Here is a 230,686-nt window from a genome sequence, read left to right as displayed (position 1 = left end):
ATCGCAATGAAAAGATTCGCACTTACAATTATCCGCAAAATCGAATCACGGATCATCGCATTAATTTAACACTTTATAATTTGAGCGAATTCATGGAGGGTAGCATTGAAGAGATGCTAGAAGCCTTAAGAAAAAATCATTTGGAAGCGCGATTGGCGGAGTTGCAATGAAGCTTTTGGAGCTCATTCAAATTACTTCCGATTATTTTCAGAAACAGGGAGTTGATTCGCCGCGATTGAATGCGGAACAGTTGATCGCTTTTGGGTTGGGAGTCAAACGGCTTGATCTTTACTTGCAGTTTGATCGAGAAATTGACGAGGGCGATTTAGCGCGATTGAGGAACTTGGTAAAACGACGTGCAAGCCGTGAGCCTTTGCAACATATTATTGGAACTGCTGAGTTTTATGGTTACACTTTTAAATCGGATGCGCGAGCTTTAGTGCCACGTCCTGAAACGGAAAAATTGGTGGAGCTTGCTTTGAGTAAAGCGACTCAAAAAGAAGGAGTTTTGTGGGATGTGGGGACGGGGAGCGGAGTTATTGCCATTACGTTTCTATTGCAAAAACCGGGATGGAAGGCAATTGCAAGTGATATAAGCTCTGAAGCGCTCGCTTTGACCCAAGAGAATGCTGAAAAATTAAAAGTGGTGGATCGATTGCAATTGATTCAATGTAATCTTTTGGAAGAAACAATGCCTTTAGTGGACATTATCGTCTCAAATCCTCCTTATCTACCTACTTCCATTTTAAAAAATTTATCTCCAGAAGTTCAAGCGGATCCTGAGCCAGCTTTGGATGGTGGAGAAAATGGTTTGGCTATCATCCGAAATCTTATCGAAAAGGCTGATAATTATTTAAAATCGGGTGGATGGCTTTTGTTGGAAATGGGAGAAGATCAAAAAAATGAGGTCATGCACATGGGAGAGCAGAGCGGTTTAATTGAAATAGAGGTTCTGAAAGATTTATCTTTGAAAGATCGTTATTTTGTTGCTCAAAAAGCACAAAATTGATAGAATAAGAAAAAACAAAGGGATTTTATATGGGTGAAATTTATGATAAAATTAAAAAATTTTTTGATAAACCTGAAGTTAGAACTCAAGTTTTAGCGGTTGGGCCTCTGGATGCTAATGAAGCTAGTAATATAGGAGAAGAAGCTTTTCAAGTTTCCGATAAAACTGGGCTTCCTGGTAGACATAACGGGCAAAGAGATGCTTTTCGTCATGCATATTTATCATGTCGAATGGCACAAGAGTTAGGTACTGACCAGGCAGAAAAGATTGGGAATATTCATGAGCAATATGGCGAGAATCCACCTGAAGAAATAGTAATGGACGTGAATAATAATGAAGTGGGTCGTAAACTAGCTGTGAAGGGGGGAGAAAGTGTAGATTGTAAACAATCAGTTTGGGATGCGCTTAACAAGGGCGAATTGCAAACCGCTCCCACGCCGGGGGCAGTTGCACCAAAGTTAAATTATTAAACTAAAGTTAGTCGATTGATATTTTTTATAAATCGGATATTCTTAATCTAGTGAAGAAAAAAACTACTCGTAACACTCAGAAAACAGTTAAAAAGAATTTTTCTAATAAAGATGTCGAGTTTTGTTTGAAATTGCCTCAAAATTTGCTTCGTGAATTTCAGCGAGCTTCTCAAAAAATTCAAAAAGAATACGATTACGATATTTCACCCGAATTATTGATGGTCTGGATTTTAAGTGAAATTCGAGAAGATTATTTGATTAAAGAATTTGAAGAGGCTCTGGCCTTGCGATCAGCTGCGAAACAGAGTGGAAGAAAATAGTTGAGCGAATTTGTTTCTTTAAAGAATATTTTCAATGTGAAAAAATCAGAAAAAGCTCTTTTAGAAACTCAACATGATGTTGTGCTAAAAATTCCCGATCTAATTATGCGAGAATTTTTTCAAGCCTCAGAGCTAATTAAAAAACGTTTTGGGCGTGCTGTTTCTTATGAACAGTTAATGATTTGGATTTTGAGTGGAATTACGAGTGATCAACTTGTTAGTGAATTTCAAATTGCATTAAACAAAAATCTTAGAAAATAAAAAATATGGAAAACGAAATTATTATGAGTGGTGTGGGAAAAGCACCTCAAGCACCTTTAAAAGAAGGTTTTTTTGCAGGTTTGAATTTTTATATGCAGCCCAAAAATTTTTTAGCGATTGGACGAGGGCGACGTGATATTTTGACTACAAAAGAATTGGTTGCTCCAATTTGTGATCCTAGCAACTGGATGCTTATGGCAGGCTGTGAAGATGCGAGTGGTATTAAAGAAATTAGCGGTTCTGAGAATTCTGAGCGAATTATTGAGTATCATGATTCCACTAAATTGAGAGCTAATGATGACGAAACACCTTGGTGTAGTTCATTTGTAAATTGGACTATGGAACAAGCGGGTTATCCAGGTACCAATAGTGCGGCAGCTTTGTCTTGGAAAAATTGGGGACAGGAAGCTGAAGAACCTGTTTATGGTGCCATTGCAGTGATTGATTATGGAAAAGGCAAGGGGCATGTCGGTTTTGTTGCTGGAGTTTCAAAAGATGGAAAAACGGTTTATTTATTAGGTGGTAACCAAAGCGATCAAGTAAAAATTTCCGCTTTTTCTGTTGATAAAATTGCAAGCTATCGTATGCCGGATGCAATTAATCCTGATACTTACTCTCCACCACCAATTGTGGAAAATCAGAGAGTTCAAAATCATACGACTTTGAATCAAACACGTTAATTGGTTAAGTTTTTTTGATTTGTTCAATATCTTTTTTAATCTGTTGTTTTAAATCTTCTACACCGGAAAATTTTTTTTCGTCACGAATTTTTTTGAGAAGAAAAATTTCTATATCTTTTCCGTATAAATCGCCTGTAAAATTTAATAAATGAGCTTCTACAGTTGGTGTATTGGAGTTAAAAGTTGGACGAATTCCAATGTTGACCGCGGCTTGATAGGTTTGGTTTTGAACCTGACATCGAGCGGCATAAACACCAAAGGGAGGCAATTTTTCTCCTTCTAAATCGAGGTTGGCTGTAGGAAATTGGAGTTGTTCTCCCAAGCCCTGGCCTTTAACTACTTTACCAAAAAGTGAAAAAGGGCGGCCTAGCAAAAGGGCTGCTTGATGCAGATTGCCATCACGAACGGCTTGACGAATGCGGGTGCTACTAATGGTTTCATTATCTTCAATGACGGGGGATAATTCTAAAACATCGAAATGATAGCGTTGTCCCAATTTTTCTAACAGTTTGGCGTTGCCCATTCTTTGATAACCAAACTCCCAACGATGACCGATGCCGATCAGTTTTAAAGATGGAGAAGCATCCACCAGTTGTTGAATGAAATCCTCAGGTAAGGTTTGAGAAAATGCTAAATTAAAAGGAATCACGAGTGTTGCAGAAACTTTGAAAGATTCTAAAATATAAAGCTTATGTCGAGTTGAAGTAAGAAGTTGAGGTGGGGCTTCGGGGCGAAGAATTTTTAGGGGATGAGGCTCGAAAGTGACAATAACGTCGAGAGCCTGTCGGGTTAAAGCCTCTTTTTTTACAGCAGCAATAAGGGCTTGATGACCGCGATGCACGCCATCAAATACACCAATAGCGAGACATAACGGTTTTGGTAAGGAGACAAGTTCAGAAATGGCATGAAGCGTTTTCACGCAAATTTAAAACCTTCGAATGCGACTAACTTCAGGAAGGCTAATGATGTGAGGCCGCAATGTCTCGATGCTTTCCATGGCTTTGAGTTGATCGTGAGTGAGCGCCTGTTGCACATTGAAATTGCCGGAACGCGTTCGTCGCAATTTTTTCAAATGCCCTCCACAACCCAAAAGGTGCCCAATATCGTGACAATAAGTGCGCACATAAAATCCTTTGCTGCATTCCACGAGAAAATCTACTTCGGGCAGATCAATACGCTGAATTTCGTGACGATAAACATGAACCAGGCGTGGTTCTCGTTCAATCGTTTTTCCTTGTCGGGCTAGTTTGTAAAGGGGAACACCATCTTTTTTAATGGCAGAAACCATAGGCGGAAGCTGATAAAAATCGCCGGAAAATTTTTTAAAAGCTTGAGGAATTTGATTTTGGATTTCGGGCGCTACGGGGTGTTCTTCAATCATTTTACCTTGAGCATCTTGGGTATCAGTGACTTTTCCTAATTCCAAAGTTCCCTCATAAACTTTATCTTCGCTCATGAGAAGATCCTGGATTTTAGTGCCACGTTCCAGAGTCAAAATAATGAGGCCAGTTGCTAAAGGATCCAACGTTCCGCAATGGCCTACCTTTTTAAAACGGAATTTTTTTCTCACAAAATCCACCATATCGTGAGAAGTGCAGTTGGTCGGTTTGTCGACTAATAAAATGCCATCAAGTGAAGGGAGCTTAGCTGTATTCATAGTTTTATGTCATGTATTAGATAAGTCGTGTTATCGAAATAAACAATAAAAAGATTGACAATATAAAGCAAAAGCGAAGCATTTAAGAATTGATGATTAGGTTAAACTCCTTAAGAAAATGTTTTTTTCAACTTTTTCAGCGATTGAAAACACCTTTTTTGTCAACAATTGTCATCTTTTTCCTGACTACCTCGTTACTCCAAGCCGTCTATTTTGATGTGAACAGGGTGTGAACAGGTCAACTCTCCATTCGCCACGCGGAAAGCGAAAATAGTACAGAGCAAAGCGTTGAGCGGAGCTTGTTAAGAAAAAAGATTCATTAAGACGACTCAGTTGCTAAAGAAAAATCTACGCGTTTTTTGTAAAAATCTACATTCAGAACTTGGACTTTTACTTTGTCGCCGATAGCGATCAAGTGACGAGTTCGCTTGCCGCGTAGTTGAAAGCGAGAGGCATCAAATAAATAAAAATCTTTTTTCATGGAGGAAACGGGGACTAAACCGCTCAGACAAAGATCGTGAACATCTGCAAAGAATCCAAAATTTTGCACATCGGTAATCAGCGCTTCGTAAGGGACGCGTTTGTTGGAGGTGATTTGTTGTTGCAAGAACTGTAGCATTTTAGTGGTTTTGCTGTCTTGTTCGGCTTCTGCAGAATTGCGTTCGGTTAAGGAAATATGTTCAGAAACTTCTTTCAAGGCGCCTTGGCCAAGGAATTTTTTGGCGTTATCAAATAAGCTGCGATGCACGATTAAGTCCGCATAGCGTCGGATAGGTGAGGTGAAGTGGGTGTAATGGATTTTGGCTAGACCATAGTGGCCGAGGGGTTGAGGGGAGTAGCAGGCGCGTTTTAAAGAGCGTAATAAACCAATTTTTAGTGCCTGGCCTAATGAATCTTTTTTGAGGTGTTGTAATAGTTTTTGTATTTCGCGTCGTGAAGTTAAATCTCCACATGGAATGTGATAGGCGCAAACCATTTCACGAAATTCTTGGAGTTTTTCCGGATCGGGCGTTTCGTGAATGCGATAAAGCGAGGGGCGCTTTTTGGTTTTGAGATATTTTGCTACAGCTTCATTAGCTAAGAGCATGCATTCTTCGATGAGTTGATGAGAAATGTCATTTTCGACGCGCTCTACTCCGACCACTTCACCTTGGGTGTTGAGACGAATTTTGGATTCAGGAAAATCAAGATCGAGTGAACCGCTTGAAAATCGTTGGCGACGAAACTTTTGAGCTAAATGATGAATTTGGTGCAGCATGCGTTCTGTCGAGTTTTTGGGTTGTCGTTGTAAAACTTTGAACGCTTCTTGATAAGTGTAGCGATGTTTGGAGTGGATAATGGCTCGATAAAATTGAGTTTTGATAACTTTGCCTTTAGACGAAATAAGAAATTCGACACAGGCGGTTAGACGGTCAACATGCGGTTTGAGTGAGCAAAGATCGTTACTTAAAATAGGTGGCAACATCGGGATGACGCGATCGACGAGGTAGGTGGAATTGCCGCGTTTGCGCGCTTCGCGGTCTAAATGAGAGCCGGGTGAGACGTAGTGAGAGACGTCGGCGATATGTACCCAAAGTTTCCATTGACCTTCTGAGGCAGGAGCTAAACTAATGGCATCGTCGAAATCTTTAGCATCGTCGGGGTCGATGGTGATGACGAGATGGGAACGGCAATCGCGGCGATTTTTTACATCTAAGTTTTTTGATAAATTGCGGCATTCTTCCAAAACTTCATCAGGGAAATCGCTCGATAAATTGTAGTGTTTGAGAATCGAAAGCATGTCTACGCCCGGCTCCTCCGGTTTACCCAGGATTTCGATGATGGTTCCTTCAGGATTGCGTTGTCGATCTGTCCATTCGAGTAATTTTACCAGCACTTTGCTGCCGGTTGAAATAATGGATTGTGGCGCAGTGGGAAGGGAGGGTTTCACATAAACGTCGTGCGGAAATCGGGCGTCATCTGGAACGACATAATAAAACTGCTGACTTTTTTTCAAAGTGCCGACTAATTCAGTTCGGCTGCGCTCCAAAATTTTTATGACGATACCGGTTTTATGATAGACTCCTCTCCGATGAATAGGACGAGATTCCAGACGAGCGACTACGAGGTCGTTGTGTAATGCAGTAGCTGTATTTTCAAAAGGAATATGGATAGGGAAGGAAAGGGGTTCTAAAGGAATCAGTGTTGCTGCGCCATTTTTATTGAAACGAAGTCGGCCAGTCACGAGATCGGCTTCTTTTGCTAGTGCAAATGCGTTATTTCTGATTTTAACAATCACTCCTTGTTTTTCAAGCCGTTCGAGGAGATGGCTAAACTCGTGAGTTTGATGGGCTTTGAGGTTTAATTTTTTTCGTAAGGTATGAAAGTCTGCCGGCGAATAATCCTCGCGTTTTAACATTTTAAGAAGGCTTGTTTCCAATGACATAAACAGAGCTAAGCTGAAACTCTATTGGGAAGCCAGTGTTTAATCTTAATGCTTTGATGCTAATTATGTCTTATGAATATGGATACCCGGGTCAAGCCCGAGGATGACAAAAGGTGTGGTTGGAGTTGCAAGATAACACTTAGAGTTTTTGGGCACACTTCGGACAGGTGTAAAGCAAGCCCGAGGATGATAGGTGAAAGAGAGTTAAGGCAGCACTTGGATATTGGGATTTTGCTTGCGAGTTTTGGGTTCGAGTAGTTGATCGAATTTTTGAAACTCGTTACTAGCCTGATTTTTATCGGAGACTTGAGCCAGCTTTTGTGCGGCTACGGATGCTTCAGGATTTATTTTGGATAGGTAAGTGGAGAGAGTTTTTGCATTGCGTTTGACGATTTTTAAATTGCCTCTTGAAACGGCGTTTTCGAGTTGATGATAAAGTTTGACCGAGCGAATGGCGGCCTCATCCATGAGAGCAGGGCAGTTATTGAGTTCTTCTTCTGCGATGCCAATATCGACCAGCTCCCGTTGTTGTTGATAATAATGCCAACCATATCCTAGAGCGATGGCAAGGATTGCGACAAGGATAAGGGCTGAAACAATACGTTGCATGTTAGTTATTATAGTTTGATAGGAATCGGTTGAGAAACAAGGGTAAATTTATTTTAAAATTGCTTAGTAATTTCAGTCGACATTTCCTAGGAAAATGCTAGAGAATAAAAATCTGTGGCAAGTTTAGTTTTAAGACAGACTCCGTTTTTTGTAGCGATTCGTCAATCGACGAAGGTGCTTGCTTCTCATTTTTCTGTTGTGGCAGTTTTACGTTAATCATGACTGAGTTGGAGCGTTTACGTCATTCTTGTGCGCATGTTTTAGCCACGGCGATTTGTGAAATTTGGCCAGATGCGCAATTTGCTGCCGGGCCACCTGTGGAAAATGGTTTTTATTATGATGTGGAGTTAAAACATCGTATTTCGCCGGAAGATTTTCCGAAAATCGAAGCGGAGATGAAAAAAGTAGTTCAGGCTAAGCAATCTTTTGCGAAGGAAGTGGTGTCTCGGGAGAAGGCGCTTGAGTTGGCAAAATCGGGAAGGTTGGCGGCTGTGTCCGATCGTGCAGAGCCTAGTAAATTTAAGTTAGATATTTTGACAAATATTCCAGAGGATGAACCGATTTCTCTTTATCAGAATGGCGAGTTTATTGATCTTTGTGCAGGTCCGCATGTGGCGAGTACCGATGCGATAGGTGCGTTTCGTTTAACGCATGTAGCGAGCGCTTATTATAAAGGCGATGAGCGTAATCCGCAGTTGCAACGGATTTATGGCACGGCTTTTGCCACGCAATCGGAATTGGATAATTATTTTAATGCATTGGAAGAAGCGAAAAAGCGGGATCATCGCAAGTTGGGCAAGGAATTAAAATTGTTTCATATTGATGATTCCGTGGGGCAGGGTTTAGTGTTGTGGACGCCTCATGGAGCGATCGTTCGTCAGGAGTTGCAGAATTTTATTTCTGAAGAGCTGAGAAAGCAGGGGTATTCCACGGTGTTTACGCCGCACATCGGTAAATTAGAACTTTATCGTACTTCTGGTCATTTTCCTTATTATCAAGAGGCGCAGTATCCTCCTTTAATTGAGCGCGATTTTTTAGATAAGCTCGCTTCAGAAGGTTGCAGTTGTGCGGATTTATCGAATCGATTGAATCAAGGCGAGGTGGATGGTTATTTATTGAAGCCGATGAATTGTCCGCATCACATTAAAATTTTTGATTCGGAACCTCGTTCTTATCGAGATTTGCCGGTGCGTTTGGCGGAATTTGGCACGGTTTATCGCTGGGAACAATCTGGCGAGTTGAATGGCATGACGCGGGTGCGTGGGTTTACTCAGGATGATGCGCATCTTTTTTGCACAGAAGAACAAGTGGCCGATGAGTTGAAGGGATGTTTGGCTTTGGTGAGTCTAGTTTTGCAAACGTTAGGCATGAACGATTATCGGGTGCGCGTAGGCTTGCGCGATGTGAATTCGGATAAATATATTGGTGAGTCAGCTAATTGGGACAAAGCAGAGTCGGCTTGTCGTGAGGCGGCTCAGACTTTGGGAGTGCCATTTTCTGAAGAGGCAGGAGAAGCGGCTTTTTACGGGCCGAAAATTGATTTTGTAGTGAAGGATGTGATTGGTCGTGAGTGGCAGTTAGGCACAGTGCAAGTGGATTATAATTTGCCGATTCGTTTTGATCTTTCTTATGTTGGTTCAGATGGTCAATCGCATCGACCTGTGATGATTCATCGCGCACCGTTTGGTTCGATGGAGCGATTTTGCGGGCTTTTGATTGAGCATTTTGCCGGCGCTTTTCCATTATGGTTGTCACCGGAGCAGGTTCGTATTATTCCTATTACAGATCAGCAGATTGAAGTGGCAAAAAATTATGAAGCGCAGTTGCGCGAGTTGGGAGTTCGGGTTAGTTTAGACACAAGCCATGAGAAGTTGGGTGCAAAAATTCGACTTGCTCAGGTGGAAAAAGTTTTCTACATGCTCGTGGTGGGCGCTAAAGAAGCGGCCTCGGGTAATGTTTCTGTGCGGAGTCGCAAGCATGGAGATGAGGGGGTTCAACCGTTTGAAACATGGTTAACTCGTTTTCATCAAGAAGTGGTGACAAAACAAAACTAAACAAGGAGACGATCTATTCAACTAAAACCTAGAGTAAACAACAGGATTCGCGCTCGCGAGATTCTGGTCATTGATCCCGAAGGAAAAAATCTTGGAGTGCTTCGTTTGGAAGAGGCCTTGATGAAAGCCAGAGAATATGGACTGGATTTGATTGAAATTTCCAGTCGTTCCAATCCGGTGGTTTGTAAAATCGTGGATTATGGAAAATATTGTTATCAACTTGCCAAACAACAGCGAGATTCCAAAAAGCATGCTTCGGCGACTAAGCTGAAAGAAATTAAATTTCGACCTAACATTGCGTCGCATGATTACATGACAAAAATTCGCAATGGCGAAGTCTTTCTTGACAAAGGGATGAAGGTAAAATTAACTTTGATGTTTCGGGGTCGCGAAATGCAAAATGCCCAAAACGGTAACGTGTTGATGCAAAAAGTTCGTGATGACCTAAGTCATATTGGCACGGTTGAAATGCAACCTAAATTAATCGGTCGTGCGATTACAATGATGATAGCGCCCTTGCCTGAAAATAAACGAGTTAGAAAATACAGTCAGCCTCACGAAGAGGAGATTGAAGAACATGATGAACATGATGATGAAGAAAGTTGAGTAAAAATATGCCGAGACCTATTGCGAGACGAAAAACTAAAAAGGCAGCTGCAAAACGTTTTAAAGTAACAGCTACCGGAAAGATATTGCGATCCAAGGCGGGTCGTCGTCATTTAGCTGCTAGCAAAAATCGTAAACGAAAACGTTTATTAGGCAAAAAATCAGTGGTGCATAAAACGATGGAAGCTCCTTTGTTGGAAACTTTGCCTTTTAGCCGGTTTTAATTTAGCAATCAGCCGTGAACTATCAGTGTTCAATGATTTAGTTAGCTTTTTTAAATTTACTTTACAGTAAAGATGCCTGTGCTACTTCATTAAGCTTTAATTTTTAATTATAATTTGTAAATCTTATGCCACGTGCCACTAATGCTCCAGCTTCTCGTGAGAGAAGGAAACGCGTCCTTAAAGCTTCAAAAGGCTATCGTTTAAGACGCAGTAAACTTTTTCGTTATGCCAAAGATGCCCAGATGAAGGGCAAATATTGGGCTTATCGCGATCGTAAAACGCGTAAACGCAATTTTCGCGCGTTATGGATTACTCGCCTGAATGCTTTGTGCCGAGAACTCGGAGCGACTTACAGTCGGTTTGCTGAAGCTTTGAAAAAATCGGGAATTGAACTCGATCGCAAAGTTTTAGCTGAAATCGCTGTGCGCGAACCCAAAGTATTTAGCGAAATTTTTAAAGCGGTTAAAGCTGGGAAATAATTTTAACCGAATAGCCACAGAAGACACAGAGCATGTGGCCAGTTAAGAAAAAGTTTCAAAACCGGTTTGGTTATTAAGCGCTGCTTTTCTCAGCACCCTTTGCGGTTAAGAAATTATTGTTATCGTTGTGAACCAACAGGCACTTTTGCTGGATCGAAATCAAAGAGTTCGCTGTTAGCAAAAAAACGTTTGAGTTCGAGTTGGGCATTTTCTAAAGAATCCGAGGCGTGAACGATGTTAACCATGACGTCGACGCCATAATCGCCGCGAACAGTGCCTTTAGCGGCTTTTTTCGAGTCGGTAGGGCCGATGAGATCGCGAATGCGGGCAATGACATTTTCGCCGGACAGCGCTAGGGCTACGACTGGCGCGGATTGCATGAAGGATTCGATTTCCGGGTAAAAAGGTTTATCGATGAGATGCGCGTAATGTTCTTTTAAGATGGCGTTGTTGAGACGCATCATTTTTAAGCCACGAATTTGGAATCCAGCTGTTTCAAAGCGGCGAATGATTTCTCCGGTTAATTTTTTGGTGACACAATCGGGTTTTAATAAGATGAGACTCGTTTCCATAATTTTTTTCTTTCTTTGTTATTGCTAATGGTTCGGCATTGTTGCGATTTTTTGCAATGTGAAAAGAAGTTTTTTTCGTTTTTCGGGAATTTGATGAAAATTTTGACCGAAGACATTAGCAAAATACTGAAGGGCACCTTTTTCTGGAGTGGGAGCCAGGCCCAAGTGAGTGAGTAACGCTATTTCAAAACGTTGCATAAGGGTTAAAGAGGCGGGATGATGATCGAGATAATCGTAGGCTTTTTGCATGAGTTCATATAAATCTGAGGCTTGGTGGGCGTGCGGCAGGCAGATGAAATAAAGTTGAGCAAAGTAACTGGCTAATTGCAGTTTAAGATAGTCACGATGCAAAGCGGAGTAAGATTGAATGAGGCGCGCTTCTTTGAGATAAGTTTTTGTGCTGGTTCGATAAGGGGTTAGGACGACTTCAATTTCATGAAAAAGATCAAGGATTCCGGCAAGGGGGTTGGGCGGTTTAGCTGCGCCTTTTGCCAGGGTTTGTCTTAGTCCATAATCTTTGGTTAAAAGTGTTATTAACAAGGAGGTTTCTCCTGTTTTTTGGCGCTTTAAAATCAATGCGCGCGTTTTTATGGGAGTCATGATGAAGAATAAAGTTGGTCGAGCAACTTTTGCTGCTGTTGTTCCATGCGTTTGGCTTGGGCGACGGTTTTATCATTAAACCCACGTAGATGAAGCCAACCATGAATAGCGTAAAGCAACAGTTCTTTAGCAAAGGGTAGGTTGCGTTGTTGACTCTGTCGTTTAGCAATGGCCGGACAGATAAAAATTTCGCCGTGTTGAAAGGTGATAACGTCGGTAGCGCCGCGATGGTTGAGGTAGCGTTGATTCAAGGTTGCCATCGCTTGAGGATTAAGAAAAATGAAAGAGATTTCTTTATGAGGCAGGGGTTCTTTTTTCGCTAGGTGTTGTAGTTGTCGTTGAAGAGCTTTGAGTGGTAGACGAAATTGTTTTTGTTGGTTGAACAGAAGAATTTTGTTTTTCATCTTTTGGGGCTTTTTCTTTTTCCTCTTCTTTTGTTTCTCTCTTTCCTTCTCCCTTTCTTTCTTCCTTGGGATAAGCGATGCGAGAGTGGAGCATAGTTTTGAGAGTGAAGGTGAGGGTTTGTTCGATGGTTTCGAGGTCTTTGAAGGAGAGATGGCATTCGTCAAATTGCCCGTCTTGTGCTTTTTCTTGTATGATAGAATGAACGAGTTCTTCGATTTGTTTGGGGGTAGGACGGTATAGAGCGCGTGATGAAGCTTCTACCGAATCAGCAATCATGAGAATGGCGGTTTCGCGCGATTGCGGTTTAGGCCCGGGATAGCGAAATGTTTCTTCCGCAACGTCGGGCAGGTCTTCTTCGCGTAGGTTCATGATTTGCACACCGACTAAAGCGTCTTGGTGTTGGCGTAAGGCGCGCGCATGAAAATAGCTGACTAAAGTGGTGCCATGATGTTCACGGATGGCTTCGATGATGGGTTCAGGAAGTTTGTATTTGAAAGCGAGGTCAATGCCTTCTTTGACGTGAGCCATAACGATTAAAGTGCTCATAGTAGGGCTCAGATCGTCATGGGGATTGTGATCGAAGGGTTGATTTTCAGTAAAATATTCTGGTTTCACTACTTTTCCGACATCATGAAAATAGGAGGAGACGCGACATTGCAAGGCGTTAGCGCCGACTGCTTGAGCCGCGGCTTCTGCGAGATTAGCCACAAGTAAACTATGATGATAGGTGCCAGGAGCTTCCAAGGTTAGGCGTCGAAGGAGAGGATGGTTGAGGTCGGCCATTTCGAGCCAGGAAAGATTGGTGGTGATGCTAAAAAGCGCTTCTAAAATGGGTAAAAGCATATTGACGAGCACGCCAGTCATGACACCTGTCGCAGCGGCCCACATGGCTTGATTGAGGAGGATGGGATATTTTTGGCCAAGTAATAAGCCAAAGCATAAGGAACAAATAAAACCGGTTAATCCCACGTAAAGACCCGCGCGAATGAGATGACCGCGTTTGCGAATGTTTCGCGTTAAAAGCACGGCGATCAATCCGGTTAGGAGGCTGACGACGAGCAGAAAGGTAAAGTTTTTGGAAAGGAGGATGGCTTCAAAAAGGCTGGTAAATAGCACAGTTACTACGCCTAATCTGACTCCTAAAAGTGTGGAAATGAGCATGGGCGCAAAAGCTGAAGGAATCATGTAGATAAAAGGAAAACGTTTGAAGGAGACGTCGACATCTTCAGCAAAGGAGCCGATGATTTTTGCTAGCAATAAATTAGTTAAAACTGCTCCATAGAGCAGGAGAAAACGGGAGTGGCGCCGTAGTGTTTTGGGATGGAGCAGATAAAGGAGAACAATCGAAATGGCGTAGATGGCTTCAATCAAAATCATTGTGAAAAATTTATTTTGAGCGGTTTCGTTGCCCCATAAATTTAAAGCGGCAAGAGCTGCGCCGATTAATAAAATTAGAAAAATTTTGCTGCCCCAGGAAGTTTCTAAAGTTTCGCGCCATGTGGCGACTTCAGCATTACGCCGTTGTTTTTCGCAGGCTAATCCTTCTTTGACCAGATTACGACGTTTCCACAATCGCCACATAACATTTAAAAGTTGAGAGGTGTATTCTTTTCCCCACGATGAGAGCGATAGGCGTTTATTATTTTTTGCACGATAGGATGACGGATAACATCAGTTTCGTTAAAAGCGTGTAGTCCAATTCCTGGAGTGTTGGAGAGGGCTTCAACGGCTTCGATTAGACCGGATTTGCGTGCGCGCGGAAGGTCGATTTGGGTAGGGTCGCCTGTGACGACGCATTTCGAATCAGGGCCAAGTCGTGTGAGGAACATAAACATCTGTTCGGTGGTTGCGTTTTGGCCTTCATCGAGGATGATGAAAGCGTTAGCTAGAGTGCGACCTCGCATGTAAGCCAATGGAGCGATTTCGATGGTGTTGCGTTCAATGTAGCGTTCCACTTCTTCGGGCTCTAACATGTCGTTGAGCGCGTCGTATAAGGGGCGCAGGTAGGGGAGTAATTTTTCTTTAAGATCGCCGGGTAAAAAGCCCAGTGATTCGCCCGCTTCCACGGCGGGGCGAGTAAGAATAATGCGATGCACTTGGTTTGCTTTTAAAGCGGCGACGGCCATGGCGACGGCGAGGTAGGTTTTGCCGGTGCCTGCGGGGCCGATGCCGAGCGTGACATCGCATTGGCGAATGAGATCGAGGTAGCGGCTTTGGCCAAGTGTTTTGGGCACGATAGGTGGGTTTTTAGGGGAAAGGGCAATGGGTTGATGATATAATTTTTCCAGTTGCTCGCCTTTGCCTTGATTGATTAGGTTGAGAGCATATTGAAATTCATGTTGACGAATGGGAATGCCATGCTCTCGGGCGGCGTGTAGACTTTCAAAGAGGTGTTTGGCTTTTTCGATTTGGGGAGTTTTACCCTTAAGCTTAATCCATCCCTCACGAGTCGTAAGTTTCAGATCCAATTTTTCTTCGAGTTGTTGTAAATTGGCTGGATTGTTGGCGTAGAGCAGTTGTAAAGCTCTAGGGTTTTCAAAGTGAAGTGTGGTTTCTGGCATGAAACTAGGTTTGAGCAAATAGTTAGGTTCTGATAGAATAAATATAAGGGTTGAGAAGAGATGTGTAAAGCGAAGGTGATAAGAGGATTTTTAATGAAAAGCTCAATTTATATTGTAAGTAATTTATTTTGAGTTATTTGACTAAATTTCTATAAGTGGATTAGTTTTGCTAATATATGTCTGTGGCATTGGAGGAAAAATTAAAAAACGATATTTTGGCGCATGGCGCTTTGACGTTTCGAAATTTCATGGAGCGTTGTTTGTATGATGAGGATCAGGGATTTTATCGTAAAATACGTCAACCCTTGGGCAAGGAAGGCCATTTTTTTACCAATGTTCAGGTAAGCCATTTGTATGGACAGTTATTAGCGCAACAATTGAGAGAGGTATGGGTGACGATGGGAAAGCCGGGTGGGTTTACCATTATGGAACAGGGGGCGCATGATGGCCAGTTGGCAGTGGATATTTTGCGATGGTGCCGAGATTTCTCTTCTGATTTTTTTGAGGCTTTAACTTACGGGATAATCGAGCCTTGGGAGAAGGGGCAACAATGGCAAAGAGAAAAATTATGTGAAGCAAAGTTGGAAAAAAAAGTTTGTCACTCGGAATCGTTGAAAAAAATAGATGAGGGATCGATTTGTGGCATTTTTTTTAGTCATGAGTTGGTTGATGCTTTTCCGGTGCATCGAATTGTTCGGGGTCAAGAGGAGTGGCGAGAAATTTATGTGGGTTGGGAAAAGGATCGCGGTTTTTTTGAGTTTGCTAGCGTTTTGTCTTCGGAAGTTTTGACAAAAGAAATTGAGCAGTTGCCTTTGCCAAGGATTGAGGGTTATCGAACAGAAATTAATTTGGAGGTGAAAGATTGGATAAAAGAGGTGGCGCGAATCATAAAAAAGGGGTTTGTGTTAACGATTGATTACGGTTACAGCCAGGAAGAATATTATGCTGAGCATCGCAGTGAAGGCGCGTTAAGCGCTTATTATCGGCATCAAAGACAGAAAAGTTTTTGCGAACGGGTTGGGGATCAGGATTTGACGGCACATGTTAATTTTTCTTTGTTAAAGAGGGAGGGAGAGAAGGTGGGATTAGATTTTTATGGTTTTACCGATCAACATCATTTTTTAATCGGATTAGCAAAAGAAGAGTTATTAAAAATGGAGGGAAAATTAGCAGATTCGTCTTCTAAAAGTTGGATTAGAGCTTTTCAAACTTTAATGCATCCAGGCTTGATGGGCGCGAATTTTAAGTTATTATGTCAGACAAAGAATGTCTTGGAACCATTTTCTGTTTTGAGCGGATTTCAAGACGGTAATAATCGATTATGAAGATTGAGATCAATATCGTTTGGGCGCTAAGGATAAGCGCTTGGCTGATTTTTATTTTATCTCTTTTTTCTCTTTCTTTAAGTTCGCTTCAAGCGCGTTCCTTGGATGAGCCAGCATTGGATGCGATGGGTGAACCAGAAATAGTTCGAACAACTAATGTGGTAACGGCTCGTTTATCATCTTTCAATGAATCTTTGCAAAAAGCGGTTTTAGAACAAAAAATGAAACAACAAGCTGTCGCGCCTTCTTTTTGGCGAGGACTGCAACAGAAATTTATTGATGAAATTAAACGGATCGCGGCAGCGGGGGTAGGTTATCGAGGTTTATGGCGACCTCCGGGATTGCCGCAAAATTGGGTGATGGATTGTTCCAATACGACGCGTTATCTTTACCAAAAAGTGGTGAGTTTAGATTTGGGACGCACAGCCTCGGATCAATATCATTTTTTACGTTTGCGCAATCGCACTTGGGCTGCCCCTCGTAAAGGTGGACATGTGGATGAAGAGTCTTTGTTTCGCTATTTGCAAGTGGGTGATCTTTTGTTTTGGGAGAATACTTACCGTCCTGAGCGTTATCCTCCCATTACGCATGTGATGGTGTATTTGGGTCGAGATCGTGAAGGTAAAGCGATCGTAGGCGGATCTCAATCCAGTGCGCGCGGTTTTTTGACTGCGAAGCGCGGGGGGCCTGATCTTTATGAGTTTGATCCGAATCAACCTTTCGGTGGTTATGGTTCGAAATGGAATCGGGTGCAAGGACGGTTTGTGGCATTTGGCAGGCCGTTTCGAAACAATTAAATTCTCACGCTCGACTTTCGTATTAATTTCGTTACACCGATTGCATGCCAATAAGTGTTGTTACAGGAGCTGCGGGTTTTTTAGGATCACATTTATCCGATCGATTGTTAGCCGAAGGTCATACGGTGATTGGTTTGGATAATTTGCTTACTGGGAATGTGGCTAATATCGAACATCTTGCAGGAAACGAACGCTTTAAATTTATTAAGCAGGATGTCACGGAATATCTTTATATTCCAGGCGAGGTAAATTTTGTTTTTCATTTTGCTTCACCAGCGAGTCCGATTGATTATCTGGAATTACCGATCCAAACTTTGAAAGTGGGGGCGATGGGCACGCATAAAGCATTAGGTTTGGCTGCAGCCAAGAAGGCGAGTTTTATTTTGGCGTCGACTTCGGAATGTTACGGAGATCCTTTGGTGCATCCGCAATCGGAAGATTATTGGGGTAATGTGAACCCAATCGGCCCGCGCGGCGTTTATGATGAAGCGAAGCGTTTTGCTGAGGCAATGACGATGGCTTATCATCGCTATCATAAGGTGAACACGCATATTGTTCGTATTTTTAACACTTACGGCCCTCGCATGCGTTTGCGCGATGGTCGTGTGGTGCCGGCTTTTGTAAGTCAAGCGTTACGCAATGAATCGTTAACAGTATTTGGTGATGGGAGTCAAACTCGGAGTTTTTGTTATGTTTCCGATTTGATTGATGGCATTTATCGTTTGTCGCAATCTGATTTTCATGAGCCGGTAAATATTGGTAATCCGATTGAGTTAACGGTGAAGGAGTTTGCGGAAAGAATCATTAAAATCACTGGAGCCAAAAGTCAGATTATTTATAAACCTTTGCCAGTAGATGATCCTAAACAACGGCGTCCCGATATTTCTCGAGCAAAAAAGATTTTAAGTTGGGAACCTAAAGTGAAGTTGGAAGAGGGTCTTCAAAAAACGATCGAATGGTTTAAAGCGCGTCTGTGACCCATTGCTCTAACTCTTCGACTGAGACGACTGTCAGGTTATCTACGACGCGATCGGCTTGAGTTAATGTTTCTGCAGGATGCGTGGTGGCTACACCTAAAGCAAACATGTGCGCAGCTTGTGCTGCTTGTAATCCGACTTGTGTGTCTTCGATGACTAAACATTGTTGCGGGATAAGGTTTAAGCGTTGGGCGGCTTTTAAAAAAACTTCAGGATGCGGTTTGCCTTGTGCGACCTGTTCGGCTGAAACAATATTATCAAAAAAATGGGCAATCTCCGTGCATTCTAATACAACTTGGATATTGGCTAGGCAAGTGGACGAACCAATGGTGCGAGGAATTTCGTGGCGAGCTAGAGATTCCAACAAAGAACGAACTCCTGGCAATAACTCAATTTTTTCGTCACGCACGAGTTCACGATAAAGTGCTTCTTTACGATCTGCTAATTGTTGAATGGATTCCTTCTCCGAAGCCCATTTTAAGATGTTGGGAATGATATAATCATTTTTCATGCCAAAACCCTTTTTGAAGTGGCCTTCAGGTAAAATCAGGTTGAGTTGTTTGGCTAAAATTTCCCAGCTTTTCTCATGTAGGCGCGAAGAGTCTACGATGACTCCGTCCCAATCAAAGATAACTCCCCAATTTTTCATATTTTTCATTTTTAAAATAAGAGCGAAGGGTGTGAGAAAGTGTTTCTTTTGTCCAGTGTTTCTCCTGCTTTTGTCATCAATCAAAAATATGATGCCAATGGGAGTGTGGCTTTTTCGTTGACGATTACTCTGGGGCTGCTTAGGCTCGCCAACTTTGAAAGAAACGAAATAAAAGGTAAGAAAATGTTAGTAGATAAGGAAAATTGCATGCAAGTTGCCAAACGAATTCAAGAAGTGACTCCATCACAGACTTTAGCGATCGATGCGAAAGCTAAGCAATTAAAGGCTGCCGGAGAAGATGTGTTAAGTTTTGCCGCAGGCGAACCGGATTTTGATACGCCTGAACATATCAAAGCGGCTGCTATGGGCGCTTTGGAAGCGGGTTTTACTAAATATACACCTTCTTCTGGAATTCCAGAGTTGCGTCAGGCAATTGCCGATAAGTTAAAAGAGGATAATGGTTTGGATTACAAACCTTCGCAAATCATTGTTAATTGTGGGGCAAAACATTCCTGTTTCAATGCCATGATGGCAGTGTTGAATGAAGGTGACGAAGTTTTAATTCCAGCGCCTTATTGGTTGAGTTATCCGGAAATGGTGAGAATTGCTGGGGGTGAACCTTATATTGTGCCTACTACAGCGGAAAATGGTTATAAATTAACGCCAGAATTGTTTCGTGAAAATATTTCTCCTGGCACTAAGATGGTGATCCTTAACTCGCCAGGTAATCCTACCGGTTCGGTTTACACCGAGGCGGAGTTAGTGGAGTTGGCAGAAATTGCTTTGGAAGAAGAAATTTATATTTTAAGTGACGAAATTTACGAAAAATTAATTTATGGCGATGCTAAAGCGGTGAGTATTGCGAGTTTCAGTAAGGGTATTTATGATATGACGCTTACGGTCAATGGCTTTAGCAAAGCTTATGCGATGACAGGGTGGCGTTTGGGTTATGTTGCGGCTCCGGAACACATTGCCGCTGCGATTGATAGTTTACAAAGTCATAGCACTTCGCATCCGACTTCGTTTGCTCAAAAAGGGGCTTTAGCCGCTTTGCGTGGTCCTCAAGATTGTGTGGCGCATATGCGAGATGAATTTGATACACGGCGCCAACGTATGGTGGAGTTGTTGCGCGGGATTTCAGGTGTTAAAGTAACAGAACCGCAAGGCGCTTTTTATGTCTTGCCAGACATTTCTCAATTTCGTTTAGGTTCTCAAGAGTTTGCTGAAAAACTTTTGGAAAAACATAAAGTTGCCGTTGTGCCTGGTATTGCTTTTGGGGATGATAACACGGTGCGCTTAAGTTATGCGGCCAGCCTGGAACAAATTGAATCGGGCTTGGAACGATTCTCGCGCTTTTGCCAATCTTTGAAGTAAATTAAAATTATGAATTATGAAAATTAACTTTTTAATTCATAATTCATAATTCTAACTTGAGCCATGTCTCTTATCCGTTTCCAACCGATTTATTTGGAAAGGGTGTGGGGCGGTAGAAAAATTGAGACTTTATATGGTCGACCCTTACCGCCTGCTCTTGTTATTGGGGAATCTTGGGAGTTAGTGGACCGTAAAGAAGCGCAAAGTGTGGTCACAAGTGCTCCTTATCAAGGGAAAACATTGCATGAACTTTGGATCCATGAACGAGAAAAAATTTTTGGAACTCAAGCTCCTGATGTTGATCGATTTCCTCTTTTAATTAAAATTTTAGATGCCCAAGATAAACTTTCTTTGCAAGTGCATCCTCCGGCGCAAATCGCGAAAGAATTGAATAGTGAATCGAAAACGGAAGCTTGGTATTTTGTGGAAGCACAGCCCAATGCTGAAATTTTTTTAGGAGTCAAAGAGGGTGTGACTGAGTCTTCACTTACTCAAGCAATTAGGAATCATACTGTGATTGATCAATTGAATCGGTATCATCCACAACCTGGCGAAGTGGCATTTATCCCAGCCGGTTGTTTGCATGCGATTGGAGGAGGAAATTTGATTGTTGAAGTGCAACAAAATGCCGATACGACTTATCGGTTGCATGATTGGGATCGGGTTGATGCTCAGAGAAAATTGCGATCGTTACACTCTAATGAAGCGCTAAAATCCATTATTTGGCGAGGAAAAGAAATGTCGCCACATGCTTTGCTTGAAAAAAATCCATTGATCACACCCTTTTTTTCTTTGAAACAACAAAAATTCGCTACGCCATTTTTATGGAAAAATGATCCGAGCACTTTTCAATTGATTTTTGTGGTTGAAGGAAGAGCGCGATGGGGGAATGAAATTTTGCAAAAAGGCGAATTTGTTTTGGTGCCTGCAATGGACGCTTCGGACGAAATTTTTCCGGAAGAGCCTACCACTTTTCTTATCACTCAATGGGGCTTTTAGGCTGGTGGCAGTCCTAAAACTTCAATGACTTTAATGGTGGCGGCAGAACGATTTTCCACTCCTAATTTTGATAAAATGCGTTCGACATGTTTTTTAATCGTGGCGGGATTCGCGTTGAGGATCATCGCAACTTCTGGATTGGTTTTGCCTTGAGCAAGCCAATAAAGCACTTCTGCCTCGCGAGGGCTAAGGCCGAGGCTTTGAAGTTGTTGATGAGGCACAGCGAAACTTTTTTCTTTTAACAAAAGCACGAAATCTTTTTCCACGAGATTTTTGGCAAATTGAATTTCTAATCGTTTTTCGTTTTGATCGATTTCGTAAGAAGTTAAAGTCGCTAAAGAATGGGAGTCGGCCCATTTTTCTTTTTGAGCGGAAAACCAATGTTTAATAGGTTCAGGCAATTTTTGAGGAGAATTGGAATATTCTGGGAAATAGTAGGTCAACGAAGTTTGAGCTTGTTGTGTTGCATAATGAATGGTGCCATCTGGAGCAACTAATAAAGCGCCTTGGTCCAAGGATTCTAACAAGCGAAGAGGTTGTTTGCTGATTTCTAATCGGTTTTCAATTTTTTCTGCATTGAGGCAAGCTTGAACGATATGAGGAGCTAATAATTGAAGAAGGGCACGATCTTTTTCAGTAAAGCTTCGGTTTTCGCGACTCAAAACCAAAGTAGAAACGACGGTTGGCGGAGCGGGTAGAGTGACCACCATGGCATCTTCCAAACCCAAAGGCTTATAATATTCGTGATAAAGACCCGTTTCATGAAATTCGCGTTGAGAAAGATAATCGGAAATTTTCATGACTTGGCCAGGTGCTTTGCCATAAGATCTTCGAATGATAGGAGCTTCCTTCATATGTTCTTCGAAGGCTGGTTGCAATTTTTCAATTTTAGCGCCTTTGCTTTGGTCAACTAACTCGTAAGTGCTTTGAGTTTTGGGTTCGGTAGCAGCGTAATAAGTTAAGCTCGAAGAAATTAATTTGGGTAAGGTCGTGATCAAATGACTACGCAATGATTCCCACTCCGTGTGCGAGTAAATATCGCGCGCGCATTCCAACACCTTTTGATAGACTTGCTGAGGGGGCGAAGTCATAATACTATATGATAAGCCGAAGGCAGACTAGAATCAATGAGTTAAAGCTAAAGGGTTATTTCTTATTTTTTTTGTGCAAAGATAAATTGATTAGACGAAGCGAAGCCTAATTTAATCAAAAATAAGTCTATTAAATAAAAGAAACCGGAAATTGGAAGATTTTTGAGATAGAAAAATTCCCAAAAGGATTTTCCACGTTTGATGCTGTTTAAACCAAGCCAATTTCTAAAACTGATAATCCAAAAGGCTAGAGAAGGTGTGAATCCTTTAAGATAAACGCTATAACCGGTTTCTTCCAAAAGTTTAACTAAAGAGGGTTGAGTGAATAAGTGAAAATGACGCGGAATATGATAGCCTCCCCAGTATTTTTTTTTGAATAAATGATAATCTAATCCACCGCGATTGGGAGTATCAATAATTAACAGACCGTTAGGCGAAAGTTTTCGATATAAACCTAATAATGCCGATCGAGGATCGCGAAGATGTTCAATAAGCTGGCGCATGACAATCAGGTCATGGCCTTCATCACGCAATGCACTTAGATCACTTTCCACATTTCCCACTACCATTTTAACTTGAGAGCTTTTTGCAGTTTTTAATGCAGCTTCATCAAATTGTAAATCCAGACAAATCGTTTCAATGTCTGATCCAAAAACTTCTTTTACTTTTACCAGTCGCATTAAATTACCACCTCCAATATCGACAACGGAACGAACAAGAATGGTCTGGGTTAATTTTTTTAAATGTTTTGCATCTTGGAGCAATTTTTGTTCGACGACCTTTCCATCTAAATAAATGGGCGATTTCGAATTTACGGTGTAATAAGTGGATGGATAAAGTGAAGCAATTTCATGAAGTTCAGGGAGGGGGTGAAGATAAACATGTCCACAGTGAGCACATTGCACCAAATCCCATGTTCGAAGTTGACAATAATATTCTAAATCTTCGCTGCGAACGGTTAATCTCCAATGTAGATCGCCACAAATTAAACAATTGCCATTGGAACCCGTTAAAAGAGGCTCGTTCATTTATAGGCCCACAACATTTTGAACAAGATAGTAAGATAAGAGCCTCGAACGCGACGATGATAATTAGGTTGATACTCTTCCAACAATTGAGTGAGTTCTTTTAAACGGTAAAACGGGACGGTAAGTTGAGAGTGATGACCTTGATGATAACTAAAACCATAGGGAGCAAACAAATAGCGTTCAATAGCATTAGTATCGATATCAATGGTGTCTTGTTGTGCCTCTGCCAAATTTTCAATCGGAGGACCAGGAAAAAAGTAATTATATCCATGTTCCAAAAAAGTGCGCGCTCGATCCATTTGTAAGGCTACGACAAAAATAGGAGTTAACCACCAAATCAAATAGCTCCATCCATTTAAATACCAAATAAAGAAAGCCAAAGTTGTGCCTTGGATAATAACAATGGGAAAGAGTTGTAAAAAAATTTGTTTGCTTGAAGGAAGTTCTTTACCAACTTCGGCATGAGTCCCCTCTAAATTACCATCACCCAAAAATTTTCGACGTAACTTAGTTAAGATGTCAACATAATTGCCTGTGATTAGTAAGCAAAGTCTGTTCCAGCCTGGTTTTGCTTTCAACAAAGGACGGTAAATATAGCCATCGATATCGTCTTGAATGGATTGAGGCGCTTTATGATGTTCCAAATGTGCTTTACGATAATTGAAAAGAGAAATGCCCACAAAGGAGGCACAAATCAATCCAACCAGTTCATTAAGCCAAACCGGATAAAATAAGTTTTTATGCACTGCTTCATGTGAAGCGAGAACTAATCGATATTGCATAAAGCCTATTGTAAAAAATACAGCAACACCCGTCCACCAACTCCAATAGGTTTTTAAAACCCATAAAGCTAATCCGATAAAGAAAAAGGTAGAGAGAACACCGCAGATAGAAGGTAGATTTGTTTTGCTTTTTCGTAGTTGTGTGACTTTATTACGAAGTTCGATCTGATTTTTCATTGATTGATTCCTAAGAAATTACTTACTCTTACCAACCAAAATAAAATTGTTATCAAGGCTTGTCAAATGTTAGCACTTAGACGTTTAAAATTAATCGAAATTATGACAGTAAGTTACGAGATAGTTTCGAATTTCTCGTGCAGTTCGCCAGGCATCTTCGCTAATGCCGTGAACAACGTTCCAGGTGCCTGCTACAACTAAACCCAACGTAATCCAGTCAGGAGGGCCAGCACCCAGAACAGCGCCGGGTTCGGCATTGCTACCACCAGTGGTTTTAAAAATAAGAAATGGAATAGTAGTGGATTGGGAAAGATCATAAACTTGTACGCAAGTTTCCATTTTGGTTGCGCCTAAACCGCATCCAATAATGCCCCGCAACGCTCGACTGCCTTGATTTACTCTAATAAATTGACCACGAATTAACCATCCGGTTTGCGGCAATTGACCAGAAACGGCTCGAGCAGGAGCAAGCTCAGTAAGGCGTTTAATAAGTTTATCTTGAAGCATGCAAGCTGTATCTTTTTTAAATGTAGCCAGCTCTGCGCCTTCCCGGTCGACATTGAACTGAGCATCTTTTGTGGAAAAAGGTTCCACATAAATTTGATCCGGTTTTTGCGTGGGAAGGGTAATGATGTTTTTTGGTTGTTTAGGCTCTTTGACACTGACCGAAGCACAACCGGTTAATAAAAGCAGGGCAGTCCAAGGGAGAATTGATTTTGGGAGCATATAATTAATTATATAAAACAAATTACTTAAAAAGCTAGTGGAATTATAGTATGACCTGCTTGGCAGTTTGACAATTTTACTTAAGCAGTAGCAAGATAGGGCAATTTTTCTGCCACGGTATCGACTTGTTCTGAGGCTTCTAATAATTCACCAATAGCATCCCAGCGACCATTGATTAAAGCATCACGAGCGCTTTCGCGAAGAGAGCAGGGAAAGGTTTTGCTTTCGATGTGAAGTTTTTGATTTACTAAATCGATAGTTAATTCAGCACTAGGATTTTTTTCAACAATGTCGCGAATAGCTTGAATGTCTTGACGATTTGCTGACACGCAAGGCATGCCCAGAGTGGTGGAGTTGCCAAAGAAGATTTCGGCAAAACCCTCAGCAAGCACGGCGCGGATACCGTAGCGATAAAGCGCTTGAGGCGCATGCTCGCGAGAGCTGCCGCAGCCAAAATTATTACCACTAAGTAAAATAGTTGCTTGTTTAAATTTTGGATCATTTAAAGGATGAGGTTTAGGTTTTTGATTTTCATCAAAACGCACATCGTAAAAAAGAAATTCACCTAATCCATCAAATGTCACACATTTCATGAAGCGCGCGGGAATAATACGATCCGTGTCGATATCGTCTCCGGGAACTGAAATACAAGTGCCAACAACTGAAGTGATTTTTTTGAGTGCCATAACCTTTAATGCTTTCCATTTTTAAAAATTTCTCGGGCATCAGAAACTTGTCCTGTTACAGCGGCAGCGGCGACCATGACGGGACTCATCAAAATCGTGCGTCCTGTAGGGCTGCCTTGACGACCTTTAAAGTTACGATTGCTGGAGCTAGCGCAGAGTTGGTCGCCGATTAATTTATCAGGATTCATGGCCAAACACATCGAGCACCCTGCTTCGCGCCATTCAAAACCTGCTTCAGAAAAAATTTTATCAATGCCCTTTTGTTTGCATTGTTCCGCGACAATTTGAGAGCCTGGAACGGCGATGGCTTTGATACCAGAAGCTACATGGCGGCCTTTAAGATACTTGGAAACCTCCACAAAATCTCCCAGTCGCGCATTGGTGCAACTTCCGATAAAGGCGACATCAATTTTTTTGCCTTTAATCGGTTCACCGCCTTGAAATTTCATATGTTCTAATGCTTCGGCTATAGAAGCTTTTTCAGTTTCATCGCTTTTTTCAACTGAGGGAATGGTTTCATTGATAAAAATGGCTTGCCCAGGATTGATGCCCCACGTAACAGTCGGTTCAATTTCTTCGGCTTTAAAATTAACCACGTCATCGTATTTGGCATCGGAATCCGAAGCAAAGGATTTCCAACGTTCTACCGCCACGTCCCAAGCTTTGCCTTTCGGACTGTGAGGGCGATCCTTTAAATAATCAAAAGTGGTTTGATCAGGATTCACATAACCGACCCGTGCACCGCCTTCGATTGACATGTTGCAGACGGTCATACGTTCTTCCATGGTAAAGTTGTCAAAAATAGAGCCACCATATTCATAGGCATAACCTGTACCGCCATTGACGCCCAGTTTGCGAATGATGTGGAGGATGACATCCTTTGCATAAACGCCGGGCGCTAATTTGCCGTTTACATTAATACGGCGAACTTTTAACGGTCCGATTGCCATGGTTTGCGTAGCGAGCACGTCACGCACTTGGCTTGTGCCAATGCCGAACGCGATCGCACCAAATGCGCCGTGAGTGGAAGTGTGCGAATCACCGCAAGCAATGGTAGTGCCGGGTTGTGTGATGCCCTGTTCCGGACCGACGATGTGGACAATGCCTTGTTTGCCCGTACTGCGATCAAAAAAAGTGACACCAAATTCTTTACAATTTTTGCGAAGTTCTTTGATCATAGCATCGGCTAAAGAATCGCTAAAAGGCTCAGCGACTTGATCTGTTGGCACGATATGGTCAACCGTGGCAAAGGTGCGATGGGAATAACGGACTTTTAGCCCCATTTCACGAATCATCGCAAAAGCTTGTGGGCTAGTGACTTCGTGAATTAAATGGGTACCAATAAAGAGCTGCGTTTGCCCATTTTGTAGTTTCCGAACCGCATGGGCATCCCAAACTTTTTGGAATAATGTCTTACTCATAAATCTATTTCTCTACTTGCAAAATAGAGGAAAACCTAACTTTGTGCAAAGGTTTTTGTGGTTTGTAAGGACCTAAAGATAATCAAAATTAAATGCCTTTGTAAGATTAATCCATGAAATTTTCTATTTTTCCATTTGTCAAATGATTTAATTTTAAAAATTTTAGACAAATTTACCTTTTGAGTTTGATCTGGATTATATTGACAGGTGACACTAAAGAAACTCCCGATCTTAGGTGTTTTGCTAACAGGATTCCCTGTCTTAGGTTTAAGTCTTAGATTCGCGAATTTTCAACCTGCGAGTTTGGTGATTGGTCAATCTAACTTTGTCGAAGTGGATTTGGAGCGCAGTCAGACTGTGATGGATTCGGCTTCGGTGGTTGCGGTGAGTGCTTTGGGGCAACTAGCAATAGGCTCTCTCGAAGGGGGTAGAGTTTGTTTGTGGAATCAGGTGCCGACAAATAATGGAGTACCTGCAGATATTGTTTTGGGGAAAGAGGGATTTACTTCGGCGGAAAGTGGAACCAGTGCTTCACTTTTCGGTGAAGAGATTAAGGGTGTGGCATTTACGCCGAATGGTCAAAAGTTGTTGGTTTCGGATTCTTCAAATAATCGTGTTTTGATTTGGAATTCGATTCCTACTAATCATTTTCAGCCGGCTGATGTGGTGATTGGGCAGATGAATTTTTTCTCTTTTGAAGGGGGTGTTTCAGCAACGAAGCTAAGAATGCCTGCGGGATTGTTGATCACCCCCAATGGGAAATTGTTAATCGCCGATAGTTTGAATCATCGGGTTTTAATTTTTAATTCCGTTCCTGAATCCAACGGAGCCGCGGCGGACGGGGTAATGGGCCAGGTCGATCTTATGTCCGCCGTGGCTGGTAGTGGGGCAAATCAAATGGATCAACCTTTGGGGTTGGCGATGTCGCCAGAAGGCAAGTTGGTGGTGAGTGAGGAGCAGGGCAATCGGGCGCTTGTTTTTAATGAAGTGCCTACGTTTAATGGGATGAATGCGGATGTGGTGATTGGACAAAGTGGTTTTGGAGTGAAGCATTCCGATATTACACAAAATCGGTTTGGGATGATGCAAGGTGTGGCGATTTCTTCAGAAGGTGAGTTGGCGATTGGAGATGCCGAAGGTCGAGTTTTGATTTATGAATCGGTGCCGGTGATTAATAGTGCACGAGCCAAGGTTGTGTTAGGACAAACTAATTTTACGAGTTCAGGATTGGGCGATATTAATGCTTCGGCTTTGAGCGTGCCATGGGGATTGGCGTATGATGCTGCAGGCAGACTTTTTGTGGCAGATCCGGATTTATCGCGAGTGACTGTTTTTGAGAAATTACCGGAAGAGACGGTATTTGAAAGAGATCGCTCTGATTTTAATGGAGATGGATTGCGAGATATTTTAATACAAACAAAAACGGGAACCGGGTCTGAGATTCATATTATTTTGATGAGTAATGACACGGAAGTTTTGGAAGATAAATTAATTGCTACATTAACGGATCCTAGAACGCAAGTAGTAGGAGCCGGTTTTTATAATGATGACGCGTTTTTGGATGTGTTATTGCAAAGTGGAAGGACGGTAGGTTATTTGCCGATGAGCAATATGGTGGCGAAGTCCTTTATTTTACTAGGAGTGCTGCCGAAAAATAGTGGAAAAATCCGAGCGAGTGGCGATTTTGATTTCGATGGGTTTTCTGATGTTTTTTTACAAAAAGGTTCTAAAGTTCAATTATTTCATGGGAAAAATTTCACGCCTTTAACTGATTTAGTGCGGATGCGTCCCGGTTTTAAAGTTGTTGGAGTAGGAGATGTGGATGCCGATGGGTTGATTGATTTTTTGGTTCAAAAGAAGAAAAATTTAGGTCTGGCTTTTTTTGAAGAAAATTTAGGAAACGACGATGAAGAAGATGACTTCGCAGATGATCTAGATGATGAAGAGGATAATGGAGTCGATGATGTGGGCATTGATGAATTTAGTGTGAAAGCAGCTGCTAAAAAAATTGATAAGGAGTTGAAAGTTTCAATTGTTCCATTTCGTAAGTTGAATCAAGGATTGGGAAAAGTGGTAGCGGTGGATGATGCGGTAGCTGGGGGAGTCAATTTTATTTTTCAGAAAAAAGGCGAGGTGTTTTTATTGAAAGCAGATGAAGAACCTATGCCTTTATCTCTTCCTGGAGTCGGTGTGACTCAAAAAATTGTAGGGCCGCATTAAATGATTAAGGACATGTTATTCGTGGAATTGAAGAGATGACTTGCGAAGGTTGAGGGGCTAATAAAGAAGAATGAGACATGTTGGTTTGATCTCGATAATGAGTAAATGCCGCTTCAAAATCTGGTACTTTGTGGTTCATAAGATTATTAGTATCCCGTGCATGAATAGGATCAAAAAATCGATGTCTTTTGACGCTTTGGTTATCGAGATATAAATGACCGATTTCGTGTGCGAGGATGGGTCTTTGATGAGAGCTGAGATCAGCCAATAGAATAGCATTTCGTGCTTCCCAAATATTGAAATTATGGCTTTCTGTGGGAGTTAGGGCGGTTCCACTAGCGTTTTTGCCGTATAAATAGTTTTCGCTGCCCCAAAATACAACTCTAATTTCCTGATCATTAGTATAGGAAGATTGCTTGTTAATTTCTTCATTTACCCAAACGGCAGTTAGATCGACCTGTTCACGATTAGCAAATTTTTTTCCGGGCGGAGTGGAAACGGGAGGTTGCTTATCTAAAATGACAGTGGGTGCAATAATTAACTTAATGCCTTGAGAGGCATAAATGGCTTGGGTGATCTCCATTTGTCGATCGATTTCTGCCTGAGTTGCGGTAGGTTCTCCGTTTTCTTTTCTAAAAACAACGGGTTGAATTCTCGATTGATTTTTTATTGGAACAGAGGCGTTAGCAGTAGTTATTTTACCTGTTTTTTCATTTTGATAAGAAACAGAAATTTGGCTGCCTAGTTCTCCTAAATATGACTGATCATTGGGCGAATTATCAAGATGATTTTTGGTCAAGCGCTGGTCGTGATTGGGAGTGGAAAATAACACTTTATAATTAGAAACAAAAACACCGGGTTTCACTTCATATAAAGTTACTTTGTTTGTCTCGCTGTTTTTGCTGTTAGAATTGGTAGGATTATAAGTTTGGAGATCGACTTGGATTTCGCCCTTGCCAACAAGGTCAGGGTTTTTGTATTGAATATAAAAACCGGAGTGAGCATTGAAAGTATTAATATCAAGGTTCGGATTATTGAGTTCTTTTTGGGAAATACGACCATCACGATTTTTATCGAAAATGGGAAATGGATTGGTGATGTTAATTTGATCGATGGGGTCATGATTAACATCAAGAAATTGAAGTGTTGATCCCGACTGATCTGAACAAAAGGCTCCGGCGAGCAGTGCATCTAGTTTTGCTTTCGATTCTGCTTCTGAAACTTGAGAGCTTTCGCCGTATTTTGCCATAGCCATAACCTTTTTAAGGAATAAACGTTAAGAATTGCATTTCGTCAAATGGGAGATTGTAAATAATTTGTAATAAATTTTCTCACTGGCGCTTTATAGAAAAGACGCTAGTCAATAAATGCTTATGGCTATCAAAATGAAATTAGCGGTTTTGGCTGGTGATGGCATTGGTCCGGAGGTTATGACGGAAGCGGTTCGGGTTTTGCGCGCGATTGAGAAAAAGTTTAAATTTTCGTTCGAACTTAATGAAGCGGATGTGGGTGGTATAGCAATTGATCGGCATGGCACGGCTTTGCCGGAGGAAACCGTTAAGCTTTGTCGTGAATCGGATGCGATTCTTTTTGGCTCTGTAGGTGGTCCGAAATGGGAATCGTTGCCGCCTGCTCAACAGCCCGAACGCGCGGCTCTATTGCCCTTGCGAAAACTTTTTGGGCTTTATGCTAATTTGCGACCTGCGATTTGTTACCCCGCTTTAGTGCATGCCTCGCCCGTAAAAACGGAGTTGATTCCGAATGGATTTGATATTTTGGTCGTGCGGGAGTTAACGGGTGGACTTTATTTTGGAAAACCTAAGGAAACCACAAAAACAGAAAAGGGCGAACGTGCTATTGACACGATGATTTATGAAACGCACGAAATTGAGCGTGTGACCCATATCGCTTTCCAAGCCGCGCAAAAACGCCGTAAAAAAGTTACTTTGGTTGATAAAGCCAACGTTTTGGAATGCAGCCAACTTTGGCGACGTGTGGTGAAAGAGATTGCACCTCAATATCCCGATATAGCACTGGATTTTGTTTATGTCGATAATGCGGCAATGCAGGTGGTGAAAAATCCTGAGCAATATGATGTCATGCTTTGCGAAAATATGTTTGGAGATATCATTAGCGATGAAGTGGCAGCAGTAACTGGTTCTTTAGGAATGTTGCCGAGTGCTTCTTTGGCAGAAGGCACATTTGGTTTGTATGAACCCAGTGGAGGAACGGCGCCGGACATTGCGGGGAAAGGGATTGCAAATCCCATCGCACAAATTTTATCAGCGGCTTTGTTGCTCCGTTTTTCCGGACGACAAGAAGAAGCTGCGCGAGCGATTGAAACCGCAGTAAAACAAGTGATTGAAAAAGGTTTGCGAACAGCCGATATTTATAGCTCTGGCGCGCAAAAAGTTTCGACCCGAGAAATGGGTGAGGCAATAGTAAAATCAATAGAATCATTGTGAGAATTTTATCTGGAATTCAGCCTTCGGGGCGTTTGCATTTGGGTAATTATTTTGGCATGATGCGGCCTGCTATTGAACTGCAGAATCAAGGGGAAGCGTTTTATTTTATTGCGAATTATCACGCGTTAACCACGGTGTTTGAGGCCAAAGCGCTGAAGAACCAGACATTTGAAGTTGCACTGGATTTTTTGGCTGCGGGATTGGATCCGGAAAAAGCAGTGTTATTTCGTCAAAGCGATGTGCCGGAGGTCACTGAGTTGGCTTGGATTTTATCCACACTCACACCGATGGGGTTATTGGAGCGCTGCCATTCTTATAAAGATAAATTGGCGCGTGGCATTCAACCGAGCCATGGTCTTTTTGCTTATCCAGTTTTGATGGCGGCGGATATTTTAATTTATGATTCGGATGTGGTTCCCGTAGGCAAAGATCAAAAACAACATGTCGAGGTTGCTCGCGATATTGCGATTAAATTTAATGAGCGGTTTGGTGTCACGTTTAAATTGCCAGAGCCCAGAATCCAATCTGAAGTGGCCACGGTGTTGGGAGTGGATGGCCAAAAAATGTCAAAATCTTATAACAACGGTATTTTTCTTTCTGATGAAGAAAAAATTTTCCGAAAAAAGGTGATGGGTATTAAAACTGATTCCACGCCCATGGAGCAACCTAAACCCATTGAAGATTCTATTATTTTACAACTTTATGCTTTAGTTGCTTCTCAAACTGAGATTGATACCATGAAAGAATCGTTTCAAAAAGGTGGGGTGGGCTATGGCGAATATAAAAAGCAATTATTCGAAGCATTATGGAATTCGCTAGCGTCTTATCGAGAAAAACGAACAGATCTATTAACCGATCCTCAAAAAGTGGAAAAAATTTTGCAAGAGGGTGCTGAAAAAGCGCGTCACGTCGCTCAACCTATGCTAAGAAAAATTCGAAAAGCTGTTGGATTATGTTGAGTTTAGAACAAAAAGAGTTATGGCAAGTGAAATTGCCAGTTTTTGAAGGGCCGTTGGATCTGCTTTTGTATCTCATTAAACGCGATGAGCTCGATATTTACGATATTCCGATTGAAAAAATTACGCGTGAATATTTGGAGTATCTTCGTGCTATGGAAGGCATGAATCTGGAGATCGCTGGCGAATATTTGGTGATGGCCGCTACACTGCTTTATATTAAAAGTCGTATGCTTTTGCCAGTAGACCAACAGTTACCGGAGGAGGAGGTAGAAGAGGAGGATCCGCGTTGGGAGTTGGTGCGTCAGTTGGTTGAATACAAGAAATTTAAAGAAGCGGCCGAACAATTAGGCGATTTGGGTGCAGTTCGAGAAATGATGTTTGCACGCGGTGATTCGGAATCTTTCACGGATTCTGATGTTTCACCCATGCGCTTAGGCGAGGTGACCGCTTTTGATTTATTAACCGCTTTGCAGCGGGTGCTGGATCGTATTGCGCAACGAGAAAGAACCGAGTTTATTGAGGCGGATCGTTTTACGGTTGCAGAAAAAATTGAGCTTATTACTCAGCAGCTTCGGATGCGAGAAAACATTTTATTTAGCGAATTATTTCAAGAAACTATGTCACGCCCTGAAGTGGTGGTAACTTTCTTGGCAATTTTGGAATTGGCAAAAATCAAACAATTGCAATTGCAGCAAAGCGAAGTGTTTGGTGAAATTATCTTAAGTCGTGTGTTATGATATTATCCTCTTTAATTGAAGCCTTGTTATTTGCCGCAACCGAACCTCTATCGGTTCGAGATATCGTTAAACTTTTGAAAGAAACCGCTCAATTGGAAGGAGCTGAAACGGCTAAAGCGTTTAGCGGGATTAAAGAAAATGAAATAATCGAGATTTTACAAAAATTGCAGCAAGACTTGCAGCAATCAGAGCGGGGATTTCTGTTGGAAGAGGTGGCGGAGGGTTACCGTTTTATTTCTAAGCCGGAATATGGGCTTTGGTTGCGCCAATTGCGCGCGCCGAATGTTGGAACGCGTTTGAGTTTGGCCGCTTTGGAAACTTTGGCAATTATTGCTTATCGCCAACCGATTTCTCGCGCTGAAGTAGAAGGGGTTCGTGGTGTAGCATGCGATGCGATGTTAGCCAAATTGATGGAGCGCGGCTTGATTGCAATTGCTGGCAAAGCTGAAACGCCAGGGCGACCTTTAATTTACCAGACAACACCTTTCTTCTTAGAATTTTTTGGCTTTCGCGATATCGCAGAATTGCCTAATGCCGCGGAATTAGGACGAGTGTTAATGGAAAAAGTGAAGCAAGAAATTCCTGAAGAAAATGCGGAAGAATCGAAAGAAGAAAATATAGAAACAAAATCTCAAGATGAATCTGAAACAGTTGAGGCAACAGATCGACAAGATCGATCAAAACCTCTTGAAGTTACTCAATAAACGGCTTCAATTGGCGCGCGCCATCGGTCAGGCGAAACGGAAAATGGGACAATCCATTTTTGATCCTCACCGAGAAAAAATTTTATTGCAGCAATTGCTGAAAAAAAAATCTGCTCATTTTCCGGAAAAGTCGTTGCTGGCTATTTATCGCGAAATTTTGTCCTCTTGCCGTTCGATTCAAAAACCGTTGGCAATAGGTTTATTGGCGCAGGAAGAGAAAAATGCTTATCCCGTAGCGCGCGAATTTTTTGGGGGCTCTTGTCGCTATGAAATTTTTACTTCATCCCAAGCTATAGAAAACGCCTTGAATCGGGGGAAGTGCGATTTTTGGGTTAGCCAAAAAGATAAAAAACGTGGTCTACAAATGGTTTTAAAGCTAAAAAGCCGTGAAAACAAAAAAAAGGAGCTTTTTGTTCTGGAGCGGGCGTGCTAAGGAGCTGATGGTTTTATGAATGACAAAATATCTCAACGCGGGGCAGGACGCACTTTTATTATTGGTTTGTTGTTATTGATTCTGGTCGGAATCAGTATTGCTTTTTGGTTCTTGAAACCAAAAGGAGAAATGACTTTAGTTTGCGATTTAGCCACGCCAAGCTTTGCAATAGATGGCACGGTGTATTTAGTGCGTCCTTTGGTTTCTGAGATTCAATTGATTCAAGAGCGTTATGAAAAAGAGAAAAATGGTGTGAAAGACAACGCTAAAAAATCGGATGAATTATTGGAAAAAGAGGCAGATTTAATCCAGGGACGATTGCAAGCTTTGGAAAAAAAAGTAAGCCAGTTGAAAGAGCAACGCGACACATTGCGAGAGCAGATCCAGGAAATTTTAAATAAACGCAGGAAAAAAGTGAACCAAATCTGGGATGAAGCTAATGATAGCCAGGAAAATGATTACGATTCAAAGTTAAAAAACTTTAAATCGTCCATTGCAAAAAGAGCCAAGGAATTAAAAATAGATTGGCCAGAGAAATTTGATGTGGAAGCGCCCGATGTTTATGTTAGCGCGTTTCGTCTAGGTCTTTATCGTGCGAGTCGTGGCAGTGTGGATAAAACCCGAGAATTGGCTTGGGCAGAAAGCAAATTAAAAGAGTGGCGCGATTTTGTTAGTGAACTGGATTCTAAAAATTTAGAGGTGAAAGGAAAAGCGTTTGATGCGCAATTTGAAGCGGAAACTGCTGTGGCTGATTTGCAGCAACGTTTGGGCAAATTGAATGAAGAAATTGCGAAAGAAGAGGCTTCTTTAGCTGATACGGAAAAACCGATAAAGGAAGAGGAAAAATCGATAACTCCCGAAGCGAATGTGGCCTCCTTAGAAGTAAAATATAGAAAAGAGCTCAAAGCACTACCGGAAAAGTTTCGTGTTGCCACAGGAAATCGCAATCAAGACAAAGTTTATTTTGATCATTTAGAAAAAGAGGCTAGACCCGGTGATTATCAAATTTGGGCTCGAGCCAAAAAAGAGGATAAACTGTATTGGGCATTGGTTCCAGTCACTTTGAAATCTGCACAACGAAGCGAAGTTAAATTGGAGGATAAGCACTTTCGCGAGCTAGACTCCATTTTGAATGATACGCCTTAATATTTTTTGAGAAACTTACAACAAGGTTATCTTTGGCGGAAACGCAGTCAATTTGCAGAAAGTTGGATTCCTTTTTTAGAAAAAATTTTTGGAGATCGAGTGGTTTTGACTCAAGAACCGCATAGAAAAACTGGAGCACTAGAAATTTATTTGAAAAATGAAACAGAGGGCAAAATTTTACAGAAAAATTTGGGTGGACGCGTTTTATTCTTCGATTCCAAACAATGGGCAAAATGGCAACGAGCCGCTCATTATCCGATAAAAATAGAAAATCAATTACTAGTTGTTGCCAGTGAAAAGCAACGCGATTTCTTTCAACGCCGTTATCCGAAGCGAAAAATCTTGTGGATTCCAGCCGAAGCCGCCTTTGGCACAGGTGCTCATGCGACCACTTTTTTGTGTTTGCGTGAAATGATAAAATGTTATCCCTTTGCTTCACTTGTTGATGCAGGAACAGGTAGCGGTATTTTAGCGATTGCCGCAGCTCAACTTGGTTGTAAAAAAGTTCAAGCCTTTGATAGTGATCCCGTCGCCATTCGCGTTGCCAAACAAAATGCGCAACGCAATCGGGTTAATATCTCGTGGAATGTGAAAAAAATCGAACATTTTCAACCTAAGCAGAAAGTTGACGGTGTCGTGGCTAATCTTTTTAGCGAAATATTAATTCATCGATCGAAAAAAATCGCAAACTGGATTAAAAAAGATGGCTTCCTTATTTTATCCGGCATTCGCAGTTATCAAAGGGCGGAAGTTCAAAAAGCCTTTTCTTTTTTAACAGCAAAAGAAATTTTTCAAAAAGAAGGTTGGTGTGGTATGGTTTTTCAGAAGTAAACTTTATGATGGCTTTATCAAAAATTACGAACTATTTGAACAACTATTTGCAACATGCTCATATTGCTGATTATTCGGGTGCGAAAAATGGGTTGCAATTGGCTAATAACGGGCGGGTTAGTCAAGTGATGGCGGCGGTAGATGCGAACGGGTTAACGGTAGCGAAAGCGATTGAGGCGCGGGCTGATCTTTTGTTGGTGCATCATGGGTTATTTTGGAATGAAGAGGTGTTGATGGTGGGCGCTCGCTATGGGCTTTTTAAAGCGGCGATGGATGCGAATCTTGCGATTTATAGTTCGCATTTGCCGTTAGATGCGCATCCCAAGTTAGGTAATAATGTTTTGTTGTCGAAGGCGCTAAAATTAGCTTCGGGTAAACCGGCTTTTGAAGAAAAAGGCACTTCGATTGGACGATTGATTACCACGTGTTGCGATCGGAAGGAGTTGTGTCGGCGGTTGGGTAGAGTGTTGGGAGGTGAGCCGAAATTAATTGCGGCAGGTCCGCGTGTGGTTCGTCGTTTGGGAGTTATTACAGGTGGAGCTGGGAATCGGATTTATGATGTTGCAAAAAGTGGTATTGATACGTTTGTCACGGGCGAGGGTAGTCATTGGACGTTTGGGGCTGCGCATGAACTTAAGATTAATTTAATTTATGGTGGGCATTACGCTACGGAAACTTTCGGGGTGAAAGCGCTAGCGAATCATGTAGGTCAACGTTTTCGCTTGCGTTGGAGTTTTATTGATGTTCCTTCGGGGCTTTAAGATGAAATTTTTGGCAAGCGGAGTACTTGCCCTGCAAAAATTACTAATTAAGAATACAAGCAGGGAGACTTATCCTACGGGCTAAATTTGATCGCTAAATGATTTGAAGTAGTTTATTTCTCATGACGTCGAATTGATATTAAAGGCAAATATTATGAAAAATTTATATTCTACAGTCGCTTCATTAACTTTAGCGGGTTTATTGGTCGGATGCGCTTCTGAACCGCAACCAGGCACGGGAACGGTAGTTGGGGGCACTGTGATTGGCGCGGGAACGGGTGCAGCTATTGGAGGTTTAGCCGGCGGTGATGCCACGGCAGCGGGGATCGGCGCTTTAGCAGGCGCGGCAGCAGGAGCATTGGCGGGTGTGGCAATCAACGAAAGCACGTCGCGTAGCACGGCTTATCCGGTTGCGGAACGTAGTTCGAAAAATGCTGATTATGTCATTAGTCCATTTGATGGGTCGTTGTTATTTGTGGGTGATGTGGCAGCGGGCACGCGCATGCGCGATCCGCAAGGTCGTTATTTTATTGTGGGCGGTCAGCAGGAGCGAGTAGTAAAACGTTTGGCTGGTGATCCGAATTATGTGATTAATCCGTATAACGGGAAACGGTATTATGTGGGTAATGTTGAGCCGGGTGCTCGTGTGCGCGATGAGTCGGGACGAGTTTTTATTGTGGAATAGTATATTATTAGCTCAGTGATAGTGCTAAATTTTTCACGTCGCGCTTGTGGTTTTGTGAAAGGCTGATATTTCTGCGGCATGGAATCTTTCTTTAGCCGCGAGATGTTTCGAGTGCAGGGAGGCGTGCCGCTCTCGGGAGTGATTCGTCCGCAAGGTAATAAAAATGAGGCGTTGCCTTTGTTAGCGGCATGTTGTTTGACGCAAGAATCGGTAACTTTAGAAAATGTGCCAGAAATTGCAGATGTTGAGGTGATGCAAGAAATTTTGCGTTATCTGGGGGTGAATATTACTCAAATTTCGGCGGATAATCCGAGCACGCTCCAGGTTCAAGCAGCTCAACTGTCGCAAGAAGATATTCCTAAGCATCTTTCTGAAAAATTGCGTGCCTCTATTACTTTAGCAGGACCCTTGGTGGCGCGTCGAAAGCGGGTGATTTTGCCTAAACCAGGGGGTGATCGGATTGGGCGTCGTCGTTTAGACACGCATTTGTTGGCCTTGGTAGCTTTGGGTGTAAAAGTGAAGCCGTGTTCGGAAGGATTTGAGTTAATAGCGGATCAATTAACGGGCGCTGACATTTTGTTGGATGAAGCTTCGGTGACTGCGACGGAAAATGCCATTTGCGCGGCAGTTCTGGCGAAAGGTGAAACCATTCTTCGCAATGCGGCAAGTGAACCGCATGTTCAAGGGCTGTGTCATTTGCTGGTAAAAATGGGAGCTCAGATTGAAGGTGTCGGTTCGAATATTTTAAAAATTCGCGGTGTGGAAGGGTTGCATGGGACGTCGCATTGTATTGGACCGGATTATTTGGAGGTGGGAAGTTTTATTTCATTGGCCGCTTTAACTGGTGGAGAAATTTTAATTGAAGATGCGGATATTCCTAATTTACGCATGATTCGTTTGGTCTTTGCGCGTTTGGGAATTGAAACGGTAGCCGAAGGAACTGCTTTGCGCGTGCCAGCTAAGCAGGCTTTGAAAATCGTGAGTGATTTGGGAGGAGCCATTCCTACTATTGATGATGCGCCTTGGCCGGGATTTCCCGCCGATATGACTTCTGTGGCTTTGGTAACGGCCACGCAATGTCGTGGGACGATTATGATTCATGAAAAAATGTTTGAATCGCGTTTATTTTTTACTGATCGTTTGATTGGAATGGGCGCGCGCATTGTTTTATGCGATCCGCATCGCGCGGTTGTGATTGGGCCGGAACGTTTGAAAGGGGATAAAATGAGCAGCCCGGATATTCGCGCAGGCATGGCGCTTTTGATTGCTTCATTATGCGCGGAAGGGGAATCGGAAATTCAAAATATTGCTCAAATTGATCGTGGATTTACGCGCATTGATGAGCGCTTAAAAAAATTGGGAGCTCGGATTGAGCGAATCGGATAATTTAACATTTTGACGTTTTAGCGTTTTAATGTTATTTTTTGAATATGAAAACGTTGACGAAGCGTGCCACTGTTTATTTTGAACCCCACCTTCATCGAGCCTTGCGTTTGAAAGCTATCGAAAGGGAAACAACTTTTTCTAATTTAGTAAATGAAGCAATTCAGCACGAATTAAAAGAGGATGCTATTGACTTAGCGGCTTTTCACCAACGTAAAAATGAATCTAATATTTCTTTTGAAAAGGTGTTGAAGAAATTAAAGGCGAATGGAAAGTTATAAAATAACTTTTAAACGATCAGCTGAAAAAGAATTGGCATCGTTGCCTAAAAAAGATTGTCAAAAAATTGTAGAAAAAATTAAAAAATTATCTCAAAATTTTTTATTAGTGGAATCGAAAAAACTATCCGGGTCAGAAAATTGGTATCGTATCCGCCATGGAAATTACCGTATTTTGTATGAGATTAATTATGATTTGAGAGAAATTTTTATCTTTAAGATTGGACATAGGCGAGAAGTTTACCGTTGAATGAATCATGAAAACTTTTTTTAAGGAGTTAACCTTTAGCACTCGAGGTAAGGGGACTTATGAAATTACCGATGCGATTGAGAAAGTGGTGGTAGAAAGTTCTATTCAACAGGGAATCGTTACGGTTTTTCTTCAGCACACGAGCGCTAGTTTGATTATTTTTGAAAATGCGGATCATACCGCTCGTTTGGATTTAGAAAATTTTTTTGATCGATTAGTGCCTGAAAAAATGTCTGATTATGTGCATACGATGGAAGGAGCTGATGATATGCCCAGTCATTTGCGCATGGTGCTGACGCGAACTTCGGAAACAATCCCAGTTCATGAAGGTAGATTAACGTTGGGAACATGGCAGGGGATTTTTCTTTTTGAACATCGACGCCAATCGCATCATCGAAAAATTTCGGTGAGTGTAATGGGAGCGTAATAAAGGTTGGAAATTAACCCACGTGCTTGCGGAGTAAATGGCATTAAGGGTTTTCTTGATTTAATTTTTGGACCAAAGCTTGGGTTAAATCTTCGCCTGTGTTGATATAGGGAACGAGAGAGGTGGCGTGGGTGGTGAGGTCAGATTTGTTGATGACGAGGTCATAGCCTTTTTCTTTGGCGAGTTGGGCTGTGACTTGTCGGATTTGTTTCAAAATTTTTTCAGTTTGCGTAGAGTAGGTTGTGCGAAACTTATTTTCTTGGTCTGCTTTGTAAGTGCGCAGGACTTTTTTTTCGCTTTCAATTTTCTTTTCTAACTCCCTCATTTTTTTGAACTGTTCAGCTGTGGGTATTTTGGTGTGATTCATGGTTCGTTGTAGAGTTACTGCTTCACTCACAAGTTGTTCAAAGGCTTCCCATTTAGTTTGCAGGTCTTTTTTAAGAGTGGTTTCGGCTGTTTTTAATTCATCTGCTGTAGTTTTAAATAATCGATATTGTTCTGTGACTTGTTTGAAATCAATGAAGGCAATACGGGTTTCAGCAGTTAATGAAATTAGGCAGATATTCAGGAATAATATCGAAAAAAATAACTTAAACATGGGGTGGAGTTTGTAAGAAAATGAGAGAAATGAAAAGGGTAAAGGCGTTTGGAAGCGACAAATTCTTTTGCGCTTTGGCATTTTTTTTATAACCTTATTTTATGGAGAGGCGTAATCCGAAAATTGAGCGTTTGTTGGATAAACAAAATGAAGCCGACGATCGTAAGTTGCGAATTGATAAAGTGGGTGTTAAAGGTTTAAAACATCCTATTCGCGTTCGGGATCGTGCGCATCAGGTGCAAGACACAGTGGCGATATTTAATCTTTCGGCAGATTTGCCGCATCATTTTAAAGGCACGCATATGAGTCGTTTTGTGGAAGTGCTCAATGCGCATGGGCGCGAGATTCATGTGGAAAATATTACGGAGATGCTACAGGAGCTTCAACGCAAGTTAGAAGCTGAGACGGCGCATATTGAGATGGAGTTTCCTTATTTTTTGGAAAAGTTAGCGCCAGTAAGCCAAGCAATGGGGTTGATGGATTATCAAATTAAGTTTTTCGCGACGATTCATGGAGATGAAATTGATTTTATCTGCACAGTAATTGTTCCTGTGACAACGTTGTGTCCGTGTAGCAAGGCGATTAGCGCGCGTGGAGCGCATAATCAACGAGGTTATGTTACGCTATCGGTGCGTTTTCATGAAAAACCGGTATGGATTGAAGATTTGATTGCTTTGGTAGAGGAAAGCGCGAGTGCGGAGCTTTATTCTTTGCTTAAGCGTCCTGACGAAAAATATGTGACGGAAAAAGCTTACGACAATCCTGTTTTTGTTGAAGATTTGGTGAGAAATATAGCAGTGAAATTAAATGCTCATTCGCAAATTGCTTGGTATCGCGTAGAAGCGGAAAACATGGAGAGTATTCATAATCATTCGGCTTATGCGATGATTGAAAAAGGTTAAGTTGTTATAGCCTAGTCTAGTGCGTGGTGTTAGCCAAAAAATTTTGTCGCGAAGGCGTGACGACCACAGGTGTGCCGACTTGTGTGACTTCAAAGAGGTGATGTGCCATATCGCGATGAACGCGAATGCATCCGTGTGAAGCCGGATAACCTGGTAAGAAACCTTCGTGCAATCCAACACCGCCCCAGGTTAAACGTTGAAAATAAGGCATGGGGGCGGGTTCATAATGGGCGCCAGCAGGCGCTCTTTGACCGATTTCAGCGTTGTTATCGACAACCTTTCCAGTCACGTTATCAACAAAAGAGCCATATTGGTTCGAATAATATTCACGTTTTTTTTGTAAAATGGTGTAGTTGCCAACTGGCGTATTATAACCTTCGCGACCCGTGCTAATTTGTGTGTAGCCAATTTGTTTCCCGCCACGATAAATATAAACGCGTTGTTCATTGAGAACGATTTCCAGCATGACTGTGCCTGTGAGGGAAATTTCAGGATGCCATTCGTAAGGCAAAGCAATAAGATCGGCAGAGGGGGGATTTTCTTGATCGGGAATCGAAAAGCGAGTGCCATCAGGACGAATTAAAACAATTTCATCGCGAGACGATTGCTTTTTGCGTCCGCTTTTCCCTGAGGTGCTGGCGCAGCCAATCATGAAAAAACAGAGGGTGAGATAGGTAAGGTTACGAAGGATACGACTCATATGTTTGCTTTCTAGCTTAAATCAAGATACACTAAAAAAAATTTAATGGGTAGTCGGTGAGGAAGGATTTTCGATTTCTAAAGTAGCTTTTTTACCGCGTTTGTTGGCAGTAATATTGAGTAGAGTGCGAATGGCACCAATGGTGCGACCTTGTCGTCCAATCACTCTTCCTACATCGTCAGGGTGTAGGGTTAGGAAAAAATCTATGTTTCTATCACTTTCTTGGCAACGAAGTTGAAACGTTTCCGGATATTTCGCGAGCTTTTTTACAATGTATTCAATCAGCTCGTTCATAAATTATGCCGCCGCTTTTTTCGTTTTTTTTATTAAACTTTGGACCGTGTCTGTAGGTTTGGCGCCTTTCGCTATCCAAAATTCAATGCGCTCTAAATTTAATTTAGCGTTGTCTTGTTTTTGAATGGGATTGTAAGTGCCTAAAAGTTCAAGAAATTTGCCATCGCGTGGGCTGCGTTTATCTGCTGCCACGACACGATAATAGGGTCTATTTTTTGTCCCTTCTCGACGTAATCGAATTACTGTAGCCATAATATTTTTATCAACTAACTCCTAGTTTAGAAAGTAAATGTCGCATACGACCTTTATTTTTCAACAATTTTTTCATGGATTGGAATTGTAACAGCAGTTCATTAACTTCGGTTACGGTTGTTCCGCTCCCCCGGGCAATACGTTGACGCCTCTTAGCGTTGATCAAATCTGGCTTAGCGCGTTCTTGAGCTGTCATGCTTAGCAGGATCGCTTCGGTGCGCTTGAGTCGTTTCTCGGCCTGACCGGTTTCAGGAACCTTAGGGATACCAGGCAACATGCCAAGCAAATTCTCTAGAGGGCCTAATTTTTTCATTTGTTGAAGTTGGGAAAGAAAATCATGCAAATCAAAGGTTTGTTTGCGCAATTTTTCTTCTAATTTCGCGGCATTTTCTAAATCGAAAGTTTCTTGCGCTTTTTCAACCAAACCTACGATGTCGCCCATTCCCAAAATACGAGAGGTTAAGCGATTGGCATCTAATCTTTCCAATTGATCCATTTTTTCGCCTGTGCCAAGAAATTGTAAAGGTAACCCTGTTACATGGCGTATTGAAATGGCGGCGCCACCGCGGGCATCGCTATCGAGTCGGGTTAGAATAATCCCGCTAAGCGGCACGCGCGTTTTGAAGCGATTAACAATTTCTACCGATTTTTGTCCCAATGCCGCGTCTGCCACAAAAAAAGTTTCTTGCGGTTTGATATGGTGATGTAATTGCTGTAATTCTTCCAGTAGGGGTTCATCCAGATCGAGACGGCCTGCAGTATCAATAATAACAACATTGCGCAATTGCGTTGCGGCTGATGCTAGGGCTTCTTGCACGACAGCTAAGGTGTGCGTGGCACCGTGCTGACTAAATACGGGAAGGTCGAGCTGTTTACCAAGGCTTTCTAGTTGGGTGATAGCAGCCGGTCGTTGCAAATCGGCAGCGACAAGTAAAGGTTGTTTTCCCTGTTTTTTAAACCAGAGGGCTAATTTCCCCGCAGTGGTAGTTTTTCCGCTTCCTTGTAAACCGCAGAGCATGATTTTTAGAGGAGAACCGTTTGCTAGAGGTTGGGTTTCGCCTAAAAATTGGACGAGCTCATCATGAAAAATTTTAATCATTTGCTGGCCAGGGGTCACACTTGCCAAAACTTCCGCGCCTAGAGCGCGTTGTTTGATTTTTTCAATCAGTTCTTTAGCGACCTGAAAATTGACGTCTGCTTCCAACAAGGCCATGCGCAATTCGCGACAGGCATCGGTGACGTTAGCCTCGCTAAGTTTGCCGTGGCCTCTTAATTTTTTGAAAAGAGACTGGAGTTGATTCGAAAGTTGATCGAGCATAAAAGATTGCTATCAGAGTAAATAAGTTCTGGCAAAATTTTCTTTATGCAAGAAAAAGTTAAAACAGCTTTTGTATTGGGCGCTGGGTTAGGCACTCGTTTGCGACCTTTAACCGAGCAGTGTCCGAAGCCGCTTTTGCCGATGGGTGGCAGACCTATCGTGACTTATGCATTTGATCATTTAAAACAATTAGGCATCGAACGAATTATTGTGAATACCCACCATTGCGCAGAGAAGTATCAAGAAATTTTTCCCGATAACCAATGGAACGGCATTCCACTTGTTTTCGTCCATGAACCGATACTTTTGGAGACTGGGGGTGGCATTAAAAATATTGTCCCTTATCTCCAGAATGAGACGTTATTGGTTTATAATGGGGATATTTTGGCCGATTTTGATTTGAGATCTTTATTGGATTATCATTTTTCTCATCAAGAAGAAGTGACCTTAGCGCTGCGTTCGAAAGATTATCCGCAACATATTGGGCTCGATGCATTGGGACGTGTGGCTGCAATTCGAGCGGCTAAAGGTAAACCTATTGTTCAATGGTGTTTGTTCACGGGGATTTATTTGATTGCGCCTCGTTTTTTGGATCGTTTGAAAACGGGTGAAAAAAAATCGGTGATTCCAGCTTTTGAAATGATGATCGAGGAAGGGAAAGGGCCGGCTGGTGTGATATGCGATCAAGGACGATGGTGTGATGTGGGAAGTTTGCAAACTTATCACGCTATGAAAGAGAGGGGTTGGTGAAAAAGGTTCGTGTTATTTTTTTTGATGCTGCCAGCACTTTGATTCAATTAGCAGAATCGGTGGGATGTAGTTATGCTCGTATTGCGGAACGTTTAAGTAAAAAAGGGGATAGAATTTCTGAAGAAACGTTTGAAGAAAATTTTTTGAATGCATGGCGAGCGATGCCGGAACGTGTTCCGATCGCAGAAGCGCGCGAAGATGATGATAAGGGGTGGTGGCGCGATTTGGTATTTCGGATGTTGGAAACGATGTCGATAAACTGGGATCGAGAAATTTTTTTTGAAGAGGCTTATCGTTATTTTGCGCGACCTCTTAGCTGGAAACCTTTTCTGGAAGTGGAAACGGTATTGGAAACCTTGCAACGGCAAGGATTGCGTTTGGGTGTGATTTCTAATTTTGATTCCCGACTTTTTCATATTTTAGATGGTTGGAATTTGTCTCATCGTATGGAGCGTATTATTGTTTCAAGTCGTGTGGGGGCTGATAAACCTCACCCTCAGATTTTTCATTACGCTTTGCGTGCATTTGGCGTGGAAGCGCAGGAGGCTCTACATGTGGGAGATCATGCGCAGGAAGATCAAGCCGGAGCCGAAGCTGTGGGTTTGCAAAGTTTTTTGATCAAACGGCCAGAAATTGATTTGCGAGAAATTTTTAATCGATTATGAGTCAGAAAAAAAATATGGAAGCTTTGACTCAATTAATTCGCGAGCAGTTTGATTTGTCTTCTCAAGTTGCGTTAGATTTTGTGCCTATTTTAAAAGGAGGATCGGGTCGCACATTTTATCGGGTGAGTTTACCAGAAGGGAAAGGAAATTGGATTGTGATGCATTATACCGATGAGCGAATCGAAAACAGCTATTATGTAGCAATTGGTCAATTTTTAGAGAAATGGGGATTGCCTGTTCCACATATTCGATTTCACGATAAGGAACAACAGGTAATCGGGATGGAAGATCTGGGGGCGGTTGATCTTTGTTCTTTAACAGGTTTGCCATGGGAGCAACGAAGCCGATTTTACCAAAAAGTTTTGCGAGCGATTAAAAAATTGCACGATATAGGATGGAATCAAGTTCAAGACGCCCAGTTAACACTCATGCCAGGATTTGATGCTTCGTTATATGAATGGGAACGCAACTATTTTTTTGAAAATTTTTTAAGCAATTTTTGTGGTCTTACTTTGAATGAAAAAAATAAAGAGGAGTTGAAAAAGGAATTGGAAAATTTAGCCCAAGGTTTGTTGGAGGAAAAGATTGCTTTAGTGCATCGCGATTTTCAGTCGCAAAATGTGATTGTGCAAAACAACGAAATTTTTTTAATTGATTTTCAAGGCATGCGTTCTGGCACTTTTTTTTATGATCTGGGTTCGTTGCTTTACGATCCTTACGTCTCATTTACCGAGGGGCAGCGATTGGAGTTATTGCGCTATTATTTTAATTTAGATTCGCAAATTTCATGGGAGATCTTTCAAAAACGTTTTTATGAAGCTTCTGTGCAACGTTTATTGCAAGCTCTGGGCGCTTACGGGTTTTTAGGCAAGGTAAAAGGAAAAACGGAATTTTTAACTTATATTCCCGCAGCGCTTCAAAATTTAAAAGATGCTGCTTCGCGTTGTAAAACGGTGGGTGCTCTGGAAACGGTAGTTGGTTCTTTACGCTTTTAATTTTTGTATTTTCCCGAGGCAGATTTGACGCCGCAAGGAAAGTTCATAGCTTAAAATTAGAATACAATATGAAAATGAAACTTAACTACGCGAAAGGAATCTTATGAAGCTTGAAAATCTCCATGATCTATTCGTCAATGAGTTAAAAGATGTTTATCATGCAGAAAAACAATTGGTCAAAGCGTTGCCTAAAATTGCTAAGAAAGCTCACTCTCAACGCTTGCGTTCTGCAGTTGAAAAACACTTGGATCAGACCAAAACTCATGTGGAACGAGTCGAATCAGTTTTTGAAATGATAGGAAAATCGCCTTCGGGCAAAACGTGTCAAGCCATGGAAGGTATCTTGGAAGAGGGAGAAGAGTTGCTTTCTGAAAAAGCGTCACCGGCTACCCTGGATGCAGGAATTATTTGTGGAGCACAAAAGGTGGAACATTATGAAATCGCCACTTACGGTTGCTTGCGAACTTTTGCTAATCATTTGGGTTTGGACAAAGCAGCGGAATTATTAGGACAAACTTTAAAAGAGGAAGAAGAAACAGATCGCCTTTTGACAGAATTAGCAGAAAGCGAAATTAATGTGGAGGCAACTGCTGAAGTATAACTAGTTTTTGCAATGAAACCCCATAATCCATAAACGTGTCCAACTCTGAAAATGAGTTGGATACGGGAGTGGATTTTTTGATAAATGTTGAAACAGTTTTTGGGTTTTAATTTAAGAAAATAACGAAGGATACGATGAAAAAGAATTGAACCTTCGCCTCTAGACATGCACCAAATCGGAGTTACTATAAGTGTTCCTAGCATTGGCAATGAGATCAGCTTCTTTATCCCGACGTTTATGTAATCCAGCCAAAGTCGATTTATCCCAAAGCCGTTTCATTGAGCGTAATTGAAGCGCAATCCCTTTGAGATCCTGTTTTTTGATTAAAGTTTGAATCGTTTTCATTTCCTCCCGATGACTTCCTGTCATGCTGGTTCCTCGATTAAAAACCAGAGAAAGCAACATGGCTTGAGCGTCCGCGGGCAACGTTTCAACGCCGGGATAAGCTTTACGCGTGAGTGCGGCATATTTGGGAAGAGTTGATTGATAAAACACTTCTTTAGCCGATTTGAGCTGAATCCGAATCGATTGCACCGACGCGAGGCGATCGGCTGCGGCTTTTCCTTTTAACCCACAAACTTGAAGAAGTTGATTCATCGCTTCCTTCGTGAGATGAGCACCCCAGTCTTTTTCAATTTCAGCTTTAGTATGATAGCCCACATCATAACCAATCCCAATCGTAATGCCGCTTTGCCCCTTAGGCCAAGTGGGTTTGGACAGGTGTTGCTGATAATAACTATCCGAAGATATCTCAAATTGCGCAATTTGTTCCAATCCTGTCCGAGAAACAGTCAAGAGAGCTGCAGACGTAGGAGCCTTTTTTTCAGGCTCGGTCTGAGGCAATACCTTATCCAGCGCCGCCTCAATTTTTGCTAAAGTCATCGGGCCGATAATGCCATCTGCAGGTAATCCCAGTCGTTTTTGAATGGCTTTAATCTTTTGGGTTAGGTTTGGGTTAGACATTTTTTTTAAAATGGTAACAATATGAGTCTTAAGAAGAGTTTGGATTTAGTTGATGACCAGTTTGTTCTCAAGTTTCTTAGCTAGCGCCTTTCCCTTTTTTGTGAGAGCTATGCTCTTTTGATTTTGGGAATCCAAATGAAGATATTCAGCGGCGGCCAACACTTCGAGCGAATCAATCGCTTCGTTGGCTTTTATCCCTTTTTCTTCCATCAGCCTTAAAAAGTCAGATTCTTCCACTCCATCGTGTTGAGCCAGGATCATGACAGCTTCCTTTTGGGAGAAAGAAAATCCGGGAAGATCCTCAGCCATTTCGAATTCCATGCGAGAAGTTTCCAGGGAAGCGATGATTTTTTCGGGGTCTTTTTCTTTTTGTAGTAGCTCACTCAATTTAGCGCTAAGCGTTTTTTCTCTTACTTCTTCCGAGGCGGAATGCAAAGCGGTGAACTGACGGCTTTCCCTCACTGTAGAAAGCCCATCGCCTTTGGCAATTGCCGTCACCTCGAGCAAAAATTCCTCGTCCGCCATGAAGGTTCCCATCACGATGAGAAGAAAAATCGCCCCAAAACTCTTTTGACCGGTGAACACCAAAAGCAGAGAAGCGCTCACTCCAAAAAGCATCCACATCGGCTCCAGATTTCGATTCATGATGATCAAAGTCAAATGAGAAAGCGTGATTACCAAAAACAAAATCAATAAAAACAGGGTAATCAACTCACTTTTCTTTTCTAAGAGAAACACCAAGAGTCTCTTGGAGTAGTCTATGATTCTTTCCATTTTAACCCTTTCCTTTGATCAGGAGTCATCTACTTAACCATTAAAGGGGAGGGGACATCAAAACGAAAGACTTTTCTTTGGCTTGTTTGCATGGACCTAAGGAAACCCGCATCTTTCTATCCTGATGGCTTGTGCCATCTTCTCTTTTTAATCACTTACAATATCTTCGTGTCAATGTTGAGAGTGGAGAGTTAACGCCGTTTAAAAACATTTGAGTTTGAATTTTCGTCAAGAATCAAGAGTTGACCCCGTTCACCCCGTTCAGTTGACGTTCAGTTGACCCCGTTTACAAGATTGGAACTTTTTTACAATTTTTTCATTCAAGGCGTGAGAAAAATTTTCATATTTGTTTTTATTTTTTATATGGTTTTCGAAGGCCTTTGCTAAAGTTGATACACCTTTAATGTTAAGTCCTGCTTGAAAATCTCTCAATGCTTGAGCATTTCCACTTGACCCTGTGCCTGGCCAAAGAGCATCGTTACCAAATACTTCAGTAAAGGTAGCTTTCTTCTTCTCATCATGCTTTATATAGCTAAGTCCAAGATAACCAAGCACAGGGCCACTAACTGAGCGGAAAAATTCAGAAGTTGCGAGTAAAGTGCCCAATTGATATACTGCCTTTAACTCTGATTTTTCCGTAATTTCTTTTGGTAAATCAACCTTCCCTTTTAGAACTTTTCGAACGGCTTTGGCTAATGTCTGTTTGCCGACCTTAGAATCATCCAAAGTTTTTGCTAGTTGAGTATATTTTCCCGCACCTTGAAATGAGATATTCGTCTTTCCTTCTTTAGGATTAGATTCTTGAACTTTTGTGAATGTGAATTTGTTGCCGCCTACATCAACGTAAAAAGTTAAGTTTTCATGACTTTCCATGGAGGTTACAACATTGGTCAAGAGGCTCCAATCGCTACCACTCTTGATTGATATGGTTTCACCACTTAACTTATCAAGTTTTTTATAGTTTTTCTCAAGAATAGTTTTTCCAGTCGCCCGAATATCCTTTTGGAGCGGGTCAATTTTTTGTTTAGATATCCGTTCTTCTAAGCCTATTTTTTGTTCCTCTTGCAATTTTTTCCTCTTTTTTTCATTCTCTTCGAGTTCCTCTATTGTATATTCATTATTCTTCTTCAGATATTCATTGAGAATTTCGTCCCCCTTTTTCTCATTATAATTTACTCTTTTTACACCTCTTTTTGGTCTTTCCTCCTTTTTATCTCCACACAACCCTCCAATATCCGTGTAGGTCACGGGATTACCTGAGACAAAGGCGTAGAGGTTTAGGCCATCGATGGTGCCGGCGGGATCAGGGCTAAGCCAGCGAGCTAACCAAGTGCAGTAATAGCGAGCGCCGTAGTAGTAGAGGCCGGTGGCAGCGTCTTTTTCTTTACCGGAATAGCGATATTGTTTGTGTTTGATTTCGATTTGGCTAGTGCCGGCTAAGAGAGCGGTTCCGCCGTAGGGGTAGTATTCTTCGTAGGTGATGAGTTGGGCTTCGTAGTCGAGTTCTAGGACGCTGGAGCCTAGATGGTTTTCGAGTTGATAACGGATTTGGAATTTTTTAGCGCCGTCGTGAAGTTCACCGGTGACCCAGTAACGCCAGGTGGCGACATGACTTTGATCGTCCATGAGTCGAAGGTGGTGCCATTCGGAAGTGGTTTGGGGTTCTGCGCCATTGCTGCTTGTTTTTTGACGATGGATTTCGAAACCGCCTAAATAAATGGTTTCACTGAGATGAAGCGTTTGGCCGTTGTTGGCATAGCGTTCCGTCACTTTGCGGAGGCGTTGGCCGCTGCTGTTGTAGACATAGTATTCTTGGTCGGAGTTTTTGTCTCGTTTGATGAGGGTGACGTTTTGGAGGTTATCGCGGTAGTTCCAAGCGATAGCGGCAAGGCCTTCCAGATTTTTTTGGTTGCCGTTGGGGTCGTAGGTGTAGGGGGTGTTTTGGTTACCCACGGAGCTTTTTTGGAGTCGATTGGAGTCTGGATCAAGGGTGAGGGTGCGTGTCCAGGAAGCGGAGCTTTTGGTCGCTTGGTGGCGCATGCGGGTGAGATTGCCGCCGGTGTCGTAGGTGAAGGTTTGGGTGTAGTTTTGTAGTTTGAGTTGGTCGTTAAGCGAGCTTTTTTCCAAGGTGTCGAAACTGTAGGCGTCTTGATCGTCTTGTTGACGTTGATCTTTTTTCCACATGCCGGGATGTTCGCGACCGGTGGCTTGGATGAGCCGATAAAGCGAGTCGTAGGTGTAGTCGCATTCGGGATCGACTTGTTGACCGTTACAAAAAACGGTGGGTTTGGTTTTGTCGGTGATATGGGTGATATTGCCGACGGGATCGTAGAAGTAACCAATGTCTTGAAGCATTTCTTCTTTAGAAGAGGAAGAGGTTGGATTTTTTTGACGCGTGGTTTTGAGTTGGGTCAGGCGAAAGGTTTCGGGTTCGTAGCGGTAGGTGGTCTGAGTGCCGTTGCCGTAATGGATGGCGGTGCGTTGGCCTTTGGCGTCGTAAGTGATTTTGGAGACGCTGGGGGTTTCAGAAGAGCGTTTGCTTATGATTTCCACTTTTTCGAGCCAGCCGGTGGAGTAATAGCTGGGTTTGGTGATATTCCCTCCCGGATCGGTGGCGGTTTTGACTCGACCCAAAGCATCGTAGCTGGCTTGGTTGATAAAGAGTTCGGGTTCCAAAAGTTTTTTTAAAGCGTCGGGAAGGTTGAGTTTGTCAAGTTGTGAAGGCTCGGAGATTTTTTCAATAGCTTGAGCCAACGCTTTAAGAGCAGCTTCTTCGATTGAGTTCCAGTTGGCTTCCTGTTTGTAATCTTTTTTCAGAACGGTGGCCGAAGCTAAGGGTTGATCGTGGATCGTGTAATGCGCGCTGACAGAAAGTCCGGCTTGATCCAGGTGGGCGATCGCTTTGCCGCGCGCGTTCCATTTTTCAGGAGTTTGGAGCGCGGTGTCGCCATAGAGAATGTGCTCGACGATTTGATCGAGTTTTGGTTCTCCGCCTTTGATGTGAAGGGTGGTCGGCCGATGCAAAGCGTCGTAGTTATGACGGGTTTCAAAGGCTCGTGAATCACGGCTGAAGAGGGGGTTGCCCACTGCATTTTGCAGACGCCAATGGGTGCCGGCATCGGCTGAAACGGTTTTAATGGCTTGACCGCTGAGGGTGTAGGTGGTTTGAAAGTTTTTTTTCTTTTGATCGTGAAGCCGATGGTCAGCACTGGAGAGTTCTTGGCCAGTGATGTCTAGTTCGACGTAGTGACTGATCGTCGAAGGTTTCTTCGGATCAGAAACGATAAGAATTTGATCGACTTGAATAGTGCGACCCAAATTATCCTGAATTTGTTTGGTAAAGGTGTTGTGAAACAGAGCGGCTTTTTCGAGACTTTCTTTTTCGTGTTTCGGCACTTTGCGAGTGCCGCTCATGACCTCTTTATAGTAAGTAGAATCTTTGATGGTTTGGTTTTCGTCGTAATGCAGTTGGGTCCAAGCCGAAGAAATAAAGTTTTCCTCTTTCCATTCGCCGAATAAGGTTTTAATCAGAAAGGTTTTGGGTGTTTGGGTTAAGATGTGTCGGTCTAACGGATCGTAATAGAAAGTGGAAGAGAGACCGACTTTTTGTAACAGTTCGTTGGGATTGTAGTGCGGAGTGTCGGAAAAGAAGGGTTCGTATTGTTTAATCAGGTTGCCTTTGTTGTTGTAGCGCACGGCGCCGGAAGTGAGCCAACGCTCACTGTTCTCTGACGAAGGGGTGGGAGAGGCGATCTCGGTTTTTTGTTCGCGAACTTTAACTTTGCTTTGGAGGCCTCGTCCGAATCCATCACTATATGCTAGGCTGATCTGAATCCGCTCCGAGGCTTGGGGTTCGTCGGGATAGTGTTCTGCGCCGAGCGTTAGGGCGTGAACGGGAATTTGGTTTTTCATCCAGGAGAAAGGATTATAATAGAAGAAGCTTGCAGCGCCTTGGAGGTATTTCTCGGGGTTTTTCAGGATAGATTCTAGGGTAGTGTCGGAAGGGAAGTTGTAGTCATCTAAAGCTTTAAAGCCAACTCGCTTTCCGCCTTCTTTTCCGTAATGGGAGGTCACAATGACTTGGCCAAGCGGATCGAAACGAACTTCCGCGCAGTTGCCGTTGGGGTCTTTGATTTGTTGTGGAGCTAGAAGTTGATAATTGATTTGGGTAATTTCGGACTGATTCCCCACCGGATCAGTCACTTTTTTAACCAACAGATGGTAAGCATCGTAGTCGTATTGGGTTTCATGGTCGAACGGATCGCGAAAAGTTTTAGGCAAATAAAATTGAGCTGCTTTATGATAAATTTGAGAACTCCCTGGGTTCCAATAATACTTTTTCGCAACCGGATCGGTAGGATAACGAACATAGCCGCCGCAATCGGATTTTTTGCTGGTGAGAAGTTTTTCGAGTTCTTCTGCTGAGAATATTTTTTCAAAAATGGTTTCAGTTTCCTTAATATCGGCTTCCACGGCTTCGCTTCGAGCGAGCAAAGCTTCAGGTGTGATTTTGCCGAGTTCGAGTTCTTCACCGGTTCGAGGATCGTAATAATAATGCCGCGCCCAACCGAGCAGTTCAGCTTTGGACAATTGTTGTTCCACCTGCGTTTTGAGTCCTGCGAAACTGAAATAGTTGCCTTGGTCCGGGATTAATCCTTTGAGTTCGTAACTTTTATTTTGTTTAGGCGCACCAAGCAGATGACATTGCGCATCGGTTTGGTTAATATAATCAGCGGTTTCACAGAACGCTTTTAAAGTGGTTTGTTCTGAGATTCCTGCTTTGCGTCGTCCGTAAACCAGATGACAAGCGCGCGTGACGTGACCGTAAGAATCGGTTTCGAGAACAAAGTCTTGGGCAATGCGAGGGTCTTGAGGATTGCGTTCGTAGTCGTAGGCAATGGTTTCCTGGGGCTGTGTTAAGAAGACGGCATATTTGTTGGCGGCCCGTTTTTGTAGGAGTTTGACATGGTGCTGGGTTTCGGCGACGGAATAAGGGTTGTCTCGTAAAGAGGAATTATCCAATCCGTAAAGTTCAGTGCGCAGAACAGCGCCCTCTAAAGCGCGATGGGCTTCGCGTTGGGTGGCGAGATCGGGTGTTTCCTGGCCATAATCGATGGTGGTTGTTGGAAAGGGTTTGGCTTGAAGATCGCCTTGAAAGAATTCGTGTTGATAATGCTCGCGCAATGTTTTATCGGGAAACCAAGCGCCAGTGTGATACCAAGTTTTGGTGAAGGAAGGAGCAGTGAAAGTGTTTAGTGCGAAAGATTGCGTGCTGTCTTCGAGTTGAGCGGTTTGTTTTGATGCCTCATCATAAGTTTCAGCGTCTTGTCGATCGACACGACCAAAGCCGCGAAACTCGCGCTCTTCGCCATCATAATAGCCGTGGTGATAAGAGTAGGAGCTGGTCAATCGAGTTTTAGAGATGAAATCGAGGTATTCGACTTTTTCAATGACTTGAACAGGAAAGGGCAGGTTTGTAACCCAGGGGCGACCCGCTTGTTTGTCCTGGAGATAAAATTGGGTGGAACTGGCATAATGCAATCTAGTTTGAGAGCCCAGATTGTTGTTGATGAGGTTGAGCAGGTAAGGTTTTTGACGCTGGCAAAAGTCGTAATACCATTGGCGTTGGGAGGGATTGGGTTTACTGAAGACCAAACAGGTGGTGCCATTGCCGTGAACGTCGGCAAATTGAATTTGGCTGGTGTGATCCCATTTTTCTGGGAGCGGGATTTGGATGGGGTCTGAGAAGCGGTTGCCGCTTTGGTTAAAAAAGATTTCTACCGAATCGGCGTGAAGATAGATCAAATCAGTTGTCCCGCTGCCATCGATGTCAGCCAGGAAAAGTCGCGTGGTGTCAAAGTCAGCCTCAAATCGAGGCGCGTGTTCCATGGTAATCGGTTTGCCGAATTTTCCATAGCCCAGACTGGGCCAGTAGGTGACACTGCCTTGGTTGATGCGCACCAGTTGGGCATGACCCGTGCCGGCCATGTCGGCAAAGCGAAGGGTTTCTTTTGGACTATCCGGTCGCGAGAGGGGCAGGGTTTCTTCGCGCGCTTCGAATTGAGCGGCACCGAATCCTTTTCTGCGTTGGGCGGGGTAAAAGCGCACTCGATTGTGTTCGATGCGAATGAGGTCGACTAATCCATCGCCGGTTAGATCGACTGAACGATGCTGATGATAATCCGTGGGGAAAGATTCTAACGGTTGAAAAGAGCTCCAAGTTTTATCCGAATGCAGAGTGTAATAACCGGCTCGCGTGGGCGTGGTGACTAACAGGTCGAGTTGACCGTCACCGGTAAAGTCAGTGAGGGTGTGAACAGGACTTTCGGTTTGGCGTTCGATTGGAAAGGAAGGCAAAGGTTTGGGTAAAGTGTATCGGGCTGCTTTTTCAGGCTCGGGCGGCTGAAGGGCTTCCCAATAATATAGGCTGGCGCCGTTGCCATAAAGAATGCCGGGAATGCCTTCGCCGTAGAGGTCGATTAATTGATAAGGTTGCGGTTGGGTGACACCGGGCAGAGCTTGATGGTTTTCTTGGAAAAAAATTTCGTAACGATGGCCTCGAGGTTGAAAGGGAGTGTAACCCACTTCCAAAGGCGGGAGGTTTTGGGTTTGGTAGGGTTTGTTGCGATGGAATTGGTAGCCGGTTTGGGTGACTTGCTGGAGTTGGGTGAAAGCGGGCGATTGTTGGTAAGTGAAGGAGAGGGCCTGGGTCAAAATCGGCTTATCGCCAAATTCTTTTTCAAATCGGTGGAACATGAGAAGGTTATGGCAGAGTCGATGGGTGCGGATTTCAAAACCGGCATCATAAGTAGAGAAAGAATCTTGTCGTGAAGACCAGGTTTGAACCGGGGTGTAAGGATTTTGGTTTTCGGGTTTAATATTGTATTGGCCATAGTCGAACACGACTTCGAAATGCCATCGGTTGGGATCGAGTTGAGGTTGTTGACTCAGTAGGATAGAGCCGGGGATCGGTTCGGTGGGACCGTATTGAATGTTAGCAATATATTTTTGAGCGGTTTGAGTTCGGTTCTGTTCAGAAACCGAATTGGGAATGTTTTGACCGTCTTCGCTTTTGTAATGGTAAATCACGTGGTCGCCATGAGCGTTGTAAGTTTCTTCGATGAGCCATTTGAAAATGCGCTTCGGGTTTTCCGGGTCGCTAATGCGAGCATTTTGAGTTTTGCCAAAAATATGGGTGACATTATCGGCCGCCACCACTTTCCAAAAAGAATCTTCTTTCGCTTGCCAATGCTCCATTTTAGCAAAACTGCCTTCCGTGCGGGGTCGGTAGGTTTTAACTGTGTAGGGAACTTTATTCAGGGTTTTGGTTCGATCCGGTTGAGTAAGGTGCGGCACCAGATAATCAGCTCCAGAAAAAAGAAAAGTGTCAGAATCGTTATATTTGGGAATGCCTTTGGCTGTCTGTCGACTGATTTCAGGCAGAGCCAGGCTAAAGCCCAAGCCAAAAGGGCTGTTACCGGAACCCGAACTGTAATTTACACTCAGCGAAGGAGCCAAACCGCGACCGGGACTCACAGCAAAAGGGATGGACAAAGCGCCAGTGCCGGAAAATTCATTCGGCTGAAACGTTTCGCCCATGCCCTTGATTGCACCGCCGCCCTTGGGCATGGTAGGGCGGATGACTTCCAGTTTAGTGGCTTGAGGTTGGTTTAGCGCAACAGCCCCGGTTTGAACGGGAGAAGGGAAAGAAGTTTGTTCTGTCCCGCTGGAGTGAGTCGCTGGCAATGAGCGGTTGGTAACCGGTAAAGAGGAACCGTTATTCGATTGGGCTTGCTCAGCTTCTGCCTTTTCGGTGGCTAATGAAGCAGATTGACTAGGAGATCGTTTCATGGCTTTAGCCTAGCGTTTCTTTTTAGCTGTCGTTTTAGTTGTTAACCTCTTTTTTATTCTCTGGCTCTTTTTCGCTGGCGCCAATTTTTGGGCTGCTAACTTCTTTGGGACTCTTCGAAGCACTCGTTTCACTGGGCTTACTTCATCCCGAGTTTTCAGGTTAGAAAGTGCATCGGTTTTCTTTCCATAAATCGCAAGTAAAGCCATGTTTGTGACGTTTTTGTCAGTGAAGAACGAATGATTGTCGGTAAACAGCCACGAGACGTCTTGAAATGGGTTTAGATTTATCTCACTTTTATTTGTGGCAACACCTTCGGCGTTGAAGTTATTGAGAACAATATCCTTATCTCCTACTTTCAAGGTGATGGGTTTGTCTTTCACCGCTTTCTTTCCTTCTTCGGTCAATTCTAACTGGAGATAAATAGCGGTGAGGTTGGAATTGGGATCGGTTAAGGCTGGAAACATCATCTTTTTCATGGGCAGTGAAAGAGTTTTGTTAGGTGTGGTGTTTGCCAGGAATTGTCGCCAAGCATCGCCAAATTCTTGGGCGATGAGAAAAAGACGACTGTGCATCTTGGTTTCGGGCAAGTCTTTGATCGCGTCTTTCACGTCTTTTTTGAAGGTTTCGTCTCCGGTTAAAGCAGTGTATTCGATTTTGATGATGACGTCGGTAAGGTTGTTGAGATTGATTGAATTTTGGTTCAGTTCCAAGCGCCAAGAGGAGACGGCGCCAGTGCCTTCGAAAGGAAGGTAGCGTTCGTCTTGGAAATTGAGTTGGAATAGACCGCTATCGTCTAACCCGCGTGAGAGAGCCACTTGCTGGTTTTGTCGCCAATCTTGTCGGATGGTGTTGGGCCGGTCTTTGTCAGTGCCAAGCAAGGATTTAACGCCTTTGATGTCGGCTTCGATCAGGGTGCGATGAACGCGTTGACTCAAAGTAGCGTAAATGTTTTGGTAAGGCCCTACCACGGTAGGGAAGGAGACGCTGATATTTTTGATCTGACGGCTGTAATGACCTGGGAAGTCGCGGCTGAAGATCAGTTCAGTGAGATCGAAGTCGCAGACGCCCGTTCGTTTGAGATCGAGCAGCGCTTTGGGATTGAGTTCAAATAGGGAAACGGTTTTTTCAATTTCAAATCGGCGCACGTTGCGTTCAAGATAAGCTTTTTCCATGCGGTTAAGGTCAACTTGCAGGATTTCGCCGGCGAGCAATCCTTTTTTGAGGCCATCCCAATAAGCGGAGTCGATGAAGGTGGCGTTATTGGTGAGTTCAAATTGGAAGGCTCTTTGCGCGGAAAGCGCCAGGTCATGGGCCATTTGAAAGGATTGAAAATAGATTCCGGTCAGTTTGCCAGCCATCCATTGGTAGAGTTCGCGGTTGGTAAATTTGTCGGCAAGAAAACTGTCGATTTCTGCGTTTTGTTCGATGTTTTTATCGAGAACTTCTAAGTCGCGCTCGGCGATTTTTTGTTGCCATTTAGCGCTTTCGATCTGGCGTTCGATCTGTGTGATATCATGGGTGGCCAGAGTTTTTTGCAGTTCCCATTCTTGAGCGCGTCGCTCAAAGCCGCCAATCAGTGAGCTCATGTTGGCAGCGAAATTGAATTGATCCGCTATGGTGGCCAAGCCGCTGGAATGCGCGCTTAAGGCGCCTCCGATTTCGCGTCCTCCATAAGAGGTGATGACGTTGGGGGTGAATCCAGCCATAATATCAATTTGCGGAATCGCATGACCTATCGCTGCGGCTGTTCTGGTGATGCCAGATAGTATGTTGAAAACCTGGGCAATAGACATGGTGACAATTTGAGTGATTTCAGCGGGAGATAGGCCTTGTTCAAGGAGTTGAGTGTAATAGTGTTGACGAGCGGAGGCTTGAGCCAAGCCGGCGGTGAGAGATTGGACGGTTTCTTTGGAAGCTTCGATTTGGCTCTCTTTCATCGAGCGGGTCATTTTTAGAAGGGCGCTTTCCTGGGTGTTTCTTAATAGCGCAAGCGCTTCGGCGTCTTTCTTTTCCAAAGCGCTAAGGAGCGCGCCGCCGAATTGAGTGACTTGCGCGGCCAGGCTTTGCGCTTTGGCCAGGACGGTGATGAAGCGGTAGGGCAGAATAGCACTGACTAAAGATGATAGCGGTGAGTCATCGGTAAGCCCGTTGGCCGATCGTTTCAGGAGCGTAGCAGGATCGATGGACGGTTGAAATAGAGGCAGGCTTTGTCGAACGCCGTCGATATTGAGACTATGCCGGATTTTGTAGAGGCGGTCTTGCACACGATCCCAATAGCCCAGAAAATGGGTGTTTTCAGGTAGGAAAAAGTGAGGGTCGTCTAGGGCTTGATTGAGTAAGTTTAAATCCCCATTTGTTCCATTTTCGAAGGAGAGAATTTCTTGTTCGAGAGAAGCTGGGCTTGAGCCGTTGGAGGCTTTTGTCTGAGATAACAAGGAAGTTTGTCTGACGGGTTGTGGACCGAGCAGGTCGAAGGCCATGATATAGTAGAGAGTGGCTTCGACAATAGTTTCGTAGGTGTAACGTCGGAAAAGAGAGTCCCCATGGTCGATGAGGGTGTCGATGTAACGCATGCCAATGGCTTTTTTAAAAGCGATCGGCCTGATTTGGGCGATGGATTGTGGGTCGAACGGATTTTCGGTAAAAGCCACTAGGGCAGCCTCATCATTAACTACATTTTTTTTCGGATCAGCGCCTGTGGCATAGTTGGGCACGGTGTTGCCGTTGACTCTTTCCAAAGGCCAATACCGGATAAGTCCGGCTTCGCTACCGATACAGGGTTTATTCGAGTTCTGCTTGATTTCCTCGGCGCCAAGAGCGTAATTCCAAATGCGAACTTCGGCGATATAGCCGAAGAAGTGAAAATCGCCCCAGGCGCCTTTTCCTATGAATAAATTGCCGCTACATTGGTAGTCAAGCTCAGGATTATTTTTTTCGACTTTTTTACCATCCCAATAAATGCGCTGTTCTTTTTTGTCTTTATCATGAACCACTGCCCAATGGTGCCAGTTTTGATCTACATATTCTACTTTAGACCAAGTGGAGTTTTCAGAGAAACCAAAGAGAAAATAGTGAGAATTTATGTTTCTATAATTAAAGCAAACATGTAATGCCTCCTTATGTGTTTCTTTTTTTCCTTGACCGATGATCCAATATGTTTTATTGGCTTCATTTTCTCGCTTTGCCCAGAATTCGATGGTGAAGGGTTTATTTTTTAAATCGATATCCTCTCCGCAATCGATATAGGCATCTTTTCCATTAAAATAAAGCATTTCATGTTCGCCTGGTTCGAAAGGATGTTTGATCTTTTTCCATTGAGCATTATGCAGAATCCCTTTTCCTCCTGGCTGAGCTTTTATTCGGCGCAAGGGAAGGAATTGCCAAGGACTTGCTTTGATGGTTGGGTTAAAAATATAATTATGCCAACTTTGCGCTTGGTTGAAATGTTGAGCGGTGTTCAGTCGCTCAGCCAGGAGGAATGGACTGTGAAAAAAGATTTCCCAGTAATAAATTCCGTCGGCGTCATCGAACCCAAGATGCTCACTGGAAGGAACGGTGCGCACCAAATTTGCATTGTAACCGATTTGGTTTTCACCTGGAGACGTCGTTGTAAACTCCGGAAGTTCCAGGGTTCTTTGGGTTGGTAATTCAAGCAGCGAACTCATCCCGCCGGTTAGCAATTTATGGCTTAAGGTGGAGACGGCGTTGGAGGTTAAACGAACGATGTCATAGCGGGTAGAGTCGTTGGGTTGATAATTTACTTCCGAAGAAATCGCAATAATATTAAAACGGACCCACGTCACATTACCATGGCATTCTCCTGCGACACCACGTTCATTGAAAGAGTTAATTTTTTTATCTGTTCCCTCATTTATACGCCAATAACCAATCAATCCTGTTTCGTTGCCTAATAACTCTTTTTTCATTGCCCCCTCAATTTGAGCTTGGGAGCGTGTTACATTCCATATACGCACTTCACTCATAAGTATTGATGAATTACCTACCTTATTAAAACCTAGCCACAAAGGTGGATAATCGTTAATTAGCTCTTTACTAGTTCTCTTAGGTTCCATTACACCATTTATATATCCTATCATTTGGCTTTCGTTATTGCGCGTAACCGCTAAGTGAACCCATTGATTTGGTTTAATTGGATGCATAAAATGAAAACCATCTTTAATTCTACAAGAACAGTTTACTTGTGCTCTACTAACAGAAGCACTTAAATAATATTGAGATTCATCTGATGTTATTGCGTTTGGTGAAGAAACTATAAGGTTAGCTTCCGTCTCTGAATTAAACATGAACCACCCCTCGAATGTAAGACTCAAATCTTTAAATTCCTTGGGAGAACTAGCTATCTTTATATAGGATTTTGCGCCAGAAATTTTGACAGCCGATATTCTTCTAGGAATAGGGTGTTTAACATAGTCTATTTTGATAGCATCTCCGATGGGTTTTTTATTATCATTAGGTTTTAATAAAAAGGTGCCGCCTTTGGCTTGAAAGATAAACCAATCGGGTTGATTGGTGATGGGGTAATAATTCTCCGGATTTTGCGTGAGCACTTTCGGTAAAGTATTGCGAATCCATGACGTGGGAATAGAGCCTTCTGGAAAAGTTTCCAAATCTAGGTTAGGCGAAATTTTTAGGACGTTTTTGTAGGTGATCAGCTTATCATCGGCTGAAACTTCTTGGTAAAAGAGGTAAAGTTCCTGGTTGGTTTTAGCGTTGTAGATAGGATAAAGGCGTCGTGCCCATTCGGGTTCCTTTGGGGGTTCCGTCGTTTCGTTCTCCTGCAATTGAATAGTTTTACCTAGTTGTTGGGGATGAGACCAGTCTTGGTTGAAATGGTGAAAGGAATAAAAGAGCTTGGCGTGGTGAGCGTATTTGGGTTTGTTTGGATCTCCTGGATTTTTTTCAAGTTTCAGTTCTATCCAAAAGATAAAAATTTTGCCAAAGGCGTAAACGGGATAGACTTGTTCCGCGGGGATGGAGAGTTTGATTTCTTCCCAAGGTTCCCATTGGATTGCAGAAGAATTGTTTAAGCATCGCGCCGTGCGGTAGTAGATTTTGCGCGGTTCGGTATGGCTGCGTCCTAAGAGGATGAGCATTTTGTCGTTAGGATAAGCGGGATCGATGTAGACGTGGCTCCCGAAGATTTTAAGCTGAGCAACTTCGGCAAAGCCATCGAGGTATTTTTTGAAAGCGGTTTCGACGTTGGCATCGGTAATGTCGGTTTGTTGCAGGTCGTCTTCGAGAGTTTTGAAGAGCGGGGTTTTGTCCTGTCTGAGTTCGGGTTTAATATAATTTTCCGGATAAAGCAGGATGCGTTGCTTGGCTTCCCAAAGACGGTAGCTTTTCATGATGGGCCACCCTTGTTCCAGGCCAGCTCCAACGACGATGCCCTCTTCCAAGTGAAGCCGGCAGCGGTGGAGGTAAAGTTGCAGGCAGGAGATGGCTTCCAGAAGGCGCGAGGTGCTAGCGGCTTCGCCCATTTCAACGTCAATGAGCAGGTAGTCATAGAGGTCGCGCGGTGTTTTGATGTGAGGCCGTGCGTTTTGGTCCCGAGTTTGAAGTTGTTGGATGACGTAGCCGGTTAAGGCTTCTCTTTTTTCACGGTTGATGAGTTGATTCAACGCCTCTCTGAGAGCGGGTCTTTCTTTTTCGCCGGTTTGGGCTTTAAGCAAGCCAAGCAGGACTTTGGCCATGTCTTCTTTTTGGCGCGCTCCGGCGTCCGGCCAGGCTTTTTCCCACACTTTTTTTAGGAGGGTGGAGGGTTCGGCGCCGAGTTGGTGAGAAAGATCGAAACAGGTTTTGAGTTTGAGCAGAGCGCGAATTCGGAGGTATTCTGGTTCTGGAGAGTCGCCAAAAAATCGTTTGAGCAGGAGTTCTATTTCGTTCTTTTTCCATTCCGTAATTTTGGCCAGGGTTTCGGTGGCTTCTTCCGGTTTGCTTTCAAAATAACCGATCAGAGGATGGTTTAGATGATCAAAGGTTACCGCCAGTTGTCTTAAGTCGGTGACGGTCTTTAGGTGTGAGACGGCTAATTTTTTGATGTCTTCAATGTGAAAGCGTTCAGGTTTATTAAAGAGGATTTGAGCTTCGCGCTCGCCTAGTTTTAACTGTTGAAAGAGAGAGACGTAGTGTTGAAATGTGTCGAAGAAGGGATCAGTTGGGGCTTTGCCTTCCAATATCGGGGTCATGACGAGAGCGACAATTTCTTGATCAGAAGTTTTGTTGGACGCGATGCGGCTAATGGTTTGGATAAGATTCAGTGAAGTGACGTGGTGGCTGGTGCTTAATCCTTTAAAAAGGGTTTGGGCTTGGCGTTTAGCCAGGGTCTGAAGTTTTATATAAATACCGGATAAAGGTTGATAATGCAGCAAGTCTTTTTCATTTCCGACCAGACTGCGATTTTTATATGCTTCGATCGCATTATCGGAACGGACGCCATTCCAAATCCGAACTTCGGCGATACTACCTAGGAGCGAAGTATGATCAGGCCACCAAGATGAGCGGCCAATCACGAGTTTTCCATTTATAGGGTCAGGCTTGGCGGATTTACCACTACTGATTTTCTTTCCGTCGAGATAAAGGGACAGCTCGACCTTTGCACCATCGAGATGGTAAACGCATGCCCAGTGATGCCAGTTACCGTCTATGAGCTCTTCCGCGAAAACTTCGTCCACAAAATAGAATCGGAAGTAGTGACCATTATTGGTTGTTATAAAGCCAAGGAAGAGACTTCTAGATCCGACGCCCAGAACACCATCCCCGCGATTCCTAGCCTCCTTGCCTCGCTTCACCCAGCATTCGATGGTAAAACTTTTATTGGTTAAATCGATCTCCCCACAATCGATGTAAGCGTCTTTTCCATTGAAATAAAGGGATTCTGCGCCGTGAGTCGAGATGGGAGGGCGATCGTTGATCCATTTCGTGTTATGAAAGATCGCCGGATAGGGAGGTTCGGTTTTTAAGACAAGTCCATTTTTATCAATATATTTTTCCGCCAAAAGTTTATCAAAAATTTGTTTGGCTTGGGCTGGGGTTACGTTCTCGGATTCAAAAGAGTGAGGGGTAACCAGGATGTTTTGGAATTCGTGATGCAATTGTTGGAAGAGGTGGGTGCGTTGTTGTTGGTCGAGCAAGGGTTTGACGCTTCGATGAAGTTGGCCGGTTTTCAGGTAGCTGAGTTGAGGGACGGTGAGGTTTTCGGTTTTTAACCATTGGACGATGCCGATCAGGAGTTCGATGAGCCAAATAGTTTGAGAGAGGGTTGCGGCGGCGCCTTTTAACAGGGCGTGCACGTCTATTTTGTCGGTGGGTTTTCGATCCATGAAGAGAGGGAAAGGGTTGTAGGCCAGGAGAGTTTTGTCTTCACGGATGAGGTCGAGAAGCAGGAGGAAGTCTTCGACGGAGAGGTTTAGGGCTTGAGAGATTTTGGCGTAGCGGAAAAGGAGGGAGAGATTTTGCAAATTGGGGGTTGGGATAGGAGCGTCTGGTTTTAGATTTAGATATTCTTCGATGCGATCGACGTCAGTTCGATCAATTCCTAACGCTGCGGCCAGGCGAGGTTTCCAGTGATGGTCGATTGTGTATGGTTTGGCGCCTGCTGTTTCATAGAGCTTTTTAAGCCACTCTTTGTCGTTTTGAGGCAGGTAGCTTTTGTGTTCTTGAGCGACTCGGCTGTTAAAGGTTCGGTCGAATAGGTCTTCGAATTGGAACGCGGGTTTGTCACCGAGTCCGATGCTTTTGAGGTCGGACCAGAAGCTGCATAAAAGGTCGAGTGGTTGTTGAGTGATTTCTTGAAGGTGTTTGATGGCGGCGATGCGGGTGAGGGCTTCTTCAAAGGCCTTTTTATCATCTAATTTATCTCCACAACTGGAGGTGATGACCCAATTTAGATCTGCGAAAGACCAGCCGATTTTTCGAGCGAGCCGGATGAAACGGTTTAGACGGTCTAAATGTTCTGGGGTAATGGGTTTAAGTTCTTGGGAGCCTAATGTTTTTAATTTTAGTTTTTCCAGGCCTTCTTCTTTAGCGATAATGATATAAGGTTTTGGATCTTTTCCTACAGCATTGATAAAGAATTGTTGGGCAATACCCGCTTCGATTTCTGCTGGGTGAAGGTTTTGAAAGAGCAAAGTTTGTAATTCACCCCGGGTGAGACCGGTTTTTTCCAGAAAAATGTTTACATTGGAGAGGATTTGGACCGGATCGTCAGTCGATTTAAGTCCGTAGAAGGAATTTAACTCTTTTGGGGTTGAGACAGAGGTAGCGAGGTATTCGTATTCTTTCGTGGAGAGTTTTAAATAGTCGCGAGCGGTGATTTCGGGTTTTATGTCTTTGACGAAGCTTTGGTAAAGAGTTGGGAGATCAGTTTTGAGATAGTCGAGGTAGTGGTGAGCCTGGGTTAAAGGAAGGTTAAAAGGTAGGTTGAAGGGGTAAGGCGCTTCAGCTAGTTCTTTATATGGTTCTTTTGGGAACTGTTTTTCCAGCGCTTCATTCACGACGTTCAAATAAGGAACTTCTTCCTCAACGTGAGATATTTGGGGGCCTAGCGTTTCGACATCGGGACGTCGTTCTTGAAATGGATATTTTGGGGTGCCGGTGAGGTTATCGTTTTTAAATGTCTTTAGCTCCAGAAAGTAGGCCATGGGAGAGAGAGCTGAGTAGCGAGCTTCAGATTTTGTCACGTCTTTATGAGAGGCAGGTTGCAGATCTTCGAATTGAATTTCGTTGGCTGGAGTTCCATCTCTAAACCAGGAGGCTTGGTAGTGGGGTTCGGTTTGTTGTATGTGTTCTATACGATGAAGTGTGGCTTGAGCGCGTCGTGCTCTGGCGGTTCGGTGAGCTTGTCGGGCGGCTTGTTCTTTGTTTCCTGAAAAAGTTTTAGCGTAACGATCTACGAAGTTTTTTTCCGTTAGAGCGGCGATGTCAGCAGCAGAGCCAAGCCCTTTTTTTAGTAATTTTTTAGCAATTTTAGGATCATTGACGGTGCGATATAGGCGTTGAAATGCTAGTAAATGAGGCAATGCTTTAGCTTTACTTTTTTTGCTGCCTTTCAGTTTGGAAAGGGTGGCGGGGTTCTGAAAATCCATTTGCCCAATGTCCAGATGCGAATTTTTTTCGATCAAATCGTCGAGTTCTTTAATGGCTGAGGTAGTCATGGTTTGTCGCTTTCATTTTTATTTGTGTTAAACAGGCCCTAAAATAATTGAGCGATCTCTTAAATTCGATATTTTGAAGGCGATGGTAATCACATTTAAGAAGATGGTTTAAGGCTTCGAAAATTTGTTGAACTTTTCATTTTCAGCTAGGGTGCGGCGAGAGGGAATCGAACCCTCGCTACCAGCTTGGAAGGCTGGAGTCCTACCATTAAACGACCGCCGCTTTTTGCGAATTAGGGTTTATCTTTAGCACTATTGTGTAAACTGCAAAGCGTAAAATTTGACACCGCTAGAGAATTTGCTAGGGGATGGGAATGGCGTCGACCCATTTGAAACGCACCGCACTTTACGAATCGCATCTCCAAGCAGGAGCTAAGATAGTTCCTTTTGCCGGATGGGAAATGCCAGTGTCTTATACTAGCATTATGGAAGAGCACAAAGCGGTTAGGAACGAAGCCGGAGTGTTTGATATTTCGCATATGGGCGAATTTTTTGTTTCAGGCGCTGCGGCAAAAGAAGCCCTGAATGTATGTTTAACAAATGACGTGGCTTTGCTTCAGCCAGGTCAGGGTCAATATACTTTGTTGCTCAATGAACAAGGTGGAGTGATTGATGATCTGATTGTTTATTGTTTGGAAGAAACTCATTATTTGTTGGTTGTCAATGCCTCTAAAATTGAAGAGGATTTTGCTTGGTTAAAAAGGCATTTGCCCAATGGCGTTTTGTTAGAAGATCGTAGTGAAAATTATTCTGCCTTAGCTTTGCAAGGACCTCAAGCGGTTGAGGTGTTAAAGAAAATTTTTTCTTTAAAGGAAGAGGCTATTCCTGCGCGTTTTCATTTGACCTCAATTCCTTGGAAAGAGAAAACTGTTTTTGTGGCGCGAACGGGTTACACGGGTGAGGATGGGGTGGAACTTTTTCTATCGCGAAACGATGGGGTTGAAATTTGGGATTTATTGCTAAAAGAAGGGGTAAAACCGGTGGGGTTGGGAGCACGTGATTCCTTGCGTTTAGAAGCGTGCTATCCGTTAAATGGTAATGATCTCAATGAAACTACAACACCTTTGGAAGCGGGGTTGGGTTTTGCGGTAGTTTTAAATAAAGCTGATTTTGTTGGGAAAAAAGTTTTAGCAGAACAAAAAGAAAAAGGGGTGCCTCGTAAAGCAGTCGCTTTTTCCGTGAAGGGAAAAGGGGCGCCGCCGCGCAGTCATTACATTCTTAGAAAAAATCATGAAAAAGTGGGTGAGGTGACAAGTGGCGGTTTTTCGCCTTCTTTGGGCAAAGGCATCGGGATGGGTTATGTATCACCGGAATATGCTAAAATCGGCACGGAACTTGTGATGGAAGTGCGAGGGCAAGAAGTTCCTGTTGTGATTGAGAAAAAACCTCTTTATAAGAAACAATAAGAAAAATTTATGAATGTTCCTAATCAACTTAAATATGCTGCTTCTCACGAATGGTTATCTGTTCAAAATGATATTGGCACGATAGGTATTACTGATCATGCTCAGCAAGAATTGTCGGATGTGGTTTATGTCCAACTTCCCGAAGTGGGACGAAAAGTGGCAACCAAAGAGGCCACAGCAGTGGTAGAATCTGTTAAGGCTGCCTCCGATATTTATTCACCTGTGAGTGGAGAGGTTGTCGAAGTCAATACTGCGCTAGAAAATGATCCGGCATTGGTGAATAGCGAGCCTTACGAGAAAGGGTGGATTTTTAAAGTGAAACTTTCTCAACCCGATGAGACCAATGCGCTGATGGATGCAGCAAATTATTCCAAACAAATTGGCGCTTAGTTTAAGTTTTTATGCCTTTGTCATTAACGGAATTATTGGAGTCGTCTCATACTTTTTTGGATCGGCATTTGGGTCCTAATTCTTCTGAACAAGAAGAAATGTTGAAAAGTTTGGGTTATTCTTCAATGGACGCATTTATTGAAGCGTTAGTGCCTCGTGCCATTGTTACGCACTCACCATTACAACTACCGGAACCCGCTAGTGAACAGGAAGCATTGGAGGAGCTGCGCACGATCGCGGAAAAAAATCGCGTGGCAAAATCTTATTTGGGAATGGGTTATTATCCCTGTTTCACGCCGCCAGTGATTCAGCGCAATGTTTTGGAAAATCCAGCCTGGTATACTTCTTACACGCCTTATCAAGCTGAGGTGGCTCAGGGACGTTTGGAAGCATTATTAAATTTTCAAACGATGGTAACCGATTTGACTGCTATGGACATTGCTAATGCTTCGCTTTTAGACGAGGCCACAGCGGCAGCAGAAGCGATGACATTTTGTTATGGTATCAAAGGCAAACTCGAAAAAAATGTTTTTTTTGTTTCGGATCAATGTCATCCACAAACTTTAGAAATTATCCGAACGCGTGCTGAACCGCTTCATTTGCAGGTTTTAGTAGGTGATGCGGCAACGTTTAAGCCGAACGATCAAATTTTTGCCGTTTTATTACAATATCCGGGTTCCGATGGTGGGGTATTGGATTACGAAAAATTGATTCAAGCGGTTCATGGCGTTAATGCATTGGCCATTGTTGCTGCGGATTTGTTAAGTTTAACTTTATTGCGGCCGCCGGGCGAATTCGGAGCGGACGTGGTGGTGGGAAGTGCTCAACGTTTTGGTGTGCCAATGGGCTACGGAGGGCCCCATGCGGCTTTTTTTGCAACGCGCGATACTTTGAAACGGCAAATGCCAGGTCGTCTCATAGGCGTTTCAAAAGATGTCCAAGGCAATCCTGCTTTGCGACTTTCTTTGCAAACGCGCGAGCAACATATTCGTCGTGATAAAGCGACGAGCAATATTTGCACGGCACAAGTTTTGCTCGCCGTCATGGCTTCCATGTATGCCGTTTATCATGGGCCTGATGGTTTGAAACAAATTGCGCAACGAGTTCATGGTTTAACTAAACTATTAGCAGAAGGGCTCAAGCGACTTGGTTTTTCCCTAAAATATTCACTTTTTTTCGACACCCTTTGTATTTCTGTTGAGGAAACCGATGTCATTCGAGGTCGGGCTATGGCACAGAATGTTAATTTGCGCTACTGGGATCACCACACCATTAGCGTGGCTCTGGACGAAACAACGACATTGAAAGATGTCGAAATTTTGTTGGAAATTTTTAGTGGTGAAAAACTTTCTTTTTCTTTGCAAGACATTGCTAAGAAAATTTCAACTACTTTTTCAACGCCTCACGCTCGAACTTCCCATTTTTTAGCGCATCCGATTTTTCATCGTCATCACACGGAAACGGAAATGTTGCGTTATTTGCGACAATTGAATTTGAAAGATATTTCCCTAGCGACTTCGATGATTCCTTTGGGTTCGTGCACAATGAAGTTAAACGCCACAGCGGAAATGATGCCTATTACGTGGTCGGCATTTTCGCAGTTGCATCCTTTTGCGCCTTTGGAACAAGCGCAAGGTTATCAGGTTTTGTTTCATCAATTAGAAAAATGGTTGATGGAAATGACGGGGTTTGCTGCAGTTTCCTTGCAACCTAATGCAGGTTCGCAAGGCGAGTTTGCTGGGTTGCTAGCGATTCGTCATTATCATCAAAATCGTGGTCAATCGCAGCGTAATGTTTGTTTGATTCCTGTTTCAGCTCATGGCACAAATCCCGCTAGTGCGAAGATGGCTGGGTTTCAGGTGGTGGTTGTGAAATGTGATGAGCAGGGTAATATTGATCTGAACGATTTACGAAGCAAAGCTGAATCGAATCGCGAGTCACTAGCAGTTTTGATGATTACTTATCCTTCAACGCACGGCGTTTTTGAGGAAAATATTAAAGAGGTGTGCGAAGTGGTGCATCAATATGGAGGTCAGGTTTATTTGGATGGCGCGAATATGAATGCTCAAGTGGGTTTGTGTCGGCCTGCGGAGATTGGTGCGGATGTGTGTCATTTGAATTTACATAAAACGTTTTGTATTCCGCATGGAGGAGGAGGACCAGGAGTCGGACCAATTGGGGTCGCTTCGCATTTGGTCGATTTTTTACCGAATCATTCTGTAGTGTCTGTGGGGCAAGGTAAGGGAGGGGCGATTTCCGCAGCGCCTTGGGGAAGTGCGAGTATTTTAGCGATTTCCTGGATGTATATTCGGATGTTGGGAGCATCGGGATTAACGCAAGCGACTCGCGTTGCAGTGTTGAGCGCTAATTATATTGCCAAACGATTAGGCGAATATTTTCCTGTTTTATATCAAGGTGATCATGGATTGGTGGCACATGAATGCATTTTAGATTGTCGTAAATGGAAAGATATTGGCGTGGAAGTAGAAGATATTGCCAAGCGTTTGATCGATTACGGTTTTCATGCGCCTACGATGTCCTGGCCAGAACCTGGCACTCTCATGGTTGAACCAACCGAAAGTGAATCGAAAGAGGAGATCGACCGATTTTGTGATGCGATGATTGCGATTTATCAGGAGATTAAAAAAGTTGAATCGGGCCAGTGGGATCAAAAAAATAATCCTTTGAAACACGCACCTCATACGGCAGCTCAATTAAGTGCTCAAGAATGGCCCTTTAGTTATTCTCGTGAAGAAGCGGCTTATCCTGTAGCTTGGTTGCGAACTTATAAATATTGGCCGCCTGTTTCGCGTGTGGATAATGTGTATGGCGATCGCAATCTTTTTTGTAGTTGTTTACCGGTGAGCGATAGTGAGTAGAAGGCTATGATTCGCCTAGCGTTAAAAATGTTGATGGGCGATCGAGGTAAATATTGGATGCTTTTGAGCGGCATTACTTTTTCTACGTTGCTGATGACTCAGCAAAGTTCCATTTTTTGTGGCATTATGATTTGGACGACAGGCACGATTCGCAATGTGCGAGCGCCTATTTGGGTGGTGGATCCCACGGTGGAGCAGGTAAATGAGATTAAACCATTACGCGATACGGACATGGGTCGTGTGCGATCGGTGGACGGGGTTTTGTGGGCCATGCCGCTATTTTCAGGGCTCGTTCAAACCAAATTGGCAGATGGAAGTTTTAAATTTGTTCAGTTGATTGGTTTAGATGCCACGACGATGGTAGGGCGTCCGGCAAAAATGATTAAGGGTAATATTGAAGATTTGCGTTTGCCCAACACGGTGGTGATTGATTCATTGGGTGTGCAACGGTTGAGTGCGGGATCTAAAAAAATTGATATTGGCGATATTTTTGAAATTAACGATCGTGAGGCGCGTGTGGTTGGAATTTGTGAAACAGAACGCTCGTTTACCGGCACGCCTTATGTTTTTGCAACTTATGAACAGGCTTTGGAATATGCGCCCAAGACTCGGAAAATGCTAAGTTTTGTGATTGCGACCCCACAAGCGGGTAAAACGCCAAGCGAAGTTGCCAGTAACATCGAAAAAGAAACGGGGCTGAAAGCGTTTACTGAAGATAATTTTTTTTGGGCCACGATTCATTGGTATATTAAAAATACGGGGATTCCGGTTGCATTTGGGATGACAATTATTTTGGGTTTTATCGTGGGCGTGGCGGTTTGCGGACAAACTTTCTACAGTTTTATTTTAGACAATCTACGTAATTTAGGCGCTTTTAAGGCGATGGGCGCTAGCGATAGGATGTTGGCAACGATGTTGATTATGCAAGCCTTGGCTGTTGGGTTTTTAGGTTATGGATGTGGGTTGGGGTTGGCCGCGCTTTTTGGTTTTTCGGTTTTGGAAAAGGGTCAGCCGCCTTTTTATATGCCGCAAATTTTACCTTTGGCAACGTTGCTCGCGATTTTGATGATTTGTGTTTTTGCAGCTTTGCTAGGGATTCGTAAAATTCGAAAACTCGAACCTGCTATTGTTTTCCGTGGATAATCCTTCCATAAAATTGGCTGTGCATGTGCAAAATCTGAAAAAAACTTTCGGACTGGGAAGCGCTGCAGTGCATGCTTTGAATGGAGTTAATTTTGACGCGCGCGAAGGAGAAATTTTATTGATTGTGGGACCTTCAGGATGCGGCAAAACTACGTTGTTAAGTTTAATCGCTGGCACTTTGGATATTGATGAAGGTGAGGTTGACGTGTTTGAAACACCGTTGCATCGGTTGAGTAAAAGGGAGGTCACACTTTTTCGTCGAAAAAATGTGGGTTTCATTTTTCAGCAATTTAATTTAATTCCGACACTCAGTTGTGTGGAAAATGTGAGTGTTCCTTTGTTGATTAATGGGATTTCCTACACCGAAGCCGAAGCGCGAGCGAGTCGAATGATGGCCAAGGTAGGGTTAGGAGGACGAGAAAAAGAGCAGCCTTTGAATTTATCTGGAGGCCAGCAACAACGCGTTGCGATTGCGCGCGCGTTGGTGCATGAGCCAAGGCTTGTGATTTGTGATGAACCTACTTCGGCATTGGATAGTGAAACGGGCGCAAAAATTATGGAGTTGTTGCAGGAAGTTGTCAAAGCGCCTGGGCGCACAGTGATTGCGGTGACTCATGATTCTCGCATTTTTCATTATGCTGATCGCATGACCGAGATGTTGGATGGCAAAGTGGCGCGTGTGCATGAGGTTAAAGAAAAGGGGATGTCTGGATTTCTTCATTAATTTCTCAGTATTTAAAAAACTAATTTGCAGTCGGATTTTTGATGGGATATATTATAAAGGAAGCTTACTTAAAAAAATCTCCTAAGTGCGCAAGTTAGTAGCAAGACCAACGTTTTATCACGTTAAAAATAATTAAATTTTAGAAAGGTTGTTTATGAATACATTACTTGGAAAATGTAAATTCATCTCATTTCTACCACTATGTTGTGTTGGAATGTTGTTAGGAAGTTCTTTAACTGTAAAAGCAGCTTCTGCGGCTGAATATGCCTTAATTCTTGCTTTCCAATCAACATTATTTGTAGGAGCTATCCCAATTACGGAAGCCACGCCATTTTGGTTGGGAAGTGATGCGACTTCTACAGATGCGGTTGTGATCGATACTCGGATTGATAACTTGGATGGAGTTATTGCCGCATATCAAAGTAATCCCACAGGAGGTTGGAGTCAGTCGGATTTGTCTATTTCGTTACAGACAAATTACATGGCTTTTCTTCGTGATCCGAATCGTAATTTGATTGAAAAACATGGCAAAGCCAAAGGCAAAGTTCAAGCTGATGGCTCAGTTTTGGTAACAGTCACAATGGCGCTAAGTGGTTTACCGATTACGGTCTACGACAAAGCGGGTTTTGTGGATATGTTAACTCGTAGTTTCGATCCCACGGTTCCCCAAGTTTTATATGGGGATGGTTCTGGTAATGGCATTTTACAGGCAGAATTTTTTACTTCTGATGTCAATGCCCCACTTAATTTGAATCAAGCATTCGCTGATGGAGATTTGGTTTCCTTAAGTATGACATTAACAGGCGAAGCCTATAAAATGAATGCCGATGGAAGTCATGGACAAAGAGTTCATGTTTTTTATCAGTCCAGACCCAACTCAGTCTACAATGGGTCGGTTTTGGATAATGGAAGGGTAATGATTCAAGAAATTGGGAATTAAATAATTAATAGAAAGTGATGAAAACAAAAGGGAGCTCGAAAAGCTCCCTTTATTTCATAAAATTTTGAATAAAAAATTTCAAAGTATCAACCCAGGCAGGATGCGTGTTGAGACAGGGAATCATTGTAAAATTTTTACCACCCGCCTCCAGAAAACTTTCTTTACCGCGTTCAGCGATTTCTTCGAGTGTTTCTAAGCAGTCTGATACAAATGCTGGACAAATAACCAATAATTTTTTAATGCCCGCTTTAGGAAAGCGTTCTAACTCTAAATCAGTATAAGGTTTTAACCAGGGATCGCGTCCCAGACGGGATTGATAGGTGATCGAAAATTTATTTTCAGAAATTCCTGCCGCCTTCACAAATGCAGCCACCGTTTTTCGAGTTTGAGCACGATAACAAACTTGATGAACTGGGTTAGGGGTTTCGCAGCAATCGGGTTGAATCAAACAATGACAGCCCGAAATATCCGCTTTTTTAATGTGCCTTTCAGGAATTCCATGAAAACTAAACAGCAGATGATCGTAGTCTTGCTGTAAATAAGGTGTCGCAGATTCCACTAATGCCTTAATGTAATGTGGTTCATTGTAAAAAGGAGGTTGAATCGTAAGTTGAATCTTCGACTTCATTTCACGAAGAGTTTCTTGAACTTTCTTTACCACCGTTTCGTAGCTGGACATCGCATAATGCGGATAAAGCGGAATGAGAAATAGCTCTGTGATTCCTTGTTCGTGAAGTAGTTGAAGAATTTTGGAAATGGAAGGATTGCCATAGCGCATAGCAAGCGCCACGGGCAAGGAAACTTGTTGTTGCAAAAGTGATTGAACCTGGCGGCTAATGACAAGTAATGGAGAACCTTCTTGTGTCCAAATAGTTTGGTAAGCGGCTGCAGATTGTTTAGGGCGAAAAGGCAAAATGAAAAGATTGAGAACGAGTTGCCGAACAATCCAAGGAGAGTCAATTACGCACGGATCCGAAAGAAATTCTCGCAAATAACGTCGCACATCCGGCACGTTTGGCGAATCGGGGGAACCTAAATTAACGAGAAGAACAGCTTTCATGGATTAGATGGTTCGAGAAAATTTTTGAGTGGGTTTTTGTTTTAAATAGGCATCAAAAATCATACAGAGATTGCGAACCAAAAGACGACCCGTGGATGTGATTTGGATGATATTATGACTCAAGCGAATTAACTCATCTTTTTCAAAAGGTGACAACGCTTTTAACTCTTCAGAAAAATAATCAGCAAAAAGGATGTGATATTTTTTCTCGATAGCCTGGATATCTAGTGAAAAATGGCACATCAAAGTCATGATGATTTCACGTCGCAATAAGTCGTCTGGAGTAAGTCGAATGCCGCGCTGCGTGGCAAATTGATGGTTCGCAAGCGCCTTGGTGTAATCATGAATATTCTTTTGATTTTGTGCGTAAACATTCTGAATTTGGCTAATGGCCGAAACGCCAAACGCGTAAAGATCGCAATCGCCATGTGTGGTGTAGCCTTGAAAATTGCGAGAGAGCGTGCCTTGGTCTTGTGCCTGGCATAACGTGTCGTGAGGTTTAGCAAAGTGATCCATGCCAATGTAGCGATAACCCGCTTCACCAAATCGAGTGATGGCACGCCGCAGAATAGCAAATTTTTCAGCAGCGGAAGGTAAGGCGTCTGAGGCAATGGCTTTTTGATGTCGAATCATTTCCGGTAAATAAGCAAAATTAAAAAGTGCAATGCGATCAGGATTGAGTTGGATAATTTTTTCCAAGGTTTTGGCAAAAGTCTTTTCAGATTGATGAGGAAGCCCATAAATGAGGTCGACAGAAATACTTTGAAATCCGTGCTCGCGAGCCGATTCGATAATGTTTCGAGTCATTGTTTCGGGTTGGTTGCGATTAATCGCTTTTTGAACGGTTGGATCAAAATCCTGAATTCCCATGGAAAGCCGGTTGAATCCCAATTCTGATAATACTTTCAGATGTTCCTCTTTGGTTTCTCGAGGATCAATCTCCAACCCAATTTCTGCATTTTCAGCGAATGAAAAGCGTTGATAGATTCCTTCACCCAAATAATTCAGTTGATCGGGTGAAAAAAAAGTGGGCGTGCCTCCACCCCAATGCAGTTGATGAACTTTTTGCCGCTTTTGAAGCAAGGGTTTAACCAAATCCATTTCTTGAATTAAAGTTTGAGTATAAGCATGCGGTCGAGAACGATCTGCGGTAAAAGTTACGTTACATCCGCAAAAAAAACAGACCGACTCACAAAAAGGAAGATGAAAATAAAGCGAGAGGGGAGGAGGGTTAAGCTGAAGATTGGCATTGTGAATTGTTTCTTGCAAATCGTGAGCCGTGAATTCTTCCGTAAATTGCGGCGCGGTAGGGTAACTCGTATAACGCGGCCCCGAAGTGTCGTATTTGGCAATGAGTTTCCAATCGACTGTAGGAACGGCAAAAGACTCTGTCGTTTTAACGGGACCGGACGGTTTGTAGGAAAGCTTTGACATGATTCACAGGTGTGTCAGGCAAAATGCCATGACCCAAGTTCACAATATAACCTGGATCAGGATGTTCGCGCAACATATTCAAGGTAATCTCTTTGATACAATCGGGTGAAGCATAAAGTTGTGTGGGATCCAAATTACCTTGCAACGCAACTTTTTTCCCAATTCGCTTTCTAACTTCAGTCAAGGGAAGCCGCCAATCTACTGAAAGCACATCCGCCCCAGAACGAGCCATGTTTTCTAAATGAGGCGTGCTTCCATTCATATAAAAAATCGTAGGACAACCGCGCTGTTTTAATGAGGTAAAAATTTCCTGCATGCTCGGCAAAACATATTTTTCATAAACTTCTCTCCCCAATAACCCACCCCACGTGTCAAAAATTTGCACCGCTTGAGCGCCTGCAGTCAATTGAACATCCAAATGTTCAACGATCGCTTGAGATAATTTCTTCAGAAGTTTTTGAAATCCGGCGGGGTTTTGAAAAAGAAATTTTTTAGTGCGATGAAATTCACGGCTCGTTTCACCTTCGATTGCGTAAGCCGCTAAAGTAAAAGGCGCACCAGCAAAACCAATCACGGGAATATTCAAAGTATTCAACTTTTGAGAGGTGATCCGAATCGCATTATAAACGTAAGAAAGTTTTTGTGTGATATGGGTTATGTCTAGTTCATTAATTTCATCTTCATGAGAAATCGTTTTCGAAAAGCGAGGCCCATCACCATTGACAAAACTTAATGGTAACCCCATCGCATCCAAAATTAACAAAATATCTGAAAAAATAACTGCCGCGTCTACCTCTAACAACTCGACCGGTTGCATCGTCACCTCAGCAGCTAAATCAGGAGTTCGACATAAAGTCAAAAAATCGACCTGCGCCCGCACCGCACGATACTCTGGCAAATAACGACCTGCCTGACGCATCATCCAAACCGGAGGCCGTGCCACCGGCTGCAATCGACAAGCCTGTAAAAACAAAGATGAAATCATGAGTAAGATGGCAGCATAGGAAAACAATCTATAAAAAGTATAGTAAATTAAAGTCAATAAAGAGATTTTATTTTTAAATTAAAAATGTGTTGACGCATTTTAACTTTGTGATACAAAGTTATTATATGACAACGCATGCTCAAGCTGAGGAAAATTTAAAAATCATTCGTAGTTTAATGGAAAGGGGAACATTGTATCGGACTATTTCGGTGCCTTCTGCATTCATGATAGGCTCTTTTTCATTGCTTGGGGGTTTTATTCAAATGCGAAAGCTTATTTTTAATTGGGAGAATGATTATTTATTATCCTTTCTGCTTCTTTGGATTATTGTTTTTGTTTTAATTGGAGTTTTTAATTTTTATTGGTTGGTGATTCGTAATAGAGGAGAAATTGCGCATTATCCTAGGATTAAAAAGGCAATCACCTGTATGTTGCCCTCAGGTTTGGCGGGATTATTATTTACGTGGTCCAGTTTTCAATCAGGCGCACTTTTATCCATGATTTCTGTTTGGATGATTTTTTATGGATTAGGTTTGTTATCCACAATGGTTTTTGCTCCTCGTTCAATTCTTTTTCTTGGTTGGAGTTTTTTGCTCTCCGGTTTTGTGACTTTTATTTTGAAACAAACTTTAGAACCTTTTAGCTCTTCGCTGATTATGATTACGTTTGGTTTTTATCATTTGATTTATGCCTTTTTTACACGGGGAAGGAATTGATGTTTAATTTTGATAAAATTGATAAAACGATTCATGAGAAAGCCAGGTTATCCATCATGACTTTACTGGCGACGCGAGAATGTTGGAGTTTTCAAGATTTGAAAACAGAACTTAAAATGAGTGATGGAAATTTAATCACTCATTTAAGAATATTATATGATGCTGGTTTGGTCTCGAAAAGTCGTGAGCATATTGATCGCCCTCAAACGAATTATGCCATGACTGAAAAAGGCAAAATTTCTTATCAAGAGTATCTCAATTTATTGGAGCAAATTATTAAAACAGGGAAAAACTAAAAAATTTTAACCATTTACTTTGTGTGGCAAAGTGAATGCTAATTAACCTAAAAACTAAATAAAGGAGTCATAACAAATGAAAATAAAACTAGCAAAAGCTTATGGCATGTGTTTTGGCGTTAAAGACGCTATTCAACTTGCCTATCAAAATGCAAAATCGCTCACTATTTGGGGTGAACTGGTGCATAACCCGATTGTTTTAGAAGAACTTCAAAAACGGGGCGCATATATTAATAAAACGTTGGAAAATCCTGAAACTTTAGAAAATAAAAGAGTAATGATTACGGCGCATGGTGTCTCGAATCATATGCGACAGTCCTTAGCAAGCCGTGCTCAACATCTTTTCGATGGCACTTGTCCACTTGTCAAAAAAGCGCATCACACTTTAGCGCGGTTAGTCGAGCAAGGTTATCATCCTGTGGTAATTGGTCAACGTCATCATGTTGAAGTCAAGGGATTAACAGGTGATTATCCCAATGCGGTAGTAATTGAAAAAGAAGAAGACATGGTTTTATTGCCTGCTTATCCACGTCTTGGAGTGATTGCGCAAACAACTTTTCGTGTAGAAACGGTGCAAGCATTTTTAGAGATCTTAAAAAGGATGCGACCTTATGCAGAAATTAAGTTTTGCGATACGGTGTGCCAACCCACGAAAGATCGACAGAATGCAGTGAAAGAATTAGCGAAAGAGGTGAATTTGCTCATCGTGATAGGAGGTAAAAATAGCAACAATAGCACTCAATTAGTTCATTTAGCTCGTGAATTAAATTGTCCGGTTCATAAAGTGGAGAGAGCCGAAGAAATTTGCGAATCATGGTTTGATGATTCTATGACAGTCGGCGTAACCGCAGGCACTTCGACTCCAGAATCTACGATTCAAGCGGTAATAAAAAAATTGGAAGCGATTCAGGGTCGCTTTAATCAGGAGGTCGCATGATGAAATCTTCCGATTTTTGGTGTCATCATTTTCAAAAGAGGTTGAAAAATCCGTGGTCATTGTATTTATCTGAGAATCCTAATATTGCATTTTTCAGCAATAAAAAACTGATCCGATCTTTGCAGGCATGGCAAAAAGGAGAAACTTCAGATGGCGCTCACCTCAAATCTGCTGTAAAACGAAGCCGATTTTTTAAAGAGGATCCTTACTATTTCAAAGCAATCGAATGCTTTATTAAAGAAGAGCAGCATCATGGCGAAATGTTGGGACAGTATTTGGATTCGGTAGGAGTAAAAAGATTGGCGAGTGATATGGGTGACTTTTGTTTTAGGAAGGTAAGATATTTTATGGGCCATATCGAAATTTGGACGGTTACCGTTCTTATTATAGAAAATATGGCAGAACTTTATTATGGTATTTTAGCACGACGCTCGGGGTGTCCTGTTCTAAAACGACTTTGCGAAAATATTTTAGCCGATGAAGTTTGGCACATTAGATTTCAGTGTGAAAGATTGGCGCTTATGTGGCGGGGACGAGCTAAAATTCTATTATACTTAACCCAATTAGGCATGGTTTCACTTAATGGAGTTGTGATGGTGGCTGTTTGGTTGCTGCATTTACAAGTTTTTAAGTTGGATCAGCTTAACTTTATGGAATCTAATCGCAAAAGCTTTAAAAAATTAAAATATGTTTTTCAATTCATAAACCATTTTATGAGTGTTTAAGTATTTTATTGCTTATTACTTGTGAGTAGCGATTTTTCTTGAGAGGAATTATCGGTTCACTGGGATTTGGAAGCAACGAGAAATTAAGATTGCAATTTTATAAAGGAGTGAGATAGTTCGCGCAAATTGCATGAAGAATCTGGGGGGATTTCAATTTCAAAAAATCAAAAGGAAAATCTTTATGAAGAAAAAACTATTTCTTTTTTTAACCTTATTATCTTTAACACAACTGGGACAAAGTGTGACGTATTTGCAAGATTCGTTTCCAGTGGATGGTAATTTAAATGGTCAAATGCCTTCGATAGGCGGAGCGTGGACATTTTTTTCAGGGACGGCGAATCAAATGCAAGTAACAGGAGGAAGGACTCAAATTACTGCAGCTCAATCAGAAGATGTGGCTTCAGCTTTTGCTTGGGGTGGAGCAGGAAGTATTTTTGCGGGTTTTACAATTAATATGACAACCGCGCCAACTGCAGGAGCGAATGGAGATTATATCGCTTCATTTCGAACAGGAGGCAATTTTAATGGGCGTATTTTTACATTAAGACCAGGTCCCGCTGGCACTTTTCGATTAGGGTTAAGCAATAATAACAACGCGCCCCCTTCTGTAACTTGGGCAACTGACTTACCCATTAATCAAGATATTCGAGTGGTTGTTCGTTTAACAGAAAATGCCGCTAATGATAATATCACACTTTGGGTCAATCCAACGAGTATTGCTGATACTTCGATTGCTACGGTTCCAGCAGCTGTTTTTGCTAATATTACGAGTTTTGCTTTGCGTCAGGCTACCAGTGCTGTCTATGGTCAGATGGGTATTGACGACTTAAATATCGACGACAGTTTTGCAGCGGCTGCGGGCAGGATTTTGTCAGTGGATAATACGGGTAATCCCTTGGCTGCGAGCCATGTTCAAGGAACGGTAGATCAGCCGATTTTTGGGTTTCAGTTGACAGCGAATAATCAAGACATTGATTTTACTGCGGTCAATATTGCGCGAACGTTAGGAAATGGTGCAGTGCTCGGCGACTTTTCGAATTATCGGCTTTATTACGATGTTAATAATAATGGCTTTGATGGAGGCGATACTTTATTGGCCACCGTGCCTGCAGACAATGCCGTGATTAATTTTAATGGTATTGTGGGGCAAACTGTGCAAGTGGGCACGCCGCGACGTTACGTGGTCATTGCCGATGTGGCGCCAGCTGCAGTGATAGGAGGAACAGTGGGGCTGCAGATTGTTAACAATTCCAATATTACGGTTAACTCGGGAACGATCGTCAATACAACGGCTCCTTATCCGGGAGTAATTGTGAATCATTCTGTAGCAGATGGCACGCCACCTACCATTTCCGTACTCACTCCTGCTGATAATGCGATTAATATTAGCCCCAATGCCAACTTAGTCATTCAATTTAATGAAAACGTGCAAGCGGGTGTGGGAAATATTACGATTGTAGAAACAGGCATGGGCAATTTCGAAGTCATTCCTGCCAACAATCCGAATGTGAACATTGTAGGAAATACTGTGACGATTGATCCTGCTGGAGTTTTGGGATTGAATAAACCCTATCATATTTTGATTGATGCGGGCGCTTTCACAGATTTGAATGCCAATCCTTTTGCTGGCATTAATAATCAAACCACATGGAATTTTACCACGGTGGCCACGCAAGTGACTGTGGATAATACGGGCAATCCTGTGGCAAGTGATCTGAATCAAGGTTCACTCAATCAACCGATTTACGGATTTCAACTCACGGCAGCTAATGGCAATGCGGATTTTACCGCCGTCGCGATTGCGCGCGCTTTGGGTAATGGCGCGCAGTTAAATAATGTGAGCAATTATCGGCTTTATTACGATGTTAATAATAATGGCTTTGATGGAGGCGATACTTTATTAGCTACCGTTCCTGCGGACAATGCAGTGATTAATTTTAATGGTATCGTAGGACAGACTGTGCAAGTGGGCACACCGCGACGTTATGTAGTTGTGGCCAATGTGGCAGCCAACGCAGTGGATAATGGAACAATCAGTTTGCAAATTGTCAATAATGCGGATGTTACAGTTTCTGCTTCGATCACTAGCATCGCTCCTTATCCGAATGCGCCGATTGCGCACACTTTGCAAGATGTCACTCCGCCGACTGTTTCTTCATTTAACCCTTTGGATAATGCAGTAAACGTGGCGCCTAATGCCAATTTGGTGGTGCAATTTAGTGAGCCAGTTTTTGCAAATGTGGGAAATATCACCATTGTGCGAACCGGTGTCGGCAATTTCGAAGTGATTCCAGTTGGTGATCCTAAAGTTTCGATTGTTGGCAACACCGTGACCATTAACCCGGCGGGCACCTTAGCCTTTGGAACCGCCTATCATGTTCTCATCGACAATAACGCTTTGGTGGATGGCGGCAATAATGCGTTTGCTGGCATCAATAACTCAACCACATGGAATTTCCAAACCGAGTTGCTTGCTTTGAGTGTGGACAACACAGGTAATCCTGGAGCCAACAATGTGAATCAAGGCGCAACGGATCAACCGATTTATGGGTTTCAATTAAGCGCAGTGAATGGCGATGTGAATTTCACGGCAGTCACAATTAATCGCAACTTAGGCAATGGCGCGCAAACAGGAAACTTTTCGAATTATCGCATCTTTTTCGATAATGATAATAACGGGTTTGATGTGGGCGATAATTTATTAGCCACTGTGCCTGCGGATGCGGCGACTCTTAATTTTTCTGGTATTGTCGGACAAACCGTGCAAGTGGGCACACCGCGACGTTATGTAGTCGTCGCCAATGTTGCTGCCAATGCTGCGCATAATGGCACGATCAATTTGCAGATCGTTAACAATGGCAATGTGACTTCGAGCGCGAATACGATTAATACATCAGCTCCTTACCCAAATGTGCCGATTAATCATACTGTTCAAGATGTTACGGCACCGACCATTGCTGTTTTAACTCCACCCGATAATGCCACTGGCGTTGTCCCGAGCGCCAATTTATCGATTCAATTTAGCGAATCGGTGGTGGTAGGAGCGGGAAATATCACGATTGTTGAAACAGGGGTGGGCAACTTCGAAGTGATCCCAGTGAATGATCCTCGTGTTAGCATTTTAGGAAATACGGCAACGATTAATCCCAACGGTGTTTTAGCTTTTGGCACGGATTATCATGTGCTGGTTGATAATGGCGCTTTCGTGGATGTGGCTAACAACGCTTTCGCTGGTATTAATAATCAGACGACTTGGAATTTCACTTCTGTTGCCAATACTTCTCCCACTATTGAAGGAGCTGGCATTGCGGATGTGGTCGTAGATGAAAATGCGCCACCCACTATCATTAATTTGCCGCCCGCTTTCCAAGACGTGGAAACGGCTGATGCGAATTTGGTTTATTCCGTAGAAGCGACCAATTTTGTGAGTGGCGATGCTGAAATTTTCAGTGGTGTAGTAGTTGATAACAATGCAGACACACTCACTTTAAGTTATCTTCCTAACTCGAATGGTGTCTTTACGATCACCGTGCGTGCAACGGATGAGGGGAGTTTATTTGTCGAAGACACTTTCCAAGTCACAGTAAACCCGATTGTGGAACCGGTCACAGGCATCACGAATTTAGTGGTAACACCGACTAACGGGTTTATTGCGATTGGTAAAACTCTGCAAATGACAGCAACGGGCATTGGCACCAATGGCACGACAAATGTCACGCTTGCGTCGACTTGGAGTTCGGGTGATACGAATATTGCTACAGTCGACAATGTCGGAGTTGTGACGGGTTTAAGCGCTGGCGATGTTGCGATCACGGCAGTTTTTGATGATTTAACGAATAGCGCAACAGTTAAAGTGCGAAAGGAATTCGCTATTACCTTTAGCAAAATCAAACCTGCCAAACGCACGCCTAAACTCAAAGTGGGCAAAGCGTTTAAAGTAAAAGGCAAATTTGATACCGGCACCAATGTCTTTACGAAAGCTGATATTACGACTTTGCCGCTCAAAATTCAGTTGGCATTCCTATTTACTAGCACCAATACGAATGGCGAAGTAGCACAAGTTACGGCGTTCCAAGATGTGACTAAGATCAAAGGGTTCAAGGCGACTAAACCTAAGAGCTTAGGAAAATTTATTGCAAAATCGGTGGGAGCAGATTTGCCGGCGGGTAATGCGACAGTTTTATTGCAAGCAACTTTGGGAGCAGACGGCATCAATCAAGCTGTATCTCCAATCTTTACTAATCCCACGCCTTTTGAGGTGAGAAGAAAGTAAAATTAAATTTCTTTTTCTTAAAGAATTAAGCTCCTCTTGGGTCGTTGAATGGCTTGAGAGGAGTTTTTATTCGTGGTTGCGCTTCCTGGCATGTCTTTTAATTTACTTTCAAAGGGTTATATCATAAGTTGAACTAATAACGAATCACATGAAATGGAAAGAGTTATGGCGCGAAGTGAAGATTTCCTGGCGACAGCTTTCCATAAAAAGCCAGTTAAAATTTTTTCCGATTCGGGAAGATTTTGCTCATTACGACACGGTTAAAGCCAAAGGAGATTTCAAAGCGGCGCTTAGTGTGGCTTTAATGGCTTTACCACAAGGCATGGCTTATGCTTTGGTAGCAGGATTGCCGATTCAATATGGCATTTATTGTTCCGCGATTGCAGCTTTTGTAGGTCCTTGGTTTTCCAGTTCGCGTTTTACTATTTTGGGGCCATCCAATGCGACGGCGATTTTAGTTTTAAGCGCTTTTATTTTGGATCCTTCTGGGGGCGATAAATTGGCCAGTTTGAGTTTGTTAGTTTTGTTGGTGGGACTTTTATTAATTGCTGCGGCATTTCTGCATGTTCCGACTTTAATTCAGTATGTTTCGCGCAGTGTGGTAATTGGTTATATGACGGGTGCTGCACTACTGATTATTGCTAATCAGTTGCATCATTGTTTAGGGTTCAGTGTGGGAGAGGCCACGACATTTTTTGATGTGTGGAAATTAACATTTCATGGGCTGAATGAAACACGCTGGCAGGATTTAAGTTTGGCCTTATTTGCGTTGGGTATTTATGAAGGAGTTCGAAAACATTATACTCGATGGCCAACTGCAGCGATTACATTAGGGTTAACAACAATAATCGCTCAGATTTTGCGGTGGGCAGGTGCTGAAGCACGCTTTTTAGTACCTCTTCCCTTTGCATCATGGCCATTGAGTTGGCCTGCTTGGAGTTTAAATAGTTTTTATGGCTTAGCCGATGAGGCATTTGCTTTGGCTTTATTTGCGATTTTGGAAGGCACTTTTATTTCTAAATCGTTGGCAAGTCGCACCAATCGCCCTTACGATGTGAATCAGGACACGCTTAGTATGGGTATTGCAAATGTGGCTTGCGCTTTTTTTTCGGGCATGCCCGCTTCGACTTCTCCCGTTCGTTCACAACTTAATTATGAAAGTGGTGCAAAAACTTCTTTGGCAAGTGTTTGGAGTGGATTAATTTGTGCCGCGGCAGTTTTTTTTGCAGGCCCCATGATTGGATGGGTTCCATTGTCTGCTTTGGCGGTATGCGTGATTCGGGTAGCTTGGGGTTTGGTCGATTGGCGTCGTATCCGTATTGCACTGCGAGCGACCCGATCGGATGGAATTGTTTTAATAGTGACTTTTTTAGCGACTCTATTAACGCCCTTGGATTTTGCGATTTTTCTGGGGGCGGCTTTTTCTATTGTTTTGTTTTTGCGCAAGGCAGCGATGCCACAATTGGTAGAATATACGTTTAATGAGGAAGGCAATTTGTGCGAGGTGGATGCTTTGGGAAAACGAGTCAATCCGCAAATCTCCATTATTCATGTTGAGGGCGAGCTGTTTTTTGGCGCTTCGGATTTGTTTCGTAATGAAATTCGGCGTGTGGCAACAGATGAGAATCTAAAGGTGATTGTTTTACGGTTAAAGAATGCGCGTCATTTGGATGCGACGAGTGTGATGGCGTTGGAAGAGTTGATTTTATTTTTGCGAGGTCGGGGTTGTCATCTATTAATCAGTGGCGCGATGCGAGATGTGATTCGAGTTTTAAAATCTTCAGGTCTTTTTAATTTGCTAGGTTCAGAAAATATCTTTCCTGGTTCCACACAAAATCCTAATGTTGCTACCCGCAATGCCTTGAAACGAGCTCAAGAATTGTTGGGCACGGCAAAGGCGGATGTAAGAATTTTTTATGATGCCAATAAAATTAATAAAACTGAAACTTAAGAAATAAATGTTTATGAAAGAAAAGATGAAGAAATTATCAAAGGCTTACTTGTTATTAGGAGCTGGCCTAACAATTGCTTATGCTATTTTATTTTTGTTGGCAGTGTTTAATTATGAATGATTCCTTTTTACCTAAAGCGATTGAGATTGTACAAGAGGCGGGGCAAATGCTGATTGGGGCGTTTGGGCAAACGCTAAAAGTGGATGCAATGAGTGATCATGATATTAAATTGAAATTGGATCAGGAGTGTCAGGAGTTGATGACGCATCGTATTTTGGAAGCATTTTCGGATCATACCGTTTTTGGTGAAGAAGGAAGCACTGCGGAATATGGTGCTTCGGAATTGCAATGGATTGTGGATCCAATTGATGGCACGGTGAATTTTTTTTATGGCTTCCCTCATTTTGCGATTACTTTGGCTTTGCAAAAGAATCGGCAAACGATCTTGGGGATAACTTATGATCCGCTAAGAAATGAATTATTTACTGCGGTAAAGGGTGGGGGTGCAAAGTTAAATGGTCATAAAATTCGTGTGAGCGCTCGCAAGCAACTCAATGAGGCAATGGTTTCAACGGGTTTTGCAAAAATGAAATCGGTGGTTGAAGAAAGTTGGGGTTCAGTGCAATTTTTAGCGAATCATGCCCGTAAAGTCAGAATGAATGGATGCGCTGCTTTGGATTTAGCTTACATTGCTTGCGGTAGATTGGATGCTTATTTTGAGAGAGGTATCCGACTGTGGGATATTGCAGGTGGAACTTTATTGGTGGAGGAAGCTGGGGGACGAGTGGATTTGTTACCCAGGAGTGATATTTTTCTTTCTTATCTTATGACAGCAAGTAATGGCCAATTGGTTGATCTCCCGAATTTTTTTGAGAAAGAAAAATAAAAAACCACCCATGAAGGGTGGTTTTATTAAAAGAGAAAATATTTATTTTTTCTTGCAGCAAGGCTTGTCGCAATTAGGAGGACATTCTCGCTTCTTTTTATGGCAAGATTTGCCGTCATCGTTATGACATTTTTCTTTCATTGCACACTGTTTTTGAGATCCGCGCTTATGCGATTTTTGCGAAGCACATCCCACTGTTAAAAAAAGCCCTAAACAAGCAGCCACCAATAAAGAGGAAATTTTTGTTATTTTCATTATGGGAAGAAAATTAGAATTTTATATTCTTTTGTCAATGGGAATAGGATTTTTCCTATTGCGCTTGAAATGAGATTGGATAAGATATTCGGTTTAATATCTACTTAAATTATAGACATTGATATGATGACACATTTGGATCGTTTGGAGTCGCAAAGTATTTTCATTTTGCGCGAGGCTTACCATGCTTTTTCGAATTTGGCGATGCCTTGGTCGATGGGGAAAGATTCCAATGTTTTGATTTGGCTTTGTAAAAAGGCGTTTTGCGGAAAAATTCCATTTCCTGTTTTGCATATTGATACAACTTATGAATTTCCTGAAATGTTGGAGTATCGAGATTGGGCCAAAAAACATTATGATTTAGACTTAATTGTGAAGATTAATGAAGAAGCGCGGGCGCGAGGAGTCGGCTATGAAACCCATGATCCGGTCACGGTGACTCATGAATTGAAGACAGTCGCCTTGCAACAGGTTTTATCGAAATATAAATGGGATGCATTGATTACGGGTATTCGGCGAGATGAAGATTCTACGCGCGCTAAGGAACGTTATTTTTCGCCCCGCAATGCGGAGTTCGAATGGGACTATAAAGATCAACCTCCTGAGTTTTGGAATCAATTCACTACGGAATGTAAACCAGGAGAGCATGTTCGCGTGCAACCTTTACTGGATTGGACGGAGGTAGATATTTGGGAGTATATTGATCGGGAGCAAATTCCGATTCCCAAAATGTATTTTTCGCGAGAAGGGAAACGTTATCGTTCTTTGGGATGTTGGCCGATTACAAAAAGTGTGGACAGCAACGCTTCCACCATTCGCGAAATTATCGAGGAACTTAAACAGACCAAAGTGCCGGAACGCGCGGGTCGGGCTCAGGATCATCACGAGCGCAACGCGATGCAGAAACTGCGGGCGAAGGGGTTTATGTGATCTGTATTTAAAAAATTTGAATTTGATTATGATAGAACCTGAAAGATTGAAAATTGTAATTGTAGGCCATGTGGATCATGGTAAATCGACTTTAATTGGCCGACTTTTTTATGATACGGATTCCTTGCCTCAAGGCAAAGTTGAAAGTATTCGTGCAGCTTGCGAGGCGGAAGGAATGGATTTTGAATATGCTTTTTTGCTCGATGCTTTGTTGGAAGAACAGGAGCAAAATATTACTATTGATACTACGCAAATTCCGTTTCGTACCGAAAAACGAAACTATGTGATTATTGATGCGCCAGGTCATAAAGAATTTTTGAAAAATATGATTACGGGTGCAGCGAGTGCGGATGCTGCGATTTTGTTGATCGATGCACATGAAGGAGTGCAAGAACAATCACGTCGTCATGGCTATTTGCTTTCTTTATTAGGCATCAAACAAGTAATCGTTGCAGTCAACAAGATGGATTTGGTCGATTTTAAGGAAGAAGTTTTTCAAAAGATTCAAAAAGAATATTCTGAATTTTTAGCAAAGCTTGGAGTAAGTCCGCGTTATTTTATTCCTGTTTCTGCGAAGCACGGTCACAATATTATTAAACTTAGCGCTGAAATGGCTTGGTATCAGGGGCCGGTTATTTTAAATGCTTTAGATTCTTTCGAACAACCGGCTCCGAGCACGGATCAACCTTTGCGTCTGATGGTGCAGGATATTTATCGGTTTGATAAGCGTCGCATTGTTGCAGGGCGTATTGAGTCAGGCACTTTAAAAGTCGGAGATGAACTGGTTTTTTGGCCGGATCGCAAGCGCAGTCGAGTGAAATCCATTGAGGCGTGGGGCGCAAAAAAATCTCCCACAGAATCCAAGGCTGGAGAGTCGGTGGCAATTACCTTGACGGAACAAATTTTTGTGGAGCGCGGGCAATTGGCCAGTCATTTAAAAGAGGGGCCTGTAGAGGCGCGCGAATTTAAAGCCAATCTTTTCTGGCTGCACAATGAACCTTTGAAACTTAACACACCGCATACGCTGCGTTTGGCAACACAGGAAGTAGAAGCGCGTATTATCAAAATTGCGCGAGTGATTGATTCATCAACGTTGGAAGAAGTCAAGGAAGCTCGTTACGAAATCGGAAAAAATGAAGTGGCGGAGGTGATTGTTCGGGCCCGACGTCCTTTGGCCTTTGATAATATTGACCGTTTTCCCACCACGGCACGTTTTGTAATACAACAGGGGAGTCGTATTGGTGGAGGAGGCATTATCCATGATGCTGACTACAACAAGGAAATGGATTCACAAGGAGTCACGAGCGCAAATATTACTTGGACAGTAGGCAAAGTAACGCGTGAGGATCGAGCAGAACGTTTGGGGCATCAAGGAGCCGTGATTTGGTTGACGGGATTATCTGGTTCAGGCAAATCCACGTTGGCAGTGGCTTTGGAAAATAGTCTGCATCGTCGCGGCATGACAAGTTATATCTTGGATGGAGACAATTTACGACACGGCTTATGTTCTGATCTAGGCTTTAGCGCAGAAGATCGTGCGGAAAATATTCGTCGTGCAGGCGAGCTTGCGAAAATGATGGCGGAGGCGGGTTTAATTGTCGTGACTTCATTGATTTCGCCATTTGCAAAAGATCGTCAACGCGTGCGCGAAATTTGTCATGCTGCCGGAGTTGTTTTTGCTGAAGTTTATGTTAATGCGCCTCTCGAGGTTTGTGAACAACGCGATCCACGTCAACTTTATCGCAAAGCGCGAGCAGGGGAGATTAAAGGTTTTACAGGGATCGATTCTCCTTATGAAGCCCCACAAAAACCGGATTTGGAGATCAAAACAGGGGAAATTTCTCTTCAAGAATCGCTGGATCAACTTTTGGAATTGGTGGTAAATTTATCGCATTCGGATGCGCCATTAAAAGCTGAAGAAGCCGCACCAGGAACTAATATTTAATTTCAATAGGACGATTAAAATTTAAGAAAGTTTTTTATTTAAATTTTAATTTTTACCTTTTCTTCTTCGTCCTCTTCGTTATCAGAACCGAAGCGCTCTTTCCAATATTGTAAGTCTTCAGTTTGATTTTTTGAAGGTTGCATGGCAAAAGCGGTTTTGACCTGGCTGTTTAATAAATCCTGATCTTTGGTAGATTTGATTTTGCCATCCTCGTTTTGTGCGACGCGAAGTCGATTGGGGTCAAGGTCATTTAAAGACTGATCTTTTCCTTCTATTTTTTCTTCCTTTTTTTCTTCCTTCGGAAGATTTTGAATGAGGTAATCAGCTTCTTCGCTTCGACGGGTTTTTAGGTAACCCTTATCATTATGTGTGGCTTTAAGTAGTTTGGCTGCATCGTTCCAATCTTTTTGTTCGACGGCGGCATTCCAAAAAGCTTTTTCTGCTTGGTTGCCGGTAATGCCACGTTTTTCTCCACGGTTAAATTGAAAGGAAGCAATCGCGGTTTGAACACTTTCCGGTAATTCATCGAAACGTTTTAATTTTAATTCTTGGCCTGCTGCCTTGGCTTCAGCTTCTTTTTTTTCTACTGATTCATTGTAAGCGGCGATAAATTTGGGTTGTTTATCTTCGATGACGGCATTGGTGAGTTCTTCGGTTTCTTCTGGAGTTAGAGTAAAGGCGAAAGTGGCATTTTTTTTAGCTTCAGCTAAGGTTTCTCGCGATTCTTTTAAAGTTTCTTTTGTTTGCTCTACTGCAGTTTCTTTTTCATTTAGTTTTTTAGTGGCTTCATCGACTTTAGTCATAGCAGCCTTAGTGTCTTGATGGGCTGCGGTTGTTTTTTTGAGTTCTTGTTCCGCTTTTTGTAAAGCTCTTTTGGATTCTCTAGCTTCTTTAGTGGTTTTTTGAATTTCTTTTTTGGCGTCTTTTATTGCCTGGGTGGCAGCGTAAATAGCATCGAAGTCAGCAGAAAGTTTGGGATCAGTTGTGGCACTACGAGGATGTTTAGGGCCGTAAGCGGCAAAAGCTTTTAATTTTGTTTTAAGAGCATCACTGATATTGAGTTTATCAATTTCACCTGTGGTATGCTGGCCGATATCAAATCCAGGGCCAACTGTGACACCACTAGTTTTTGCAGGAATATAACTCTTGCTTAAAACACCCCCTTCTTTTTCCCAAATAAATTTCCAATTAATTTTGGAGGGAGGATCAGGCTGAGTTGTTTGTTCGGGACCTGCCATAAGAGATGGAACAGGGTGGAACAGCAAAAATAGTTTGTCAAAATATTTTTGTTATATGTGAATTTTATGGGAATGGACGCATTCAGTAAGAATGGCTTTTCCAATTTCCAAATTAAGATTCTTTTTCCAATAGTGCATGGCTTTTTCGCTTTTTGCGGAGGTTGCTTGGGGTTCAGAAGTTTTTTGGACTGGGGTGGCAGCAGTTGTAAGTGCGGGCTGTTTTTGAAGGAGGTTTTGAATAAGATAATCGGCTTCGGCAATGCGACGCATTTTTAAATGATCCAAATTATATTCAGTGGCTTTGAGGATTTTGGCGATTTCCTTCCAGTCATTTTGTTTGACCGTGGCGTTCCAAAAATTTTTTTCTTCCGGGGTGCCATTTTTTTCGATCGCTTCGCGCCGATTATAAAGAAAGGAAGCGACAACCGTTTGCACACTCGGGGGCAATGCCGTGAAGGATTTTAAAGATTTGACGGATTCGGTTTGAGATGTTTTTGAAATTTCTTGAGAAGGAGCTGGACTATTGGTTTGGATGGCTTGCGGCTCTTCGACTTGCAAAGTTGCTTTGACTAGTGCGTGTAACTCTTCGCGGTTGAGTTTTAAATGGGAACTGTTTTCTTTTTGAATCTTTTCAAGAGTTTGTTTGTTTTTCTCAAATTCTTGTTTGGTTTGATCCGCTTCGATTTTAGCAAAACTGTTTTTTGTTTTTTGTTTTTGAGTTAATGCCAGTTTTCTTTTTGCTCGGAGATGTTTTAATTTGGCTTTTTTAAAATTGCGAATGGCAGTTTGAATTCTTTCATAATTCAAAGCGAGTTGCTGATCGGTAAGGGTGGTGCGCTTCTTTTTGATTCCATAGGTAGCCCAAGCTTTTAATTTTTCTTTAAGCGAGGCGCTTAAGGAAAGTTTATCAATTTCATCCAGGGTCAATTGATTGATATCGAGTCCAAGACCGACAGAGGGATTTAATTGGCGAGAGGATAATTTTTCAAATTTTGCGATCACGAAACGTTATCCTTCAATCGTTTGAAGTTCTGCGGGATCCACTTGCACACCTTGCGATTCGAACCAAGCAATAACGTCTTTTATGATTGGGCGTTCGCCTTCCAATTCTAAAGCGATGAGTCCCATATCGCCAGTGACGCTGGATTGGCGAATGTTAAAAATGACATCGAACTTTTTGCTCATCTCGTAGATAAGCGGGCGCGATGCAGTTTCTTTATTAAAAATCAGCCAGTAGCGACCTTTGAAATGGGCCATAATAAAAATTTGCCTAAAAAGAGTTAAATTGCAAACAAAAGCTTGAGCAAAATTTACTAATAGTTTGAAGCATTCAGTTAATTAACCGCCTGCGATGGCTGGCACAATGCTCACTTCGTCAGTTTCTTTGAGAGGTGTGTTTTTTTCCTGTAAGAAACGAACGTCTTCACCGTTGACGTAGATATTGACAAAGCGTCGAAGTTGACCGGCATCGTCGTAGACACGATTTTTCAAGCCGGGATAGTGGCTTTCCAGATCTTGGATCAATGCATCTAATGTTGCGCCGGTGGCTTCGACGGTGTCTTTGCCTTGGGTTAACGTGCGCAATGGGGTAGGGATGGTGACTTGAATAGGCATAATTTTTTCTCCTTTTTATTGTAATCTATGATTTGATATCGACCTTTTCACGCTCCAGAAGAGCGTCAAATTCTTTTAAACTGGGATGAATCAAGTGAGGTTCACTCAGATGACCATCCAAAACTTCTTGAGTTTTTAATCCGTTGCCCGTGATAACAAGCACGATCGGTTCGTCCTTAGGAATTTTGCCATTTTCGATTAATTTTTTCGCGCAACCTAAAGTAACGCCACCAGCGGTTTCAGTAAAAATACCTTCGGTTTCTGCTAGTAATTTAATCGCTTCAATAATTTCTTCGTCAGTGACATCTTCGCAGGAGCCGCCGGTTTCTTTCATAACACCTAAAGCATAATAACCATCCGCCGGCGTTCCGATAGCTAGAGATTTTGCGATGGTTTTTGGCTCTTTTACAAATTGAATCAGATCGCGACCTTGTTTAAAAGCATGACTAATAGGCGCGCATCCTGTGGCTTGTGCGCCATGGATATGAAAAGGGCTGGGTTCGACTAAACCTACCTTCACTAGCTCTTGATAAGCTTTATGCAATTTTGTTAAGAGTGAGCCGCTTGCCATACAGGCAACGGTGTGTGCGGGAATTTTCCAGTTGAGTTGTTCAACGATTTCAAAGCCCATTGTTTTGGAACCTTCCGCATAATAAGGACGAATGTTGACGTTGACAAAAGCCCAACCGTATTTACCTGCAATTTCTGAACAAAGCCGATTGACTTGATCGTAAGGACCTTGGATGCCAACTAGGGTAGTGCTGTAGACCAGGGAATTTAAAACTTTGCTATGTTCTAAATCGGCAGGAATAAAGACATAACTTTTTAATCCGGCTGAGGCAGCATTAGCCGCCACGCTGTTGGCGAGATTGCCCGTGGAAGCGCAAGCTACAGTATCGAAACCCAATTCTACTGCGCGGCTGAGCGCTACAGAAACCACACGATCTTTAAAAGAAAGGGTGGGGTAGTTAACAGTATCATTTTTTAAATAAAGTTCTTTAACACCTAGCCGTTTCGCAAGACGATTGGCTCTGATCAAAGGCGTAAAACCGGCTTGCAAACCGATTGTGGGCTCACCATCCAAAGGCAGAAGCTCACGATAGCGCCACATGCTTTTGGCGCGAGCAGCAATTTTTTCTCGAGAAATATCGCGTCGAATGACTTCGTAATCATAGACACATTCCAATGGACCAAAATCTTCTTCGCAAATGTGGATGGCTTTTTTGGGGTAAAGTTTACCACATTCTCGACATTTTAGATTCGTAAAATAAGGGCTCTCTTTCATAATTTTTTTCTCGCCGTGGCGAGACTGTTTTTCTTATCGAGAGCGGCATCAAGATCGATGCAGTTGGAGGAGTCATCCTGTTCGAAATCTCCTCTCATCTTTTCCCGCCTATGCGGGACTGGAATTGGCACCTTGACGATGTCGCTTAATAAAAGCGAGATCCGGTTGCCGCAGCTTCACAGGGCCAGACCCTCTGCTGCTCTGGATAAGAGAGAGTAAACTTTATAAAATGAAATGCGTCTGTCAAGCGAAACGTCTTTTCAAGAAAGGATAATTGGTTCAGGATTGAAAAATGCACCGTTGGGTTCGTAATTTTGAAGTATTGTGTTTGGCTTTTTGGCTAGGAGCAAGTATTTGGTTTGTTTTTATTCAGAGTCCCTTGCTTTTTCGTGCCGTGCCAGGAATTGCACCCGTTTTACAGGAGCTGCTTTTTCCGAGGTATTGGAATTTGGGTTACGGTTGCTTAGGGTTAGGCACTTTATTTTTATTAGTGCGCGCTTTTTTGTATGTCGATAAAAGTCTTTTTTTAAAAGCGATTGTATTAAGTGTTATGATCGGATTGCTGGCTATCATTCAATTTAAAATCACTCCTGAAGTAAGAAGTTTAGGTAGTCAACTGATCGAAGCGGGCGCTCATCCCGATCCTGAAGTGAAAAAAGCTTTTGGCAAATGGCATGGGATTGCGATGGGACTTAATTTAGTGGTGTTTCTTGTTGTTTTGCTTGTGACATGGTTAGAGATTTGTCCAAAACAAAAATTTTCGAATGATTAAAAAATCCCCTCTAAAAAGTAATGAGTACCGGAAGATGATCACTGGTAATTGAAGGGGCATCAGCGATGATGGCTTTAGGAAATCCAAGTTTTTTGGTTAAAATATAATCAAAGGTTGTGCCACTAAAAGGTCCGCCACCTCGCCAGGTTTGGCGTTTTGCAGGAGGCGTGTTATTCCAGGAATCCCAAAAGCCTGCCGCTTTTATTTTAGCAATGGTTTGATCGCCTTTGAACTGATTATCATCATTGGTATTGAAATCGCCAGCAACAATCCAGCCTTTGATGTTTTTTGAGTGATAAACGCTTTCCATTTTTGTGATGTGTTCCAAAAGCTGTCGAACGGCTTCATGACGCATGGCCACATTGATTTTTTCACCTGCAGGATCGCTGCTCCCTCGATTGCTTTTGAGGTGTAAACCGTAAATCATGAGAAGCTTTTTGCTTTTCGGATCTTCCAAGGCTGCAAAGGAAAAGCCTCGAGGCGTTTTTTCAGAAGTCACTTTCCACGGTTCGAACCAGGCGGAGTTGGCAGGAAGTCGAGAAGCAATGCCAATTTGTTGTTTTTGGATGTCGCCACTGTCATCGAAACGAAACGCAGAAACGACCTGGACGCGCATATCAGGAATAACGGAAATAAGTTGGTTGAACACTTTCCAATCACGAAGCTCTAGACCAATCAACACATCCGGGTTAAGTTGTTTCAAGGTTTTTTGTGCGCTACTCATCTGAATACGAGCGGTAAGTGGGCTGGGATGGGGATTACGGCCAGGAAACCATTCCAAATTCCAAGACATTACGGTGAGGGCTTGGGAGTGAAATGTTAAAACTAAAATGAGCAAACTGAGATAAAATTTCATAAAAAATATTTTTGCAATGTAGAGAAAACTTTCCTTAAGCCAATTTTTTTATTTAGTATGACGGGCATGCGTTGCGTCGTATTCACAAATTAAATCCAATATAACATCTACAATTTCAGGTTCTGTGCCAATCGCAGGAGTATACCATAGGTGACGATCGTGAACGTGATAAGGGTTTTGTTTAAAAAGTGATTCGGACAAAAGTGATGAGTCCACTTTTTTTACTAGACCTAACAAAACGGGGATGTCTTCATAAGAATGTAGGCCATTGGCGATAAAAAAGGGAACAACCACGACATTCGGTTGTGCGGTGAGTTGGGGCCAGTCTTTGACATAAGGCGCTTGCTCCATAAAAGCGCCTTGGACTTCGGCATAGATTTTTTTTTGTTTTAAACGATTCACTTGATCATAAAGGGTAACGCCCGAATTTTCATGACGTTCGGTGCCGTGGCCTACTAGCAATAAACAAGTTTCGTGAGGCGGAGGAGGAGAAATAACGTTCTGCGCGCGATGAAGCAGGGTTTGAGTCATGGAAGGGTGGGTTCCTACGGGTCGGCAAAAGTAGAGTTGAAAATGGCATTCAATATTCAAACGATTGAATTCTTGGGGAATAATAGTTTGAGTGAAATAACCTTCCGCAATAAAATTAGGCACTAAATAAACTTCTTTTGTTTTGATTTGGTCAAAGGTTTCTTCAAAGGAGGGATGTTCTTTCCAAAAAGCAGGAAGCACGTTGGCAAAAACATCACGTGTTTTGAGCGCTTTCGCATGTTGAAAAGTGGGCAGCGAAGAATCGAGGTTAATGGTTGAGCCGTGACCCACTAAAACGAGGGTGGCTTGTTTCCAAAAAGGGTTATCGGATTTCAACGCTTTGCAGGAACCGATTTTAAAGCTTCGCGAACTTCTTCGAGTTTACCGGCTGAACCCAGTTTTTCATTTTTGTGAGCAATGAATTTGGCGTATTCGTCCATAAAAATTTTGCCAGGAGGACGAAAATCGTATTCGCCAGGTTTGTCGCGAAAATATTCACGATGCACGCGAGTCCATACCAAACGCCCGTCTGTGTCGATATTGACTTTGGTTACGCCCATTTTTGCTGCGGGTAAATATTCATTCTCGTCTACACCACGTGCGCTGGGGTCGAGTGTTCCCCCGGCAGCATTGATGCGTTTTACTTCTTCTGGAGGAACGCTGCTGGAACCGTGCATGACGAGAGGAAAGTTGGGTAGTTTCTTTTGAATTTCTTTGATGACATCGAAACGCAGGGATTGTTGACCTTTAAATTTGTAAGCGCCGTGGCTGGTGCCGATGGCGCAGGCTAAAGAATCGCAACCGGTTTCTTTCACAAATTTTTCGGCTTCATCAGGGTTAGTTAAACAAGCGTTGCCCTCATCTACTTTAATGTCTTCTTCGACACCACCCAACATGCCCAACTCGGCTTCGACTGAAATCCCTTTTTGATGAGCGCGCTCGACTACGCGTTTTGTAATAGCTACATTTTCTTCAAAGGATTCATGCGAGGCGTCGATCATGACGGAACTGTAAAAACTTGAATCAATGCAATCGTAGCAGGTTTCTTCATCACCATGATCAAGATGAACCGCAAAAATGACTTCGGGAAAGATTTGTTCCGCAGCGCGAATAATGGCTTCAATGATACGTTTGTCAGTATATTTGCGAGCGCCTTTGGAAAGTTGAATAATAAAGGGGGCTTTGGATGCCGAGCAACCCCGAAAAAGTCCGACAGCTTGTTCGGCATTATTAATATTGTAGGCACCTATGGCAAATTTCCCGTAAGCGACTTGGTAGAGTTGTTGGGTAGTAACGATCATAAAAATTAATATACATAGAAGAGATGTTGTTGCTATTGGCAAGTGGAAATATGAAAAAAAAATCAGGTTGAGGAAATAAATAAGCCTTGGCAAAGTGGCACGGGTTAGCTATTTCCTCAAAACGTTTTGAAAGCGAAACCGAGTCAGTTTTTTTTAGGCATAAAATCGATTGCGATTGTGGCAATCAGTTGCTTATTTTCTGTGGCTTTAGCGCAAACAGATAAAAAGCAAGAAGACAAAAAAGCGGAGAAGAAGGAAGAAAAAATTCCCATCCAAATTACGGCTCAAGGCGAGAATGAACTTCAAGACGGTTTTGCGATTGCTCGTGAGAATGTAGAGCTGATTTATGGAGAGACTTCTGTTTATGCCGATAAAATGACTTATGACACCAAAGAGTCCTGGGTGACGGCGGAAGGGAATGTGCGAATTTATAAAAAGGATGGCACCATTTGGAAGGGGGATCGGGTTCGTTACAATTTAAAAACAGAGCAGTTAGAAGCGGACAATTTTCGGTTTGTGGATTATCCGCTTGTGGGAGAGGCGTCTTCGGTTAAAACTGAGGGTGGTTTGGATCAAATGAGTTATCGCGCTCAAGGGAATTTATTTTCTACGGAAAATTTATCCACGCCAGGTTTTAAAATTAAGCCTAAGGTTATTGAATATGAACCCAAAACGGGGCGTTATGTGATGCGCAATGCAACGGTTTATGCCGGATCGGTTCCGATTTTCTGGTTTCCTTATTTGGCTTATACGCCGAGTGATTCCAAGGTGGCAATTCAGGTAACGCCGGGTTATTCGTCAGAATGGGGCGCTTTTTTATTGACCAGTTATGGATGGGAAATTACCGATGGGTTGGATATTAAATTCCATTTTGATATGCGAAGTGAACGCGGTTTTGCCGGTGGCACGGATTTAAAATGGATTTATGGTCGACGCGAAGGCAATTCGGATAAGGGAGAATATGGTCAGGGCAAGATTCGGTTCTATTATGCTTATGATCAAAAGCCAAGTAAAGCGAGTAGCCGAGCTGATACGGATTCGAGTCGCTACCGTTTGCAGGTTCAACAGCGAGCTTATTTTACCAAAGATAAGGATATTTATGCGAATTTGGTGATCAATAAAATGAGCGATCGCAATTTTGAACGCGATTTTTTTGAAAATGAGTTTCGCAAAGAGCGTCAACCGGACAATTTTCTCGAGGTGGTAAAATATGATCCTAATTTCACTTTGACTGCTTTAGCGCGAAAGCAGTTGAACGATTTTTTTGAGACGACGGAACGCGAACCGGAAATTATTTTTGAAATGAAACGGCAACGCATTACGCCGAAACTTCCTTTGGAATATCATGGGCAAAGTTCTTTTGTGCGTTTTAATCGTAAATATAGCAATGAAGACGCAGATTTTCCGGATGATTTTAATACAACGCGTTTCGATACGTTTCATGAGATTTCTTATCCAGGACAATATTTTGGTTGGTTGAATGTGACACCGCGAGCAGGTTGGCGGGGAACTTATTATACGGACTCGTTGGGCGAAGAGGATGATTCGTTTCGAGTTCCAGGTTCAACAGGTAATGGCAGTGGTGGTGGCGTGTTTCGTTCGACGTTTGATTTGGGTTTGGAATCTTCTTTTAAACTTTCTCGCACTTGGAATTGGCAAAAACCGGAGTGGGGCATTGATCGTTTACGCCATGTAATTGAACCTTTCATTAATTTTTCCTACATCCCTAATCCCTCAGCTAATATTGATCGCATTATGCAATCGGACGGGCGATTGCCTTTTTCGACGCGATTACAACCGTTAGATTTTCCGCAATACAACTCCATCGACTCCATTGACAATCAACTCATCACACGTGTGGGAACGCGTCAACGTTGGCAAACGCATCGTGATGGGCGGAATTGGAATCTATTAGAGTGGAATACTTATATTGATATCGATCATGAAAGTCGTTACTACCACGACAACGAAACTTCTAACTTATATAATGATATTAAATTTAGGCCCGTGCCGTGGTTAACGTTTGAAGGGTTTGCTTCAACGGATCTCTATGGAGACGGATTTAATGAGTATAATACTCGAATTACCTGGCAAATTGCTCGACCGTTCCAATTTCGTTTTGGCTCTCGCTATATCAACGGATTTGATCCCTTTCCCAATAGCAACCAATTTTATTTGAATCTGTTTTGGCGCATCAACGAAAGTTGGGCTTTTGAAACACGCCACGTTTTCGAAGTAGAAGACTCCACTTTAGAGTTGCAGGAATATAGTATTTATCGTGATTTTACTTCGTGGCGAATGGCCTTCGTGAGTCAGATTCGGAATAATCGTGAAAATGCGGACGAGTATGCGTTTTATTTAACTTTCACGATGAAAAATTTCCCAGAAGCTTCGATTCCTTTGGGTTATGAAGTGGACGAAGACGCATCGGGCGGTAATTAAATTTTTCTCAAAAATTAAGGGAATGATAAAATTATGAAGTTAAGTATTATTGGATCAGGATATGTAGGATTAGTCACCGGCACTTGTTTTGCAGAAGTGGGACATCAAGTGATTTGTGTGGATAATAATCAAGAAAAAGTGAAGCAGTTGCGAGCGGGTAAAATTCCCATTTACGAGCCGGGTTTGGAAGAGTTAATCAAACGCAATGTAGCCAATGGGCGCTTGCAATTTACTGATTCAATTAAGGAAGGCGTGGACAATTCAGAGGTGGTCTTTATTGCGGTGCCCACTCCACCGCAGAGCGATGGAAATGTGGATTTGACTTATATTGAGCAAGTCGCTCGCGAAATTGCGGGTGTGTTAAATGATTATCGTGTTATTGTGGATAAAAGCACGGTTCCCGTTAAAACGGGTGAAAAAGTGGCGGAAACCATTTCGCGTTACTGCAAAGCAAAAGTGGAATTTGATGTGGTGAGTAATCCGGAATTTTTACGCGAAGGTTGCGCTGTGTCAGACCTAATGAAACCGGATCGCATTGTAATTGGAGTAAAAAATGATCGTCCTGTCGCAGCCATGGAAAAAATTTATGAACCGTTTCATGCGCCGGTTTATATTACGGATATTAACAGCGCTGAATTGATCAAACACGCAGCCAACTCATTTTTAGCGCTTAAAATTTCTTACATTAATGCCGTAGCGGCCATATGTGAAGCTTCAGGCGCAAATGTCGATGAAGTAGCGGATGGCATGGGCGCGGATAAACGTATTGGTCGCGCTTTCTTAAACGCAGGCTTGGGTTATGGGGGCAGTTGTTTCCCGAAAGACATCAAAGCCTTCATTGCTATTTCCGAACAGTTGGGGGTGCCTTTTACGCTGTTGAAAGAAGTGGAACGCATTAATGAAGCGCAGTTGGAACGGTTTATTAAAAAAATTAAAGACGCACTTTGGGTTTTGAAGGACAAAACGATTGGTGTTTTAGGGTTGGCTTTTAAAGGTGACACCGATGATGTTCGTAGCAGTGTTGCCATTGCGTTATGTCGTCGCTTGGTGGCCGAAGGTGCCAAGCTTCGAGTATATGATCCGCAAGGCTTGGAAAAAGCAAAAGAAGAGCTTAAAAAAGAGATTAATAGCATTACTTTTTGTGCTCAAGGCGAAGAAGTTTTTGATAAAGTGGAAGCCATTGCTGTGGCTACGGAATGGAAAGAGTTTCGCAATTTGCCTTGGAAACAGTTGAAAGACAAAATGATTTCACCGTTAGTTTTTGATGGGCGAAATCTTTTAGATGCGAAAGAGCTTCAAGGTTTTGGCTATCAGTATCAAGGGGTTGGTCGCTGATAATTGGAAAATTTCAACTAGCTTTTAAAGCGTTGCCTTTTTCATTTCTTCAAAAATTGCTTTTAATTCAGCATCTTTGACGGCTTCATCGGCAGCTTGAGTAAAAAGAGTGCGATGTTCTTGAGAAAGGGTTTCGTAAAGATGTGCTTGGAGACCCATTTCTAATTTATCAATTTGTTTAATAAATTGTGCCTCAGGTGATTCGCCTTTTTCAAATTCTTCCCAAAGTGCAATATATTTTTGGCCTTGAGGCAGTTTGGCGAGCACTTGATGAATGGATTGTTGTTCTCGATGATATTTTTCTTCGGCTTGAAGATTGTTAACGGGTGTGAGATCACCAGCATAAATTTCGCCAAAATCGTGCAATAAGACCATGATCAAAACTTTTTTAAGATCGAGCTGAGGAAAATAATTATCGGCTAAAAACAAAGCGAGAATAGCAGCAGCAAAAGAATGTTCTGCCACACTTTCGCATATTTCTTTTTTTAACCCGTTTTGCAACCAACCTTGACGATAGAGTTGTTTAAGATGTTGCACTTCAAGATAAGTCTCTAACAGAGGTGAAAGCTGCTTTAACGAAAGACGCGATAAAGCAGGTAGAGCTTTTTGTTGCATGATTGCCAATTAAAGATTTACTGTTTATCGGTAATTGTTTCAATTTTATGACGACTGTAATCGGATAGACCGACCACTAAACCTAAACCGACAAAACAAGTGCCAATTATCTGTCCAATTTTAACTTCCACGCCAGGAATCAGAAAGTAACTAAGAAAAGGGAGCACGACGACATACAAATTGGTATAGGGCACCCACACGTGAACGGGATATTTGGAAAGAGCAAAGAAACCCCAGCTATAAATGTAACCTGTTAGACCAGCGCCTATCGCAAAAATAACCGCTTTTTGCGGGGTGAAATAACCGGTGAAACTTTTCCATTCGATCAGAGCGATCACAGCAATGGCTAACGTCGCATAACCAAATTTAAAAATTTCTCGCCATAAAACGAATGCGTTGGAACTTACTTTGTGTTTGGCTAATTGCACGGATTTATTGTTAAGAATTTGTTGAGAACAAAGGCAAAGGTTAATGATGATTAACCAGACCACCGCTTGCCAATCGAGAGAGCGAGTTAACATTGCTTTGGCATGAGAAACGCCACCACTGCTCAAGACTACGTGGCTAAGTTGAGGTAAACTATCTAATTTAAGTGAGGAAATAACCAAGCCTGCTAAAACAAACAGTGTGCCAAACCAGTGTTCCTTACGAACGGTGGAACCAAACATTAAGCCGGTCGCTACGGGTAATAAAACAATGTAAACCGAAATAAAAGGAACCCAGAGGTGAGGAGAATAACGCGAGATGGAAAAGAAACCAATATTTTCAATAATTCCAGTAAAAGAACAGATGGAAACCGTAAGGACAGAGGCCCAACCCGGCCAAAATTCTTTTAACGCTCTTCCTTTGATTGCTTCTAACACTACGGCAACTATTGACCAGGATAATTTAAAGAGTTCTCGCCACCAGGTCAGGACCACCGCGGTGGCAAATTCTGTCAAACCGCTGGTAGGAACATCCGATGGGTTAGTGGGTTTTTCTGTTGCAGAAGTCGTTTTATCAGCTTGGGTGCGCGCTAAATTGTTGAGTAGCTGCTGGCCGCCCAAAGCAGCATTAATAATCAGCAAAACGATGATAACGGTCCATTCCATAGTTTATTAATTTAAAAATAAAAATTGATTAAGGATTGTGATAAAGCAGATGCGCAATACATGTCAAAGCTCATTCTTAAAAGCGGCTTGCCAGGATGTCACGAGAAAAATGAAGGATTTCTTTTTCATGATCGAAGGATAAAGATTGACGAAGTTACTGTTTTTTTTTCATGCTAGGCAAAGATGATAAAAAATTGAATGAAGTGTTGGAAAGTTTTCATTTTTGCTATTCTGCTTTTTGGCATCTTTTCTTGTATCCAGGCTCGTCCCATTGTGGTGATTGATCCCGGACATGGGGGCGAAGATCGAGGCGGTCTGCCAGGACAACGGATTCCAGAAAAAGTGATGACGTTGGATGTGGGGCTACGTTTGGAAAGAATTTTACTTAATCTGGGTTATAAAGTAGTTATGACGCGGCAATCGGATCGTTTTGTTTCTTTGGCTGAACGATGTCGCGTAGCTAATCGCATTCGAAATTGTATTTTTGTGAGTATTCATTTTGATGCTTATTACAATAGTCGAAGCAATGGCGTCAGCACGCATTATGCAAAATATAACAGCGGTCGTTTGGCAACTTTGGTGCATCGACGTTTAGTGCAAAGATTAAATCCCATGATGAATCGCGGCGTCAAACGGGCTCGCTTTTATGTCATTCGCAATACTTATTGTCCATCGATCTTGGTCGAGGGCGGTTTTCTAACGAATCGAAGGGAGTGTGAAAGAATTTTATCGCCCAATTATCGACAGGCCATGGCGAATGCTATTGCCCAGGGTATTTTAGATTATGGAGGTTAAACATGGTTAGATTTTTTTTCATTATTATAATAATAGGATTGAGTTGGGAGGTTGTGAATGGCCAGGATTCAGCGTTAAAGCTGGGGCTTGTTTTTCCGTTGGAAGAAAAAAGGGATCGTGTTTATGTGAAAGAAACGTGCCTGATTAGTCGCAATACGATTTTGAATAAAGGGACGTTGCTACGGGTTATGTTTCAACTGCCTCGACTAGAAGATGCGGATGTGAAACGCGCGGAAAAAAAGGAGAAGCAAAAGCGCGCTTATACGAAACAGCATGAGTTAAAAAGTGTTGTGGTTTCGCCGCAACAAGAGGCGCTCAAGCAAAGAGCATTGGCGACGGCTTGGACGAATGCGTTACCGTTTCGTGCGTTGTTGAATCGCACGGAGTTTGAAGAAATTTATGTTGTGACAGAGGAGGCCGACGGAGAGTTAGAGATGGAGTCGATTGATTTGCCGGAAGGACTGTTGTTGGTGGAAAATGAGAAGGGGGTTGAAGTGGCATGGGTAGCAAATAAACGAAGTGGCGCAGCGAAAGAATTTCGTGTGGGCGATAGGATTTTGGCGTTGAATGGAGAAAAGGTGAAGACGTTGCGAGATTTTCAGCAGGATTATCTTGCTGTGAAATCGAACGATCCACGCAAGCGCGAATTGATTTCTGTGGAGGTAATTGGAAAAGGGGAAACCCGTTCTACTTTTTTAAGTTTGGACGCGCCTCCGAGTTTATCTGGAAGTTTGCTTGATATGCCTTAATTTGCTTTAAGTTGAAAGGTAACAATGAAAAAACCGGTTGTTTTAATTATTCGTGATGGTTGGGGGATTAATCCTCAAGGCAAAAATGGCGCGGAAAGTGAAGGCGACGCGACGTTGTTGGCGGAAACACCGTTTCATGATTATTTATACTCACATTATCCTTTAGCAACGCTAAGTGGGAGCGGTTGGGATGTGGGTTTGCCCAAAGGGCAGATGGGCAATTCGGAGGTAGGGCATTTGAATTTAGGCGCGGGACGGATTGTTTATCAGGATTTGACGCGAATTAATCAAGCTATTGAAGATAAAAAATTTTTTCATATTCCTGTGCTGACGCAATTTTTTTCGCAGCTTCGATCAAAGCAAAAAGCTCTGCATCTCTTGGGATTACTATCGGATGGAGGCGTGCATTCACACCAAAAACATCTTTACGCTTTGTTACACGCGGCTAAGGAAGCGAAATTACAAGAGGTTTATATTCACGCTTTTTTGGATGGTCGCGATACTTCGCCGACGGGAGGTATCAATTATGTTGATGAGTTATTGGCGTTTCTTGAGAAGGAGGGGATCGGTCATTTAGCAACGATTATTGGGCGTTATTATGCGATGGATCGGGATAATCGTTGGGATCGAACACAAAAAGCTTATGAGTTGATCACACAAGGGGTGGGGAAAGAGATTTTACATATTACAGAGGAGATTAATCATTGTTATACACAGGGAACAACGGACGAGTTCATGGCGCCTTTGGTTATTCATTCTATGCCACGTCCTTTGGTTAAAGATGGGGATAGTGTTTTATTTTTTAATTTTCGTTCAGATCGCGCGCGTCAACTTTCTCAGGCTTTTTTGTCAAAAACATTTGATCGCTTTCCACGCGCTTATTGGCCGCAGGTGAATTATGGAACGATGACGGAATATGATTCTACGTTTTCGTGTCCTGTGCTTTTTGAGCCGCAATCTATGTCGCATATTTTTGGCGAGGTGGTGAGTGAAGCAGGTTTGACTCAGTTGCGCATGGCGGAAACGGAAAAATATCCGCATGTCACTTATTTTTTTAATGGTGGTCGAGAAGAACCTTTTCCCGTAGAGGAGCGGGTGATGATTCCTTCGCCCAAGGTGGCGACTTACGATTTGAAACCGGAAATGTCGGCTATTGAATTGACGGAGGAAGCGTTAAAACAGTTGCGAACGGGTAAGTTTGATGTGTTGATTCTGAATTATGCGAATCCTGACATGGTAGGACATACGGGTTCTTTACCCGCAGCGATTCAAGCAGTGGAAACGATTGATTGGGCTGTGCAACAGCTTGTGGAAACGGTTTTGGAATTGGGCGGGAAATTATTGATCACTGCGGATCACGGGAATTGCGAGCAAATGATTGCAGCAGATGGCTCACCTCACACCGCTCACACGACGAATCGTGTCCATCTTTTGTATGTGGCGGATGATGCTGAGAATTTTCGATTGAAGGATGGAATTTTAGCGGATATTGCACCGACTTTACTGACAATGTTGGGATTAAATCAACCCAAAGAGATGACGGGTCATTCGCTTTTAGAAAGGAAGGGATAACCATGTTTCGATCTTCATTGCGTTATTTTTCTTTTGGCATCGTGAATGGATTGATTGCCCTGAACGTGGTAGTTTTTCTTTTACAATTAGCAACCGATCGTGACCCTTGGCTAGTTCGTTATTTTGCCTTGAGTTCTTTTGGTTGGGAAGAAGGGCGTTATTACCAGCTTTTTACTTATATGTGGTTGCATGGAGGGTTTGCGCATTTGCTGTTTAATATGATCGGTCTTTGGGTTTTTGGCCGTGAATTGGAGCCGATTGCTGGACGCTGGCATTTTATTTTTTTGTATTTGTTGAGTGGTTTGGCAGGAGGCATTTTATGGATCATTTTTAATTTAAATTCTCTTTATCCGATGATAGGAGCCAGCGCTTCGGTGTTGGGATTGGTCACGGCGTTTGCCGTGTTGTTTCCCCGAGTGCCTTTGCTTATTTTTCCTTTACCTTTTCCTGTGCAAGCACGTTGGATGGCTGTGGGTTACACTTTACTGACTTTGATTTTTATTTTTCGTGGCGCGCTTTCGCAAGTGGCGCATTTAGCTCATTTGGGAGGAATTGTAGTGGGCTTTGTTTATGCGCGGTTTTTTTTAGTGAAACGCATGAAAATGTTTCCAACACGTTTTTAACCGATTTATTTTTCTCACTTGTCAGACCGCTTTGGTCTTGGCAGTTTGCCAGAATTGATGAGCCGTTTTTTTTTATTTTTGGTTGTGTTGGCTTTGGCAGGTTGTGGCAATGCCAAGGAGAAAAAAATTATTTCTGACGTGGAAACGTTGATGAAATTTCATGAATATAGTAAAGCCATGATGGTTTTGAAGGAGGCGTTGCAAACAGAACCAAAAAATAAAAAATTTTTGCGTTATCGCATTTTAGTCTTGTTAAAGGCTGAGCAACCCGATTTGGCTTATGCTGCTTATCGGCAAATGAAAGAAAAAATCTCTTCGGGTGATGATGTTTTATTGAAGGCATTGGAGAATGAGGATGTCGCGATTCGTGTCACGGCGGCCCAGGTTTTATCAGTTGCTAAAGAGCCAGAATCGGTTCCTGCTTTGATTAAGCGAGTGAGTGATTCGGATGAAACGGTTCGACGCGCGGCAATTAATGCGTTAAGAGAACTAAAAGATTGGCGTGCTACAGAGGCGTTGTTAAAAGCGTTAAAAGATGAATCCTGGTTTGTGCGAGGTGAAGCGGCGCAGGCATTGAGCGCTATTGGCGCGACAGAGGCTTTACCTGCTTTATTCGAGGCTTTGCACGATTCGGATGCTTATGTGAAACAAGCAGCGGGCGCTGCACTGATTGCTTTAGCAAATGGAGATAGCTTGGAAATTTTTTCTCAACAATTATCGCATGACGATTGGGAAACAAAATTGATCGCAGCCATTGCTTTGGCAAAGAACGGTAATGATCGAGGGAAAACGTTTTTAATTCGAGCTTTGGAAGAATCTCAAGGAGATGCCTGGCATCGTCGTCTTTGTGTGGAAGCGTTGATTGATTTAAAAGCATCAGAAGCTTTGCCTTTATTGCAGAAAATAGCGGAGGGAGATAAAGATTCGCAAGTGCGTCTGGCAGCAATCACGGCGTTAGGGTTAATGCCCGATGCCAGTTCTTTTGCGGTGTTGGATCGAATTCGAAAAAATCCTCAAATTTCTCCAGCCGTTCGAGCTCACGCAGAAGAAGCGCTGCGTTTAATTGATGCAACACTACGCAATCCAATTTATTAAGATTGTTGCGAAAAAATTTTTATTTGGGGCCAATAATTTTTACACCAGCTCGGTTGCTAGCAACTAAAATAGGCAGTGTGAAGTTGTTGATACTTGAAAGAGCGAAAACTTCACGGCGTTTTTGAATGACAATATCAAGTCCTCCCACGGTGTGAGTAATGCCTTCAGTTTGATTTACGATATTATTTTCTTCGTCAACCGTTGTTGTTGTTTTAGTGGATGAAGCCGTAACTTGGGGGGTAAGTCCTGTTTTAAAGGTTCCAACAAATTTTTCTTTAGGCTGTAGGGTATATAAAGGTAATGATGAAGGGAAAAAAATGCCGTTATTATTAGTATACCCAAAAAGTTCTCTACCAACTTTTACTAGTAAAATAGGACTAGTATTGGGTACAGCAACCGTATTAAGAGTAGAGCCGATAGTATTGTTCTGTAAAACGATAGGATCGATTGTTTGAACTTCAGTAAATGTATTGTTTTGATATAAAGCACCTAATACCTTGGCTCGAGGAGCAAGAGTATTACCAAATTGTAGTTGAGTTTGTTGATAGGTTCCTTCATTTGCTAAATAAGCAGTTATTTTTTTCTTGCGTTGCAAAATAAGATCAACATCTCCATCTCCATCAATGTCACCCGTGGCAACGAGTTTAAAACCAGGATTGGGCAGCGGAACCGAAAGAGCGGTAATATTACTAGAAAAATTAGGGCCATAAGCAATCCTTATTACTTGCCCAGTTTGGCTCAATAAATCGACATTACCATCACCATTAATATCTCGAATAGCTTTAGGTTTAAAAGGACGATTTTCTTCAGAGGTAATTAAAGTATTGATTGAATCGGCACCTGGCGCAATTTTAGTAATTTTTAAAATCTTTGATTTAAATTTTCCATAAAAAGGTTCTGCCACAATATTGGTGACATAAACAGGGGGTGCATTTGTTTCGTCAGTGGCGTAACTTTGAAGCGGAGTCAAAGCCGCGAAGATAACAAGAAATAGAAAAATGATTCGATTGCGCTCCATACATCCTCCTTTAAACAAAATTAACTCTATGAAAAGAAAAATCAAATGAATATTATGACTTTTTTAGTGTGGTTGCAATTTTAGTTTTTATTCTTATTTTAATCTTTTTTGATAAAACCGCTTGACTTCTATAAAAGATAGATCAAATTCGGGCGCTGTTTTAGAAAATAAAACCCCGAAAACTTTTTCAAAAAAAATTGAGAGAGTAAAAGTGTTTTATTGATTTTTTTAATGCGATTAATTACGCAAGTTAAAAAAAATCTAAAACAAGTCTTTGCCCACGTAGCTCAGTTGGCAGAGCACGTCCTTGGTAAGGACGAGGTCGTCGGTTCAATCCCGATCGTGGGCTGGTAGTTGTAAGAAAAATTTAGAAAGTTAAAAATTAGAAATATAAATTAGGAGTCACAAATATTATGGCGAAGGAAGCATTTAAACGCGATAAACCCCACGTTAATATTGGCACAATTGGTCACGTGGACCATGGAAAGACAACTTTGACCGCCGCCATTACTACGATTTTGTCCAAGCAAGGTTTGGCAGAAGCTAAGGCTTACGATCAAATTGACGCGGCTCCTGAAGAAAAAGAGCGCGGAATCACGATTAACACAGCGCACGTCGAATATCAGACTGATAAACGTCACTATGCTCACGTGGATTGTCCGGGTCACGCTGACTATATTAAAAACATGATTACCGGCGCTGCTCAGATGGATGGAGCGATTCTCGTGGTGAGTGCGGCTGATGGACCGATGCCACAAACTCGCGAACATATCCTTTTAGCACGCCAAGTCGGGGTGCCTGCCTTGGTTGTATTTCTCAATAAATGCGACATGGTTGATGATAAAGAATTGCTTGATTTGGTGGAACTTGAAGTTCGTGAGCTTCTCACTCAATACGAATTTCCTGGCGATAAAATTCCTATTGTGAAAGGCAGTGCTGTAAAAGCTTTAGCTTCTGCTGATCCCAATAGCGCTGATGCCAAATGCATTTTAGATCTCATGAACGCGGTGGATACTTATATTCCATTGCCAGAACGTCCGAAAGATCAGCCTTTCCTCATGTCTGTTGAAGACGTATTTAACATTGAAGGTCGCGGAACAGTTGCAACCGGTCGCGTGGAGCGAGGTGTTTTAAAGAAAATGGAAGAAGTAGAAATTGTCGGATTAAAACCCACTCAAAAAACAGTGGCAACTGACATTGAAATGTTTAGAAAACTTCTCGATCAAGCTGAAGCGGGCGATAACGTGGGTGTATTGCTTCGCGGCGTGAAAAAGGAAGACGTGGAACGCGGTCAAGTGATTTCGAAACCAGGCACGATTACCCCTCATAAGAAATTCAAGGCAGAAGTTTATGTATTGAGCAAAGAAGAAGGTGGTCGACACACTCCTTTCTTTTCCAATTACCGACCTCAATTTTTCTTCCGCACGACCGACGTGACAGGCACGATCAAACTACCTGCCAACGTTGAAATGGTAATGCCAGGTGATAACATATCCATGGAAGTCGAATTGTTAGCGCCCGTGGCTATGGAAAAAACCATGCGCTTTGCGATTCGAGAAGGTGGTAGAACCGTAGGGGCAGGCCGTGTTACCGAAATTATTGAATAAAAAGTAACAGGACCCTGTCTTTACGTTGAACCTCTTTTTAGGAGAGTAGCTCAATTGGTAGAGCAGCGGTCTCCAAAACCGCATGTTGCAGGTTCGAGTCCTGTCTCTCCTGCATCAGGCAAAAGATAAAACATAAGAAAGAAGATAGTGATGACTTCAAAATTAGCGCAATGGGCACAAGTGCATTGGTTGCAGACCGCTTTATTACTAGCGGCTATTCTGATTACCTTAGCTCTTGTGATTCGTTATTGGTCTAAAATTTTAAGTTTTAGCCGGGAAGTCAACGTAGAACTCAAAAAGTGCAGTTGGCCCTGGGATCCCATGCAAACCGGATTGCGTCGCTACAAAGAGTTAATTGACTCTACCGTAGTCGTTATTGTTTCTATGGTTTTATTAGGCGCTTATACCAGCTTTTTTGATCTTATTCTCATGAAAGTAGTCGGTCTAGTCATTCAACTTCATATCTAATCAAATCATGGACTCTTTTTCTTCTCAAACCTCAACAGATCAAAGCGAAAATACGCCTGCACCCAATTTGGGAGCAGCTGAAGAGCCGAATCCTACTCAGTCAACAGCACAGGAAACATCACAAAACGCAACGCAAGAAATAGAACACCAAGAAGCTCAAGAAATTTCAGAGCAGAAAGAGGAAAAGGTGGTGAGCTCCATCTTACAACCTTTGGACAAGCGTCATCCAAACTATGATAAAGCACAATGGTTTGCCCTTCATGTGCTCAGCGGTCAAGAAAGTAAAGTGCGCGATGCATTGCTCAAGCGACTCAAAGCCAATGAAATGGTCGACAGTTTGCACGAAGTCATTGTTCCTACAGAAAGGGTTTCGGAAATTCGACGCAATAAAAAAATTGAAACTGAGCGTAAACTTTATCCTGGCTACGTTTTTATTTTAGCCAATCTTTTGGATGATAATAAAAAAATCATCGAAAAAACTTGGTATTATTTACGAGAAACTCAGGGAGTTTTAGGTTTTGCAGATGGGCAAAAACCTATCCCCATGCGAAACAGTGAAGTGGAGGCCATGTTAGCGCAAATCAAAGCCAGTGAAGAACATGTGATTCCCAAAACAGCATTTTCTGTGGGCGATAAGGTCAAAGTCGGTGATGGCCCATTCCAGAATCAGGACGGACTTGTGGAAGAGGTTTATCCCGAAAAAGGTCGCCTTTTGGTTTCGGTAAGCATTTTTGGACGAAGCACTCCAGTTGAATTAGAGTATTGGCAAGTTGAAAAAACGTGATATAATAAATAGTTTGGGCAAATTACTTTTCAAAATGGGTAAAAATTGAGTTAAAGAAAAAAATTATGGCAAAAGAAGTTGTTGCAACGATTAAATTACAAATCCCAGCGGGTCAGGCCAATCCAGCCCCTCCCGTAGGACCAGCTTTGGGTCAACAAGGCGTTAACATTATGGCTTTTTGCAAGGAATTTAATGCCGCTACGCAAAAGCAAGGTGGAGACATTTTGCCGGTCATAATTACCGTTTATAAAGATAAAAGTTTTAGTTTCATTACCAAATCGCCACCTGCTGCGGTGCTTCTTAAAAAAGCGGCTAAAATTGCGAGTGGCTCGAAAGAACCCAACAAAAACAAGGTGGCTAAACTTTCCAAAGCCCAAGTGATGGAAATTGTGAAGCTAAAAATAAAAGATTTGAATACGCACGATGAAGAAGCTGCTTTCCGGATTTTAGCCGGAACAGCGCGTCAAGCGGGGATTGAAATTGTCTAGTATTAACCATAAGTAGGAGTCTCGCCACGGCGAGACGTTATCACTACGGGAGTAAAAAAAATGCAAAATAAACGAAGTAAGCGATATCAACAAGCGGCCAAATTAGTGGAAGAGAAAAAGCTCTATCCTTTAGAAGAAGCCATTAAAATATTAAAAACTTTTCCTGCCGCAAAATTTGATGAGTCAGTCACATTGGCTTTCAAATTAACAGTGGATCCAAAACAGAGCGATCAAATGGTGCGTGGCACGGTTGCACTGCCTCATGGCAGCGGGAAAAACGTAAAGATTTTAGTTTTTGCTAAAGGTAAAGCGGCCGATGCTGCTCGTGCTGCCGGAGCAGAGCATGTGGGATTTGAAGACATGATCAAAAAATGTCAGGAAGGTTTTCAAGATTTTGATGTTGCTGTTGCCACACCTGAAGCCATGCAAGAGGTCAGAAAATTAGGAAAAGTTTTAGGTCCTCGCGGACTTATGCCCAACCCTAAAACAGGCACAGTAACCGACGATACCGCCAAAGCTGTTAAAGAATGCAAAGCGGGTCGCGTAGAATTTAAAATCGATAAAGCGGCAAATCTTCATGTTTTATTAGGCAAACGTTCGTTTAGCGATGCTCAGTTAATTGAAAATAGCCGCGCTGTCATTGATTCCGTAGTGAAAGCGCGTCCTTCTTCAGCAAAAGGTCATTACATCGATCGAGCAGTATTAAGCTCAACCCAATCACCCGGTTTAACTTTAGATATGAGTGAATTTAAAAATTAAAAATTATGAGAGTAGAAAAAGCAAATTTAGTGGAAGAAATTAAAGCCAAAATCAATGGCTTTCCTTATGTCATTGTGACCGATTATCGTCAGATGAACGTGCCACAATTTTCCGAGCTTAGAAAACGTCTGCGTCAAACCGGAGCGCGCTACACCGTGGTGAAAAATACAGCGTTGCGCTTGGTCATGAAGGAATTGGATTTGCCAGAAATCAAAGATTTACTCGAAGGCCAAACCGCTATTGTTTCCGGCTCTCAAGATGTTTGTTCAGCGGCTAAAGTTTTAAAAAATTTTGCCGCAGAATTTGCCAAGCCCCAAATTCGTGGTGGCGTTTTAGAAGGTGCAATCCTTGAAGCCAAACAAATCATAACGTTGGCCGATTTACCTCCTCGAGAAACGCTTTTGGCACAGATTTTAAGTTTGATCAATACGCCAGCGACTACTTTGGCGCGATTGATTCACACACCGGCTTCGCAACTGGCACGTGTGATCAAAGCAAAATCGGAGAAAACAACATAAAATTTGCGGTGGCATTAGCATCTAACAATAATATGACTAAAACCAACGCCAAGATGGACAAGGGCATAAACAAAAAACGTCGACCCACTTCTAGTCTTGAAGCCCTTCAAGAAGAAATGAATTGCGGGTGCAATTCGCTAGGAGAACGACAAAAAAGGAAGCTAGAATTTTTAGTGAATTCACTCGCTTGAAAAAGCAAACGACTAAGCGCTAAAAACTAATGGCTCAATAATTATGGCAACTGATTTAAAAAATATAGTCGAGCAACTCAGCTCGCTCACTGTTATGGAAGCGGCTGATTTAGTTAAACAATTAGAAGAAACTTGGGGCGTGAGCGCTGCTGCGCCTGTTGCAGCTGTCGCTGCGGCACCAGCTGGAGGAGGAGCGGCTCCTGCGGCGGAAGAAAAAACTTCGTTTAATGTGATATTAACCGATGGTGGCGCAAATAAAATCGCTGTGATTAAAGAAGTTCGCAGCGTTGTTCCAGGTTTAGGATTGGCCGACGCCAAAGCTTTAGTGGAAAGCGCGCCTAAAACCGTGAAGGAAGGTGCAACCAAAGAAGAAGCTGATGAAATTAAGAAAAAATTAGAAGCAGCTGGCGCTAAAGTCGAAGTGAAATAAAAGTATTTCGATGAACTGCCCCTTTCCAGATAAAGGGGCAGCGATCGAAACCCTTTATCAGAACAGTTAACAAGAACAGTCAATTAGGAACGAACATGTCAGATAACACAAAAACGGCAGAGAGAATCAACTTCGGTAAAATTGTTGAAGCATTGGAACCCCCGAATTTGATTGAAATCCAACTCACTTCTTACAAAGAATTTCTTCAAACGGACGTTTCTCCGAAAAGGCGAAAGGCGGAAGGTTTGCAAGCTGTGTTTGGAGAAGTTTTTCCTATCGAAAGTTACGATGGAAAAATTAAGTTGGAATTTGATAACTATGAAATTGGCGAACCTAAAGTGGGAGCTTTGGAATGCCAACGCGAAGGTCAAACTTTTTCCGCGCCGTTGTATGTCACTTTTCGTTTGCGCGATGAAACCGGAGTAAAAGAAGAGCGCGTTTATATGGGGGAAATGCCGCTCATGACCAATGCCGGCACGTTTGTTATTAACGGCGCCGAACGCGTAGTGGTTAGCCAATTGCACCGAAGCCCTGGCATCTGTTTTGAAAGCAGCGTTCATGCCAATGGTAAAATTCTTTATTCCTATCGCATCATTCCAGATCGTGGAAATTGGATGGAAATCATGTTTGACACTAACGATTTGTTATATGTTTTTCTCGATCGTCGCAAACGTCGCCGAAAATTTTTAGTGACAACATTTTTGCGAGCCCTGGGATTCAGTTCTGATCGAGAAATTCTTTCGTTATTTTATCCTATTGAAAAATTGAAGTTGAGCCAAAAAATTGATGATGAAGCAATCGCAACTAAAGTTTTAGTCGAAGACGTTCGCGAAAAAGATAATCCTGAAGTGATCGTAGCTCGCGCTTTTGAACCGATGTCAAAAACTGTTATTCGACATCTCGCCGATCTCGATATTAAAGAAGTGGAAGTGGTCGATACTAAAGATGATGATGCCATCATCAAATCATTGAAAAAAGATCCGACGAAAGACACGGATGAAGCGTTGAAAGACATTTATCGTAAACTTCGTCCAGGCGATCCTCCCACCGTGCAAAATGCCAAAGCTTTATTAAAACGCCTCTTTTTTGATATCAAACGTTACGACATCAGTCGCGTAGGACGTTACAAAATTAATCAAAAATTAGGACTTTCGGTAGATTTAGATATCAGAACATTAACCAATGACGACATCGTTGGCGCAACCCGTTATCTTTTAAACTTACGACGAGGTGAGGGTGCCGTAGATGACATCGATCATTTGGGAAGTCGTCGCGTGCGCACAGTGGGTGAATTACTGGCTAACCAATGTCGAACCGGTTTAGCTCGCACAGAACGTTTGGTGAAAGAACGCATGACTTTGTTTGATGTCAACTTGGAAGGTATGACGCCTCAAAAATTGATCAATCCTAAGGCATTATCTGCAGCCATTCGCGACTTTTTTGGTCGTAGCCAACTTTCTCAATTCATGGATCAGATTAATCCTCTTTCCGAAATGACTCATAAACGTCGTTTATCGGCGTTGGGACCTGGGGGGTTATCGCGAGAACGCGCAGGCTTCGAAGTGCGCGACGTGCATGCTTCGCATTATGGCCGCATTTGTCCCATTGAGACGCCAGAAGGACCTAATATCGGTCTGATTTCTTCACTAAGTTCATTTGCCCGCATTAATGAATTTGGTTTCATTGAAACACCTTATCGCAAGATCGAAAATGGTCGTGTAACGGGCGATATTGACTATTTAACAGCCGATCAAGAAGAAAATTATATCGTGGCTCAGGCTAATGCTGTATTGGATGGAAAAGGTCGTCTAGTAGACGAAAAAGTCAGTGTTCGTTATCGTGGCGATTTCTTGGAAGTGGAACCCACTCGCGTTCACTACATGGATGTGTCACCCAAACAACTCGTTTCCGTGGCAGCCAGCTTAATTCCTTTCCTCGAACATGACGATGCCAACCGCGCGCTCATGGGTTCTAACATGCAACGACAAGGCGTGCCTCTCATTCGCACGGAATCTCCTTTAGTAGGAACAGGAATGGAAGGAAAAGTAGCGCGTGACTCATGCTCAGTGATTATTGCCGAGCACGGCGGTAAAGTGGCTTCGGTAACAGCAACTCAAATCGTAATTACTTCCGATGGTGAAATGCCCGAAGGCAAAAAAACTTTAAAAACCGATCCTGATAAGGGCTTGTATGTTTATGAATTACGCAAATTCATGAGAAGTAATGCAGGCACTTGCATTAACCAAAAACCTTTGGTGAGCCAAGGCCAACGTATCAGTAAAGGGCAAGTGATTGCTGATGGACCTTGCACCGAGCAGGGTGAGTTAGCCTTAGGTCGCAACGTGCTCGTGGCTTTCATGCCGTGGAATGGTTACAATTTTGAAGATGCGATTCTCATTAGTGAAAAAATTGTTAAAGAAGATATTTACACTTCGATTCACATTGAAGAATTTGAAATTAGTGCTCGTGACACCAAACTCGGTCCAGAAGAAATCACTCGCGATATTCCCAATGTTGGCGAAGAAGCATTGAAAAATCTTTCTCATGATGGCGTAATTCGTATCGGCGCAGAAGTCAAACCCAACGATATTTTAGTTGGAAAAATCACACCTAAATCCGAAACAGAATTAGCTCCTGAAGAGCGTTTATTACGCGCTATTTTCGGTGAAAAAGCCGCAGACGTGAAAGATTCTTCATTGCGTGTGCCATCGGGAGTTTATGGAATCGTGATGGATGTAAAAGTTTCTTCCAACTTGAAAAAAGTGGATCGTGTTAAGATGAATTCCAGCGAAATGAAACGCCATTTGAAAACGACTGAAGAAGATTTCAATCGCAAAAATAATGAGCTAAAAGAAAAATTAACTGAAGCGCTCTCCAATATCTTATTGGGCGAAAAAATTCCGTTGGACGTCATGAACGGAGAAACAGGGGAAATCATTATTCCCGCTAATCGTAAGATCACTAAAACTTTGCTTCGAAAATTGGCAGATGTTTATAACCATATCGATATCGATCCGAGCCCTATTCGCATTAAAATTCGTGAAATAATCATGCAGTTTGAACCCAAGTTCGAACAAATCGAAAGTGAGCGCATGATGCAGATGGACCGCTTGGAAAGTGGTGATGAAGTGGATCCTGGCATTATTAAACAGGTAAAAGTTTATGTCGCAAGCAAACGCAAATTAGGCGTTGGCGATAAAATGGCAGGGCGTCATGGTAATAAAGGTGTAGTCGCAAAAATTGTGCCGGAAGAAGATATGCCCTTTTTACCGGATGGAACACCAGTGGAAATTATTTTAAATCCATTGGGTGTGCCTTCACGAATGAATGTAGGGCAAGTTTTAGAAACTCATTTGGGTATTGCGGCGAAATATTTAGGATTCAAAGTTGCCACACCTGTGTTCGATGGAATTCGTGAGAGTCAGATTCACGATTTTCTAAAACAAGTAAAAAATAAGAATGATGAGTTTTCGATTGATGTTGATGGAAAAACTTTTCTTCATGACGGCCGCACAGGGGACCGTTTTGATCAACGCGTAGTGGTTGGTTATATTTACATGTTAAAACTCAATCACTTGGTTGCAGATAAAATCCATGCTCGCGCTGTAGGACCTTATTCCTTGGTCACGCAACAACCTTTAGGTGGTAAAGCGCAATATGGAGGTCAACGCTTTGGTGAAATGGAAGTGTGGGCTTTGGAAGCGTATGGCGCGGCTTATACTTTGCAGGAATTATTAACTGTAAAATCGGACGATGTCAGTGGCCGCACACGCATTTACGAGAGCATTGTAAAGGGTGATAATTCTTTACAGGCCGGCACACCAGAATCGTTTAATGTTTTAATTAAAGAAATGCAGTCATTATGTCTGGATGTGAAGGTAGGCGATCGTTCTCGAGGTGAGGATATTGGAGGAATACCTTCCAGCGCCGAAGCCGCCGCCAGAGAAGCTGCAGAAAAGCCAGAAGAAATTTTAGGAGCCTAAACCTGTTAACGAGAAAAGAGAATTATGAGCCGAGAGACATTACGAGAAACCTTAGGATTGGAACGAGCTGTTGATTTTGACACAGTAGGCATTGCCATTGCTGCACCTACTACCATTCGCGCTTGGAGTCGAGGCGAGGTTAAAAATCCAGAGACGATCAACTATCGCACGTTCAAACCGGAAAAAGGCGGTCTTTTTTGTGAACGAATTTTTGGTCCTACCAAAGATTGGGAGTGTGCCTGTGGTAAATATAAGCGCATTAAATATAAAGGCATCGTGTGTGATCGATGTGGAGTAGAAGTTACTTTATCTCGCGTGCGTCGCGAGCGTATGGGGCATATTGAATTAGCTGTCCCCGTTTCGCATATTTGGTTTTTTAAATGTATGCCCAGCCGTTTGGGTCTCATGATGGATATGACCGCGCGCGAGTTAGAGCGGGTAATTTATTACGAGGATTATATCGTAATTGATCCAGGTAAAACTCCATTAGAATTTAAACAGCTGCTTAGTGAAACCGAATATCGCGAAGCCCAAGATCAATATGGCGATGATTTTATAGCGAAAATGGGTGCTGAAGGAATTCGCGAAATTCTTAAGAGAGTTGATCTCGAAAAAATGCAACGAGAATTGCAAGAAGCTTTAGGTAACACCCGTAGCAAACAGACTCGCAAAAAAATCGCGAAACGTTTGAAATTGGTGCAAGGCTTTATTTCAGCAGAGCAAAGACCGGAATGGATGATTTTGGAAGTTTTACCAGTCATTCCACCAGACTTACGACCCTTAGTGCCTTTGGAAGGGGGACGCTTTGCTACCTCCGATTTGAATGATTTGTATCGTCGGGTGATTAACAGAAATAATCGTCTAAAAAATTTGTTACAATTGAAGACTCCAGAAGTCATCATTCGCAACGAAAAACGCATGTTACAAGAATCGGTAGATGCATTGATTGATAATGGTCGCCATGGCCGACCCGTGTTAGGAGCGGGGAATCGTCCATTCAAATCTTTGTCGGACATGTTAAAAGGCAAAACAGGCCGCTTTCGAATGAACCTTTTAGGGAAGCGCGTAGATTACTCAGGTCGTTCCGTTATTGTGATTGGGCCTGAATTGAAATTGAACCAGTGCGGTTTGCCTAAAAAAATGGCATTGGTTTTGTTCGAGCCTTTCATCATTCGACGTTTGAAAGAGTTAGGCCATGTTCATACTGTCCGCAGCGCAAAGAAAATTATCGAGCGTCAGGAAACCATTGTTTGGGATATTTTAGAAGAGGTAACCAAAGGTCATCCCGTTTTATTAAATCGTGCGCCAACTTTGCATCGTCTTTCGATTCAGGCCTTTGAACCGGTTTTGATCGAAGGAGAGGCGATTCGTATTCATCCTTTGGTTTGTACAGCTTATAACGCTGACTTCGATGGTGACCAAATGGCTGTTCACGTGCCGCTTTCTATCGAGTCACAGTTGGAAGCGCGACTTTTGATGTTAGCCCCTAACAATATTTTTTCGCCTTCAAGCGGAAAAGCCATTACCACGCCTTCTCAAGATATTCCTTTAGGATGTTATTATTTGACACAACCTTCGCGAGGCGAAAAGGCTAAGGAGCAACGACTGCCCATTTTTTCTAATCAGGAAGAAGTGTTTTTTGCGCATAGTGAAGGAAGCATTAGCACACACAGTCGCATTATTTTAAAGAATCCCAATTTGGGTGTTAAAACTGTGTTTGGCGATATGGCTAAAAAATTTATCGAAACCACAGCAGGTCGAGTGATTTTTAATGAAATTTGGCCTAAAGAAATTGGTTTCGTCAATAAAACGGTCAATAAAAAGTTGTTAGGTGAAATTATTTTAACGTGTTACCGAGTTTCCGGACATCCTGCGACGGTTGATTGTTTGGATAAAATGAAACAAATGGGTTTTGAAGAAGCCACACGCGCCGGTATTAGTATCGGTATTGCTGACATGATTATTCCTAGCGAAAAAGCTACCGAGATTAAAAAGGCAATGGATTTGATTCGTGTAGTAGAGAAACAGTATCAAGCAGGAATTATCACTGATGGTGAGCGTTATAATAAGATTGTGGATATTTGGACCCACGCGGGTGAGGAAATCGCTAATGTGATGTTCCGCACGTTGGAACATAATCTGGCGCGTGAAGAGTTAAATCCCGTTTATTTAATGGTGGACTCAGGAGCGCGAGGCAATCGTCAACAAGTCAAACAGTTGGCGGGTATGCGCGGTCTGATGGCAAAACCTTCTGGTGAAATTATTGAACGTCCGATTCTTTCGAATTTCCGTGAGGGATTAACGGTGTTGGAATATTTTATTTCAACTCACGGTGCGCGTAAAGGTTTAGCTGATACGGCATTAAAGACAGCGGATTCGGGTTATATGACGCGTAAATTGTGCGACGTTGCAATGGATGTGATCATTAGCGAAGAAGATTGTGGCACGCCGAACGGTATTTGGGTGCAACCGATTTATGAAGGGGAAGACGAAATCGTAAAGTTGACGGATCGCATTTACGGTCGCACTTCTTGCGATGACATTGTAGACCCTGTCAGTCACGAAAAAATTGTCAAAGCCAATGAATTGATTACAGAAGAAAAAGCCAAAGCCATTGATAAGCTTGGTGTTGAAAAAGTTCGTATTCGTTCCGTGCTCACTTGTGAAACAAAAAACAGCGTTTGCGCAAAATGTTACGGGCTAAATCTTGCTACCTCTCATCAAGGTAAATTGGGTGAAACGGTAGGCATTATTGCGGCTCAATCCATTGGTGAGCCCGGAACTCAATTGACCATGCGCACATTTCACATTGGTGGAACTGCTTCGCAGGTTTTCAAACAACCCCAAATTAAAGCTAAAAATGATGGACGAGTTCAGTATAATGAGTTGCGCACAGTAGAATCGATTGATGGTAAACATATCGCACTTAATAAGAACGGCTCGATTAGCATTCATGCTGAGGACGGTCGCGAATTAGAACGCTATGTGATTGTGATTGGATCTTCTATTTCAGTAGGCGAGGGTGGAATGGTGAAAAAAGGCGCCGTTTTTGTAGAATGGGATCCTTATAATGTTCCTATTCTTACTGAAAAAAGTGGTAAAGTAGAATTTGCTGATATTATTGAAGGAGTAACAACTAAGCGAGAAACTAACGAATCTAGCGGACAAGTCGAGTTAGTGGTCATCGAACATAAAGAGGATTTGCACCCTCAAATTGTGGTAAAGGATGATAAAGGTGAAGTGCTCGCAAGTTATTCCATTCCAGCTGGCGCGCACATTGAGGTAAAGCCAAATGCTAAAGTTCGGGCAGGCGATCGTTTGGCAAAAACGCCGCGAAAAGTAGTGAAGACCAAAGATATTACTGGTGGTTTGCCTCGAGTGGCAGAACTTTTCGAAGCGCGTCGACCTAAAGACGCGGCAGAAATTGCTAAGATTGATGGAGTAGTTGAATTTGCTGGAACTACGCGCGGGAAACGAAGATTGGTCTTGCGTGATGCTCAAACTAATGCTGAAGAAGAGCATCTGATTCCAATGAATAAACATATTATTGTTTATAAAGGGGATCATGTGAAGAAAGGTCAACAGTTGACGGAAGGTCCAGTTGTTCCGCATGAAGTGCTAGATATTTGCGGCCCCCAGGCTTTGCAAGAATATCTCTTAAACGAAGTTCAAGAAGTGTATCGTTTGCAAGGCGTAGAAATTAACGATAAACATATTGAAATTATCGTTCGCCAGATGTTGCGCAAAGTGAAGATTGTGGATCCTGGTGATACCAGTTTCTTATGGGATGAGCAAGTAGACCGATTATCGTTTGAAGAAGAGAATCGACGCATTGTTGCGGCGGGTGGCAAGCCTGCTGAAGCTAAACCGGTGTTGTTAGGAATCACAAAGGCTTCGTTGGAAACAGAAAGTTTCATATCGGCAGCCTCTTTCCAAGACACCACACGCGTTTTAACGGATGCGGCCACTTTAGGTAAAGTGGATCGATTGCGCGGTTTTAAAGAGAATGTGATCATGGGTCATTTGATTCCCGCTGGAACCGGTTATACAGGCTATAATCGAGTCCGTCTGGTGGAATTAAGCGAGCCTGTCGGCGAACCCTTAGTTTCTTTGGAAAAAGAAGGTGAAGAAAAACCTAAAATTCCTTTGGAAATTTCTGCTTCTTTAGGAGAATAATATCTGATTCAGGTTAGGCCAATCTTGGTTACCAAGGTTGGCCTTTCTTTTTGTAAAAGAAACTTGCCAAACCTGTAGGAAACAGGGCATCTTGACAAAAGATGATCCATTCATTTGTTTTTGAACAAGGCAAGTTAGTGGGACAGGATCTTGATCTGGATGCATTGCGTCTGGTGCGTGGAGATCCTGGTTTGCATTTGTGGGTAGATCTAGACCAACCTACAGAGCAAGAGGTAAAACAAGTGTTAGAAGGGGTGTTTAGCTTTCACCCCTTGGCGATAGAAGATTGTGTAACGGTAAATGAATTGCCTAAGATTGAAGATTACGAGGATTATATTTTCTTAGTGTTACACGCTATTGAATTTTCGCGTCAGGAACAGTTCAAAACAACGGAATTAAATATGTTTCTAGGCAAAGAATTTCTTGTCACCTATCACACTGGCAAAATACGAGGAGTTAATTCCATCATTGATAAACTGCGGCATAGCATTGTAACTAATGTGCGCGGACCAGATCGCTTAGCTTATTATATTATCGATCTGTTGGTGGATAACTACAAACCGGTCATCGATGAATTAACCAAAGAAATTCAGGAAATTGAAGCGACGCTGTTTGAAATAAATCCTAAGGATATTATTAAACTGATTTTGAACGCTAAAAAAGAATTAAGCGATTTTCGGGTAATTGTTGCTCCGCAACGCGAAGTAGTAAGTCGATTAGCGCGTGGTGAGTTTAAATTAATTCGAACGCATCTTTTGCCTTATTTTCGAGACATTACAGATAACTTGTCGCGTTACGATGCAACGGGGTTAAATTATTCTGATCAGTTGTTGTTAATTATGGATGTTTATCTCAACAAAGCACAACATGAAACTAATCAAGTCATTAAAGCGCTGGCTATCATGACGGCTTTAACTATTCCCATTACCGTGGTATCAGGATGGTATGGAATGAATTTTCGATCCATGCCGGAAATTTCAATGCCATTTGGTTATGAAATGGCTGGTGTTTTTACCATAGCAACTACGTTGTTAATGGTGCTGTGGGCAAAACGCAGAAATTGGTTTTAAAAATTAAACAGTTCCCAAAACTCGAATGCGGGGGCACAGCGTGCGTAATTTTTCTAACATCTCTTTTTCTGCGTAAGGGATGCGAATCCGTTTATTATCGGCGCTTTCAATAAAAAAAGTAGCAGATTGAAAAAAAACTTGGAGCGGAGTCACACGATAATCGCAATCAGTAATGAGTTGGCAAAATACACCATCCACTTGTTTTCCAAAAAAAGCATAAGGACGTCCGATTTCTAAAACGGGATTGCTGTCCAAATCGGCTAGGGAATAGCTAGTGAAGTGATAGATGTAAAAAGCGCGAGATACACTAAACATGATAAGGAAAAAAGCTAAAAGCGTCAGGTGAGTGCCTGTAATCGGAATGCCACGTTGCAAACTAGAAAGAAAAGGGGGCCAAAGACGAAATGCAAAAACTACAACGCCAATATAAAAACTGATGCTGTGCAAAATCAAAGAGACTATATAACCAGGACTCGGACCAAAATTGATTTTCATGGTTAATATTTTATGCAAAATTGTTCCGACATCGCAAGTGAAGAAGATTTGTCGATTGATTCTTTATTCGTTTCAAACCATAATAATATTTTATTTCTGACTTTAGCTGGAGTGGTGAAATGGCAGACACGCGGGATTTAGGTTCCCGTGCCGCAAGGCGTGCAGGTTCAAGTCCTGTCTCCAGCACTTAATATTCGTATTAGTAATCAGCTGTCAGTAGTAAAGTAAATTGCTTACCAACCTTCGGTAACTCGAAGAACGATGTTATTGGCTAATTCATCAGCCACTAGACCCATTGCTTGACGTTCGCCTTCTTGTAGATCGTTTCCAATGAAGAATTCGGTGTCACCGGCAACTTTTTCTTTGATTAAGACAGTGCCGTCATTTTTACGTAATACAACTTCAGCTAGGAGGAAGACGCGATATTCAGCAACGGTTCGGGTGTCATTACGCACACTGCGCAATGGGGAACGTTCAAAACGAGTCAGTTTTACTTCTAAGGTGGCATCCGCATTCGCTTCTCGAGTCACACTCATAGTGCCATCAGAATGGAATCGTTGAATAATGGCGTCAGTAACCATAACGCTGATTCCTGGCTCATAAGTTTCGTTTCTGACAACGGGCACATTAATCGAGGAGATGCCTTCGACTTCTTTACCAGGAATATTGCCCAGTTGATAAGCGCAGCCAGTGAGGAATAAAGTGAATAATACGAGAGAAAGTGAAAATTTCATGGTAAGGATTTTATTCGGGTTCGGTAGGGATGGTGTTAGTAATGGTATTTTCATCGAAGAGAGGAAGGTCTTCTTCGTTTTTATCCTCTTTATTCTTTTTGTTTTTTTTATCTTTTAATTTATTTTCTTCAGGAAGCTCCGGTTCCAGATCGGAGGGCAAAGGAGGAAGTGGTTCTTCATCGAAATCTAAATCGGACGGGTAAGTGGAAGAGTCTATGGGTTGAGAAGCTTTCCAAGGAATGTCAATATCGGGATCAGGTAAGGTAGAAGGATTGGCACGAGCAAAATTTTTAGGTAAGGTAGGACCCACTTCAGTTAGAGGCACTAACGTTTCGATTTTTTTCCGAGCTGCATCGGCTTCTGTAGATGAAGGCGATTTTTGGATTACATCGTTATAATATATGATAGCAGGATCAATGCGTTTTTGTGATTCGTAAAATTCCGCAATTTTAAGGGAGCCGGATGTTGCGCGATTTTCTAAGAGTTTAATATTTTCTTGGGCTTGAGGCGCTTTTTCATTGTTGGGATAGCGAGCGAGAAATTCGTTGAAGGCGTCCAATGCTTTTTGCGCAGCACCTTGATCGTATTGAGCGGCATTTGCGGCTTGAAACCAAGTGTGACCAATTTGGTATTGGGCATCATCGACAATGTCATTGCCAGGGTAACGATCGAGGATTTTCGTATAAGCTTTTACGGCTTCAGCCCATTTTTTTTGTTTTTCATAACCTAATCCGATTTTGAATTGGCTATCAGGAGCGTAGCGACCGAAGGGCGCATTTTTAATGATTTGTTGATACATTTCCACAGTTTTTTCCATGGAAGGAATAAAGGGAACTCCTAAAATGCGCTGTCGTTCTCCGGCGAGGTAAAGGTTAGCAATATTGTATTGGCGCTCGAGAGCCATTTCAAAAAAGTTGCTGGCAGGATATTTTTCAATGCAACGTTGGTAAGCTTTGAAAGCCGGGGCAAATTCGCCGATTTTTTCTGAGCACCAACCAATTTTAAATTGCGCTTCACCGGCATTGAAAGAAAAAGGCCATTTACGAACAAGGGCCATATAAGATTGGCGCGCTTGCTTCCAATCTTGAACATTTTCGTATTGTCGACCGATTTGGAGTTGTTCCCGAGAATTTTTCCCTTGAACGGCAACGGTTTCATCTTGAACCCAACCTTCACCGGCAATCCATTCAATAGGGGCAGGTGAAGAGTAGGGAAAAGCGATTAACCCGATAGCAATGAGAAACAAACCTTTTTTAACCATAATCAACGTCAAACGATAACGAATGAAATAGCAACGTCCAGTAGAATTCGTGCTAAGAGAAGCATCTTACAGGTTCTCGAAGGAGTTGACATGTTGATAAAATCTCGGTTTATTCAGGCCCGTGCGCGAGGTAAAAATAGGCATTGCTGGTTTAGGAATTGTGGGTTCGGGTGTTTTAGAACACTTGGCTCGCAATGCTGAAATTATTGCCCAACGCAGTGGATTTCGTTTTAAGGTGGTCCAGGTAGCCGTGCGTGATAGCAAAAAAGCTCGGCCTGCTTTAACCCATTGGAAAGGAGTTTCTGTTACTACGCATCCTTTGGATTTGTTAAAAAATCCTGAGATCGAAATCATTGTTGAACTCATGGGCGGCATAAAAGATGCGCACCGTTTGATTGAAGCCAGTTTGAAAAAGGGCAAGGGAGTGGTGACAGCGAATAAAGCGCTTTTAGCAGAAAAAGTTAATGATTTGCTAGCTATCGGCCAACAAGTAAAAAAACCCCTTTGTTTTGAAGCGAGCGTGGCAGGAGGTATTCCTATTTTAAAAGCGTTGCGAGAAGGGTTGGTTGCAAATCGAATTCAGTCGATTCATGGCATCATCAATGGCACTTGTAATTTTATTTTAAGTTCGATTAGCCAAACAGGACAAACGTTTCAAGAAGCTTTAGCCGAAGCGCAAAAATTGGGTTTTGCCGAAGCTGATCCCACATTGGATATTGAAGGGTTCGACACCATGCATAAAGCGTGTTTGTTGGCCACATTGGCTTACGGATTTTGGGTGAATCCTTCAAAAGTTTCGGTAGAAGGCATTTCTCATTTGCAAACAGACGATTTTCATTATGCCAAACTTTTGGGTTATACGATTAAGTTATTGGCTGTAATTAAATGCGTGGGGAAAAATGCGGTTGAAGTGCATGTGAGTCCCACATTAATCCCATCGCAACATGTTTTAGCATCGGTGAGCGGTAGCTATAATGCGTTAGCAGTTCGCGGCGATGTCGTGGGCGACACGCTTTTTTATGGTCGTGGAGCAGGCGCTGATGCCACAGCGAGTGCGGTGATTAGCGATTTGGTAGAAGCCGCTACGGCTTTATCGCAAGACAGTATCATTCAAGGATATCGTTTTCATTCGCTTTATCAAAAATTAAAACCGTTTGAGGAAACAGTGGGTCGTTATTATGTGCGTTTATTGGTGAAAGATAAACCAGGAGTTTTGGCAAAGGTGGCAGAAATTTTTGCTCGTCATGCGATTGGTATTTCTTCGGTGTTCCAGCCGAAAGGTCACGAGGGTGAAGCGGTTCCACTGGTTTTATTGATTCACGATGCAAAAGAGGGCGATTTTCGCTCGGCGCTTCACAAGGTAGAAAAATTGTCGGTAAGTTGCGGTAAAGCCGTAGCATTGCGTTTGGAGGATTTTGAATCATGAGTTGGCGAGGAGTAATTGAAGAATTTCGCGCGCATTTACCGGTTACTGAAAAAACGCCGGTAGTAACCTTGCATGAAGGCAATACGCCTTTGTTAGAAGCGCGCTATTTGAGTGAAACGATCGGCGGTGGTCGCAAAGTTTATTTAAAATATGAAGGATTAAATCCAACGGCATCATTCAAAGATCGCGGTATGACAGTGGCTCTTTCTTTAGCAAAGGAGCGGGGTGCACACACCGTGATCTGCGCTTCAACGGGCAATACCAGTGCTGCGGCTGCGGCTTATGCGGCGCGAGCAGGGATGAAATGCGCAGTCATTTTACCGAAAAAGAAAATTGCTAAGGGTAAATTAGCTCAAGCACTCATGTATGGTGCGAAAGTGATCGCGATTAAAGGCAATTTTGATGATGCGCTGAATCTGGTGCGTGAATTGGGCAATGAAGAAGGGATTGCGATTGTGAATTCGATTAATCCCGATCGAATCGAAGGACAAAAAACGGCTGCCTTTGAAGTGATTCGTGATTTAGGCGAAGCACCCGATTTTCATTTCCTACCCGTTGGCAATGCGGGAAATATTACCGCTTATTGGAAAGGATACTGCGAGTTTTTTAATCTACAGCGAGCCACGAAAATGCCAAAGATGTGGGGATTTCAAGCAGCGGGAGCAGCGCCTATGGTGTTGGGAAAACCGGTAAAAAAACCGGAAACAATTGCCACAGCGATTCGCATTGGAAATCCAGCTAGTTGGGAAGCGGCTAATCGCGCTATTTCGGAGTCTTCAGGCCGAATTGATTCAGTTACGGATGAAGAAATTTTAAAAGCTTATGCTTTGCTAGCTTCAAAAGAAGGTGTTTTTGTTGAACCAGCGAGTGCGGCAGGGGTAGCGGGTTTATTGAAGGTTAGCCAATTCACGGCCGTGATTCCAGAAGGTTGTGTAATTGTTTGCACGGTGACGGGTCATGGTTTGAAAGATCCCGATACGGCGATTGATCAATCGGTGAAAGTTTTAGCTTCTAAACCTAAGAAAAAGCACATTTTAAAGTTGCTAGAAGCTAAAAATCCCTAATCTTTTCTGTAAGGAAACGTTTCGATGAATATTTTTTTTCTTTTGCTCCTGGCTTTTTTTATTGGCTCCATACCTTTTGGATTTTTGATTGCTAAGGTAAAAGGAGTTGATATTCGCAAGCAAGGTAGCGGCAATATCGGCGCGACGAATGTGGGCCGAGTTCTGGGGAAAAAGTGGGGAACGTTAGTTTTTATTTTGGACGTTTTAAAGGGAACGGGCGCAGTAGCTTTAGGATTGTTTTTGTTTTCGAAGTTAGAGAAAAGTTCATCGCCTGAAGCTTGGTTTGAGGTAGGTTTGGGATTAGCAGTAGTTTTGGGTCATAACTATTGTCCGTGGTTGAAAGGAAAAGGGGGCAAAGGCATTGCAACGAGTTTGGGAGTTTTGATTATTGTTTTTCCTTATGCTGCGATGTGGGCATTGGGTGCGTGGCTGATCGCGTTTGCTATCACTTATTATGTTTCGATCGGGTCGCTAGCGGCTTGTTTGGCTTTGATTGTTTCGGGTTTGTATTATTATGGCTGGGGTGTGAAAGGTACGAGTTGTTTGTTTTTAGGAATCATGGCAATCATTCGGCATCGCAGTAATATCGTTCGATTGTGGCAGGGGAAAGAGTTTCGAAGTTTTAGGAAAAAAGATCAGTCTTAATGAAAATTCAAATTTTAGGTTGCGGCGCATGGGGCACAGCTTTGGCCGAAGTTTTATTGCGCAATGGGCATGAAGTTGTGCAAACCAGTCATCGCGATCCATCGCGATGGACACCTAATTCAGATTATATCGTGTGGGCGATTCCTTCTCGTTATTTGAGAAGTTATTTAAAACAATGGTCGCCTCCCAAAGTGGGCGTGATTAGTGTCACAAAAGGAATCGAACCTGAGACCTGTCATCGTGTAAGCGAGGTGATTAATGAGGCTTGGGGTGATGTGCCTTATGCGGTTTTATCGGGACCGAGTTTTGCTAAGGAAGTAAAAGCGCAGCAGCCGACTGCGATTGTGGCGGCTAGTCGGGATGATGCTTTATCCCAAGCGGTACAACAGCTTTTTCATCGCCCGGAGTTTCGTGTTTATCGAAGTGATGATGTGACAGGGGTAGAGTTAGGTGGGGCGTTGAAAAATGTTTATGCCATTGCGGCAGGATTATGTGCGGGATTGAAATTGGGCGACAATAGCTTGGCGGCTTTGGTCACACGCGCCTTAGCAGAAATGATGCGGGTGGGAGTAACGTTAGGAGGCCGATTCCAAACCTTTATGGGTCTAAGCGGAGTGGGCGATTTGATGCTCACTTGCTATGGAGCGCAGAGTCGCAATCGTAGTTTTGGTGTGGCTCTGGCCGAGAAAAAAATGCCTTATGAAACTATTTTGCCCAAAATGAGCGGTGTCGTGGAAGGGGTAACAACAGTGAAAGCTGTGCGTCATTTAGCCAGGCAACATCATATTGTTGCGCCAATTGTGGAAGAAGTTTTTCAGGTAATTTATGAAAAGAAACCGGCTTCACAAGCGTTGCACGATCTCTTGGCGCGACCGCCCGAGACGGAAAGAATAGTGGGTTAAAAATAAAGAATCAGAAAAATTAAATGTGTGGCATTGAATCTTGGTTTTAATCACGCTAATCTGATCGAAGATTTATGAAAGCAACAACCCGACGCGATTTTTATCGACGAGAAATGATAGGTATTGGCCTGTTTTGCGGTGCGCTTTTGTTGTTGTTAAGCCTACTGAGTTATTCGTCTGATGAAGTTTTTTTTCATCGCTCCAATCCTAACCCTTGCACCAATTGGGTTGGCCCGGTTGGATTATATTTAGCATTTGGCTCATTTTTTGCGTTTGGTTTTGCTGCTTATCTTCTTCCTATTTTGTTAGGGGTGATAGCAGGTTATGCTTTGTGGGGAGAGAGATTTAAATTTTGGGTATCTACACTTTTAATGTTAGGCGTGGTGATAGCCGGATCAGCCTTGATTGATTTACCCAATTACTTTTTAGAGCACGATTTTTTAGGGGCTTGGCAAGCGCGACAAGATGTAGCGAGTGCTGGAGGTTACATTGGTTCGGAACTGAATTCGGTTTTGTTAGTTCGCTTTTTTGGTCGAGGAGGCTCAATTCTTATTTGGTTAACGATTTATTTTACGTGCTTGATTCTTTTGCTTCAAATTAAACCTTTAACTTTAATTCGCGCATTTGGCCCATGGTTAAGAAATGCCATCTATCAATGGCAGCTCAAACGAGCTGATGCAGCAAAAGCTTTGGAAATTCAAAAGAAAAAGCTCATGCGCGAACAGCAGCAATTGCAAAAACGCTTAAAAAAATCGGGTGTTCCACTGGAAACTCCGCCCGAAGAAGAATTGCCCATAGCGCGCCCGGAACCTCGCATTATTGACACTTCTACTCTAGCTCATTCTGAAATATTGGAACCAGAAGAGGAGGAAATTACTAAACCGGTTATCAATATCAAAGAAAAACGTAGAGTGAAAACTGTGAAGGCTGCTTCTCCTGAGCCTAAAACTGAGATGGAATATAAAAATTACATCTTGCCTTCACTGGATTTATTATCACTTAGCGAAATATCCAAACAAGTCACAGTTAGTCAGGAGCGCTTGCAAGCAGAGCAACAGTTGTTATTGGAAACGCTTAAAGAATTTGGGATCGAAGCAACGCCCGGCGATATCACACGAGGGCCAACCATTACGCGTTATGAACTTTATCCTGCGCGAGGTGTGCGAGTAGAAAAAATTCAAAGTTTGGATCGGAATATCGCGCGCGCGATGAAAACGGAGCGCATTAACATTTTAGCGCCCGTGCCGGGTAAAGATAGTGTAGCAGTAGAGTTAGCCAATTCCGATAAGGTGGCAATCAGTTTGCGAGATCTGTTTGAAACGCCGCAATGGAAAAATAATCGCGCAAAAATTCCTTTAGCCCTGGGTAAGGATGTTTATGGATCCACGTTGGTGGCGGATTTGGCCGAGATGCCACATATGTTGATTGCAGGCACTACGGGTTCAGGTAAATCCGTTTGCATTAACTGTATTCTCTTGAGTTTGCTTTATTGTTTTAATCCTGAGGATTTACGCATTATCTTGATCGATCCTAAGGTGGTAGAAATGCAGTGCTACAATCATCTGCCTCATTTGGTTGTGCCAGTGGTTACAGAACCTAAGAAAGTTTTAGTTGCTTTACGATGGGTGATCAATGAAATGGAAAAACGTTATGTGATGATGGCGCGTGCCGGAGTGCGTAATATTGCTGCATTTAATGCTCGCCCGCAAAGTGAATCAAAGGTTGAAAAATTGGATTTGGAAGAAACTTTGGCCCATGCAGATGATGAGGAAGAAACCGAAACACAAGAACCACTAGTGGAAGAAGAGAAAATACCCAGTCGTTTTCCTTATATTGTAGTGATTATTGATGAGTTGGCCGATTTGATGCAAACAGCTCCTAAAGATGTAGAAAATGCGATTGCTCGTTTAACCGCTAAAGCGCGTGCTGCGGGAATCCATCTGATTGTTGCCACGCAGACGCCTCGCGCGCAAGTGGTCACCGGTGTCATTAAAACCAATATCCCTTGCCGCATTGCGTTCCAAGTGCCTTCGGCTTTGGATTCACGAGTGATTTTAGATGAGCCGGGAGCAGAAAACTTATTGGGGAAAGGGGATATGCTTTATTTGATGCCTGGCGCTGCCAAGCTAATTCGTGCCCAAGGCGCTTTTGTTTCTGATGACGAAGTAGCAAGCGTAGTGGCTCATATTCGCAACCAGGCGCCTGCAACTTATGAAGCAGAAATCCATCGCAAGCTCTCACAACCCGTTGCAGCAGGTGAAGAGGTTGACGAAGAGGATGAAGCCCTCTATCAACAATGTTTGGAAATTGTGCATCAGGAAAAAAAAGCTTCTACCTCCTTGTTACAGCGTCGTTTGCGATTAGGTTATACGCGAGCGGCACGAATTATGGACATGATGGAAAGACGAGGTATTGTCGGACCAGAAAATGGAGCAAAACCGCGGGAATTATTAGTGGATTTAAATTGAGATAATTATGCGTTCTAAACCTGTTCAAGAATCTTTAGGTCAAGAGTTGCGCCGATTGCGCGAACAACGCGGTTGGACCTTAGAGGCCGCTGCTCAAATCACTAAAATTAAACCAGAACAACTGCACGATCTGGAGGCTGATAATTATGATAATTTTCCGAGTGCGGCTTATGTGCGAGGATTTGTTCGCATTTATGCGCGGGCGTTAGGATTGGATGATCATAAAGTGATCGCGAAATTAGAAGGTCGTATTGACGAAGAAGAGGCAGAGCTGGCTCATGTACCGCCTCTCGAAGCAATGCCACCTGTGACCAAAGTTCGTCAACCCACTCTTCAACGTATTGGCGGACAGATTATTGGGTTGATGGCGATTTTGATTGTTATCGGAATTATTTTCGTGCTTTGGCGTATTGGCCGTAATTTTAAGGAATATCCTACAGATAATAATAATCATTATCTCACTCAAACCAATGTCGTGCCTCGAGCCGTTCCATTAAATGAAACAACCCCTGTCGCAATTAAGAAAAAAAATAAAAAGAATAAATCTGAGGCCAATATTCCTCGTGCAGAAGTGGTAACACCACCAGCATCAGAACCTCCTATTCCTCGCGCAGAAGTTGTGGTGCGTAATGAAACACCACCACCTGTAGAACCCTTACCGGAACCTCAAGCGCCATCAGCCCAACCTATTACTCAGGAAGTGGGGCCTGCCAATGAAACCAATCAACTCGAAGCGCCTCGCGCAGAAGTGGTGAAACCCACAACCACATTGCAATTACAAGCCACGGATGAAGTTTGGTTGCGAGTCATTGTGAATGGGAATGAAAGTCGTCCGGTGTATGATGGGGTGATGGCTCCGGGTCAAAGCGGTTCCTGGCAAGGTGAACGTTTCTTTATTGTCGCGCGACCAGCTTCCGCATTGTTATTAACCATCAATGGACAATCGCGTGGGCAACTGAGTCAAAGTGCTTCTCGCCAAGAATTTACTTTGCCTTAATGCAAAACGATTGGCGGCTCTGGTTGCAACAAGCGCGACTTTATGCGATTATTGACACCGGTTATTTAAGAGAAAGAAGCGTTACTTTTTACGCCAAAGAATTGGTAAAAGGGGGAGCGCATGTTATTCAACTGCGCGCAAAAAAAGAATCTCTACAACAGGTCGAGGCGATGGCAAAAGCGATTCATGAAATCACTCAAGAAGCAAAAATTCCTTTGATCTTGAATGATTATGTGGAACTAGCGGCCAAACTCAATTTGGAAGGAGTGCACGTCGGACAAGAGGATATGCCGCTACACGAAGTCAGAAAAAAAATGCCAGTGCCTGCTGTTTTGGGTAAATCGACACATTCTTTGAATCAAGCCATTACTGCGCAAGAAGAAAAACCGGATTATATTGGATTTGGACCTTTATTCGCCACACCCACCAAACCTGCTTATCAACCTATTGGTCTAGATTTGATTCAAAATGTCCATCAACAAGTCGATATTCCCATTTTTTGTATTGGCGGCGTAAAATTGGAAAATTTAAAAACTATTTTACAAGCAGGGGCGAAACGCGTGGTAGCTGTTTCCGGCATCATGCAAGCTGCCTCTCCCAGCGATTATTGCCTGCAATTAAATGAAACTTTATCTCGATTCCCATTATCATCTTAATTTTTAAAAAATGAAAAAAAAATTCTTAAGTTTTTGCATCGGTATCTTAGCCTGGAGTAGCTCAGCAGAAAAAATAAAAATTTTAACCACCTTTTCGCCAATTTATTGTTTTACCAAAAATGTAGCAGGCGACTGGGCGGAAGTGATTAATTTATTGCCGGACAATGTCGGACCTCACGAGTATATGATGCGACCTCAAGATGCCAAAAAAATAGCGGCTACTCATGTAATTATTTTTAATGGTTTAGGTTTGGAAGAATTTTTGGAAAAAGCATTTCAAATCAACTCCAAAGCCAAACGAATTGATGCCAGCGTAGGGATTGAAACAATTAATAATAATCCTCACACTTGGCTAGATCCCTTGTTGGCTATCGAACAAGTGAAAAATATCGCAAAAGGTTTAGAAAAAATCGATCCCGAGCACGCAACCTACTATCAAAAAAACGCAAAAAAATATATCGCGCAATTAAAAAAATTGCATGAAAATTATGTTGAAACACTTAAACCATTAAATGGCAAAAAAATGATCGCGTTTCATGATGCCTTTCCTTACTTAGCCCATCGTTATGGCATAAAAAGGTTGGGAGTTTTTGAAGAATTCCCTGGTAAAGAACCAACACCCAAGTATTTAGCTCATATTATCGACGTCATTCGGAAAGAAAAAATTTCCGTGCTCTTTAGCGAGCCGCAATATAACCCTCAGTTATTAAAACAAATTGCGGTAGATACCGGCGTAAAAACAGCCGAATTGGACACGATGGAAACTGGCTCTCATTCAGTGGCTTTCTACGAAGAAGTTGCAAAAAACAATTTGAAAACATTACAGGAAACATTTCGCTAATAACTTGGCAAGTAAAGCCCTTGCTCTACAATGAGATTTTATCATGCAAGTCGGATCACTTTTATTGCGAGCCTCTCATTTAAGTGGAGGTTATGGTGAAGAAAATGTTTTTGAAGATATTCATTTGGAAATTCATGCGGGAGAAATTATTGGTCTCATTGGGCCTAATGGCGGCGGAAAAAGTTCATTATTAAAATGTCTGGCTGGCATTTTAACAAAACGCCAAGGGACGATTGAAAAAAAACCTCAACTCCAAATCGGTTATGTGCCACAGCGTTTGCCATTTGACAATTCCGTGCCGCTTACCGTTTTGGAATTTCTTGCATTGCGTTTAAATCAAAAACGATTTTGGTTTGGCCTCGCAAACGCGTTAGAGCGTAGACTCGCTCAAAAACAGCTTAGGGATTTAGGTGCAGAACATCTTCTCGATAGAAAATTAGGCGAACTTTCTGGAGGAGAATGGCAACGCGTTTTGGTGGCATCAGGTCTTTTGACCAAACCAGATATTTTATTATTAGACGAGCCTTTAACAGGGGTCGACGTTCGAGGCGGCATGAGTTTTGATGCCTTGTTGCATCATGTTCGCGATCATTTAAAGCTTGGTGTTTTGATGGTGTCACATGATTTGCATTTAGTGAATCATATTTGCAATCGAGTGTATTGTTTAAACCGACGCATTCATTGCGAAGGCGCACCTTCGCTTATTCTAACGCGTGAAAATTTAGCGAAAGCTTATGGCTCATTTGAAACGGGGCACCAGGAGGCTTTTATTTCGCTTCAGGATATTGTGGGTTGCTAAGGTATGATGGAAATGTGGCATTACGATTTCATGCAGCGCGCTTTGTTGGCGGCTTTTTTGATGGGACCCGTTTGTGGGTTACTCGGCATTTTTATCACACTGAGGGGCATGGCATTTTTTAGCGACGCGATAGCGCATTCGGCTTTAACGGGCATTGCATTGGGCCTGTTTGTTGAACAAGTTTTGCAATCCCGGTTTCATTGGGTGAATGTAGCCTGGTTACAAAGCGTGTTATTGCTAGTTTATTGTTTGATTATTGCTTTGGTAATGGCGTTTCTTTTTGAGCGCGCCCATTTGAAAGCCGACACAATTATTGCGTTTTGTTTTACAGGCAGTGTGGCTTTAGGAGTGCTAATTATTTCTCAACTTCAACGTTATCAATTTTTAGAAGGCGCGCTTTTCGGCGATATCAACGCTAACTCCTGGGGCTCCATTATTCTGATCACTATTCTTGCGGCTTTTTGTTATTTTTTTATTTTTTGGAATTTGCGTGCGTTAACCTTAACGACTTTACAGGAAGAATTAGCCAGAAGTGATGGTATTGCTACGCGTCGACTTAATTATACTTTGGTCATAATCATTGCTGCAACGGTGGCTTTGAGTATCAAGCTATTGGGCGCATTGTTGGTAAGCGCTCTGATTGTGATTCCTGCCGCCGCGGCAAAAATTGTTGCGCCCAATTTTCGAGTCATGCTTTTGGCGGCTATGGGCATGGGTTTAGTGGCTTCTGTGGGAGGCGTGATGGTTTCTTATCAGTTTAACACGATCACCGGTCCAACGATCGTTTTGTGCCATCTTGCTTTTCTAATTATAGCCTTAATGTGCAAAAAAAAATCAGCACATTAAAAATATTAAGCTAAGCAGCTTTTTTCAATTTAGAAACGGGTATAAGAAAGGGTTGATAGCATGTGAGCCAACGATTCGAAATTCGAGCAATCATTTCAATGCCTTCGTTACGGATAATTTTGTTGAGCACTTTACCGTGGCGATAAAGCTGGGTGATGAGATCGTAGCGAGAATGGGGTAGTAAAACTTGGATTTGTTTCAATTCAGGATTGAGTAAGTCGCTCATACGATAAAGCAATTCTTGCAACCCTTCGCCAGTGTGAGTGGAGATAAAAATGGCAGTGGGAAATTGTTGTCGAATATGAGCTAATTGCTCCGGACTGGGCGCTAGATCAATTTTATTAAAAACGGTGAGGGTAGGTTTAGAATCGGCCCCGAGTTCTTTTAAAACGGAAAGGGTAGTTTGATAAAATTCCAGCACTTCTGGATTATTAACATCGAGAACGTGAATAAGAAAATCGGCCATGGTTGCTTCTTCGAGTGTGGCCTTAAAAGCTTCCACCAACCGGTGCGGGAGTTGTCGCACAAAACCGACGGTGTCCGTTAATAAAACGGTTTGTTGATTAGGCAGTTGAATTTTGCGAGTAGTGGTGTCAAGCGTGGCAAAGAGTTTGTCTTCCACCAAAACTTCGGCGCCCGTGAATTTTTTTAGCAAAGAAGATTTGCCAGCATTGGTGTAGCCGACGATAGCAACAACGGGGGTGGGGAGGCGTTGTCGTTGTTTGCGTTGGGTGGCGCGTTGGGCACGCACGGTTTCTAATTCTTCTTTTAATTTTTCAATGCGTTTGCGAACCAAACGACGGTCGGTTTCAAGTTGAGTTTCCCCTTCACCTTTACCGCCAAGACCTTGTTGACGACTGAGGTGAGTCCAAGCACGTTTTAAACGCGGCAAAGAATATTCCATAAAAGCGAGTTTGACTTGCAAACGGGCCTCATGGGTTTGCGCACGGCGTCCAAAAATTTCCAGAATCACTTCTTCTCGATCAATGACGCTCAAGCCGGAAGCTTTGTCCCAGTTGCGTTGTTGGCCGGGCGTGAGTTCATTATCAAAAATAATAAGATCCGCTTTGGCTGCTTTCGCTTTTTCAATAATTTCTTCGGTTTTGCCCGAACCGATAAAGAATTTTGGGTGAGGGGAAGAAATTTTGACTAATAAGGAGTCTACGATTTCCAAATCAAGTGTTGCGACCAGCTCTTGGAGTTCATGCAATAGACTGGCAGTATGGGTTTCGGTTGCTTTACCCACTTGAACACCGACTAAAAAAGCTCGTGCTGCGCGAGGGGTTTGATCGCGTGTGGTTATCATTCCTTTATTGTCATCTCCTAATATAAGTTAGCATCAGTTACGGCTCCTTGCGAGGCGTTTGTTACCATTTTTGCATATTTTGCCAAAACCCCCTTCGTATAACGGGGCTTGGGTTGTTTCCATTTGGCTTTGCGTTGACGCAATTCTTGAGCGGAAACGTGTAATGTCATAAGACGTTTATTGGCATCAATGGTAATTTTATCTCCATTTTTGATTAATGCAATGGGCCCACCCAAATGAGCTTCTGGTGTGATGTGACCCACCACAAAACCGTGACTGCCTCCAGAAAAACGGCCATCAGTGATGAGGGCAACATCTTTTCCAAGACCTTTACCCATCACTGCAGAGGTAGGGGAAAGCATTTCACGCATGCCGGGACCACCACAAGGGCCCTCGTAGCGAATCACAATAACATCACCTTTTTTCACGGTGCCATCTAGGATGCGTTTTAGCGCTGATTCTTCCGATTCGAACACACGCGCACGTCCGGTGAAGAGATCACCTTCTTTGCCCGAAATTTTTGCTACCGCGCCGGTAGGCGCAAGATTTCCGTAAAGAATAATAAGATGACTATCTTTTTTAATCGGATCGCTAAAAGGACGAATAACATTTTGACCCTTAGGATAAGATTTTGCAGTCGCTAAATTTTGTTTTACCGTTTTTCCAGTCACTGTGATGCAATCACCATGCAATAAACCTTCATCTAACAACATTTTCATGAGCGGAGTTAAGCCACCGATATTAACCAAGGCTGACATGGTGTAACGACCGCTGGGTTTCAGGTCGGCCAAAACTGGCACGCGTTTTCCGATACGAGTGAAATCGTCCAATGCCAATTTCACGCCAGCCGCATGAGCCATTCCAATCAGATGAAGCACAGCGTTAGTCGAACCACCCAGTGCAATGACCACCGTGATAGCATTTTCAAAAGCTTTGCGGGTCATAATATCTTTCGGAGTGATGCCGAGTTTGATCAGATTCAAAACTGCTTCACCGGCAGAATGACAATCCTGCAATTTTTCTGAGGAAACCGCAGCTTGCGCTGAGCTATTGGGTAAACTCATACCTAACGCTTCAATGGCAGAAGCCATCGTATTAGCCGTATACATTCCACCACAAGAACCGGGCCCCGGAATGGCGCAGGCTTCAATTTGGCCCAATTCTTTATCGCTAATTTTATGATTTGCATGAGCGCCTACAGCTTCGAAAACGGACACAATATCGAGGTCTCGTTTCTGACCGTTCGACTGTGTTAAACACCCTGGTAGAATTGTGCCACCATAAACAAAAACTGAGGGACGATTAAGACGCGCCATGGCAATGATGCAACCTGGCATATTTTTATCACAACCGCCAATCGCTACGAGACCGTCAAACCCTTCGCAACCCACAACTGTTTCAATGGAATCGGCAATAACTTCTCGAGAGACCAAGGAATATTTCATGCCTTCCGTGCCCATCGAAATACCGTCGGAAATAGTAATGGTATTAAAAATTACCGATTTGCCACCAGCCGTATCGGCTCCTTTAGCTGCTTCCAAAGCCAGTTTATCAATATGCATGTTGCAAGGCGTTACCATGCTCCAGGTGGAAGCAATGCCTATTTGCGACTTTTTAAAGTCTTCTGGAGTAAAACCAACCGCATGAAGCATCGCACGACTGGGCGCACGTTCGGGACCATCGAGCATGATGGCAGAGTGAGGACGAAGGTTTTTCTTTTTACTTTTTGATGTGGCTTTCATTTCTTGTTTCATAAATGATTTTATCAGGGTGAAAAGAAGATTTTGAGACTTGCGTAAGAGCAGATAAGAGGCAAAGTCCTTTCTAAGGAAATCTTCTTATCATCATGAGTGATGAAGACTTGAAAAAAACTTTAGCTGATATTCAAGCGCAGCAAAAAACGTTGCAACAATCCCTTTCATCTTTGAATCAGCGGATTGAAGATATCGCGCGGGCTTTGGAGAAAGATAAAAAAGTTGAGGCCCAAGAACCCACTTCAGAAAAACCGCCACTTTTGACAAAGGCTCCTCTCCAATCTGAAAAACTTGTTTTTTCAGAAGCTGCGATTGAAAAGCTAAAAACATCGAAACCACCAGAAATCAGTGTTCCGCACATACCCTCATCGCCTGCAACAAAAACTTCATCCAACAAATTACCTAAAAAAGAATCTTTTGAGGTTCGTGTGGGACAAGTTTGGTTGATTCGTTTGGCGGTTCTTTTGTTTCTAACGGGTTTAGTTTTTTTAGGAAATGATATTTATCATAAATTTATTTTACAACTTACTCCTTTTGCTAAAGCAATGGGTTTGTATTTAATTTCATTAGGTTTGATCGGAATTGGTTTTGGGCTAGAGAAAAAAAGAGAATCATTACGAAATTTTTCGCAAGTGATTGTAGGAGGCGGTTTCGCAGCAGTTTATTATACGACTTACGCTTCTCATTTTGTGAAAACAGTGCAATGGATTAATAGCGTTACGATCGTTGCCATTTTGTTGTTGGTTTGGGCTGGATTGATGACTTGGGTTGCAGAACGGAAAAAATCACAGACATTGGCCACGTTGGGGTTGTTACTGGCTTATTACACGTGTGTGATCAATCCGATTTCATGGTTTACGCTTTTGTCGAATTTAGTTTTGGGTTTGGCAGCAGTTTGGTTCTTAGTAAGACATCGATGGACGCTTTGTTCTTGGGCTGGATTATTGGCGACCTATGGAGCTTTTGCTTATTGGCAATTTTGGGTGAAGGAGGGGCAGAGTTGGCAAAGGTTGCTTGAGGTTAATGATTTCATGGTGTCTGTCTTTTCTCCTTGGAATGTCATTTTTTTAGTGAGTTATTGGATTTTATTTACCGTGGGTCTTTTTTGGGCCGATCGAGATGCTTTGCATGAGGATCCGAAGGCAGTTTTTTTAAGTCTGAACAATTTGTTTTTTTATGGGTTGCTTGTAAGTAGTCTGTCCAAGTCGTTGCAAGGAAGTTTGTGGTGGATCACGGAAATTTTTGGAGCAGTTTTGATGGCATTGGGTGTTGGAGCATATCGCTTGAAATATTCTTCCTTGATGGCGCAAGCTTATTTGATTAAAGGCTGCATTTTTTTAATAATAGGATTGTTTCTTAAATTTTCCGGTTTTTCTTTGGCTCTTTTGATATTGTTATGGAGCGTGATGTTATTGTTAACCGCGCGCGCTTTTTTTCCCATTTTATTTCGAATTGCAGCAGGAATCGCGGCAGCGCTAGCTGTGCTAACGGGTTTGCCTTTATTGCTAGAAAAAGCGCCAAGTCACGCTTGGGTCGGAGCAGGAATGGGTTTGGTTTTGCTTTTTGAAGCTTGGTGGGATCGGAAACGTTTTTCATTATCGTTTTTTCATATTCCCGCTTTTTATTATATTGGTTTATGCACAGTGTGTTGGGCTTTAATAATCGTGACGAACTTTGTTTTCCCAAAAGAAATTGCTGCGCTGGCTATTTTATCGGTTATGGCAACAGTAGCAGCGCCTCGGATTCAACTTCCTGAGTTGGCAGTGGCAGGAGGTTTATTTTTATTGATGGGACAAACTTCTTGGATAGGTCGATCTATCGTAGCCTCGACTATTCCGTGGTGGAATACGACGATCGTGTTGAGCGCTACTATGTTTTTAAGTTATTGGTGGCAATATCAAAATCGCATTCGAATTTCCGAGCTTTTGCTGAAAGTAGGCATCTGGTTGGCTACGGTATTGTTTACTTCGATTTTGTATATGGCTTTAGAATCGGTGTGGCAGGAAAAAGATTGGCTGATTTATGGAGGTTGGCTGGCTTTAGCCATGTTAATTTATGGCGGAATAGCGCGTCAATGGACTTTTGCGATTAGCGGTCAGTTTTTTTTGTTTTTATCGGTGGCTCATTTTTTTGCGAAGCTAGGCGACCAACCGATGACTTGGTTTATGGCTTTAATTCCTTTGGCAGCGATTTTGTTGTTGAGTGAAATTTTTGATTATTTGCCTCAGAACGAGTTAATCGATTTGCAAGTATTGCGACAGATTAGCGGACTTTATCACGTGTTGGCTATGGTGATGTTGGGTTTTTGGATTCATACTTATTTATCGCCAATATATCAACCTGCAGCTTTTGGAGTAATTGGCTTGAGTTATGCCATTTTAAATTTACGACCTTTTAATCTACTTAATTATTATTTGGGTCGAGGATTAATGCTTTGGGGATTGCTCCTTTTTCTTTTTCGTGAGCAAATCAAAGTGCAATGGTTGGATTTGATCGTGATTTTATCGCCAGCGATTCTTTATCAAATCAGTAAAAAGCGTGAAATTGATGGGATTTGGCTTAAAAATATTTGGATTTTATTGCCTGTGGTTTCGTTATGGATTTTTATCAGTCGTTGGATTGGACAAAATTTTGAGGGCATATTTTTGACAGGGAGTTGGTCTCTATTGGGAATTGTAATTTTTGGGTTAGGATTAATTTTTAAAGAACGTTGGTATCGTTTAGGCGGTCTATTGATTCTGGCGGTTGCGGTGTTAAGAATTATATTTGTGGATTTATGGCAGTTTGGCACATTAAGTCGCGTGGTGACTTTGTTAATGAGTGGAACCGTTCTTGGAATTTTAGGATTTATTTATAATCGCCATGGAGAAATGATAAAAAAATATTTATGAAATCAATTTTGCTAACGTTTGCATTAGTTTTGGGATGTGTCTCTTTCACAGAAACGCATGCTCAGAATTTTTTTCCCGAACAGCGTTTGAAAGGGGTCGAGGCTTATTTGCTTAATAGTGATCCCACAGGAAGTGCTGTAACAGGTGTTGCGGGACCAGGTCATAACGCCTGGATGATGATTTCGACAGCTTTGGTTTTGTTTATGACGTTGCCGGGATTGGCTTTGTTTTATGGAGGATTGGTTCGTAGCAAGAATGTGTTGTCGGTCGTGGCGCAATGTTTTGCCAGCGCGGGAATTATTACGATTTTGTGGTGGGCTTTTGGTTATAGTCTGATTTTTGGCACGAGTTTTTCGGAAAGAGCTTTCGGCTCCTTTTTGGGCGGTAGCGAATTTTTCTTTTTTAAAGATGTGTTGGGAACGCCGAACACCAATTATAGTTATTGGGTTTCGCAAAATATTTTTTCCATGTTTCAGCTGATGTTTGCGATTATTACCCCGGCGTTAATTGTGGGAGCAATCGCGGAACGAATGAAATTTATTGCTATTGCTATTTTTATGGCGCTTTGGTTTTTTGCGGTTTATGTGCCCATGGCGCATATGGTCTGGGGCGCTACGGGTTGGATGAATGGGGTTTGGAATGCAGCAGCTAAAATTACTGCGATTGATTTTGCGGGTGGCACGGTGGTTCATATGGCCTCGGGTTGGTCGGCACTCGTGTTGTGTATTCTTTTAGGAAAACGCAAAGGTTACCCAACATCTTACATGCCACCTCATAGTTTAGTTTTGTGTGCGATTGGCACAGGTATGTTGTGGGTAGGATGGTATGGTTTTAATGCGGGTAGCGCTTTGGCAGCAGATGGTATTGCCACGAATGCTTTCATGACTACGACTTTGGCTGCGGCAGTGGCAGGTTTAGTGTGGCCGCTTCTCGAATATTTCACGCGTGGACAAGGCAGTGTGTTGGGATTTTGTTCGGGTGTGGTTGCTGGTTTGGTAACGATCACACCGGCTTGCGGTTTTGTAAGTGCCAACGGCGCTATGCTTATTGGATTGGTTGCGAGTTTTGGACCTTTCCTTGCGGTGACAAAATTGAAGAAAAAAATGGGTTATGATGACACGTTGGACACCTTCGGAATCCATGCGGTGGGTGGAACGATTGGCGCTTTATTAACTGGATTTTTAACCAGCAGCCAAGTGAATCCAAACCTTCTCAATGAAAGTTATGCTGCGCAAAATGGTTTGAAATCATTTGTTGAAAATGGTGGTTTATGGTTGGAACAAGTCAAAGCTATCGGCATGACGATTGGGATTTCCGTTGTAGGCACTCTGATCCTTGGCTTGTTAGTCAAATGGAGTATAGGGCTCCGTGTTTCGGATGAATCAGAAATTCGCGGTTTGGATTTGGCAGAACATGGCGAAGAGGGTTATCTTTTGAATCAATAATTGAAATTTACTTAAATATTTTTACGATTCTTAATTATGGCTCTCACTCCTTCTACCATGTTGCCTTTGGGCACGAAAGCACCGGATTTTCAGTTGCCGGATGTGGTTTCGGGGAAAATGGTTTCTCCTCAGGATTTTTCAACGAAACCGGGTTTGGTCGTGATGTTTATTTGTAATCATTGTCCTTATGTAAAACATTTGAGGCAAGGCATTGTGGATATTGCGAAAGATTATTTCATGAAAGAAGTGAAGTTTGTTGCCATTAGCTCCAATGACGCTTCGGAATATCCTGAAGACAGTCCTAAAAAAATGGCGGAAGAAGCCAGACAGTTTCATTATCATTTTCCTTATCTTTATGATGAAACGCAAGAGGTCGCGAAAGCTTACCATGCGGCATGCACACCGGATTTTTTCTTATTTAATGTGAAACAAGAGTTAGTTTATCGCGGGCAATTTGATGACAGTCGACCGGGTAATAATATTCCTGTGACGGGTAAAGATTTGCGAGCGGCAATTGATGCTTTATTGGTTGGCAGGCATATTTCGGTTGAGCAAAAGCCGAGTATGGGTTGCAACATTAAATGGAAGACTGATAATGCTCCCGATTATTTTAAATAGATGTTTGAGAAGCGATGAAGGCGGAGTGACGATTGACCGCTTTTTTCATTAATTGAGCAATGATCCACAAAAATGGTAGTGCCATAAAATGTTTCGGATAAAGTTCGAATTCTCGCCGCATTAAGCGCGAATCGCCCGAAGAAAGAAAACTCCATGTCTCAATAAAGTGAGTCGAAAGTTTTGAGAGTGGTGAAGAAAAATCGCTCAGCTTTATCACAATCTTTTGTTCAGGAATCCATTCCAGAAAACTTTCCGTGTGACGAGATCCATCCGTGTTTTCCACTTGAACCACAGAACCAGTAATTCCATTAGTTTTTACGGCATATTCCGTTTTACGAATTCCAGGCAAGGGGCCGTAGCCTTTGAATGAAGTCCAGTTTTCTAAATTTTGAATTTTTTCAAAAATGGTTTCAACTCCCATTTTAATGGGAGTTTCACAAACGAAACGTAGAATTCGCATTACTTAGCGTAGCTTATTACTGCCCTTGTCCTCGAGAGAAACCGGGTTTGCCGTCGAAGTTGTAAAGCAATTCCATTTTGACAAATTCCAAGCCATCTCGAGTTACACGATCGAGTAACGCAGTCACTTTTTCGTGCGGCAATACTTGCTTGCTGTCATCTGGCAGTTTGAAACGACAACGATAAACATCCACCAGAAACGTTTCTTCCATGGTCTTGGGCCAAACCGCCATGCCGCGATTGGAAAGCATTTCCAGTTTAAGACCATCGGCTTCTAACTTTTGAAGTTTTGCGCCTAAGTCTTGAGGTTTGCCTGAAATATATTCAATAAAAACATCGACTCCAACTAATTCTTTTTTCTCTTTAGGTCGCACATACACTGGAGTTTGCGACAAGGCGCTCTTGCCGGTTTGTTTATAAGAAACGGCTCTTAATTTTTCCGGCTTCTTTCCAAGGCGCGCCACAACGGCTTCAGCGAATTCTTTCGTGCCTACTTTTTGGGTGCTGATACCTTCTTTAAAGATGTCGTAGGTGTGAATGCCGTCTTCGATCGTGCGAAGCCAGGCATTATGGGCACGTTCGGCAACTTCATTTTGGCCGATATGTAAAAGCATCAAGATAGAGCCTAAAAAGAGTCCCGAAGGGTTGGCTAAATTTTGACCCGCACGGCGTGGAGCAGACCCGTGAATGGCTTCAAACATGGCAGCCTGAGTGCCAATGTTAGCAGAACCAGCAAGTCCTACAGAACCAGCAATTTGTGCGGCTACGTCAGAAAGAATGTCGCCATATAAATTAGGCAACACGATCACATCAAATGCTTCGGGTGTGTCAGCCATTTTGGCAGCACCAATGTCTACGATCCAATGTTCTTTTTCGATATCAGAATATTTTTCTCCGATTTCATCAAAAATTTTATGAAAAAGGCCATCGGTCATTTTCATGATGTTATCCTTAGTAAAGCAGGTGACTTTTTTACGATTGTTAGCTCTGGCATATTCAAACGCGTAACGAACGATTTTTTCTGTGCCAGGTCGGCTGATGAGTTTCAAGCATTGCACGACATCCGTAGTTTGTTGATGTTCAATGCCGCCGTAGAGATCTTCTTCATTTTCGCGAACAATCACGACATCCATCACGGGGTGTTTCGTGCGAATAAAAGGATGGTAAGAAACGCAGGGACGAATATTAGCATAAAGACCTAAGGCTTTGCGAGCGGTCACATTCAAACTTTTAAATCCACCGCCTTGAGGTGTAGTAATGGGAGCTTTTAAGAAAACTTTTGTGCGACGAAGAGAATCCCAGGCACTGGGTTCAATGCCGGCAGAGTTGCCGCGAAGATAAACTTGTTCTCCGATTTCGATAGTTTCAATTTCAAGTTGCGCACCGGCTTCTTGGATAATGTGGAGAGTGGCTGCCATGATTTCAGGACCAATGCCATCACCGTTAGCTACTGTAATAGGAACTTTGTTCATAATGATTTATCTTTCACGTTTTGTCAGTTATATTAAGGAAACTTATTTAATAGAATTTTACATTTTGACCATTGTTTTTTTAAAAAAATGAAACCTGAGCTTTTAGCACCCGCCGGAAATTGGGACTGTTTGCGTGCTGCCGTGGCAAACGGAGCGGATGCGGTTTATTTTGGTTTGTCACGATTTAATGCGCGGTTGCGAGCGGATAATTTTACTGAAAAAGATATTGGGAAGATTGTTTCTTTTTTGCATGCACATCAGGTGAAAGCTTATGTAGCGTTTAATACTTTAATTTTTACTTCAGAACTGGAGGAAGCTGCCAAACAGTTAATTTTGTTGGAAGACGCCAATGTGGATGCGGTGATTGTGCAAGATATTGGCTTGGCAAGATTAGCACAGCAACTGACCCCCAAGCTGGCAGTCCATGCTTCAACCCAGATGACGATTACTTCACCTGAAAGCGCTGCATTCATTGAAAAATTGGGTGTTAAACAGATTGTGTTGGGACGAGAGGTTTCTTTACGCGAGTTGGAAAAATTTCGTGATCAAATCAAGGTGCCTTTAGAAGTTTTTGTGCATGGCGCGTTGTGTGTGGCGTATTCCGGTCAATGTCTAACCAGTGAAGCGTTGGGGCAACGTAGCGCCAATCGAGGAGAGTGCGCTCAGGCATGTCGTTTGCCTTATCAGCTTATAGTAGATGGGGTTTTAAAAGAGTTGGGAGATCGTCGTTATTTGCTTTCGCCGCAGGATTTGATGGCAGTGCAAGAGATTCCGCAACTTATTCGCTTAGGAGTAAAAAGTTTTAAAATTGAGGGTCGTTTAAAATCGCCAGAATATGTTGCTGCGATCACCCAAGTTTATCGGAAGGCAATTGATGGCGCTGTCGAACACCTTTCACCTGAAGACCGTTATCGTTTGGAAATGGTTTTTTCGCGCGGACTTTTTTCGGGTTGGATGCATGGGGTGAATCATCAGAAGTTGGTTCATGGTCGATATGGAAAAAAGCGGGGTGTTTTGTTGGGAAAAGTTGTTAGGATAGGAAAAGATTGGTTGGAATTAGAGCGTTTGCTAGCACCAGCCAAGGCCGGTGATGGAGTCGTTTTTGAAGATTTAAAAGACTTAGAAAATGAAGCGGGGGGTCGTATTTACCGTGTCGAAGGGATGCGTCTTTTTTTTTCACCGCAACATGTTTATCTCAATCAATTAAAAATAGGAACATGGGTTTGTAAGACCGATGATCCTCAACTCAATCGTGAATTGGAGCGGACTTATCGCGATCTGGATATTGAATCGAAAACGTCTTTGGATTTCTCAGTTTCTGGAAAGATAAGTGAGCCTCTTGGGGTGAAAGTAAAAAGTGAAGTGGGCGAGGTGGAGATAAAATCAAAAATCAAACTCCAATTAGCTGAAAAACAACCCTTAACCAAAGAAGTTTTGCAACAAAATTTGGGACGCTTAGGAGGAACTTGTTTCCAGTTAAGATCATTGCATTGCGATTTGGAATCGTCTGTGATTTTGCCTCTAAGCGAGCTTAATCGGATGCGCCGCTTATTAGTGGAACAGTTAAATAAAGAGAAAACGAAGTTTCAGGAGCAGAAAAAAAATAAGCATGAGATGAAAGTTCAACATCTGGATTTTCAACAAATCTTTCCTTTCCATCAAACACCAGCTTCTCAATCTTCAACTGTTCATTTAACCGTTTTGTGTCGCAATCAAGAGCAGATGGAAACAGCTTGGGGATTGGGGGTGTCGCGAATCTATCTAGATTTTGAAGATGTAAAACGTTACCGTGACGCCATAGCTTGGGCGCGTCAGCAAAATTGTCACACAGAAACGAGAATTTTTCTTGCTACACCACGCATTCAAAAAGCGGGCGAAGAAGGAATTTTTCGACTTGTTGAGCGGGCGGAGCCAGACGGTGTTTTAATTCGCAATTTAGGAGGTGTTCACTATTTCAGGGAAAGTTCATTAGAAAAAATCGGCGATTTTTCGCTGAATGTGACCAATCCAATTACGGCTCATTATTTTATCAAGCAAAGGTTGCGACACGTAACTCTGTCTTACGATCTGAATGAATCGCAAGCGTTAGATTTGTTGCAAAAAGCGCCAGCGGATTGGTTTGAAATTACGTTGCATCAGCATATGCCACTTTTTCATATGGAGCATTGCGTGTTTGCTGCATTTCTTTCTTCGGGTACGGATCACACCAATTGTGGTAGACCATGTGATCGGCATGCAGTCCGGCTACGCGATCGGGTAGGAATGGAGCATCCCGTGGTTGCAGATGTGGGATGCAGAAATACTATGTTTCACGCCAAAGCACAAAGTGGCGCCATTTTTTTTAAAGAATTTATAAAGGCCGGAGCGCGCGATTTTCGTATTGAGCTTTTGCGAGAAACTTCAGAGCAAACGCAACGGGTTATTGAAACTTATTTGGCTTTGGTGCATAGCAAATTATCATCTGTAGATTTGGTAAAAAAGTTAAAGGTAGTGCAACAATTGGGAGTAACCCATTTGACTTAAGAATCAGAAGTTTAGTCCCATCTTCTTTCCCTATCCACTAATAAACGTTGCTTTCCCAATTAAATGGCGGCATAAAATTAGAGTGAGTTTTCTCTCTTTTTTACAAAGTAAAAAGTGTCATTGCTATTCCAAAAAGCAGGGGATAGATCAGCGATTGTTATCGGTATTGGTTTGTCCCAGCTCTCAACAAGCTTTAAGATGGTTGCAAGAGGATGAATTACCGCGATTGAATGCGGCTATAGAAATGGGCTTTTTATGTTTTCGCAATGGCACACCCGTTAGACAGATAATCAAACAAGGGTTAATTCGCGAGGATGAGAAGATGTTATATGTGTGTGAGGAGGGAATCCCAATTTTGGTGAAGTCTCGAGGAATTCGGCTTTTGTGGGCATAGCTATCAAACGTTTAGGTGTGCTCTTGGCAGCGGGACCTGTTTCAAAGGGATTTATTGAGGCGCGAGTTAAAATTGAGGAGGCGCTAAGGGAAGGGTATTCGGTTTATTTATATGCTGTGGATGAAGGAGTTCTGGGATTAGCGGAATGGCAAAAGTTAAAAGGAGTGCATTGTTTTGGTTGCGCATTTAGCGCGCGTCAAAGAGAGTTGGAATTGGAAGAGAGTATTATTTATGGAGGATTATCTTTGTTATCGGATTTATGGGCGAGTGTAGAATGGGCAATGAATGTGACGAAAAGGGGTGGATGCTCTTCTATTATTGAAGTTTCACAAGAGCCAGAAAAAAAAAGAAAAATTTTGTTGGAGGTGACGGGCGATCTGCGGATCGAAGAGCAATCGCGAGAGGCGATTCGTATTGCGGCTGGGGTGCAAGTATGGCATCGGGTTGATATCAATTTATTATTTCGTGGGGAAGGAGTGATTTGTTTGGATGAAAAATTTTTAATAGAAAATGAAGTGATAAGAAAAGATCTCACTCTTTTAGAGAAAGAAAAATCAAAATTTTTGGCCGATTACACGGCTTTAAAAGAACAGGATATTACACCAACGATTGGTGTGGATGTTTTATCTGTGGGAGAAATAGATAGGTGGGAAAAGACAGTTTCTTGGACTGTTGTTTTTTAGACAAGACGGCTTGGTGAGGGATTGACTTGAGGAAAAGTCGTTTTATTCTGCTCATAAAGGAAATCGGACAAATTATAAAAGAAAGAAAATTGATATGAAATATCCACAATACGAAAATAAGCAGGAACAGTTATTGGCGAAGGTGAAAGGGAAAACGGGGAAGATTTCGGACAAAACCCATGAAGAACATATGAAGCTTTACACGGGTTATGTGAATAAAACGAATGGGATTTTTCAAGCTTTGGAGAAGTTAGGAGTGCCGGATCCTGCTGATGCTGCGGTAGCGAATCAGATTTTTTCTACGTTGCGCTCTTTGAAAACGGGTTTAACGTTTGCTATTGGCGGATTGAAAAATCATGAGATTTATTTCGATTGTTTAGGAGGGGATGGCAAAGCTTCTGGCAAAATTGCGGAATTAATTGATCGCGATTTTGGTTCATACGATAATTATGTGAAGGAACTGAAAGCAACCGGCATGTCGGGTCGCGGTTGGGCTTGGACCGGTATTGATCACTTTACGGGCAAATTGTTTAATTATATCGGTGATGCACAGGACACTTTTCCGGTATGGAATGTGACACCTTTATTAGCACTAGATGTGTATGAACATGCTTATTATAGTGATTTTTATACCGCTCGTGCTGCTTATATTGATGAGTTTATTAAATATATCGACTGGCATGCTGTAAATGCCCGGTTGCCAAAGGGTTTATAATTGAAAATATTACTTTACAGGCTAGTTTAACTAGTATTATTCAATAAAAAAAGCTCCAGTAATACTGGGGCTTTTTTTATCAAAAAAAATTTTGACTATTTTAAAATATGTAATTTATTATTTATAAAACAAAATTTAAAAATAAGGAGTTAACATGAGATTATTTAATATTATTTCCCTTACTTTTTTTTCTGTCATCAGCTTTTTACGTGCCGATAATTTTACTTTGATTGAAAGTAATAATAATCCTGACATGGCATCATGGATTGATGCTGTTGCAATCGATATTCATGGCAATGCCTTTGTAGTGGGTTCATTTGATGGAAGTAATGGTGAAAGTTTTGATTTCGATCCTTCTCCTTTAAGTGTTCTCAATTTGACGGATGAAGGTGAAAATATGTTCATTGCTAAGTTTTCTCCGGCGGGTCAATTAATATGGGTAAAGCATATTCATAATCAAGACGGCATTAGCGCAAGAGATTTAAAAATTGATTCGAAAACTCAAGATTTGATTTTGACTGGTTCATTTGCTTCCAAAACGGATTTTGATCCCGGACCTGGTGTCTTTGAGTTGGAAAAAGATGACTTTGAGATGTACGTGTTAAAATTAAATAATAATGGGGATTTTGTTTGGGCGAAACAGATCGAAGGACAACAAACGCCTATGGGTATTGGTGGAGCAAAACCACGAGGACTCACTGTGGACTCGTCAGGCAATATTTTAATAACCGGTAGTTTTTTTGTGAAATGTGATTTTGATCCGAGCGCGAATCAAACCATTTTAACTCCTGTAGCTGGAAATGATATTTTTGTTTTAAAGTTGAATGCCGCAGGAAATTTGGTGTGGGTGAAGCAAATGGGTGGGAAAGGAGGCACCGGATCTCTAAACGATTATGAATATGGCAAGGCCATCGGTGTGGATCGCACAGGCAATGTCTACGTGGGTGGTATTTTTACAAAAACGGCAGATTTTGATCCTGGAGCAGGACAATTTTTATTAAACAGTGCGGGAGAGTATGATATTTTTATTGCTAAACTTACAGCTTCCGGAAATTTTGTTTGGGCAAAAAGAATTGGAGGAGGCAACGCTGAGGTTCTCAGCGATTTAGCTTTGGATATTGCGGATGAGATAGTTTTTTGTGGGTGGTTTGCTAATACAGTGGACTTTAACCCTAATGGTCCCATTTTTAATCTAGTGAGCGCTGGAGGTAATGATATCTATGTTGCGAAATTGGATCGAGATGGAAATTTCGTTTGGGCGAAACGCATGGGAGGAGTTGGCAATGAAGGCGCTTATGCATTAGCTTTGGACAAATCCAATACCGGATCAGAGCCCTTTACGACAGAGCCTATTTTTCTAACAGGAACTTTTAATGATGTAGTAGATTTTGATCCCGGACCAGAAACTAAGACTATTAATGGAATTTCCCTGAGTACCATTTTTACCGCAAGCGTGGATGGATCAGGCAATTTTCGCTGGGCTCAAGCCTTTCAGGGAGGCGAGATAAATTTTAATACCCCTCATGATTTAGCTAGTGACAATGAGGGAAATGCAATCGTTGTCGGACAATACAAAGGCACAGTGGATTTTGATCCCGGTATTGGATTAGCACAATTTGCTGATCTTGAAACTGGATTTTTCAGCGTAAAATTAAATGGACGGAACGGCTTGTTGCGAGCCAATAGCGCTAAATTCGATTTTTCTTTGGATACTGATATTTTATTTCAAAACACCTTAACGGGCGATAGCGAAATCTGGTTGATGAATGGATTTCAAAAAGTGCAAGGAGGAATTAAAATTCAAAAAGATGGTTTTATGCCATCGCCCAATTGGCGCATTGCGGCCGTCGGCGATTTTAATCGGGATGTGCATTCGGATATCCTCATGGAAAATAAAGTCACGGGAGAACGAGAAATTTGGTTGCTAGATCCAGTTTTCCCTAATCAAAATAAAGTAAAAGAGTCAGTCTCTCTTGGAACCATTGATGTCAACTGGCAAATTGCCGCAACAGGCGAATTTAATAATGATGGCAACACTGATATTGTCTGGCAAAACAATCAAACTGGAGAACGGTTGATCTGGTTTATGTGGAGCACCACACCTTTTTCTGGAGCATTTTTGCCTATTGTTCCCTCAGAGTGGAAAATCGTTGGGAGCGGTTTCTTCGATGACAACGAACGCACTGACCTTGTTTGGCAAAACACCATTACCAAAGAAAAAGTAATTTGGACAATGAGCGATAATTTAGAGATTCAAACCGGTTTTTCCTTTGGCGTTGCGGGCAATTGGGAATTTGTTGGAACAGGATTTTTTAATAATGATAATCGTTCCGATATCATTTTGGAAAATAAGGGCACTCAGCAACGTGTGATCTGGTTTGCAAATCCTAAATTTAATAGCGAAGTGAAATTTAACAACGCTGCTGTCTTACCTAATTTTTCTACCCAGTGGGAAATAAGAAATCGCTAGGCAACAAGAGTAAATGACTAATACGGATGGAGTGTAGACTGATGTTTTCTATTTTATTCAGTCAAGACAGTGCCTGCCAGAGCGAAATCAGGAGCAGGTGAATACGCCATATCATAAATGCCCCATTTGCCCGTTGGACCTGTGCCGCCCCAAATCACAATGCGAAATGTAACATTCGTTCCATAACCGACATTTTGAAGATCTGTAATACCCGAGAGATCAATTGGCGCAATGGACGAACCGGATGGTGTATTATCAGTGAAGAAAACATTCGCGACATCGACAAAATCACCTGAGTCGAGTTGGTATTGCACGAGCCCCTTACTTGGCCCAGTCCCGGAGCGTCGATAATCGAATTTGTTGATGCTGGTAAAAGAAACGGTATAACCATTTTTGGGCGCAACTGAAAAAGTAATGAATTGATTTGCAGCAATGGCTTTGGCCGAACTTTTATTTGTAAATGTCGATCCGCCCCACGCACGCTTGGGTGCGACGCCATTTGTGTAAACACCTAAGCCGCGCGTAAGACCAACAACGGTCAACCCGGTAGCCTTGGAATTTGGCGATAGTGGCGAGAGACCAAAGTTAGTCGAGCCGCTCGCATCCCACCCAACGAGTGTAACACTATTTATATTGGCGAAGTCATCTATCTTGGCTCGGAAAGCGGAGGCAATGACTTCTGGCAAGGCAGTGAAAAACTTGAGCCCCGTATCAAGTTCAATTTGATATGCAGAGGTGATGTAATCGTGCCACGCATTGCTCAGTCCATTCGTAACGTTTGGAATGCTGACAGCAATTACCCGGTTGGTTGTTGTCGTAATCCTACTTAGCGCCGTGCCTTTACCACGCGGAACAACCACGATAATTTTCCAGATTTTAGAAGGGATGCATATCTTGCCGTTTGGAAGCGTATTTTTTCCACAATCACTTGGCCCAGTCATAATGAGAAGTTCGTTTTTCGCAAGAAGCGAACGACAATAACTTTCTAAATCTTTCCAAACAGTGTTATTATTGTGAGCCGATTGGGGTATGATGTTAGACATCAAGAAAACCATATTGTTATGAGTATCGGTATCGGTTCGATCCGCAGATGGGCATAAATGTCCCCGATTGAAATTAATAGCATTGACCCCATTATAATCCTTGTCCTTTACATGATAAAAGTTAGGAGGCAAGCTGTTATCGGTGAAGAAATATTCTGAGGGCATGGTTTTGCCCAAATCTTCATACGTCAAATCCCAACTCACCCAATTTGCATGTCCCTTGCTGTCGTTATAATCGAGCGCTTGAACAGGGCGCGTAATCAGGTAATGATTGTGATCATTGGTATCAGAAGTTGCCCCGCTTGGATTGCCCAACTGCATTTGAAGCGATACATCGATAACTGCATTGGCTTGATACAAACCCAACAGCATTCCTGTAGCAAGCGCGAAAACTAAATTAATTTTCTTTCTCATAACATCCATAACCTTTTTTATTAATTGTCTAACTATTAAAATAGTAGCAATGAGTCCGTCTTCAACTCCGACTCTCTTTTTTGATATTTTCTTGGTTGGGCCAAAATTTGTTATGTTATGGTGCGCGAGAGAGGACTTGAACCTCCATGGGTTTCCCCACTAGAACCTGAATCTAGCGCGTCTGCCATTTCGCCACTCGCGCATGGGCACATGAAAAAGAAAATCATAAAATTTTCTTAATAACCTGCAAGTTCACATTTTTAACCTTCACTTGCCTTCTCATGCATTTGCAATTTCTAAAACCGCTTGCAAGTTTTCACTATTACTATTATTTTAGATTAGGACAATTAATTAAACTGGAGAAAACTTATGAGCGAAGCGACTACTATGACAAAAACTAATACAAAAAATAAATTAATTTCCGATTTTAAGACTGTCATCGGAGATATCGAGGTTTTGTTAAAAGAAGCTTCAGGACAACTCGGAGATAAAGCTTCAGGACTTAAAGAAAAATTAAATGACGGCATGCAAAAAGCCCGAAAACAACTCGACGAATTAGAAAGCGTAGCCAAAGACAAAGGACGCGAAGCTGTGCGCGTAACTGACGATTTTGTTCACGATCGCCCATGGGAATCCATTGGTATTGGATTTGGCATCGGTGTTTTGGTAGGTATCCTGCTCAATCGTCGTTAATTTTCTTGAGCAAATGAGCGCTCCCCCTCGCATTGGTTCATGGTTTTCATCCATTAAACATTTATCCGAATCGATCCTAGAAGCGATAAAAACGCGAATGGAGTTGTTTTGCCTGGAATGGCAGGAAGAAAAAAAACGTGTTTTTATCCTTTTTGTTAGCGCTATCATCGGTGTAGTTTTATTTTTCCTTTTTCTTTTTTCTTTCACAGCAGCAATTATCATCTCCACCTGGGAAACCGATTATCGCTATGCTGTGGTGTGGGCATTGAGCGCTCTTTACGCGCTTTTAACAGGATTATCCGTTTGGATCGTTATCCGACAGGTTAAATTAGCAACTCCTCCCTTTAAAGCAACGATTGAAGAACTTCGAAAGGATTATTCATGGCTTCGCTCTCACAATTAACCCAACAAAAGCAAAATCTCATTACCCATATCGCCCAACAGCGAACGAGCCTTACACAACAAGCCAGAAATTTAAGGCCCGCCTGGCGTTTTGCCAAACTAGGTTTTGCCGCAGCCGGTTTTGCAAAAAGTATCGCTGCCTTTTTGGCCATCCGAAGCTTGTTAAAAAAACAAAAACAAGAAAAACCTCCAACCATAGAATCCTCTCATAAATCGGGCGTTGCCAAGTTTTTTTCTGGCTTATTACTAGCAAGTAAAGTAGTTTTACCTTTATTGCGACGACGCAAATAAACTATTTAGAATTTCAATTTTTTTTAATGAGTTATTCATGGCGAATGGTTTTTCTTTCAATACTATCATTCGCTATCTTTCCCTCAACTTACTAAAATTAGTGTTGTTTTTTCTTGGCTTTTTTTTGCTGGCAACGGGTTTTTATTTTTATCATGCGCCAAAGTATACAGCAAAAGCCACTTTAGAATTAACCCGTTCTTTTTCCTCAGGTAAGGAAATCGAATTTCATCAAACCAGTCTCAAACAACGCGACATCCTTTATCCTGTCATCGAACAGTTACACCTGAACCAACGTTGGAGTTCTGAGTCTAAATCTCCTTTAACTCTGGAAAATACTTATCGTCTTTTATTTAAAAAAATCCGTTTTATTCCTTACGAATCAAGTTCTTTTTTAGAAATTCAAGTAACCGGAAATTCGCTCAATGAAGCGATGGCTATTGCCAGAGCCGTGGCCCAATCTTACACCTTTTTTTATCAACGACGTTTGAATCCCGATTTAGAAGAAAACACCGCTGACTTGCGTGACACGATCCAAAAACAAACCTTACTCGTTCAAACGTTATCTAGCCAACTTTCCACGCTCACCAATCAAGCTACTCACCATCTCGCCGAAATACAAAAATCGGAAGGACTCGAAAGACGCTGGGCAGAAGAGAAAGCGCTCCTTGACGAAAAAAAAAGGCAATGGAACCTCGTTAAGGATTTATCGTCTATCGATCTAGCGGATCATTTTATCAAAACAGGCGTCGAAACCAGTCTGATTTCTGATTTGCTATCGCAATATCGCGACTTGGAAGCGCAAATGGAACAGCTCTTAATCGAAGGCTATGGAAAAGATCATCCACGTTTTCAAGAAGCTGCAGAATTACTAGTAGGGATACAAAAACGTTTGGGCAGCATCGTATTGAGCTTAAGACAAGACATGGAAAATGAAATGATCGCTTCAGAAAAAAAAATGGAAACTTTCAAAAAAGAGATGGAAGAAACCCAGAAAATACAACAATCCTTACCGCCTTCTGAAAAAATCATTTCGCTCCAAAATAAATTGACCCAAGCACAATCTCAATTGGAACGTGATGAGCAAACTTATGAAACGTTGCTGCAAAAAAACTATCAATCCTCAAAACTGCCTCCGCCTATTTTAATTCGTGGCGATGTGGAAGGCCACGCCTGGCAACCTGATTGGGTGAAACTAGTAAACATCGGTGGCATAGGCGCCTTAGGTTTAGCCATTATTACTTTACTGGGTATTCGCGGACTGGATCGTTCAGTAAAAACAATCGATCAATTTGAACGCGCCACAGGCATTTCTGTGCTAGCGGTCATTCCTCAAGATGTGCCTACCTTAAATCATGCCCAAGCCGCTTCGCCCCATGCTGAAGGTTATCGTTTATTAAAAGCAAAAATCGAAAATAAATTATCAGCCTGTCGCACTTTGACCTTGATAAGCGGAGGAATGGGGGAGGGAAAATCGACTACGCTTTTTAATTTAGCTTGGGTGATTGCTGAAAGTGGCGCAAAAACATTATTGGTTGATGCTGATTTACGTCGACCTCGCTTGCATAAAATTTTGAACCTTCCCAATGCCATTGGATTAGGTCAGCTATTGACTCAAACACGGTCGATTTCCGAAGCCATCACTGCAACACGCCTACCCAATCTCGATTTTATTTCAAGTGGATTGGTTACCGAAGCAGCCATGCAAAGCTTCAATTCAGATCGGTTAGAAGAAATCATGACCGAACTTAAAAAAGATTATGAATGGATTCTATGGGATGCTCCTCCCATTATCGGCGTTAGCGACGCATTGCGCTTAGTCCGAGGTGTGCAAGGGGTCATTATGGTAGTGAAACCTCATCAATACCCGCTATATGTGGCACAACGAGTTAAAAATATCTTGCAAGAAAACAACGTAAAAATCTTAGGCGCTGTATTTAATAACGTCGACACACGTGAACATGAGCTTTACGAATTTTACACTGCCTACTATGATTATTACGACCCCGAGGAAAAGTAAATTAAATCAAGAATGAAAATTGCAATTTACGGCGGAACTTTTGATCCCGTGCATCAAGGACATCTCATTTTAGCACGCACTGCGCTAGAAACTTTTCGTTGGGATAAACTTTATTTTGTTCCCTGCGCACAATCGCCCCATAAAAAACACAATCCCGTAGCTAGCAACCAAGATCGCTTGAAAATGTTGCAACTGGCGATCAAAGGGGAAACACGGCTCAAAGTGGATGATTTTGAAATTCGACAGGGTGGTATTTCTTATTCGATTGATACTGTAAGCTATTTCCAAAAAAAATTTCCTCGAGCAAAACTATTTTGGTTATTGGGATCGGATCAAATCGCTAAATTAAAAACGTGGCACCGTTTTGAAGAGTTGAAACAAAAAGTGACCTTTACTTTTTTAAATCGCGATGAAACAAAGAAAGGAGCACTCCGAAATAAATTTTTATTAACTCGTCGAATCGATATTAGTGCCACAGCAATTCGTTCTCGAATCAAAAAATGTTTATCGATTCGCTATCTTGTAACAGAAGAAGTCGCTCATTATATCAAAAGGAAAAAAATTTATTCTTCATGAAACCGGTCACCACCAAAAAACTTATTACACTCTGTCGTGAAAGCGCAGAAAACAAAAAAGCAACCGATATCACTATTTTAGATCTCAAAAAGCTTCCCACCTTTACTGATTATTTTCTGATTTGTTCCGCCCAATCCGAGCCACAATTAAAAGCGATCGCTCAAGAAATAGAAAAGAAAGTTCGCGAAGACACAGGACGAAAACCTTACGCTGTGGAAGGAACCGCGACCAGTCATTGGATGATCTTGGACTATGGCGATCTTATCATTCACATTTTTCACGAAAAAATGCGTCAACATTACGCTTTAGAACAACTATGGGGCGACGCCGAATGGAGGAAAAAATAAAAACCGGTTGACCACCCCGCAGACATCGTCTAACCATCCTACAATCCAATAAAGCTTGTGAGACATACCATTTCCATTTTGGTTGAGAATAAATTCGGAGTTCTAACCCGAGTTTCCGGTCTATTCTCGGGTCGAGGCTATAACATCGAAACTCTAAACGTAGGCCCCACTCACGATCCAAAAACCTCTCGTATGACGATGGTAGTTTCAGGAGATGATCGAGTTTTGGAACAGGTCACCAAGCAACTTTATAAATTGGTAGACGTGATTGAAGTGATTGATTTTAAAAATGGTGATTGTGTCAGCCGCGAAATGGTCTTGGTAAAAGTAAAAATTGATTCCAAAACCCGTAGCGAAGTCATGCAAATGTGCGATATTTTTCGAACTAAAATCGTAGATGTGCAGCCTCACTCTCTTACCATCGAATTAACCGGTGATGAAGGCAAAGTAGAAAAATTTCTCGAACTCATGGGTAACTTTGGAATCTTAGATTTAAGCCGCACTGGCAAAATTGCTTTAAAACGAACGAAAAAATAGAAGGAAATAAACAATTATGGCAGCAAAAATATATAATGATAAAGATGCCTCATTAGCACCATTAAAAGGTAAGATAGTGGCAGTGCTCGGATTTGGTTCTCAAGGTCATGCACATGCACTCAATTTAAAAGAAAGTGGAGTCAAAGTAATTATTGGTCTTTATAAAGGCAGTAAGTCGATTCCAGTTGCAAAAAAATTAGGTTTTTCAGTATACGAAACAGCAGAAGCAGTCAAACGAGCTGATCTCATTATGATTGCAATCCCTGACACCAAACAACCCAAAGCTTACAAGCGGGATATTGCTCCAAGCCTATCTGCAGGTAAAACACTCGTTTTTTCACATGGATTTTCTATCCATTTTAAAACGGTAGTTCCTCCCAAAAATGTCAACGTCATTATGGTGGCTCCTAAAGGTCCGGGGCATATTGTTCGACGCCAGTTTTTGGAGGGCAAAGGTGTGCCATCATTAATTGCTATTTATCAAAATCCGACAGGCACAGCCAAAAAACTAGCATTAGCCTGGGCAAAAGGCATTGGTGGCACACGCGCTGGCGTGATTGAAACAACTTTCAAAGAGGAAACGGAAACCGATTTATTTGGAGAACAAACGGTCCTTTGCGGCGGTTGCACCGCTTTAATTCAAGCCGGTTATGAAACCTTAGTAGAAGCTGGTTATTCACCTGAAATGGCTTACTTTGAATGCTTACATGAATTAAAGTTAATTGTTGATTTGATTAACGAAGCTGGCATCAGCGGCATGCGCTTTTCCATTTCTGAAACTGCAAAATGGGGTGATGTCAGCGTAGGTCCCAAAATTATTGATAAAAGTGTCAAAGCTCGGATGAAACAATCGCTTAAAGAAATTCAAAATGGCAAATTTGCTAAAAACTGGATTCGCGAATACGAAGGCGGTTATAAAAAATATAATGCCCTTCTTAAAGCTGGCGAAAATCACTCCATCGAAAAAGTAGGCGCACGCTTGCGAGGGTTAATGCCTTGGATTAAAAAGAAAAATATCAAGGGCGCCCAAGCAGCTTATTAAAATATTCGCTAAGATTGCAATGGCTAAAACCTTTGCTATGATTATGCAAAATTACGGAGCGTAGCTCAGCTTGGTAGAGCACTTGCTTTGGGAGCAAGACGTCGCAGGTTCAAATCCTGTCGCTCCGAAAAATTTGTATTGAGCTAGCACCCACTTCCATTCAGGTTAATATTAGTAATATGGATTTTTTTGAAGGTGCAGAATATTTAGAAGATTGGTCAACACCAGATGTCTTAAAATGGGCTTGGGAAAAATTTTCGAGTCGAAGTGCTATTGGAACCAGTTTTCAGGGTGCAGGTCTCGTGATGATGCATTTAGCAAAAATCAATCAACTACCCATTCCTGTTTTTACCTTAGACACCGGCCTGCTTTTTCCAGAAACGTTAGAACTAAAAAAACGTTTGGAAGATTTTTTTGAAATAAAAATAGAAACCTTAACTCCCGATTATACCGTAGAAGAACAAGCCAAACATTTTGGCGACAAACTTTGGGAGCGCGAACCCGACCAATGTTGCACCCTAAGAAAAGTGGTGCCATTACAAGCAAAACTAAAAACTTTGGATTGCTGGATAACCGGCTTGCGTCGAGAGCAAAGTGAAGCACGTGCTTCTATTGGTGTATTCGAACTTTACGAAGTTGATCCGGGAAAAGAAATTATCAAATTAAATCCTATGGCAAAATGGGAGAGGGATGCCGTTTGGGCTTATATTAAACAACACAAAATACCTTACAATCCCTTGCACGATCGCGGCTATCGTAGCATCGGTTGCTACACTTGCACACGTTTAATTACGGAAGGTGAAAATGAAAGAGCTGGTCGCTGGATTGGCTTTAATAAAACGGAGTGTGGCATCCACACTTTCATGCAACGAAAAAAATAAAGACTAAAAATATTCCTGCAAACTTTTTACAGTAAAATTTGCATATTTTAATTCTGTCATGCCATGAATCGCCGCTTGCGCTCCTGGTATTGTCGTCATAACTGGCACTTTTCGATGATAAGCTAGCGTGCGAAATTGTCTTTCTTCCTGTCGTTGAACCGAGGAGGATGGCGTATTAATGATTAAACAAATCTCACCCTGCTTTAACAATTCCAAAACGCTCGAGTTCCCTTGATTCGCGTGGGTCAATCGTTGGAAAGGAATATTATTTTTTTCAAAAAAATCAGCAGTCTCATCATAAGCACAGAGCGAAAAATGAAGATCCAACAATTTTTGAGCTAATGTTCTGAGCTGTGGTTCATCTTTTGAATTAATTGCAAAAAATACCTTTCCTTGAGCAGGTAAAGCAGGTTGTGCAGCCATTTGTGACTTCGCATAAGCCATCCCTAAACTATCGTCCATACCCATCACTTCCCCCGTAGATTTCATTTCAGGCCCAAGCAAAATGTCAACCTGTTTAAATTTTGCAAAAGGAAAAACCGCTTCTTTTACAGAAAAATATTTAGGAACAATTTCTTCAGTAAACTTAAGTTTTTTCAATGATTGGCCAGCCATCACTTTTGCAGCTAATTTTGCTAAAGGCACTCCAATGGCCTTGCTCACAAAAGGCACCGTTCGCGAAGCGCGAGGATTCACCTCTAAAACATAAATTTCATCTTCTTTAACAGCGAATTGAACATTCATCAAACCCTTAACCTTTAGTGCCTGGGCCATTTTTTTTGTAGCTTCACGAATTTCTCTAAGCGCTTTTTCGGACAAAGAGAAAGCCGGAATAACGCAAGCACTATCACCGGAGTGAACACCCGCTTGTTCAATATGCTGCATGACAGCACCAATCACAGTTATTTCACCATCACTCACACAATCCACATCTACCTCGATTGCATCCTCTAAAAAACGATCCATTAATACCGGGCGCTCTGAAGAAACTTCCACAGCTTCTTTCAAGTAAGTTTTGACTTCCTCATCGCTGTAAACAATTCGCATAGCGCGTCCACCGAGAACAAACGAAGGACGCATGAGCAGGGGATAACCCACACGTTCAGCAGCTCGAAGTGCTTCGGATTCGCTTGTAATCGTTTCGTTAGGAGGTTGTTTTAAATTTAACTGCTTCAACATCTGTTGAAATAATTTGCGATCTTCCGCTGCTTCAATGTTTTCAACCGAAGTACCCAAAATGTTAACTCCATTTGCTGCCAACCCCGTCGCTAAATTTAAAGGAGTTTGCCCGCCAAACTGAACGATAACTCCCCAACATTGTTCGCGCTCATAAATATGCAACACATCCTCCAAAGTTAGCGGCTCAAAAAAAAGTTTATCACTGGTATCGTAATCGGTGGAAACCGTTTCCGGATTTGAGTTCACCATGATCGTCTCATAGCCCAACTCTTTCAAAGCAAATGAAGCGTGAACACAACAATAATCAAATTCAATTCCTTGACCAATACGATTTGGGCCTCCACCTAAGATCATCACTTTTTTCTTATCAGACTTACGAACTTCATCTTCTTGGCAATCGTAAGTGGAGTAATAATAAGGGGTATAAGCCTCAAACTCCGCAGCACAAGTATCCACTAAACGATAACTGGGTAAAATTTTTTCTGCATAACGTTTTTTTCGAATATCAGACTCCGTTTGATTGGTGAAATGGGCCAATTGCCGATCTGAAAATCCTAACTGCTTTGCCCTTAAAATAGATTCCTTACTATTGAGTCCCTGACACCGAATCTTTTCTTCTTCTTGAACCAGTTGCTCAATATGTTTTAAAAACCAACGATCAATATGAGTTAACTCATAAATAACCTCCAACGACATCCCAGCTCGAAAAGCATGTCTCAAATAAAATACCCGTTCTGCACAAGGAGTTTTTATTTTTTTTTCAATATCTTCTTTTGAAAAAATAGTGTCACCACCTTGTTTACCACCGCTCAAGCCCCAAGCCCCCACCTCTAAAGAGCGTAACGCCTTTTGAAATGATTCTTTAAACGTGCGACCAATTGACATCGCTTCTCCAACACTTTTCATTGCCGTAGTTAGCGTCGGATCAGCGTCGGGAAATTTTTCAAAAGTAAAACGCGGAATTTTTGTTACAACATAATCAATGGTCGGCTCAAAACTGGCTGGCGTTTCTTGAGTGATATCATTTTTTAACTCGTCCAAAGTATAACCCACTGCCAATTTTGCTGCGATTTTGGCTATGGGATAACCCGTTGCTTTTGAAGCCAAAGCTGATGATCGTGAAACGCGAGGATTCATTTCGATCACAATCATGCGACCATTTTCTGGATGAATCGCAAATTGAATATTAGAGCCACCGGTTTCTACGCCAATTTCGCGGATTACCGCAAACGAAGCATCACGCATAGCTTGATATTCTTTATCCGAAAGCGTTTGAATTGGAGCCACTGTGATACTGTCACCCGTATGAACTCCCATAGGATCAAAATTTTCAATCGAACAAATAATCACGCAATTATCGGCACGATCTCGCATCACCTCCATTTCAAACTCTTTCCAACCAATAAGCGATTCTTCAATTAACACTTCACTGACGGGTGATAACGCCAACCCTTGGGCGACGATAGATTCAAACTCTTCAAAATGATAAGCCACACCTCCGCCACTGCCACCTAAAGTAAAAGCAGGACGAATAATTAACGGCATTCGGCCGATCTTTTTCGCTACTTCGCGAGCTTCCTCGAGTGAATGGGCAATGCCAGATAGAGGAACATCTAAACCAATTTTTTGCATCGCTTCTTTAAAAAGTTGGCGATCTTCTCCTTTGCGAATCGCTTCCTCATTAGCACCGATTAATTTCACACCATATTTTTTTAAAATGCCTTTTTCCGATAATGCCATGGCAGTATTTAAAGCCGTTTGACCGCCTAATGTTGGCAGCAAAGCATCCGGTTTTTCCTTAGCGATAATTTTTTCCACCACTTCAACCGTGATCGGTTCAATATAAGTCGCATCGGCAAATTCCGGATCGGTCATAATGGTGGCCGGATTGCTATTAACTAAAATGACGCGAAATCCTTCTTCCCGTAGCGCTTTACAAGCTTGCACGCCAGAGTAATCAAATTCGCATCCTTGCCCAATAACAATAGGCCCAGAACCAATGAGTAAAATCGAATGAATATCAGTGCGTCGCGGCATAAGTGTGGAATTTTAAAATAATTCTTGTTGTCGCCCAGACGGTTTTAAACCAAATTTGTCATAAGTCCGTTTGGTCGCAACTCGACCTTGCGGCGTGCGTTTCAAAAATCCTTGCATGATGAGATAAGGTTCATGCACTTCTTCTAAAGTTCCAGCTTCCTCACCAACCGCAACCGCGAGAGAATTTAAGCCTACCGGTCCGCCATTGAAACGTTGCGTTAAAGCTTCTAAAAGTCGCAAATCCATTTCATCCAAACCGTCTTCATCAATTTCCAACATGGCTAGGGCTTTGTCAGCAACATCACGGGTGATTGTCGATGCTGTTTTTACTGAGGAATAATCGCGCACCCAGCGCAAAAGGTTATTGGCAATGCGCGGGGTTCCTCGGGAACGTTGTGCAATTTCTTTGGCGCCGCTTTCATCAAGCTCGATATTTAAAATTCGCGAAGAACGAAGAATGACTTTTTGTAAATCTTCAGCTTCATAATAATCCAGACGATTCACCATACCAAAACGGGAGCGTAGGGGAGCACTTAACATGCCCGCGCGTGTCGTGGCGCCAATTAAAGTAAATTTGGGTAGATTCAATCGCACACTTCGCGCGTTTGGTCCTTGGTCAATGATGATATCCAAACGATAATCTTCCATTGCAGGATAAAGATATTCTTCAATCGTCATATTGAGACGATGAATTTCGTCAATAAACAAAACATCTCCCCGTTCCAAATTAGTGAGCAAACCGGCTAAATCGCCTGCTTTTTCAATCACAGGGCCAGATGTGGTTTTAAGATTGGCATTCATCGCTTTTGATAAAATGTTAGCCAACGTTGTCTTTCCTAAACCCGGAGGTCCACAAAACAAAAGATGTTCCAAAGGTTCTTGGCGCGAATGAGCAGCTTGAACTAAAACCTCCAAACGCTCCTTAATTTTTTCCTGACCCGCAAAATCAGAAAAGTCGATAGGCCGTAAAGAAAGATCTAAAGAAGAATCTTCCTCTTGGTTAAACTCATCAATTTTACTGCCTTTCATGAACTCACTTTAACGAAGGATCCCACACTTTTAAATGTTTAAAATAATTTTTAAAATAACCTCGATCACGAGCTAGTAATCGATTGGCATGTTTTTGGGCGTGAGCGCCGATCAAAAGATCGGGCAAAACACGGTCTCGTTTGCCGCCTTGCTTGATATAGTAACGAAACATTTCTCCAGCCAGTAAAGCGCTTTCCAATGAAGATGGAACAAAATTCAATTCCCAATCATCAAGAAAATGACGAAATTGTGAAGCCGATAGGGCAGGGGACAATTCTGCAATGACGGTTTCATTAACAATTAAAGAACCTTCTTGAAACGCTTGTCTCAGTGCCGACTTAGAAACTTCGGCAAACGAAGAATGATTCGTTAAAACGTCTAATAAAACCGATGTATCAACGGCTGTTACCATCGCGAATTGCCTTCAAGTAATCATCGGTTGTTTTACCAAAAGGGATGTGACCTTTTCCTTGCCACTGAGAAAAAACATCCTGGCTACTCTTTTTTTCAGCGATTAATTTGCCTTTTTGCTCGGTAAAGATAAGGACGGTGCCAGACTTAAGACCCAAACGCATTCGCAACGATTTAGGAATGGTAATCTGCCCTTTCTCTGACACGATTGTTTTCATACTTTTAATATATGAATTCTTACTTAAAAAGTCAATATTATGGCAATTAATTTTTCGCAGGCAAAAGTCCCTTGCAAAATTACAGGAAAAATTACTGAGCGATTAGCTTTTAGCTGTTAGCTAATTGCCAACGGCTAATAGCTGACTTTAAAGACTTTTCAACGCCTCACGCACCAAATCTTCAACTAAAGCTTCAGGCTGCTTCTCTTGCACTTGTTTAATAGCCCGATGAGCTTCGATCTGTTTATAGCCCAAAGCGATCAAAGCTAAAACTGCATCATTGACCCTTTGCGCTTGAGGTGAAAGCGCTAAATCCTGGGATGCTTGCTCCCACGCCGCTGAAACGCCAACTTTATCACGCAGTTCCACGATCATTTTTTCGGCTGTTTTTTTTCCCAATCCTTTAATGCGAGAAAGTGTTTGCAAATCATTATTCACTACCGCCGCTCGAAATTGAGTGACGGAAATACCACTCAACACACCCAAAGCAATTTTAGGTCCCACACCGGACACATGATTAATTAGAAGTTGAAATAAAGAGCGCTCTTCTTCCGTCGCAAAACCGTAAAGAATTTGGGCATCTTCTCTTACATGAAAATGAGTCAACAATTTTAAGGCGGCAGGAGGAGTGGGCAATTTATCGTAAGTAGAAAGGGGAATTAATACGTTGTAACCAATTCCGTTGAGTTCCATTTCTACCATCGTAGGTAAAGATCGAACAAGTTTTCCATTAAGATAACTGATCATAACTTTTTCGGGTTTTCAATTCTGCAGCCATTGACCAGTTCATAAACATTCTTAATTTATTTTCAAGGTATCTCAAAAGAAAGGTAAGGTAAAATTTTAATCAATGAATATTGACTTTTCTGAAGCGATTCAAGCTTTGAAAGACATGTTGGACCAAGTCATCGCACGTTTGCCTTATGTAGCGGTGGCATTCCTTGTTTTTATTCTTTTTCTTTTTTTTGCCAAAGGCGTTCGCACACTGGTGAGACGGTTTTCGATGCGACGTCGCCGACACCAAAATCTGGGACTCGTTTTGGGTCGTCTTACCCAAGGATTAATTATTTTTGTAGGTCTATTAGTGGCTTTGGTGATTGCGCTTCCCACTTTTAAGCCTGGGCAACTCGTGCAATTATTAGGTCTTACAGGGGTGGCGATTGGATTTGCTTTTCGTGATGTGCTACAAAATTTTCTGGCGGGTATTATTTTATTGCTTACCGAACCTTTTCGTATCGAAGATCAGATTAAAGTTGATGAGTTTGAAGGCACAGTTGAAGATATTCAAACGCGCGCCACAATTATTCGCACTTATGATGGACGGCGAGTGGTCATTCCTAATTCAGATCTATTTACCAAGTCGGTTATGATTCATACTGCTTACGAAAAGCGTCGAATCGAATGTGAAATTGGTATTGGTTATGGTGATGATATTGATTATGCCAAAGGATTAATTTTTCAAATTCTGAGACATTTTGAAGGAATTTTACAAGAACCACCTCCTAGTATTTTGACTGTAGGTCTTGGAGAAAGTTCTGTCACATTGCGTGTTCGCTGGTGGATCACTCCACCTCGTCGAGCGGATGCGTTGGATGCACGTGATCAAGTCATTGCCGAGATTAAAAAAAATCTTTTGGCTCATGGGGTTGATTTGCCTTTTCCCACACGGCACATTTTATTTCATGATCAAACTGAGGATACTGATGGCGATCGATCGCGTCAGCGGGAGGGATGGCCAGTTGGGGAAAAAGCTACACCGAAATCGTTAAGCATTGCCAGGGTTTTATATAAGCGAATTAAACAAAATAAAAAGGTCAATAACCAATGAAAATAAGACTTCAGCAACTTTGGATTTCATTACGATCTAGCTTTTGGTTCATTCCTGCTCTGATGGTATTAGGCGCGGGTTGTTTAGGGGTAGTATTGGTGGAGTTAGATACAAAAATAGGTGCTAATTTGGTTCGATTTAATGCGCGACTTTTTGGAGCGAGTGCCGATGGAGCGCGAGGAATTTTAACCGGTGTGGCTGGTTCGATGATTACGGTGGCGGGAGTAACTTTTTCTATCACTATTGTTGCCTTATCTTTAGCCTCCAGCCAATACACCTCGCGTGTTTTACGCAATTTCATTCGCGATCGGGCTAATCAGACAGTTCTTGGCATGTTTTTAAGCATTTTTATTTATTGTCTTGTTGTGCTACGCACTATTCGAGGAGGCTCAGAAACGTTTATTCCTTCAGTTTCAGTGTTAGTAGGAATTGCACTGGGAGTAGTGGGAATTGCTTTTTTAATTTTTTTTATTCATCACATCACGACTTCGATTCAGGCGTCTCATATTATTTGCGCCATCGAACAGGAAACAAAAGAAGTAATTGATGAACTTTATCCTGAAAAAGTAAATCAGGAAGAACAGTTTGAAAAAATAGAGGATTTTTTAAAAGACAAATCCTGGCATGAAGTTCTTTCACAAAAAACCGGCTATATCCAAGGGATAGACAGGGAAGAGTTGATAGAATGGGCTGAAGAAAATAATACGATAATTCGTGTATTGCGAGGAGTTGGCGAGTTTGTGATGGAAGGGAGCGCTTTACTTTCCATAGCAAATTACGAACCCAGTAACGGGAATCCAGCATTTCTTAATCGCTACTTTGGTGTGGCAGCTTATCGAACCATTGAACAAGATGCAGCTTTTGGAATTCGCCAATTGGTAGACATCGCTTTAAAAGCTTTATCACCAAGTGTGAATGATACGACAACTGCGGTAACCTGTATCGATTATCTGGGCGCTATTCTTAAGCGGTTAATAAAAAGAAAAATTCCGTGTGGAATTTATCTAAAAAATGATGAAGTCCGACTTCTTGCGCGCTCTAATACTTACCAATATTTTTTAGATGAAGCATTTCATCAGATTCGACAGAGCGGTAAAGATAATACGGCCGTGATTTTAAGAATGTTTGATAGCATTTATCAAATGCTGGACAAAGAAATTATTTCATCACGTCGTCGTGCTTTAATAAAACATGCGCACTTAATACGAGAAATTTCCGAAAACAATATCCTATTTCCACATGATCGTAAGATAATTCAATACCGCTTTCAAGAAGTCGCTCAAGCATTGCGAAATCATTAAAACTAAAAAAAAGCATTTTTACAATCCACAACAATTTTTATATTTCTTACCACTACCACAAGGGCAGGGATCGTTGCGACCTACTTTTGGCATGGCGCGACGAACCGGTTGAGCCACTTGAGCAATGGTTTCAGAAACAATATCGGAGGAAGTGGAGGTTGAAGGATCAGGATTAGCGGTAGAAGGTCCGCCTAGAGCCGAACTTTCTTCATGAACAAAACGTTGGGGTAAAGCGGCTAAAAATTGCTCAAAGGCCGTCAAGCTTGCTGTTGATCGGAAGAGGTTCGATGCGATTTCCTCTTTCATTTCGCGCATCATTTCTTCGAACATCGAAAAGGCTTCTTGTTTATATTCCAAAAGCGGATCTTTTTGACCATAAGCGCGTAGACCAATGCTAGTGCGCAATCCATCCATGGCATAGAGATGCTCCTGCCATAAACGATCTAAAGCGCCTAGAATCATAAAACGCTCTAATGTTTGAGTAGCATTAGGTTCTTCAAATTTCGTTTTTAAATCATAAGATTTTTCGATTTGCTCCAAGCAGTATTTCGTCAAAGCCGCCTCTTCAGAAAAAGAATCAAGCTGTTGACGCGAAAGGTTGATGGGAAAAGTGCGATTGACCCATTCCAAGAAATTCTCTGAACCGGATTCGGAATCAGAAAATTTTTCTTCAGCATGATTTTTAAGCACTTCTTCTATCACTTCAAAAACTTGTTGGCGAGGATGAGTGGTGTGAAGAATCTCGTTACGAAAATCGTAAACAATCATGCGCTGCTGATTCATAACATCGTCATACTGCAACGTGTGTTTGCGAATGGTGTAATTGCGTTGTTCAACACGTTTTTGCGCATTTTCCACGCTGCGATTGAGCAGGGGATGTTCCAACTCCTCATTATCTTTCATGCCCAATTTGGTCATCCAAAGCGCTAGCTTTCGAGAATCAGCAAAGTTGCGCATGAGTTCGTCTTCAAAAGAGATAAAAAATTTAGAAGAACCAGGATCACCTTGACGCGCGCAACGTCCGCGTAATTGTCGATCAATACGGCGTGCTTCATGACGTTCTGTTCCGATAACTCGTAACCCGCCTAATTCCGCCACACCAAGGCCTAATTTAATATCCGTTCCACGACCCGCCATGTTCGTGGCAATGGTTACTGCACCGGCCTGACCCGCGCGCGCCACAATCTCCGCTTCTTGTTGATGGAATTTAGCATTTAACACATTATGAATAATGCCTTCTCGCTTGAGCATGCGTGAAAGCAGTTCGGACGCTTCTACTGAAACTGTGCCGATAAGAAGAGGCTGTTTTTTGGCATGCGCTTCTTTAACTTCGTTCACAATGGCATTATATTTTTCACGCCGCGTTTTATAAATAGAATCGTTACCATCATTGCGAACGCAAATTCGATTAGGTGGAATGACTACCACGCTTAATTTGTAAATGTCATGAAATTCATTGGCTTCGGTTTCTGCCGTTCCGGTCATGCCAGCAAGTTTTTGATAGAGGCGAAAATAATTTTGGATCGTTATAGTTGCAAGCGTTTGCGTTTCGCGATCAATTCTTACGCCTTCCTTGGCTTCTACGGCTTGATGTAAACCATCGCTCCAACGGCGGCCGGGTAAAACGCGACCAGTAAATTCGTCAACAATCATCACTTTGTTATCTTGCACAACGTATTGAACATCTTTTTCCAAAGTGCAGTAAGCGCGTAGTAATTGTGAAATAGTATGAATGCGATCAGTGGACTGATCAAAATTGGTTTGAGCTTCTTGTACCAATTTATCTTTTTCTTCGCGTGATCGGTTGGGATCGCTATTGATATCGTGCATCTGGGTCAAAAGATCGGGGACAACAAAAGCATCGGGATCGTTAGGACTCAAAGAAGTGCGACCTTTGGCAGAAAGATCCGCGTCGTTATTTTTTGCATCGATGGTAAAGTAGAGTTCTTCTTTAATGCGATAAAGCTCTTCGCGACGCGTGTCAGCGTAAAGATTCGTTTCAAAATCTTCTAGGGCGCGACGCAGTTCCGGCTCCTCCAACATTTTGAGAAGCTGTTTATTATTGGGCATGCCGGTTTTAACTCGATAAAGCGCGCCTCCTGCTGTGGTAATATCGTTTTTTTCAAAAGCAGTTTTGGCATCTGCAGCGAAACGGTTGCAAAGTGTGGTTTGTTCGCGAACCAATCGTTCAATAGCAGGTTTAAATTTTTCAAATTGGAAATTGGAAGCCACCGTGACGGGTCCAGAGATAATTAAAGGGGTGCGCGCTTCGTCGATCAGAATACTATCTACTTCATCGACGATGGTGAAATAATGGCCACGTTGCACTTGATCTTCCGCGCGCGAGGCCATCCCATTATCGCGCAGATAATCAAAACCAAATTCGGTATTGGTTCCGTAAGTGATATCACAAGCATACTGCTCGCGCCGCTCAGCAGAAGACATGTCATGTTGAATGCAACCTACCGTTAACCCCAAAAAACGATAAACTTCGCCCATCCACTCGCTATCACGTTGAGCTAGGTAATCATTTACAGTCACCACATGCACACCGCGACCCGTTAAAGCATTGAGATAAGTGGGAAGTGTGGCCACTAAAGTTTTACCTTCGCCTGTTGCCATTTCAGCGATTTTACCTTGATGAAGCACCATGCCGCCTAGTAATTGCACATCGAAAGGAACCATTTCCCAGGTTAATTCTTGGCCGCGAACCAAAATACGACGTTTGGCTTGAGTAAAGCGGCGACAAGCATTTTTTACCACAGCAAAAGCTTCTGGAAGTAACGCGTCTAACGTTTCACCGGACTGATGGCGCTGTTTAAATTCTTCAGTTTTTGCGCGCAGTTGATCATCTGATAAAGAGTAATAGGTTTTTTCGATTTCATTAATCTTTGCCACAAATGGCATCAGCTTGCGAATTTCTCGCTGATTTTTTGTTCCAAGAATTTTTTTAATAAACCAGGTCATCATAACAAATTTAGAAAGGACGCATTATTGCAGTTTAATAAGACTATAAAACTAAATTTTTCGAAAATCGCGTCAAGTTTTGATAGCCAGTCTTTTCAATCACAACAAGATCTTCCACACGTACTCCACCTAAACCAGGATAATAGAGACCTGGTTCAACGGTAATTGCATCATTTTTTCTCAATTTTCCTGAGCCAAAACGGGGTGATTCGTGAATTTCCAAACCCACACCATGACCTAAGCCATGAAAAAAACCGACGTGACGTTTTTTGCGAATTTCAGTTGGGTAACCTTGTTCAGTAAAAAAATTGCGAATGTCTTGTTGAATTTTTATTCCATCACAATTATCGTGTAATTGTTGAAGAGCACGTTTTTGACCTGTCAAAACGGTTTGATAAAGTTTTTGTTGAGATTCGGAAGCTTTTCCACGCACGAAAGTGCGAGTGATATCGCCCCAATACCCACTTTTAATCACTCGAGGAAAGATATCGACAATGATAAGTTCATTGGCTCGTAGGGGACCATAACCTCGTTCGTGAGGATCACAAGCTTGTTCACCTCCGGCGACAATGGTATGAACTCCTACGGCGCCGGCGTAAGCAAGGGCAACATTAATTTCAGCCTGTATTTTTTCTGAGGTGAGGCGCTGGTGATTGAGTTGCAAAAACCCATTTGAAGTAATTTTAGCTCGTTGCAACAGTTCTTTCGCGCGAGCCATACCTAGCTCTGCAACGGCTTGAGCCTGTTTAAGATATTTGATTTCAAGAGTTGTTTTGGCACGACGTTCTGGAAATAAATCCGCATCTTTTACCAGCGAAAGTTGTAAGCCTTGCTTTTTTAGTAACTCAGCGATGCCGGCTGGAAACGTATAGGGAACGGTAAGATGTCGAATTTCCTTTTCTTCAAGAAAAGAAAGCAAGGCGGCGATGTCTTTATTTTTTATTTTAGCAAATTTTTTGAGAATAGAAAAATTTGTGATAGAAAAGCAGTGAGTGATTCGAGCCGTACGTCGTGCACGATCAATTTCCAGGTCAGAAAAAAATCCATAAGTTTTCTCTTTTTCTTTTTTGGAAATCGAAATCCAAAGGAAAGAATCAGGCGCAAAAAATTGGGTAACGTAGAGAAGATTGGCGTCAGTTTCACTCGCCCCATATAGAAGTTTAGCCAATGGCTTTTTCATAGCATTGCGTTTGTTTTGCCTTAGGCTAATCTAAAGATATGTCAATCGTTACTAAAACGGGAGATAATGGAACGACAGGGTTAATGTTCAATCGACGCGTCTCAAAAACCGATCCACGCGTAGCGGCTTATGGAGCGGTGGATGAGTTAAATGCCGCATTAGGCATGGCACGAAGTCTGGCAGAAAATGAGTCAATCAAACAGGAACTCTTCCAAGCACAAAAAGAATTGGTAATCGTGATGGGAGAGTTATCTGTTTTGTCTGAAGATCGGGAACGTTATCAAGAAAAAGGATTTTCTTTTGTTTCTGAGGAAATGGTTAAACGGTGGGAGGGAAAGATTTCAGCTATTGAAAAAACGTCTCCTTCTTTTGAAGGTTGGGACACTCCGGGTTCCACCAGTTTTTCTGCAGCGCTTCATGTTGCGAGAACAATATGTCGACGAGCGGAAAGAGAGGTTTGGCAATTAAGAGAAAGGGGAGCTTTTTCGAATATTCAAACGACTATTTATCTCAACCGATTATCGGACTGGTTATGGTTAGCCGCTCAAAGTTGCAAGTAAGATTTATTCTGATTTAGAAAACGTAAAAATTATTTTTTTGCTAGCACGGCCATCATGCGACCCGTTTTACCTTGTTCTGCTCGATAAGAATAGTAGTGATCAAGATTCGAAGCCGTGCAAATTTCACAATCGTAAAACTGTTGTATGCCCAGTACTTTCGCTTGGGTTTTGATTTGAGAAACAAAGTCGATGGGATAGTTAGGAAAACGAATACAGGGGCTAAGTTGAACAATGAGTTGAGAGGGTGCAGTGCCAAAAGTTATTTTCATTTCTTCTACTAGCGTTTGAAGAATGTTTTTCTCTGTGCCTTGACGGCCGGAATGAGCAAGTCCGATGCTTTGGGTCAGGGGATCAACAACGTAAATAACACAACAGTCAGCTACAGAAATCGCTAAAGCGATGTTTTTTTCTTGGGTGCAAAGGGCATCAGTCTCGGGTTGGCAATTTTCAGATTGTTTGGTGACTACAACAACCCGGTTGCTGTGGATTTGTTGAGCACTTTTCCAAGCATATGGAGTTATGGGCAATTTTTCTCTTAACACGAGATTGTCAACATGGCGTTCGGGTGTAGCCGTAGCGTGACGTGTGGTAAAAATGTGTTCGATCCAATCTATTTTTTGTAAAGCGGGAAATTGGATAAAACTCATGAATAAACTTCAATTATCGCGTTGGAGTAAATAGTCGGCAAGGGCATGAAGATTTTTCGCTTTTTTCCCAAACGGTTTAAGTGAGTTTCGCGCTTTTTGGGTCCAATAATCAGCTTCTTTTTGAGCTTTAGGTAAACCTAGTAGGGCAGGGTAGGTTGCTTTTTGGGATTTGAGATCTTTGCCCGCGCTTTTGCCTAATTTTTCAGTGGTTTGTGTGATATCAAGAATGTCATCAATGATTTGGAAGGCGAGTCCGAGTGCATGACCAAATTCGGAAATGTGTTTGAGTTGAGCTGGTGTGGCATTGGCTGACATGGCGCCGAGCCGCACTGAGGTGCGAATGAGGGCGGCAGTTTTATTTTCGTGAATTTTTTTTAATGTAGCAAAGGAAATTTTTTTGCCTTCATTTTCGATGTCCATGACTTGGCCAGCAATAAGAAATTGGCTGCCTGCTGCTTGAGCAATTTCGCTAATGACATCAGTATGCGAATAACGAGGCCAGGCACGACAGGTCGCAGCAATTTCGAAGGCGCTTGTTAGCAAAGCATCACCGGCTAATACAGCAATGCCTTCACCATAAACTTTATGAGAAGTAGGTTTGCCACGACGAAAGTCGTCGTTGTCCATACAGGGTAAATCGTCGTGAATCAAAGAATAAGTGTGAATACATTCTACAGAACAGGCGAGGGGGAGCGCTCCTTGAGATTTTCCGCCACAAGCTTCCGCGGCGGCTAAACACAAAATAGGTCGCAAGCGTTTGCCACCTGCAAAAATGCTGTAGCGCATAGCCTGATGAATTGTTTTTGGCGTTTGATTAGCTGCGGGCAAATAACGATTCAGAGCTTGGTCAACAGTGCGCTGACTTTTCTTGAGATAGTTTACCAGTGTCATAAGCAAGCATTGCTGTTAGCAGATATTGTCTTGGGAGAAAAGGTTTGTGTGAAAGAAAATTTTCTTTATTTTGAATGTGGACAGGAATGGTAGAGAGTTAGACCGTCAACCCCGCCAGGGCCGGAAGGCAGCAACGGTAGCGGAATTAATTTTGCTATGATTTCCTGTCCTTTATTTTTTAATCCCAAATCTGCTGATGCAAAATAATCAAAAAACAAATTTTTCAAAATTGAGCGCGCCAAGTTTTGCCTGGCAAATTATTTTGAACCCATTTTGGGAAGTTTGGCTGGTTACGAAGTTCTTCTAGATCTTTGTCGTGCAGTAAAAAATCCCAATTATGATAGCCGAGATCAATCGCTTTTTGGAGGGCCATCAACGAGGCTTCCAGTTGATGGATGCGACAAAGGCTACAAGCGTAATTATAATGGGCAAGGGCGTCGTTAGGAAATTGCGCGATAATGCGCTCATCAAGAGCTAAAGCTTCGGGATAAAGTTGCGCTTCCATATAATAATCAGCCAAAACTTTAATAATTTCCCAATCGTCGGGATAACGCGAGTGCAAGCTTTCATAGAAGCTAATCTCTACCGTTGGCGAAATAATGGTCTTTTCCATGACTTGATTAAGCAATCCCTATGCTCTATAGCAAATTTGAATAAGTGTAAGCAGTTGTCAATTTATTTTAATTGAAAGATTAATTATGGAAAAAGAAGAGACTATTTTTTCAAAAATCATTCAACGCAAGATTCCTGCACAAATCGTTTTTGAGAATGATGAGATTTTAGCATTTCACGATATTGCACCTCAAGCCCCCGTCCATGTGCTTATTATTCCTAAAAAACCTATTGAGCGAATTGCAGCGGCTGAGGAAGCAGATGCCGAGTTGCTAGGAAAAATGCTTTTGACAGCTCAGAAGCTCGCGCGCGATCTCGGGCTAACAAAAACTGGTTTTCGTCTTGTGTTTAATAACGGTCCAGACGCCGGCGAAGCCGTGCCTCATTTGCATCTTCATTTGTTAGGGGGAAGAAAACTTGATTGGCCGCCAGGTTAACAAGAGACACCGAAAACAGTAACGCCTATCGGGGTATGGCGCGCACTTCTAGACCTTGCAAAAGGTAAGGTTGATCTGCTTCTATCAAATCAAGGCGCAGTCGATCTGAAATTAATGTGTGGTTAAGGTAAAATAAACAGTCGTTAACACCGGGTTGTAGTCTACAAACTTCTTGGCGCCAAGTTCGATATTTGTGGTCAGTTTGTGTTTTGTAAAGAAGGCACAATTTAGTTTTAATGGGGGAGGTTATTTTAACTGAAACAACCGTGGCTTGATTTGAGGAAAAAGCAAATTCGGGAAGAATAAGTTGAGCTTTCGGTCCATTAGGAGTTAACCACCAACCTATATTCTGTGGATTGAGTTCTAAATTTCGATTTTTTACTTTTTGTGGTGCATCCAGATTAAGAGAAAAAAGAATATTTGTAGAAAGAGAAAAATCTTGATCCAAAGGCCGATCGCGCATACCGCTAGGATTAGGTGTAAGCCTAGGAATCATGCGCTCAACCATCTCTAAAATAACGATGTCAGGTTTCTCTTTTTCTACAATTTTAGTATTTAATTTATAATCCCAAATATAAGTAGCAGTTTGAAAAAGTTCTGAGGTAAAAGGAATAAGGGCATTAAAAAAAGAGTCGCGATGGACGAGCGCCTTGGGCAAAGTCGGATCGTCAATTTTTGTCACACGAAAAGCAGGATTAGGAATTTCAATAGCTCGAAATGATGTTACCGGAGTAAGTTGTGGCGCTTTTTCTATAAAATAATGTGACATACCTAATACCAAAGAAAGATCGCCTGAAAAAGGGAGATTTTCTATTTTAAATTGTTTGAGATCAGTCGGCGGCAAAGCCGGAAAATTTTTTCTCAAAAAATTAGCAATCTGTTGATAAATGACCCACGCACCTAACTTATTCCAGTGAGTGTCGGTTAAATAAAAAAGTGTGCCTAACCCTTTGGCTTGCTTGAGAAACAGTCTGCTATCAATAATTTCCAGATCAGAATTTTTTTTCAGATATTTTATCAATTGATCCGCTCGAGTTTCTTCTTTGCGATTTTGCAAATATTTCGGCAAATATTCAGGATAAATGGATTGTTTATCAGGAGTAATGATAAATAAAAAACGGCAATTTCTTTTTTTCAACCAATCTCGACGTTCTTCTAACGTTTGACGAAAGAACTCTAATTCTTCCTGGCTCAACGTCAATAAACCTTGATAATCAAGCAAGGTGTCATCATTGGCAGTATAAAGCCATCCTTTTTCCCCAATAACAATATCTTCTGAAGTGGATTGTTTTAATCCGCCCACCAATAACCAATTATGTCCCCACAAAAGACTATTACGCCAACCGAAATAATCTTTGTAATAAGCCTCCCATGCTAAAGGAAATTTTTGCAGCGCTTTTTTCTTCCATTTCCATTCAGGAGGCGGAGTCAAATTCCGATTTTCTTTTGCAGACAGCGTCGGATCCCAATGAAAATAATTATCTGCCAAAGGCAACCACAGCGTAATAAAGAAAGTGCTAATTAATAACCAATCGCTAATGATTTTGAAGGGAGAGCGAAGCATAAGCCTAAAATCGAAAATAGATAAAAGGATTAAATGTTCCAGAAGCTAACCGCATCATACAAAAAATGATGAGACTAAAAAAACAAATCGGCCGTAAGCACAAAAGACAAGAACCTATGAATCGAGAGGAGGCAGAAGGCTGCGGATTCACAATCAAAATCTTATTAAAAAATTTAGCCGGCAAAGGAGTCGACGCCAGAATCCCAGCGATCAAAGCAATCACTGTTAAAGGTTGCAATAGTGTAGCAAGCGTAGTTTCAAGATTGATATTAGAAACGAAACCAAATAACGCTCGATAAAAATTAATACTGCCTTCTAAAGTTTCTGCTCGGAAAAAAACCCAGGCCAATAAAACGATAAATAAGCTGTAAAAATGACCAAGAGATTTGATGCGAATTAAAAATTTAAATAAGCCACTTCGTTCCAAAACCAGAAAAGCGCCATGAAATAAACCCCAAATCACAAAATTCCAACTCGCTCCATGCCATAATCCACAAAGAATAAAAACCACTATTAAATTCAAAAAAGTGCGCCAACTCCCTTTGCGATTTCCGCCGAGCGGAATATAAAGATAATCTCGAAACCAACTGGACAAAGAAATATGCCAGCGCCGCCAAAATTCAGTAATAGATCGAGAAATGTAAGGATAATTAAAATTTTCCAAAAATTTAAAACCAAACATGTGACCCAACCCAATTGCCATGTCAGAATAGCCCGAAAAATCGAAGTAAATTTGTAACCCGTAGCAAACTAACCCTAACCACGCCAAAGGCGTTGTTAATTCCGTAGCAGAAAGTTGAAAAACCTTATCCGCAGGCACGGCCAAGACATTAGCAATTAAAACTTTTTTACTAAGACCCAAAATAAACCGCTCGATTCCATAAGCAAAATCCTCTCGAGTGATATGACGCTGGTTAATTTGCCGATCCACATCATGATAACGCACAATAGGACCCGCGATGAGTTGAGGAAATAACGCAATATAAAGACCAAAATTAATGGGATTTTTTTGAATCTGTCCTTCGCCCCGATAAACATCGATGACATAAGACATTGCTTGAAAAGTGAAAAAAGAAATACCAATCGGCAGGTGAATCGCTTCCACTTTAAAAAATCCAATCCCTAAAGCTCTAAAATTTTCCGAAAGAAAATGAGCATACTTAAAAAAGATCAGCAAACTTAAATTTGCCGCGATGGCTAAACCAATAATTAATTTAATGGAAGATTGATGACGCGTTCGATGAACCCAAAGACCCATGCCATAATTTAAAGCAATGGAAACCAACATGACCCAACCGTAAACCGGTTCGCCCCAAAAATAAAAAAAGAGACTGGCTGTCAACAACCATACATTTTTCAACTTCCAAGGGAGCGCCAAGTAAACTGTCAATACAACAGGAAGAAAAAGCGTAAGAAATAATATGGAGCTAAAAACCATGATTTTTACAACGCACGAGAAAGCGATTTTTCTGCTTCAGCCAAAACTTTTTCCTGAGCTTCAGATAATGTAGCCTTCAGTTGAGCTCCCGCTGCCTCAGGATGTCCGCCGCCGTTAAACTGTTTAGCTAATTCGCTAACGTTAACTTTTCCTTTGGAACGAAAACTAAGTTTAATCACGCCATCGGCTTTTTCTTCAAACAGAATGGCCAAATCCACGCCCTCATTGGAAATAATAGTTTCAATCATACCCTCGGTGTCTTCCGGTTTGGCACCCGAAGCGCGATACATCGCTTGGGTAAGGGGATAGTAAGCCAACCGATCCTGGTAACGAAACTGCAACTGTTGCAAAACTTCTCTCAATAAACGCGTGCGTCGCAAAGGGTAGCAACCATAACATTGATGAGACATATCAGCAATGCGCGCGCCAGCTTGACTTAATGCCGCAGCCACTTCAAACGTGCGCGTTGTTGTATTGCGATATTTAAACGACCCCGTATCGGTAGAAATCGCGACAAAAAGATTATCGGCAATGGCGGGCGTAATTTCCCATCCCACGTGAGTAAACAGTTCAAACAACAATTGCCCTGTTGCAGGAGCTTTGGGATCAATCAAATTAAACTCCCCATAGCGTTCATTGCTCACATGATGATCAATATTAATTAAAATATCGGACTGCCATCCAACAAATGTCGGCCCTAAACGTTTATAAGTTGCATTATCAATCGCAATCACTGCATCGACCGCCGGTGGCTGTTTAGGAGTGACTTGGATTTTTTCTGAGCCAGGCAAAAAGCGATAATTTTCCAACAACCCATCTTCATTATAGAGAAAAACTTTTTTCCCCTGCGCCTCCAGTGCCAATCCCAACCCTAGTAAACTACCATAAGCATCGCCATCCGGTCGGACATGAGTCAACAAAGCCAGAGTTTTTAGCGGCTTTAACGCTTGAAGCGCACGTGACCATTCCGAGAAATCAATAGACATCTTTCAAGTAGCGTTTTTCAGTTTTAGTAAGCGTAACTTCGATATATTCCTTAGCCGCGTCAGCGCTTAAACCGCCTTCTTTTTGGGCGATATCAATCAAAGCCTGATGCACATCGCGGGCCATACGTTTCGCGTCGCCACAAACATAAAAATAAGCGCCTTCCTGTAACCATTGCCAAAGTTCCTTGCCATTTTCCAACATACGATTTTGCACATAAATTTTATGCGCTTGATCCCGAGAAAAGGCTGTGTCGAGCCGGGTTAGTAAACCTTGTTTTTGATATTCTGCAAATTCTTCACCATAGAGAAAATCCGTAGCCGCTTTTTGATCGCCAAAGAAAAGCCAATTTTTCCCTTGATGTCCGTGCACTTGACGATGTTCCAAAAACGCTCGAAAAGGGGCAATTCCCGTCCCAGGTCCCACCATAATCATCGCAGTATTCGGATCACTAGGAAGATGAAAATGGCGCGTCGGCTGAACATAAACTGAAATTTCTTCACCTAAAGCAACACCTTCTGCAAGATAACCTGAGGCCAAACCCACTTTAGGACGACCATGCGTTTCGTAACGCACCACCGCTACGGTTAAATGCACTTCATTGGGATGTTTTTTCGGTGAAGAAGCAATAGAATAAAGTCGCGGATTACTTTTATTCAGCAATCCAATCAATTCTTCCGCCGTAAATCGGACAGAAGGAAAATCTGAAATCACATCGAAACAATCTCGCGTAAAAACATATTCATCTAACTTTGCCTCATCGGCAACCAAAGCTTGAAATTTTTCTTTTGCTGCAGAATCTGTCAATTTTTCCCAACACGCTTTAACCAATTTTTTCCCAGAACGATTCAGTACATAAACACTTTTTAACGCTTCCTCCAAAGACAACGTTTTATCAGGTGCTACAGAAATTGAGGTCTCCGGATTAAGCTCCAGAAGTTTTAGCATTTCTAGAACTAAAGTTTGAGGGTTTTGTGCTAAAACCCCCAAAGAATCACCAGGATTATAAGGCAATGCCTCGGTGTCGATTTTAAGAACAAGATGACGCGTGTCCTTTTCCGAACCCGGCTTGCTTAGCAAACGATTCTCTAACAAAACCGCCGAAAAAGGGTTATTACGATTAAATAAAGATTTTGATGCTGCTGGGGTCTGACTCATAAGAAAGAAAAACCATAAAAGAGAAAGATTTTTGTTCAAGTCGGAATTATTTCTTGCTAACTCGTGACAAAGTAACAGGTGACAGGTTGCTAAATTATCGCTATTTTTAATTTCTAACATGACAGACACGTTAACACGCAATTTTTGTATCATTGCTCATATCGACCATGGCAAAACCACACTTTCGGATCGTTTGTTGCATCGCACAGGAACCATTGAGACGCGCGAAATGCAGGATCAATTATTAGATTCCATGGATTTGGAGCGCGAACGAGGGATCACGATCAAGGCTCATCCGGTGACGATGCAATATCAAGCTAAGGATGGAAAGGTTTATCGCCTCAACTTGATTGACACGCCTGGTCACGTGGATTTTAGTTATGAAGTTTCGCGCAGTTTAGCTGCTTGCGAAGGCGCGTTATTAATTGTAGATGCCGTGCAAGGGGTTGAAGCACAAACGGTGGCGAATGTTCACCTAGCAATGAAACAAAATCTCACCATTATTCCCGTGATTAATAAAGTGGATTTACCCGCAGCCAATGTCGAAGTCGTCAAAAAACAATTGGAAGATATTTTATCTATTCCTGGTGAAGAAGCTATTCCCGCTAGCGCTAAAGTGGGCATTGGCATTGAGGAAATTTTGGAAGCGATTATCACGCGATTGCCACCTCCACCAGATGTGAAAGAAGATAATTTAAGAGCGCTTGTGTTCGATTCAGTTTTTGACACTTATCGTGGTGTGGTCAATTACGTGCGCGTTTTTAACGGAGTGATGAAACCCGGCGCTTATATTCAGATGATGCGCACACGAGAAAAATATGAAGTGAAAGAAGTGGGCATTTTTACGCCAAAACCAAAACGCCAAGAAAAATTGCAAGCGGGTGATGTGGGTTATGTGATTGCTAATATTAAAACCACATCGGAAGTGAAAATAGGGGACACGATCACGGATGCGCAACGCCCTGCGAAAGAGCCCTTGCCCGGCTTTATGGAGCTTACGCCGATGGTGTTTAGCGGCATTTATCCTATTAACACTTCCGATTTTGAACGCTTAAAGGCTGCTCTGGGCAAGTTGCAACTTAATGATAGTGCTTTTATTTATACTCAAGAAAGTTCAGTGGCTTTGGGTTTTGGGTTTCGCTGTGGATTTCTCGGTTTGTTGCACATGGAAATTGTGCAAGAACGGTTGCGACGAGAATATGAAATGGATATCATCGCAACTTATCCGAGTGTGGTTTATCAAGTACTCACTACAAAAGGAGAGATTTTAGAAATTAGCAACCCAGTGGATTTACCCGATCCTTCACAGATCGACGAAATCCAAGAACCGATGGTGCGCGCATTTATTATGTGTCCCAACACCAACATCGGCGACATGATGCAATTAATCATGGAAAAGCGCGGGCTTTGCGTGCAAACCGAATCTTTGGACAGCCAGCGCGTGATGTTAACTTGCGAATTGCCGCTCAATGAAATTCTAGTTGATTTCAATGATCGAATTAAGAGCCTAACACGCGGTTATGGGTCGATGGATTACGAAGCCATGCCTTATCAAGCCAATGATTTGGTTAAACTGGATATTTTAGTGAATGGCGAACCCGTAGACGCTTTTTCTAGCATTGTGCATCGTGAAAAAGCCGAAGGGCGGGGGAGACAACTCGCTGCCAAACTTAAAGACGTAATCCCTCAACAACTTTTTGTTATCCCAATTCAAGCCGCGATTGGTGGTAAAATTATTGCTCGTGAATCGATTCGCGCTATGGGTAAAAATGTAACAGCTAAATGTTATGGCGGCGATATTACGCGCAAACGCAAACTCTGGGAAAAACAAAAAGAAGGCAAAAAACGCATGAAACAAATTGGGAAGGTGAATATCCCGCAAGAAGCGTTTATTGAAGTGTTGAAAGCTTAATTTTACCTTAATTTAAGTAATAGATATCATTTTAATTTGGTCCCAATGCGCCAATTGCATATTTGTCATTTGCAAGTAGCCTTTTAATGAATATAGTGTGATTCAACCTTCAATTGGAAATTTGCTTATGGGTAAGATATTAAAGATGAATCATGAAGAAAGTCCACTAGCGACAGCGGCTCAAATGGATCAAATGCTTGAGCCTATTATTGAAACCGCTAGAGATTTAACAGAAAAACAAGAACAACAAACGAGAGAAGAATTATGTGAAGTGCTTAATGTAGTTCAAGATAATCCTGTTCCTACAAAGCCTGGTATTGTTCCTAAAAAGCCTGATTTAAAAGATAGAACACTCATTCCAACCTGTGAAAATATAAGCCAAGAAAATTTAGATAAACTCTTCAAGCAAGTGACAGAGATTAAAAGCGAACAAATTTCGGCTAAGCCTCTGTCACCGCTGTAAATTCTGGTTATTTTATCCTTCTTTCCTCTCCCAAGTTCACTAGTTTTCCAGTGAGCAATTTTCGTTGTTAGCTGGCATTTTTGTGTGCTTTTTTGCAAAAGAGCTGTATATAGTTTCCTTTTATGCTCAAAGAAACTTTCAAACATCTCAAGAAACTCTGGCAATACGAATGGGATCACTTGCCCGAACAGGAAAGGGGAGAGTTAGATAACTGTTTGGCTGATTTGAAACAAGCAGTGAAAAACAAAGACAACTCGGCTGAAGAGAAATTGATGTCGCGCGCGGAAACCATTTATGAAAAAATCACTAAGCGACGAAAATTTCCGAAAATTGCGGAAAACGTTGATGTATTGTTAGTGGCGCTAGTTGTCGCGATGGGTATTCGCACTTATTTTTTTCAACCGTTTAAGATTCCCACGAATTCCATGTTTCCCACCTTGCGAGGGGTCGTGATGACGCCATTACCGCTCGATCAGCCCTTACCGAGCAAAGGACAACGCATTTTTGATGCTGTTTTTAAGGGAAGAAATTATTTGGAATTTGATTTACCCGTAGGCGCCCAACTGTTCAACGAAAGCAGTCGCGGCTTTTTTATTTTTCGAAACCAATCGCTCATTTTTGAAAAAGATGGCCAGACCTTGAATAAAACTTTTCGCACCGAGGCCACCGCTCAAGACTTTATTTGGCAACTATTGCAACCCGAAATGGAACGCCAAATTCCTACAGACGGATTTTATCATTTTAAAGCTCAAGTAGACACCGGTGACCATCTTTTTGTTAATAAAATGATCTATAATTTTCGAAAACCCAAACGGGGTGATGCCTTTGTCTTTCGCACCAAAGGATTACCAACGGACTATAATCTGCGACAGCTCAATCAACAAATGGCCTCACAATTCTATATCAAACGCTGCGTTGCAGTGGGGGATGATGAAGTTCGCGTTGAACCACCCTATTTAATGATCAACGGTCAAAAAGCTAGCGAACCGGAAATAAGAAATGTCTGGGAAGCTCGCGAGACCAACCCATTCTACAAAGGCTACAGCCACGGCACGGAAAAAGGTCAAACCATGACTTACCTCAAAAATGCCCAAGATACCTTTCATGTGCCTCCAGACCATTTTTGGGCGATGGGAGATAACAGCTACAACTCAGCCGATAGCCGCCTGTTTGGACCGGTTCCCTTGGAAAATATTATAGGCAAAGCCTTTATTATTTACTACCCATTTAATCGCAAGTTTTGGCTGATTCAGTAAAAACATTAGCCACAGAGAACTCAAAGCTTTTTTAACAAAAAATCCGTTGCATTTCATTTTTAGTGAGTTATCTTGCTAAGATTATGGCAATTAAAGCATTCTCCTTAAATCGTGATGAAGCTGACGAAGGAATTTTTAGAGTCAACGTAGATGATCCGCAACCTGGCGACATCAGATATATTGATAAACTTATCCGAATGAAGGCAGCCAGTGATAGTATCTTGGAAATTCTTATAAAATTTAAAAATGCTTTAGCGGAACACATCAAAAGAGAAGCGGTTGTCGATATAACTAAGGAAGGTGTAACGACTACAACAGAAGCACAGAAAGCTTTAAATGAAGGGGTTCCAGCTATTGCAGAAGGATTGGAAGCCTTGGATAAAATTGCTGAGGATCAAGCCAACCCTCAAAACTCACAAGATACTAAAATAGTAAATGATGCTTTAGCTGAGATTACCAGTGAAACTAAAAAAGCTGGTGAATATGCCCAAAAAGCCGTTGAAACTTGTCAAAAATATGCAAATAAAGAAACTCTAATTGAGTTTTCTTTGGAAGATATTAAAAAAGACTTGGATGAGATGAAAGAAAATACTCATAAGGTAGAGACGTCTCATATCAGAATACAAAGAGCCCATGGACAAATCAAAGAGGTTAGACAAAGGCGGGGCATCCACAGTGACATACAACACAAAGAAACTAATTTAGAAACCGGTCGAATAAATAAAGATTATAGTGCCAGTGCTTTAAATTTTCTCAAAGAAAATGGAGTAAATCCTAGTAATATCCAGACGCTTAGTGCTACTGCCAATAACTTAAACCAAAAAGCTCAAAATCAACTTGAAGACTCTCAAAGTACTTTAGAACAACTTCAAACACAGTTGGAACGGGCTCAAGCTGAAGCTATGGCAACTGCTAAAAGTGCAAAACATTCAATCAATCAACTATTTACTGCACCTGCCACTTCCGTGGAAAATAGTGGTCGTTTGACACCTTAATTCATTGATAACGTTTATACATTTTCGCAGTCAGAAAATTTTACAAGAAACTTGTTGCTTATTATTTTTGATAGATTAAATTACTCATAATTTATGGCTCAAAAACCCCTCGAGGAAGATCAAAAATATAAACACAACTCAGAGACCAATAATCCATTTGATCTTCGTAAACCTGAAAATGTAACACGATTATATGCTCAAAAATTAGCATGTGATCTCAGTAGGTTAAGATCAGAATACGAATCTGCTTGTCTGTCAGTTGAAAGAAACACTGCACTTCTTGAAATAGCTCAAGAAGGAGAGCAAGCGGCTGAACAAGCGCATGAAACTTACGAAGTCGCAACAACCGTCATTGCCGAAGGACAAGCAATTCTCCATGAATTGGATAAACCCGAAAATAATGGCATCGCTACTGAAGCTAAGGAATCATTAAAGAAAACCGTTAACGAAGTAATCACTAGCACAATAGAAAACGTAAAAACCTCACAAAAATACTCCCGAAAAACTGCTCAAATTTACGACTCAATTCAATCACAACCAAACTGTGAACCGACTGATTTCACAAAAAGCCTAAGAGAAACCAAAGATTCTTCTCATATTACAACAGAATCTTTAGCACAAGTGAATGAGGCTCTAGGCCTGATGAGAAAAGCTAAGAGTGAATTAAAAATTGAAGTTGTTTCTGCAACACCGCCTAATAATAAAGCTGCTTATGAAAGGGCAAAAAAAATTCTAGAAACAGAATCGGGATTTAGTCTGTCAGACTCTGAATCATTTCGCAATGAAATGCGTGATCGTGTAGAAGATGCGCGCAACATACTTCAAGTATCCGTAGAAAAACGAGATTCTGCCAAAGTTAATTTGGATCACATGGAAGCAGCTGTTGAAGCTGTTATGAAACAACAAGGTTCTCAACCTCAAAATTTATTTAAGGGATCAGCACCTGCTATTGAAAGCCTTCGATTAGCTCAGTAATTTTTTGGGCGATTAACTTTTTAACTTCTTTTCGTGTGTAAATTAGCAGGGTTTCAAAAATTCGTTTTATTTACAAAACTTCAAAGGCTTGTTAAACAATTAGCTATTCCTATAATATTTAGAATTGTTTTAAAACAAGAATTTTATAACTTTATATAATATATGTCATATTAAATATTTAATTAATTATTAATTAGCATGTTAAGTAGATTAAAACTAATTATTTGGGCTTTTATCCCTTTTTTATTAATTGGCTGCCAACCGAGTGGTGGCAATAATCAATCTTCTTTAACTGACGAAATGATTAGTCACGATGATGACACGAACCTTGTGTTTAGTAAACTGCCACAAGGCCAATTCGGGCAACAACTCATTTTAGCAGTCGGTGGCGATCCCAAAACTTTCAATGACATTATTGCAGAAGATTTGTCCTCACGACAATTTACCGGTTTAATGTTCGAAGGCCTCACCACAGTTGATGTAGCAACAGATAAAGTCGAACCCTTGTTGGCTGACCATTGGGAAATTGGTAAAGATCAGCAAACTTTCACATTCTACTTGCGAACCAATGTTTTTTGGAACGATGGCCAAAAATTTACCGCTGATGATGTGGTTTTCACATTTAACGACCTTATTTACAATACCAACATTGCTACACAACTGCGTCTCTTTTTCAGCGTCAATGGAAAACCTTTCGATATAGAAAAAATCGATGATTACACCGTCCGCTTCAAAACGGCTGGTATTTATGCGCCCTTTATTCAATTTATGTCACAGGCTATTTTGCCCAAACATAAATTGGAACAAGCCGTTAAAAATGGAGTTTTTGAAGAAGCCTGGGGTATCAATACACCTCCTAAAGATCTGGTTGGCACAGGGCCTTTTCGCTTAAAAGATTATCAATTTGGTCAACGCGCGATTTTCGAACGCAATCCTTATTACTGGAAAGCTGCGCCCAATGGACAACGACTCCCCTATCTTCAAAATGTCATCTACGAATTTGTGCGGGATCAAAATGCTATGTTTGTAAAATTTGTCTCAGGTCAAAGCGATTTGCATTCGGGGCTGCGTCCTGAAGATATTTATTTGGCGAAACGTTTTGCTAAAACGCGCGATTTTCACATTGTGGAAAGAGGTCCAGCAGATGGCACTCAATTTTTTTGGTTTAACCAAAATCCTGGAAAAAACCCCGAAACCGGAAAACCTTTTTTGCCGGTTTATAAACGGCAATGGTTCGAACAAAAAGCATTTCGCCAAGCTGTTTCCTATGCAATCGATCGGCAAGGCATTATTGATGGCGTTTTCATGGGTATGGCTGCGCCACTTTGGTCCGTGGAAAGCGAAGCCAATCGACGCTGGTTCAATCCCAACGTCAAACAATATCCCTTGGACTTGAAACAGGCGCGAAAACTTCTTTTGGAAGCAGGATTTCGTTATCGTTCCGATGGGCTTTTAGAAGATACTAAAGGTAATTTAGTGGAATTTGCCCTTATGACCAATGTCGAAAATGCCACTCGAAAAGACTTAGCAAGCATCATCCGCGAGAATTTGCGTGAAATTGGAATAATCGTTAATTTACAATTTGTAGATTATAACGCGATGATCAGTAAAATCGCCGACACTTATCAATATGAAGCCTGTTTGCTTGGTTTAGGTGGTGGCGCGAATGATCCTTCCAGCGGTTTAGCCGTTTTGCAAAGCAGCGGACGCTTACATCAATGGTTTCCTAGTCAAAAAAAACCTGCAACAACTTGGGAAGCGCGCATCGATGAACTCATGCAACTGCAGCTGCAAACCCTGGATTTTGCCAAACGAAAAACTTACTACGACGAAGTGCAAGCTATCATGGCCGAACAGCAACCTTTTATCTTTCTTGTTACTCCCCTCGCCTTTTCTGGCATTAAAAATCGCTGGCGCAATTTACGCATGCCAGTCAATCCCGGCGCCAGTTTAATGTGGAACTTAGAAGAAATTTGGGCGGCTTATCGGTAACATTATTTGCCAAAAAGAAAAATTGGCAACCGAGGCAGTTACTCTACAGTTTATAAATCATGGCTCATTTTATTTTTCGCCGTTTTTTGACCCTAATTCCTCTGCTCTTGGCTATTAGCGTCCTTTCTTTTGCTCTGTTAGAAATGGCGCCGGGCGATTATTTGTCGGTTTTAAAAGGCAATCGCGAACTAAGCCCAGAATACATCGATCAACTGCGAAAGGATTTTGGTTTGGACAAAAGTTATGCCGAACAGTTTGTTATATGGTTTAAAAAAGCGATCCAATTCGATTTTGGTCCATCGTTTGCTTATCGTATGCCTGTGTCAGAGTTGTTAGCCCAACGCATTCCGGCTACTTTACTTTTGGCTTTTAGTTCGGCTTTATTCGCTTGGATCATCGCTATTCCTCTTGGTGTTTTAGCTGCGATTTATCAAAATTCCATTTTTGATCGATTGGCTTCAGGATTAGCCTTTTTTTCCCTTTCCATTCCAGAATTTTTTTTAGCACTACTCGCTATCTTTTTTGCGGCGCAAACCGGTTGGTTTCCTTTGGGCGGACTTTATAGCGCTGATTTTGAATTTTTATCTTTTTCACAAAAAACCATTGATATTCTGCATCACTTAGTTTTGCCCACATTCGTTTTAGGAATCGGCTCCGTAGCGAGTTTAATGCGCTTGATGCGCGCCAATTTTCTGGAAGAAATCCGGGCTAATTATGTGGTCACAGCACGCGCGAAAGGTTTACCGAATTCAATCGTGATGTTTCGTCATGTTCTAAGAAACGCCATTAATCCACTAATTACTATTTTAGGCTATTCCATTGCTGGATTGTTAAGCGGTTCGCTCATTGTTGAAACCATTATGAGTTACCCCGGGTTGGGTCAATTGGTTTATGAGTCTTTATTGCGAAAAGATCTTTACGTGGTGATGGCATCCATTCTCATGGCATCGGTTTTATTAGTTTTTGGCAATTTGGTGAGTGATTTATTACTGGCAATATGCGATCCGCGCATTCGATTAAAACGATAATTTTAACCTGTAAACATGGAACAACACGTTATAACTCCGAATCGAAATGTTTGGCAAAAATTTTGGCAAAGTCGATGGACGCGCTTTTTTGTGATCATTTTAGGATTACTTTACTTTTCGGCAGGAACCGGCCCTTTTTTAGCACCCTATAATGAAGCAGAAATTTCTTTGCCTGACGCCTATCATCCACCTACTCGTATTATTTGGAGTAAACAAGGATTAGCCGTTCAAAAATATGAATTGGTAGACAAAGCACAACGACGCTTTGAACCTTTACCCAATCAGCATGAACCTATCGTATGGTTTGTGCAGGGTTCGGAATATCGCTGGTTTGGTTTGTGGCATTGTCGCTGGCATTTATTTGGAACGTCAGGAAAAGCTAAAATTTATTTGTTAGGAGCGGATAGTTTTGGTCGTGATGTATTTTCACGATTGCTTTATGGCGCTGGCGTTTCTTTGAGTATTGGTTTGGTTGGAATCGCAATTACTACCACTTTAGGGTTAATTCTTGGCGGTATTGCGGGTTATGCAGGAGGTCGATTGGATTGGCTTCTTATGCGTGGCACAGAAGTTTTAATGTCAATTCCTGCGCTTTACTTGATTTTAGCGGTGCGTTCGGTTTTTGTGGAAAAATTGTCACCTACCCAAATTTATCTCATGATTATTGTTATTTTGAGCTTTATTAGTTGGGCTAGCATGGCGCGAGTGATTCGCGGCATGGTATTAAGCTTGCGAGAGCGCGATTTTGTAAAAGCCGCTCGAGTGATGGGACAAAGTCATTGGAAAATTTTGTTACGCCATATTCTTCCTAACACATGGAGTTATGTGATTGTAGCCTGCACGTTATCGGTGCCTGGTTATATTTTGGGTGAAGCTGCACTGAGTTTTTTAGGTTTAGGGATTCAAGATCCTCAAGCAAGTTGGGGTTTAATGCTGGCGCAAGCGCAAAGTTTGCGGGTTTTGGTAAGTTTTTGGTGGATGTTATTGCCCGGGGTGATGATTTCTATTACGGTTATGACGTTTAATTTTATTGGTGATGCATTGCGTGATGCGTTAGATTTATTAGATAATATACAGGAGGTCAAAAAAGTATGACTCAACCTTTGATTAAAGTTTCTCACTTCTCATTGGGTTTTCAACAAAATCATCGCATCATGCCTGCGGTTAAAGATGTTTCTTTTGAAATTTTTTCAGGTGAAACGGTTGCCGTAGTTGGTGAAAGTGGTAGCGGTAAAAGTGTTACTGCTTTGGCTTTAACGCGCTTACTTCCCTGCCCTCCTGCAATTTATCAAGGAGGTGAAATTGAGTTTGAGGGAAAATCGGTTTTAAAAATGTCTTCCGAATCACTAAAAAAAATGCGTGGCAAAGGTGTGGCTTACATTTTTCAAGAGCCGGGCAGTTCTTTAAATCCGGTTTTTTCTATTGGGTTTCAAATTGCTGAAGCCATTCGTTTGCATCGTCCAGAAATTAAGGATGTAAAGGCGGAAATTGTCAGGCTACTGGAGTTGGTTGGCATTCAAAATCCCAAGCAGCGCATAAATGATTATCCTCACCAACTCAGTGGCGGAATGCAACAACGTGTGATGATTGCAATGGCGCTAGCTTGTGAACCGAAGTTGCTGGTGGCCGATGAACCAACCACGGCTTTGGATGTGACGATTCAAAAACAGATTATGGATTTATTGCGTGAGTTGAAAGAAAAGTTGGGGATGACGATTCTTTTGATTACTCACAATTTCGGATTAGTATCGGGATTTGCGAATAAAGTGTTTGTGATGTTTCGAGGAAAAATTGTGGAATCGGGACCAACTTCAGAAATTTTAAAACATCCACGTCATCCTTATACTCAAGCTTTGTTAGCTTGCGTGCCGGTTTTGGGTCGAAAGCAAGATCGTTTGCGAACGATTAATTACGCGGAAATCGAAAAAGCGCAGGAGGTCATGTATCATGATTGAAGAAAATATTTTGCTAAGAGTTAAAAATTTGCGTGTTTACTTTGAGAGTGGAGCCGGTTTATTAAAAAAATCGCAAGCTCCCATTAAAGCAGTGGATGGTGTCAGTTTTCATATCGAACGATCAAAGGCGATTGGGTTAGTCGGAGAAAGTGGTAGTGGTAAGAGCACCATTGGCAAAGCCATTTTAGGTTTGGTTCCTGTAACGAGTGGTGAGATTTTATATGACGGGATCGCTTTGGAAAAATTGTCGAACCAAGAATTTCGTCCACTGCGAAAACGTCTGCAAATGATTTTTCAGGATCCTTTTAATTCTTTGAATCCTCGTTTAACCGTATTTCAAATTATTGGTGAAGCGTTAGAGATTCATTTTCCTCAATTTTCACGAAAAGATCGTGAAGATCGGGTAGCGGATTTACTAAAAAAAGTGGGTTTATTGGCAGAACATCGTTTTCGTTATCCGCACGAATTTAGTGGCGGTCAACGCCAACGTATTGGTATTGCACGCGCTTTGGCAGTGGAACCGGAATTTATTGTTTGCGATGAGCCGGTCAGTGCTTTGGATGTGTCGGTCCAGGCTCAAATTATTAATCTTTTGCAGGATTTGCAGGAAGAATTTCAATTAACTTATCTTTTTATCGCACATGATTTGGCTGTGGTGGAGCATCTTTGTTCTGAGGTAGTGGTTTTGTATCAAGGAAAAATTGTTGAAATGGGTTCTCGAGAACAGTTGTATGCAGAACCTCAGCATGATTATACGAAAAAGTTGTTGGCAGCTGTGCCGACCTTTTAAGACTCCATTTTATTCTAAGTGACCAAAAGCTATCCAACTAACTTCGACAGACCACATCCGAGTATGAAGCCAGGTAATCATTTGAATGGAAAATCCTTCGACACTAACATTGGTGGCTTTGAGGCTTAACCGAGCATTGTCGCTGTTATCAATATCAAACCCCAAAAGAGAAAGATAAACCAAAGGTTTTTTAACAAATCGTTTTCCAAAACGAATATAGCGTTCAAAAATTCGAGATTGGCTCGCTTCGCCTGGCTCCAAGAGACACCAATCTGGCTCTTGAACATTACCGATAAATGTGTCGCTGATAATGCAAAGTGGTGAAGAGGTGGAATGGGAAAGATTTTGCTGATTCATAACGGATTATTTATTTATTTCCGATAACCTTTCCTTAGATCTTTTAGGCCTCGGAGCAGGTCTTAATAGTAATCGGTTGAGAGGATAATGTCAATCTGGAAGCTCAACCTCAGGGACGAGTTTGTGAAGCCGTTTTTGAGTCAGTATCTTTCATTTCTAAAATGAAAATAATTTTACCTTTTCCATACGCTGGACCTGCAATGTAAAGAGGGGTCGCAGGCGACATGCGAAGTCGGCTTTTTAATAGCACTTCGCGTTTTTGATCTTGGTAAAGTTTTAGATAAAATTGCGAATTATTGGACGCTGTCGAAACGGGACTCAATTTTAGAATGAATTCTTTAGTAGGCTTAAGCCAATTTGGTTGATCAAGGGCACGATCTGTCCATTGCGAGCCAATGATTTCGTAATGGCGATAGCCAAAAATGCGTTGCATCTCATTAGTGTAAGGAGTTAGAGCCGATTCGACGTTCCCCTCTCCCATTTTGCCGTAAACGACACAACTCCAAATTTTAGATTGAGCCTGACTCAGGGAACTTGTGAGCAATAAAATTAAAAATGGAAAAACTTTTTTCATTTAATTATGTTGGTTTCCGATCGATATTTCATGCCAGAAAGCCATATTACATTTCCTCGACCCGCAGAAAATGTGGAAACTGAAACTTCAGGCCTAGGCGACCAAGCCCTTTCAACACTAGTATTATTATTGGCTGCATAGGAGACAGGCAAAACAACAGAACGAATTTGAGAGGTAGTCTCATGAGAATTATCTGATGCAATGTGCGTTTTTGATAAATAACCCGTTCGCAAATTAAAAATGAAAGAAACAACGGCTAACAAAGCAAAACTTAAACTTCCAAGTTGACGAACCCATAACGGCATTCTGAGAAAATTCCAAATAGAACCCGCTTCTTGTTCACGCATACGAGCGCGACAACGTTGCCAATTATATTCCAAAGTATGGGGCATGGTAGGTGCGCTATAGTGTTTCTGAGTCAAGGTGTGTAAGTGATTGAGATCATCCCAATGCCTTTGCATTTCTTGATCTTGTGATAGCTCTGACTCCATCCATTGGCTCTCCTCTGCGGTTAAAGCCTTATCAAAATAAGCGGAGGTAAGAATTTTTTTATCGTTGTGATTCATAATAGGGTTTGAGAAGTTTTTGAAGATGTTGTCGGGCATAATGCATACGAGACATCACCGTGCCCCGCTTGCATTTTAAAATACTGCTAATTTCTTCGTAAGATTTGCCTTCGATTTCGCCGAGGATGAAAACCAATCGATGAGGTTCACTTAACTTTGCGATCGCGTCATTTAAGATTTCTTTAAGCTCATTATTTTCGACGGGTTTGTTGGGTGAAGTAATTTTATCAGTAACTTCAAACCCACTTTCCGCTTCTTTTTCCAAGGAAAGATGAGGCCGGTTTTTCAAGCGGCGAAGGTGGTCAAGGGTGAGATTAATGCCTACACGATAAAGCCACGTGCCAAATGCCGAACGACCGTCGAAGCGATCGAGACGTCGCCACGCTTGCACCATGGTCGCCTGAGTCAAATCTTCAGCAATAGAAGGATTTTGCACCATCTGATAGATCGTTCCAAACATCTTAGGAAAATAATGTTCAAATAGCATTTTATACGCCTCTTCATTCCCCTGCTTGGCTTGTTGAACCCACTGTTTTTCAAGCTGAGCAAAGTTATCGTCGGATTGGACGTTGCTACTTGCCTCTTGATTCAGAGACTTTTTGCCTTTATTCGGAAGTTGTTCGACATCGGACACGTTGTTAGGCTAAAGATAGTATAGTGTAAGGCAAGTATGAAGGTTTTATATCGTTATTTATTGAAAGACGTGTTGAAAAGCACGGTATGGGCAGTTGCTATTCTCACCTTTCTTTTAGTGTTGGGTAATATGTTTACGCGCGTTTTTGATTTGTTGATTAATAATGATGTTCCTTTTGGTTTTGTTGCGGAGTTTGTGACGCTGCTCATTCCCTTTTCCTTCAAATTTACTTTACCTTGGGGTTTGTTGATTGCGGTTTTGCTCAAGTTTGGTCGTATGTCAGCGGATCAAGAATTAGTCGCGCTTCGTGCGAATGGGGTCAGTCTCATTACCTTTAGCACCCCAGTTTTGCTATTGGCTTTGTTTTTTTGTTTGCTCAGTCTCCTCAATAATTTTTATCTCGCTCCTTATGCTTATAGCAGAATGAAGAAAATTGTTTATACTTTAGCTTCAGAAAGTCCCACTTCACTTTTTAATGATGACACCGTAGTAGAAATTTTACCGGGAAAACGACTTTATGTGGATAATAAAGAAGGCGACGTTTTGCAAAACTTATATGTTTGGGATTTAAACGAAGACGATGTTGCACTGAGAAGTTTGCGCGCCAGTCGAGGAAAAGTGACTGCAGATGAAACGAATAATGCAATTGTTATTACGCTTTATGATGCTCGTATGGAGGAGCGCAACGAAGAAAATCCTGATAATTTATCATTGATCCAAACCGGTCGCCACTTTGAAGAGCTGCCTTTGCACATTTCATTGGAACGCCTGATGGAAAAAAGCACAAAAATCAGGCCCAATGCTTTGGATTTTGGCGCATTAATTAATGTGGTGTTAACGGGTCGCACCAAACGATCTGATTACGACTTCACGCCCATTTTAACAGAAATTCAAAGCCGCGTGGCGGGTTCACTTTCTTGTCTTACCTTTGTTTTAGCAGCGATTCCTCTCGCTGTTCGATTTCATCGCCGCGAAACTTCTGCCGGTATTGGTCTAAGTTTTTTAGTGGTTTTTGTTTATTATAGCTTAATGATTTTAGCAAAAACTTTCGAAAATCATGCAGGCGCTTATCCCGACGTTTTAATTTGGGTGCCCAATTTACTGTTCCAAGCTTTAGGATTGTTGGGAATTGCGAAAGTAGGACGATAAATTATTCTTCCAATGGATCGTCTATTTGTTGAATCTCATAATCTCGATACTGTTCCGTAGCTCTCTGGTTAACAGAGTGAGTCACTTTTAAAGTTAGCAAATAAAGATTAGGTGTATAAGACTTAGGAGGAATTTTTTTCAAAATGCCATACCCTTGATTGCCCCAATTGTCTCTAAAATAAAAAACTAATCGACCTTTGCGATTTACCGAGCCCTCTCCTCCTCCAATGATATTAGTAACACCAGGATACCAATTAATACCGAAACCGACTTTAAATAAGTTATGACCCACCAAATCAACTTGAGCACGGACTCTTTTCTTCAGCCATTCAGTTCGTGGTGTTGGTAGGGTTTTATAATCACCAATGAAATGTTTTTCAATGGAAGGACCTAAACCTAAACATATTTTGCTTGAAATCAAAAAGATGATTAAAGGCAACAAAAATTTAGTCTTTGGCATACCTCTCAAATTATGGGGTTAAAGGTGTCTGAGCAACAGATGAACTTAGTTTGAATTCTGGTTGATATTGATTGAGTGTATCAACTGGATTTTTTAAAGTTCCATTAACAAATGTTTCAAAATGCAAATGAGGCCCTGTAGCTCCTCCTGTTTGGCCAACCCCTCCTATGTTATATCCCATCGTAACTGTTTGTCCTGCTTCAAGACCTGATTTAAAACTGTCTAAATGAGCATAACGAGTTTTGATGACATTCCCGTCTGGCATAGTGGCTTCAATCTCTACTGTGTTGCCATAACCGTTTCTTTGCCCAACAAAAGTTACTGTTCCATCAGTAGCAGATAAGACATTGGTACCTGTAGCTGCAGGAATATCTATGCCATCATGATGTTTGACCTTGCCACCAATGGGATGTGTGCGATTACCAAAACCACTTTTAATATTCTGATCTGTTTTCCCTTCCACCGGAAAAACCATGCTAGGTTGGCTTTGACTCAATCTAGTCCAAATATCAACATTACACGAACTCGGCTCTAGATTAATAGATTGCCAAATATTACTCATATTACAATCATCTGACTTAAACCCAACCCCTTCAAATTCTATTTTTTTACCCATAAGCTTTTAATTAGTAAAAATTCTAATTTTCGAACTGCTTTTTTAACTTATTAATTAAAGAGTTACTTTTATTAGTCGTCCCCGCTTCAGCTTTTTGCAAGCTTTGATAAGTGCCACGAATATCTTGATTTTGAGCTTCTAGCGTCTCCACCTGTTGACGCATTTGGTTGATCATTTGTTCCTTAGTTTTTAATTCTTCTTCCAGTGCTTCTCGTTGACTTGAGGATTCTTGGTCTTTAGTTTTTTGTTCTACAAAAGTCTGAAGATTTTTGAGCATGAGATTATTTTGTTGTGCAATATTACGAAACAAACGATTTTGTTCTTGAATCTTGCTTTCTAGCTCTGCACTGAGAGGGATTTGTTGCATATCAGGCAAGGTTACTGCAATAGCGGGACCCAAAGGAACTGCGGTAGGCATATTGGGATCTAAATTCCAAGCGGGTTGAGTTTCTGCACGATAAATGGTGTGCGCCTCGTGCATGACATCAGGATTATTAGGATCAACGTAGCGACCCATCGGATAAGCTTTCAAAGTTTCGCTATAACGCACATTTTCCGTGTTATCCATATCTAAGGCAGTGCCCGCCACTGAATTTTCTTGAACATACGTAACAGTAGGCTCATTTTTTTTAGCGCATCCCACTAAAATAAAAAATGAGTTTAAAATTAATAGTAAATAAGATATTTTCATAAATAGTTTTCCTCAAGGATTTAACATATTCCCTCGTTTAGCAAATTCTCGATCAATAGTTTGCGTAACATAAAGATAAAATTGTTTGCCGGCAGGCACCCTGACATAAAAACCATCTCGTTCGATAGCATCCATAATTTGTTCCACATACTTTTCCGTGACCGCTTTGACACCAGCTAAGGCAGCGTTACGAGGTGTATTTTCTACAATGGCTGTCTGTTCACCCGTAAAGGTATTGGGTCGAGAAAAACTACGTTCTTCTAAAACATCAGCTGCTTCACCTAAGAAGGTTGCGACAAATAATTTCACTTCAGCTAAATTATCATTGCGAAGTAATTCCCCTCTAAGACCAGCACTGCCATCGGTTAGGGCCCATTCGCCTGTTCCTGAATTATAATCTTTTTCCATATCTAGAGCAATACCCTGTAAACGCATTTCCATTCCATTCATCTCATTTGCTGTGCGCCAAACAATGACCCACGAACCTGAAGAAGCAATACGTTCACGAGTTTTATCAGCTTGAGCTGTTCCATGAACTTCAGCGCCAGCAGGAATAACCAAACGACCATTATGCCATAAATCTTCGGTAACCATACCGATAATCGGTGTTTTGATATTAGAAGAATCCACTGTAATCACCAACTCACAAGGAATTAAACGTCCATAAGGGGCATAAGTTTCAGTAACTTCCACAGGTCGTCCACCAGGACCTTGACTTTGCCCAGCATTATAAAGTGTCAAAGGAATAGCTTCTTGATTGGTTTTAACAGCCGAAACTTTTGCTTGCTGTTCTAACAAAATTTCCTCCTTCGATTTTTCACCCCCTAAATATAGAGGAGGTGCCACTTCGCGTTTGACCGTTTTTATCGAGTCAGCATCAGAACTAGAAGAAGAAGTTGAAGTGGCTCTTGTCAATTTATCTTGCGATGCCTCACGAGGCTTCCTAAATCCAAAAGCGAGAATAATGATGATAGCTCCCACAATCAAAAACGCAACAATAGGCCCCGTTTTTGTCTTAGTAAAAAAATTAATAATCTCGCGACCGTTCATATCCCTTTAACGCAACAATTCCACTGCATTAGCATTCATTCGAGTCACAATGATGTTAAAATCATTTTTAACCGATAAATCATTGCGCCCTCCATCTCCTGATCCGGTAATCGCAAAATAAGCTAAAGTCGTAGATTTAGGAGGCATGATGCCACTGGCATCCGAAATACTTTGATGATAAACACGATTACCTGTTCGCACAGCAAATCCTTGAGGCGAGTAATAAATTGTTTTATTTGAGTTGTTACGTAATAAAATTCGAAAAACTAAAGTGTCTTGATCATCGAAACGAATAATTTCATCAGTCCAAATATCAAAATTTTTATACACAGTCCATTTTTGAGGCTCAATACGATTCGCTTGCTCTAGCATTTGAGGATACTGAGTGGAAAGCAACCGAAAAGATTTTGCTTTATCTAAAAGACCCAGCAAATTTTGTGGACTAACCCGTTTACGTCGAGCGCTACCGCCTAGAGGCATACCACCACCACCTGAGCCACCAAACGTGACAGAGTAATAAGGCTCTTTTGAGGCAATGAGTCGCAATACATAAGTTTTACGTTGCCAAATGATATTTAACATTGCATTAGCATCGTCACGAGTTGCACGAACCGTAAAAAAATATTGACCCGGTGTATACTCCAACATTACCGGTGCTAAAACTTCAGGATTAGCGGAAATATTCACCGCTTGTAATGCGGTAAAAGAACTGGGAAACATAATAGTCGTGGGAGCATCCACGGCAATAGGAACATTATAGACATTATGCTCATCAAGAGAAAATTCCTTAATATGTTTTGAATTAATGGAGAAAGGCAGGTCTTGCGCAAAAATTTTCCCAATATAAGCAATACTAATAAAACAAATTAAAAAAAAATATTTCATAAATATTATTCTGGAACGGGTGGTGGAGCAATTGTAGGTGTTATTTTAGCATCGTAATCTACCACGACCAAAGGATATTTATCATTCATGGCTAATCCAGGATTTCGCATCATGGTTAAAGTCAAATCCAAATCAAATAATTCTGGCACCACTCTTCCTTGAAAAGAACTAGTTCGAATTAATTGTCCTTTAACATTTATAATAATAAAATCGCCTGGAGTTTTTAAGGTATTAAAAGAAGAAATTTCAACTTTTTGTCGAGTTTGTTTACTCTGAAAAGCGTTTTCATCCAATTTCCATTCCGCCAAGGCTTTTTGATAAGAAGTTTTATTGAACATCTTCTCCAATTGGTCCTTCATATCAAATCCGTAAGGATTTCTCATGTACAAAGCATAAGTGGCATATAATGCTTGGGTATAATGCAATTCTTCAGCTTTTTCAAAAGGCATGGTCGGAGTAACAAAAAAAGTTCCCGTTGAATCCAAAACAATAACCCGATCCTGCTTTTTGATCTTGTCTATGGTCATATAGTGCATGGCAAACAAGCCTCCGATGGTAATAAGCCATACGATAAACCAAAATTGTCCGGCCAATGTACGCGTAGCCATTGCCTTAATAGCAAACTGTTGTTTATCTAAAGGCGCTAATTGAGTTTTAGGAATTTCCGTGGTTTCCATTCAAACTTTCAAAACTAACCTGCAACGGCTACCGGTTCGGGCTCTGCTCCAGCATGCATATGATCAAAGGCTGCTCCAGAAGTACTGCCAGGAGAATTCCCCACTGTTCCACCCACACCCGATGAAGCTTTAGCCATAGCAGCAGCATTATCCATACTAAGTTGTCCAGTCTCTGATGCTGAAGCGTTCAAAGCCGGAGTTGCAGTTGAAGATCGAGAGGAAACATTTACTGTGCTGCTATTATTAGCCGTGGCATTAACAGTGGCATTGCCAGTAGTATTACTAAGAGCCGCATCTCTCGTTCCTTGCTGAGAACGCGTACCCGAACGAGATCCTAAAGGAGCGGTAAAAGAACCTGCCAAATTTCCTGCCATATTTCCGGTCGGGATCATACTGCCGCCTGGTCCAGGCATCATCCCCTGACCTCCAGCTTGGCCTCTAGCTACATTAATTCCATTAATACCCGCCATCGAAGGATGGAAAGCCTGTCCTGCTTGAACCATTCCGCTCGTAAATAAAGCTTGCATAAAAATAGGAACCATAGCGGAACCACCAACAATCCAACTTGATAAAACAAAAGAATAAAGACCTATGGATTGGCCTAATGGAACATTCATTTTAAACACTTCGCTTAGTAATAAGTCAACTCCTCCCCCTACAAAAAGAAAAGGCAGCATGAAAACAGCTAATTTCATTGCTACCATATTGACGATAGCAAAACCAATGATCCAAGACATAATAGAAAGCGTCTGTAAAATAAATTTATTTGCTAGATCTCTAGTCGAATCAAATCCATATAAAGCAATGGCAACTGGCGCAAGAAGATGACAGAGTTGTAGCATCACATATTGAAGCATAAAAAGCAATGTTTGGATTATCATAGCCCCCGATGTCATGACCGATCCACCTGCTTTAAAAAGATTGGCTGTCCAATCTTTGCCTGTCATTTTTGTAGCAGAGTCAATATTTTCGGGAACCATAGCTGCCGTAAAAGCCGATAAAGCTGCAATAGTTTTAACGATCATTTTATTTATATCCCATTGTAAGAAATTTTTAGCGATTTCAACAAAACCAGACCAAACCAAATGCATCCAATAAGGTGATGCCGCTATAACTAATGTGATAACAAAAGCAGATATTAGTGGGCGAATTAAATTTTCAACATTATTATCGGAATTTTTAGAGATTTTAAGAATAATCGATGATGTTAAAATAAGAAAAGCGGCGCCAAGTAAATGCGGCCTTAATTCGTATAATGAACTTAAAGTAAAATTACTTCCTAGCCAAGGCGGAATAATATCCGCAAAAGGATTACCCAAATAATCAAGATTAATTAAATCCATAAAATTTAAAACGTATAAAGTCCAAATGTTAAAGCGCCTCCCATGGCAGTAGCGGCATCTTTATCTTGTTGCTGAAAGGTTGATATAATCGCTCTTTTCTTTTCTTCTGTATCATTAGATCCGAGTACAACATTGACATGAGCAAGTGCCATATTCAATTCAACATTCAATGCTGCAATTTCTGTATTAATACCACTAATAGCGGCATGAAGTTTTTGCACTTTCGCGTCGTTATCCGCTGTATTTAATTCCTGCATTTTTTTAGCAAGTTCTTTTTCTAAATTATCTATTTCTTTTTTAATTTTACCCGCTTCCGATGAATAGTTAGCAACCGCTTCCTCTACCCCAGCAAAAGGTTTCATTAAATTAGGTAATTTTTTAAGAGCTAATGGGTTCATAGTAGGCATACTGGGCAGTTCATCATTTGAATAAAGAGCTTGCCCAACTTGATTTTGATTTCCTGTCAAAGCAGTCATTTTTGAGGTCATTTTTGCTGTTTTCAAAATTGTTGAGAGTTCATTATCAGCTAGAGATATTCCACCTGCTCCACCCACTGGTGGCATTTGAGCTTTTTGAATAGCGCCAGCAGTAGTGCCTGCTCCTGTTGCTGCACTAGGCATTCCGATATTTTGATTTAAAAACTCTATAATCTGCTGATTAGTTCTTTGAATATCTTCAGTAGCCGAAGCTGTTCTCGCACTACTTTGACTAATTTCTATCAATGTGCCATTAGCAGTGCCTAGTTCAGCAATAGCACCTGGGTCTTCAACAATCCACTGGCTTAAACCTTGACTTGTAGTTAAGACAAGAAAAACACCTATCAATGGCAAAAGCTTTATTGCATAAGGTTTTGTTTTCATAATTTTCTCCGATTAATTTTCAACTCGAATATAATGAGTTTGTGACTCTAAAATAGTACCATCTGCCATTTTTCTTTCTGGCGTAACAAAGGGCACATAACTGACTCGCGTATCATTTTCTCGATCAGCAAGATCTTTTTGCAAATTTTGTTGTATCCAATATTGTTGTTTAGCAGCGTCACTTCGGCCTTTATTATAACCATCATTAAAAGATTTCACTCGTGCTTTAGTCGCTTGATCACGCACCAAAGTACTGCCCAGCACACCGATTCCCGCTCCTGCGGCCGTTGCTATAGGATCACCATCAGTCAAAATATTTCCAGCCAAACCTCCCACTGCTGCTCCGCCAATATCGTAAAGAGTGTCAGAAGTGCATGCGGAAAAAAGTGCAGAAGCTAAAATGGCCATTAGAAAATAATTAAGCTTTTGCATAAACATTTCCTTCCGGCTGAGCTTCCTGCGTTTGGGGTTTGCCTTGAATATGGCGAATTGTGCCACACAAAGAAGGTTGAGTGGCTGGTGAATAGTAACAGACACTCGAATATCTCATATTAGGCGGTTGTTGTTCAATCAATTGATAGTCCTGAATTGCGGTTTGCATCGTTTCAGGAAGCTTGATGTCTTTTGAGATATCTTCCACATCTGAACGATCGAACTGTCGCATTAAGAAAAATTGTTTGCTATTACCCATAATTACCGGACGGATGCGTGTGTCTTTAAATTTAGAATACTGTTGCACAATAGAGAGCGCAAGGCAATTAAATTTTCGCAACTGGGCATAACTTTCTGCCACAATTTTTTCGCCCCCTGGCACGTCAAGAAAACGCCCCACTTCTTCAAAAATAATGCGCTTCCACGCTTTTCTAGGCAAAGTAATAATGTGTTGTCGCGTAAAACCACTCACAAGCAACCCGACGGCTGTTTTGAGTTCCGTGGCCTGCTCTGGAATATAGCCTAATTCAAAGTGAGCAATTTGGCGTGTAAGGGAAACATTGGTAATACCATCAAAAAGCTTTCCATATTGGCCTGTGGCCGACCAAGCCGTGAGCAAAGTAGCGATTTGGTCGATTTCATCCTTTTTATGTTCAGGCATTCGCGAGAAAAACATCATGTCGGTTAAAGCCGAATGGGTAGGATATTCATGAGCTTTGAAAAAGGCATAGGCTGTCTTTTCCACCACCGCTGCTGTTAAGGGTTCTTTACTAAACTTGGTAATCTCCTCTTCGGATATGGAATGATAAAAAGAAAGTGCTTCATCGTCGTTTCGATTCATGCGCTCTTTGAGATCAGTAAAAGCTTCAAGCTGGGTTGTGCCCATTTCCATTTTTTTGATTCGCCAATTATGAGTGGCACAAGCCAATCTTTGAACTTCCGGCAATTGTTCTGGATGTAAGCGAACCCAATCATTAAAGCGGTCTTGATAAAGCTGGCTAATATATTGTCCAATTTGCGCCTGACGAAGTTGCTGTTTTTCCAAATCTTGTGATTCTCCGATCATCTTGGAAAGCAAAGCAACAGCGGTTGCCAGGTGAAGTTGATTAAGCGGCAAACCTTGAGTGTCGAGATAATTAATAATTAACTCGCCATCCGGATGAACTAAAATAGGCGTTTCACCCAGTCCTTCAGTCAGAGGTTTGTAACTTAATCCTTCCTCAATAATAACGGTGTAGTCATAATAAAGCGCGGTTTGCCAGAGCAGATCTTTAATAAATTCCGATTTACCCGCCCCAGACATTCCTAAAAGCACTGTGTGTTGAGGCGTACTACCGACAAAGGTTTTCATTCCGACCAAGTTTCCATTTAATCCATCGTAAATGGCTTCAGCGTCAGCAATATGTCCTACGAAGGTTGAAGAAATGGGTAACAAATCAGATAAATAAGAGTCCTCAGCATAAAGATATTTAAAGCGATAGCTGGTTTCTGTCCAACCGGGCCAAGTGGAATAAAATACTTTACGACTTGATGCTGGCAACGCTTCTTCATAAAGCTGTGCGCTATTCATGTTAGAAACAGCATTTTTAATTGCCGCGCATTTGCTTTGTAAACCCGTTTCTGTCGCATCCCATACTCGAATAGCAAATTGCACTTGAAAAGGAAAAGTAAAACCCATTGCTAAATTAGCAATCTTGGTTTTCTTTTTCTCAAGCGCAGTCAAATACTGAATTTTCCCTTCTTCTTGATAATCTCCCATGACGCGATCATATTTCTTTTGTTCCTGATCGATTTCCTTACGGATGTTCATAGGATTCACGTTGACCGTAATTTGATAATCCAAAAGTGGTAGCGCTGTGAGACGATGAATCAAACCGGGATAAGTTCGCTGGGGCCAACGTTTCATCACAAACATGGCATGATAATTTCCATCCATGTAAAAACCGTAAGGCAATCCTACACCTCCACTATCCCAACAGAGTTCTTGAATGCTATATTGAGGAGAAAATTGACCTGCAAAATCGATATCATAGCGATCTGCTAAAGTTGGATTTAAGAAACGTTTAAAATACTCGTAATGATCCACATCATTCATTACCTGGATGCGAGTGCCTGCGCCAAAAATCGCCCGCATAACTCCACTTAATTCTTCAAAATCGTGATTAATTTGATCCAAGGTTTTGGCAATAGAAGCCTCGATAGATTTTCGGGTTCTTACCCCTGGCAAAGCTGCATCAATTCTTTGGGAAATAAAAATCGCTAATTGTTCGCGACGTAACGTCCGTTGTTGCATACGACGCCAATAGCGCAAATAACGCTCGTGTCGAATGGCACGAACTCCAGGATCTTCACACTTTTTTGTCTCTTCGTAATAACGATTAAGCTCTGTACGATAATCAGAATTACACGTCCATTGGAATTGAACGCGTTGTTTTTCGTTAAGCGATCCTAAAAAAACCCGAACTTTATCATGAAACTCGTTAGCTTGTTCTACACTAACATTATGAAGATCAGGTGCTTCGATATAATAGCCTTTTGCCACCAGCGATTCTTTTTGCATGTCTCCATAAACAATCAGGTCTTTACAAAAAAAACCGTCTGGCGCCTTGGCGTGTCTCATAACTTTCTAATCTCAGAAGTCGAGGATTGTATAAGAGGTGAGCGTTTGGCTCGAGGATTAAAAGCAAAATCTTTTCCTACAATATTGGTTTCGAAAAGATCCATATCATAACCAGCAGGTTTGCCACGCTTAAAAAAGATAATATAAGACGTGGCAATCACGACAGGTAAAGCTCCCATAACTGCACTGACACCCAATCCCATATGCATGCCAGTAAATAGAAGCAAAACAATGCCAATCCCAGCTATAGCAGAGATAATAATCACTAAATATTGATTACCATCCAGCCCGAACGCTCCTCCTTGAGAGTCATCGGCTGAGTTCGTATCGGTAAACCTCAGCTGATCCATAAAACTCTTTTAATCAACTGTTAAAGCAGCTGAGTCATTACCAAAGAGGCTGAAGAAAGCAGTCATAACTGCACCAGCACCTGCAATAATAAGACCAGCAATAATACCTGCTTTACCATCTGGATCACCCTTAGCAATAGCACTAGCACCTTGCCAAATTTTGATCACACCCCAAACAAAGCCGAACATGAAAACAATTTTCAATGCGGTTTTAAAGCCATCAGTGAAAGTAGTAATGTCTCCACCTGCTGCTCGTGAGAGTGAAGGCAACAACATAATCGCTAAAAATAATGCATTACGTTGTGTCCAGTTTACAGATTGTCTAATTAACGTTTTTGTATTTTTCATAGTTTTACAGTTTTTCCTTTAAGTTATGTTAAAGAGTTTAATATTTTGATTTATAATTATCCATGTAAATTAAATTTGTCAAAAGAAATTTTTAGGTTTAGATTGTAAAATTATAAAAATAATATTGCAATTTTAATTATGTCACAATTTTCTAACAACTCGTCTCTTCGCCAATTCCATACGCCTTTGGAAAAATTAAGGGATTTGGAGAGTCATTTACATTTTCATATCAAAGGACAAGACCACGTCATCCCACGTGTTGTCTCCGTACTCAAACGAGGGGAGCTCAATCTCGCTCATCCTTCCCGACCTCGTGGTTCCTTTTTATTCGTAGGTCCAACGGGCACAGGAAAAACGGAAATCACTCTTACTTTCTCTAACTATCTTTTCGGTGAAGGAAAACTTTTCCGATTCGATATGTCCGAATTTCAAAATCAATCCTCTGTGGGACTTTTACTAGGGCAATCGAGTACAGATAATGGCTTATTAGGCCGCATCCTATCGAAACACGATCGAGGCACGATTCTTTTCGACGAAATGGAAAAAGCGCATCCCTTGGTGCTCGATCTTTTCCTTCAAATTCTAGATGCCGCACGTATTACGACATCCGATGGCGTCACCCATTCTCTTAGTAATTTTTATGTTATTTTAACTTCCAATATTGGAGCGGCGGAATCGATGCGCATGGAACATTCCTCCCCTGCCACAATTGAGCGAACTGTGCTACGAAAAGTCGAACAAACTTTGCGTCCAGAATTTGTTGCTCGTATTACCGATCGTATTGTTTTCTTGCGTCTCACTTATGAAGTACAACGCGAAATTGCCACTTTGGTAGCTCATAAGGAATTGGCTCGTCTCAAAACTTTAGGTTACGACTTAGAACTTTCTAAAGAAGCTTTGGAATTTTTAATTCGTAAAGGATACGATCGTTTTCTCGGTGCTCGTCCTATGCGTAATACCGTCGAACGTTTTGTGCAAGACGCCATTGTCAAAGGTCTTATACAGGATAATTTAGAAGGTACTTGCATTGTGGATGTTGATCCAGGTAACGAAAAACTTGTACTAAAAACAACCACCGTTGCCGATTCACTTCAAGAAGAGGAAGATCAAACTGATTTAGCTGCCGCGTAATTTTCACTCTTTCACATGATCCTTATTTATTTTATCGCAAGCGTTTTAAGTCTTTGTCTCTTTTGGTTTTTTCATGACATCCCTGTAGTAGGTCTGGCCTCTTGGCTTTTTTTGCCAATGGCTGCATGGCTCTTTTGGACCGGCCTTAAAATGATGATTGATTCAAAAAAAGGTGGAGGGAATAGTAGTGGGGGTGGCAGCAAAAAAAATTCCAACATTGTCTGTCAACTTGATCGTTTTAAATGGGACATGAACAACTTTTGTCGAGGCTGGTTTATTCCTGGAAAAACGGGTTGCGGCAAAACCCAATCCGCCATCATGAATATCATGTATCAAGTCACAAAAAATGTTCCCAATTGGGGCGGAGTTTGTGTCGATCAAAAAGGGCTTTTTTGGGAAATTCTTATGGACATGATGAAACATATGGGGCGTGAAAAAGACACGATTTTATTACAATGTCGTCCCGACCATGCCCCACCCGATTGGAAGCCCAAATACACTTGGAACCCACTTTCCGATAAAACTATTCCCTACTCCACTCATGCAAAAAATATTTGTAACGTCGCAGAAAGTTTGGGGCAATCCGAAGGCCAAGCCTTTTTCAAAACTCAAACTCTTATCAACGTAGAAATGGGATTTCGTTTGCTCGATGCGGCAGGTTATCCCGTCACGTTAAAAAATACTTTCATGCTTTTGACCGATCCGCAAGAGCTGGATGATGTTCTTGCGGAAGCCGCCCGACTTCATAAACAAGGAAAATTTCCGCTGGAAGCCGAAGATGTCGTTGTGCATTTCGTGCAGAAATTTAAAACTATGCCACCGGAAACTTTGTCCGGTATTCGTGGAACGATTTTCAACTATTTGAAATTTTTTACCGATCCCATCATCGCAGAAATTTTTTGTCCTCAAGAAGACACCTTTCATTTAGATGCTTTGGATGAAGGCAAAATTGTTTGCGTCTCCATTCCTCAAAAATATGCAACGGAACGAAAGTATATTAATACCTTGTTAAAACTGGCTTACTACAATCATGCCGTTCGTCGCTTCGATCAACCCGCAGAAAAGCGTAAAAATCATAATATGCTCATTCTTTGGGCAGATGAAGCGCAACAAATCATCACCGCTTCTGAAGATGGTGTGAGCGATCATGACACCCTTGGCGTTATTCGTGAAGCCAAATGCACAGCTGTTTTCGCGACCCAATCTTATACTTCCCTACTCCCTCCACTCAAAGATGAGAAAAAAGGAAAAGTGCTTGCACTTAATTTATCCAACGTTGTTATGTTCACTGCGGCTGATGAAGACACAGCTAAATTCTTGTCTGATTTATTGGGTAAACGCAAGTTTTGGAAGCGTTCTTATAATCGTGGCGGTGGAAAGGGCGGACAATCCGTCAATCGCTCAGAAGAAGATAAATATTGGTATGAACCTTACGAGCTACGCAACTTGAAAAAATTCCATGTTGTCATCAACCATTGTGAACAAGGTTTCAATAAAAAACCCATTCTCCTTAAACCTTTAGGCCCCGACGGCAAAGTGCCAGCTTGGTTTAGTCGATGGAAATGTTAATCAAGACCCTAACTTAATTATACGGTCATAGACCAAGGAGATTCATATGTTCTTTTTTCCACGGGACACTGATGTGGAATTTCATCAGGTGCTGGACCGATTTTGGGTTCTAAATCTCCCATACAACGAATTGCCTGTTCTTGGGGATCATATTTATACATTGCCCCACTTGGAGTAACCATATAACCCGTAAGCAACCCTCTTCGTTCATGACTATTTTCTATATCTCGACTTGAAAATCTTTCGTTTTCATGTGTGGGTTTATCACAAGCGTGGCTATGAACATTCGCCACCGCTTTCGCTCCTGGTGGCACTTTATCGAACTCTTTAGTTAAATTAATAGAGTCCCAATTTTCCACATCGCTTTTAATGGGAGATGTAAAACTATAAGTTCCATCTTTATTTTGATAAACGATAGCGCCATATTCAACACAGCTATCTAAAGAAGGTTTATAAATTTGTCCCATCGCAGCTTTTGCCGCATCATCCATAGTGGGATAAGACGAAGGATGAGAAACTTTTTGTTTTTGAGTTGTTGCTTTTAATACATCCCAAACACTCAAATTTTTTGGGCTAGCATCTAACTTTTCAGCCTCAGCCCATACCGGATGTTCTTTAACGCCTCCAGCCATAAGGTAAAAATATAATAAAAATTAGAATATAGTAAAGATTTTTCATGAGTAAGATTGACAACTATGCAAAGCTAATAAAAACTTAACCCTCTCCTATGTTTATATTTCGAACGATGTTTTTAATGCTCCTGTTTAGTTTTTCGCTTTGTGGAGAAACTGTTTTCACAGATCCGCTAATCCAAAAAGTGGTGTCGCTTCATGACCAAGCTTTAAACGGAAACTCAAAGGACGTCCAAAAAGCCGAAGAAGTGATAAATCAGGCCTTGCTTCAATCGCCCGATAATCAATTGTTGCGAGCTTATCTCGGAAGCTTGTTAACGATTAAAAGCAGCAAAGCATTGCCAGGTATCAAAAAATGGAAATATTTTACTGGTGGACTTAAAATGATGGATGATGCTGTTGATGCCGCTCCTCATGATGTAGCCGTACGACTAGTGCGCGCGATGAATAATTCTCAACTGCCCCGAATTTTCAATCGTCGCGATAATGCGCGTGCTGACTTTCAATATATTTTTCGTCAATTTGAAAATGATCCACAATTAGCCACCGAATTTAATACAGCGACACAGCAAGCCATTTATTACAATGCCGGAGTTGCTCTTTTAAAATCACGTGCCACTTTGGATGCTAAAGAAGCTTGGGAAAAAGGTCTTGCGCTAGGTAAAAATACAGCTTGGGGCGAAAAAATGGCTAAAGCCATAGAAAAAATTCAGAAAAAAACATGGCGACTCACCCAATCTTAATCTCGCAAAATCGCATTCAAAAACGCACTAAGCAACTCGCGCGCGAAATTCGTGATCATTATCACAAGAAAGATCTTGTTATTCTTGGTCTTTTAAACGGTAGCTTATTTTTTCTTGTTGATTTGTTACGTCATCTTCCTGATCGACTTGAAATTGAATGCTGGCGACTTCGCAGCTATCCCACGGGTCATCGTCAAAGCACAGGAAAAATCGAAGGATTAAAAGAAGGGTTTGGCAATTTTAAAGGAAAACACGTGCTCATTGTGGACGACATTCTCGACACCGGCCTTACCCTTTCCAGTGTAAAAAAAAGATTAATAGAGCTTGGCGCACGCGACGTGAAAATTTGTGTTTTGCTGAAAAAAAAGAAAAAACGTCAACGCCCCATTACCGCTAAATGGGCCGGCTTTGAAATTGGAAATGAATTTGTTTTTGGCTACGGCTTGGATTATGACGGTTATTATCGTCAACTTCCCGATATTCGTTTTCTAAATTAACTTCTCACTAAAAATATGTTCGTCGACCAAATCATCATTCACGCTAAAGCTGGCGATGGTGGCAATGGCTGCTCCAGTTTTCGTCGTGAAAAATATGTCCCACGGGGTGGTCCTGATGGAGGTGACGGAGGTAAAGGAGGCGATATTGTTCTTTACGTCGATCCCAATGTAAACAATCTGGTGGAATTCAAATTTCAACCCATCCTCAAAGCCAAACACGGCCAGCATGGTATGGGAAAACAATGCTACGGCAAAGCGGCTGTCGATCAAATTTACAAAGTTCCCGTTGGCACTGTAGTTTATCGACTACCCGACGAATCCCTGCACGAACCTTTGCGTTCACCCAAACGGGATGAAACAAAACGCATCTACCCTTTAGTGGCCGATTTGACTATCCCCCACACCTCTTACATTTTATGCCAAGGTGGTCGAGGCGGTCGAGGCAATATCCACTTCAAATCCTCCACCAATCGAGCTCCGCGACGTTGCGAAGAAGGCTTTCCAGGAGAAGAAGGCCGTTTCCTTTTGGAAATGAAAACCATTGCTGACATAGGTCTAGTCGGCTATCCCAATGCCGGCAAATCCACCTTGCTTTCTAAAATTTCCGCAGCACAACCGAAAATTGCTTCCTACCCTTTCACCACCTTAACTCCTAACCTTGGCGTTGTCGAACTCCCCAAATACCAACGTTTCACCGTAGCCGACATTCCTGGTTTAGTCGAGGGCGCACACAAAGGAGTTGGATTAGGACACGACTTTTTGCGCCACATCGAACGTTGCAAAGCTTTTCTCTTTGTTTTAGACATGGCCGGCAGCGAAGGTAGAGATCCGAAAAAAGATTTTCAACAACTTCGAAAAGAACTCAAACTCTTTCGAGCCGACCTTGCGAAGCGTCCCTTTCTTATTGCTGCTAATAAAATGGATTTACCCGTAGCGCCCGAAAATTTGAAAGCATTCAAAAAAAGTTTTCGCCATAAAATCATTCCTATTTCAGCTAATGCAGAAATGGGCATTGATTTATTGAAAAAAACTTTATCAACTCTCTTACTGGAAACTGATAGCTAACAGCTTTTCCTCCACGCTTGACGAATAACCACTTTACCTTCATCCAAAAACTGCTTTTCAAAATCAGATTTGGGATAATTCGGATCCGGCTTCCAAAAGCAACCCTCAAAATCATGACTCGTTTTCATAACTCGAATAATTTCCAAAAAATAACCCGGATGATCCAAAGTCAAACGCAACTCCCCTCCTGTTTCTAACACCCGAGCACAATGAAAAATAAAATCAGATTGAAATAAACGATTTTTTTGTTGTTTGCGTTTCGGCCACGGATCGGGATGCATCACATGAATCACAGCCACCGAATTAGATGGCACCAAATAAGATAAAAAATACGATGTTTCCAATCGTAACACGCGCAAATTTTCCAAATGAAAATGTTTGATTTTTTTAGCAATTTTTTCTGCTCTCCCTTTAAGACGTTCCACTGCTAAAACATTAATATGAGAATTCTGTTGAGCCAATGCCACGGCAAATCCTCCATCTCCAGCCCCCAAATCTATATGAACCGGTTGAGATAAAGAAAAAACATTCTTCCACTCTATCGGCGAAAGAATGTCTTCGAATTGAACAATCTCATTCACGAGCCCAAAATTTTTTCTAAATAACGCTCCACATCAAACGGAAGAAAATCCTCCGCCTTCTCTCCCACACCCATCCATAACGGCTGCAATTGGCATTCAGAAGCGATTCCAACCAAACTTCCTCCCGTGCCGGCACCATCCATCTTAGTGGCAATCACACCACTCAATGGCACATGCTTTTGAAATTCTCTCGCTTGATTCAAAGCGTTCGATCCCGTCGCAGCATCAATCACCAATAGCGTCTCATGAGGAGCATCGGGAGCCGCTTTCTTCAAAACGCGAATTAACTTAGCCAATTCTTGCATGAGATTCGCCTTTGTATGCTGACGTCCCGCTGTATCAATAATTAAAATGTTTGCGCCCTCTTTCTGCGCTTCTTGATAACCACTAAAAGCGAGTGCCGCAGAATCACCACCATAATTTCCTGCCGTCACCGGTACACCAATTTTTTCGCCCCATAACTTTAACTGCTCGATCGCAGCGGCTCGAAACGTGTCACCCGCTACCAAACGAATTCGATTCCCTTTTTGCTGATAGTATTGTGCCAATTTCGCAGCTGACGTAGTTTTGCCAACGCCATTGACACCAACCAGCACAATCACGTGCATGGGCTTTTGCAAGGATCGTGATGTCGAGTTATGCAACAGTTTTTTAATTTCTTGTCGCGTCGCACTAATCGCATCATTTCCGCTCCAAAAACTTTGTTGCTCTTTTAAATTTTCTACAAAATGAATAGCAAACTTCGCACCAAAATCCGCTTGAATGAGCTCCGCCTCAATCTCCTCCCAATTTGGAGTTTTACCAGAAACTTGAGCTGCAACTTTTTTAAAAAACCCTAACATGATCTATCTCACATACTACTTTTTAACCGCGCTCCGAGCCGGTCGCAATAAATCTTCACGAAACCGATCCAAAATTCCGTTCACAAACTTTCCTGAATCGTCCGTTCCAAATTTCTTTGCCAACTCAATCGCTTCATTAATAGAAACAACCGGCGGAATATCTTCACGATACTTCATTTCATACAACCCCAAACGCAACACATTTCTATCCATTACCGCAATGCGATCCAACGCCCAATTCTCAGCAAACTGAATAATTAACGCATCCAACTCCGCTTCTTTTTCAATCACTCCGCGAATCAAACCTTGAGCAAACTCTTTCACTTTGGGATCCACGGTTTGTCGCTCCCAAAAATCGGCCAACCGTTTTTCCAAATCCTCAGCAAAAATTCCCCATTGATAAAGAAACTGAACCGCATATTCCCTAGCTAAACGACGTTTTTTCATAATTTACACATTCAACTGCGCCATCGCTAAAGCCGTGCGAGCAGCTTCTGCACCACGATTCATTTTTTTACCGCAACAACGAGCGCGCGCTTGAGCAGCATTTTGCACAGTCAACACTTCAAAAATAACCGGCACTTCATACTGCAAACCAATCGTCATGCACGCTCGTGCACATTCTTCAGCAATCAATCGCGCATGATCCGTTTGCCCCTGCCAAATTAATCCCAAAGCAATCAACGCATCATACTTCTTCTTAGCCAACTTAGCCAAAACAAATGGAATTTCAAAAGCCCCCGGCACACGCAACACTTTCACTTCATGTTGAATCAACTCTTTTTCAGCCGAAGCTAATAAACCATCTGTATATTCTGCATTATATTGAGAACAAACAATGCCAACCTTATATTTCATACCATTTTCAATTTGCCGCGCGATTCACCAAGAAGCAAATGCCAGCTATTCTCTAAATTCGCAATTCAATTTTTCTTTCAAAAACTGTTTTAATCGGTCGTGAGCTTGATTCACCTCAACATCAGTCAACGTTTTTTCAGAGGATTGATACCGAATAGAATAAGCCATTGACTTGAGATCAGTCGATAATTTTTTCCCGGTTTCATCCTGATAAACATCAAATAAAATAGCTTCTTGAAAATAGGAATTTTGGAATGCGGCAAAAACATCTTGCACCATTTGTGCATTCACTTTTTTTTGCACTACCAACGCAATATCCCGTAAACTTGAGGGATAAATCGGCCATGGTTTAAAATGTTTCACAGAAGAAGTTTTCAACCAATTTTCCAAGGAGATTTCCGCATAATAAACCGGCTGCTTGATTCCCAGTGCTTTTAATTCTTTTGGTGCTAAAATTTGCAAATTAACTTGCGGCAATTTCAAGGATTCTAAAACTCCTTTTAGATCAAAATAGTCAACACCCTCTTCTTTATCTCGCCAATTTAGCGGAGTGCGATTACCCGATAGCAGCAAACCAAGATGCCAACTTTCTCCTTGCGACGAAGATGAGAATGAAAAAACTTTAGCAATTTCAAACAAACGTAAACTTTTATTGCCATGATTCCAATTTTCCACAGCCACTCGCAATAACTGACTTTTCAAAGAAGCGCGAAGATGGGTTTGATCGGAAGTCATGGGATTGGCTATTTCAATTTCATCTTGTTTATCCTGACTCAACGGACTTGTTACCACTTCAAAAAATCCCAGTCCAATTAACTGTTGTTTTAAATCGGCCAAGCGATCGTAATCTTGATCTCGCTCACTTTGATAAGAAGGTTGAAATTGGATGCGTGAAGGAATCCGATCCAAACCAATGGTTCGAGAAGTTTCTTCGATTAAATCAATTTCTCGCTCTAAATCCGGTCGCCAGCTTGGAGTCAACCATTCTACCGCTTCCTCCGACTCTTTTTTCAGTTTGCTACCTAATGATTGCAAAGCTTGTTTAATTTCTTCGCGTGGTGCAAAAATTCCTAAAACCGAATCCACTCGATTCCATCGCAAAGCAATGGGATGACGTTTGCCATCAAAATGCCCTACTGCCGTTTGTGCAACGGGTTTAGTTGACCCCATTAAATAATGCACCGCTTGATTCCTTGCCTTCAACACTGTCGCGGCATCTACACCTCGTTCAAAACGATAAGAAGAATCCGTTGATAAATTTAATCGACGACTTGTCGCACGAACTAAAGAAGGAGTAAAACAAGCCACTTCCAATAAAATTCGTTTTGTATCCGTTGTCACTGCCGTCGCCTCTCCTCCAATTACTCCCGCAATGGCAACGACTCCGTTATCGTCGGCAATCACCATATCGTTTTCTGTTAAAACATATTCCCGATGATCTAAAGCCAACAATTTTTCACCTGGCTTGGCAAATCGAACGTGCAAACCTTGTTTTAACGAAAGCTTATCACGATCAAAAACGTGCATCGGATGCCCCCATTCTAACATAAGATAGTTGGTCATATCCACCGCGTGATTGATTGCTCTTAATCCTGCGGTTTCTAAGCGTTGTTTAATTTTTTCTGGACTGCTTGTTACTTGAATTTCGTCAAACGCCGTTAAAGAATAACAAGAACAATTTGCATTCACCGAAAAATCCAACTCCGGTAAATCTGGCGAAGTAGTGTTCTCAATCTTTTGATAAGCCGGTTGCCACTGCGCCAATCCCAACGTCACCAACTCACGTGCTAACCCGTAATAACTCAATAAATCCGGCCGATTCGGTGTAATTTCCAAATCCAACACGGTTACAGATTTAAAAATCTCTTTTAATGGTGTTCCAGGTTTTGTCTCGCCATCTAAAATAAGAAGCCCTTCCGAGTCTCCAGCCAATTCCAACTCCTTGGCTGAACACATCATTCCTTGAGAAAGTTCACCTCGCAACTTGGATTCTTTAATCTTAAAATTTCCCGGCAAAATCGCTCCGGGTAAAGCCAAAGGGACTTTGTCTCCAATCCGATAATTTTTTGCGCCACAAACAATCTGACGCGTTTCCGAACCGATCGAAACTTGACAAACGCTCAACCGATCAGCTGAAGGATGTTTTTCGGAGCTTAAAATTTCTGCAACGACAACATGATCCAAATTTCCTCCAATATGCGTGACGTTTTCAACTTCGATGCCCGTCATCGTAATCGCATCGACCAGCTCATTTTCTGGCAAGGTAATTTCGACAAAATCCGACAGCCATTCGAGAGAAACTTTCATAACATTACCAAGCTTTTAAGAGAGTTGCGCTTCTAAAGCGCGAATCTGATCACGCAACGAAGCTGCTGTTTCAAAATTTTCATTGATCACAGCCTTCCTCAAATCTCCTTGCAACGCTGCCAATTTATCTTTGATGTGCTGTTTTTCTTTAAAATTCTTCGGAATTTTCCCTTTATGCTGCACTCCGCGATGCATGTTCTTGAGCAAAGCTGCCAAACCTTCGGAAAAAGTGTCGTAACATTTTGGACAACCCAATCGACCTAACTTCTTAAAATCCGGTTGCGTAAAACCACATTGCGGACAAATCAACTCTTCACCCTTAGAATCAATTTGTTCACTGGCTCCCAATCCCAGCAACTGATCCGCTAAAGAAAAACCCGTAGGGTCATCAATATTTTTAGCATTCGGACATTTTGCGCAAAGGTCCACCTTGTGCATGACGCCGTTAACGATCTGAGTAAGATGAATCGTTGCAGGCTCTGTACACCCTTCACATCCTGGTGGTCTTTGACTTTTGCCCATGATTTATACTATAGGTGTTCCAGAAGATTGGGTCAACTCGCGGAAGCGGCGTATGATTTCACCCGTTACCTTACCTGGTTTACCATCACCAATCACGCGACTGTCGATTTCTACCACGGGCACCACTTCGGCTCCCGTTCCGGTTAAGAAAAATTCCTCCGAAACAAATAAGTCGTAGCGCGTCAAATTCGTTTCGACCAACGGAAGATTCATCTCTTTAGCGATGTCAAAAATCACTAGTCGAGTGATCCCGCCTAATGCACCAGCATAAATCGGCGGGGTAAAGAGCTTTCCTTTTTTCAAAATAAATATGTTATCCCCGGAACCTTCCGCAACATAACCTTGATCATTGAGCATTACCACTTCTTGAGCGTTAGCGGTATAAGCTTCGATTCTGGCTAAAACATTATTCAAATAATTTAACGATTTAATAGCCGGACTAAATGCGCCAGGAGAAATACGACGCGAAGGTGCGGTCACCACACGCAGTCCCGTGTTATAATACTTCTCCGGATAAAGCTCGATATTATCGGCAATGATAATCACCGAAGCCTTGTCACATTTATCAGGACCTAACCCCAAGGATCCCACACCGCGCGTTACAAGCAGGCGAATATAACCATTTGTCAAGCCATTCGCCTTACAAGTATCGAGAGTTGCTTGACGCAAATCCTCATAACTCATCGGAATCGTAAGCAAAATCGCTTTCGCAGAATCAAAAAGTCGATCTAAATGCTCATCCAATTTGAAGACGCGTTTATTATAAATGCGAATGCCTTCAAAAATGCCATCGCCATAAAGCAAACCGTGGTCAAAAACTGAAATTTTTGCCTCGGCTTTTTCATAGAGCTGTCCATCAATATAAACCTTCATAACTTCACCAACTGCCCATCTTTTAATTGTAATTGTTGTGTGCCGCACGCAGCGATTCCGCCATCATGAGTCACGAGCACAGCAGTCAACCCTTCTCTTTGTTGTAAATCAAGTAATAAATCAAGCACCCGCTTGCCCGTTTGCACATCCAGATTACCCGTCGGTTCATCTGCTAAAATCAAATCCGGCTGATTCATCAAAGCGCGCGCGATCGCCACACGCTGCTGTTCGCCCCCTGAAAGCTCTGAGGGGCGATGTTCCATGCGATGACTCAAGCCAACTTGATCCAAAAGCAAATGCGCCCGCTCTTTAGCCCCTTTCCCTCCAATCATCGCTGCCAACATCACATTTTCCAAAGCGGACAATTCCGGCAATAAATAATAAAATTGAAAAATAAACCCAATACGACGATTTCTTAACTCACTCAAAGCATTTTTTCCTAAGCGATAAAGTGATTGATTATCCAACAACACTTCGCCTTCATCCGGTTTTTCCAAACCACCCAGAATTTGCAACAAAGTTGTTTTGCCCGTCCCGGAAGCCCCTTGAATTGTGGTGAGCTGACCTTGCAAAAAAGAATAAGTCACCGACGACAAAACACCTATTTGATTATGCCCGAGCGTAAACGTTTTTTTAATATTTTTGGCTTCAAATGATTTCATAATTCATCATTCATAACGCAACGCGCGCGCGGGCTGCAAACGTGCCGCACTCCAAGCAGGAATCAATGCTGCCAACACACAAATCACAACCGCCGACAAACAAATAACCACAATACTATGTTCATTAATTTGTGCAGGAATACTGCTAAATTGGTAAATTTCGTCAGGAAAAATCTCGATCCCAAATGCTTGCGATAAAAATTGCGCCACCGAATTTCGAAAACGTAACAACAATAAGCCACTTCCCAAACCCAACAAACTTCCAAGAACACCCACTACCAAACCGTGAGAAAGAAAAACCCAAAGAATTTGATATTCCTTAGCGCCCAACGCTTTCAAAACACCAATTTCTCGCGACTTTTGAACCGTAATCGTAATAAGCGTACTGGTTAACCCAAACGCCGCGACCACCACAATGAAAAGTAACAAAAAAAACATCACATTTCTTTCCACGGCAATCGCACTAAAGAGTTGACGATTGAGATCCATCCACGTGTAAGCCCGAATCGGCGCTTTTAATTGCTGATTCAAACGATTCTTAACCTCGGGAGCCTTCAAAGGATCTTTTAAACGAACCGCAATGCCATGCACTCCATCTCCTAACCCATACATTTCCTGAGCCGTTTCCAAAGAAGTTAAAATAAAATTCGCATCGTAATCATACATCCCTGTCGAAAAAATGCCTGTCACTAATAACTCTGTTGGCAACGTTGTCTCTTGCTTGCCCGTTTTCGCAGCGCGACGAAACTCTTCAATATGACGCGGCGAAAAAATAAGAATTTTATCACCTACTTCGATTTTATTTTTTTCCGCATATTGATCACCAATAATTACTGATTCCCCTTCCAAAAAGAATTCTCCCGCTACAATAAAATGCTTTAATCCAATCACCGACTCTTCACGCGCAGGATCAATACCGCGAATTGCCGGTGTGGAAATTCTCTCTTGGAAATTCACTAAAACAGGTCCCATAACAAAAGGGCTCACCCCTACCACTTCCGGATCTTTTTGCACACGAATCAAAATATTTTGATAATCTCTCAAAATTTCATAATTGGTAATAGTAATATGCGCCGTAAATCCCATTACTTTTTCCCGCAAATCTTTTTCAAAACCGCTCATCACGGAAATGACGATAATTAACACCATCACTCCCAATGTGACCCCCAACAAAGAAAGAACAGTAATAATGGAAACAAAAGTGCGTTTAGGCTTGAGGTAACGTAACGCCAGAAAGAGCTCGAAAGGCAATTTCATAAAAACCTTCGATGCAATTACTCTTTCTCAGGTTTCGTTTGTTCAATCATTTTTTTAAATTCGGGCAACTTTTGAATTTCTTGCAAACGTTCATCCTCAAGGATTTCTTTTTTTAGATCACTCGTTCCATAACGAATTGCCTTTTCCAAAGTTTGGATGGCTTCTTTTGTTTGATCATTCGAGGCATACAAAACACCTAAATCATAAGATAACTCAGGATTTTTAGGATCGACCATCTCCCAACGTTTTAAGACTTTGAAAAAAGAATCAATTTGATCCGCGCCTAACATAGCCTCCGCAAACTGTTGCCATTGCTCAGCCGTATAATTCGCATAAGGCATAAGTTGATCAATCAAACGATTGGCTGCTGCCAGGTCATTCATTTGAAGATAAAAAGTGAGCAGCGCATAGCCTTGTTGAAAAGCGCCCTTACTTTGATTTACGGCTTGCTCGAGTTGAGCACGCTGGCCAACTTGTTGTTGTCGAACTTTCAGATTTTCAATCAATCCATCGATTTGCGTATTGTTGGGATCGAGTTTTTTCAAGTTATCTGCAAGTATTTGAGCTTCAGAAAAACGATTTTGATTTGCATACAAATCGGCCAATCGAAAAACAACTTCCGCATTATCCGGTGCCATTTCTAAAGCTTGTTTATAAGCATACTCTGCTTCGGCCAACAAGTTTCGATACATATAAACATTCCCAATCGAGCTACGCAATTTGGAAAAAGACATTTTAGCCGGTCGATCCGCTCGAAACTTCGGATTTTCCACCAACTTTTTTGTGTAAGCATCCCAATAAGCGCGATCTTTTTGAATCACATCTTGTGGAATTTGTTTTAAGGGTTCCTTATTAATTTTGAGACACAATCCAAAAGGTGTCGCATAAGGATAATACCAATCCATCGGGAAACTTTCTTCGATATAAAAAGCGCGGGTTTCTTTGTTTTTATCAAAAATCATTTTTGAAATGAGACCATTAATCGCGAATACCCCTTGAATCCCTTCAACCGTAATTTTGCCATCTTCCGATTCCTGACCCGCCTGCTCCATATAACTCTGAAAAGCCTGTTGCACTTCCTCGTCTGTAGGCAAAATCAAAGGATCTTTAGGATACATTTCATCACGCCCCAACCATCTTTCAAAAGCATTGTAATGCGTGCGTCGCGACACATCGTAATGTGAACGGATGTATTTCATGTAAGTGCCGTCTGCGAGCGCATTCTGCGTGATTAATGCCAAATCCGATCGATCAAAACTCGGATCGCGTTTCCATCTTGGATTTTGCGTGCTCTCACAAAAAATCGTATAGGTTGGCACAAACCGTCCGGGATCGGTTCCCCCAAAAACCACAGCCTCTCGATCCATATCTCGCAACATATCGGTGCCATACATCCACCCAAACCAATGGTTTCGTTGCTCACATTCCGCATAATTAATAAAAAATGGCAACAAGGGCAACGCAACCACAGCATAACCTAAGGGCGCAATTTTAGGTACCCTTAAAAATAAAAAGAGCAACGCAAAAGCCACTCCATACGCTACCCAGATCGTAAAAATACAATGACTTTGCAAAAGAAAAGTTTTCCCTACCCATTGCGATTGATTATCCAATCCCGCATTCATAATAAACATTTGAAAAGCGCTCATGAACAAAAAAGCTGCCAGCGTAAATCCCAACCATTGCGGCGCCCGATGGGAAAGCCGCATAATAAATAAAAAGACAAATAGAGGCGTAATCAAAACCGGCCAGGAAATATTATTCGCCAGATTCAAAAAATATACCTTTAGCAAAATCCCAATACGCTCAAACTGACTCAGCGTTGCTCCTCCCTGCCCAGCAGCACCTTCGATCGGCACCCCCACCAAAGGCGCAACAAAACGTTTGATCGTAGCTGCCATATTATCGGCATACTGCCCGCGATTAATGGCATGATAAAAACCTTGTCGCTCACTCGCATAACCCCAATTCATCGGCGGATTGGTTTTCGAAGCAAACGGCATATAAGCATAAACGCTAAGCCCTAACCAAGTTGCAATAAAAATTTTCCCAACAAATTTCCAGGAAAAATGAAAATGATCCAATGTTTTACACAAAATAATCGAAACAATACTTGCGATAATAGCAATGATTCCCACTCTTTTTCCTACTTCGATTAATTGTTCATCCGCAGACAACCAACAAAAATAAGCCAAAACCGATGTGGCAGTTAGCAAAATGGCAACGAGAAAAAGAAGCAAAAAATCCCGACGCACAAACCACACACCAATAAAAAATGCTGGAAAAATAAAAAGCAAAGTATGGTGATTCGTTAATCCCAACGCCAAAACCAACGCTGTCATTACCAACCAATTTTCTCGCTTAGGGTTCAAGACCCAGCGATAAAAACACAATAAAGTCAAACTCAGAAAAAAAGCGTTTAAGGTATAAACCTCAGCAATCACGGATTGACTCCACATCACATCACTAAAAGCCAAAACACTGCTTCCCACCAAAGCTCCGATGACAGCCACTTTTTTAGCCAAATCCTCTGAAACACCAGAGATACTCGTTAAAATCCAGCGCAACGAATGCACCATCAACAAGGCAAAAAAGCTGATTGCAGCCGCACCACAAATAGCAGAAACTAAGTTAACCCGCCACGCAACATTACCAAAAGGCAACAAGTTAGAAACCAGATAAGAAAAAATGGTCCAAGTTGGATAACCCGGAGGATGCGGCACACCCAAATGCACCGCTGCCGTAATAAATTCACCCGAATCTTCCAACGTCACATTCGGCGCCAAGGTATAAACATAAACAATAAAAGCGATCAACCCTGCCACTAACGCAGTTAAACGATCTACCTTCAAAAATGGTCTATTAATTTCATTTTCGGACGTCGCCTGTTGGTCTTTTTTCATAAAATAAATTTTTCTAGCAAAACCTTGGCTTAAGCCAAGTGATTAAACCTTATCTCCCCAATAAATTCTGCAACCTAAGACGCACCACCTGCCAGATCGCTTCACGAGCAATGGCGAAAGACATCTTAGATTGGCCTGCGCGTCTTTCCTCAAAAACAATAGGAATCTCTATAATGCGAAACTTTTTTTTCCACGCTAAATAAGTCAATTCAATTTGAAACGCATAACCATTAGAACGAACCTTGCTCAAATCCAAAGTTTCCAAAACAGAGCGACGAAAACATTTATAACCTCCTGTCGGATCACTAAAAGGCATACCCGTAATCATCTTCACATACTTAGCGGCACCCAAACTTAATAACAATCGCGAGATTGGCCAATTCAACACTCGCACGCCATGAATATAACGTGAACCTAACACCACATCCCCCCCTTTTTTGATCGCCTCAATAAAATGCGGAATCATTGTAGGATCATGCGATAAATCCGCATCCATTTCAAAAACCAACTCATACTCTTTCTGTAGCGCCCAAGCAAATCCCGCTAAATAAGCCGTGCCCAATCCCAGTTTTTTATCACGTTCTAACAAAAATATGGAAGCACTAAACTCTGGCCGACTTTTAATCCATTCCTGCGTGCCATCTTGTGAGGCATCATCCACAAATAATTTATCGATAACATAATCGCCACAAACTTGCGGAAGTCGTTCCCATAAAGCAGATAAATTTTCTGCCTCATTATAAGTTGGAATCACAATTAAGGCTTTAGGCATATTTCAAAGCGTTATGAATCGGTTTTACCACAGCTTGCCAAGAAAAATGGTCCGAAAAATCTTCATCCCATTCCCGGTGTCTTTTTTGACGCGCCAACTCCACCAGCGCTTCCGCAAATTCATTCACTGTCTCAGCAAAACGCACATCCGATTTTTTTTCAAACATTCGAAATAAAGCTTTTAACCGAAAACTGACCACAGGCAACCCTAGAGCATAATACTCCAAAAATTTGTAAGGATATAATATGTTGGTAGAAGGATCGGGAGGATAAGGTAGAAATCCAACATCCCCAGCCGCTAAATAAGGTAGTAACGCTTCCTGACTCATAAAATCTAAGCAATGCACCCGATCCCGCTTTAACTCTCGCTTGACTGCACTGTAATCTTTACCGCCGGCAATAATCACAAAATGCAAAGAAGTTTCGACAGCTAAAGCTTGTTGCACAATCGCAAGCAACTCTTCTTGCCCATGATGTGGCTCAATCGTGCCATGGTAAACCGCTAGCAATCCTTCTCCACAAAATTGTTTCCTAACGTCATCCATTTTTTTAACATCAATTTTTTCCCGACAAAAAAAAGATAAATCCACGCCATCCCCATTCACACAAATTTTTTTAGCTAAAATAGGTCGCTCCTTTTCCACACGCTCCGCCATTTCTGGCGAAATCATAAAAATTCGATCGTGCCAACTCAATAACCACGCCTCCAAAGCAATCAAACGCGCCATCCATTTTTGAAAAAAAGCTTTCGAAAATCCAAAATATAACGTTAAAAGATCCGTCGTAACCACAAAACTAGGAATCTCATATAAACTTCCCGCTACCCGTAGTGCTGGAGTTAAAACCACATTCTTGCCAATTAAAACATCGACTTTTTTTTGCCGAAGAAAAAAAAGAAGTTTGGGAACAAACAACAAGCTATACAATATATAACGCAATGTCCTCAATGAAGCATTTCGATGCATATAGAAAGGGTTAAAAGGAATAAACGTGATCTCCCAGCGCCTTTCAATCTCCTCACACGAAGCGTGCGCCGGCGCCATGACCGTCACCTCATGACCCAAACGTTTCAACTCATTAACCACCGCCAACGTGCCGGAGGTACCACCCCCCGTCAAAGGCCAAAAGGGTTCATGCGTGCAAAAAAGAATTTTCATGAGCGAAGTAATTCCAGTTGCCTCATTGTCTTAATTTTTTATCCATTGTGACTCCTCCAAAATTTCTATATCCTATTCATTCAAATATCTCAACATGCAACATCAACAGATCTACTATCAAAATGAAGCTTATACCCAATTTTTAGCGGAATGGGACAAGGATTTTTATAAAAAATATATTGATGCGCTTTGTCCTAAAACAGTTAGTGGTCACATTCTTGATATAGGATGTGGCGTTGGCTATGTAGTAAGCCAACTTCAAGCACGAGGTTACAACGCCCGCGGAGTTGAAGTTTCTGCCACAAGTGTTCAAATGGCCCAGCAATCCAATCTACCTTGCCAGCTTTATGATGGGAAAACACTCCCTTTCCCAGATAATTTCTTTGCCAGCGTAGGATCATTAAACGTTTTGGAACATGTCGAAAATCCCGAACTTTTTATTACCGAACTCGTACGCGTCACACAAAAAGGTGGCCATATCGTTCTATCTAGCCCTAATTTTTACCGTGTCATTGGCTTTCGTGATTATCATCCCAAAATGCGAGGCTTCCGAAGCAAATGGCTTAACTTCAAAACTATTTTACAATTTAAGAAACAAATTAAAACAAATCCAGGGGCTATTCATTTCGAAACAATGACTCCTATCGTTCGAAAAAAATTTCAGCCGGACGACGATGCCATTGTCGCAACAAACCCTTTTCATATGAGTTTTTTTCTTGAAAAAGCAGGCTGTAAAACTCTATCTATCTCCTGCACAGATCGTTACATGTCAAAATTCTTAGATTTTTTGCTTAATGCCACTTTTTTACGTTATTTAATGCTTAATGCTTTTATCCAGGCAAAAAAGCTTTAACTCCATTGCTTTTGAATCAATTTAGATTATAGTTAGATATTGATCATAAAATTTTTGGCTTTAAAAATAAATCGAGCATAATAATTCCATAAAAAACTATTCGTAACAGAAGGATTATGACCGAAACATCAGAACTAGACTTAACTGCACTCCACTTTTTACCAGCTTGGGCAAAAGAAAGTGAAGACCCTAATCGTTACGCCAATTACGAAGCCAAAAATCCTTCGCCCGAAAAAAGAAGAAACGAAAAATGGAATAGCTCAAACCAAAGTAATAAAAATTTTAAAAAAGATCACCGAACTGAAAAACATCATAGCAAAAATTCTAAGCGTCCTTTCTCCTTCAACAAACCATCGATAAAACAAGACTCCCGAGAAAATATTTCTGCAACATTGCCAGGAATCAAAATTAATCTTATTCCCGAAGAAAAAGGTGTGCAATCTCTCACACGCCAAATCAAACTTACCGGCCGTGCTTATCCCATGTTCGACATTGCGCGCATGATTTTACAGAAGCCCGAGCGCTACCATTTCCATATTACAACCGAAAAAAATGAGCTGTTTCTATTTCACTGTCTCTCTGACAACTCATTATGGCTCACCGAAGAAGAAGCGCTGAAACATTTACTGAAACAGTTACTAGAAACTTACTATCGCACGGAAAAAGTCTCAATCGATCCACCTAAAGGCAATTTTACATGCATTGGAATTTGCGGCTTTAGCGGCACGATACTCGGTCCCCCTAACTATCACGATTATCCCAACAAAGTAAGAAAACTTTACACAGAACGTTTCTCCCACATGCCTTTTGAAAAATTCAAAAATCGCATCAAAACTGTTCATGATGAAGCTACAGTCAAACAATGGATTGAAAACCTAAGTTTTAATTTAGAATATCATCCCCTCAAAAGCGCCGAAACCACTCCACTTAAAAATTGGACAGAAGTAGAAACCCATTTTCGCATTCACCACCTGCCAGAATTAATTCAAAAAAACAATTCTCATCAATTCACGCAAATCGAAAAAAATAAACTTTCTCCTATTTTATTTTCTCATCTCAAAAACACAGAACAACAAGAACGCCGTTTTCCCATCAAACTAGTCAACCAACTCAGCCAAGAGTTCTCTAAACACAATCTCCGTTTCTTCAAAGCCAACAAAAACATTACCTACGTTTCCATTGCACGCCCTCAATATCTTGATATTGAACAAACACCCGTCTCGGAAAATATCAAACAAATCATCGATTTCATACAAAATAATCCGCGCACCAATCGCTATCAACTCCTGACCGCATTGATTGCTGACAGTAATTCAACCACTACCGCAGATTCTTCAGAGCTCTCACCTCAGGAAGTTAATATTTTGCGCGATCTTCATTGGCTCATCCATCAAGGTCACGCCATCGAATTTGCCAATGGCCAACTAGAACTTGCAAAAAAACCCAAACCTAAACCTGAAGTAGCAAAGCCTGTCCTTGAAGAAAAAGAAAATAAAATTCCAGAGCAACCCACAGAATCTCACGGAACTACTGAAGAAATTACCCAAATCGAAAATACTCAGGAAAATCAATCCCCCATAACAGAACCTGTTACCGCAGCGACTTCAGAACCGCCGGACAATCCATCACCTAGCTAGAATTCACCCTACTTAATTATCATTCCTTGTCCCCTCTCGTATCACCCTCGGGCTTGACCCGAAGATCCATAATGACAATAAAAAAAATGGTAAAATAACCGCTCAAACCTCATGAAACCGATGCGCAATCGGCATCCTACGCCCACGTCCAAACGCGCGCGAAGTTACCTTTAACCCCAACGCCGCTTGCTGACGTTTATATTCATTGATCGTCACCCAACGCATAATCTTTTTTACTAAGTTGGGCTCTAATCCTGCTTGCACCATATTTTCAAATGACTGGTTATGCTCCACATAACGCGTTAACACCTCATCCAAAATCTCATAAGGAGGCAAAGTGTCTTGATCAGTTTGATCGGGACGCAACTCTGCACTCGGAGCCTTGGTAATCGAAGCCTGTGGAATCGTCTCTTTTTCTCGATTAATCCAGCGCGCCAACTCATAAACCTTCGTCTTGGGCACATCCGCCAACACCGCAAGCGCTCCGCACATATCTCCATACAACGTGCAATAACCCACAGCCAACTCCGACTTATTGCCAGTCGTTAAGACTAAAAAATGAAACTTATTAGACAAAGCCATTAAAATTAATCCTCGCAAACGCGACTGCATATTTTCTTCTGTTACATCCCAAGGCAATTCCTCAAAAACCTTAGCACATTGTTTCTGCACCGATTGAAAAGACTCTTCAATCGGAATAACCTTATAAATAATTCCTAAATTCTTAGTCAAAATTTCCGCATCCGATAAGCTACCCTCACTCGAAAAGCGCGACGGTAAAGAAACTCCCATCACATTTTCTGCACCCAAAGCATGAACCGCTATCACCGCCACCAACGCCGAATCAATCCCACCGCTTAACCCCAAGACTACTTTTTGAAATCCGCACTTTTGCACATAATCGCGCGTGCCCAATACCAACGCTTGAAACAAATTTTCCAATCCATCTCCTAACTGGACATCCGTTCGCTGCTCCATATCCACCATCACCAACTGCTCTTCAAACCCTTTCGCTTGTGCCAAACATTCTCCCGTAGCATTAAAACAAACACTATGTCCATCAAACACCAACTGATCATTGCCTCCCACCAAATTACACAATACAACCGAAATTTTTTCACCCTTTGCCACCGTCTTCAACATTTCATAACGCACCTTTTCCTTCTGCCAATGCCAAGGCGAAGCCGATAAATTAACAATGAGCGTACAACCCTTTTGCTTCAACTCTTCAATCGGATCCTTCACATAACGTCGATCCTTCCAAAAATCTTTGTCATTCCAAATATCCTCACAAATACTCACTCCAACTCGCTTGCCTTGCCACTCAAAATAATCTGAACTTTTACCCGGCTCAAAATAACGATCCTCATCAAAAACATCATACGTTGGCAATAATCGCTTGTGAAAAACTTTTTTAATATCACCATCCTGCAATAAAACGGCTGCATTAAACAACGGACGCCCAGGACGAGACTCATTTTTTTTGATCGTCCCAACCAAAGCTGGCACTTCACCAATCGCTTTTTGCAATCCTGCCAAAGTCTGCTCCGCCTTTTGAAGAAACGCCTCATGCAACAACAAATCCTGTGGCGGATAACCCGTCAACGCCAACTCAGGAAAAACCACCAATTCAGCTCCTTGCAAAACGGCTTGCTGATAAAATTTTAAAACCTTTTCCGCATTCCCCGCCAAATCCCCCACCGTAGTATTAATCTGTGCCAAAGCCAATTTCATCCCGAAGGCTCCCGTTTAATATAAACATCCACCAACTGTCCCACATAAACATTAGTTGCTGGAGGATCAAATTGATAAATGACCTGCAGCACCCGCGTGTCCACTCGCTCCATCGTATCACCCGTCAAGGATCGTTTTGGAACCACATAAGGCTCAATCCTCACAAACTTCAAAGGCAATGGTCCACTCGCAATCCCTCGCAAATAAGCCGTCGCTGGCGCATTTGGTTGCACTAACAACGCATTTTGCTCATCCACATCCACACGCACCTGAAGATCCTCTACATTACCCAAAATAGCCATGGGTTCCTCAGGATTCGTCCCCGCAAATTCTCCCGCCCTCACATTCACCTGCAAAACACGACCATCACGAGGCGCGCGCACTTCATGCAACTCCAATTCCACTCCGATTTTTTGAATCTCCGCTTGAGCTGCCTCCACATCTGCCTCCAAACGCGCCACACGCGCTTCCGCTTCTTGTTGCTCAAAATAACGCCTCAACTTCTCGTCCTCCGAAACCACTTTCTCTTTCGCCAAACGTTCCGCTCTTTCCCAACGATCTTTTGCATCCGCCAAAGCCACTTGTTCCGTTTTCAAAGCCGCTTGAGTTGACTTCAATTGAGATCGCGCCAATACCAAACGCGCCACAGTTTCCCGATCATCAATTTTAAATAAAAGCTCTCCTTGCTCCACTCGTTGACCCACCTTCACTGCCACTTCAGAAACCACACCTGCCACTGAAGGCGCAAGCTTCACATTCTCATTCATCGCCTCCACCATACCCACACCTGCCACTGCAGCCTGATAAGGCGATCGCGCAGGCTCCACCAACGGTGGCGCTACAGGTGGCTCTTCACGCATCTTAACCATTAAAAATGCCGTGGCTACAATCCCAAGCACAGCCAAATAAAAAGAAGGCCTTTTCAATAAAAGCAACATAAGAGTTAAATAGCGAAAGCCAACAACTTGCGAAGCATAATTTATTCAACTCATATTAAATAGATCGCTTCCCAACAACATTTTTAAAATATATTTCCTCACCATTTTCACAAAGAAATCGATCCCCAAACATGATTTTTATAAAAAAACCATTGACAAAGAGAGACAAGAGGTAAGAATTTGTGGGGATGAAGGTTAGACTATTTTCCTCAAAAGTTATTTTTCATCTTAAACGCATCATTAACAAACAATATTGGATAGTTAGC

209 protein-coding genes, 6 tRNA genes, 1 other RNA gene and 1 riboswitch (1 of these 217 cut by a window edge) are annotated in these 230,686 nt (G+C 42.0%); of the genes, 121 read left to right on the top strand and 95 right to left on the bottom strand.

The window, feature by feature from the left end; translation table 11 throughout:
- The 6 genes in view from prfA to K1X66_05665 are tightly spaced (at most 50 nt apart) and all read left to right on the top strand, a layout consistent with a single transcriptional unit that may run on beyond the window.
- A protein-coding gene (gene prfA / locus K1X66_05690; protein MBX7157859.1) for a peptide chain release factor 1 crosses the window boundary here: on the top strand, positions 1 to 170 show its end. Its footprint begins 913 nt before the window's first position; 170 of the gene's 1,083 nt are visible here — the last part of the coding sequence; its start codon lies beyond the left edge, outside the window; the stop codon is at positions 168 to 170.
- The gene (gene prmC / locus K1X66_05685) at positions 167 to 1,009 is read left to right on the top strand and encodes a peptide chain release factor N(5)-glutamine methyltransferase (protein ID MBX7157858.1); all 843 of its coding nucleotides are present in this window, start codon (positions 167 to 169) and stop codon (positions 1,007 to 1,009) included. The genes prfA and prmC overlap by 4 nt, the downstream gene beginning before the upstream one ends.
- 29 nt (positions 1,010 to 1,038) lie before the next feature.
- Complete coding sequence (locus K1X66_05680) at positions 1,039 to 1,479, top strand: hypothetical protein (GenBank protein MBX7157857.1); 441 nt, start codon at positions 1,039 to 1,041, stop codon at positions 1,477 to 1,479.
- A gap of 50 nt (positions 1,480 to 1,529) precedes the next feature.
- Positions 1,530 to 1,799 carry a hypothetical protein gene (locus K1X66_05675; protein MBX7157856.1) on the top strand — a complete coding sequence of 90 codons (270 nt, stop codon included), beginning with the start codon at positions 1,530 to 1,532 and terminating at the stop codon, positions 1,797 to 1,799.
- Positions 1,800 to 2,060, top strand: coding sequence for a hypothetical protein (locus K1X66_05670; protein MBX7157855.1), 261 nt, complete (start codon positions 1,800 to 1,802; stop codon positions 2,058 to 2,060).
- A gap of 5 nt (positions 2,061 to 2,065) precedes the next feature.
- Entirely contained in the window at positions 2,066 to 2,740 is a 675-nt protein-coding gene (locus tag K1X66_05665; GenBank protein MBX7157854.1) for a TIGR02594 family protein, read from the top strand.
- A gap of 4 nt (positions 2,741 to 2,744) precedes the next feature.
- On the opposite strand, the gene K1X66_05660 is transcribed toward K1X66_05665, so the two are convergent.
- The 4 genes from K1X66_05660 to K1X66_05645 form a co-directional block, all read right to left on the bottom strand.
- The gene (locus K1X66_05660) at positions 2,745 to 3,659 is read right to left on the bottom strand and encodes a bifunctional riboflavin kinase/FAD synthetase (GenBank protein MBX7157853.1); all 915 of its coding nucleotides are present in this window, start codon (positions 3,657 to 3,659) and stop codon (positions 2,745 to 2,747) included.
- A gap of 6 nt (positions 3,660 to 3,665) precedes the next feature.
- Positions 3,666 to 4,397 (bottom strand): tRNA pseudouridine(55) synthase TruB, encoded by a 732-nt coding sequence (gene truB, locus K1X66_05655; GenBank protein MBX7157852.1) that lies wholly within the window; start codon positions 4,395 to 4,397, stop codon positions 3,666 to 3,668.
- 319 nt (positions 4,398 to 4,716) lie between these two features.
- Positions 4,717 to 6,822 carry a ribonuclease R gene (gene rnr, locus K1X66_05650; GenBank protein ID MBX7157851.1) on the bottom strand — a complete coding sequence of 702 codons (2,106 nt, stop codon included), beginning with the start codon at positions 6,820 to 6,822 and terminating at the stop codon, positions 4,717 to 4,719.
- Between the two features lie 204 nt (positions 6,823 to 7,026).
- Complete coding sequence (locus K1X66_05645) at positions 7,027 to 7,431, bottom strand: hypothetical protein (GenBank protein MBX7157850.1); 405 nt, start codon at positions 7,429 to 7,431, stop codon at positions 7,027 to 7,029.
- Between the two features lie 218 nt (positions 7,432 to 7,649).
- Here K1X66_05645 and thrS point away from each other — a divergent pair, with 218 nt between their 5' ends.
- From thrS to rplT, 4 genes are all read left to right on the top strand, one after another.
- A complete protein-coding gene (gene thrS, locus K1X66_05640; protein ID MBX7157849.1) occupies positions 7,650 to 9,485 on the top strand; it encodes a threonine--tRNA ligase in 1,836 nt (611 codons plus the stop codon).
- A 15-nt stretch (positions 9,486 to 9,500) separates the two neighbouring features.
- A complete protein-coding gene (infC, locus tag K1X66_05635) occupies positions 9,501 to 10,091 on the top strand; it encodes a translation initiation factor IF-3 (protein MBX7157848.1) in 591 nt (196 codons plus the stop codon).
- Between the two features lie 8 nt (positions 10,092 to 10,099).
- Positions 10,100 to 10,315: a 50S ribosomal protein L35 gene (gene rpmI, locus K1X66_05630; protein ID MBX7157847.1), complete on the top strand. Its 216-nt coding sequence runs from the start codon at positions 10,100 to 10,102 to the stop codon at positions 10,313 to 10,315.
- 125 nt (positions 10,316 to 10,440) lie between these two features.
- Positions 10,441 to 10,794 carry a 50S ribosomal protein L20 gene (gene rplT / locus K1X66_05625; protein MBX7157846.1) on the top strand — a complete coding sequence of 118 codons (354 nt, stop codon included), beginning with the start codon at positions 10,441 to 10,443 and terminating at the stop codon, positions 10,792 to 10,794.
- Positions 10,795 to 10,913: 119 nt separating this feature from the next.
- On the opposite strand, the gene ndk is transcribed toward rplT, so the two are convergent.
- From ndk to K1X66_05600, 5 genes are read right to left on the bottom strand one after another with little or no spacing between them, the layout of a single operon-like run.
- Complete coding sequence (gene ndk, locus K1X66_05620) at positions 10,914 to 11,366, bottom strand: nucleoside-diphosphate kinase (GenBank protein ID MBX7157845.1); 453 nt, start codon at positions 11,364 to 11,366, stop codon at positions 10,914 to 10,916.
- A gap of 24 nt (positions 11,367 to 11,390) precedes the next feature.
- Positions 11,391 to 11,966, bottom strand: coding sequence for a DNA repair protein RecO (gene recO / locus K1X66_05615; GenBank protein ID MBX7157844.1), 576 nt, complete (start codon positions 11,964 to 11,966; stop codon positions 11,391 to 11,393).
- Positions 11,963 to 12,370 carry an rRNA maturation RNase YbeY gene (ybeY, locus tag K1X66_05610; GenBank protein ID MBX7157843.1) on the bottom strand — a complete coding sequence of 136 codons (408 nt, stop codon included), beginning with the start codon at positions 12,368 to 12,370 and terminating at the stop codon, positions 11,963 to 11,965. Before ybeY ends, recO begins: the two co-directional genes overlap by 4 nt.
- The gene (locus tag K1X66_05605; GenBank protein MBX7157842.1) at positions 12,261 to 13,952 is read right to left on the bottom strand and encodes an HDIG domain-containing protein; all 1,692 of its coding nucleotides are present in this window, start codon (positions 13,950 to 13,952) and stop codon (positions 12,261 to 12,263) included. Before K1X66_05605 ends, ybeY begins: the two co-directional genes overlap by 110 nt.
- Before the next feature lie 5 nt (positions 13,953 to 13,957).
- The gene (locus K1X66_05600) at positions 13,958 to 14,932 is read right to left on the bottom strand and encodes a PhoH family protein (protein ID MBX7157841.1); all 975 of its coding nucleotides are present in this window, start codon (positions 14,930 to 14,932) and stop codon (positions 13,958 to 13,960) included.
- Positions 14,933 to 15,108: 176 nt separating this feature from the next.
- Between K1X66_05600 and K1X66_05595 the strand changes: the two genes are divergently transcribed.
- From K1X66_05595 to K1X66_05585, 3 genes are read left to right on the top strand one after another with little or no spacing between them, the layout of a single operon-like run.
- A complete protein-coding gene (locus K1X66_05595) occupies positions 15,109 to 16,257 on the top strand; it encodes an SAM-dependent methyltransferase (protein MBX7157840.1) in 1,149 nt (382 codons plus the stop codon).
- Positions 16,254 to 17,054 carry a C40 family peptidase gene (locus K1X66_05590; protein ID MBX7157839.1) on the top strand — a complete coding sequence of 267 codons (801 nt, stop codon included), beginning with the start codon at positions 16,254 to 16,256 and terminating at the stop codon, positions 17,052 to 17,054. The genes K1X66_05595 and K1X66_05590 overlap by 4 nt, the downstream gene beginning before the upstream one ends.
- Before the next feature lie 44 nt (positions 17,055 to 17,098).
- Positions 17,099 to 18,031, top strand: coding sequence for an SDR family oxidoreductase (locus K1X66_05585; GenBank protein MBX7157838.1), 933 nt, complete (start codon positions 17,099 to 17,101; stop codon positions 18,029 to 18,031).
- On the opposite strand, the gene K1X66_05580 is transcribed toward K1X66_05585, so the two are convergent.
- Positions 18,015 to 18,689 carry an HAD family phosphatase gene (locus tag K1X66_05580; GenBank protein ID MBX7157837.1) on the bottom strand — a complete coding sequence of 225 codons (675 nt, stop codon included), beginning with the start codon at positions 18,687 to 18,689 and terminating at the stop codon, positions 18,015 to 18,017. The two genes, K1X66_05585 and K1X66_05580, sit on opposite strands and share 17 nt — an antisense overlap.
- 198 nt (positions 18,690 to 18,887) lie before the next feature.
- Between K1X66_05580 and K1X66_05575 the strand changes: the two genes are divergently transcribed.
- Together K1X66_05575 and K1X66_05570 are read left to right on the top strand one after the other, a co-directional pair.
- Positions 18,888 to 20,054, top strand: coding sequence for a pyridoxal phosphate-dependent aminotransferase (locus K1X66_05575; GenBank protein ID MBX7157836.1), 1,167 nt, complete (start codon positions 18,888 to 18,890; stop codon positions 20,052 to 20,054).
- A 63-nt stretch (positions 20,055 to 20,117) separates the two neighbouring features.
- Positions 20,118 to 21,053 (top strand): class I mannose-6-phosphate isomerase, encoded by a 936-nt coding sequence (locus K1X66_05570; GenBank protein MBX7157835.1) that lies wholly within the window; start codon positions 20,118 to 20,120, stop codon positions 21,051 to 21,053.
- Here the strand turns inward: K1X66_05570 and K1X66_05565 are convergent.
- The 6 genes from K1X66_05565 to leuC all read right to left on the bottom strand — a co-directional run bounded on the left by K1X66_05565 (position 21,050) and on the right by leuC (position 26,964).
- Entirely contained in the window at positions 21,050 to 22,144 is a 1,095-nt protein-coding gene (locus tag K1X66_05565) for a LuxR C-terminal-related transcriptional regulator (GenBank protein MBX7157834.1), read from the bottom strand. The genes K1X66_05570 and K1X66_05565 overlap by 4 nt on opposite strands.
- A 62-nt stretch (positions 22,145 to 22,206) precedes the next feature.
- A complete protein-coding gene (locus K1X66_05560) occupies positions 22,207 to 23,172 on the bottom strand; it encodes a class I SAM-dependent methyltransferase (protein ID MBX7157833.1) in 966 nt (321 codons plus the stop codon).
- Positions 23,169 to 24,131 carry a fatty acid desaturase gene (locus tag K1X66_05555; GenBank protein ID MBX7157832.1) on the bottom strand — a complete coding sequence of 321 codons (963 nt, stop codon included), beginning with the start codon at positions 24,129 to 24,131 and terminating at the stop codon, positions 23,169 to 23,171. Before K1X66_05555 ends, K1X66_05560 begins: the two co-directional genes overlap by 4 nt.
- A 90-nt stretch (positions 24,132 to 24,221) precedes the next feature.
- Positions 24,222 to 24,857, bottom strand: coding sequence for a DUF4410 domain-containing protein (locus tag K1X66_05550; protein MBX7157831.1), 636 nt, complete (start codon positions 24,855 to 24,857; stop codon positions 24,222 to 24,224).
- Positions 24,858 to 24,937: 80 nt separating this feature from the next.
- Positions 24,938 to 25,543: a 3-isopropylmalate dehydratase small subunit gene (gene leuD, locus K1X66_05545; GenBank protein ID MBX7157830.1), complete on the bottom strand. Its 606-nt coding sequence runs from the start codon at positions 25,541 to 25,543 to the stop codon at positions 24,938 to 24,940.
- 5 nt (positions 25,544 to 25,548) lie between these two features.
- Positions 25,549 to 26,964: a 3-isopropylmalate dehydratase large subunit gene (gene leuC, locus K1X66_05540; protein MBX7157829.1), complete on the bottom strand. Its 1,416-nt coding sequence runs from the start codon at positions 26,962 to 26,964 to the stop codon at positions 25,549 to 25,551.
- 207 nt (positions 26,965 to 27,171) lie between these two features.
- Between leuC and K1X66_05535 the strand changes: the two genes are divergently transcribed.
- Positions 27,172 to 29,184 carry a hypothetical protein gene (locus K1X66_05535; GenBank protein ID MBX7157828.1) on the top strand — a complete coding sequence of 671 codons (2,013 nt, stop codon included), beginning with the start codon at positions 27,172 to 27,174 and terminating at the stop codon, positions 29,182 to 29,184.
- Between the two features lie 4 nt (positions 29,185 to 29,188).
- Here K1X66_05535 and K1X66_05530 read toward each other — a convergent pair whose 3' ends face one another.
- Positions 29,189 to 30,439, bottom strand: a complete 1,251-nt coding sequence (locus tag K1X66_05530; GenBank protein ID MBX7157827.1) for a hypothetical protein — start codon at positions 30,437 to 30,439, stop codon at positions 29,189 to 29,191.
- 118 nt (positions 30,440 to 30,557) lie between these two features.
- On the opposite strand from K1X66_05530, the gene leuB reads away from it, so the two are divergent.
- The 13 genes from leuB (at position 30,558) to K1X66_05465 (ending at position 40,243) form a co-directional block, all read left to right on the top strand.
- Positions 30,558 to 31,649 carry a 3-isopropylmalate dehydrogenase gene (gene leuB, locus K1X66_05525; GenBank protein MBX7157826.1) on the top strand — a complete coding sequence of 364 codons (1,092 nt, stop codon included), beginning with the start codon at positions 30,558 to 30,560 and terminating at the stop codon, positions 31,647 to 31,649.
- Complete coding sequence (trpS, locus tag K1X66_05520) at positions 31,646 to 32,608, top strand: tryptophan--tRNA ligase (protein MBX7157825.1); 963 nt, start codon at positions 31,646 to 31,648, stop codon at positions 32,606 to 32,608. Before leuB ends, trpS begins: the two co-directional genes overlap by 4 nt.
- Entirely contained in the window at positions 32,602 to 33,345 is a 744-nt protein-coding gene (locus K1X66_05515; GenBank protein ID MBX7157824.1) for a segregation/condensation protein A, read from the top strand. Before trpS ends, K1X66_05515 begins: the two co-directional genes overlap by 7 nt.
- On the top strand, positions 33,342 to 34,049 hold the full coding sequence (scpB, locus tag K1X66_05510; GenBank protein ID MBX7157823.1) for an SMC-Scp complex subunit ScpB: 708 nt from the start codon (positions 33,342 to 33,344) through the stop codon (positions 34,047 to 34,049). The genes K1X66_05515 and scpB overlap by 4 nt, the downstream gene beginning before the upstream one ends.
- Positions 34,033 to 34,482 carry a chorismate mutase gene (locus K1X66_05505; protein ID MBX7157822.1) on the top strand — a complete coding sequence of 150 codons (450 nt, stop codon included), beginning with the start codon at positions 34,033 to 34,035 and terminating at the stop codon, positions 34,480 to 34,482. The genes scpB and K1X66_05505 overlap by 17 nt, the downstream gene beginning before the upstream one ends.
- Positions 34,483 to 34,497: 15 nt before the next feature.
- The gene (locus tag K1X66_05500) at positions 34,498 to 35,628 is read left to right on the top strand and encodes a hypothetical protein (GenBank protein ID MBX7157821.1); all 1,131 of its coding nucleotides are present in this window, start codon (positions 34,498 to 34,500) and stop codon (positions 35,626 to 35,628) included.
- Between the two features lie 6 nt (positions 35,629 to 35,634).
- Positions 35,635 to 36,459 (top strand): 50S ribosomal protein L11 methyltransferase, encoded by an 825-nt coding sequence (locus tag K1X66_05495; protein MBX7157820.1) that lies wholly within the window; start codon positions 35,635 to 35,637, stop codon positions 36,457 to 36,459.
- Between the two features lie 5 nt (positions 36,460 to 36,464).
- Positions 36,465 to 37,220, top strand: a complete 756-nt coding sequence (locus K1X66_05490; protein MBX7157819.1) for a Nif3-like dinuclear metal center hexameric protein — start codon at positions 36,465 to 36,467, stop codon at positions 37,218 to 37,220.
- Positions 37,221 to 37,374: 154 nt separating this feature from the next.
- A complete protein-coding gene (locus K1X66_05485; protein ID MBX7157818.1) occupies positions 37,375 to 37,905 on the top strand; it encodes a hypothetical protein in 531 nt (176 codons plus the stop codon).
- A gap of 102 nt (positions 37,906 to 38,007) precedes the next feature.
- Entirely contained in the window at positions 38,008 to 39,291 is a 1,284-nt protein-coding gene (murA, locus tag K1X66_05480) for a UDP-N-acetylglucosamine 1-carboxyvinyltransferase (protein ID MBX7157817.1), read from the top strand.
- Between the two features lie 44 nt (positions 39,292 to 39,335).
- Positions 39,336 to 39,569 carry a CopG family transcriptional regulator gene (locus K1X66_05475; protein MBX7157816.1) on the top strand — a complete coding sequence of 78 codons (234 nt, stop codon included), beginning with the start codon at positions 39,336 to 39,338 and terminating at the stop codon, positions 39,567 to 39,569.
- Positions 39,556 to 39,816 carry a type II toxin-antitoxin system RelE/ParE family toxin gene (locus K1X66_05470; protein ID MBX7157815.1) on the top strand — a complete coding sequence of 87 codons (261 nt, stop codon included), beginning with the start codon at positions 39,556 to 39,558 and terminating at the stop codon, positions 39,814 to 39,816. Before K1X66_05475 ends, K1X66_05470 begins: the two co-directional genes overlap by 14 nt.
- 7 nt (positions 39,817 to 39,823) lie before the next feature.
- Positions 39,824 to 40,243: a secondary thiamine-phosphate synthase enzyme YjbQ gene (locus K1X66_05465; protein MBX7157814.1), complete on the top strand. Its 420-nt coding sequence runs from the start codon at positions 39,824 to 39,826 to the stop codon at positions 40,241 to 40,243.
- A gap of 43 nt (positions 40,244 to 40,286) precedes the next feature.
- On the opposite strand, the gene K1X66_05460 is transcribed toward K1X66_05465, so the two are convergent.
- Positions 40,287 to 40,841 carry an OmpH family outer membrane protein gene (locus K1X66_05460; GenBank protein MBX7157813.1) on the bottom strand — a complete coding sequence of 185 codons (555 nt, stop codon included), beginning with the start codon at positions 40,839 to 40,841 and terminating at the stop codon, positions 40,287 to 40,289.
- Positions 40,842 to 40,942: 101 nt separating this feature from the next.
- Here K1X66_05460 and folE2 point away from each other — a divergent pair, with 101 nt between their 5' ends.
- Positions 40,943 to 41,743: a GTP cyclohydrolase FolE2 gene (gene folE2, locus K1X66_05455; GenBank protein MBX7157812.1), complete on the top strand. Its 801-nt coding sequence runs from the start codon at positions 40,943 to 40,945 to the stop codon at positions 41,741 to 41,743.
- A gap of 16 nt (positions 41,744 to 41,759) precedes the next feature.
- On the opposite strand, the gene K1X66_05450 is transcribed toward folE2, so the two are convergent.
- Genes K1X66_05450 through ffh form a run of 4 tightly spaced genes read right to left on the bottom strand, consistent with a single transcriptional unit; the run spans position 41,760 to position 44,307 of the window.
- Positions 41,760 to 42,443: a L,D-transpeptidase family protein gene (locus tag K1X66_05450; GenBank protein ID MBX7157811.1), complete on the bottom strand. Its 684-nt coding sequence runs from the start codon at positions 42,441 to 42,443 to the stop codon at positions 41,760 to 41,762.
- 42 nt (positions 42,444 to 42,485) lie between these two features.
- Entirely contained in the window at positions 42,486 to 42,737 is a 252-nt protein-coding gene (locus K1X66_05445) for a KH domain-containing protein (protein ID MBX7157810.1), read from the bottom strand.
- Between the two features lie 3 nt (positions 42,738 to 42,740).
- Complete coding sequence (gene rpsP, locus K1X66_05440; GenBank protein MBX7157809.1) at positions 42,741 to 42,989, bottom strand: 30S ribosomal protein S16; 249 nt, start codon at positions 42,987 to 42,989, stop codon at positions 42,741 to 42,743.
- Between the two features lie 10 nt (positions 42,990 to 42,999).
- Complete coding sequence (ffh, locus tag K1X66_05435) at positions 43,000 to 44,307, bottom strand: signal recognition particle protein (protein ID MBX7157808.1); 1,308 nt, start codon at positions 44,305 to 44,307, stop codon at positions 43,000 to 43,002.
- Between the two features lie 45 nt (positions 44,308 to 44,352).
- Between ffh and K1X66_05430 the strand changes: the two genes are divergently transcribed.
- From K1X66_05430 to K1X66_05415, 4 genes are all read left to right on the top strand, one after another.
- Positions 44,353 to 45,057 (top strand): nucleotidyltransferase family protein, encoded by a 705-nt coding sequence (locus K1X66_05430; protein ID MBX7157807.1) that lies wholly within the window; start codon positions 44,353 to 44,355, stop codon positions 45,055 to 45,057.
- Positions 45,054 to 45,722 carry an HAD-IA family hydrolase gene (locus K1X66_05425; GenBank protein MBX7157806.1) on the top strand — a complete coding sequence of 223 codons (669 nt, stop codon included), beginning with the start codon at positions 45,054 to 45,056 and terminating at the stop codon, positions 45,720 to 45,722. Before K1X66_05430 ends, K1X66_05425 begins: the two co-directional genes overlap by 4 nt.
- Positions 45,719 to 46,717, top strand: a complete 999-nt coding sequence (locus K1X66_05420) for a phosphotransferase (protein ID MBX7157805.1) — start codon at positions 45,719 to 45,721, stop codon at positions 46,715 to 46,717. The genes K1X66_05425 and K1X66_05420 overlap by 4 nt, the downstream gene beginning before the upstream one ends.
- Positions 46,718 to 46,820: 103 nt before the next feature.
- On the top strand, positions 46,821 to 47,318 hold the full coding sequence (locus tag K1X66_05415; protein MBX7157804.1) for a ferritin-like domain-containing protein: 498 nt from the start codon (positions 46,821 to 46,823) through the stop codon (positions 47,316 to 47,318).
- Positions 47,319 to 47,477: 159 nt separating this feature from the next.
- Here the strand turns inward: K1X66_05415 and K1X66_05410 are convergent, their stop codons facing one another.
- The 5 genes from K1X66_05410 to K1X66_05390 form a co-directional block, all read right to left on the bottom strand.
- On the bottom strand, positions 47,478 to 48,281 hold the full coding sequence (locus K1X66_05410; protein MBX7157803.1) for a peptidoglycan-binding protein: 804 nt from the start codon (positions 48,279 to 48,281) through the stop codon (positions 47,478 to 47,480).
- Positions 48,282 to 48,326: 45 nt separating this feature from the next.
- Positions 48,327 to 49,055: a hypothetical protein gene (locus tag K1X66_05405; GenBank protein MBX7157802.1), complete on the bottom strand. Its 729-nt coding sequence runs from the start codon at positions 49,053 to 49,055 to the stop codon at positions 48,327 to 48,329.
- A 261-nt stretch (positions 49,056 to 49,316) separates the two neighbouring features.
- Complete coding sequence (locus K1X66_05400) at positions 49,317 to 56,906, bottom strand: hypothetical protein (GenBank protein ID MBX7157801.1); 7,590 nt, start codon at positions 56,904 to 56,906, stop codon at positions 49,317 to 49,319.
- A 9-nt stretch (positions 56,907 to 56,915) separates the two neighbouring features.
- Positions 56,916 to 66,080, bottom strand: coding sequence for a hypothetical protein (locus tag K1X66_05395; protein ID MBX7157800.1), 9,165 nt, complete (start codon positions 66,078 to 66,080; stop codon positions 56,916 to 56,918).
- Positions 66,081 to 66,232: 152 nt separating this feature from the next.
- Positions 66,233 to 66,303 (bottom strand) — tRNA-Gly (locus K1X66_05390).
- A gap of 91 nt (positions 66,304 to 66,394) precedes the next feature.
- On the opposite strand from K1X66_05390, the gene gcvT reads away from it, so the two are divergent.
- From gcvT to K1X66_05360, 6 genes are all read left to right on the top strand, one after another.
- Positions 66,395 to 67,486 carry a glycine cleavage system aminomethyltransferase GcvT gene (gene gcvT, locus K1X66_05385; protein ID MBX7157799.1) on the top strand — a complete coding sequence of 364 codons (1,092 nt, stop codon included), beginning with the start codon at positions 66,395 to 66,397 and terminating at the stop codon, positions 67,484 to 67,486.
- A 9-nt stretch (positions 67,487 to 67,495) separates the two neighbouring features.
- Positions 67,496 to 67,876, top strand: a complete 381-nt coding sequence (gene gcvH / locus K1X66_05380; protein ID MBX7157798.1) for a glycine cleavage system protein GcvH — start codon at positions 67,496 to 67,498, stop codon at positions 67,874 to 67,876.
- An 11-nt stretch (positions 67,877 to 67,887) separates the two neighbouring features.
- A complete protein-coding gene (gene gcvP, locus K1X66_05375; protein MBX7157797.1) occupies positions 67,888 to 70,755 on the top strand; it encodes an aminomethyl-transferring glycine dehydrogenase in 2,868 nt (955 codons plus the stop codon).
- A 6-nt stretch (positions 70,756 to 70,761) separates the two neighbouring features.
- On the top strand, positions 70,762 to 71,898 hold the full coding sequence (locus K1X66_05370; GenBank protein ID MBX7157796.1) for an ABC transporter permease: 1,137 nt from the start codon (positions 70,762 to 70,764) through the stop codon (positions 71,896 to 71,898).
- Positions 71,891 to 72,622, top strand: coding sequence for an ABC transporter ATP-binding protein (locus K1X66_05365; protein MBX7157795.1), 732 nt, complete (start codon positions 71,891 to 71,893; stop codon positions 72,620 to 72,622). The genes K1X66_05370 and K1X66_05365 overlap by 8 nt, the downstream gene beginning before the upstream one ends.
- A 154-nt stretch (positions 72,623 to 72,776) precedes the next feature.
- Complete coding sequence (locus tag K1X66_05360) at positions 72,777 to 73,562, top strand: hypothetical protein (GenBank protein MBX7157794.1); 786 nt, start codon at positions 72,777 to 72,779, stop codon at positions 73,560 to 73,562.
- Positions 73,563 to 73,611: 49 nt separating this feature from the next.
- Here K1X66_05360 and hemH read toward each other — a convergent pair whose 3' ends face one another.
- The 3 genes from hemH to hemE are packed head-to-tail and all read right to left on the bottom strand — an operon-like array spanning position 73,612 to position 77,041.
- Positions 73,612 to 74,622 (bottom strand): ferrochelatase, encoded by a 1,011-nt coding sequence (hemH, locus tag K1X66_05355; GenBank protein ID MBX7157793.1) that lies wholly within the window; start codon positions 74,620 to 74,622, stop codon positions 73,612 to 73,614.
- A 3-nt stretch (positions 74,623 to 74,625) separates the two neighbouring features.
- Positions 74,626 to 76,056, bottom strand: a complete 1,431-nt coding sequence (hemN, locus tag K1X66_05350; GenBank protein ID MBX7157792.1) for an oxygen-independent coproporphyrinogen III oxidase — start codon at positions 76,054 to 76,056, stop codon at positions 74,626 to 74,628.
- Complete coding sequence (gene hemE, locus K1X66_05345) at positions 76,019 to 77,041, bottom strand: uroporphyrinogen decarboxylase (GenBank protein ID MBX7157791.1); 1,023 nt, start codon at positions 77,039 to 77,041, stop codon at positions 76,019 to 76,021. Before hemE ends, hemN begins: the two co-directional genes overlap by 38 nt.
- A 125-nt stretch (positions 77,042 to 77,166) precedes the next feature.
- Here hemE and K1X66_05340 point away from each other — a divergent pair, with 125 nt between their 5' ends.
- From K1X66_05340 to cysC, 9 genes are all read left to right on the top strand, one after another.
- A complete protein-coding gene (locus K1X66_05340; protein MBX7157790.1) occupies positions 77,167 to 77,757 on the top strand; it encodes a hypothetical protein in 591 nt (196 codons plus the stop codon).
- On the top strand, positions 77,757 to 78,053 hold the full coding sequence (locus K1X66_05335; protein MBX7157789.1) for a transcriptional regulator: 297 nt from the start codon (positions 77,757 to 77,759) through the stop codon (positions 78,051 to 78,053). The genes K1X66_05340 and K1X66_05335 overlap by 1 nt, the downstream gene beginning before the upstream one ends.
- Before the next feature lie 76 nt (positions 78,054 to 78,129).
- On the top strand, positions 78,130 to 78,990 hold the full coding sequence (gene ispH, locus K1X66_05330; GenBank protein MBX7157788.1) for a 4-hydroxy-3-methylbut-2-enyl diphosphate reductase: 861 nt from the start codon (positions 78,130 to 78,132) through the stop codon (positions 78,988 to 78,990).
- Entirely contained in the window at positions 78,987 to 79,715 is a 729-nt protein-coding gene (locus K1X66_05325) for a ferritin-like domain-containing protein (protein ID MBX7157787.1), read from the top strand. The genes ispH and K1X66_05325 overlap by 4 nt, the downstream gene beginning before the upstream one ends.
- A 181-nt stretch (positions 79,716 to 79,896) precedes the next feature.
- The gene (locus K1X66_05320; protein ID MBX7157786.1) at positions 79,897 to 83,988 is read left to right on the top strand and encodes an Ig-like domain-containing protein; all 4,092 of its coding nucleotides are present in this window, start codon (positions 79,897 to 79,899) and stop codon (positions 83,986 to 83,988) included.
- 148 nt (positions 83,989 to 84,136) lie between these two features.
- Positions 84,137 to 85,939 carry a SulP family inorganic anion transporter gene (locus K1X66_05315; GenBank protein ID MBX7157785.1) on the top strand — a complete coding sequence of 601 codons (1,803 nt, stop codon included), beginning with the start codon at positions 84,137 to 84,139 and terminating at the stop codon, positions 85,937 to 85,939.
- A 113-nt stretch (positions 85,940 to 86,052) separates the two neighbouring features.
- The gene (locus K1X66_05310) at positions 86,053 to 86,826 is read left to right on the top strand and encodes an inositol monophosphatase (protein MBX7157784.1); all 774 of its coding nucleotides are present in this window, start codon (positions 86,053 to 86,055) and stop codon (positions 86,824 to 86,826) included.
- A gap of 381 nt (positions 86,827 to 87,207) precedes the next feature.
- Positions 87,208 to 88,011, top strand: a complete 804-nt coding sequence (locus tag K1X66_05305; protein ID MBX7157783.1) for a sulfate adenylyltransferase subunit 2 — start codon at positions 87,208 to 87,210, stop codon at positions 88,009 to 88,011.
- Between the two features lie 28 nt (positions 88,012 to 88,039).
- On the top strand, positions 88,040 to 89,956 hold the full coding sequence (gene cysC, locus K1X66_05300) for an adenylyl-sulfate kinase (GenBank protein ID MBX7157782.1): 1,917 nt from the start codon (positions 88,040 to 88,042) through the stop codon (positions 89,954 to 89,956).
- A gap of 38 nt (positions 89,957 to 89,994) precedes the next feature.
- Here the strand turns inward: cysC and K1X66_05295 are convergent, their stop codons facing one another.
- From K1X66_05295 to thrC (K1X66_05275), 5 genes are all read right to left on the bottom strand, one after another.
- The gene (locus K1X66_05295) at positions 89,995 to 91,194 is read right to left on the bottom strand and encodes a hypothetical protein (protein MBX7157781.1); all 1,200 of its coding nucleotides are present in this window, start codon (positions 91,192 to 91,194) and stop codon (positions 89,995 to 89,997) included.
- A 51-nt stretch (positions 91,195 to 91,245) separates the two neighbouring features.
- Positions 91,246 to 92,196 carry a hypothetical protein gene (locus K1X66_05290; GenBank protein ID MBX7157780.1) on the bottom strand — a complete coding sequence of 317 codons (951 nt, stop codon included), beginning with the start codon at positions 92,194 to 92,196 and terminating at the stop codon, positions 91,246 to 91,248.
- Positions 92,197 to 92,202: 6 nt separating this feature from the next.
- Positions 92,203 to 92,451: an NIL domain-containing protein gene (locus K1X66_05285; protein ID MBX7157779.1), complete on the bottom strand. Its 249-nt coding sequence runs from the start codon at positions 92,449 to 92,451 to the stop codon at positions 92,203 to 92,205.
- Positions 92,452 to 92,532: 81 nt separating this feature from the next.
- Positions 92,533 to 92,808: a MoaD/ThiS family protein gene (locus K1X66_05280; protein MBX7157778.1), complete on the bottom strand. Its 276-nt coding sequence runs from the start codon at positions 92,806 to 92,808 to the stop codon at positions 92,533 to 92,535.
- 25 nt (positions 92,809 to 92,833) lie between these two features.
- The gene (thrC, locus tag K1X66_05275) at positions 92,834 to 94,093 is read right to left on the bottom strand and encodes a threonine synthase (protein ID MBX7157777.1); all 1,260 of its coding nucleotides are present in this window, start codon (positions 94,091 to 94,093) and stop codon (positions 92,834 to 92,836) included.
- Positions 94,094 to 94,184: 91 nt separating this feature from the next.
- Positions 94,185 to 94,305: riboswitch (SAM riboswitch) on the bottom strand.
- A gap of 80 nt (positions 94,306 to 94,385) precedes the next feature.
- Between thrC (K1X66_05275) and K1X66_05270 the strand changes: the two genes are divergently transcribed.
- Positions 94,386 to 94,865: a DUF4149 domain-containing protein gene (locus K1X66_05270; GenBank protein ID MBX7157776.1), complete on the top strand. Its 480-nt coding sequence runs from the start codon at positions 94,386 to 94,388 to the stop codon at positions 94,863 to 94,865.
- 10 nt (positions 94,866 to 94,875) lie between these two features.
- Here the strand turns inward: K1X66_05270 and K1X66_05265 are convergent, their stop codons facing one another.
- Genes K1X66_05265 through K1X66_05255 form a run of 3 tightly spaced genes read right to left on the bottom strand, consistent with a single transcriptional unit; the run spans position 94,876 to position 97,553 of the window.
- A complete protein-coding gene (locus tag K1X66_05265; GenBank protein ID MBX7157775.1) occupies positions 94,876 to 95,721 on the bottom strand; it encodes an endonuclease/exonuclease/phosphatase family protein in 846 nt (281 codons plus the stop codon).
- Positions 95,722 to 95,769: 48 nt separating this feature from the next.
- On the bottom strand, positions 95,770 to 96,588 hold the full coding sequence (locus tag K1X66_05260; GenBank protein MBX7157774.1) for a cobalamin biosynthesis protein CbiX: 819 nt from the start codon (positions 96,586 to 96,588) through the stop codon (positions 95,770 to 95,772).
- Positions 96,585 to 97,553 carry a class II fructose-bisphosphate aldolase gene (locus tag K1X66_05255; GenBank protein MBX7157773.1) on the bottom strand — a complete coding sequence of 323 codons (969 nt, stop codon included), beginning with the start codon at positions 97,551 to 97,553 and terminating at the stop codon, positions 96,585 to 96,587. The genes K1X66_05260 and K1X66_05255 overlap by 4 nt, the downstream gene beginning before the upstream one ends.
- 126 nt (positions 97,554 to 97,679) lie before the next feature.
- On the opposite strand from K1X66_05255, the gene K1X66_05250 reads away from it, so the two are divergent.
- Both K1X66_05250 and K1X66_05245 read left to right on the top strand, forming a co-directional pair.
- A complete protein-coding gene (locus tag K1X66_05250) occupies positions 97,680 to 99,995 on the top strand; it encodes a hypothetical protein (GenBank protein MBX7157772.1) in 2,316 nt (771 codons plus the stop codon).
- 33 nt (positions 99,996 to 100,028) lie between these two features.
- Entirely contained in the window at positions 100,029 to 101,330 is a 1,302-nt protein-coding gene (locus K1X66_05245) for a UDP-glucose/GDP-mannose dehydrogenase family protein (GenBank protein ID MBX7157771.1), read from the top strand.
- Positions 101,331 to 101,354: 24 nt separating this feature from the next.
- Here the strand turns inward: K1X66_05245 and K1X66_05240 are convergent, their stop codons facing one another.
- Positions 101,355 to 101,945 carry an HD domain-containing protein gene (locus K1X66_05240; GenBank protein ID MBX7157770.1) on the bottom strand — a complete coding sequence of 197 codons (591 nt, stop codon included), beginning with the start codon at positions 101,943 to 101,945 and terminating at the stop codon, positions 101,355 to 101,357.
- A 17-nt stretch (positions 101,946 to 101,962) separates the two neighbouring features.
- A complete protein-coding gene (locus K1X66_05235) occupies positions 101,963 to 103,036 on the bottom strand; it encodes a hypothetical protein (protein ID MBX7157769.1) in 1,074 nt (357 codons plus the stop codon).
- A gap of 198 nt (positions 103,037 to 103,234) precedes the next feature.
- Between K1X66_05235 and K1X66_05230 the strand changes: the two genes are divergently transcribed.
- Genes K1X66_05230 through K1X66_05210 form a run of 5 tightly spaced genes read left to right on the top strand, consistent with a single transcriptional unit; the run spans position 103,235 to position 107,870 of the window.
- Entirely contained in the window at positions 103,235 to 103,831 is a 597-nt protein-coding gene (locus K1X66_05230; GenBank protein ID MBX7157768.1) for an N-acetylmuramoyl-L-alanine amidase, read from the top strand.
- 2 nt (positions 103,832 to 103,833) lie between these two features.
- Positions 103,834 to 104,580 carry a hypothetical protein gene (locus K1X66_05225; protein MBX7157767.1) on the top strand — a complete coding sequence of 249 codons (747 nt, stop codon included), beginning with the start codon at positions 103,834 to 103,836 and terminating at the stop codon, positions 104,578 to 104,580.
- 24 nt (positions 104,581 to 104,604) lie between these two features.
- Positions 104,605 to 106,152 (top strand): 2,3-bisphosphoglycerate-independent phosphoglycerate mutase, encoded by a 1,548-nt coding sequence (gpmI, locus tag K1X66_05220; GenBank protein MBX7157766.1) that lies wholly within the window; start codon positions 104,605 to 104,607, stop codon positions 106,150 to 106,152.
- A 2-nt stretch (positions 106,153 to 106,154) separates the two neighbouring features.
- Entirely contained in the window at positions 106,155 to 106,775 is a 621-nt protein-coding gene (locus K1X66_05215) for a rhomboid family intramembrane serine protease (protein MBX7157765.1), read from the top strand.
- 57 nt (positions 106,776 to 106,832) lie between these two features.
- Positions 106,833 to 107,870, top strand: a complete 1,038-nt coding sequence (locus tag K1X66_05210; GenBank protein ID MBX7157764.1) for a HEAT repeat domain-containing protein — start codon at positions 106,833 to 106,835, stop codon at positions 107,868 to 107,870.
- A gap of 19 nt (positions 107,871 to 107,889) precedes the next feature.
- Here K1X66_05210 and K1X66_05205 read toward each other — a convergent pair whose 3' ends face one another.
- Positions 107,890 to 108,888, bottom strand: coding sequence for an FG-GAP-like repeat-containing protein (locus K1X66_05205; protein MBX7157763.1), 999 nt, complete (start codon positions 108,886 to 108,888; stop codon positions 107,890 to 107,892).
- Between the two features lie 276 nt (positions 108,889 to 109,164).
- On the opposite strand from K1X66_05205, the gene K1X66_05200 reads away from it, so the two are divergent.
- The 12 genes from K1X66_05200 (at position 109,165) to corA (ending at position 123,362) form a co-directional block, all read left to right on the top strand.
- Positions 109,165 to 109,237: transfer RNA gene (locus K1X66_05200), tRNA-Thr, on the top strand.
- A 64-nt stretch (positions 109,238 to 109,301) separates the two neighbouring features.
- Positions 109,302 to 110,495, top strand: a complete 1,194-nt coding sequence (gene tuf / locus K1X66_05195) for an elongation factor Tu (GenBank protein ID MBX7157762.1) — start codon at positions 109,302 to 109,304, stop codon at positions 110,493 to 110,495.
- Between the two features lie 39 nt (positions 110,496 to 110,534).
- Positions 110,535 to 110,607 (top strand) — tRNA-Trp (locus tag K1X66_05190).
- 38 nt (positions 110,608 to 110,645) lie between these two features.
- On the top strand, positions 110,646 to 110,963 hold the full coding sequence (locus tag K1X66_05185) for a preprotein translocase subunit SecE (protein MBX7157761.1): 318 nt from the start codon (positions 110,646 to 110,648) through the stop codon (positions 110,961 to 110,963).
- A gap of 7 nt (positions 110,964 to 110,970) precedes the next feature.
- Entirely contained in the window at positions 110,971 to 111,747 is a 777-nt protein-coding gene (gene nusG / locus K1X66_05180; protein ID MBX7157760.1) for a transcription termination/antitermination protein NusG, read from the top strand.
- A 65-nt stretch (positions 111,748 to 111,812) separates the two neighbouring features.
- Positions 111,813 to 112,235 (top strand): 50S ribosomal protein L11, encoded by a 423-nt coding sequence (rplK, locus tag K1X66_05175; GenBank protein MBX7157759.1) that lies wholly within the window; start codon positions 111,813 to 111,815, stop codon positions 112,233 to 112,235.
- A gap of 60 nt (positions 112,236 to 112,295) precedes the next feature.
- Positions 112,296 to 112,994 carry a 50S ribosomal protein L1 gene (gene rplA / locus K1X66_05170; GenBank protein MBX7157758.1) on the top strand — a complete coding sequence of 233 codons (699 nt, stop codon included), beginning with the start codon at positions 112,296 to 112,298 and terminating at the stop codon, positions 112,992 to 112,994.
- Between the two features lie 5 nt (positions 112,995 to 112,999).
- Positions 113,000 to 113,512, top strand: coding sequence for a 50S ribosomal protein L10 (gene rplJ, locus K1X66_05165; GenBank protein ID MBX7157757.1), 513 nt, complete (start codon positions 113,000 to 113,002; stop codon positions 113,510 to 113,512).
- 234 nt (positions 113,513 to 113,746) lie between these two features.
- The gene (gene rplL / locus K1X66_05160; GenBank protein MBX7157756.1) at positions 113,747 to 114,133 is read left to right on the top strand and encodes a 50S ribosomal protein L7/L12; all 387 of its coding nucleotides are present in this window, start codon (positions 113,747 to 113,749) and stop codon (positions 114,131 to 114,133) included.
- Positions 114,134 to 114,228: 95 nt separating this feature from the next.
- Positions 114,229 to 118,116, top strand: a complete 3,888-nt coding sequence (gene rpoB / locus K1X66_05155; protein ID MBX7157755.1) for a DNA-directed RNA polymerase subunit beta — start codon at positions 114,229 to 114,231, stop codon at positions 118,114 to 118,116.
- A gap of 24 nt (positions 118,117 to 118,140) precedes the next feature.
- Positions 118,141 to 122,292, top strand: a complete 4,152-nt coding sequence (rpoC, locus tag K1X66_05150) for a DNA-directed RNA polymerase subunit beta' (protein MBX7157754.1) — start codon at positions 118,141 to 118,143, stop codon at positions 122,290 to 122,292.
- A gap of 101 nt (positions 122,293 to 122,393) precedes the next feature.
- Positions 122,394 to 123,362 carry a magnesium/cobalt transporter CorA gene (gene corA / locus K1X66_05145; protein MBX7157753.1) on the top strand — a complete coding sequence of 323 codons (969 nt, stop codon included), beginning with the start codon at positions 122,394 to 122,396 and terminating at the stop codon, positions 123,360 to 123,362.
- 3 nt (positions 123,363 to 123,365) lie between these two features.
- Here corA and K1X66_05140 read toward each other — a convergent pair whose 3' ends face one another.
- On the bottom strand, positions 123,366 to 123,857 hold the full coding sequence (locus K1X66_05140) for a hypothetical protein (GenBank protein ID MBX7157752.1): 492 nt from the start codon (positions 123,855 to 123,857) through the stop codon (positions 123,366 to 123,368).
- Positions 123,858 to 123,962: 105 nt separating this feature from the next.
- Here K1X66_05140 and K1X66_05135 point away from each other — a divergent pair.
- A tRNA-Leu gene (locus K1X66_05135) sits at positions 123,963 to 124,043 on the top strand.
- Positions 124,044 to 124,090: 47 nt separating this feature from the next.
- Here the strand turns inward: K1X66_05135 and K1X66_05130 are convergent.
- Together K1X66_05130 and bamD are read right to left on the bottom strand one after the other, a co-directional pair.
- Positions 124,091 to 124,591 carry a hypothetical protein gene (locus tag K1X66_05130; protein ID MBX7157751.1) on the bottom strand — a complete coding sequence of 167 codons (501 nt, stop codon included), beginning with the start codon at positions 124,589 to 124,591 and terminating at the stop codon, positions 124,091 to 124,093.
- 10 nt (positions 124,592 to 124,601) lie between these two features.
- Positions 124,602 to 125,852, bottom strand: coding sequence for an outer membrane protein assembly factor BamD (gene bamD, locus K1X66_05125; protein ID MBX7157750.1), 1,251 nt, complete (start codon positions 125,850 to 125,852; stop codon positions 124,602 to 124,604).
- A 121-nt stretch (positions 125,853 to 125,973) separates the two neighbouring features.
- Here bamD and K1X66_05120 point away from each other — a divergent pair, with 121 nt between their 5' ends.
- The 10 genes from K1X66_05120 to K1X66_05075 all read left to right on the top strand — a co-directional run bounded on the left by K1X66_05120 (position 125,974) and on the right by K1X66_05075 (position 136,496).
- Positions 125,974 to 127,278: a homoserine dehydrogenase gene (locus K1X66_05120; protein MBX7157749.1), complete on the top strand. Its 1,305-nt coding sequence runs from the start codon at positions 125,974 to 125,976 to the stop codon at positions 127,276 to 127,278.
- On the top strand, positions 127,275 to 128,342 hold the full coding sequence (thrC, locus tag K1X66_05115) for a threonine synthase (GenBank protein MBX7157748.1): 1,068 nt from the start codon (positions 127,275 to 127,277) through the stop codon (positions 128,340 to 128,342). The genes K1X66_05120 and thrC (K1X66_05115) overlap by 4 nt, the downstream gene beginning before the upstream one ends.
- 24 nt (positions 128,343 to 128,366) lie before the next feature.
- A complete protein-coding gene (plsY, locus tag K1X66_05110; GenBank protein MBX7157747.1) occupies positions 128,367 to 128,987 on the top strand; it encodes a glycerol-3-phosphate 1-O-acyltransferase PlsY in 621 nt (206 codons plus the stop codon).
- On the top strand, positions 128,987 to 129,889 hold the full coding sequence (locus tag K1X66_05105; GenBank protein MBX7157746.1) for an NAD(P)-dependent glycerol-3-phosphate dehydrogenase: 903 nt from the start codon (positions 128,987 to 128,989) through the stop codon (positions 129,887 to 129,889). Before plsY ends, K1X66_05105 begins: the two co-directional genes overlap by 1 nt.
- A 74-nt stretch (positions 129,890 to 129,963) precedes the next feature.
- A complete protein-coding gene (locus K1X66_05100; GenBank protein MBX7157745.1) occupies positions 129,964 to 132,357 on the top strand; it encodes a DNA translocase FtsK in 2,394 nt (797 codons plus the stop codon).
- Positions 132,358 to 132,364: 7 nt separating this feature from the next.
- Positions 132,365 to 133,354, top strand: coding sequence for a DUF4115 domain-containing protein (locus K1X66_05095; GenBank protein MBX7157744.1), 990 nt, complete (start codon positions 132,365 to 132,367; stop codon positions 133,352 to 133,354).
- Positions 133,354 to 134,010: a thiamine phosphate synthase gene (gene thiE, locus K1X66_05090; GenBank protein ID MBX7157743.1), complete on the top strand. Its 657-nt coding sequence runs from the start codon at positions 133,354 to 133,356 to the stop codon at positions 134,008 to 134,010. Before K1X66_05095 ends, thiE begins: the two co-directional genes overlap by 1 nt.
- 10 nt (positions 134,011 to 134,020) lie before the next feature.
- Entirely contained in the window at positions 134,021 to 134,851 is an 831-nt protein-coding gene (locus K1X66_05085; protein ID MBX7157742.1) for a metal ABC transporter substrate-binding protein, read from the top strand.
- A 43-nt stretch (positions 134,852 to 134,894) separates the two neighbouring features.
- Positions 134,895 to 135,650, top strand: coding sequence for a metal ABC transporter ATP-binding protein (locus K1X66_05080; protein ID MBX7157741.1), 756 nt, complete (start codon positions 134,895 to 134,897; stop codon positions 135,648 to 135,650).
- 3 nt (positions 135,651 to 135,653) lie between these two features.
- Positions 135,654 to 136,496: a metal ABC transporter permease gene (locus K1X66_05075; GenBank protein MBX7157740.1), complete on the top strand. Its 843-nt coding sequence runs from the start codon at positions 135,654 to 135,656 to the stop codon at positions 136,494 to 136,496.
- 10 nt (positions 136,497 to 136,506) lie between these two features.
- Here the strand turns inward: K1X66_05075 and hflX are convergent, their stop codons facing one another.
- Positions 136,507 to 137,802: a GTPase HflX gene (gene hflX / locus K1X66_05070; GenBank protein MBX7157739.1), complete on the bottom strand. Its 1,296-nt coding sequence runs from the start codon at positions 137,800 to 137,802 to the stop codon at positions 136,507 to 136,509.
- A 17-nt stretch (positions 137,803 to 137,819) separates the two neighbouring features.
- Complete coding sequence (gene ilvD / locus K1X66_05065) at positions 137,820 to 139,544, bottom strand: dihydroxy-acid dehydratase (GenBank protein MBX7157738.1); 1,725 nt, start codon at positions 139,542 to 139,544, stop codon at positions 137,820 to 137,822.
- 104 nt (positions 139,545 to 139,648) lie between these two features.
- Here ilvD and K1X66_05060 point away from each other — a divergent pair, with 104 nt between their 5' ends.
- The 3 genes from K1X66_05060 to K1X66_05050 are packed head-to-tail and all read left to right on the top strand — an operon-like array spanning position 139,649 to position 144,510.
- On the top strand, positions 139,649 to 142,447 hold the full coding sequence (locus tag K1X66_05060; protein MBX7157737.1) for a DUF2339 domain-containing protein: 2,799 nt from the start codon (positions 139,649 to 139,651) through the stop codon (positions 142,445 to 142,447).
- Positions 142,444 to 143,892, top strand: a complete 1,449-nt coding sequence (locus tag K1X66_05055; protein ID MBX7157736.1) for an ammonium transporter — start codon at positions 142,444 to 142,446, stop codon at positions 143,890 to 143,892. Before K1X66_05060 ends, K1X66_05055 begins: the two co-directional genes overlap by 4 nt.
- 36 nt (positions 143,893 to 143,928) lie before the next feature.
- Entirely contained in the window at positions 143,929 to 144,510 is a 582-nt protein-coding gene (locus K1X66_05050) for a thioredoxin family protein (GenBank protein ID MBX7157735.1), read from the top strand.
- Here the strand turns inward: K1X66_05050 and K1X66_05045 are convergent.
- Positions 144,503 to 144,970: a hypothetical protein gene (locus tag K1X66_05045; protein ID MBX7157734.1), complete on the bottom strand. Its 468-nt coding sequence runs from the start codon at positions 144,968 to 144,970 to the stop codon at positions 144,503 to 144,505. The two genes, K1X66_05050 and K1X66_05045, sit on opposite strands and share 8 nt — an antisense overlap.
- Before the next feature lie 16 nt (positions 144,971 to 144,986).
- Entirely contained in the window at positions 144,987 to 146,441 is a 1,455-nt protein-coding gene (locus tag K1X66_05040; GenBank protein MBX7157733.1) for an NADP-dependent isocitrate dehydrogenase, read from the bottom strand.
- A gap of 87 nt (positions 146,442 to 146,528) precedes the next feature.
- On the opposite strand from K1X66_05040, the gene K1X66_05035 reads away from it, so the two are divergent.
- The 5 genes from K1X66_05035 to K1X66_05015 all read left to right on the top strand — a co-directional run bounded on the left by K1X66_05035 (position 146,529) and on the right by K1X66_05015 (position 153,226).
- Positions 146,529 to 148,964 carry a U32 family peptidase gene (locus tag K1X66_05035; GenBank protein MBX7157732.1) on the top strand — a complete coding sequence of 812 codons (2,436 nt, stop codon included), beginning with the start codon at positions 146,529 to 146,531 and terminating at the stop codon, positions 148,962 to 148,964.
- Between the two features lie 154 nt (positions 148,965 to 149,118).
- Positions 149,119 to 149,358, top strand: coding sequence for a hypothetical protein (locus K1X66_05030; GenBank protein MBX7157731.1), 240 nt, complete (start codon positions 149,119 to 149,121; stop codon positions 149,356 to 149,358).
- Positions 149,349 to 150,041, top strand: coding sequence for a hypothetical protein (locus tag K1X66_05025; GenBank protein ID MBX7157730.1), 693 nt, complete (start codon positions 149,349 to 149,351; stop codon positions 150,039 to 150,041). The genes K1X66_05030 and K1X66_05025 overlap by 10 nt, the downstream gene beginning before the upstream one ends.
- Before the next feature lie 94 nt (positions 150,042 to 150,135).
- Positions 150,136 to 150,756 (top strand): Fe-Mn family superoxide dismutase, encoded by a 621-nt coding sequence (locus K1X66_05020; protein ID MBX7157729.1) that lies wholly within the window; start codon positions 150,136 to 150,138, stop codon positions 150,754 to 150,756.
- A gap of 154 nt (positions 150,757 to 150,910) precedes the next feature.
- Positions 150,911 to 153,226: an SBBP repeat-containing protein gene (locus K1X66_05015; GenBank protein MBX7157728.1), complete on the top strand. Its 2,316-nt coding sequence runs from the start codon at positions 150,911 to 150,913 to the stop codon at positions 153,224 to 153,226.
- Between the two features lie 53 nt (positions 153,227 to 153,279).
- On the opposite strand, the gene K1X66_05010 is transcribed toward K1X66_05015, so the two are convergent.
- Entirely contained in the window at positions 153,280 to 154,683 is a 1,404-nt protein-coding gene (locus tag K1X66_05010; GenBank protein MBX7157727.1) for a DNA/RNA non-specific endonuclease, read from the bottom strand.
- A 118-nt stretch (positions 154,684 to 154,801) separates the two neighbouring features.
- Positions 154,802 to 154,885, bottom strand: a tRNA-Leu gene (locus tag K1X66_05005).
- A 167-nt stretch (positions 154,886 to 155,052) separates the two neighbouring features.
- On the opposite strand from K1X66_05005, the gene K1X66_05000 reads away from it, so the two are divergent.
- The 10 genes from K1X66_05000 (at position 155,053) to K1X66_04955 (ending at position 161,469) form a co-directional block, all read left to right on the top strand.
- On the top strand, positions 155,053 to 155,376 hold the full coding sequence (locus K1X66_05000; GenBank protein ID MBX7157726.1) for a DUF883 family protein: 324 nt from the start codon (positions 155,053 to 155,055) through the stop codon (positions 155,374 to 155,376).
- Positions 155,377 to 155,389: 13 nt separating this feature from the next.
- Positions 155,390 to 155,779 (top strand): phage holin family protein, encoded by a 390-nt coding sequence (locus K1X66_04995; protein ID MBX7157725.1) that lies wholly within the window; start codon positions 155,390 to 155,392, stop codon positions 155,777 to 155,779.
- A complete protein-coding gene (locus tag K1X66_04990) occupies positions 155,758 to 156,069 on the top strand; it encodes a hypothetical protein (GenBank protein ID MBX7157724.1) in 312 nt (103 codons plus the stop codon). The genes K1X66_04995 and K1X66_04990 overlap by 22 nt, the downstream gene beginning before the upstream one ends.
- A gap of 37 nt (positions 156,070 to 156,106) precedes the next feature.
- Entirely contained in the window at positions 156,107 to 158,086 is a 1,980-nt protein-coding gene (locus K1X66_04985; GenBank protein MBX7157723.1) for a polysaccharide biosynthesis tyrosine autokinase, read from the top strand.
- Between the two features lie 12 nt (positions 158,087 to 158,098).
- On the top strand, positions 158,099 to 158,662 hold the full coding sequence (gene nadD / locus K1X66_04980) for a nicotinate (nicotinamide) nucleotide adenylyltransferase (protein MBX7157722.1): 564 nt from the start codon (positions 158,099 to 158,101) through the stop codon (positions 158,660 to 158,662).
- A complete protein-coding gene (rsfS, locus tag K1X66_04975; protein ID MBX7157721.1) occupies positions 158,659 to 159,009 on the top strand; it encodes a ribosome silencing factor in 351 nt (116 codons plus the stop codon). Before nadD ends, rsfS begins: the two co-directional genes overlap by 4 nt.
- A 57-nt stretch (positions 159,010 to 159,066) precedes the next feature.
- Positions 159,067 to 159,546: an acetolactate synthase small subunit gene (ilvN, locus tag K1X66_04970; protein ID MBX7157720.1), complete on the top strand. Its 480-nt coding sequence runs from the start codon at positions 159,067 to 159,069 to the stop codon at positions 159,544 to 159,546.
- A gap of 16 nt (positions 159,547 to 159,562) precedes the next feature.
- Complete coding sequence (gene ilvC / locus K1X66_04965; protein MBX7157719.1) at positions 159,563 to 160,588, top strand: ketol-acid reductoisomerase; 1,026 nt, start codon at positions 159,563 to 159,565, stop codon at positions 160,586 to 160,588.
- Between the two features lie 54 nt (positions 160,589 to 160,642).
- Positions 160,643 to 160,716: transfer RNA gene (locus tag K1X66_04960), tRNA-Pro, on the top strand.
- A gap of 51 nt (positions 160,717 to 160,767) precedes the next feature.
- Positions 160,768 to 161,469, top strand: a complete 702-nt coding sequence (locus tag K1X66_04955; GenBank protein ID MBX7157718.1) for a phosphoadenylyl-sulfate reductase — start codon at positions 160,768 to 160,770, stop codon at positions 161,467 to 161,469.
- 3 nt (positions 161,470 to 161,472) lie between these two features.
- Here K1X66_04955 and carB read toward each other — a convergent pair whose 3' ends face one another.
- The 5 genes from carB to ruvA all read right to left on the bottom strand — a co-directional run bounded on the left by carB (position 161,473) and on the right by ruvA (position 167,090).
- The gene (gene carB, locus K1X66_04950) at positions 161,473 to 164,685 is read right to left on the bottom strand and encodes a carbamoyl-phosphate synthase large subunit (protein ID MBX7157717.1); all 3,213 of its coding nucleotides are present in this window, start codon (positions 164,683 to 164,685) and stop codon (positions 161,473 to 161,475) included.
- A 12-nt stretch (positions 164,686 to 164,697) separates the two neighbouring features.
- Positions 164,698 to 165,714: a Holliday junction branch migration DNA helicase RuvB gene (gene ruvB / locus K1X66_04945; GenBank protein ID MBX7157716.1), complete on the bottom strand. Its 1,017-nt coding sequence runs from the start codon at positions 165,712 to 165,714 to the stop codon at positions 164,698 to 164,700.
- 4 nt (positions 165,715 to 165,718) lie between these two features.
- The gene (locus K1X66_04940; protein MBX7157715.1) at positions 165,719 to 166,126 is read right to left on the bottom strand and encodes a type II toxin-antitoxin system VapC family toxin; all 408 of its coding nucleotides are present in this window, start codon (positions 166,124 to 166,126) and stop codon (positions 165,719 to 165,721) included.
- Positions 166,110 to 166,343, bottom strand: a complete 234-nt coding sequence (locus K1X66_04935) for an AbrB/MazE/SpoVT family DNA-binding domain-containing protein (GenBank protein ID MBX7157714.1) — start codon at positions 166,341 to 166,343, stop codon at positions 166,110 to 166,112. The genes K1X66_04940 and K1X66_04935 overlap by 17 nt, the downstream gene beginning before the upstream one ends.
- Before the next feature lie 147 nt (positions 166,344 to 166,490).
- Complete coding sequence (gene ruvA / locus K1X66_04930) at positions 166,491 to 167,090, bottom strand: Holliday junction branch migration protein RuvA (protein ID MBX7157713.1); 600 nt, start codon at positions 167,088 to 167,090, stop codon at positions 166,491 to 166,493.
- Positions 167,091 to 167,193: 103 nt separating this feature from the next.
- On the opposite strand from ruvA, the gene K1X66_04925 reads away from it, so the two are divergent.
- Both K1X66_04925 and K1X66_04920 read left to right on the top strand, forming a co-directional pair.
- Positions 167,194 to 168,171 carry a mechanosensitive ion channel family protein gene (locus K1X66_04925; protein ID MBX7157712.1) on the top strand — a complete coding sequence of 326 codons (978 nt, stop codon included), beginning with the start codon at positions 167,194 to 167,196 and terminating at the stop codon, positions 168,169 to 168,171.
- Positions 168,168 to 169,472, top strand: a complete 1,305-nt coding sequence (locus K1X66_04920; GenBank protein ID MBX7157711.1) for a DUF2254 domain-containing protein — start codon at positions 168,168 to 168,170, stop codon at positions 169,470 to 169,472. Before K1X66_04925 ends, K1X66_04920 begins: the two co-directional genes overlap by 4 nt.
- An 18-nt stretch (positions 169,473 to 169,490) precedes the next feature.
- Here K1X66_04920 and secA read toward each other — a convergent pair whose 3' ends face one another.
- The gene (secA, locus tag K1X66_04915) at positions 169,491 to 172,439 is read right to left on the bottom strand and encodes a preprotein translocase subunit SecA (GenBank protein ID MBX7157710.1); all 2,949 of its coding nucleotides are present in this window, start codon (positions 172,437 to 172,439) and stop codon (positions 169,491 to 169,493) included.
- A gap of 43 nt (positions 172,440 to 172,482) precedes the next feature.
- Positions 172,483 to 173,619 (bottom strand): Xaa-Pro peptidase family protein, encoded by a 1,137-nt coding sequence (locus K1X66_04910; GenBank protein MBX7157709.1) that lies wholly within the window; start codon positions 173,617 to 173,619, stop codon positions 172,483 to 172,485.
- A gap of 38 nt (positions 173,620 to 173,657) precedes the next feature.
- Here K1X66_04910 and K1X66_04905 point away from each other — a divergent pair, with 38 nt between their 5' ends.
- The gene (locus K1X66_04905) at positions 173,658 to 174,179 is read left to right on the top strand and encodes a cob(I)yrinic acid a,c-diamide adenosyltransferase (GenBank protein MBX7157708.1); all 522 of its coding nucleotides are present in this window, start codon (positions 173,658 to 173,660) and stop codon (positions 174,177 to 174,179) included.
- A 29-nt stretch (positions 174,180 to 174,208) separates the two neighbouring features.
- Here the strand turns inward: K1X66_04905 and K1X66_04900 are convergent, their stop codons facing one another.
- Both K1X66_04900 and K1X66_04895 read right to left on the bottom strand, forming a co-directional pair.
- Complete coding sequence (locus K1X66_04900) at positions 174,209 to 174,826, bottom strand: polyphenol oxidase family protein (GenBank protein ID MBX7157707.1); 618 nt, start codon at positions 174,824 to 174,826, stop codon at positions 174,209 to 174,211.
- Between the two features lie 9 nt (positions 174,827 to 174,835).
- Positions 174,836 to 175,717: a polyprenyl synthetase family protein gene (locus K1X66_04895; GenBank protein MBX7157706.1), complete on the bottom strand. Its 882-nt coding sequence runs from the start codon at positions 175,715 to 175,717 to the stop codon at positions 174,836 to 174,838.
- A 78-nt stretch (positions 175,718 to 175,795) separates the two neighbouring features.
- Between K1X66_04895 and ffs the strand changes: the two genes are divergently transcribed.
- An RNA gene (gene ffs, locus K1X66_04890) (signal recognition particle sRNA small type) lies at positions 175,796 to 175,890 on the top strand.
- Between the two features lie 50 nt (positions 175,891 to 175,940).
- Here ffs and K1X66_04885 read toward each other — a convergent pair.
- The gene (locus K1X66_04885; protein MBX7157705.1) at positions 175,941 to 176,330 is read right to left on the bottom strand and encodes a hypothetical protein; all 390 of its coding nucleotides are present in this window, start codon (positions 176,328 to 176,330) and stop codon (positions 175,941 to 175,943) included.
- A gap of 85 nt (positions 176,331 to 176,415) precedes the next feature.
- Between K1X66_04885 and K1X66_04880 the strand changes: the two genes are divergently transcribed.
- Positions 176,416 to 176,766: a histidine triad nucleotide-binding protein gene (locus K1X66_04880; GenBank protein ID MBX7157704.1), complete on the top strand. Its 351-nt coding sequence runs from the start codon at positions 176,416 to 176,418 to the stop codon at positions 176,764 to 176,766.
- 25 nt (positions 176,767 to 176,791) lie between these two features.
- On the opposite strand, the gene K1X66_04875 is transcribed toward K1X66_04880, so the two are convergent.
- The 4 genes from K1X66_04875 to K1X66_04860 are packed head-to-tail and all read right to left on the bottom strand — an operon-like array spanning position 176,792 to position 181,910.
- The gene (locus K1X66_04875; GenBank protein ID MBX7157703.1) at positions 176,792 to 178,330 is read right to left on the bottom strand and encodes a hypothetical protein; all 1,539 of its coding nucleotides are present in this window, start codon (positions 178,328 to 178,330) and stop codon (positions 176,792 to 176,794) included.
- A gap of 4 nt (positions 178,331 to 178,334) precedes the next feature.
- The gene (locus tag K1X66_04870; GenBank protein MBX7157702.1) at positions 178,335 to 179,768 is read right to left on the bottom strand and encodes an MBOAT family protein; all 1,434 of its coding nucleotides are present in this window, start codon (positions 179,766 to 179,768) and stop codon (positions 178,335 to 178,337) included.
- A gap of 5 nt (positions 179,769 to 179,773) precedes the next feature.
- On the bottom strand, positions 179,774 to 180,754 hold the full coding sequence (locus K1X66_04865; GenBank protein ID MBX7157701.1) for a bifunctional oligoribonuclease/PAP phosphatase NrnA: 981 nt from the start codon (positions 180,752 to 180,754) through the stop codon (positions 179,774 to 179,776).
- A complete protein-coding gene (locus tag K1X66_04860; GenBank protein ID MBX7157700.1) occupies positions 180,744 to 181,910 on the bottom strand; it encodes a sulfite reductase subunit alpha in 1,167 nt (388 codons plus the stop codon). The genes K1X66_04865 and K1X66_04860 overlap by 11 nt, the downstream gene beginning before the upstream one ends.
- Before the next feature lie 118 nt (positions 181,911 to 182,028).
- Here K1X66_04860 and lepA point away from each other — a divergent pair, with 118 nt between their 5' ends.
- From lepA to K1X66_04810, 10 genes are all read left to right on the top strand, one after another.
- Positions 182,029 to 183,822 carry a translation elongation factor 4 gene (lepA, locus tag K1X66_04855; protein ID MBX7157699.1) on the top strand — a complete coding sequence of 598 codons (1,794 nt, stop codon included), beginning with the start codon at positions 182,029 to 182,031 and terminating at the stop codon, positions 183,820 to 183,822.
- A gap of 145 nt (positions 183,823 to 183,967) precedes the next feature.
- On the top strand, positions 183,968 to 184,285 hold the full coding sequence (locus K1X66_04850) for a hypothetical protein (protein ID MBX7157698.1): 318 nt from the start codon (positions 183,968 to 183,970) through the stop codon (positions 184,283 to 184,285).
- 122 nt (positions 184,286 to 184,407) lie between these two features.
- Positions 184,408 to 185,541 (top strand): signal peptidase I, encoded by a 1,134-nt coding sequence (lepB, locus tag K1X66_04845; GenBank protein MBX7157697.1) that lies wholly within the window; start codon positions 184,408 to 184,410, stop codon positions 185,539 to 185,541.
- A gap of 83 nt (positions 185,542 to 185,624) precedes the next feature.
- Positions 185,625 to 186,536, top strand: a complete 912-nt coding sequence (locus tag K1X66_04840) for a hypothetical protein (GenBank protein MBX7157696.1) — start codon at positions 185,625 to 185,627, stop codon at positions 186,534 to 186,536.
- 93 nt (positions 186,537 to 186,629) lie between these two features.
- The gene (locus K1X66_04835; protein ID MBX7157695.1) at positions 186,630 to 187,511 is read left to right on the top strand and encodes a hypothetical protein; all 882 of its coding nucleotides are present in this window, start codon (positions 186,630 to 186,632) and stop codon (positions 187,509 to 187,511) included.
- Between the two features lie 198 nt (positions 187,512 to 187,709).
- Positions 187,710 to 189,503, top strand: a complete 1,794-nt coding sequence (locus K1X66_04830) for an ABC transporter substrate-binding protein (GenBank protein ID MBX7157694.1) — start codon at positions 187,710 to 187,712, stop codon at positions 189,501 to 189,503.
- A gap of 59 nt (positions 189,504 to 189,562) precedes the next feature.
- On the top strand, positions 189,563 to 190,531 hold the full coding sequence (locus tag K1X66_04825) for an ABC transporter permease (protein ID MBX7157693.1): 969 nt from the start codon (positions 189,563 to 189,565) through the stop codon (positions 190,529 to 190,531).
- Between the two features lie 15 nt (positions 190,532 to 190,546).
- Positions 190,547 to 191,626: an ABC transporter permease gene (locus K1X66_04820; GenBank protein ID MBX7157692.1), complete on the top strand. Its 1,080-nt coding sequence runs from the start codon at positions 190,547 to 190,549 to the stop codon at positions 191,624 to 191,626.
- Positions 191,623 to 192,486 (top strand): ABC transporter ATP-binding protein, encoded by an 864-nt coding sequence (locus tag K1X66_04815; GenBank protein MBX7157691.1) that lies wholly within the window; start codon positions 191,623 to 191,625, stop codon positions 192,484 to 192,486. The genes K1X66_04820 and K1X66_04815 overlap by 4 nt, the downstream gene beginning before the upstream one ends.
- Entirely contained in the window at positions 192,479 to 193,276 is a 798-nt protein-coding gene (locus tag K1X66_04810; GenBank protein MBX7157690.1) for an ATP-binding cassette domain-containing protein, read from the top strand. Before K1X66_04815 ends, K1X66_04810 begins: the two co-directional genes overlap by 8 nt.
- A 9-nt stretch (positions 193,277 to 193,285) precedes the next feature.
- On the opposite strand, the gene K1X66_04805 is transcribed toward K1X66_04810, so the two are convergent.
- The 4 genes from K1X66_04805 to K1X66_04790 form a co-directional block, all read right to left on the bottom strand.
- Positions 193,286 to 193,633, bottom strand: coding sequence for an H-type lectin domain-containing protein (locus tag K1X66_04805; GenBank protein ID MBX7157689.1), 348 nt, complete (start codon positions 193,631 to 193,633; stop codon positions 193,286 to 193,288).
- A gap of 109 nt (positions 193,634 to 193,742) precedes the next feature.
- Positions 193,743 to 194,207 carry a hypothetical protein gene (locus K1X66_04800; GenBank protein ID MBX7157688.1) on the bottom strand — a complete coding sequence of 155 codons (465 nt, stop codon included), beginning with the start codon at positions 194,205 to 194,207 and terminating at the stop codon, positions 193,743 to 193,745.
- Complete coding sequence (locus K1X66_04795; GenBank protein ID MBX7157687.1) at positions 194,204 to 194,773, bottom strand: hypothetical protein; 570 nt, start codon at positions 194,771 to 194,773, stop codon at positions 194,204 to 194,206. The genes K1X66_04800 and K1X66_04795 overlap by 4 nt, the downstream gene beginning before the upstream one ends.
- Complete coding sequence (locus K1X66_04790) at positions 194,757 to 195,407, bottom strand: sigma-70 family RNA polymerase sigma factor (GenBank protein ID MBX7157686.1); 651 nt, start codon at positions 195,405 to 195,407, stop codon at positions 194,757 to 194,759. The genes K1X66_04795 and K1X66_04790 overlap by 17 nt, the downstream gene beginning before the upstream one ends.
- 36 nt (positions 195,408 to 195,443) lie before the next feature.
- On the opposite strand from K1X66_04790, the gene K1X66_04785 reads away from it, so the two are divergent.
- Positions 195,444 to 196,556: an LptF/LptG family permease gene (locus tag K1X66_04785; GenBank protein MBX7157685.1), complete on the top strand. Its 1,113-nt coding sequence runs from the start codon at positions 195,444 to 195,446 to the stop codon at positions 196,554 to 196,556.
- A 1-nt stretch (position 196,557) separates the two neighbouring features.
- Here K1X66_04785 and K1X66_04780 read toward each other — a convergent pair whose 3' ends face one another.
- Genes K1X66_04780 through K1X66_04725 form a run of 12 tightly spaced genes read right to left on the bottom strand, consistent with a single transcriptional unit; the run spans position 196,558 to position 206,888 of the window.
- Positions 196,558 to 197,016, bottom strand: a complete 459-nt coding sequence (locus K1X66_04780) for a hypothetical protein (GenBank protein ID MBX7157684.1) — start codon at positions 197,014 to 197,016, stop codon at positions 196,558 to 196,560.
- A 10-nt stretch (positions 197,017 to 197,026) separates the two neighbouring features.
- Positions 197,027 to 197,632 carry a M23 family metallopeptidase gene (locus K1X66_04775; GenBank protein MBX7157683.1) on the bottom strand — a complete coding sequence of 202 codons (606 nt, stop codon included), beginning with the start codon at positions 197,630 to 197,632 and terminating at the stop codon, positions 197,027 to 197,029.
- 22 nt (positions 197,633 to 197,654) lie between these two features.
- A complete protein-coding gene (locus tag K1X66_04770) occupies positions 197,655 to 198,323 on the bottom strand; it encodes a hypothetical protein (GenBank protein MBX7157682.1) in 669 nt (222 codons plus the stop codon).
- A 12-nt stretch (positions 198,324 to 198,335) separates the two neighbouring features.
- On the bottom strand, positions 198,336 to 199,373 hold the full coding sequence (locus tag K1X66_04765) for a TrbI/VirB10 family protein (GenBank protein ID MBX7157681.1): 1,038 nt from the start codon (positions 199,371 to 199,373) through the stop codon (positions 198,336 to 198,338).
- Between the two features lie 6 nt (positions 199,374 to 199,379).
- Complete coding sequence (locus K1X66_04760; protein ID MBX7157680.1) at positions 199,380 to 200,258, bottom strand: hypothetical protein; 879 nt, start codon at positions 200,256 to 200,258, stop codon at positions 199,380 to 199,382.
- Positions 200,259 to 200,263: 5 nt separating this feature from the next.
- Positions 200,264 to 200,935, bottom strand: coding sequence for a hypothetical protein (locus tag K1X66_04755; protein ID MBX7157679.1), 672 nt, complete (start codon positions 200,933 to 200,935; stop codon positions 200,264 to 200,266).
- Positions 200,936 to 200,949: 14 nt separating this feature from the next.
- Positions 200,950 to 202,278: a hypothetical protein gene (locus tag K1X66_04750; GenBank protein ID MBX7157678.1), complete on the bottom strand. Its 1,329-nt coding sequence runs from the start codon at positions 202,276 to 202,278 to the stop codon at positions 200,950 to 200,952.
- A gap of 5 nt (positions 202,279 to 202,283) precedes the next feature.
- A complete protein-coding gene (locus K1X66_04745; GenBank protein MBX7157677.1) occupies positions 202,284 to 203,138 on the bottom strand; it encodes a hypothetical protein in 855 nt (284 codons plus the stop codon).
- Between the two features lie 12 nt (positions 203,139 to 203,150).
- A complete protein-coding gene (locus K1X66_04740) occupies positions 203,151 to 203,570 on the bottom strand; it encodes a hypothetical protein (protein ID MBX7157676.1) in 420 nt (139 codons plus the stop codon).
- The gene (locus tag K1X66_04735; GenBank protein MBX7157675.1) at positions 203,557 to 206,190 is read right to left on the bottom strand and encodes a hypothetical protein; all 2,634 of its coding nucleotides are present in this window, start codon (positions 206,188 to 206,190) and stop codon (positions 203,557 to 203,559) included. Before K1X66_04735 ends, K1X66_04740 begins: the two co-directional genes overlap by 14 nt.
- Positions 206,187 to 206,540, bottom strand: coding sequence for a hypothetical protein (locus K1X66_04730; protein ID MBX7157674.1), 354 nt, complete (start codon positions 206,538 to 206,540; stop codon positions 206,187 to 206,189). Before K1X66_04730 ends, K1X66_04735 begins: the two co-directional genes overlap by 4 nt.
- 9 nt (positions 206,541 to 206,549) lie before the next feature.
- Positions 206,550 to 206,888, bottom strand: a complete 339-nt coding sequence (locus K1X66_04725) for a hypothetical protein (GenBank protein MBX7157673.1) — start codon at positions 206,886 to 206,888, stop codon at positions 206,550 to 206,552.
- Positions 206,889 to 207,026: 138 nt separating this feature from the next.
- Between K1X66_04725 and K1X66_04720 the strand changes: the two genes are divergently transcribed.
- Both K1X66_04720 and K1X66_04715 read left to right on the top strand, forming a co-directional pair.
- A complete protein-coding gene (locus K1X66_04720; protein MBX7157672.1) occupies positions 207,027 to 208,019 on the top strand; it encodes an AAA family ATPase in 993 nt (330 codons plus the stop codon).
- 15 nt (positions 208,020 to 208,034) lie between these two features.
- On the top strand, positions 208,035 to 209,588 hold the full coding sequence (locus tag K1X66_04715; GenBank protein MBX7157671.1) for a type IV secretory system conjugative DNA transfer family protein: 1,554 nt from the start codon (positions 208,035 to 208,037) through the stop codon (positions 209,586 to 209,588).
- Between the two features lie 17 nt (positions 209,589 to 209,605).
- Here K1X66_04715 and K1X66_04710 read toward each other — a convergent pair whose 3' ends face one another.
- Positions 209,606 to 210,220 (bottom strand): DUF4329 domain-containing protein, encoded by a 615-nt coding sequence (locus K1X66_04710; GenBank protein ID MBX7157670.1) that lies wholly within the window; start codon positions 210,218 to 210,220, stop codon positions 209,606 to 209,608.
- A gap of 95 nt (positions 210,221 to 210,315) precedes the next feature.
- On the opposite strand from K1X66_04710, the gene K1X66_04705 reads away from it, so the two are divergent.
- The 3 genes from K1X66_04705 to obgE are packed head-to-tail and all read left to right on the top strand — an operon-like array spanning position 210,316 to position 212,525.
- On the top strand, positions 210,316 to 210,963 hold the full coding sequence (locus K1X66_04705) for a hypothetical protein (protein MBX7157669.1): 648 nt from the start codon (positions 210,316 to 210,318) through the stop codon (positions 210,961 to 210,963).
- A complete protein-coding gene (hpt, locus tag K1X66_04700) occupies positions 210,942 to 211,460 on the top strand; it encodes a hypoxanthine phosphoribosyltransferase (GenBank protein ID MBX7157668.1) in 519 nt (172 codons plus the stop codon). Before K1X66_04705 ends, hpt begins: the two co-directional genes overlap by 22 nt.
- Positions 211,461 to 211,475: 15 nt before the next feature.
- The gene (gene obgE / locus K1X66_04695) at positions 211,476 to 212,525 is read left to right on the top strand and encodes a GTPase ObgE (GenBank protein ID MBX7157667.1); all 1,050 of its coding nucleotides are present in this window, start codon (positions 211,476 to 211,478) and stop codon (positions 212,523 to 212,525) included.
- Here obgE and K1X66_04690 read toward each other — a convergent pair.
- Genes K1X66_04690 through K1X66_04635 form a run of 12 tightly spaced genes read right to left on the bottom strand, consistent with a single transcriptional unit; the run spans position 212,522 to position 225,258 of the window.
- Positions 212,522 to 213,106, bottom strand: coding sequence for a tRNA (guanosine(46)-N7)-methyltransferase TrmB (locus K1X66_04690; GenBank protein ID MBX7157666.1), 585 nt, complete (start codon positions 213,104 to 213,106; stop codon positions 212,522 to 212,524). The genes obgE and K1X66_04690 overlap by 4 nt on opposite strands.
- Positions 213,103 to 213,948 carry a signal recognition particle-docking protein FtsY gene (ftsY, locus tag K1X66_04685; protein MBX7157665.1) on the bottom strand — a complete coding sequence of 282 codons (846 nt, stop codon included), beginning with the start codon at positions 213,946 to 213,948 and terminating at the stop codon, positions 213,103 to 213,105. The genes K1X66_04690 and ftsY overlap by 4 nt, the downstream gene beginning before the upstream one ends.
- A gap of 15 nt (positions 213,949 to 213,963) precedes the next feature.
- On the bottom strand, positions 213,964 to 214,395 hold the full coding sequence (gene nusB / locus K1X66_04680) for a transcription antitermination factor NusB (protein ID MBX7157664.1): 432 nt from the start codon (positions 214,393 to 214,395) through the stop codon (positions 213,964 to 213,966).
- A 3-nt stretch (positions 214,396 to 214,398) separates the two neighbouring features.
- The gene (gene ribH / locus K1X66_04675; GenBank protein MBX7157663.1) at positions 214,399 to 214,806 is read right to left on the bottom strand and encodes a 6,7-dimethyl-8-ribityllumazine synthase; all 408 of its coding nucleotides are present in this window, start codon (positions 214,804 to 214,806) and stop codon (positions 214,399 to 214,401) included.
- A gap of 45 nt (positions 214,807 to 214,851) precedes the next feature.
- Entirely contained in the window at positions 214,852 to 217,113 is a 2,262-nt protein-coding gene (pheT, locus tag K1X66_04670; protein MBX7157662.1) for a phenylalanine--tRNA ligase subunit beta, read from the bottom strand.
- Between the two features lie 15 nt (positions 217,114 to 217,128).
- A complete protein-coding gene (locus tag K1X66_04665) occupies positions 217,129 to 217,635 on the bottom strand; it encodes a UvrB/UvrC motif-containing protein (protein MBX7157661.1) in 507 nt (168 codons plus the stop codon).
- A gap of 3 nt (positions 217,636 to 217,638) precedes the next feature.
- Complete coding sequence (gene ilvE / locus K1X66_04660; GenBank protein MBX7157660.1) at positions 217,639 to 218,508, bottom strand: branched-chain-amino-acid transaminase; 870 nt, start codon at positions 218,506 to 218,508, stop codon at positions 217,639 to 217,641.
- Complete coding sequence (locus K1X66_04655) at positions 218,505 to 219,170, bottom strand: ABC transporter ATP-binding protein (protein ID MBX7157659.1); 666 nt, start codon at positions 219,168 to 219,170, stop codon at positions 218,505 to 218,507. The genes ilvE and K1X66_04655 overlap by 4 nt, the downstream gene beginning before the upstream one ends.
- A 6-nt stretch (positions 219,171 to 219,176) precedes the next feature.
- Positions 219,177 to 220,427, bottom strand: a complete 1,251-nt coding sequence (locus K1X66_04650; GenBank protein MBX7157658.1) for an ABC transporter permease — start codon at positions 220,425 to 220,427, stop codon at positions 219,177 to 219,179.
- A gap of 17 nt (positions 220,428 to 220,444) precedes the next feature.
- Positions 220,445 to 223,330, bottom strand: a complete 2,886-nt coding sequence (locus tag K1X66_04645) for a DUF2723 domain-containing protein (protein ID MBX7157657.1) — start codon at positions 223,328 to 223,330, stop codon at positions 220,445 to 220,447.
- Positions 223,331 to 223,379: 49 nt separating this feature from the next.
- Positions 223,380 to 224,102 carry a polyprenol monophosphomannose synthase gene (locus tag K1X66_04640; protein MBX7157656.1) on the bottom strand — a complete coding sequence of 241 codons (723 nt, stop codon included), beginning with the start codon at positions 224,100 to 224,102 and terminating at the stop codon, positions 223,380 to 223,382.
- On the bottom strand, positions 224,095 to 225,258 hold the full coding sequence (locus K1X66_04635) for a glycosyltransferase family 4 protein (GenBank protein ID MBX7157655.1): 1,164 nt from the start codon (positions 225,256 to 225,258) through the stop codon (positions 224,095 to 224,097). The genes K1X66_04640 and K1X66_04635 overlap by 8 nt, the downstream gene beginning before the upstream one ends.
- 94 nt (positions 225,259 to 225,352) lie before the next feature.
- Here K1X66_04635 and K1X66_04630 point away from each other — a divergent pair, with 94 nt between their 5' ends.
- The gene (locus K1X66_04630; GenBank protein MBX7157654.1) at positions 225,353 to 226,111 is read left to right on the top strand and encodes a class I SAM-dependent methyltransferase; all 759 of its coding nucleotides are present in this window, start codon (positions 225,353 to 225,355) and stop codon (positions 226,109 to 226,111) included.
- A gap of 116 nt (positions 226,112 to 226,227) precedes the next feature.
- A complete protein-coding gene (locus K1X66_04625; protein ID MBX7157653.1) occupies positions 226,228 to 227,748 on the top strand; it encodes a hypothetical protein in 1,521 nt (506 codons plus the stop codon).
- A 102-nt stretch (positions 227,749 to 227,850) separates the two neighbouring features.
- Here the strand turns inward: K1X66_04625 and K1X66_04620 are convergent, their stop codons facing one another.
- Together K1X66_04620 and K1X66_04615 are read right to left on the bottom strand one after the other, a co-directional pair.
- Positions 227,851 to 229,482, bottom strand: a complete 1,632-nt coding sequence (locus K1X66_04620) for an NAD+ synthase (GenBank protein ID MBX7157652.1) — start codon at positions 229,480 to 229,482, stop codon at positions 227,851 to 227,853.
- Complete coding sequence (locus tag K1X66_04615; GenBank protein MBX7157651.1) at positions 229,479 to 230,420, bottom strand: efflux RND transporter periplasmic adaptor subunit; 942 nt, start codon at positions 230,418 to 230,420, stop codon at positions 229,479 to 229,481. The genes K1X66_04620 and K1X66_04615 overlap by 4 nt, the downstream gene beginning before the upstream one ends.
- Positions 230,421 to 230,686: the final 266 nt, after the last annotated feature.

The sequence above is a fragment of the Verrucomicrobiia bacterium genome (assembly GCA_019694135.1).
Classification (GTDB): Bacteria; Verrucomicrobiota; Verrucomicrobiia; order JADLBR01; family JAIBCM01; genus JAIBCM01.
Note: the sequence above shows the minus strand (reverse complement) of the source record. Positions and strands in the feature narration are given on the sequence as shown.

What these genes read in the sequence shown, in the direction of transcription:
- prmC (MBX7157858.1), top strand. Translation starts at nt 167, where the DNA reads ATGAAGCTTTTGGAGCTCATTCAAATTACTTCCGATTATTTTCAGAAA.
- K1X66_05680 (MBX7157857.1), top strand. Translation starts at nt 1,039, where the DNA reads ATGGGTGAAATTTATGATAAAATTAAAAAATTTTTTGATAAACCTGAA.
- K1X66_05665 (MBX7157854.1), top strand. Translation starts at nt 2,066, where the DNA reads ATGGAAAACGAAATTATTATGAGTGGTGTGGGAAAAGCACCTCAAGCA.
- truB (MBX7157852.1), bottom strand. Translation starts at nt 4,397, where the DNA reads ATGAATACAGCTAAGCTCCCTTCACTTGATGGCATTTTATTAGTCGAC.
- rnr (MBX7157851.1), bottom strand. Translation starts at nt 6,822, where the DNA reads ATGTCATTGGAAACAAGCCTTCTTAAAATGTTAAAACGCGAGGATTAT.
- K1X66_05645 (MBX7157850.1), bottom strand. Translation starts at nt 7,431, where the DNA reads ATGCAACGTATTGTTTCAGCCCTTATCCTTGTCGCAATCCTTGCCATC.
- thrS (MBX7157849.1), top strand. Translation starts at nt 7,650, where the DNA reads ATGACTGAGTTGGAGCGTTTACGTCATTCTTGTGCGCATGTTTTAGCC.
- rpmI (MBX7157847.1), top strand. Translation starts at nt 10,100, where the DNA reads ATGCCGAGACCTATTGCGAGACGAAAAACTAAAAAGGCAGCTGCAAAA.
- rplT (MBX7157846.1), top strand. Translation starts at nt 10,441, where the DNA reads ATGCCACGTGCCACTAATGCTCCAGCTTCTCGTGAGAGAAGGAAACGC.
- ndk (MBX7157845.1), bottom strand. Translation starts at nt 11,366, where the DNA reads ATGGAAACGAGTCTCATCTTATTAAAACCCGATTGTGTCACCAAAAAA.
- recO (MBX7157844.1), bottom strand. Translation starts at nt 11,966, where the DNA reads ATGACTCCCATAAAAACGCGCGCATTGATTTTAAAGCGCCAAAAAACA.
- ybeY (MBX7157843.1), bottom strand. Translation starts at nt 12,370, where the DNA reads ATGAAAAACAAAATTCTTCTGTTCAACCAACAAAAACAATTTCGTCTA.
- K1X66_05605 (MBX7157842.1), bottom strand. Translation starts at nt 13,952, where the DNA reads ATGTGGCGATTGTGGAAACGTCGTAATCTGGTCAAAGAAGGATTAGCC.
- K1X66_05600 (MBX7157841.1), bottom strand. Translation starts at nt 14,932, where the DNA reads ATGCCAGAAACCACACTTCACTTTGAAAACCCTAGAGCTTTACAACTG.
- K1X66_05595 (MBX7157840.1), top strand. Translation starts at nt 15,109, where the DNA reads ATGTCTGTGGCATTGGAGGAAAAATTAAAAAACGATATTTTGGCGCAT.
- K1X66_05590 (MBX7157839.1), top strand. Translation starts at nt 16,254, where the DNA reads ATGAAGATTGAGATCAATATCGTTTGGGCGCTAAGGATAAGCGCTTGG.
- K1X66_05585 (MBX7157838.1), top strand. Translation starts at nt 17,099, where the DNA reads ATGCCAATAAGTGTTGTTACAGGAGCTGCGGGTTTTTTAGGATCACAT.
- K1X66_05580 (MBX7157837.1), bottom strand. Translation starts at nt 18,689, where the DNA reads ATGAAAAATATGAAAAATTGGGGAGTTATCTTTGATTGGGACGGAGTC.
- K1X66_05575 (MBX7157836.1), top strand. Translation starts at nt 18,888, where the DNA reads ATGCAAGTTGCCAAACGAATTCAAGAAGTGACTCCATCACAGACTTTA.
- K1X66_05570 (MBX7157835.1), top strand. Translation starts at nt 20,118, where the DNA reads ATGTCTCTTATCCGTTTCCAACCGATTTATTTGGAAAGGGTGTGGGGC.
- K1X66_05565 (MBX7157834.1), bottom strand. Translation starts at nt 22,144, where the DNA reads ATGACTTCGCCCCCTCAGCAAGTCTATCAAAAGGTGTTGGAATGCGCG.
- K1X66_05560 (MBX7157833.1), bottom strand. Translation starts at nt 23,172, where the DNA reads ATGAACGAGCCTCTTTTAACGGGTTCCAATGGCAATTGTTTAATTTGT.
- K1X66_05555 (MBX7157832.1), bottom strand. Translation starts at nt 24,131, where the DNA reads ATGAAAAATCAGATCGAACTTCGTAATAAAGTCACACAACTACGAAAA.
- K1X66_05550 (MBX7157831.1), bottom strand. Translation starts at nt 24,857, where the DNA reads ATGCTCCCAAAATCAATTCTCCCTTGGACTGCCCTGCTTTTATTAACC.
- leuD (MBX7157830.1), bottom strand. Translation starts at nt 25,543, where the DNA reads ATGGCACTCAAAAAAATCACTTCAGTTGTTGGCACTTGTATTTCAGTT.
- leuC (MBX7157829.1), bottom strand. Translation starts at nt 26,964, where the DNA reads ATGAGTAAGACATTATTCCAAAAAGTTTGGGATGCCCATGCGGTTCGG.
- K1X66_05530 (MBX7157827.1), bottom strand. Translation starts at nt 30,439, where the DNA reads ATGGCTATGGCAAAATACGGCGAAAGCTCTCAAGTTTCAGAAGCAGAA.
- leuB (MBX7157826.1), top strand. Translation starts at nt 30,558, where the DNA reads ATGGCTATCAAAATGAAATTAGCGGTTTTGGCTGGTGATGGCATTGGT.
- K1X66_05515 (MBX7157824.1), top strand. Translation starts at nt 32,602, where the DNA reads ATGTTGAGTTTAGAACAAAAAGAGTTATGGCAAGTGAAATTGCCAGTT.
- scpB (MBX7157823.1), top strand. Translation starts at nt 33,342, where the DNA reads ATGATATTATCCTCTTTAATTGAAGCCTTGTTATTTGCCGCAACCGAA.
- K1X66_05500 (MBX7157821.1), top strand. Translation starts at nt 34,498, where the DNA reads ATGAATGACAAAATATCTCAACGCGGGGCAGGACGCACTTTTATTATT.
- K1X66_05490 (MBX7157819.1), top strand. Translation starts at nt 36,465, where the DNA reads ATGATGGCTTTATCAAAAATTACGAACTATTTGAACAACTATTTGCAA.
- K1X66_05485 (MBX7157818.1), top strand. Translation starts at nt 37,375, where the DNA reads ATGAAAAATTTATATTCTACAGTCGCTTCATTAACTTTAGCGGGTTTA.
- murA (MBX7157817.1), top strand. Translation starts at nt 38,008, where the DNA reads ATGTTTCGAGTGCAGGGAGGCGTGCCGCTCTCGGGAGTGATTCGTCCG.
- K1X66_05475 (MBX7157816.1), top strand. Translation starts at nt 39,336, where the DNA reads ATGAAAACGTTGACGAAGCGTGCCACTGTTTATTTTGAACCCCACCTT.
- K1X66_05470 (MBX7157815.1), top strand. Translation starts at nt 39,556, where the DNA reads ATGGAAAGTTATAAAATAACTTTTAAACGATCAGCTGAAAAAGAATTG.
- K1X66_05465 (MBX7157814.1), top strand. Translation starts at nt 39,824, where the DNA reads ATGAAAACTTTTTTTAAGGAGTTAACCTTTAGCACTCGAGGTAAGGGG.
- K1X66_05460 (MBX7157813.1), bottom strand. Translation starts at nt 40,841, where the DNA reads ATGTTTAAGTTATTTTTTTCGATATTATTCCTGAATATCTGCCTAATT.
- folE2 (MBX7157812.1), top strand. Translation starts at nt 40,943, where the DNA reads ATGGAGAGGCGTAATCCGAAAATTGAGCGTTTGTTGGATAAACAAAAT.
- K1X66_05450 (MBX7157811.1), bottom strand. Translation starts at nt 42,443, where the DNA reads ATGAGTCGTATCCTTCGTAACCTTACCTATCTCACCCTCTGTTTTTTC.
- K1X66_05445 (MBX7157810.1), bottom strand. Translation starts at nt 42,737, where the DNA reads ATGAACGAGCTGATTGAATACATTGTAAAAAAGCTCGCGAAATATCCG.
- rpsP (MBX7157809.1), bottom strand. Translation starts at nt 42,989, where the DNA reads ATGGCTACAGTAATTCGATTACGTCGAGAAGGGACAAAAAATAGACCC.
- ffh (MBX7157808.1), bottom strand. Translation starts at nt 44,307, where the DNA reads ATGCTCGATCAACTTTCGAATCAACTCCAGTCTCTTTTCAAAAAATTA.
- K1X66_05430 (MBX7157807.1), top strand. Translation starts at nt 44,353, where the DNA reads ATGCAAGAAAAAGTTAAAACAGCTTTTGTATTGGGCGCTGGGTTAGGC.
- K1X66_05420 (MBX7157805.1), top strand. Translation starts at nt 45,719, where the DNA reads ATGAGTCAGAAAAAAAATATGGAAGCTTTGACTCAATTAATTCGCGAG.
- K1X66_05415 (MBX7157804.1), top strand. Translation starts at nt 46,821, where the DNA reads ATGAAGCTTGAAAATCTCCATGATCTATTCGTCAATGAGTTAAAAGAT.
- K1X66_05410 (MBX7157803.1), bottom strand. Translation starts at nt 48,281, where the DNA reads ATGTCTAACCCAAACCTAACCCAAAAGATTAAAGCCATTCAAAAACGA.
- K1X66_05405 (MBX7157802.1), bottom strand. Translation starts at nt 49,055, where the DNA reads ATGGAAAGAATCATAGACTACTCCAAGAGACTCTTGGTGTTTCTCTTA.
- K1X66_05400 (MBX7157801.1), bottom strand. Translation starts at nt 56,906, where the DNA reads ATGAAACGATCTCCTAGTCAATCTGCTTCATTAGCCACCGAAAAGGCA.
- K1X66_05395 (MBX7157800.1), bottom strand. Translation starts at nt 66,080, where the DNA reads ATGACTACCTCAGCCATTAAAGAACTCGACGATTTGATCGAAAAAAAT.
- gcvT (MBX7157799.1), top strand. Translation starts at nt 66,395, where the DNA reads ATGGCGTCGACCCATTTGAAACGCACCGCACTTTACGAATCGCATCTC.
- gcvH (MBX7157798.1), top strand. Translation starts at nt 67,496, where the DNA reads ATGAATGTTCCTAATCAACTTAAATATGCTGCTTCTCACGAATGGTTA.
- gcvP (MBX7157797.1), top strand. Translation starts at nt 67,888, where the DNA reads ATGCCTTTGTCATTAACGGAATTATTGGAGTCGTCTCATACTTTTTTG.
- K1X66_05370 (MBX7157796.1), top strand. Translation starts at nt 70,762, where the DNA reads ATGATTCGCCTAGCGTTAAAAATGTTGATGGGCGATCGAGGTAAATAT.
- K1X66_05360 (MBX7157794.1), top strand. Translation starts at nt 72,777, where the DNA reads ATGAATACATTACTTGGAAAATGTAAATTCATCTCATTTCTACCACTA.
- hemH (MBX7157793.1), bottom strand. Translation starts at nt 74,622, where the DNA reads ATGAAAGCTGTTCTTCTCGTTAATTTAGGTTCCCCCGATTCGCCAAAC.
- hemN (MBX7157792.1), bottom strand. Translation starts at nt 76,056, where the DNA reads ATGTCAAAGCTTTCCTACAAACCGTCCGGTCCCGTTAAAACGACAGAG.
- hemE (MBX7157791.1), bottom strand. Translation starts at nt 77,041, where the DNA reads ATGATTTCATCTTTGTTTTTACAGGCTTGTCGATTGCAGCCGGTGGCA.
- K1X66_05340 (MBX7157790.1), top strand. Translation starts at nt 77,167, where the DNA reads ATGACAACGCATGCTCAAGCTGAGGAAAATTTAAAAATCATTCGTAGT.
- K1X66_05335 (MBX7157789.1), top strand. Translation starts at nt 77,757, where the DNA reads ATGTTTAATTTTGATAAAATTGATAAAACGATTCATGAGAAAGCCAGG.
- ispH (MBX7157788.1), top strand. Translation starts at nt 78,130, where the DNA reads ATGAAAATAAAACTAGCAAAAGCTTATGGCATGTGTTTTGGCGTTAAA.
- K1X66_05325 (MBX7157787.1), top strand. Translation starts at nt 78,987, where the DNA reads ATGATGAAATCTTCCGATTTTTGGTGTCATCATTTTCAAAAGAGGTTG.
- K1X66_05320 (MBX7157786.1), top strand. Translation starts at nt 79,897, where the DNA reads ATGAAGAAAAAACTATTTCTTTTTTTAACCTTATTATCTTTAACACAA.
- K1X66_05315 (MBX7157785.1), top strand. Translation starts at nt 84,137, where the DNA reads ATGAAATGGAAAGAGTTATGGCGCGAAGTGAAGATTTCCTGGCGACAG.
- K1X66_05310 (MBX7157784.1), top strand. Translation starts at nt 86,053, where the DNA reads ATGAATGATTCCTTTTTACCTAAAGCGATTGAGATTGTACAAGAGGCG.
- K1X66_05305 (MBX7157783.1), top strand. Translation starts at nt 87,208, where the DNA reads ATGACACATTTGGATCGTTTGGAGTCGCAAAGTATTTTCATTTTGCGC.
- cysC (MBX7157782.1), top strand. Translation starts at nt 88,040, where the DNA reads ATGATAGAACCTGAAAGATTGAAAATTGTAATTGTAGGCCATGTGGAT.
- K1X66_05295 (MBX7157781.1), bottom strand. Translation starts at nt 91,194, where the DNA reads ATGGCAGGTCCCGAACAAACAACTCAGCCTGATCCTCCCTCCAAAATT.
- K1X66_05285 (MBX7157779.1), bottom strand. Translation starts at nt 92,451, where the DNA reads ATGGCCCATTTCAAAGGTCGCTACTGGCTGATTTTTAATAAAGAAACT.
- K1X66_05280 (MBX7157778.1), bottom strand. Translation starts at nt 92,808, where the DNA reads ATGCCTATTCAAGTCACCATCCCTACCCCATTGCGCACGTTAACCCAA.
- thrC (MBX7157777.1), bottom strand. Translation starts at nt 94,093, where the DNA reads ATGAAAGAGAGCCCTTATTTTACGAATCTAAAATGTCGAGAATGTGGT.
- K1X66_05270 (MBX7157776.1), top strand. Translation starts at nt 94,386, where the DNA reads ATGCACCGTTGGGTTCGTAATTTTGAAGTATTGTGTTTGGCTTTTTGG.
- K1X66_05265 (MBX7157775.1), bottom strand. Translation starts at nt 95,721, where the DNA reads ATGAAATTTTATCTCAGTTTGCTCATTTTAGTTTTAACATTTCACTCC.
- K1X66_05255 (MBX7157773.1), bottom strand. Translation starts at nt 97,553, where the DNA reads ATGATCGTTACTACCCAACAACTCTACCAAGTCGCTTACGGGAAATTT.
- K1X66_05245 (MBX7157771.1), top strand. Translation starts at nt 100,029, where the DNA reads ATGAAGTTAAGTATTATTGGATCAGGATATGTAGGATTAGTCACCGGC.
- K1X66_05240 (MBX7157770.1), bottom strand. Translation starts at nt 101,945, where the DNA reads ATGCAACAAAAAGCTCTACCTGCTTTATCGCGTCTTTCGTTAAAGCAG.
- K1X66_05235 (MBX7157769.1), bottom strand. Translation starts at nt 103,036, where the DNA reads ATGGAATGGACCGTTATCATCGTTTTGCTGATTATTAATGCTGCTTTG.
- K1X66_05230 (MBX7157768.1), top strand. Translation starts at nt 103,235, where the DNA reads ATGAAGTGTTGGAAAGTTTTCATTTTTGCTATTCTGCTTTTTGGCATC.
- K1X66_05225 (MBX7157767.1), top strand. Translation starts at nt 103,834, where the DNA reads ATGGTTAGATTTTTTTTCATTATTATAATAATAGGATTGAGTTGGGAG.
- gpmI (MBX7157766.1), top strand. Translation starts at nt 104,605, where the DNA reads ATGAAAAAACCGGTTGTTTTAATTATTCGTGATGGTTGGGGGATTAAT.
- K1X66_05215 (MBX7157765.1), top strand. Translation starts at nt 106,155, where the DNA reads ATGTTTCGATCTTCATTGCGTTATTTTTCTTTTGGCATCGTGAATGGA.
- K1X66_05210 (MBX7157764.1), top strand. Translation starts at nt 106,833, where the DNA reads ATGAGCCGTTTTTTTTTATTTTTGGTTGTGTTGGCTTTGGCAGGTTGT.
- K1X66_05205 (MBX7157763.1), bottom strand. Translation starts at nt 108,888, where the DNA reads ATGGAGCGCAATCGAATCATTTTTCTATTTCTTGTTATCTTCGCGGCT.
- tuf (MBX7157762.1), top strand. Translation starts at nt 109,302, where the DNA reads ATGGCGAAGGAAGCATTTAAACGCGATAAACCCCACGTTAATATTGGC.
- K1X66_05185 (MBX7157761.1), top strand. Translation starts at nt 110,646, where the DNA reads ATGACTTCAAAATTAGCGCAATGGGCACAAGTGCATTGGTTGCAGACC.
- nusG (MBX7157760.1), top strand. Translation starts at nt 110,971, where the DNA reads ATGGACTCTTTTTCTTCTCAAACCTCAACAGATCAAAGCGAAAATACG.
- rplK (MBX7157759.1), top strand. Translation starts at nt 111,813, where the DNA reads ATGGCAAAAGAAGTTGTTGCAACGATTAAATTACAAATCCCAGCGGGT.
- rplA (MBX7157758.1), top strand. Translation starts at nt 112,296, where the DNA reads ATGCAAAATAAACGAAGTAAGCGATATCAACAAGCGGCCAAATTAGTG.
- rplJ (MBX7157757.1), top strand. Translation starts at nt 113,000, where the DNA reads ATGAGAGTAGAAAAAGCAAATTTAGTGGAAGAAATTAAAGCCAAAATC.
- rplL (MBX7157756.1), top strand. Translation starts at nt 113,747, where the DNA reads ATGGCAACTGATTTAAAAAATATAGTCGAGCAACTCAGCTCGCTCACT.
- rpoB (MBX7157755.1), top strand. Translation starts at nt 114,229, where the DNA reads ATGTCAGATAACACAAAAACGGCAGAGAGAATCAACTTCGGTAAAATT.
- rpoC (MBX7157754.1), top strand. Translation starts at nt 118,141, where the DNA reads ATGAGCCGAGAGACATTACGAGAAACCTTAGGATTGGAACGAGCTGTT.
- corA (MBX7157753.1), top strand. Translation starts at nt 122,394, where the DNA reads ATGATCCATTCATTTGTTTTTGAACAAGGCAAGTTAGTGGGACAGGAT.
- K1X66_05140 (MBX7157752.1), bottom strand. Translation starts at nt 123,857, where the DNA reads ATGAAAATCAATTTTGGTCCGAGTCCTGGTTATATAGTCTCTTTGATT.
- K1X66_05130 (MBX7157751.1), bottom strand. Translation starts at nt 124,591, where the DNA reads ATGAAATTTTCACTTTCTCTCGTATTATTCACTTTATTCCTCACTGGC.
- bamD (MBX7157750.1), bottom strand. Translation starts at nt 125,852, where the DNA reads ATGGTTAAAAAAGGTTTGTTTCTCATTGCTATCGGGTTAATCGCTTTT.
- thrC (MBX7157748.1), top strand. Translation starts at nt 127,275, where the DNA reads ATGAGTTGGCGAGGAGTAATTGAAGAATTTCGCGCGCATTTACCGGTT.
- plsY (MBX7157747.1), top strand. Translation starts at nt 128,367, where the DNA reads ATGAATATTTTTTTTCTTTTGCTCCTGGCTTTTTTTATTGGCTCCATA.
- K1X66_05105 (MBX7157746.1), top strand. Translation starts at nt 128,987, where the DNA reads ATGAAAATTCAAATTTTAGGTTGCGGCGCATGGGGCACAGCTTTGGCC.
- K1X66_05100 (MBX7157745.1), top strand. Translation starts at nt 129,964, where the DNA reads ATGAAAGCAACAACCCGACGCGATTTTTATCGACGAGAAATGATAGGT.
- K1X66_05095 (MBX7157744.1), top strand. Translation starts at nt 132,365, where the DNA reads ATGCGTTCTAAACCTGTTCAAGAATCTTTAGGTCAAGAGTTGCGCCGA.
- thiE (MBX7157743.1), top strand. Translation starts at nt 133,354, where the DNA reads ATGCAAAACGATTGGCGGCTCTGGTTGCAACAAGCGCGACTTTATGCG.
- K1X66_05085 (MBX7157742.1), top strand. Translation starts at nt 134,021, where the DNA reads ATGAAAAAAAAATTCTTAAGTTTTTGCATCGGTATCTTAGCCTGGAGT.
- K1X66_05080 (MBX7157741.1), top strand. Translation starts at nt 134,895, where the DNA reads ATGCAAGTCGGATCACTTTTATTGCGAGCCTCTCATTTAAGTGGAGGT.
- K1X66_05075 (MBX7157740.1), top strand. Translation starts at nt 135,654, where the DNA reads ATGATGGAAATGTGGCATTACGATTTCATGCAGCGCGCTTTGTTGGCG.
- hflX (MBX7157739.1), bottom strand. Translation starts at nt 137,802, where the DNA reads ATGATAACCACACGCGATCAAACCCCTCGCGCAGCACGAGCTTTTTTA.
- ilvD (MBX7157738.1), bottom strand. Translation starts at nt 139,544, where the DNA reads ATGAAAGCCACATCAAAAAGTAAAAAGAAAAACCTTCGTCCTCACTCT.
- K1X66_05060 (MBX7157737.1), top strand. Translation starts at nt 139,649, where the DNA reads ATGAGTGATGAAGACTTGAAAAAAACTTTAGCTGATATTCAAGCGCAG.
- K1X66_05055 (MBX7157736.1), top strand. Translation starts at nt 142,444, where the DNA reads ATGAAATCAATTTTGCTAACGTTTGCATTAGTTTTGGGATGTGTCTCT.
- K1X66_05050 (MBX7157735.1), top strand. Translation starts at nt 143,929, where the DNA reads ATGGCTCTCACTCCTTCTACCATGTTGCCTTTGGGCACGAAAGCACCG.
- K1X66_05045 (MBX7157734.1), bottom strand. Translation starts at nt 144,970, where the DNA reads ATGCGAATTCTACGTTTCGTTTGTGAAACTCCCATTAAAATGGGAGTT.
- K1X66_05040 (MBX7157733.1), bottom strand. Translation starts at nt 146,441, where the DNA reads ATGAACAAAGTTCCTATTACAGTAGCTAACGGTGATGGCATTGGTCCT.
- K1X66_05035 (MBX7157732.1), top strand. Translation starts at nt 146,529, where the DNA reads ATGAAACCTGAGCTTTTAGCACCCGCCGGAAATTGGGACTGTTTGCGT.
- K1X66_05020 (MBX7157729.1), top strand. Translation starts at nt 150,136, where the DNA reads ATGAAATATCCACAATACGAAAATAAGCAGGAACAGTTATTGGCGAAG.
- K1X66_05015 (MBX7157728.1), top strand. Translation starts at nt 150,911, where the DNA reads ATGAGATTATTTAATATTATTTCCCTTACTTTTTTTTCTGTCATCAGC.
- K1X66_05010 (MBX7157727.1), bottom strand. Translation starts at nt 154,683, where the DNA reads ATGAGAAAGAAAATTAATTTAGTTTTCGCGCTTGCTACAGGAATGCTG.
- K1X66_05000 (MBX7157726.1), top strand. Translation starts at nt 155,053, where the DNA reads ATGAGCGAAGCGACTACTATGACAAAAACTAATACAAAAAATAAATTA.
- K1X66_04995 (MBX7157725.1), top strand. Translation starts at nt 155,390, where the DNA reads ATGAGCGCTCCCCCTCGCATTGGTTCATGGTTTTCATCCATTAAACAT.
- K1X66_04990 (MBX7157724.1), top strand. Translation starts at nt 155,758, where the DNA reads ATGGCTTCGCTCTCACAATTAACCCAACAAAAGCAAAATCTCATTACC.
- K1X66_04985 (MBX7157723.1), top strand. Translation starts at nt 156,107, where the DNA reads ATGGCGAATGGTTTTTCTTTCAATACTATCATTCGCTATCTTTCCCTC.
- nadD (MBX7157722.1), top strand. Translation starts at nt 158,099, where the DNA reads ATGAAAATTGCAATTTACGGCGGAACTTTTGATCCCGTGCATCAAGGA.
- rsfS (MBX7157721.1), top strand. Translation starts at nt 158,659, where the DNA reads ATGAAACCGGTCACCACCAAAAAACTTATTACACTCTGTCGTGAAAGC.
- ilvC (MBX7157719.1), top strand. Translation starts at nt 159,563, where the DNA reads ATGGCAGCAAAAATATATAATGATAAAGATGCCTCATTAGCACCATTA.
- K1X66_04955 (MBX7157718.1), top strand. Translation starts at nt 160,768, where the DNA reads ATGGATTTTTTTGAAGGTGCAGAATATTTAGAAGATTGGTCAACACCA.
- carB (MBX7157717.1), bottom strand. Translation starts at nt 164,685, where the DNA reads ATGCCGCGACGCACTGATATTCATTCGATTTTACTCATTGGTTCTGGG.
- ruvB (MBX7157716.1), bottom strand. Translation starts at nt 165,714, where the DNA reads ATGAAAGGCAGTAAAATTGATGAGTTTAACCAAGAGGAAGATTCTTCT.
- K1X66_04940 (MBX7157715.1), bottom strand. Translation starts at nt 166,126, where the DNA reads ATGGTAACAGCCGTTGATACATCGGTTTTATTAGACGTTTTAACGAAT.
- K1X66_04935 (MBX7157714.1), bottom strand. Translation starts at nt 166,343, where the DNA reads ATGAAAACAATCGTGTCAGAGAAAGGGCAGATTACCATTCCTAAATCG.
- ruvA (MBX7157713.1), bottom strand. Translation starts at nt 167,090, where the DNA reads ATGATCAGTTATCTTAATGGAAAACTTGTTCGATCTTTACCTACGATG.
- K1X66_04925 (MBX7157712.1), top strand. Translation starts at nt 167,194, where the DNA reads ATGAATATTGACTTTTCTGAAGCGATTCAAGCTTTGAAAGACATGTTG.
- K1X66_04920 (MBX7157711.1), top strand. Translation starts at nt 168,168, where the DNA reads ATGAAAATAAGACTTCAGCAACTTTGGATTTCATTACGATCTAGCTTT.
- secA (MBX7157710.1), bottom strand. Translation starts at nt 172,439, where the DNA reads ATGACCTGGTTTATTAAAAAAATTCTTGGAACAAAAAATCAGCGAGAA.
- K1X66_04910 (MBX7157709.1), bottom strand. Translation starts at nt 173,619, where the DNA reads ATGAAAAAGCCATTGGCTAAACTTCTATATGGGGCGAGTGAAACTGAC.
- K1X66_04905 (MBX7157708.1), top strand. Translation starts at nt 173,658, where the DNA reads ATGTCAATCGTTACTAAAACGGGAGATAATGGAACGACAGGGTTAATG.
- K1X66_04900 (MBX7157707.1), bottom strand. Translation starts at nt 174,826, where the DNA reads ATGAGTTTTATCCAATTTCCCGCTTTACAAAAAATAGATTGGATCGAA.
- K1X66_04895 (MBX7157706.1), bottom strand. Translation starts at nt 175,717, where the DNA reads ATGACACTGGTAAACTATCTCAAGAAAAGTCAGCGCACTGTTGACCAA.
- K1X66_04885 (MBX7157705.1), bottom strand. Translation starts at nt 176,330, where the DNA reads ATGGAAAAGACCATTATTTCGCCAACGGTAGAGATTAGCTTCTATGAA.
- K1X66_04880 (MBX7157704.1), top strand. Translation starts at nt 176,416, where the DNA reads ATGGAAAAAGAAGAGACTATTTTTTCAAAAATCATTCAACGCAAGATT.
- K1X66_04875 (MBX7157703.1), bottom strand. Translation starts at nt 178,330, where the DNA reads ATGCTTCGCTCTCCCTTCAAAATCATTAGCGATTGGTTATTAATTAGC.
- K1X66_04870 (MBX7157702.1), bottom strand. Translation starts at nt 179,768, where the DNA reads ATGGTTTTTAGCTCCATATTATTTCTTACGCTTTTTCTTCCTGTTGTA.
- K1X66_04865 (MBX7157701.1), bottom strand. Translation starts at nt 180,754, where the DNA reads ATGTCTATTGATTTCTCGGAATGGTCACGTGCGCTTCAAGCGTTAAAG.
- K1X66_04860 (MBX7157700.1), bottom strand. Translation starts at nt 181,910, where the DNA reads ATGAGTCAGACCCCAGCAGCATCAAAATCTTTATTTAATCGTAATAAC.
- lepA (MBX7157699.1), top strand. Translation starts at nt 182,029, where the DNA reads ATGACAGACACGTTAACACGCAATTTTTGTATCATTGCTCATATCGAC.
- K1X66_04850 (MBX7157698.1), top strand. Translation starts at nt 183,968, where the DNA reads ATGAATCATGAAGAAAGTCCACTAGCGACAGCGGCTCAAATGGATCAA.
- lepB (MBX7157697.1), top strand. Translation starts at nt 184,408, where the DNA reads ATGCTCAAAGAAACTTTCAAACATCTCAAGAAACTCTGGCAATACGAA.
- K1X66_04840 (MBX7157696.1), top strand. Translation starts at nt 185,625, where the DNA reads ATGGCAATTAAAGCATTCTCCTTAAATCGTGATGAAGCTGACGAAGGA.
- K1X66_04835 (MBX7157695.1), top strand. Translation starts at nt 186,630, where the DNA reads ATGGCTCAAAAACCCCTCGAGGAAGATCAAAAATATAAACACAACTCA.
- K1X66_04830 (MBX7157694.1), top strand. Translation starts at nt 187,710, where the DNA reads ATGTTAAGTAGATTAAAACTAATTATTTGGGCTTTTATCCCTTTTTTA.
- K1X66_04825 (MBX7157693.1), top strand. Translation starts at nt 189,563, where the DNA reads ATGGCTCATTTTATTTTTCGCCGTTTTTTGACCCTAATTCCTCTGCTC.
- K1X66_04820 (MBX7157692.1), top strand. Translation starts at nt 190,547, where the DNA reads ATGGAACAACACGTTATAACTCCGAATCGAAATGTTTGGCAAAAATTT.
- K1X66_04815 (MBX7157691.1), top strand. Translation starts at nt 191,623, where the DNA reads ATGACTCAACCTTTGATTAAAGTTTCTCACTTCTCATTGGGTTTTCAA.
- K1X66_04810 (MBX7157690.1), top strand. Translation starts at nt 192,479, where the DNA reads ATGATTGAAGAAAATATTTTGCTAAGAGTTAAAAATTTGCGTGTTTAC.
- K1X66_04805 (MBX7157689.1), bottom strand. Translation starts at nt 193,633, where the DNA reads ATGAATCAGCAAAATCTTTCCCATTCCACCTCTTCACCACTTTGCATT.
- K1X66_04800 (MBX7157688.1), bottom strand. Translation starts at nt 194,207, where the DNA reads ATGAAAAAAGTTTTTCCATTTTTAATTTTATTGCTCACAAGTTCCCTG.
- K1X66_04795 (MBX7157687.1), bottom strand. Translation starts at nt 194,773, where the DNA reads ATGAATCACAACGATAAAAAAATTCTTACCTCCGCTTATTTTGATAAG.
- K1X66_04785 (MBX7157685.1), top strand. Translation starts at nt 195,444, where the DNA reads ATGAAGGTTTTATATCGTTATTTATTGAAAGACGTGTTGAAAAGCACG.
- K1X66_04780 (MBX7157684.1), bottom strand. Translation starts at nt 197,016, where the DNA reads ATGCCAAAGACTAAATTTTTGTTGCCTTTAATCATCTTTTTGATTTCA.
- K1X66_04775 (MBX7157683.1), bottom strand. Translation starts at nt 197,632, where the DNA reads ATGGGTAAAAAAATAGAATTTGAAGGGGTTGGGTTTAAGTCAGATGAT.
- K1X66_04770 (MBX7157682.1), bottom strand. Translation starts at nt 198,323, where the DNA reads ATGAAAATATCTTATTTACTATTAATTTTAAACTCATTTTTTATTTTA.
- K1X66_04765 (MBX7157681.1), bottom strand. Translation starts at nt 199,373, where the DNA reads ATGAACGGTCGCGAGATTATTAATTTTTTTACTAAGACAAAAACGGGG.
- K1X66_04760 (MBX7157680.1), bottom strand. Translation starts at nt 200,258, where the DNA reads ATGAAATATTTTTTTTTAATTTGTTTTATTAGTATTGCTTATATTGGG.
- K1X66_04755 (MBX7157679.1), bottom strand. Translation starts at nt 200,935, where the DNA reads ATGGAAACCACGGAAATTCCTAAAACTCAATTAGCGCCTTTAGATAAA.
- K1X66_04750 (MBX7157678.1), bottom strand. Translation starts at nt 202,278, where the DNA reads ATGGATTTAATTAATCTTGATTATTTGGGTAATCCTTTTGCGGATATT.
- K1X66_04745 (MBX7157677.1), bottom strand. Translation starts at nt 203,138, where the DNA reads ATGAAAACAAAACCTTATGCAATAAAGCTTTTGCCATTGATAGGTGTT.
- K1X66_04740 (MBX7157676.1), bottom strand. Translation starts at nt 203,570, where the DNA reads ATGCAAAAGCTTAATTATTTTCTAATGGCCATTTTAGCTTCTGCACTT.
- K1X66_04735 (MBX7157675.1), bottom strand. Translation starts at nt 206,190, where the DNA reads ATGAGACACGCCAAGGCGCCAGACGGTTTTTTTTGTAAAGACCTGATT.
- K1X66_04730 (MBX7157674.1), bottom strand. Translation starts at nt 206,540, where the DNA reads ATGGATCAGCTGAGGTTTACCGATACGAACTCAGCCGATGACTCTCAA.
- K1X66_04725 (MBX7157673.1), bottom strand. Translation starts at nt 206,888, where the DNA reads ATGAAAAATACAAAAACGTTAATTAGACAATCTGTAAACTGGACACAA.
- K1X66_04720 (MBX7157672.1), top strand. Translation starts at nt 207,027, where the DNA reads ATGTCACAATTTTCTAACAACTCGTCTCTTCGCCAATTCCATACGCCT.
- K1X66_04715 (MBX7157671.1), top strand. Translation starts at nt 208,035, where the DNA reads ATGATCCTTATTTATTTTATCGCAAGCGTTTTAAGTCTTTGTCTCTTT.
- K1X66_04710 (MBX7157670.1), bottom strand. Translation starts at nt 210,220, where the DNA reads ATGGCTGGAGGCGTTAAAGAACATCCGGTATGGGCTGAGGCTGAAAAG.
- K1X66_04705 (MBX7157669.1), top strand. Translation starts at nt 210,316, where the DNA reads ATGTTTATATTTCGAACGATGTTTTTAATGCTCCTGTTTAGTTTTTCG.
- hpt (MBX7157668.1), top strand. Translation starts at nt 210,942, where the DNA reads ATGGCGACTCACCCAATCTTAATCTCGCAAAATCGCATTCAAAAACGC.
- obgE (MBX7157667.1), top strand. Translation starts at nt 211,476, where the DNA reads ATGTTCGTCGACCAAATCATCATTCACGCTAAAGCTGGCGATGGTGGC.
- ftsY (MBX7157665.1), bottom strand. Translation starts at nt 213,948, where the DNA reads ATGTTAGGGTTTTTTAAAAAAGTTGCAGCTCAAGTTTCTGGTAAAACT.
- nusB (MBX7157664.1), bottom strand. Translation starts at nt 214,395, where the DNA reads ATGAAAAAACGTCGTTTAGCTAGGGAATATGCGGTTCAGTTTCTTTAT.
- ribH (MBX7157663.1), bottom strand. Translation starts at nt 214,806, where the DNA reads ATGAAATATAAGGTTGGCATTGTTTGTTCTCAATATAATGCAGAATAT.
- pheT (MBX7157662.1), bottom strand. Translation starts at nt 217,113, where the DNA reads ATGAAAGTTTCTCTCGAATGGCTGTCGGATTTTGTCGAAATTACCTTG.
- K1X66_04665 (MBX7157661.1), bottom strand. Translation starts at nt 217,635, where the DNA reads ATGGGCAAAAGTCAAAGACCACCAGGATGTGAAGGGTGTACAGAGCCT.
- ilvE (MBX7157660.1), bottom strand. Translation starts at nt 218,508, where the DNA reads ATGAAGGTTTATATTGATGGACAGCTCTATGAAAAAGCCGAGGCAAAA.
- K1X66_04655 (MBX7157659.1), bottom strand. Translation starts at nt 219,170, where the DNA reads ATGAAATCATTTGAAGCCAAAAATATTAAAAAAACGTTTACGCTCGGG.
- K1X66_04650 (MBX7157658.1), bottom strand. Translation starts at nt 220,427, where the DNA reads ATGAAATTGCCTTTCGAGCTCTTTCTGGCGTTACGTTACCTCAAGCCT.
- K1X66_04645 (MBX7157657.1), bottom strand. Translation starts at nt 223,330, where the DNA reads ATGAAAAAAGACCAACAGGCGACGTCCGAAAATGAAATTAATAGACCA.
- K1X66_04640 (MBX7157656.1), bottom strand. Translation starts at nt 224,102, where the DNA reads ATGCCTAAAGCCTTAATTGTGATTCCAACTTATAATGAGGCAGAAAAT.
- K1X66_04635 (MBX7157655.1), bottom strand. Translation starts at nt 225,258, where the DNA reads ATGAAAATTCTTTTTTGCACGCATGAACCCTTTTGGCCTTTGACGGGG.
- K1X66_04630 (MBX7157654.1), top strand. Translation starts at nt 225,353, where the DNA reads ATGCAACATCAACAGATCTACTATCAAAATGAAGCTTATACCCAATTT.
- K1X66_04625 (MBX7157653.1), top strand. Translation starts at nt 226,228, where the DNA reads ATGACCGAAACATCAGAACTAGACTTAACTGCACTCCACTTTTTACCA.
- K1X66_04620 (MBX7157652.1), bottom strand. Translation starts at nt 229,482, where the DNA reads ATGAAATTGGCTTTGGCACAGATTAATACTACGGTGGGGGATTTGGCG.
- K1X66_04615 (MBX7157651.1), bottom strand. Translation starts at nt 230,420, where the DNA reads ATGTTGCTTTTATTGAAAAGGCCTTCTTTTTATTTGGCTGTGCTTGGG.